This is a genomic window from Brevundimonas sp. MEB006b (assembly GCF_030209705.1).
Taxonomy (GTDB): domain Bacteria; phylum Pseudomonadota; class Alphaproteobacteria; order Caulobacterales; family Caulobacteraceae; genus Brevundimonas.
This window is the reverse complement of record NZ_JARVRL010000009.1, coordinates 1-225,536: the sequence shown is the minus strand read 5'-3', so window position 1 is coordinate 225,536 and position 225,536 is coordinate 1. Positions and strand designations below refer to the sequence as shown.

222 protein-coding genes, 1 tRNA gene, 1 pseudogene and 1 riboswitch (1 of these 225 running past the window's edge) are annotated in these 225,536 nt (G+C 66.6%); of the genes and pseudogenes, 79 read left to right on the top strand and 145 right to left on the bottom strand.

What is annotated here, in order from left to right; all coding sequences use genetic code 11:
* Positions 1-324, top strand: partial view of an OsmC family protein gene (locus tag QRN13_RS14115; protein ID WP_055808285.1) — the 3' portion only. 102 nt of this gene lie to the left of the window's left edge; 324 of the gene's 426 nt are visible here — the last part of the coding sequence; the start codon falls outside the window, past its left edge; it ends in the stop codon at positions 322-324.
* Between the two features lie 538 nt (positions 325-862).
* On the opposite strand, the gene QRN13_RS14110 is transcribed toward QRN13_RS14115, so the two are convergent.
* Positions 863-1,627 (bottom strand): MauE/DoxX family redox-associated membrane protein, encoded by a 765-nt coding sequence (locus tag QRN13_RS14110; RefSeq protein WP_284878407.1) that lies wholly within the window; start codon positions 1,625-1,627, stop codon positions 863-865.
* A 68-nt stretch (positions 1,628-1,695) separates the two neighbouring features.
* Between QRN13_RS14110 and QRN13_RS14105 the strand changes: the two genes are divergently transcribed.
* The 5 genes from QRN13_RS14105 to copD all read left to right on the top strand — a co-directional run bounded on the left by QRN13_RS14105 (position 1,696) and on the right by copD (position 4,724).
* Complete coding sequence (locus QRN13_RS14105; protein WP_017505540.1) at positions 1,696-2,109, top strand: MerR family transcriptional regulator; 414 nt, start codon at positions 1,696-1,698, stop codon at positions 2,107-2,109.
* A 147-nt stretch (positions 2,110-2,256) separates the two neighbouring features.
* Positions 2,257-2,700: a DUF305 domain-containing protein gene (locus tag QRN13_RS14100; RefSeq protein ID WP_017505541.1), complete on the top strand. Its 444-nt coding sequence runs from the start codon at positions 2,257-2,259 to the stop codon at positions 2,698-2,700.
* Positions 2,700-3,242 (top strand): DUF305 domain-containing protein, encoded by a 543-nt coding sequence (locus tag QRN13_RS14095; RefSeq protein WP_284878406.1) that lies wholly within the window; start codon positions 2,700-2,702, stop codon positions 3,240-3,242. Before QRN13_RS14100 ends, QRN13_RS14095 begins: the two co-directional genes overlap by 1 nt.
* A 200-nt stretch (positions 3,243-3,442) precedes the next feature.
* Positions 3,443-3,805, top strand: a complete 363-nt coding sequence (copC, locus tag QRN13_RS14090) for a copper homeostasis periplasmic binding protein CopC (RefSeq protein WP_017505543.1) — start codon at positions 3,443-3,445, stop codon at positions 3,803-3,805.
* Between the two features lie 4 nt (positions 3,806-3,809).
* On the top strand, positions 3,810-4,724 hold the full coding sequence (gene copD / locus QRN13_RS14085; protein WP_017505544.1) for a copper homeostasis membrane protein CopD: 915 nt from the start codon (positions 3,810-3,812) through the stop codon (positions 4,722-4,724).
* A 175-nt stretch (positions 4,725-4,899) separates the two neighbouring features.
* On the opposite strand, the gene QRN13_RS14080 is transcribed toward copD, so the two are convergent.
* From QRN13_RS14080 to QRN13_RS14070, 3 genes are read right to left on the bottom strand one after another with little or no spacing between them, the layout of a single operon-like run.
* Entirely contained in the window at positions 4,900-5,391 is a 492-nt protein-coding gene (locus QRN13_RS14080) for a YybH family protein (RefSeq protein ID WP_017505545.1), read from the bottom strand.
* Between the two features lie 35 nt (positions 5,392-5,426).
* Positions 5,427-5,903, bottom strand: coding sequence for a DUF411 domain-containing protein (locus tag QRN13_RS14075; protein WP_201102997.1), 477 nt, complete (start codon positions 5,901-5,903; stop codon positions 5,427-5,429).
* The gene (locus QRN13_RS14070) at positions 5,900-7,051 is read right to left on the bottom strand and encodes an acyltransferase family protein (protein WP_284878405.1); all 1,152 of its coding nucleotides are present in this window, start codon (positions 7,049-7,051) and stop codon (positions 5,900-5,902) included. The genes QRN13_RS14075 and QRN13_RS14070 overlap by 4 nt, the downstream gene beginning before the upstream one ends.
* Positions 7,052-7,180: 129 nt before the next feature.
* Here QRN13_RS14070 and QRN13_RS14065 point away from each other — a divergent pair, with 129 nt between their 5' ends.
* From QRN13_RS14065 to QRN13_RS14035, 7 genes are all read left to right on the top strand, one after another.
* Positions 7,181-7,462, top strand: coding sequence for a hypothetical protein (locus QRN13_RS14065; protein WP_017505548.1), 282 nt, complete (start codon positions 7,181-7,183; stop codon positions 7,460-7,462).
* Positions 7,459-7,899, top strand: coding sequence for a Spy/CpxP family protein refolding chaperone (locus tag QRN13_RS14060; protein WP_017505549.1), 441 nt, complete (start codon positions 7,459-7,461; stop codon positions 7,897-7,899). Before QRN13_RS14065 ends, QRN13_RS14060 begins: the two co-directional genes overlap by 4 nt.
* 9 nt (positions 7,900-7,908) lie before the next feature.
* Positions 7,909-8,472, top strand: a complete 564-nt coding sequence (locus QRN13_RS14055; protein ID WP_017505550.1) for an RNA polymerase sigma factor — start codon at positions 7,909-7,911, stop codon at positions 8,470-8,472.
* A gap of 126 nt (positions 8,473-8,598) precedes the next feature.
* A complete protein-coding gene (locus QRN13_RS14050) occupies positions 8,599-10,410 on the top strand; it encodes a copper resistance system multicopper oxidase (protein WP_026108488.1) in 1,812 nt (603 codons plus the stop codon).
* The gene (locus QRN13_RS14045) at positions 10,407-11,603 is read left to right on the top strand and encodes a copper resistance protein B (RefSeq protein WP_017505552.1); all 1,197 of its coding nucleotides are present in this window, start codon (positions 10,407-10,409) and stop codon (positions 11,601-11,603) included. Before QRN13_RS14050 ends, QRN13_RS14045 begins: the two co-directional genes overlap by 4 nt.
* Positions 11,604-11,620: 17 nt before the next feature.
* Complete coding sequence (locus tag QRN13_RS14040) at positions 11,621-12,004, top strand: copper resistance CopC family protein (protein ID WP_284878404.1); 384 nt, start codon at positions 11,621-11,623, stop codon at positions 12,002-12,004.
* Between the two features lie 10 nt (positions 12,005-12,014).
* The gene (locus QRN13_RS14035; RefSeq protein WP_017505554.1) at positions 12,015-12,242 is read left to right on the top strand and encodes a hypothetical protein; all 228 of its coding nucleotides are present in this window, start codon (positions 12,015-12,017) and stop codon (positions 12,240-12,242) included.
* A 67-nt stretch (positions 12,243-12,309) separates the two neighbouring features.
* Here the strand turns inward: QRN13_RS14035 and QRN13_RS14030 are convergent, their stop codons facing one another.
* The 7 genes from QRN13_RS14030 to QRN13_RS14000 all read right to left on the bottom strand — a co-directional run bounded on the left by QRN13_RS14030 (position 12,310) and on the right by QRN13_RS14000 (position 17,501).
* Complete coding sequence (locus tag QRN13_RS14030) at positions 12,310-12,609, bottom strand: DUF7662 domain-containing protein (RefSeq protein WP_017505555.1); 300 nt, start codon at positions 12,607-12,609, stop codon at positions 12,310-12,312.
* 194 nt (positions 12,610-12,803) lie between these two features.
* Complete coding sequence (locus tag QRN13_RS14025) at positions 12,804-13,547, bottom strand: hypothetical protein (RefSeq protein WP_284878403.1); 744 nt, start codon at positions 13,545-13,547, stop codon at positions 12,804-12,806.
* A 2-nt stretch (positions 13,548-13,549) separates the two neighbouring features.
* Entirely contained in the window at positions 13,550-14,563 is a 1,014-nt protein-coding gene (locus QRN13_RS14020) for a nucleotidyl transferase AbiEii/AbiGii toxin family protein (RefSeq protein WP_284878401.1), read from the bottom strand.
* A complete protein-coding gene (locus QRN13_RS14015; protein WP_210416092.1) occupies positions 14,556-15,149 on the bottom strand; it encodes a DUF6088 family protein in 594 nt (197 codons plus the stop codon). The genes QRN13_RS14020 and QRN13_RS14015 overlap by 8 nt, the downstream gene beginning before the upstream one ends.
* Positions 15,150-15,224: 75 nt before the next feature.
* Positions 15,225-16,220, bottom strand: coding sequence for a relaxase/mobilization nuclease domain-containing protein (locus QRN13_RS14010; RefSeq protein WP_284878400.1), 996 nt, complete (start codon positions 16,218-16,220; stop codon positions 15,225-15,227).
* Positions 16,217-16,738, bottom strand: a complete 522-nt coding sequence (locus tag QRN13_RS14005) for a MobC family plasmid mobilization relaxosome protein (RefSeq protein ID WP_284878398.1) — start codon at positions 16,736-16,738, stop codon at positions 16,217-16,219. Before QRN13_RS14005 ends, QRN13_RS14010 begins: the two co-directional genes overlap by 4 nt.
* A 175-nt stretch (positions 16,739-16,913) precedes the next feature.
* Positions 16,914-17,501 (bottom strand): hypothetical protein, encoded by a 588-nt coding sequence (locus QRN13_RS14000; RefSeq protein ID WP_168189943.1) that lies wholly within the window; start codon positions 17,499-17,501, stop codon positions 16,914-16,916.
* Positions 17,502-17,547: 46 nt separating this feature from the next.
* Between QRN13_RS14000 and QRN13_RS13995 the strand changes: the two genes are divergently transcribed.
* A complete protein-coding gene (locus QRN13_RS13995) occupies positions 17,548-18,576 on the top strand; it encodes a PDDEXK family nuclease (protein WP_284878397.1) in 1,029 nt (342 codons plus the stop codon).
* Here QRN13_RS13995 and QRN13_RS13990 read toward each other — a convergent pair.
* The 6 genes from QRN13_RS13990 to QRN13_RS13965 form a co-directional block, all read right to left on the bottom strand.
* The gene (locus QRN13_RS13990; protein WP_017505563.1) at positions 18,573-18,869 is read right to left on the bottom strand and encodes a DUF736 domain-containing protein; all 297 of its coding nucleotides are present in this window, start codon (positions 18,867-18,869) and stop codon (positions 18,573-18,575) included. The two genes, QRN13_RS13995 and QRN13_RS13990, sit on opposite strands and share 4 nt — an antisense overlap.
* Positions 18,870-19,885: 1,016 nt before the next feature.
* Positions 19,886-20,953, bottom strand: coding sequence for a hypothetical protein (locus tag QRN13_RS13985; protein WP_284878396.1), 1,068 nt, complete (start codon positions 20,951-20,953; stop codon positions 19,886-19,888).
* A 3-nt stretch (positions 20,954-20,956) separates the two neighbouring features.
* Entirely contained in the window at positions 20,957-22,294 is a 1,338-nt protein-coding gene (locus QRN13_RS13980) for a TIR domain-containing protein (RefSeq protein WP_284878395.1), read from the bottom strand.
* On the bottom strand, positions 22,291-23,055 hold the full coding sequence (locus tag QRN13_RS13975; RefSeq protein ID WP_284878394.1) for a helix-turn-helix domain-containing protein: 765 nt from the start codon (positions 23,053-23,055) through the stop codon (positions 22,291-22,293). Before QRN13_RS13975 ends, QRN13_RS13980 begins: the two co-directional genes overlap by 4 nt.
* 66 nt (positions 23,056-23,121) lie before the next feature.
* Complete coding sequence (locus QRN13_RS13970) at positions 23,122-24,126, bottom strand: DUF4365 domain-containing protein (RefSeq protein ID WP_284878393.1); 1,005 nt, start codon at positions 24,124-24,126, stop codon at positions 23,122-23,124.
* On the bottom strand, positions 24,123-25,034 hold the full coding sequence (locus tag QRN13_RS13965) for a HEPN domain-containing protein (protein WP_284878392.1): 912 nt from the start codon (positions 25,032-25,034) through the stop codon (positions 24,123-24,125). Before QRN13_RS13965 ends, QRN13_RS13970 begins: the two co-directional genes overlap by 4 nt.
* A 185-nt stretch (positions 25,035-25,219) precedes the next feature.
* On the opposite strand from QRN13_RS13965, the gene QRN13_RS13960 reads away from it, so the two are divergent.
* On the top strand, positions 25,220-25,939 hold the full coding sequence (locus tag QRN13_RS13960) for a hypothetical protein (RefSeq protein WP_284878391.1): 720 nt from the start codon (positions 25,220-25,222) through the stop codon (positions 25,937-25,939).
* Here the strand turns inward: QRN13_RS13960 and QRN13_RS13955 are convergent.
* From QRN13_RS13955 to QRN13_RS13945, 3 genes are all read right to left on the bottom strand, one after another.
* Positions 25,936-27,438 carry a hypothetical protein gene (locus tag QRN13_RS13955; RefSeq protein WP_284878390.1) on the bottom strand — a complete coding sequence of 501 codons (1,503 nt, stop codon included), beginning with the start codon at positions 27,436-27,438 and terminating at the stop codon, positions 25,936-25,938. The genes QRN13_RS13960 and QRN13_RS13955 overlap by 4 nt on opposite strands.
* Before the next feature lie 8 nt (positions 27,439-27,446).
* Complete coding sequence (locus QRN13_RS13950) at positions 27,447-27,698, bottom strand: hypothetical protein (protein WP_284878389.1); 252 nt, start codon at positions 27,696-27,698, stop codon at positions 27,447-27,449.
* A gap of 88 nt (positions 27,699-27,786) precedes the next feature.
* The gene (locus QRN13_RS13945) at positions 27,787-28,665 is read right to left on the bottom strand and encodes a hypothetical protein (RefSeq protein ID WP_284878388.1); all 879 of its coding nucleotides are present in this window, start codon (positions 28,663-28,665) and stop codon (positions 27,787-27,789) included.
* Positions 28,666-28,856: 191 nt separating this feature from the next.
* On the opposite strand from QRN13_RS13945, the gene QRN13_RS13940 reads away from it, so the two are divergent.
* Positions 28,857-29,489 carry a hypothetical protein gene (locus QRN13_RS13940; protein WP_284878387.1) on the top strand — a complete coding sequence of 211 codons (633 nt, stop codon included), beginning with the start codon at positions 28,857-28,859 and terminating at the stop codon, positions 29,487-29,489.
* Positions 29,490-29,549: 60 nt separating this feature from the next.
* Here QRN13_RS13940 and QRN13_RS13935 read toward each other — a convergent pair whose 3' ends face one another.
* From QRN13_RS13935 to QRN13_RS13925, 3 genes are all read right to left on the bottom strand, one after another.
* A complete protein-coding gene (locus QRN13_RS13935) occupies positions 29,550-31,484 on the bottom strand; it encodes a ParB/RepB/Spo0J family partition protein (protein WP_284878386.1) in 1,935 nt (644 codons plus the stop codon).
* Positions 31,485-31,719: 235 nt separating this feature from the next.
* On the bottom strand, positions 31,720-32,697 hold the full coding sequence (locus QRN13_RS13930) for an SEC-C domain-containing protein (protein ID WP_284878385.1): 978 nt from the start codon (positions 32,695-32,697) through the stop codon (positions 31,720-31,722).
* Entirely contained in the window at positions 32,697-33,989 is a 1,293-nt protein-coding gene (locus tag QRN13_RS13925) for a hypothetical protein (protein ID WP_284878384.1), read from the bottom strand. Before QRN13_RS13925 ends, QRN13_RS13930 begins: the two co-directional genes overlap by 1 nt.
* 294 nt (positions 33,990-34,283) lie before the next feature.
* Between QRN13_RS13925 and QRN13_RS13920 the strand changes: the two genes are divergently transcribed.
* A complete protein-coding gene (locus QRN13_RS13920) occupies positions 34,284-35,435 on the top strand; it encodes a hypothetical protein (protein ID WP_284878383.1) in 1,152 nt (383 codons plus the stop codon).
* A 192-nt stretch (positions 35,436-35,627) separates the two neighbouring features.
* On the opposite strand, the gene QRN13_RS13915 is transcribed toward QRN13_RS13920, so the two are convergent.
* The 10 genes from QRN13_RS13915 to QRN13_RS13870 form a co-directional block, all read right to left on the bottom strand.
* On the bottom strand, positions 35,628-36,758 hold the full coding sequence (locus tag QRN13_RS13915; protein WP_284878382.1) for an acyltransferase family protein: 1,131 nt from the start codon (positions 36,756-36,758) through the stop codon (positions 35,628-35,630).
* Positions 36,755-37,165 (bottom strand): hypothetical protein, encoded by a 411-nt coding sequence (locus QRN13_RS13910; protein WP_284878381.1) that lies wholly within the window; start codon positions 37,163-37,165, stop codon positions 36,755-36,757. Before QRN13_RS13910 ends, QRN13_RS13915 begins: the two co-directional genes overlap by 4 nt.
* 4 nt (positions 37,166-37,169) lie before the next feature.
* Positions 37,170-37,613, bottom strand: a complete 444-nt coding sequence (gene copM, locus QRN13_RS13905; protein WP_284878380.1) for a CopM family metallochaperone — start codon at positions 37,611-37,613, stop codon at positions 37,170-37,172.
* A gap of 82 nt (positions 37,614-37,695) precedes the next feature.
* Entirely contained in the window at positions 37,696-38,604 is a 909-nt protein-coding gene (locus QRN13_RS13900) for a cation diffusion facilitator family transporter (protein WP_284878379.1), read from the bottom strand.
* Complete coding sequence (locus QRN13_RS13895) at positions 38,601-39,200, bottom strand: cation efflux transmembrane domain-containing protein (RefSeq protein ID WP_284878378.1); 600 nt, start codon at positions 39,198-39,200, stop codon at positions 38,601-38,603. Before QRN13_RS13895 ends, QRN13_RS13900 begins: the two co-directional genes overlap by 4 nt.
* Positions 39,200-42,421, bottom strand: a complete 3,222-nt coding sequence (locus tag QRN13_RS13890; RefSeq protein WP_284878377.1) for an efflux RND transporter permease subunit — start codon at positions 42,419-42,421, stop codon at positions 39,200-39,202. The genes QRN13_RS13895 and QRN13_RS13890 overlap by 1 nt, the downstream gene beginning before the upstream one ends.
* 11 nt (positions 42,422-42,432) lie before the next feature.
* A complete protein-coding gene (locus tag QRN13_RS13885; RefSeq protein WP_284878376.1) occupies positions 42,433-43,611 on the bottom strand; it encodes an efflux RND transporter periplasmic adaptor subunit in 1,179 nt (392 codons plus the stop codon).
* Entirely contained in the window at positions 43,611-44,864 is a 1,254-nt protein-coding gene (locus QRN13_RS13880) for a TolC family protein (protein ID WP_284878375.1), read from the bottom strand. The genes QRN13_RS13885 and QRN13_RS13880 overlap by 1 nt, the downstream gene beginning before the upstream one ends.
* A 58-nt stretch (positions 44,865-44,922) precedes the next feature.
* Positions 44,923-45,276 (bottom strand): hypothetical protein, encoded by a 354-nt coding sequence (locus tag QRN13_RS13875; RefSeq protein WP_137721998.1) that lies wholly within the window; start codon positions 45,274-45,276, stop codon positions 44,923-44,925.
* Between the two features lie 130 nt (positions 45,277-45,406).
* Positions 45,407-46,084, bottom strand: a complete 678-nt coding sequence (locus tag QRN13_RS13870) for a cation efflux transmembrane domain-containing protein (protein WP_284878374.1) — start codon at positions 46,082-46,084, stop codon at positions 45,407-45,409.
* A 55-nt stretch (positions 46,085-46,139) separates the two neighbouring features.
* On the opposite strand from QRN13_RS13870, the gene QRN13_RS13865 reads away from it, so the two are divergent.
* Positions 46,140-46,565, top strand: a complete 426-nt coding sequence (locus tag QRN13_RS13865) for a MerR family transcriptional regulator (RefSeq protein WP_017505586.1) — start codon at positions 46,140-46,142, stop codon at positions 46,563-46,565.
* A 12-nt stretch (positions 46,566-46,577) separates the two neighbouring features.
* Here the strand turns inward: QRN13_RS13865 and arsH are convergent, their stop codons facing one another.
* The 5 genes from arsH to QRN13_RS13840 are packed head-to-tail and all read right to left on the bottom strand — an operon-like array spanning position 46,578 to position 49,605.
* Positions 46,578-47,345, bottom strand: coding sequence for an arsenical resistance protein ArsH (arsH, locus tag QRN13_RS13860; protein ID WP_284878373.1), 768 nt, complete (start codon positions 47,343-47,345; stop codon positions 46,578-46,580).
* Complete coding sequence (gene arsN2, locus QRN13_RS13855) at positions 47,345-47,761, bottom strand: arsenic resistance N-acetyltransferase ArsN2 (protein WP_284878372.1); 417 nt, start codon at positions 47,759-47,761, stop codon at positions 47,345-47,347. Before arsN2 ends, arsH begins: the two co-directional genes overlap by 1 nt.
* On the bottom strand, positions 47,761-48,840 hold the full coding sequence (gene arsB, locus QRN13_RS13850; RefSeq protein ID WP_284878371.1) for an ACR3 family arsenite efflux transporter: 1,080 nt from the start codon (positions 48,838-48,840) through the stop codon (positions 47,761-47,763). Before arsB ends, arsN2 begins: the two co-directional genes overlap by 1 nt.
* Positions 48,837-49,262, bottom strand: coding sequence for an arsenate reductase (glutaredoxin) (gene arsC / locus QRN13_RS13845; RefSeq protein WP_284878370.1), 426 nt, complete (start codon positions 49,260-49,262; stop codon positions 48,837-48,839). Before arsC ends, arsB begins: the two co-directional genes overlap by 4 nt.
* A 7-nt stretch (positions 49,263-49,269) precedes the next feature.
* A complete protein-coding gene (locus QRN13_RS13840; RefSeq protein WP_284878369.1) occupies positions 49,270-49,605 on the bottom strand; it encodes an ArsR/SmtB family transcription factor in 336 nt (111 codons plus the stop codon).
* A gap of 135 nt (positions 49,606-49,740) precedes the next feature.
* Here QRN13_RS13840 and QRN13_RS13835 point away from each other — a divergent pair, with 135 nt between their 5' ends.
* Entirely contained in the window at positions 49,741-50,034 is a 294-nt protein-coding gene (locus QRN13_RS13835) for a helix-turn-helix transcriptional regulator (protein WP_081600486.1), read from the top strand.
* Here the strand turns inward: QRN13_RS13835 and QRN13_RS13830 are convergent.
* The 6 genes from QRN13_RS13830 to guaB form a co-directional block, all read right to left on the bottom strand.
* Positions 49,988-51,241, bottom strand: coding sequence for a tyrosine-type recombinase/integrase (locus QRN13_RS13830; RefSeq protein ID WP_284878368.1), 1,254 nt, complete (start codon positions 51,239-51,241; stop codon positions 49,988-49,990). The genes QRN13_RS13835 and QRN13_RS13830 overlap by 47 nt on opposite strands.
* 290 nt (positions 51,242-51,531) lie before the next feature.
* Positions 51,532-53,094, bottom strand: coding sequence for a glutamine-hydrolyzing GMP synthase (guaA, locus tag QRN13_RS13825; protein ID WP_284878367.1), 1,563 nt, complete (start codon positions 53,092-53,094; stop codon positions 51,532-51,534).
* Positions 53,091-53,804: a 5'-methylthioadenosine/S-adenosylhomocysteine nucleosidase gene (locus tag QRN13_RS13820; protein WP_284878366.1), complete on the bottom strand. Its 714-nt coding sequence runs from the start codon at positions 53,802-53,804 to the stop codon at positions 53,091-53,093. Before QRN13_RS13820 ends, guaA begins: the two co-directional genes overlap by 4 nt.
* Positions 53,801-55,102, bottom strand: a complete 1,302-nt coding sequence (locus QRN13_RS13815; protein WP_284878364.1) for an RsmB/NOP family class I SAM-dependent RNA methyltransferase — start codon at positions 55,100-55,102, stop codon at positions 53,801-53,803. The genes QRN13_RS13820 and QRN13_RS13815 overlap by 4 nt, the downstream gene beginning before the upstream one ends.
* Positions 55,103-55,111: 9 nt before the next feature.
* A complete protein-coding gene (locus QRN13_RS13810; protein WP_284878363.1) occupies positions 55,112-55,507 on the bottom strand; it encodes an MAPEG family protein in 396 nt (131 codons plus the stop codon).
* Positions 55,508-55,513: 6 nt separating this feature from the next.
* Entirely contained in the window at positions 55,514-56,971 is a 1,458-nt protein-coding gene (gene guaB, locus QRN13_RS13805) for an IMP dehydrogenase (protein WP_066550937.1), read from the bottom strand.
* Positions 56,972-57,098: 127 nt separating this feature from the next.
* On the opposite strand from guaB, the gene QRN13_RS13800 reads away from it, so the two are divergent.
* Complete coding sequence (locus QRN13_RS13800; protein ID WP_284878362.1) at positions 57,099-57,644, top strand: DUF2061 domain-containing protein; 546 nt, start codon at positions 57,099-57,101, stop codon at positions 57,642-57,644.
* Positions 57,645-57,648: 4 nt separating this feature from the next.
* Here the strand turns inward: QRN13_RS13800 and QRN13_RS13795 are convergent, their stop codons facing one another.
* Positions 57,649-58,359, bottom strand: a complete 711-nt coding sequence (locus QRN13_RS13795; RefSeq protein WP_284878361.1) for an RlmE family RNA methyltransferase — start codon at positions 58,357-58,359, stop codon at positions 57,649-57,651.
* Between the two features lie 72 nt (positions 58,360-58,431).
* Between QRN13_RS13795 and QRN13_RS13790 the strand changes: the two genes are divergently transcribed.
* The 3 genes from QRN13_RS13790 to QRN13_RS13780 all read left to right on the top strand — a co-directional run bounded on the left by QRN13_RS13790 (position 58,432) and on the right by QRN13_RS13780 (position 61,164).
* Positions 58,432-58,893, top strand: a complete 462-nt coding sequence (locus QRN13_RS13790) for a peptidylprolyl isomerase (protein ID WP_017504078.1) — start codon at positions 58,432-58,434, stop codon at positions 58,891-58,893.
* Positions 58,894-59,021: 128 nt separating this feature from the next.
* Positions 59,022-60,119: a glycosyltransferase family 4 protein gene (locus QRN13_RS13785; protein WP_284878360.1), complete on the top strand. Its 1,098-nt coding sequence runs from the start codon at positions 59,022-59,024 to the stop codon at positions 60,117-60,119.
* Positions 60,112-61,164, top strand: a complete 1,053-nt coding sequence (locus QRN13_RS13780) for a glycosyltransferase family 4 protein (RefSeq protein WP_284878359.1) — start codon at positions 60,112-60,114, stop codon at positions 61,162-61,164. Before QRN13_RS13785 ends, QRN13_RS13780 begins: the two co-directional genes overlap by 8 nt.
* On the opposite strand, the gene QRN13_RS13775 is transcribed toward QRN13_RS13780, so the two are convergent.
* The 7 genes from QRN13_RS13775 to QRN13_RS13745 form a co-directional block, all read right to left on the bottom strand.
* The gene (locus QRN13_RS13775; RefSeq protein WP_284878357.1) at positions 61,110-62,342 is read right to left on the bottom strand and encodes a glycosyltransferase; all 1,233 of its coding nucleotides are present in this window, start codon (positions 62,340-62,342) and stop codon (positions 61,110-61,112) included. The two genes, QRN13_RS13780 and QRN13_RS13775, sit on opposite strands and share 55 nt — an antisense overlap.
* Positions 62,318-63,505 (bottom strand): O-antigen ligase family protein, encoded by a 1,188-nt coding sequence (locus QRN13_RS13770; RefSeq protein WP_284878356.1) that lies wholly within the window; start codon positions 63,503-63,505, stop codon positions 62,318-62,320. Before QRN13_RS13770 ends, QRN13_RS13775 begins: the two co-directional genes overlap by 25 nt.
* Before the next feature lie 35 nt (positions 63,506-63,540).
* Entirely contained in the window at positions 63,541-64,455 is a 915-nt protein-coding gene (locus QRN13_RS13765; RefSeq protein ID WP_284878354.1) for a glycosyltransferase family 2 protein, read from the bottom strand.
* Entirely contained in the window at positions 64,452-65,600 is a 1,149-nt protein-coding gene (glf, locus tag QRN13_RS13760) for a UDP-galactopyranose mutase (protein WP_284878353.1), read from the bottom strand. The genes QRN13_RS13765 and glf overlap by 4 nt, the downstream gene beginning before the upstream one ends.
* Positions 65,584-66,834 (bottom strand): oligosaccharide flippase family protein, encoded by a 1,251-nt coding sequence (locus QRN13_RS13755; protein WP_284878352.1) that lies wholly within the window; start codon positions 66,832-66,834, stop codon positions 65,584-65,586. The genes glf and QRN13_RS13755 overlap by 17 nt, the downstream gene beginning before the upstream one ends.
* 103 nt (positions 66,835-66,937) lie before the next feature.
* The gene (locus tag QRN13_RS13750) at positions 66,938-67,351 is read right to left on the bottom strand and encodes a DUF2177 family protein (protein ID WP_039245498.1); all 414 of its coding nucleotides are present in this window, start codon (positions 67,349-67,351) and stop codon (positions 66,938-66,940) included.
* An 11-nt stretch (positions 67,352-67,362) separates the two neighbouring features.
* Positions 67,363-68,388, bottom strand: a complete 1,026-nt coding sequence (locus tag QRN13_RS13745; RefSeq protein ID WP_284878351.1) for an SAM-dependent methyltransferase — start codon at positions 68,386-68,388, stop codon at positions 67,363-67,365.
* 334 nt (positions 68,389-68,722) lie between these two features.
* Between QRN13_RS13745 and QRN13_RS13740 the strand changes: the two genes are divergently transcribed.
* Entirely contained in the window at positions 68,723-69,448 is a 726-nt protein-coding gene (locus tag QRN13_RS13740) for a CoA transferase subunit A (protein WP_284878350.1), read from the top strand.
* A gap of 2 nt (positions 69,449-69,450) precedes the next feature.
* On the top strand, positions 69,451-70,107 hold the full coding sequence (locus QRN13_RS13735) for a 3-oxoacid CoA-transferase subunit B (protein WP_284878349.1): 657 nt from the start codon (positions 69,451-69,453) through the stop codon (positions 70,105-70,107).
* Here QRN13_RS13735 and QRN13_RS13730 read toward each other — a convergent pair.
* Positions 70,094-70,663 (bottom strand): hypothetical protein, encoded by a 570-nt coding sequence (locus tag QRN13_RS13730; RefSeq protein WP_284878348.1) that lies wholly within the window; start codon positions 70,661-70,663, stop codon positions 70,094-70,096. The genes QRN13_RS13735 and QRN13_RS13730 overlap by 14 nt on opposite strands.
* A gap of 92 nt (positions 70,664-70,755) precedes the next feature.
* Complete coding sequence (locus QRN13_RS13725) at positions 70,756-71,529, bottom strand: hypothetical protein (RefSeq protein ID WP_284878347.1); 774 nt, start codon at positions 71,527-71,529, stop codon at positions 70,756-70,758.
* A gap of 76 nt (positions 71,530-71,605) precedes the next feature.
* On the opposite strand from QRN13_RS13725, the gene trmFO reads away from it, so the two are divergent.
* Positions 71,606-73,000 carry a methylenetetrahydrofolate--tRNA-(uracil(54)-C(5))-methyltransferase (FADH(2)-oxidizing) TrmFO gene (trmFO, locus tag QRN13_RS13720; protein ID WP_284878345.1) on the top strand — a complete coding sequence of 465 codons (1,395 nt, stop codon included), beginning with the start codon at positions 71,606-71,608 and terminating at the stop codon, positions 72,998-73,000.
* 19 nt (positions 73,001-73,019) lie between these two features.
* Here trmFO and QRN13_RS13715 read toward each other — a convergent pair whose 3' ends face one another.
* On the bottom strand, positions 73,020-74,225 hold the full coding sequence (locus QRN13_RS13715) for an MFS transporter (RefSeq protein ID WP_284878343.1): 1,206 nt from the start codon (positions 74,223-74,225) through the stop codon (positions 73,020-73,022).
* 66 nt (positions 74,226-74,291) lie between these two features.
* On the opposite strand from QRN13_RS13715, the gene QRN13_RS13710 reads away from it, so the two are divergent.
* Positions 74,292-74,783: a MarR family winged helix-turn-helix transcriptional regulator gene (locus QRN13_RS13710; protein WP_284878341.1), complete on the top strand. Its 492-nt coding sequence runs from the start codon at positions 74,292-74,294 to the stop codon at positions 74,781-74,783.
* Between the two features lies 1 nt (position 74,784).
* Here the strand turns inward: QRN13_RS13710 and QRN13_RS13705 are convergent, their stop codons facing one another.
* Together QRN13_RS13705 and QRN13_RS13700 are read right to left on the bottom strand one after the other, a co-directional pair.
* Positions 74,785-75,420 carry a squalene/phytoene synthase family protein gene (locus tag QRN13_RS13705; protein ID WP_284878340.1) on the bottom strand — a complete coding sequence of 212 codons (636 nt, stop codon included), beginning with the start codon at positions 75,418-75,420 and terminating at the stop codon, positions 74,785-74,787.
* Positions 75,417-76,358: a polyprenyl synthetase family protein gene (locus QRN13_RS13700; protein WP_055753370.1), complete on the bottom strand. Its 942-nt coding sequence runs from the start codon at positions 76,356-76,358 to the stop codon at positions 75,417-75,419. The genes QRN13_RS13705 and QRN13_RS13700 overlap by 4 nt, the downstream gene beginning before the upstream one ends.
* Before the next feature lie 198 nt (positions 76,359-76,556).
* Here QRN13_RS13700 and QRN13_RS13695 point away from each other — a divergent pair, with 198 nt between their 5' ends.
* The 3 genes from QRN13_RS13695 (at position 76,557) to tgt (ending at position 78,965) form a co-directional block, all read left to right on the top strand.
* Complete coding sequence (locus QRN13_RS13695) at positions 76,557-77,315, top strand: tRNA1(Val) (adenine(37)-N6)-methyltransferase (protein WP_284878339.1); 759 nt, start codon at positions 76,557-76,559, stop codon at positions 77,313-77,315.
* A gap of 63 nt (positions 77,316-77,378) precedes the next feature.
* The gene (locus QRN13_RS13690; RefSeq protein ID WP_284878338.1) at positions 77,379-77,852 is read left to right on the top strand and encodes a hypothetical protein; all 474 of its coding nucleotides are present in this window, start codon (positions 77,379-77,381) and stop codon (positions 77,850-77,852) included.
* A complete protein-coding gene (tgt, locus tag QRN13_RS13685) occupies positions 77,853-78,965 on the top strand; it encodes a tRNA guanosine(34) transglycosylase Tgt (protein WP_284878337.1) in 1,113 nt (370 codons plus the stop codon).
* Between the two features lie 3 nt (positions 78,966-78,968).
* Here the strand turns inward: tgt and QRN13_RS13680 are convergent, their stop codons facing one another.
* A complete protein-coding gene (locus QRN13_RS13680; protein ID WP_153923226.1) occupies positions 78,969-79,508 on the bottom strand; it encodes a hypothetical protein in 540 nt (179 codons plus the stop codon).
* Between the two features lie 112 nt (positions 79,509-79,620).
* On the opposite strand from QRN13_RS13680, the gene QRN13_RS13675 reads away from it, so the two are divergent.
* Complete coding sequence (locus QRN13_RS13675; protein ID WP_284878336.1) at positions 79,621-82,050, top strand: PAS domain-containing protein; 2,430 nt, start codon at positions 79,621-79,623, stop codon at positions 82,048-82,050.
* A gap of 45 nt (positions 82,051-82,095) precedes the next feature.
* Here the strand turns inward: QRN13_RS13675 and QRN13_RS13670 are convergent.
* A tRNA-Lys gene (locus QRN13_RS13670) sits at positions 82,096-82,172 on the bottom strand.
* Between the two features lie 88 nt (positions 82,173-82,260).
* On the opposite strand from QRN13_RS13670, the gene QRN13_RS13665 reads away from it, so the two are divergent.
* From QRN13_RS13665 to QRN13_RS13650, 4 genes are all read left to right on the top strand, one after another.
* Positions 82,261-83,349: a CaiB/BaiF CoA transferase family protein gene (locus tag QRN13_RS13665; protein ID WP_502868598.1), complete on the top strand. Its 1,089-nt coding sequence runs from the start codon at positions 82,261-82,263 to the stop codon at positions 83,347-83,349.
* A 73-nt stretch (positions 83,350-83,422) separates the two neighbouring features.
* Positions 83,423-83,686, top strand: coding sequence for a hypothetical protein (locus tag QRN13_RS13660; protein WP_066626126.1), 264 nt, complete (start codon positions 83,423-83,425; stop codon positions 83,684-83,686).
* A gap of 44 nt (positions 83,687-83,730) precedes the next feature.
* The gene (locus tag QRN13_RS13655; RefSeq protein ID WP_284878333.1) at positions 83,731-85,521 is read left to right on the top strand and encodes an autotransporter assembly complex protein TamA; all 1,791 of its coding nucleotides are present in this window, start codon (positions 83,731-83,733) and stop codon (positions 85,519-85,521) included.
* Positions 85,518-89,756, top strand: coding sequence for a translocation/assembly module TamB domain-containing protein (locus tag QRN13_RS13650; protein WP_284878332.1), 4,239 nt, complete (start codon positions 85,518-85,520; stop codon positions 89,754-89,756). The genes QRN13_RS13655 and QRN13_RS13650 overlap by 4 nt, the downstream gene beginning before the upstream one ends.
* A 21-nt stretch (positions 89,757-89,777) precedes the next feature.
* On the opposite strand, the gene QRN13_RS13645 is transcribed toward QRN13_RS13650, so the two are convergent.
* Positions 89,778-90,119: an arsenate reductase family protein gene (locus QRN13_RS13645; protein ID WP_284878331.1), complete on the bottom strand. Its 342-nt coding sequence runs from the start codon at positions 90,117-90,119 to the stop codon at positions 89,778-89,780.
* Positions 90,119-90,661: a hypothetical protein gene (locus QRN13_RS13640; RefSeq protein ID WP_284878330.1), complete on the bottom strand. Its 543-nt coding sequence runs from the start codon at positions 90,659-90,661 to the stop codon at positions 90,119-90,121. Before QRN13_RS13640 ends, QRN13_RS13645 begins: the two co-directional genes overlap by 1 nt.
* Positions 90,662-90,756: 95 nt before the next feature.
* Here QRN13_RS13640 and QRN13_RS13635 point away from each other — a divergent pair, with 95 nt between their 5' ends.
* The 5 genes from QRN13_RS13635 to QRN13_RS13615 are packed head-to-tail and all read left to right on the top strand — an operon-like array spanning position 90,757 to position 97,056.
* Positions 90,757-92,007: a hydrolase gene (locus QRN13_RS13635; RefSeq protein ID WP_284878329.1), complete on the top strand. Its 1,251-nt coding sequence runs from the start codon at positions 90,757-90,759 to the stop codon at positions 92,005-92,007.
* 1 nt (position 92,008) lies between these two features.
* A complete protein-coding gene (locus tag QRN13_RS13630; protein WP_284878328.1) occupies positions 92,009-93,016 on the top strand; it encodes an arginine N-succinyltransferase in 1,008 nt (335 codons plus the stop codon).
* The gene (astD, locus tag QRN13_RS13625) at positions 93,013-94,428 is read left to right on the top strand and encodes a succinylglutamate-semialdehyde dehydrogenase (protein WP_284878327.1); all 1,416 of its coding nucleotides are present in this window, start codon (positions 93,013-93,015) and stop codon (positions 94,426-94,428) included. Before QRN13_RS13630 ends, astD begins: the two co-directional genes overlap by 4 nt.
* Positions 94,425-95,762, top strand: a complete 1,338-nt coding sequence (gene astB, locus QRN13_RS13620) for an N-succinylarginine dihydrolase (RefSeq protein ID WP_284878326.1) — start codon at positions 94,425-94,427, stop codon at positions 95,760-95,762. Before astD ends, astB begins: the two co-directional genes overlap by 4 nt.
* A 7-nt stretch (positions 95,763-95,769) precedes the next feature.
* Entirely contained in the window at positions 95,770-97,056 is a 1,287-nt protein-coding gene (locus tag QRN13_RS13615) for an MFS transporter (protein ID WP_284878325.1), read from the top strand.
* A 6-nt stretch (positions 97,057-97,062) separates the two neighbouring features.
* Here the strand turns inward: QRN13_RS13615 and phhA are convergent, their stop codons facing one another.
* Together phhA and hspQ are read right to left on the bottom strand one after the other, a co-directional pair.
* Positions 97,063-97,938: a phenylalanine 4-monooxygenase gene (gene phhA / locus QRN13_RS13610; protein WP_284878324.1), complete on the bottom strand. Its 876-nt coding sequence runs from the start codon at positions 97,936-97,938 to the stop codon at positions 97,063-97,065.
* Positions 97,939-97,993: 55 nt separating this feature from the next.
* Positions 97,994-98,302 carry a heat shock protein HspQ gene (hspQ, locus tag QRN13_RS13605; protein ID WP_017504111.1) on the bottom strand — a complete coding sequence of 103 codons (309 nt, stop codon included), beginning with the start codon at positions 98,300-98,302 and terminating at the stop codon, positions 97,994-97,996.
* Between the two features lie 145 nt (positions 98,303-98,447).
* On the opposite strand from hspQ, the gene QRN13_RS13600 reads away from it, so the two are divergent.
* Positions 98,448-99,548 (top strand): Ppx/GppA phosphatase family protein, encoded by a 1,101-nt coding sequence (locus QRN13_RS13600; RefSeq protein ID WP_199060321.1) that lies wholly within the window; start codon positions 98,448-98,450, stop codon positions 99,546-99,548.
* Here QRN13_RS13600 and QRN13_RS13595 read toward each other — a convergent pair whose 3' ends face one another.
* The 5 genes from QRN13_RS13595 to gyrA are packed head-to-tail and all read right to left on the bottom strand — an operon-like array spanning position 99,549 to position 105,518.
* Positions 99,549-100,424, bottom strand: a complete 876-nt coding sequence (locus QRN13_RS13595) for a peptidylprolyl isomerase (protein ID WP_217431764.1) — start codon at positions 100,422-100,424, stop codon at positions 99,549-99,551.
* A 26-nt stretch (positions 100,425-100,450) separates the two neighbouring features.
* Complete coding sequence (locus tag QRN13_RS13590) at positions 100,451-101,314, bottom strand: peptidylprolyl isomerase (protein ID WP_284878323.1); 864 nt, start codon at positions 101,312-101,314, stop codon at positions 100,451-100,453.
* A gap of 13 nt (positions 101,315-101,327) precedes the next feature.
* The gene (gene coaD / locus QRN13_RS13585; RefSeq protein WP_017504115.1) at positions 101,328-101,813 is read right to left on the bottom strand and encodes a pantetheine-phosphate adenylyltransferase; all 486 of its coding nucleotides are present in this window, start codon (positions 101,811-101,813) and stop codon (positions 101,328-101,330) included.
* 53 nt (positions 101,814-101,866) lie between these two features.
* Positions 101,867-102,706: an aminotransferase class IV gene (locus QRN13_RS13580; protein ID WP_284878322.1), complete on the bottom strand. Its 840-nt coding sequence runs from the start codon at positions 102,704-102,706 to the stop codon at positions 101,867-101,869.
* A 34-nt stretch (positions 102,707-102,740) separates the two neighbouring features.
* The gene (gene gyrA, locus QRN13_RS13575; protein ID WP_284878321.1) at positions 102,741-105,518 is read right to left on the bottom strand and encodes a DNA gyrase subunit A; all 2,778 of its coding nucleotides are present in this window, start codon (positions 105,516-105,518) and stop codon (positions 102,741-102,743) included.
* 122 nt (positions 105,519-105,640) lie between these two features.
* Between gyrA and QRN13_RS13570 the strand changes: the two genes are divergently transcribed.
* Positions 105,641-106,216 (top strand): superoxide dismutase family protein, encoded by a 576-nt coding sequence (locus QRN13_RS13570; protein WP_284878320.1) that lies wholly within the window; start codon positions 105,641-105,643, stop codon positions 106,214-106,216.
* A gap of 39 nt (positions 106,217-106,255) precedes the next feature.
* Here the strand turns inward: QRN13_RS13570 and QRN13_RS13565 are convergent, their stop codons facing one another.
* The 22 genes from QRN13_RS13565 to QRN13_RS13460 form a co-directional block, all read right to left on the bottom strand.
* Complete coding sequence (locus QRN13_RS13565; RefSeq protein ID WP_284878318.1) at positions 106,256-106,789, bottom strand: DUF1003 domain-containing protein; 534 nt, start codon at positions 106,787-106,789, stop codon at positions 106,256-106,258.
* 29 nt (positions 106,790-106,818) lie between these two features.
* Complete coding sequence (locus tag QRN13_RS13560) at positions 106,819-107,757, bottom strand: DMT family transporter (RefSeq protein WP_284878317.1); 939 nt, start codon at positions 107,755-107,757, stop codon at positions 106,819-106,821.
* Between the two features lie 63 nt (positions 107,758-107,820).
* Positions 107,821-108,291 (bottom strand): DUF2269 family protein, encoded by a 471-nt coding sequence (locus tag QRN13_RS13555; RefSeq protein ID WP_284878316.1) that lies wholly within the window; start codon positions 108,289-108,291, stop codon positions 107,821-107,823.
* On the bottom strand, positions 108,288-109,589 hold the full coding sequence (locus QRN13_RS13550) for an SDR family oxidoreductase (protein ID WP_284878315.1): 1,302 nt from the start codon (positions 109,587-109,589) through the stop codon (positions 108,288-108,290). Before QRN13_RS13550 ends, QRN13_RS13555 begins: the two co-directional genes overlap by 4 nt.
* Positions 109,586-110,041: a thiol-disulfide oxidoreductase DCC family protein gene (locus QRN13_RS13545; RefSeq protein WP_284878314.1), complete on the bottom strand. Its 456-nt coding sequence runs from the start codon at positions 110,039-110,041 to the stop codon at positions 109,586-109,588. The genes QRN13_RS13550 and QRN13_RS13545 overlap by 4 nt, the downstream gene beginning before the upstream one ends.
* A gap of 10 nt (positions 110,042-110,051) precedes the next feature.
* Positions 110,052-110,549, bottom strand: coding sequence for a single-stranded DNA-binding protein (gene ssb, locus QRN13_RS13540; RefSeq protein ID WP_017504124.1), 498 nt, complete (start codon positions 110,547-110,549; stop codon positions 110,052-110,054).
* A 168-nt stretch (positions 110,550-110,717) separates the two neighbouring features.
* Positions 110,718-111,140: a hypothetical protein gene (locus QRN13_RS13535; RefSeq protein WP_284878313.1), complete on the bottom strand. Its 423-nt coding sequence runs from the start codon at positions 111,138-111,140 to the stop codon at positions 110,718-110,720.
* Complete coding sequence (locus QRN13_RS13530; RefSeq protein ID WP_284878312.1) at positions 111,140-111,811, bottom strand: hypothetical protein; 672 nt, start codon at positions 111,809-111,811, stop codon at positions 111,140-111,142. Before QRN13_RS13530 ends, QRN13_RS13535 begins: the two co-directional genes overlap by 1 nt.
* An 81-nt stretch (positions 111,812-111,892) precedes the next feature.
* A complete protein-coding gene (locus QRN13_RS13525; protein ID WP_284878311.1) occupies positions 111,893-114,601 on the bottom strand; it encodes a transcriptional regulator in 2,709 nt (902 codons plus the stop codon).
* A gap of 60 nt (positions 114,602-114,661) precedes the next feature.
* Positions 114,662-115,486 carry a flagellin gene (locus tag QRN13_RS13520; protein WP_284878310.1) on the bottom strand — a complete coding sequence of 275 codons (825 nt, stop codon included), beginning with the start codon at positions 115,484-115,486 and terminating at the stop codon, positions 114,662-114,664.
* Between the two features lie 135 nt (positions 115,487-115,621).
* Positions 115,622-115,903, bottom strand: a complete 282-nt coding sequence (locus tag QRN13_RS13515; RefSeq protein ID WP_153923249.1) for a FlaG family protein — start codon at positions 115,901-115,903, stop codon at positions 115,622-115,624.
* A gap of 84 nt (positions 115,904-115,987) precedes the next feature.
* Positions 115,988-116,725: a flagellin gene (locus QRN13_RS13510; protein ID WP_055753193.1), complete on the bottom strand. Its 738-nt coding sequence runs from the start codon at positions 116,723-116,725 to the stop codon at positions 115,988-115,990.
* A 111-nt stretch (positions 116,726-116,836) separates the two neighbouring features.
* Positions 116,837-117,640 (bottom strand): flagellin, encoded by an 804-nt coding sequence (locus tag QRN13_RS13505; RefSeq protein WP_055753192.1) that lies wholly within the window; start codon positions 117,638-117,640, stop codon positions 116,837-116,839.
* A 140-nt stretch (positions 117,641-117,780) separates the two neighbouring features.
* Positions 117,781-118,524: a flagellin gene (locus QRN13_RS13500; protein ID WP_055753191.1), complete on the bottom strand. Its 744-nt coding sequence runs from the start codon at positions 118,522-118,524 to the stop codon at positions 117,781-117,783.
* A 284-nt stretch (positions 118,525-118,808) separates the two neighbouring features.
* Complete coding sequence (locus QRN13_RS13495; RefSeq protein WP_055808061.1) at positions 118,809-119,627, bottom strand: flagellin; 819 nt, start codon at positions 119,625-119,627, stop codon at positions 118,809-118,811.
* A 218-nt stretch (positions 119,628-119,845) separates the two neighbouring features.
* Positions 119,846-120,037: a hypothetical protein gene (locus tag QRN13_RS13490; protein ID WP_284878309.1), complete on the bottom strand. Its 192-nt coding sequence runs from the start codon at positions 120,035-120,037 to the stop codon at positions 119,846-119,848.
* The gene (locus QRN13_RS13485) at positions 119,988-120,467 is read right to left on the bottom strand and encodes a hypothetical protein (protein WP_284878308.1); all 480 of its coding nucleotides are present in this window, start codon (positions 120,465-120,467) and stop codon (positions 119,988-119,990) included. Before QRN13_RS13485 ends, QRN13_RS13490 begins: the two co-directional genes overlap by 50 nt.
* Complete coding sequence (locus QRN13_RS13480) at positions 120,464-120,847, bottom strand: M15 family metallopeptidase (RefSeq protein WP_284878307.1); 384 nt, start codon at positions 120,845-120,847, stop codon at positions 120,464-120,466. The genes QRN13_RS13485 and QRN13_RS13480 overlap by 4 nt, the downstream gene beginning before the upstream one ends.
* Positions 120,844-121,113, bottom strand: a complete 270-nt coding sequence (locus QRN13_RS13475; protein WP_284878306.1) for a hypothetical protein — start codon at positions 121,111-121,113, stop codon at positions 120,844-120,846. The genes QRN13_RS13480 and QRN13_RS13475 overlap by 4 nt, the downstream gene beginning before the upstream one ends.
* A complete protein-coding gene (locus QRN13_RS13470) occupies positions 121,110-121,265 on the bottom strand; it encodes a hypothetical protein (protein ID WP_284878305.1) in 156 nt (51 codons plus the stop codon). Before QRN13_RS13470 ends, QRN13_RS13475 begins: the two co-directional genes overlap by 4 nt.
* A complete protein-coding gene (locus tag QRN13_RS13465; protein ID WP_284878304.1) occupies positions 121,262-122,698 on the bottom strand; it encodes a DUF2793 domain-containing protein in 1,437 nt (478 codons plus the stop codon). Before QRN13_RS13465 ends, QRN13_RS13470 begins: the two co-directional genes overlap by 4 nt.
* 143 nt (positions 122,699-122,841) lie before the next feature.
* On the bottom strand, positions 122,842-123,303 hold the full coding sequence (locus tag QRN13_RS13460; RefSeq protein WP_284878303.1) for a DUF4112 domain-containing protein: 462 nt from the start codon (positions 123,301-123,303) through the stop codon (positions 122,842-122,844).
* A gap of 68 nt (positions 123,304-123,371) precedes the next feature.
* On the opposite strand from QRN13_RS13460, the gene QRN13_RS13455 reads away from it, so the two are divergent.
* Positions 123,372-124,328 carry an endonuclease/exonuclease/phosphatase family protein gene (locus QRN13_RS13455; protein WP_284878302.1) on the top strand — a complete coding sequence of 319 codons (957 nt, stop codon included), beginning with the start codon at positions 123,372-123,374 and terminating at the stop codon, positions 124,326-124,328.
* Here QRN13_RS13455 and QRN13_RS13450 read toward each other — a convergent pair.
* Genes QRN13_RS13450 through QRN13_RS13425 form a run of 6 tightly spaced genes read right to left on the bottom strand, consistent with a single transcriptional unit; the run spans position 124,303 to position 129,137 of the window.
* Positions 124,303-125,517: a CCA tRNA nucleotidyltransferase gene (locus tag QRN13_RS13450; protein WP_284878301.1), complete on the bottom strand. Its 1,215-nt coding sequence runs from the start codon at positions 125,515-125,517 to the stop codon at positions 124,303-124,305. The two genes, QRN13_RS13455 and QRN13_RS13450, sit on opposite strands and share 26 nt — an antisense overlap.
* Positions 125,514-126,176 (bottom strand): CoA pyrophosphatase, encoded by a 663-nt coding sequence (locus QRN13_RS13445; protein ID WP_284878300.1) that lies wholly within the window; start codon positions 126,174-126,176, stop codon positions 125,514-125,516. The genes QRN13_RS13450 and QRN13_RS13445 overlap by 4 nt, the downstream gene beginning before the upstream one ends.
* Positions 126,173-126,718: a DUF1285 domain-containing protein gene (locus tag QRN13_RS13440; RefSeq protein ID WP_284878298.1), complete on the bottom strand. Its 546-nt coding sequence runs from the start codon at positions 126,716-126,718 to the stop codon at positions 126,173-126,175. Before QRN13_RS13440 ends, QRN13_RS13445 begins: the two co-directional genes overlap by 4 nt.
* Before the next feature lie 38 nt (positions 126,719-126,756).
* The gene (locus tag QRN13_RS13435; protein WP_284878296.1) at positions 126,757-127,251 is read right to left on the bottom strand and encodes a GNAT family N-acetyltransferase; all 495 of its coding nucleotides are present in this window, start codon (positions 127,249-127,251) and stop codon (positions 126,757-126,759) included.
* 60 nt (positions 127,252-127,311) lie between these two features.
* On the bottom strand, positions 127,312-128,085 hold the full coding sequence (locus QRN13_RS13430) for an enoyl-CoA hydratase (protein ID WP_284878294.1): 774 nt from the start codon (positions 128,083-128,085) through the stop codon (positions 127,312-127,314).
* A complete protein-coding gene (locus QRN13_RS13425) occupies positions 128,082-129,137 on the bottom strand; it encodes an MBL fold metallo-hydrolase (RefSeq protein ID WP_284878292.1) in 1,056 nt (351 codons plus the stop codon). Before QRN13_RS13425 ends, QRN13_RS13430 begins: the two co-directional genes overlap by 4 nt.
* 151 nt (positions 129,138-129,288) lie before the next feature.
* On the opposite strand from QRN13_RS13425, the gene QRN13_RS13420 reads away from it, so the two are divergent.
* The 4 genes from QRN13_RS13420 to QRN13_RS13405 all read left to right on the top strand — a co-directional run bounded on the left by QRN13_RS13420 (position 129,289) and on the right by QRN13_RS13405 (position 132,696).
* Positions 129,289-130,293, top strand: a complete 1,005-nt coding sequence (locus QRN13_RS13420; protein ID WP_055753178.1) for a hypothetical protein — start codon at positions 129,289-129,291, stop codon at positions 130,291-130,293.
* Positions 130,294-130,395: 102 nt separating this feature from the next.
* Positions 130,396-131,181 carry an exodeoxyribonuclease III gene (gene xth, locus QRN13_RS13415; protein WP_284878290.1) on the top strand — a complete coding sequence of 262 codons (786 nt, stop codon included), beginning with the start codon at positions 130,396-130,398 and terminating at the stop codon, positions 131,179-131,181.
* 5 nt (positions 131,182-131,186) lie between these two features.
* A complete protein-coding gene (locus tag QRN13_RS13410) occupies positions 131,187-131,702 on the top strand; it encodes a hypothetical protein (RefSeq protein ID WP_284878289.1) in 516 nt (171 codons plus the stop codon).
* 88 nt (positions 131,703-131,790) lie between these two features.
* Positions 131,791-132,696, top strand: a complete 906-nt coding sequence (locus QRN13_RS13405; protein ID WP_284878288.1) for a cobalamin biosynthesis protein CbiG — start codon at positions 131,791-131,793, stop codon at positions 132,694-132,696.
* Here QRN13_RS13405 and QRN13_RS13400 read toward each other — a convergent pair.
* Together QRN13_RS13400 and QRN13_RS13395 are read right to left on the bottom strand one after the other, a co-directional pair.
* A complete protein-coding gene (locus QRN13_RS13400; RefSeq protein WP_284878287.1) occupies positions 132,693-133,415 on the bottom strand; it encodes a hypothetical protein in 723 nt (240 codons plus the stop codon). The genes QRN13_RS13405 and QRN13_RS13400 overlap by 4 nt on opposite strands.
* The gene (locus QRN13_RS13395; RefSeq protein ID WP_284878286.1) at positions 133,412-133,915 is read right to left on the bottom strand and encodes an RNA polymerase sigma factor; all 504 of its coding nucleotides are present in this window, start codon (positions 133,913-133,915) and stop codon (positions 133,412-133,414) included. The genes QRN13_RS13400 and QRN13_RS13395 overlap by 4 nt, the downstream gene beginning before the upstream one ends.
* A gap of 153 nt (positions 133,916-134,068) precedes the next feature.
* Here QRN13_RS13395 and QRN13_RS13390 point away from each other — a divergent pair, with 153 nt between their 5' ends.
* Entirely contained in the window at positions 134,069-135,325 is a 1,257-nt protein-coding gene (locus QRN13_RS13390; protein WP_284878285.1) for a S8 family serine peptidase, read from the top strand.
* 90 nt (positions 135,326-135,415) lie between these two features.
* Complete coding sequence (locus tag QRN13_RS13385) at positions 135,416-136,003, top strand: hypothetical protein (protein ID WP_284878284.1); 588 nt, start codon at positions 135,416-135,418, stop codon at positions 136,001-136,003.
* Positions 136,004-136,054: 51 nt separating this feature from the next.
* Here the strand turns inward: QRN13_RS13385 and recN are convergent, their stop codons facing one another.
* Both recN and QRN13_RS13375 read right to left on the bottom strand, forming a co-directional pair.
* Positions 136,055-137,752 carry a DNA repair protein RecN gene (gene recN, locus QRN13_RS13380; protein WP_284878283.1) on the bottom strand — a complete coding sequence of 566 codons (1,698 nt, stop codon included), beginning with the start codon at positions 137,750-137,752 and terminating at the stop codon, positions 136,055-136,057.
* A gap of 76 nt (positions 137,753-137,828) precedes the next feature.
* A complete protein-coding gene (locus tag QRN13_RS13375) occupies positions 137,829-138,683 on the bottom strand; it encodes an outer membrane protein assembly factor BamD (protein ID WP_066550783.1) in 855 nt (284 codons plus the stop codon).
* Positions 138,684-138,873: 190 nt separating this feature from the next.
* Here QRN13_RS13375 and QRN13_RS13370 point away from each other — a divergent pair, with 190 nt between their 5' ends.
* Positions 138,874-139,809: a ribose-phosphate pyrophosphokinase gene (locus QRN13_RS13370; RefSeq protein ID WP_017504159.1), complete on the top strand. Its 936-nt coding sequence runs from the start codon at positions 138,874-138,876 to the stop codon at positions 139,807-139,809.
* A gap of 83 nt (positions 139,810-139,892) precedes the next feature.
* On the top strand, positions 139,893-141,023 hold the full coding sequence (locus tag QRN13_RS13365) for a hypothetical protein (RefSeq protein WP_199059123.1): 1,131 nt from the start codon (positions 139,893-139,895) through the stop codon (positions 141,021-141,023).
* A gap of 66 nt (positions 141,024-141,089) precedes the next feature.
* Here the strand turns inward: QRN13_RS13365 and QRN13_RS13360 are convergent, their stop codons facing one another.
* Both QRN13_RS13360 and aceA read right to left on the bottom strand, forming a co-directional pair.
* Positions 141,090-141,299 (bottom strand): hypothetical protein, encoded by a 210-nt coding sequence (locus QRN13_RS13360; RefSeq protein WP_045810109.1) that lies wholly within the window; start codon positions 141,297-141,299, stop codon positions 141,090-141,092.
* 19 nt (positions 141,300-141,318) lie between these two features.
* Entirely contained in the window at positions 141,319-142,599 is a 1,281-nt protein-coding gene (gene aceA, locus QRN13_RS13355) for an isocitrate lyase (RefSeq protein ID WP_055753170.1), read from the bottom strand.
* Positions 142,600-142,755: 156 nt separating this feature from the next.
* Here aceA and QRN13_RS13350 point away from each other — a divergent pair, with 156 nt between their 5' ends.
* Positions 142,756-144,186, top strand: coding sequence for a helix-turn-helix domain-containing protein (locus QRN13_RS13350; RefSeq protein WP_284878282.1), 1,431 nt, complete (start codon positions 142,756-142,758; stop codon positions 144,184-144,186).
* Between the two features lie 3 nt (positions 144,187-144,189).
* Here QRN13_RS13350 and QRN13_RS13345 read toward each other — a convergent pair whose 3' ends face one another.
* The 5 genes from QRN13_RS13345 to petA form a co-directional block, all read right to left on the bottom strand.
* Positions 144,190-145,830: a M28 family peptidase gene (locus QRN13_RS13345; RefSeq protein ID WP_284878281.1), complete on the bottom strand. Its 1,641-nt coding sequence runs from the start codon at positions 145,828-145,830 to the stop codon at positions 144,190-144,192.
* A 72-nt stretch (positions 145,831-145,902) separates the two neighbouring features.
* Entirely contained in the window at positions 145,903-147,570 is a 1,668-nt protein-coding gene (locus QRN13_RS13340; RefSeq protein WP_284878280.1) for a M28 family metallopeptidase, read from the bottom strand.
* 152 nt (positions 147,571-147,722) lie between these two features.
* Entirely contained in the window at positions 147,723-148,598 is an 876-nt protein-coding gene (locus tag QRN13_RS13335; RefSeq protein ID WP_200918537.1) for a cytochrome c1, read from the bottom strand.
* A 5-nt stretch (positions 148,599-148,603) separates the two neighbouring features.
* Positions 148,604-149,908, bottom strand: a complete 1,305-nt coding sequence (locus QRN13_RS13330) for a cytochrome b (RefSeq protein WP_284878279.1) — start codon at positions 149,906-149,908, stop codon at positions 148,604-148,606.
* A gap of 16 nt (positions 149,909-149,924) precedes the next feature.
* The gene (gene petA, locus QRN13_RS13325) at positions 149,925-150,482 is read right to left on the bottom strand and encodes a ubiquinol-cytochrome c reductase iron-sulfur subunit (protein ID WP_045810115.1); all 558 of its coding nucleotides are present in this window, start codon (positions 150,480-150,482) and stop codon (positions 149,925-149,927) included.
* A 193-nt stretch (positions 150,483-150,675) separates the two neighbouring features.
* Here petA and QRN13_RS13320 point away from each other — a divergent pair, with 193 nt between their 5' ends.
* Entirely contained in the window at positions 150,676-151,131 is a 456-nt protein-coding gene (locus tag QRN13_RS13320; protein WP_284878277.1) for a tRNA (cytidine(34)-2'-O)-methyltransferase, read from the top strand.
* Here the strand turns inward: QRN13_RS13320 and QRN13_RS13315 are convergent.
* Entirely contained in the window at positions 151,122-152,381 is a 1,260-nt protein-coding gene (locus tag QRN13_RS13315) for a dipeptidase (RefSeq protein ID WP_284878275.1), read from the bottom strand. The two genes, QRN13_RS13320 and QRN13_RS13315, sit on opposite strands and share 10 nt — an antisense overlap.
* 103 nt (positions 152,382-152,484) lie before the next feature.
* On the opposite strand from QRN13_RS13315, the gene hemF reads away from it, so the two are divergent.
* Positions 152,485-153,366 carry an oxygen-dependent coproporphyrinogen oxidase gene (gene hemF / locus QRN13_RS13310; RefSeq protein ID WP_284878463.1) on the top strand — a complete coding sequence of 294 codons (882 nt, stop codon included), beginning with the start codon at positions 152,485-152,487 and terminating at the stop codon, positions 153,364-153,366.
* A gap of 146 nt (positions 153,367-153,512) precedes the next feature.
* Here the strand turns inward: hemF and QRN13_RS13305 are convergent, their stop codons facing one another.
* The gene (locus QRN13_RS13305; RefSeq protein WP_284878273.1) at positions 153,513-154,388 is read right to left on the bottom strand and encodes a LysR family transcriptional regulator; all 876 of its coding nucleotides are present in this window, start codon (positions 154,386-154,388) and stop codon (positions 153,513-153,515) included.
* 79 nt (positions 154,389-154,467) lie between these two features.
* Between QRN13_RS13305 and QRN13_RS13300 the strand changes: the two genes are divergently transcribed.
* Positions 154,468-155,526 (top strand): YeiH family protein, encoded by a 1,059-nt coding sequence (locus QRN13_RS13300; RefSeq protein ID WP_284878462.1) that lies wholly within the window; start codon positions 154,468-154,470, stop codon positions 155,524-155,526.
* Here QRN13_RS13300 and QRN13_RS13295 read toward each other — a convergent pair.
* Positions 155,523-156,254 (bottom strand): glutamine amidotransferase-related protein, encoded by a 732-nt coding sequence (locus QRN13_RS13295; protein ID WP_284878272.1) that lies wholly within the window; start codon positions 156,252-156,254, stop codon positions 155,523-155,525. The two genes, QRN13_RS13300 and QRN13_RS13295, sit on opposite strands and share 4 nt — an antisense overlap.
* 22 nt (positions 156,255-156,276) lie before the next feature.
* Complete coding sequence (gene rlmJ, locus QRN13_RS13290) at positions 156,277-157,092, bottom strand: 23S rRNA (adenine(2030)-N(6))-methyltransferase RlmJ (protein WP_284878270.1); 816 nt, start codon at positions 157,090-157,092, stop codon at positions 156,277-156,279.
* Positions 157,093-157,183: 91 nt separating this feature from the next.
* On the opposite strand from rlmJ, the gene QRN13_RS13285 reads away from it, so the two are divergent.
* Positions 157,184-157,528 (top strand): hypothetical protein, encoded by a 345-nt coding sequence (locus QRN13_RS13285; protein WP_284878269.1) that lies wholly within the window; start codon positions 157,184-157,186, stop codon positions 157,526-157,528.
* Positions 157,528-158,550 carry a DNA topoisomerase IB gene (locus tag QRN13_RS13280; RefSeq protein WP_284878268.1) on the top strand — a complete coding sequence of 341 codons (1,023 nt, stop codon included), beginning with the start codon at positions 157,528-157,530 and terminating at the stop codon, positions 158,548-158,550. Before QRN13_RS13285 ends, QRN13_RS13280 begins: the two co-directional genes overlap by 1 nt.
* A 17-nt stretch (positions 158,551-158,567) precedes the next feature.
* On the opposite strand, the gene tdh is transcribed toward QRN13_RS13280, so the two are convergent.
* The 9 genes from tdh to QRN13_RS13235 form a co-directional block, all read right to left on the bottom strand.
* A complete protein-coding gene (gene tdh / locus QRN13_RS13275; RefSeq protein WP_055807997.1) occupies positions 158,568-159,620 on the bottom strand; it encodes an L-threonine 3-dehydrogenase in 1,053 nt (350 codons plus the stop codon).
* A gap of 105 nt (positions 159,621-159,725) precedes the next feature.
* The gene (locus QRN13_RS13270; protein ID WP_284878267.1) at positions 159,726-160,916 is read right to left on the bottom strand and encodes a glycine C-acetyltransferase; all 1,191 of its coding nucleotides are present in this window, start codon (positions 160,914-160,916) and stop codon (positions 159,726-159,728) included.
* Between the two features lie 42 nt (positions 160,917-160,958).
* On the bottom strand, positions 160,959-161,873 hold the full coding sequence (locus QRN13_RS13265) for a DUF4232 domain-containing protein (protein WP_284878266.1): 915 nt from the start codon (positions 161,871-161,873) through the stop codon (positions 160,959-160,961).
* 52 nt (positions 161,874-161,925) lie between these two features.
* A complete protein-coding gene (mce, locus tag QRN13_RS13260; RefSeq protein WP_091745815.1) occupies positions 161,926-162,348 on the bottom strand; it encodes a methylmalonyl-CoA epimerase in 423 nt (140 codons plus the stop codon).
* Positions 162,345-164,504, bottom strand: a complete 2,160-nt coding sequence (gene scpA, locus QRN13_RS13255; protein WP_284878265.1) for a methylmalonyl-CoA mutase — start codon at positions 164,502-164,504, stop codon at positions 162,345-162,347. The genes mce and scpA overlap by 4 nt, the downstream gene beginning before the upstream one ends.
* On the bottom strand, positions 164,501-165,883 hold the full coding sequence (locus tag QRN13_RS13250) for a methylmalonyl-CoA mutase family protein (protein WP_284878263.1): 1,383 nt from the start codon (positions 165,881-165,883) through the stop codon (positions 164,501-164,503). Before QRN13_RS13250 ends, scpA begins: the two co-directional genes overlap by 4 nt.
* Positions 165,883-167,862: an acetyl-CoA carboxylase biotin carboxylase subunit gene (locus QRN13_RS13245; RefSeq protein ID WP_284878261.1), complete on the bottom strand. Its 1,980-nt coding sequence runs from the start codon at positions 167,860-167,862 to the stop codon at positions 165,883-165,885. Before QRN13_RS13245 ends, QRN13_RS13250 begins: the two co-directional genes overlap by 1 nt.
* Positions 167,863-167,875: 13 nt before the next feature.
* Positions 167,876-168,613 carry a hypothetical protein gene (locus QRN13_RS13240; protein WP_284878260.1) on the bottom strand — a complete coding sequence of 246 codons (738 nt, stop codon included), beginning with the start codon at positions 168,611-168,613 and terminating at the stop codon, positions 167,876-167,878.
* Positions 168,610-170,145, bottom strand: a complete 1,536-nt coding sequence (locus QRN13_RS13235; RefSeq protein WP_284878259.1) for an acyl-CoA carboxylase subunit beta — start codon at positions 170,143-170,145, stop codon at positions 168,610-168,612. Before QRN13_RS13235 ends, QRN13_RS13240 begins: the two co-directional genes overlap by 4 nt.
* Between QRN13_RS13235 and QRN13_RS13230 the strand changes: the two genes are divergently transcribed.
* Genes QRN13_RS13230 through QRN13_RS13220 form a run of 3 tightly spaced genes read left to right on the top strand, consistent with a single transcriptional unit; the run spans position 170,144 to position 172,743 of the window.
* The gene (locus QRN13_RS13230) at positions 170,144-170,281 is read left to right on the top strand and encodes a hypothetical protein (protein WP_284878258.1); all 138 of its coding nucleotides are present in this window, start codon (positions 170,144-170,146) and stop codon (positions 170,279-170,281) included. The genes QRN13_RS13235 and QRN13_RS13230 overlap by 2 nt on opposite strands.
* Positions 170,274-171,698, top strand: a complete 1,425-nt coding sequence (locus tag QRN13_RS13225; protein ID WP_165117518.1) for a helix-turn-helix domain-containing protein — start codon at positions 170,274-170,276, stop codon at positions 171,696-171,698. Before QRN13_RS13230 ends, QRN13_RS13225 begins: the two co-directional genes overlap by 8 nt.
* Before the next feature lie 7 nt (positions 171,699-171,705).
* Positions 171,706-172,743: an oxidoreductase gene (locus QRN13_RS13220; protein WP_284878257.1), complete on the top strand. Its 1,038-nt coding sequence runs from the start codon at positions 171,706-171,708 to the stop codon at positions 172,741-172,743.
* On the opposite strand, the gene pyk is transcribed toward QRN13_RS13220, so the two are convergent.
* From pyk to QRN13_RS13195, 5 genes are all read right to left on the bottom strand, one after another.
* Positions 172,740-174,185, bottom strand: a complete 1,446-nt coding sequence (gene pyk / locus QRN13_RS13215) for a pyruvate kinase (protein WP_045810132.1) — start codon at positions 174,183-174,185, stop codon at positions 172,740-172,742. The two genes, QRN13_RS13220 and pyk, sit on opposite strands and share 4 nt — an antisense overlap.
* Positions 174,186-174,321: 136 nt before the next feature.
* Positions 174,322-176,025: an alkaline phosphatase family protein gene (locus QRN13_RS13210; protein ID WP_284878256.1), complete on the bottom strand. Its 1,704-nt coding sequence runs from the start codon at positions 176,023-176,025 to the stop codon at positions 174,322-174,324.
* A 72-nt stretch (positions 176,026-176,097) separates the two neighbouring features.
* Positions 176,098-177,042, bottom strand: a complete 945-nt coding sequence (locus QRN13_RS13205) for a DUF808 domain-containing protein (protein ID WP_284878255.1) — start codon at positions 177,040-177,042, stop codon at positions 176,098-176,100.
* 2 nt (positions 177,043-177,044) lie between these two features.
* A complete protein-coding gene (locus tag QRN13_RS13200) occupies positions 177,045-178,253 on the bottom strand; it encodes an LL-diaminopimelate aminotransferase (RefSeq protein WP_055753360.1) in 1,209 nt (402 codons plus the stop codon).
* A 163-nt stretch (positions 178,254-178,416) separates the two neighbouring features.
* Positions 178,417-180,450: a TonB-dependent receptor gene (locus QRN13_RS13195; protein ID WP_284878254.1), complete on the bottom strand. Its 2,034-nt coding sequence runs from the start codon at positions 180,448-180,450 to the stop codon at positions 178,417-178,419.
* Between the two features lie 123 nt (positions 180,451-180,573).
* Here QRN13_RS13195 and QRN13_RS13190 point away from each other — a divergent pair, with 123 nt between their 5' ends.
* On the top strand, positions 180,574-181,164 hold the full coding sequence (locus QRN13_RS13190; RefSeq protein WP_284878252.1) for a class I SAM-dependent methyltransferase: 591 nt from the start codon (positions 180,574-180,576) through the stop codon (positions 181,162-181,164).
* 3 nt (positions 181,165-181,167) lie between these two features.
* Here QRN13_RS13190 and QRN13_RS13185 read toward each other — a convergent pair whose 3' ends face one another.
* Both QRN13_RS13185 and QRN13_RS13180 read right to left on the bottom strand, forming a co-directional pair.
* The gene (locus QRN13_RS13185; protein ID WP_284878251.1) at positions 181,168-182,319 is read right to left on the bottom strand and encodes a glycosyltransferase family 4 protein; all 1,152 of its coding nucleotides are present in this window, start codon (positions 182,317-182,319) and stop codon (positions 181,168-181,170) included.
* A gap of 3 nt (positions 182,320-182,322) precedes the next feature.
* A complete protein-coding gene (locus QRN13_RS13180) occupies positions 182,323-183,288 on the bottom strand; it encodes a glucosamine inositolphosphorylceramide transferase family protein (RefSeq protein ID WP_284878250.1) in 966 nt (321 codons plus the stop codon).
* Positions 183,289-183,485: 197 nt separating this feature from the next.
* Between QRN13_RS13180 and QRN13_RS13175 the strand changes: the two genes are divergently transcribed.
* From QRN13_RS13175 to QRN13_RS13145, 7 genes and pseudogenes are all read left to right on the top strand, one after another.
* On the top strand, positions 183,486-184,013 hold the full coding sequence (locus QRN13_RS13175) for an RNA polymerase sigma factor (protein ID WP_284878249.1): 528 nt from the start codon (positions 183,486-183,488) through the stop codon (positions 184,011-184,013).
* Positions 184,014-184,122: 109 nt separating this feature from the next.
* Positions 184,123-185,079 (top strand): FecR family protein, encoded by a 957-nt coding sequence (locus QRN13_RS13170; RefSeq protein WP_284878248.1) that lies wholly within the window; start codon positions 184,123-184,125, stop codon positions 185,077-185,079.
* Positions 185,066-187,540 (top strand): TonB-dependent receptor, encoded by a 2,475-nt coding sequence (locus QRN13_RS13165; protein ID WP_502868597.1) that lies wholly within the window; start codon positions 185,066-185,068, stop codon positions 187,538-187,540. Before QRN13_RS13170 ends, QRN13_RS13165 begins: the two co-directional genes overlap by 14 nt.
* Before the next feature lie 2 nt (positions 187,541-187,542).
* Positions 187,543-187,829, top strand: a pseudogene (locus tag QRN13_RS13160) (hypothetical protein); the annotation flags it as partial.
* 510 nt (positions 187,830-188,339) lie between these two features.
* Positions 188,340-189,329 carry an SDR family oxidoreductase gene (locus QRN13_RS13155; protein WP_284878247.1) on the top strand — a complete coding sequence of 330 codons (990 nt, stop codon included), beginning with the start codon at positions 188,340-188,342 and terminating at the stop codon, positions 189,327-189,329.
* Complete coding sequence (locus tag QRN13_RS13150; protein ID WP_284878246.1) at positions 189,326-191,173, top strand: glycoside hydrolase family 15 protein; 1,848 nt, start codon at positions 189,326-189,328, stop codon at positions 191,171-191,173. Before QRN13_RS13155 ends, QRN13_RS13150 begins: the two co-directional genes overlap by 4 nt.
* Complete coding sequence (locus tag QRN13_RS13145; RefSeq protein ID WP_284878245.1) at positions 191,166-192,059, top strand: SDR family oxidoreductase; 894 nt, start codon at positions 191,166-191,168, stop codon at positions 192,057-192,059. Before QRN13_RS13150 ends, QRN13_RS13145 begins: the two co-directional genes overlap by 8 nt.
* Positions 192,060-192,116: 57 nt before the next feature.
* Here QRN13_RS13145 and QRN13_RS13140 read toward each other — a convergent pair whose 3' ends face one another.
* The 16 genes from QRN13_RS13140 to QRN13_RS13065 all read right to left on the bottom strand — a co-directional run bounded on the left by QRN13_RS13140 (position 192,117) and on the right by QRN13_RS13065 (position 212,803).
* On the bottom strand, positions 192,117-192,920 hold the full coding sequence (locus tag QRN13_RS13140; protein WP_284878244.1) for an SDR family NAD(P)-dependent oxidoreductase: 804 nt from the start codon (positions 192,918-192,920) through the stop codon (positions 192,117-192,119).
* On the bottom strand, positions 192,920-194,464 hold the full coding sequence (locus QRN13_RS13135; RefSeq protein WP_284878243.1) for a GMC family oxidoreductase: 1,545 nt from the start codon (positions 194,462-194,464) through the stop codon (positions 192,920-192,922). Before QRN13_RS13135 ends, QRN13_RS13140 begins: the two co-directional genes overlap by 1 nt.
* Positions 194,461-195,819, bottom strand: coding sequence for an alpha/beta hydrolase (locus QRN13_RS13130; protein ID WP_284878242.1), 1,359 nt, complete (start codon positions 195,817-195,819; stop codon positions 194,461-194,463). The genes QRN13_RS13135 and QRN13_RS13130 overlap by 4 nt, the downstream gene beginning before the upstream one ends.
* A gap of 137 nt (positions 195,820-195,956) precedes the next feature.
* Positions 195,957-199,262, bottom strand: a complete 3,306-nt coding sequence (locus QRN13_RS13125; RefSeq protein WP_284878241.1) for a DEAD/DEAH box helicase — start codon at positions 199,260-199,262, stop codon at positions 195,957-195,959.
* 88 nt (positions 199,263-199,350) lie between these two features.
* Positions 199,351-200,205, bottom strand: coding sequence for a glycosyltransferase family 2 protein (locus QRN13_RS13120; protein WP_284878240.1), 855 nt, complete (start codon positions 200,203-200,205; stop codon positions 199,351-199,353).
* The gene (locus QRN13_RS13115; RefSeq protein ID WP_284878239.1) at positions 200,202-200,783 is read right to left on the bottom strand and encodes a class I SAM-dependent DNA methyltransferase; all 582 of its coding nucleotides are present in this window, start codon (positions 200,781-200,783) and stop codon (positions 200,202-200,204) included. Before QRN13_RS13115 ends, QRN13_RS13120 begins: the two co-directional genes overlap by 4 nt.
* Positions 200,776-201,480 (bottom strand): PIG-L deacetylase family protein, encoded by a 705-nt coding sequence (locus tag QRN13_RS13110; protein ID WP_284878238.1) that lies wholly within the window; start codon positions 201,478-201,480, stop codon positions 200,776-200,778. Before QRN13_RS13110 ends, QRN13_RS13115 begins: the two co-directional genes overlap by 8 nt.
* Positions 201,477-202,577, bottom strand: a complete 1,101-nt coding sequence (locus QRN13_RS13105; RefSeq protein WP_284878237.1) for an acyl-CoA dehydrogenase family protein — start codon at positions 202,575-202,577, stop codon at positions 201,477-201,479. The genes QRN13_RS13110 and QRN13_RS13105 overlap by 4 nt, the downstream gene beginning before the upstream one ends.
* Positions 202,574-203,605 carry a glycosyltransferase gene (locus QRN13_RS13100; protein WP_284878235.1) on the bottom strand — a complete coding sequence of 344 codons (1,032 nt, stop codon included), beginning with the start codon at positions 203,603-203,605 and terminating at the stop codon, positions 202,574-202,576. The genes QRN13_RS13105 and QRN13_RS13100 overlap by 4 nt, the downstream gene beginning before the upstream one ends.
* Positions 203,602-204,555, bottom strand: coding sequence for a glycosyltransferase family 2 protein (locus tag QRN13_RS13095; RefSeq protein ID WP_284878234.1), 954 nt, complete (start codon positions 204,553-204,555; stop codon positions 203,602-203,604). Before QRN13_RS13095 ends, QRN13_RS13100 begins: the two co-directional genes overlap by 4 nt.
* A complete protein-coding gene (locus QRN13_RS13090; protein ID WP_284878233.1) occupies positions 204,552-205,658 on the bottom strand; it encodes a glycosyltransferase in 1,107 nt (368 codons plus the stop codon). Before QRN13_RS13090 ends, QRN13_RS13095 begins: the two co-directional genes overlap by 4 nt.
* Positions 205,659-206,059: 401 nt before the next feature.
* Positions 206,060-207,190 carry a pectinesterase family protein gene (locus tag QRN13_RS13085; protein ID WP_284878232.1) on the bottom strand — a complete coding sequence of 377 codons (1,131 nt, stop codon included), beginning with the start codon at positions 207,188-207,190 and terminating at the stop codon, positions 206,060-206,062.
* Between the two features lie 78 nt (positions 207,191-207,268).
* Positions 207,269-210,418 (bottom strand): TonB-dependent receptor, encoded by a 3,150-nt coding sequence (locus QRN13_RS13080; RefSeq protein ID WP_284878231.1) that lies wholly within the window; start codon positions 210,416-210,418, stop codon positions 207,269-207,271.
* Positions 210,405-211,253, bottom strand: coding sequence for a FecR family protein (locus tag QRN13_RS13075; protein WP_284878230.1), 849 nt, complete (start codon positions 211,251-211,253; stop codon positions 210,405-210,407). Before QRN13_RS13075 ends, QRN13_RS13080 begins: the two co-directional genes overlap by 14 nt.
* Positions 211,254-211,345: 92 nt before the next feature.
* The gene (locus QRN13_RS13070; RefSeq protein ID WP_284878229.1) at positions 211,346-211,918 is read right to left on the bottom strand and encodes an RNA polymerase sigma factor; all 573 of its coding nucleotides are present in this window, start codon (positions 211,916-211,918) and stop codon (positions 211,346-211,348) included.
* A 228-nt stretch (positions 211,919-212,146) separates the two neighbouring features.
* Positions 212,147-212,803, bottom strand: coding sequence for a response regulator transcription factor (locus QRN13_RS13065; RefSeq protein WP_284878228.1), 657 nt, complete (start codon positions 212,801-212,803; stop codon positions 212,147-212,149).
* Between the two features lie 391 nt (positions 212,804-213,194).
* On the opposite strand from QRN13_RS13065, the gene QRN13_RS13060 reads away from it, so the two are divergent.
* The 8 genes from QRN13_RS13060 (at position 213,195) to QRN13_RS13025 (ending at position 220,876) form a co-directional block, all read left to right on the top strand.
* On the top strand, positions 213,195-213,785 hold the full coding sequence (locus tag QRN13_RS13060; protein WP_284878227.1) for a hypothetical protein: 591 nt from the start codon (positions 213,195-213,197) through the stop codon (positions 213,783-213,785).
* A gap of 78 nt (positions 213,786-213,863) precedes the next feature.
* Positions 213,864-214,613: a fimbrial biogenesis chaperone gene (locus tag QRN13_RS13055; protein ID WP_143007373.1), complete on the top strand. Its 750-nt coding sequence runs from the start codon at positions 213,864-213,866 to the stop codon at positions 214,611-214,613.
* Positions 214,614-214,718: 105 nt separating this feature from the next.
* Positions 214,719-217,211 carry a fimbria/pilus outer membrane usher protein gene (locus QRN13_RS13050; RefSeq protein WP_284878226.1) on the top strand — a complete coding sequence of 831 codons (2,493 nt, stop codon included), beginning with the start codon at positions 214,719-214,721 and terminating at the stop codon, positions 217,209-217,211.
* Entirely contained in the window at positions 217,174-218,148 is a 975-nt protein-coding gene (locus tag QRN13_RS13045; RefSeq protein ID WP_284878225.1) for a hypothetical protein, read from the top strand. The genes QRN13_RS13050 and QRN13_RS13045 overlap by 38 nt, the downstream gene beginning before the upstream one ends.
* A 145-nt stretch (positions 218,149-218,293) precedes the next feature.
* Positions 218,294-218,995: a helix-turn-helix transcriptional regulator gene (locus tag QRN13_RS13040; protein WP_284878224.1), complete on the top strand. Its 702-nt coding sequence runs from the start codon at positions 218,294-218,296 to the stop codon at positions 218,993-218,995.
* Between the two features lie 490 nt (positions 218,996-219,485).
* Complete coding sequence (locus QRN13_RS13035) at positions 219,486-219,713, top strand: hypothetical protein (protein WP_284878223.1); 228 nt, start codon at positions 219,486-219,488, stop codon at positions 219,711-219,713.
* A 9-nt stretch (positions 219,714-219,722) separates the two neighbouring features.
* Positions 219,723-220,169: a hypothetical protein gene (locus tag QRN13_RS13030; protein ID WP_284878222.1), complete on the top strand. Its 447-nt coding sequence runs from the start codon at positions 219,723-219,725 to the stop codon at positions 220,167-220,169.
* A complete protein-coding gene (locus QRN13_RS13025) occupies positions 220,169-220,876 on the top strand; it encodes an SOS response-associated peptidase (RefSeq protein WP_350224852.1) in 708 nt (235 codons plus the stop codon). Before QRN13_RS13030 ends, QRN13_RS13025 begins: the two co-directional genes overlap by 1 nt.
* Before the next feature lie 25 nt (positions 220,877-220,901).
* On the opposite strand, the gene QRN13_RS13020 is transcribed toward QRN13_RS13025, so the two are convergent.
* Positions 220,902-221,342, bottom strand: coding sequence for a DUF1810 domain-containing protein (locus QRN13_RS13020; protein WP_284878220.1), 441 nt, complete (start codon positions 221,340-221,342; stop codon positions 220,902-220,904).
* The gene (locus tag QRN13_RS13015) at positions 221,339-221,677 is read right to left on the bottom strand and encodes a hypothetical protein (protein ID WP_284878219.1); all 339 of its coding nucleotides are present in this window, start codon (positions 221,675-221,677) and stop codon (positions 221,339-221,341) included. The genes QRN13_RS13020 and QRN13_RS13015 overlap by 4 nt, the downstream gene beginning before the upstream one ends.
* A gap of 392 nt (positions 221,678-222,069) precedes the next feature.
* Positions 222,070-222,277: riboswitch (cobalamin riboswitch) on the top strand.
* 108 nt (positions 222,278-222,385) lie between these two features.
* On the opposite strand from QRN13_RS13015, the gene QRN13_RS13010 reads away from it, so the two are divergent.
* Genes QRN13_RS13010 through QRN13_RS13000 form a run of 3 tightly spaced genes read left to right on the top strand, consistent with a single transcriptional unit; the run spans position 222,386 to position 225,215 of the window.
* Positions 222,386-223,372 (top strand): DUF1852 domain-containing protein, encoded by a 987-nt coding sequence (locus tag QRN13_RS13010; RefSeq protein WP_284878218.1) that lies wholly within the window; start codon positions 222,386-222,388, stop codon positions 223,370-223,372.
* A gap of 29 nt (positions 223,373-223,401) precedes the next feature.
* Positions 223,402-224,463, top strand: coding sequence for a methionine synthase (locus tag QRN13_RS13005; protein WP_284878217.1), 1,062 nt, complete (start codon positions 223,402-223,404; stop codon positions 224,461-224,463).
* Positions 224,460-225,215 (top strand): acyl-CoA thioesterase, encoded by a 756-nt coding sequence (locus QRN13_RS13000; RefSeq protein WP_284878216.1) that lies wholly within the window; start codon positions 224,460-224,462, stop codon positions 225,213-225,215. The genes QRN13_RS13005 and QRN13_RS13000 overlap by 4 nt, the downstream gene beginning before the upstream one ends.
* Positions 225,216-225,536: the final 321 nt, after the last annotated feature.

Genomic DNA, 225,536 nt, shown 5'->3' with positions numbered 1-225,536 from the left:
CCCGTCGCCCTGGGCGGGCTGGATCTCGGTCCGACCCCTCACGAGCTGGTGCAGGCGGCGCTCGCCTCCTGTACGGCCCAGACCCTGCGCCTGTACGCCAACCGGAAAGGCTGGACCTTGGGCGCCATGTCCGTCGAGGTCTTGTTGACCCGGGACTTGGGGGCGACACCGTCGGATCAGTTCACCCGAACAATCACTCTGCCGACTGGGCTACCGGAGGAACAGAGGATCCGGTTGCTGGAGATCGCCGACAAGTGCCCAATTCATCGGATGCTCGTAGGTACAGTTTCGATCGAAACGATCTGGTGCAAGGCGACCATCTAGCTGCGAGGCGAAGGCCATCGCCACGTCCCGCCCATCCCCCTCTTTCTCAGTGTTGGTCGGGACACGAAAAGTGTGGTCCCACTAGACACAAACTTCCATTCCGCCGGAAGCGGACCTTCGGAAGGTCAGCAATGAGTCAGAAGCGGACCCCAAATACCCACGAGAGATCGAGCATCTCCGGCACCCTTCACCACCGTAGATCTACGGGTTCGCGCTATCCCAACCCGACCGCTAATGTCGCCCTGGCGTCAACCAAATCGCCAGAGGCCGCACCCGCATGCCCGCCGCCCCTCACTCCCACTCGATTGCTCTAAGCTGGATAAAATTTTGAATTAGTTGGCTTTTTCGCGCCCCGCCTACTTCAACACCGGCTCGCCGCCCGAACGATCGCTTTGGTTTTGAAAACATTAGATAAATAGACCGATGTAAAAACCGCGTGATCGCGCAATCTTTCGAGACGTATTGACAATCTCAAACTCGAATTAACAATCGATTCTTGCGCGTTCACTTTCCTCCGCTAGACTAGCATGGACAGAACCTACATCGCCATCGCTGACGCCGGCAGAGCGTAGTGCATAAACAGCATCCAGATCGCCATGGCGATCATCATCAGGTTCTCGGTCAGGGATAGGAAGCCAAGCGGCACATTGCTGTCTCCACCGACGCAGGCGCATTTCAGTTCGCGCTTGTCGATGTAGACAGCCTTGAAGACCGAGGCCGCGCCAATGCCGCCGATGAACAGGGCCACCGGGACCGACAACCAGGTCAGGACGCCCGCGACCATCAACGCGCCTGACCCGAACTCGGCGAACGGATAGACCTTGCCGTATGGCACCCACCGCTTGGCCAGCAGGTCGTAGTTCAGGAACATGGATGAGAAGCTCTCGATGTTCTGGAGCTTCAGCATGGCCAGGGCCATCATCGACAGGGCGATAAACCACTCCCCTGCCCGCACGGTGAACGGCGTGCCGAAAATCGTCAGGCTGAGCATCGTCGCCATCACGGCGGTGGTCAGGAAGACGACGAGGACCGGCGTGTAGGTGGTCGCCTTGGGATCGCGGACCTTGAGACCGAGATAGCGGCGCAGATCGTCGTGGCCGCCGACACGCTGGCCGTCGATGAAGACCTGAGGCGTCGTCTTGACGCCGTGCTCGGCCTTGAAGGCGTCGGTCTGCTCGCGGGTCGTCAGCCAGTGGTCCTCGACCTTGTAGCCCCGGCTCTTGAGAAGATGCCGGGCCTTGAGCCCCCACGGACAGGTGTGGCCGGGCATCACCATCCGATAGATGACAGCGGTCTTGGTCATTGCAGGCTCCTTGATCTTCAAATCCGAGCTACAGCTCTTAAGTTCCGTACCTAGATACGGAGTCAAGCATGAACGTTCGGACGATCGCTGGGTTGGCGCGAGACGGCGGCGTCGGGGTGGAGACTGTCCGCTTTTATCAGCGTCGCGGATTGCTTTCGACGCCTGACAAATGGTCGCGTGATGGCGCCGGCGCGGGCGTTCGACGCTATGGCGAGGAGGACGTGCGCCAGCTGAGGTTCATTCGCTCCGCACAGACGGCGGGCTTCACCCTGGAGCAGATCAAAGAGCTGTTGTCGCTCGACGCTGGCGAAGATCGCAGCCGCGCCCGTGCGTTGGCCGCGGAGAGGCTGGAGGCGCTGGATCGAACCATCTCCGATCTTGAGGGGGCGCGAGCGGCGTTGCGCCGACTGGCGAGCGCTTGCGCGGCGAACGACAGCGGACCGTGTCCGATCATTTCGGCCTTTCAGGGTGAAAGGGTTTGAAATCCTCCCATGTCTTGGCGAACGGGGTGCGAGGGCCGACAGCCGTCCCGCCTGAGAAAAAGCCCGACTGCGTGGCGGCGCAATCGCGAGGACCGGAACGTCCGGCAGCCAGAACTGTTCGTTGATCATCACTTCCGGAGAACGAAGATGTCGATCAAACTGAACGTCGGTCTGGCGGCCGCCGCCCTGTCCGTGCTCCTCACGGCGTGCAATCCAGCGGAACAGGCCGATAAAACCGCGACGGCCGACGCGGGATCGGCGGCCGAACACAGCGCTCCGGCGGTTCAGCCGATGGCGGGGCCCGAGACGCCCTATTCCGCCTCCGAACAGCAGATGCATCAGGCCATGATGCAGGCGCACGGCGCGGACCCGCAGGAGACCTACGCCCTGAAGATGATCGAGCACCACCGGGGCGCCATCGCCATGTCGGAGGTCCTGATGCGCGAAAACCCTGACGCCGCGCTCCGCGAGATGGCCGAAAAGACGATTACGATGCAGCGCCAGGAGATCACGGAACTGGAGCAGTGGGTCGCGCAGCATCGGTCCGCCGCGGCAACCCCCGCTTCGGGTTCGGTCCAGCCCGGAGCCTGATGCGGGACGACTACGCGCGGGAACTGGTCCGCCTGCGCGTATGTGCTTTTGAACGGCGTCGATCGTCGGCGTCTGTCCGCCGGCGGGAGTCCCTCATGCACGAAAAGAGCTATCGCAACCTCGCGATTGAACTCATCGTCCACTTCATCATCATGTATTTGGTGATGTTCACGATGATCGCGACGCTCGATCACTTCAACTTCAATCTGAACAATCTCTACATGACGCTGATGATGGTCGCGCCAATGGCTGTCCTCATGCTGGTTCTGATGCGCGAGATGTATCCGAACAATCGGCTCAACCTGGCCATTGGGCTGGCCTCGGTGATCATCTTCGCGGGCAGCTTCTACGCCATGCGCACCCAGGCGGCGATCGGCGACAAGGAACTCATTCGAGGAATGATCCCCCACCACTCCGGCGCGATCCTGATGTGCGGCAAGGCCAAGCTGAGCGACCCGGAACTGGTCGCGCTGTGCGCAGAGATCGTCGAGGCCCAGAAGCGCGAGATCCGACAGATGCAGGCGATTCAGGATCGGCTTTGACGGCTCTTCCGGCGGGACACGTCCGCCGGTCCCGCCAACTCGCCATTCCCGTTCGAGGTGGCCTCGCTCGCCGCCCCGAGTGTTGTCGTCGGCTTCACGGCGTGAGGTCGGCCAGCGTCGGCCGCCGTTGGCGAGGGGAAAGTCGATGCGACGCGTAGACTAGTCGAAGGCCGGACCGGCCACTCGTCAGGAGACACAGTATGCGTGCATTCAACCCCGTTCCCTATGTCGCCCTGGCGACTGCGGTCGTCCTCGCCGCTGGACCTGCGGCAGCTCACGCTCGTCTTGTCAGCGCCACGCCCGCGCCGAACGCCACAGTCGGTGCGACCCGCACGCTGACCTTGACCTTCAGCGAGCGCTCTGTGCCTGCGTTCTCCGGCTTCGACGTGGTCAACTCGGCCGGCGAGAAGCTCGCGGTCCGCACTTCGGTCGCTGAAGACGGCAAGACCCTGACCGGGACTCTGACGCGACCGCTGACTGCTGGCGACTATCGCGTCGACTGGCGCATCGCCTCGAGCGACGGTCACCGCATGACCGGCTCGTACACCTTCACGGTGCGCTGACGCCGTGCTCGAGATCGCGGTCGTCGCGCTCCGGTGGCTCCAGTACGCCGGAGCCGTCGTCCTTCTCGGGACGCCGTTGTTCCTGTTGTACACCTTCAGGCGCGGCGACGGCGTGGATCTCACCTGGTCGCGCGCGATCCTGATAGGGTCAGGTTTGGTCGTCGTCGCGAGCGCGCTCCTGGCGCTACTCGCACAGACAGCGGTCATGGCGGGCTCGCTGGCGGAAGCCATCAAGCCTGTGTCTCTGTCTTTCATGATCACCGGCACGGCCTTGGGGAAAGCCATGGTCGCGCGGGCCGCCCTCGCCCTCGCAGCCGTCGTCGCGGTCCTGGCCTTGAGACCGGGCAAGACGGCCTGGAGCATCTCGCTAGGCCTTGGGCTCTTCGTGGTCGCGAGCTTCGCTTGGACTGGACACGGCGCGGCGACAGAAGGCCCCGAGGGCCTGGTCCACCTCGCCTCCGACATCGTCCATTCCGTCGGGGCGGCCCTTTGGCTTGGTGCGCTTGTAGCGCTGACGATCCTGCTGCTTCGCCGCCCCGGGGTCGACGATGGGGCCCTCTACCGCGCCTTGCATGGGTTCTCGGGCCTGGGCACGCTCGCCGTAGCCCTTCTTGTGGCCACGGGTCTCGCGAACAGCTGGTTCCTCGTCGGATCGGAGCGTTTCGTGAACCTTGGCGAAAGCCTCTATGGACAGCTTCTGATCGCCAAGCTGGCGCTCTTCGTGCTGATGCTGGGCCTGGCGGCGGACAACCGTTTCCGCCTGACACCCGCCCTGCGTCTGGAACTGGAGCACACAGGACAGTCAATCTCGGCGGTTCGACGGCTGCGGCGCAGTATCGTCACGGAGACGGCCCTCGGGCTCGTCGTCCTCGCCGTCGTCGCGCTTATGGGCACCCTCCCTCCGCCGGTCGCGACGTGATCCGACGATCTAGTGGCCCGCGGCGTGGAGCGCCGCTGCGGTCGTGGCGCCATTCTCCGAGGTCGAGATGTTGTCACGTCCTCCCATCGGGCGTCCCGGATCCCGGCTTAAGCGGACAAATACCGTCTGAACGCCGCGCGCTTTCGCACTGAGGCGTTCAAACCGGAGAGGCGGATTACCGCGGAGCGCGCGACGACCAGTGAATGTGATGGATGCGCCAGCCGTCGGCGTGGCGCTTTAGCACCATGGTTTCCGTTGTCAGACGGTCCACGGCGCGTCCGTTGAACTGACCGGTGGTGCGGCCTTCGCTCGTGATCCACGCCACATCGCCGTCCGCCCAGCCCGATCTGCGGCTTACGACATTGTCCGACGCGGCCGCGAAGGCGGCGTCCGACGCAAGATGGTGAGAGGCGTATTCGTCGCGCGAGCGCTCCGCTCCGCCCTCTTCAAAGATCATGACGTCGGGGGCCAGAAGCAACAGGGCGGCAGATGTGTCACCGGCCTTGAGCGCGGCATGGAAGGCATCGACGGTCGTGGCCGCCTCCGTCGCTTCCGCGCTGATCGACCCCGCAGTCTGGGCATGGCCGTGAGAATGGTCCTGCGCGACAGCGGGCGTCACCGACAGGACGGCGAGAGAGAGGGCGAGAACGAGAGGTTTGGGGGACATGATGGGCTCCGGCTTATGAATCAGGTGAGACAAGGTCAGGTGGGCGGGTTGTGACGGGCGAACACCTGCGTCGCGCCGGAGCGAAGCACCAGCAGCGTGTCGTAAGGGTCCTTGTGTCCCTGCGGCGTCTCCATGCCGGGCGAACCGAGGGGCATGGCCGGAACCGCGAGACCGAGCGCTGCCGGCCGCTCGGCAAGCAACCGTATGACGTCCCGTGCCGGAACATGGCCCTCTACGACATAGCCATCAATCAACCCGGTGTGGCAGGAGGCCAGGCTGTCCGGAAGCCCCCGGCTGCTGCGGACGGATTGGAGGCTCGGCAGAACGGTGACGGTCGTGTTGAAGCCAGCCTCCCGCATGTGCGAGATCCAGGCGTCGCAGCACGCACAGGTCGGCGTCTTGAAGACCGTGAGGGTTCTCGACGCCTGGGTCTGGGCGCAGGCTGTTCCGGTCAGGGCGACGCTGACGGCGGCGCCTAAGAAAAGCCTTCGGTGGAGGTAGGCGGTCGTCAAAAGGGCTCTCCCTGATCGCTGTGAACGGTGCGTCTGGCGTCGGCATCCGCCGTCCGACCGAAGGTGCGCCGCCTCAGCCACTGGCGGCTCGGTCGCTCGACCAGACCATAGATGGCGGCCGCCGCGGCGAGGGTCACCGCCAGCATCGCCGCCAGTTCCAGAAGCCCCATTCGATAGTCGCCCGGCCAGCCCCCGATGGCCTGGGCGGCATTGCGCCAGACCATCAGGATCGGAATATGGACGAGGTAGAGGGCGAACGAGGCCTCACCGGCGAAGATTGCGACCGGGTGCGACAGGAAGGTTCTGACACCCGCCTTGGCGAGCAGCGCCAAGGCGAGAACGAAGGGTCCCGACGCGGCGACGATAAGGCGATCATCGGCCCCGATCTGCATAGCGAGCAAGAGGAGCGCGGTGGCTCCGACGGCGCCGACGATCGCGACGCGCGGGGACGGCGCCCAGCGCGCTCCGAGATAGTAGAGGCCAATCCCGAGCAGGAACTCCGGAATGATGCGCAAGACGCCCATATTGTCTTCCGCCCGGGGCAGAACCGAGCCGAACCAATGCCGGTAGATCGCATCCAGCAGGATGAACAGGCTCGTCGCCGCGGCTACGAGCATCCATGGCCTGTGTCGAAACCGCAGGGCGACCGCAGCATAGGCTGGAAAAGCGAGATAGACGAACCATTCGGCTGACAGCGACCAGGCGGGACCGTTCCACAGGACCATCCCGTCTCGCGGCAACCAGGCCTGAACCAAAAAGAGGGTGGCCAGAAAATCCGCAGGATTGAACCGCCCGGGCTCCAGGCCGATGCCCAACACCGGCGCGGCGAGCACCAGCAACAGCATCGCCAACAGGATGAACAAATGCGCCGGGTATATGCGCGCGAACCGCGCCGCGATGAACCGCCTGTAGTTCACTGGCTGATCACCCTGCAGGTAAACGTGGGTGAGGATGAACCCAGACAGGATGAAGAAGATATCGACCCCGAGACGGGCCCGGTTTAACAGTCCGGCCGCACCTTCGGGCAGCGTCCATTGCAGCTGGTAGTGAAACAGAACCACGCCGAGCGCGAGGAAGAACCTCACCCCCGTCAGCGGATCGAGCCGATCCGGAAACGGACCCGCGGCCGGATCTGTCCTCTCGCTCACATCGCCTCCCCCGACACGAGCGGGTCCTCCCGGTCGTTCTCTGGTATCTACGCGGCGGACATCTCGTCCCCTCGTAAGGGGCCGGACGGTTTGGCGCGTATGGCAAAGGGGGCGTGATGCAGGTGCGCAATGACTGATGAGATCGAACGACTGATTGCGGCGGAAGGGCCAGACGATGCGGGGCGGCTGGACGGCCTGGAAGACGCTGTCTGGACACGGATCGCCGTGCGCCGGGAGGCGGCGTCAATGGGCCAGGTTCGGGTCGCCGCCGTAGGGCTGGCGCTCGTGCTCGGCGTGGCCAACGGTGGATTGCTCCTCGTGGCGTCGCCGCGGCCTGAGCCCTCTGAGTTGCGCATCTTCACCGTCTCGGCGGGTCTGTCGCCGCTCGGTCCACTGGATGCCCGGGGATGAGAGCGCGCTGGAAATCGATCGTCCTGACAGCCGTGCTGGCGGCGCTCGCCAGCGGCGCGGCGACCTGGGCGAGCGCAACCTGGGTCATGCGCGAGCGTCAGCCGCCGAGCCTGCATAGCGTCGTCCATGAGCAGTTGAACCTGAGCGCTGAACAGGATGGTCGTCTGGACGCGATCGAAGCGCGCTTCGCCGCGCGCCGCCCCGGGCTGGAGGCAGAAGTGCGAGCCGCCAACCGCGAGCTCGCCGCCGCCATCGCTGCAAGCGATGGGAACACGCCCCAGGTGCAGGCGGCGGTGGATCACTTCCACGTGGCCATGGGCGATCTGCAGAAGGCGACCATCGCCCACGTCTTCGAGATGCGGTCGGTGCTCACCCCGGCGCAGGCCGAGGTCTTCGACGCCGCCGTGGTGGACGCCCTGCGTGCCGACGCCGGCTAGGCGCGGCGCGTGAAGGACGGCGACAGCATTGAAGCCCGCGCGGCTGGCGGCGACGCCGGCGCGTTCGGCGCCTTGATGGCGGCGACCAAGGGCGATCTCTACAGGTTCGTGCGCCGCTATGTCGGCGACGAAGCGGAAGCGCACGACCTGCTCCAGGAAACTTACACCGCCGCATGGCTCGCCCTGCGAAGGTACGATCCGGCTCGCCCCTTCGAGGTCTGGCTCCGCTCGATCGCCCTGAACAAATGCAGGGACTGGAGCCGTCGGCGTGCGGTGCGTCGGGTGGTGCGCGGCGTCATGGGCCTCGACGCCCCCGAAGCGTCAGCGGTCCGGATGGAAACGCCATCTCCCGAAGCCCGACTGGACGATCGCCGTCGCGCCGAGGCGCTGCGCAGCGCGCTGACCCGCCTGCCTGACGGCCTCAAGGCCCCTCTCCTGCTCGCTACGCTCGAAGGTCGCTCGCACGGCGAAATCGCGGCGATCCTGGGCGTCACGACCAAGGCCGTGGAGACGCGGATCGCCCGCGCCCGCAAGCGACTTGCCGAGGACATGGCCGTTCCGGGAGGTGCTTGATCTCATCGGCCCGCCCGATGGCGAAGGGCGTTTCTTTTCGCGGTGTGGCGACCTGACGCAAGGGCGTTGTCGCCGACGTGCGTATGTCAACCAGAAGCCGACACGCGTCCGAGGAACCCCACGCTTATGCCCATGCCAAGTTTCGATCGCCGAATGCTTCTCAGGGGCGCCGCCGTTGGCGGCGGGCTGCTTGGCCTGCAGGGACTTCTGCCGGCCTGGGCGCAGACCGGTACGGCGGGCTTGAGAACGGACCTCCCGACGTTGAGCGGGCCCAACATCGACCTGACAGTCGGCCACTCGCCCTTCACGGTCGGGGGGCGGACCGGCCATGCCGTGACGATCAACGGAGTGCTCCCGGCGCCCTTGCTGCGCCTGCGCGAGGGACAGAACGTGCGACTCTCCGTGACCAACGGGCTGGATGAGGACACTTCGATCCATTGGCACGGCCTATTGCTGCCGTTCCAGATGGACGGCGTCCCGGGCATCAGCTTCCCGGGCATCAAGCCGCGGGAAACCTTCGTCTATGAGTTCCCGATCAAGCAGTCAGGCACCTTCTGGTACCACAGCCACTCGAATCTTCAGGAGGCGATGGGCCACTACGGTCCGATCGTCATCGACCCGGCAGGCGCCGATCCCGTCGCCTACGACCGCGAGCATGTGCTGGTCCTGTCGGACTGGAGCTTCATGCACCCACACGAAATCCTGGAGAAGCTGAAGAAGAGCCCGGGCTACTTCAACCGGCAGCGCACCACGCTCGCCGGTCTGATCAACGGCAGCGACCGCATGAGCCTGGAGGAGCGGCGCATGTGGGGTGAGATGCGGATGGACCCGCGCGACATCCTCGACGTCAGCGGCTCGACCTATACCTATTTGATCAACGGCCACGGGCCGCAGGAGAACTGGACCGGCCTTTTCAGCCCCGGCGAGCGCGTGCGGCTGCGCATCATCAACGCCTCGGCCATGTCGATCTTCAACGTCCGCATCCCCGGCTTGCCGATGACCGTGGTGCAGGCCGACGGCGAGAACGTCCGCCCGGTCGAGACCGACGAGTTCCAGATCTCGGTCGCCGAAACCTACGACGTCATCGTCCGGCCGACTGAAGACCGGGCCTACACCATCGTCTCGGAGGCGATCGATCGCTCGGGGATGGGCCGCGCCACCCTTGCGCCGCGCCTGGGCATGACCGCCGAGGTTCCGCCGCTGCGCGAGGTCCCGAACCTGACCATGCGAGACATGGGCATGGGCGGAATGGATCACGGCTCAATGGGCGGCATGTCCGGAATGGACCACGGCACGATGGCCGGCATGGACCACGGCGCCCCAGCCCAAGGCGCGGCGCCGGCGGGCGAGATGGGCGGAATGTCCATGGCCGGAATGAACATGCGCGATCCAGAGAACGCCCCGCCGGATATGGCGGTCGGCGTGGGCGTCGACGCGATAGCCATGGCCCCCGCCAACCGCCTCGGCGAGCGGCCGATCGGCCTGACCAACGTCGACCACCGCGTTCTCGTCTACACCGACCTGGTGTCGCTGCAGCCGAACAAGGACCAACGCCCGCCGTCGCGGACCATGGAAATACACCTGACCGGCAATATGGAGCGGTTCATGTGGGGCTTCGACGGGCGGAAGTTCAGTGAACTGGTCGAACCCATCCGTTTCGAGCGGAATGAGCGGGTGCGCGTGACCCTGGTGAACGACACCATGATGGCCCACCCCATCCACCTGCACGGCCACTTCTTCGAACTGGTGACCGGCGGTCCCCCGGGGCATCAGCCGCTGAAGCACACGGTAAACGTCGCGCCCGGGGGCAAGGTGACGTTCGACCTGACCGCCGACGCGCCCGGCGACTGGGCCTTCCACTGCCATATGCTGATGCACATGCACGCCGGCATGTTCAATGTCGTGACGGTCCGACCCATGGACGGAGCCGCGTCATGAACCGCTTCGCCGTCGCCCTCGCTCCGCTGATCCTCGCCGCCAGCGCCGTCACCGCCCAAGCGCAGGACCCGCACGCGGGCCATGTCATGCCGGCGACCGCGGCGCCGCGAGCCACGCCCGCTCCGGCCGTTCGGCCTCAGACGTCCACCCGGCCGTCGGCGCAAGACCCGCACGCCGGTCATGTCATGCCGCCCGCGCCAACGCCGCCAGCGGCCGACCCTCACGCCGGCCATCAGATGCCGGCTGAGCCCCCGGTCGTTGATCCGCATGCGGGTCACGACATGTCGACAATGCCGCCGACGGCGCAGCCCGATCCGCACGCCGGCCACGACATGTCCGCCATGCCCTCCACCCAGGTCGACCCTCATGCCGGGCATGATATGTCGACCATGAGCATGGGGCCGCCGGACGTGCCGACCAGCGCCGACAATCCCGGCCGTCCTCCGGAGGACCCGCTCCCAGCCGCCGCCCTGAGCGGCCCCACGCACGCCGCCGATCTGGTCTTTGGCGCCGAAGCGATGGCGGCCGCCCGTCAGATTCTGGTTCGCGAGAACGGCGAGGTCCGCACCACCGCCGTCATCATCGATCGTCTCGAAGCCGGCTTCGGCGGTGCTGAGGAGTCGTATCTCTGGGACGTCCAGGGCTGGAGCGGCGGCGACATCAATCGCTTCTGGTGGAAGTCCGAGGGCGAAGGCGACTTTGGCGGCAAGTTGGAAGAGGCCGAACTCCAAGCGCTTTACAGCCGCGCGATAGCGCCGTTCTGGGATGTGCAGGCCGGCGTGCGTCAGGATTTCCGGCCCGACGGCGAGGATACGACGCACCTGGTCCTCGGCCTCCAGGGCCTGGCGCCCTATTGGTGGGAGATCGACGCGGCCGCCTTCCTCTCCACCGAGGGCGACCTGACCGCCCGCGTCGAGGCCGAATACGACCAGCGTATCACCCAGCGCCTGATCCTCCAGCCCCGCCTCGAAATCGACGCCTCAGCCAGCGACATTCCGGAGTTGGAGATCGGCTCGGGCTTGTCGTCCATCGAGGCGGGCCTGCGCCTGCGCTACGAGTTCCGCAAGGAGTTCGCCCCCTATGTCGGCGTTGAGTGGAGCCGGGCGCTCGGAAACACCGCCGACTACATCGAAGCCCGAGGCGGTGAGGCTGATGACACCCGCTTCGTCGTCGGCCTCAAGGCCTGGTTCTGACCTAAGGAGACCACCCCATGATCCGCATTCTCACCCTCACGGCCGCCCTGGCCTTCGCCGGCGCCGCCGCCGCCCAGGATCCGCACGCCGGGCACAATATGCAGACGCAGGCCGCCGAGCCTCAATCGGCCGTCACCACGGTTCCGGCAAACGGGGCCATGACCCACGGATCGCCAGAACGCTTCAGCGTCACCTTCCCCCATGCGATGGTCCTGAAGACGGTGACCCTGAGCGCCGAGGGGCAGGCCCCGGTGGTCGTGAATGCCCCCGCCGCACCGGCCGCCGCGACCGTCAGCCTGGCCCTTCCCCGGCTTGCCCCGGGAACCTACACCGCCGCCTGGACCGCTGAAGGTCCGGACGGCCACAAGATGTCCGGCTCTGTCAGCTTCATGGTTCACTAGGAGAACGACGATGCGAGTTTCCAACCTGCTGGCCGCCGCCGGCGCGATTCTGGCCCTGAGCGCTGGAGCGGCCCTGGCCGCCGAAGGCTGCGAATGCTGCAAGGATATGGCCGCTGACGCCGCCATGAGCTGCTGCGACAAGATGAAGTCCGACGCTCCGCCGCCCGCCGAACCCGCGCCGCCCGCGCCGGCGCCCTCGGATGCTCCGGCTCCCCAGGGTCACGCCGACCATAACTGACCGCCCGATCTGAACCACTCCGGCAGGCGCTCCGACGGATCGGAGGTCTGTCCGGAGCAGACAGGCCTCAACTCTCGGTCTTCGCCGCGCTGAGCCGCGCCGCGCTCCCTGTGACGCCCACTCCCGCAACCCGGATGAAACGGACGGTTTCGGCCCGCGTCCGCGGTTCGGCGACGAATCCCGCGTCGGCGAAGGCGAGGTGCTGGGGCATTTGCTCCCTCGCCGGATTCGCGCGCCACCAGTCCTCCAGCGAGGCCGCCTTGGGCAAGATGCCGCCGACGATCCGCTCGATGTCCCGAAACGACAGGTCCACCTCGGCGCCCTTCTGACGTCTGAGAAAGGCTGCGAGCGGCGTGTATTTAGCCATCTGGGTGTCTTGCTCCGCTGCTGCCGGGGGTCAAGCCCGGCTGGCGCGCTTGCGCTGCCCGATCTAGACTTACCGGCGGCGGGTTCCGGGAACGATAGGCGCCGATCGAGAGCCAGGGGACGTGCAAACGTCGGCGGCGATCGGCGGCGAAACGCCGGGCTTCATCACAGAAGTTCCTGGCCCGCCCCCTTCCCTCATCCCGGGTCGATCAGACCGCGCCGGACCGCCGAGGCGACCGCTTCGATCCGGGTCCGGACCCGGAGTTTGGAACAGACCTTCTCAAGATAGTCGAACAGGGCCCGCCGGATCTGGTCCAGGAACTCCGCGATGGTACTGGCGTGATAGGAGAAGACGTCCCTGTAGAACCAGTGGTGGAAGTCAGGAAGGGTGCGGTAGACCCTGCCCTCATCGATATCGTGGCCGTGCCGGGCGAGCATCTTGCGGATCTGTTTCACCCGCTCGCCCAGCCGTGAAAAGTTGTGCTTGTTGGCGTCCCCGACCACCTTCAGCAGCCAGATCCGTGAGACGCGCAGGTCCAGGGACAGATCCAGTTCGGAAAGCCAGACGGCCGGACAGTAGCACTCGGCGTTCAGCCAGTCGGCGAAGGCCGATGCCGCCGCCGCCAGCCCCGAGGCGTCGGGACCGAGTTGCGGCTGGCGGCCGATGGCCTCGAGGTAGAAGAGATAGGTCCGGTCGGTTTCGCGCGAAGCTTGGCCCGACGGCGCGAAGGCGAACGGCAGGGCCGAGGGTTTCGGCTGGGCCAGAAAGTCCGCCAGAAGGATCGCGAAGACCCGTTTGTGCGAGCCGGACTCGAACAACAGATTGGTCGGCCGGGAGGTCACCGGGTACTGGAAGATCTCGAAATTGACCATGTCGTCGATCATGTCCCAGACGGCCTTCAGCAGGATCGCCTCCTGCTCAATGGCGGCATAGGTCATGGTCAGGCCGCCGCGGCGTTGGCGCGCCGGGCGAGATCCGCACAGGTCTCCATCAAGGCCTCGAACGGTTCGGCGTCCACCTCCAGCAGACCGTCCTCGACCATCCGGCGATAGTCCTCGCCCAAGGCCTCCAGGGACGCGCCTCCCGGCTTCAACTGAAGACCGCCGGCGGCCGCCCGACCGTAGTCGATCTCCACCCCGTCGGCGGTCTCGCGGAAGAACATCGCCTTGTGCCGCGCGACCGCCTCGGCGACCGCGCGATCGGTGATCGCCGTCGCCGCGAAACCGGCGGCGTCCAGACGGGCGAGATCGTGCCAGTGACGCGAGAAGCGATCCCCGCGCAGGCGACCCTGGACGCAATAGACATGGGCCGCGGTGGCCTTCTCCCAGAAGGTTCGTTCGGCGGCCATCACCCGCGGCGTGGTGATCGGGAACGCCACCCCCGGCAGATGAGCGGCCGCATCGCAGACCACCGGACGCGGCGCGCTCGGTTCGCCGGTCGCGCGGGCCCCGAACTCGAGCATCACGCTGGGCGAGACATAGCCCGTGCCGGTGCTGGTTGGGGCATAGTCCACGAAGGCCTTGGCGCCCTCGATCCGTACCCCGGCGGCGACGCCGTCAGCGGCCAGGCGCGCCTCGAGCATCGGCCGGACCTCGCCCTCGACCCAGAGCGGCAACAGCCGCTGAACGTCGCGCGACCAACGCCGCTCCTCGGCGCGGGTTTCCGGCACGGGGTCTTCGGGCGCATCGGCCAGGTCCGGAAGGAGCCGACGGATGTCATAGGTCAGGTCGATGTCTTCGGAGAAGCGCTGGATGACGTCATAGGCCTTGGACAGGGACGTGCCGCCCTTGAAGACCAGCGCCTCGCCCAGCGGCGCCTCGAACAGGGCCCGAAGCGCCCACACGACCCAGACGTCCTTCTCCAGCAGGTGCGCGGGACGGCCCGACTCGGCCGCCGCCGTCGCGAGCGCCTCGATCCGGTCCTCGGCGGACAGCTGCAGGAAGACGTCAGACATGCGCCGCCTGGCTCACCGAACGCGCCAGCCACGTCGGCAGACGTGGCCCGACGGACACCAGCTCTCCGAACGCCGAAGGGCCCAGCTTGCGCTTCAGGGTTTCGAGCGCTGTTCCGGCCTTCTCCGGCCCGAGCCAGGCCAGGGCGCGAACCGCCTCTCCGGCGGGACGATCGGCCAGGAGCAGCTGCCATGCGGGCGCGTGCTGGAACTCCACCGTCTGCTTGCCGACGCTGAAGATACGGCTCTTGCCGTTGGTCAGATAGACCATGCGGATAGGCACCTGGGTGGTCAGGCCGAGGGCATTGGCCGCCGCCGCCCCGTTGGAGGCGACGACCTCGCCACGCTGCTCGCTGACGGCGCGCACCACCTTTTCGATCGAGGGCGTGCGGGCGCCGAACCGGCTTTCCAACGGGCGCATGTAGACGCCGCGACTGGCGCGCAGCAGCCGCCCCCGGCGCACCAGCCGCGACAGGGCCTGGTCCACCGCTGCGCGGCTGCCCAGATGCAGCAACGCCTTGGCGGCGATCGGCGCGCCTTCCGGCAGCGTCGAGGCGCGCTCCATGATCTGATCGGCGAGTGTTTGCATCATAACCTCTGCGTCAGAAATATAGGTCAACTTCTGACACTTCGCAAACGCGACGCCCCACCTGCAATGTCCGACCTATCGGTCACGCGTCCGGCCGACATCGCGCCAGGCCTCCCGTCCCTGTCGCAGCGCCTGATCCCGAGTCATCGGCGCCGGCCGTTCCCGCACGAACCGCTCCACCAGAGCCGCGAGCGCGCGATCCCGGGGCTGCTCCGATCGCGACAAACGCAGGGCCTCGGCCACCAGGGTCCGCCGGATGGCCAGCTCGCGTATCCGGATCGCGTCCAGCCAGGGCGCTTCGCCGCCGCCTGCCGTGAGCGCGGCCCGATAGGCGGCGGCGAGCACTTCGGGCAATGGCCCCTGCCCCGCCGCGAACCGCTCTCGCATCTTGCGCACCGGGATGCGCTCGGCCTTGCGAGTGACGCCCCGCGTCCGGCGCGGCGTCGCCTCGGCCTCGACCGACCGGTCGCGAAGGGCGCGCGCGAAGTCTTCCCGCCAAACCTGCAGGTCGGCCTTGCGGGGATTCAACCGCTCGCCGTCCCGCCCCAATCTTCGCACCGTCAGATGGACGTGCGGATGTCGGCCTTCATCATGCAGAGCGAAGACGTATGAAAAGCGCTCGCCGAACGTCCCGGCCGCAAAGGCCCTCGCCGCGTCCTGCAGACGGGCGGCGTCGGTCCCGGCCGGCATGCTCAGCACGATCGACAGGGTGATCGACGCATCCCGCCGGCGTCCAGGCTCGAGGGCGAACTCCTCGGCCCAGTCGCGCGCCAGCTCTCGCACCTGCCCACGGCCTTCCAGTCGCTCTCCATCGGGCCCTTCCAGCGTCAGGGCGCCGTTGCGACTGATGTAATCCAGGTGCGCCTTCAGATGAGCGCCGTCCCGGGTTCGTCCGGTGATCTTCACCATCACCTCGGGTACGCGGCGCGCCACCCGCGCGAACCGGACGGACGGATTTCCGCCCTCCCCGCGAGACGGACGCAGCACCGCAAGCGTGATCCGGGCGCGCCGGATCTCGACGGGCGGACGCAGCACCTCCTCGAAACCACGCGATGACCGGAAGTCGGTCACGACGCCGGCGCCCAATAGGCGAGATTGCCCTCGAAGGCCTCGCCGAGCGCTTCGACCCAGGCCGAGATTTCGGCCTGGAAGGCCCCCAACTGAGCCACCTCCAGATCCAGCACCATGCCGTCCATCACGGCGGTGTTCAGCGCGCGGGCGATCTGGTTGATGTTCACGCCGATCCGCCTGAGCTCGCGGCGCGCCTCGATCAGGGCCAGAGCGTCCGGCCGGCTGAACTGCGGCCGATCATGCAGGCGGCGACGGATGAGCGCCACGCTCCATTGGGTTCGCGACAGGCCCGTCGCCGCCGCCTCGCGCTCCAGGAGACGCAGGTCCGCTTCGCCCAGACGCAGGGTCAGCTTGCCCGACCGCACAGCCACCGGCGCGTCCTCCGGCGCCGAAAGAGCCGCTTGGGCGGCGCCGTCCATGAGCCGCCGGAGAAGCCGCGAGCGTCCGCCCTGACCGGCCGCGGCGGCGTCGAACCGGCGGATCAGATCGGGCGAAACGCGGAGGGTGAGGCGGTCCATGGGAGAGCGGGTCTGTCAGACATTGCCGGCGCAAAGCCTATCCTGCCCTAGACCGTCACCTCCCTCGCCCCGCAGGCCTACGGGGCTGCCGCCCTCCCCTCGGCGACCGAAGCCGGCCGCTCGCCCGCCGCCCTTAAGGGCGCCCCAGCCGGGCGGGAAGCGTCGGAAGCCAGTCTCATGGATCGCCGAGGTTCGTGACCTCGCGCGTCAGAAATTCCAATCCATGCCGGGCCAAAGCAACGGCGGGAAAAACCTCCCCGACCTCGTAGTCATATCCCGGTGGCACAGGAATGATCCGTGCGCGCTCGACGATGGGTTCCAGACGCAGATGCTCCGGCAGAAAGGCCAGGAACGGTGGAGGATCGTCGGTGGTCGGCGTGAAGGTGTAGATAACCTCGCCCGACTCGCCCGTTCTCACTCCGGGTTCATAACCACCGAAGCCGCCGATCGAGATCGCGGCCTCCTGTACCGTCGCAACAGAAGCGAGGCCGTGTTCGTCGGCGTTTCGCGCCGCCCAGAGGTAGGTCACCGCAGCGTCAGTTTTCACGCGATTGATCGAGCGGACGTAATGGGCGTCGCTTCGGCTTCCTAGCGCATCGCACCGGTTGAGCCCTCGGCGCCAGTGGATTAGAAAATCTTCCCAGGCCGCCTTAGCCGCCGGGTAGGACTCGGCTGCCGCCAACGCGTCATAGGCCTGAAGCGCACGGTCGGCCGAATGCTTCGCGGCCTTTGACATGTCTTGGATCGCCCCCTCCGTCTCCATGAACTACACCTTTCAAGCGTAACGGCGACCCGAGGTTGGGACGACAATGACAGGAACAGACGGCGAGCCACCCGACGACATCGAGCGGCTGATCCAAGAGGTTCTAGCCGAGCTGGGCTATAGCGGCGATGCGGCCGTCGTCGCGCGCAAGGTGAAGCGACTGAACCTGGGTTTGCCGGCCGAGGACGAGTTCTCGGTCATCTGCGCCTGGCTGGGACGATGTCGTCTGGTTCACAAGCTGGACCAGGCCCAGGCGCCGCTGTCGTCTCGGGACACATTCCAGGTTCCGGACCTCCTTGCCGCCTTCGACACGGGAGGGCCGGTTCTCATCGAGGTGAAGTCCAAGAAGAGCCCGACACTGTCGCTGAGGCCGGACTACCTAGGCCGTCTGCAAGCCTACGCGGATCTCGTAGGGCGGCCACTGCTTATCGCCTGGAAGTTCCACAGCATCTGGACGCTGTTCGACGCGAGGCACGTCCGACTCGCCAGGACGAACTTCAATATCAGCCATGAGCGCGCGATGAAGGAGAATTTGCTCGGACTGCTGGCAGGCGACGTCGCCTATGTGTTGAGGCCCGGCGCAGGCGTGCATTTCGACCTCGCGAAGGAAGAGCTCATCGGCGTCGAGGGCGACGCGGCGAATTTCACCGAAACCTGGAAGATGCGTGTTTCGGAGGTGTTCTTCACCGATGGAGACGGCGCCCGGCGAAGCGACCTGCATGGTGAAACGCAACAGCTTCTCGCGACATGGAACCTGGAGACGGTCGAGGACCATTCCCCGACCAGCATACGCAACAGCTTCATCGTCGGGGACGGGGGCGTGCAGTTCGCCCACGTCGCCCTGGTTCATCTTCTCACCTGGGAGGGCGGTCGAACCGGCCCGCCGCCTTGGCGTCAGTTGCTTCAAGCCCCGAAGATCACGCGCACCATCGACGACTTCGGTCGCGCCCTCGATCGCGCGCTCGGCGAGAAGGTCGTTCGCTACGTCTTCCACCAGCAGCCTCAAACCACCCCGGACTTTATCCTGTCGAAAGACGAGGCGGCGGCGCCGGGAGGCGCCGCCGCGACGGCCTAGCGGGACCAGATCAGGCTGTGCCCGCCCTCCACCTCGACCAGTGAGGCGTAGATCGGGGCCGGGAAGCTGGGATCGTCGAGCTTGACCGACAGATACTCGCGGTTCTGCTGGCTCGTCTTCTTCCAGGCGGCGCCGAACTCGGTCTGGCCGGAGAAGATGCGGAAGTCGGGGGCCTTGTCGTCGCTCTTCTCGTTGGCCCGCAGCTGGGCCGTCTTGACGTTGAGGGTCAGGGTCTTGATCGAACCGCTGTAGCTGCCGTCCGCTTGCTGGGTGAAGGTGCCGATGGTGGCCATGGAAGTCTCTCCTTGCTGATGTCGGGCCACGCCTGCCGCGGCCTCGATGGCGATCGCCGGACCGGAGGCCGGACGGCCCGCAGGACGAGCACAGCGAGACCCCGCAGCGCAGCGGAGGACCGGGAGAGCGGCTTTCTTGCCTCGCGAGGAAGGCCGGCAGGCCGGGGAAGAAAGCCGAACGACCGGTTGCGGAAGCCGGACGGGCTTCGGTCAGATCAGGCCATTGAGAGGCCGCGCAAGGCTTGCCTGCTGCACGGGAGACGGCTGGTCACCCACGCCTGAACCACGCGGGCCAGTCACGCCGGTCGTAGGGATCATGTCGCCAATGTCGACGCAGCCTTTCAGCCACGAAGGGTTCGCCAAGGCCCCATCGCTCCAGCGTCTTCTGCACCTGCCCCCGTTCAATCAGTTCAAGCCTGGATGCCGGCCGCCGGCAGGTCGCACACCGGAAGCGCCCAGCGAACCACAGCTCACCCACGGCGACAGCGCGCGGGATCACGGGCAAGGCGGCTCCCTCGATCGCCTCGGTCCTGCCGCAAGGCTCGCAGGCGATGCGCAACAGCAGCCCATGCCGCCGCGCGGCCTGCATCGTCACGAGACGCGGCGGAGCCGGCGGCCCAAACGGTCTGTGCATCCTAGAACCAGAGCTTGAGCGCGGCCGGCGAAATCGATCCCTCGGCCTGATCTCCATTGTCGGTGTAGGAGACGCACGCCACCCGATGCCCGCACTGGCATCGGAACCGATATGACGGCCCGACAGCCGGCCAGTATCGAGGCGCGCCGAACACCGGACGCGGATCCATCAAGACAGCATGATCACAGAGCGGCCTGTTACACCGCACCACCAAGCGTCGCCCGATCTCGGGCGCTACGTCCTCTCGCGGCACCTGCCGCATGTCCTGCTCTCTCACGGTCCGCTCCGATCCAGCCAACCGACCCGGTCGCTGGGTTGCGCAGAACACAGCAGGCGCCGCAAGAGATTTGTTCTCTTTTTGTTCTTACCTTGTGAAACCGTCCTATGAGGAGAGGTCATCCGGTGGCTGGGGCGCGTGCGCCACCTCATTGATCCTGAGCACAGCATAGGCGGCCTTCGCATCATCAAAAGCGGTCTTGTCCCTCCGCAAATGCGGTTCGAGCTGGAGCGATCGGCCAGGATGAATGAGGTTTCGCGACTGACGCAGGCTTTGAAGCAAACCCTCGACGATAAAGACGAAATCGTCGTCTTCGAGGACACCGATCCACCCTGCGCCGTGCGCCACCTGCACGAGACCGTCCAAGGTCCAGTCCGCCGGGTCCGGCTTCTTGGGCCGGCTCTTTGACGGCAAGGCTTGGCGAGCCTGTTCGGCGAGCGCGGGGGCGCGCAGGCACCAGAGCAGCAATCTCCCCTCCGCCGCCGCGCCCCACATCAGGCACCCGGCCAGGTATGCCCCGGCGTTTCCGGCCGCATCGGCTTCGTGCTCGTAGTAGTCGATCAGGGTGGTCAGCGCGGTGAGGCGGTTTTCCTTCTCGAAGACGGACCGCCGCCCCTCCTCGCGCAAGGCGTCGTATCGCGCAGGCTCCCGTTCCCGAAGATCGGCGAGCTCTTGCTCACCGAACTCGCGCATGGTCTCGATCAGCTTGGCGTTCAGACAGGCGGAATAGGCATCGGACAGGACGCGATAGTCTTCCGGCTCTTCTCCACGAGGCCAGTACTCTTCCCGCGATAGCCCATGCGACTGAGTGATCCGGTCCATCGCGTCACTGATCGGCTGCAAATCCGCGGTGTAGGCGCCTTGAAACCACCGATGATCCGAAACCATCTCCATGCGGCTGCCGACCTGCAGAACGTACTCGGCATAGGTGATGCGTCCGCCCTGGCGAAGGGCGCGAACCAACTCCAGGTAATCTCGAGCGGCGTCAGGATCTCCGTGGTGCGCCCGCTCCTGCCCTGCCTGCATCTCCAAGGCCAGATGATGCGCGGCCATCCGACCTACGGCCCGATCCTTCAGATGGCCAAGGGCGGCGTCCCTCTCCTCCTGGGTCAAGGCGCGAAGCGGCGTCGAGCGACTCCAGAACCGCCGATGATCACCCCCGTCCTCGGTCATGGATCAGCGCCTGCGCGCCGCAGCGCGTTCGCGTTCGACCCGGTCCACCACCGCGACGAAATCTTCCTCGATAAAGCGCTCGACGATCGCGCTGGCGTCAGCCTTCAACCCCATCTTCCGGATCGCCGCCGAGACGATCCGTTCAAGATCCGTCTTCATGGCGCGCGTCCAGCGGAGCGGCGTTCTCCGCATCTTCATCAGGGCATCGGTGAACGCTCCTCTCGTCTCGCGGAGAAGATCGCGCTCCCACATCGCTCGCTCCTTGAAACCGGCGATCAGGAACGTCCTGATGTCCGCCGGCATCCACTCGCTGTCGGAGGCGAGAAGCCAGAAGATGTAGTCGAGTTCGTCATAGATGCTGGCGCCGTGGTCACGCCCCAGGCCGACCATCCACTTCTCCGCCACCTCTTCAGCGGAGTGGCGGCCGAACTCCGGATGTCGGAGCGCGAGCTGACGATCGCACAGGGCGTCTGGAAAACGTCGGTCGGGATCGACGCTCCAGCGTTCTTCGGACTCCTTCAGCAGGTCATCGAAATCGTCGGCGAACTCCGCCGAGAACTGGGGGATCAACAGCTGCGGCGCATAGTTGGCGAGATACTGCGGATAGTCGTGCGCGGCCTCGGTCAGGGCAGGATCGCCGCGTACGAAGGCGAGCACCTCCTCGGGCGGCGTGATCTGGCAAAATTTGTGGTGTTCGGCCTGATGCTGCCACTCGAGGTGAAGCGCCGTCCAGGCGATATTCAGGCCCCGCCGGCGCCCTTGGCTGCCAAGGCGCTCCGGCAGGGGAAATCGCCAAGGCACAGACCACATCGAAGAGACGGCGTGTTCCTGAGCCTCCGCCATGTCGAGCCACCACTCGTCCGAAATCGGCGGCGGCGACCATCCGAAGCGGATCAGTTCGTCGCGGGCCACCATCAGCGGACTCTCCTCGGGACGGATCGTCCGAAGAAGGTCCGCGCACATGCGATCCATCCCAACCGACGAGCGCGTGGCGACGACGTCCGCCAAGGGCGGCGAATAGGCGACGACATCCGACAGCTCGACATCGTGCCAGATCGGCAGGACCAGTTTGCGACCTTCGCTCATTTCCCGGGCCACCAGCCCGTTCATCTCCCGCTGGGTCCAGCGCTTCTGGAAGAAGGCGGGACTGACGATGACCACGCCATATCGACAACTCGCCAGACCCCGATCGATCGCCTCCCGAAGGCTGTCGCCGACCTTCATCGAGAACTCGTCGTACCAGACGTCGAGGTGCCACTCGCGAAGCGCTTCCGCGAGCGGTCGCGCGACCGCGTCCTTGTCCTCGCTGGCGTGGCAGATGAAGACGTCGTGCTGCATCATCCGATCTCATCTCGCTTACGCGGTGGCGGCGAGATGATCCCCGCAGCGATCAGATTTTCGTCCACGAGATCGTGTAGGACGCTGGTGATCCGATCGATGCAGCCTTCCGGATCGGCGAGGATCTCCTCGCCGCTGAAGGTCATGACCCGGAAGCCCTGATCGACCAGCGCTTGCTCGACCCGAAGACGACCAGGCAGTCGCTCATTCGGTCTTTTGCTGTCGACGAAGACTGCCAGCCGCTGCGCGTGTTCGTCATGGCGGGTTTCGAAGGCGACGTTCGGGTGCAGTCCGTTGCCGAGCGCCGGTTTGACCACCATGGTCGTCCGCCACCCTGACGTCGGCAGTCGATCCCAGCTGTCCCTCAATTCGACGTCGTTGTAGCCATCGGTCGCCGTCTCGAGGAATCCAAGGAGGATGGCTTCGGCGAGCGGCAGCGACGCTGTATCGTTCAGCCAATTCTCGAACTTGGTCTGCGCCCGATCCGAAGCAATCTCGTGCAGGCGATCACGGACAGAGTTCTCGACGCTCTCCCGGTCAGGGTAGCGCGGGTCGATCGCGATCGGCGACCAAGGCCGAACATCGAACCGAAGCGCGGCCAACGCCAAGCGCAGCATCGCGGGAGGCTGGCGTCGCCCCGCTTCCCAATCCTCTATGGCGCGTCGGGATCCGCCGAGTTTCTCGGCGAGCTCGGCCTGGGTGAGATCTAGGCTCTGGCGAAAGGTCCGGAGTTCATCCGGCTGCATATCCAGAAGTTCGGACATACGAAACGATACCACGCAATGCGTGGTCGTAAAGTCGAAATCCACGCATCGCGTGGATGAGGAAAATCATGACGCGGGAGCGGCTGGTGCAGCTGCTTCCGGTTCAGGGGCGGATGTCATCTCACTCAGAGCCGTCGGCAAGAACCACTCCCTGCAAATGTCCTCGTAGGTCTTCGGCAGGAGCGAAAGACACCGCCAGAGCTCCAGGATATTCAGGCGCCGGAAGTATTCAGCCTCCTCAGGGCTTTCGGCTGGCGTCGCCTCGCCGTTGGGTCCCTTAAACAAAACCACGCCGCCCTCGGCATCGTACTTCCTGAGCGCGTCGGCCCACCAGGCGATGGGTTGCCACATCTCGACATCATCCCAGAAGTCGTAGGGCAGAATTCGCCGCAGGAAGTACCGCGCCATGGCGTCAAAGCCATCGGTCTCGAACGCGTAACCCAGTTCCGAGAACTGGAACGTGAAGCGCTGAAACGCGGCCATCAGCTTGGGCCGTTTTGCGTACCAGCGCAGAGCGATCTGGCCTGCATCCGATCCGATCTCGTTGCGGATCGGCACATGGATCGTGCGGCTCGCCTTGACGCGATAGTCCTCGTGTCTTGGGATCAGGATCTTGTCTATATAGTCGTTCACACAGACGAACGAGCATCGATCGTTGGCGAGATCAGCGATCACCAGCAACACCGGCACGCCGATTCCCATGCGTTCGATCGTCACCAGCTCGGGCGTCTCCAGCGGGAACCGATAGGTATCCACCTCGCCGACCAGATCGTCTCGGCGAAGCACCTCCATAGCCTTTTCGACATTGCTCCGGGCAAAGAGCTGCAAAGGCGCGATTTGAGGGTCGGCGATGGTCTTCAACTGGATGAAGACATGCTCGCCCAGGGTTTCGTACCTCATACGCCCTTGGTCATCGGGCTTGCCCTCGCTGAAGAGCTCAAGAACGAAGTCCAGTCCGTAGTCTGGGGGATATTCCCTCAGCACCCAGTGGCGCGGCAGCTTTCGGCGCAGCAGCGCTTGGCCCTCCCGATCGATCAGGTGCTGATCGACCTGCTGCTTGGCCCGGCTCATTCCGAAGCTTCGGCGCGTTCGCGGAGCGTCAGCAATCGCTCTTCGCAAACCGTCTTGGTCAGGCCGCGCAACACCTCCACTCGCTCCGCCAGCCAGGCGAGTTCCTCGTCGCTGATCTTGTAGTGTTTGGAGTAGCGCGCCTTCACATAGGCTTCGCGCAACAGCTCGAAGCAGCGGCGTTCGAACTTGGTTTCGCGCGGCCAAGCCTCGGCCAGACGGGTATCAATCGCCTCGGCCTTCTTCCGCAGGAAGGCGAGGTTGTGGGCCTTACCGCTGTACAGAGTGACCACCAATAGAATGCAGTGGTAGAGGTGCTCACTAGCTTGATGGAGACTGAACGCAGCGAGCTTGTTGTTTTCACGTTTGGCGTAGAACTGAGCGCCAGCTTGAAATTCCTCGGAGCTCCCCATCCACTCCGCGAAAAAATCCTCCGCCTCCGCAAGCGCCACTTGGGCCTTGAGATCGGCCGGCTTGTGCAGCTTGGCGCCGGGCGTGTCTAACAGGACGATCCCCTCGCGCAGGATGTCCGCGAAGAAGTAACGCCCGCGATCGAGCTGTTCATTCACGTCGTCGAGACTGTGAACGATGATGCTGACGGGCGTCCGGATTTCGCCCTCGCCCGGCATCGTGCGGTTCTCGGCGTCGTGCCAGAACTCGCCGTCGGTCAGGTCTTCATGATCGACGACGACCAGCAGATCGAAGTCCGAGAAATATCGCCCGACCGGATCGTGGACCCAGTCGCCGCGCGCGTACGATCCGTACAGGATGATCTTGAGGATCTTGCCGTTCTTCAGCCGCGCGGCGCGGCGCGTCGAGATCGCCTCCTCGAACGCGGCCTTGATCACGTCGACGACGTGACGGAGTTCCGACTGCTTGCGCAGCGGCAGATGATCGAGGCTCTTCTTCACCGGAGGAGTCTCCCCGACCGCCCCAGTTCGGGCAAGCGTATTCTCATGGATAAGCGGCCTCGCGTCGTGATGTCGTCCAGTCTACAGCGTTTCGCGCCGTCACAACTGCAGGAAGAGCCTCGCCCGTGAAGAGAGAACATCTGGGGCCCGCGCTTGGGATGGGGCTTGTGTTCGTATCGATCTGCTTGCTGATCGGCGCGGACGCCTTCGTGCCCGGATTCGCTGCGCGCGTGTCCTCGATCCACAAATGGCAGGACCTGGCCGGGGCCGCGATCGCCCTGCTCGCCGCTCTCTACGGCGCCAACTATGTCCTGTCGCAGATCCGGCAGGCCGACCGGATCGAGGCCGAACGAAACCGACGGGCCGCCGCGGCCGCCCGTGCCGTGCTGCCCCTCAGCCTGAACGACATCTCGGAATACGCGCGCGCCGTCATCAAGGCGGTCGCGCCCCTGCTAGGCCGGGTCGGCAAGATCAGACCGCCGCGCGGCGCCCTCGTCGATCTGCCGGTGTTGCCCACCGAGGTGGTGCGCGATCTGCAGGCCTTCATCCTCACCGCGCCCGACGAACCGGGCGAGCAGGTCGCCCAGATCATCTCCGAGCTCCAGGTGCTGGCGACGAACGCCGACGCTGCATGGCGAAACCTGCGGACGCCTCGGAGTGACGCGGTGATGGCTGACACGATCAAGGTCATCCTCGCCCGCGCAGCCCTGATCGACGCCAGGGTCTCGGTCCTGTTTCCGTATGCCCGACGGGAAACCCACGACACGCCGCGAGTGCGTTCGTCAGACGTAGCGACGGCGCTCAATATCTCCGGACTGTATCCGGAGGTGTTCACCGACCTCGCCGGCTTCGCCGAACGCCTTACCCTTCGGGCGCCGCTGACGTCGCCGGACGAACCGGCCTAGCCGACTTCGGGCTCGTCTCGGGGCCATCGGTCCCGCGCGTTGACCTCGGCGAAACGGCCTCCTTCCGCGATCAGCCATGCGAGATGACCGGGGCGCTGAGCTTCCTCGATATGGTCTTCCCAGACCGCCTCCAGCTGCCAGAGATCGATGTCCGCCTCGCGGTTCGAACGCAGAAGCCGCCGGCGATCGTAGAACAGGTCCAGGCATCGTCGGCGGTGATGATCGTAGTCCTCGATCGCCGCCATGATTTCGAAGTTGTCCCTCGCGCGGTGCGCCGCGGCCTGGCGGTCGTACTGCGGTCGCTCGTGCGGGGTGACGGAAACCAGCAAGTCTTGGACATCAGCGACGCTGAGGCAGTCATCCGTCAGGTTCTGGCCGGTCTGTTTGGCGTCCGTGATGATCAGACGGCAGTCCTTGCAAATCCAGACCGTCTCGTGGTCGCGGAAGGTCAGACCGTGCTCATACCAGCCGTTCCGGCGCCATAAGGCGTCGGGATCGGCCTCAACTAGGAAGACGCGTCGCCGGTGAGCGCCGGCGGTCCAGAGGCCGCTTTTCGGCGCTTTGCGGAGCATCTCGAAGCGGGATCGATCACAGGCCGCGCATCGCCAGTCCTCGGCCGGGGCATGCCAGAAATCCCGCTCATGCTGGCCGGCGGTGAACCGCGCCAGATCATCCAGCGTCGGAACCGAAACTGCTCCCTTCGGCGGCTTTTTCACCGACGACGCAAAGCCGTCGCGCTGGATCGAGCGCTTCTCGACCGCGCCCGCCAGCCATTCGACCTGCATCCTGGGATGCCCGGCCGCGCTGAGAACGTCGGTCAAGAGCGTGGCCTTGTGGTGCGGCGTGTATCCGGATCCCTCGCGGCTGTGCCGGCCCTCGGCGACGCGACGCGCCATGACTTCCATAAAGGACAGCCGATCGCGCACATCGTCCGCGACCTCAAGCCAGACGGCCCGCGCGGCTTCGATGTTGACCTCGTGGGGGCGGTTGGCCGCGACACGAATGAATCTGGCGATCTCCGACGGCGCGAAACTAAACTCCGGGTGGACCACGCCCGCCAGCGCAGACTTGGCCGCCCCGTCGGCGGCGTTGCAGTCGCTGCAGACCAGGGTCTGGTGGAACCGCTCACCTAGCGCCATGCAAACCTGAATAGCGCTGTGAAGCGCATCCTGGCGCGCCCGATCGGGCTGCTTCTGCTGGCCGCGCCACAGGATGCGCGCGCCCTCATCGGCGAGATGGTCGTGGTGTCGGTCCAGTTGGCAGAGCACGACGCCCGCAGGCGTCAGCCGGGCGATCTCGGGCTTGTAGCGTCGGCAGACCGGGCAGCACCAGTCGGTCGGGACGCCAGCCCAGTTTCCGTTCAATTCGAGCCGCTGAACTCCCAAGGCCTTTTGAATGGCCTTGGTCTGCTGACTCCACCGACCATCGAACGACGAGAGAAATCGTTCGACCGTCGGATCGTCAGCGAAGTCGAAGTCGGGCAGTTCGAGCGGCTGCATCCCCGGCCTCAGAACAGCTCGACTTCATCCGGACGGGCGTCGCGTTCCTCAACGATCAGAACCACGTAGTCGTCCAGCCCGCGAGCCTTGAAGTAGCGGTCCGTCACTTCCCAGAGCGTGCCGGAGTCGCCGACCTTCGAGGCGACGATGTGGTCGCCCTTCACGGGACACACGCCCGCGCATTCGCTCAGGTCGATGTCATGCTGAAGGTCTTCCAGACGCCCTCCGGCGCCGCGGGCGTATAGACGGGCAATCGGCATCAGCTTGTCTCCGGTTAGAGTCTCGGCCGCACTGTTGCGTGCGCCTACGTCATTTTCGGTCGTATCCTCGTGGGGACTGAGACGACGCTCACCTCCAGACATCTTCCGGCGACAGCGAAATCGCGCGACGGCTGGCGATGTCCGCGACGAACCACTCCCATTCCTCTCGTCCCACACGTGCGGCGCAGTAGCCGGCTGCCATGGCGCTGAAGGCCCTGAGAACGGTGCGGAGATCATCGACGAAGCCTTCCACCGACTTCGGGACCGACTTGCCGTAGGCGAGGAAGATCGCATCGCGATAGTTGGCCTTGCCGCGGTATCGCGACGCCTGATGAAGGAAGCAGACGCTCCGTTTGCCCAGCGCCTCGTCCCGGAGCTCGCGTGCGGCTTTGGTGCGAAAATTATCGACCCGGAGATCGCGAAAGGCGGATGATCCCCGGACGGCCTGTTCGACGTTCCACTGCTCCCAGCCCGCCGTGCCGGAAAGGTATTCCGCGATACAGCCCCAGGCCTCGTCGACCGAGCCGGGCTGGAGAGTCAGCGGATGTTTGCCGCGACCGCGCGGCACGCGAAGCGCCTCCTCGACATCTGCTGAACACAGGCGCCCGACGCGATCCGCGAACGGCGGGAGCACCAGGCCAGGAACGGCGAACTGCCGATCCCACTGTCGGGCGGTGCTGGCGTGGGTCTCGGGAAACGACCCGTCGGCCGCCGCGATCATCGCCGAGGCCGCGCCGTAGACGCCGTAGTACCAGGCCACGATGCCGACCCGGCTCACGTCGGCCTTGTTCGGGGCGAGCGCCAGGGCGTCCAGGGCTGCGATGTGGTGCAGCGACAGCAGCAGCTGCTCGTAGATCGAGTTGATCTGACGATCCGGAAGAGGCTTGCGCTGGACCTTTTGATAAAAGGCCCGGGCCGTTTGGAACGAGACGGCGTGCGCCTCGCAGAGGATCGCCAGCCCGCGCATCCAGTGCAACGTCGACGGCAAGGCGTAGACGGCGTTGGCGATGTCGCGCGGCGACTCCGTCAAGGTGCCGTGAGCCTGCATCCGTGCGTACAGCGAACCTGTGGGCATCTCTCGTTCCGGTATGGCGACGGTTTTGATCCTAGACCGCTTCGCGCTAAGAACAATATGCGAACACCTGACAGGACGAGACGATGATGGAAGTGATGCGCGACCTTGAGGTCCGCGGGACGCGCGCGGAGATCGATGCGCTGGTCGACCATATGACGCGCGCCGCCGAGGCGCCGTGGGCGCGCTCGGCGGAGGGCGAGGCGAATATCGGCGACGACAGCTATCGCGTCTTCTCGCGAGAGGCCGACGGCTCAATTCCGGCCCTCGGTGTGGCCCTGCATCTGGAGCCGGAGGGAATTCAGATTGTGAACATCGTTCCCCGCGACGTCGGCAACCTGGGTACGACCGTCTACAATGCGGCCCTTCAAGAGTTCCTCGAGCAGCTGGTTCAGCCGGCGGCGGCGGCGCTCTCGTTGTCGGTGGTCACTTCGCTGCCCCGCACCTCGCTCGCGGCGGAAGTCGGCCCTGAGATCGCGCGACTGCTCGTGCAGTTTTCGGGTGCGGCCAACCAGTCGTCAGGGTCATCGCATCCTGCGGATTTCAGACGCTGGGCGACCTTCCTCGCCACCGTGCATCGGAGCGGCAAGCGTCTCGATACCGATCTGCTCTTTGCGACCCTGCGAGAGCAGGGATGGCCGAAAGAGAAGGCCAGCCATCTCGTCAGCGAGTTCGAGTTCGCTCGCGAGCTGCTCAAGGTCGCTGACGATGTGAGCTGACGCTCAACAAAAAGCCGCGCGCCCCCAAAGGGCGCGCGGCGAGTTTTCGCCTCGGGCGTCCTATTCGGCGGCGAACGAATAGGCGTCGCCGTCCGGCGGCGGGCTCTCCTCGCCCGCCTCCCCATCCGGCTCCGCCGCGTCCGACACCGTCCGCAGCGGGACGGGCAACCACCCCTTACCCTCCACCAGCCGTTCGGCGGCCTCGGCCATGTCCGCCTTCTTGAACCCGGCGATCCGCGCAGCCTCTTGGGCGCCCGCTGCCTCCGTCACCGCCTCCAGCACCTTGGGTTTGGCGACGCGGCTGAAGTAGCTGGCCGCTGTCGCCGTCCACGTCCCGGCCATGTCGAGCCCGACCGCCGTCGCCAGCGTCTCGGCCTGCGCCAAGGCGCCGGGCCTGCGGTCGTGCGGATCGCGCACGGCGTAGAGGCCGACCCCCGCGCAGCAGGCCATCAGGTCCAGTTGGTCCGACGGCGCCAGACCAGCCACCACGCCCCAGAGGTCTTCCGGACGCTCGGGAAGGCGCGCGCCCCACGCCTCGCACCGGTCGCGGACGCGCCGACCGGCGGGACCGTCGTCCACCCCCGGCGCCAACCGCTCCAGACCGGTCGCGAGCGCCGCGTTGACGTCGGCCTGCACCGCATCGCGCAAGCCCATGGTCTTGTGCGCCGTCAGATCGATCAGCAGACGATCCGACAAGGCCGAAGGCGTCTCGCCTTCGGGCGCGTCCGCGCCTGCCTGCGTCCCATCCTCGGCATCGTCGTCCGCCGCCCCTTCCTCCGGCCACGGCGACGGCGGATCGGCGGGCACGTCTTCGGCCCGGACCAGACCGCGTTCGAAGCGGGCGAGGCCGTCATGACCGAGCATCACCATGACCCCGGCGCGCGCCCTGGCCTTGGGCGCATAGGCGAAGTCAGGGCCGAAGGCTTGCAAGGCCTTGTCGATCTCCTCCAGCCGTGCGTCCGCCTCGGGCGACAGGCCGTCGTCGCCCGCCTCCGAAACGATGCCGTCGTACTCCTCGGACAGGGCCGCGATCTCGGCGGCGTCCGCCTCCGACCGCTCGACGGCGACCGGATAGACCCGCCCGAACGCGGACAGGTCGGGATACTCCAGCCCCGCCTCGGCCCACTTCCAGCCTTCCCGCTCGCGCGCCTCGTCGGCCAAGCCGGTCAGCTTGTCGGCTACCAGCCGATCCAGCAGGACCACGTCCTCCAGCCAGCCTCCGCCGTCCTCGGTGAACAAATCCCGGAGGATTCCGCCGCCCGCTTCGACGTAGGCCTCGACGCCGACGAAGCGGACGCGCCGGTCGCCCACCGCCACCTTGGCCTCGGTCATGGCGCGGCGGATGGCGTGGATGGGACGATACTCGCCCAACTGCTCGAACACATGCCTCTGCCGGTCCTGATCGGCGCTGACGCAGAAGGCCATCAGTTGGTCCAAGGCCAGCGCCCCGTCCCGATAGGCCGCCATCAGTTCGGGCGCCGCCGCGCCCAACCGCAGCCGCTGGCGCACCACATGAGCCGACACCCCGAACCGGGCGCCGATCTCCTCGGGACCGTAGCCCTTTTCGACCGCCAGCCGCTGGAAGGCCTCGAACTGGTCGGCGGGATGCATGGCCTCGCGGGTCATGTTCTCGTCGAGGCTGATCTCATGGGCGTCGTTCTCGGCGTCCACGATGCAGCGCACCGGGTGGGTCCGCTTGATCGCCTTGCGCTTGGCCAGCAGTCGAAGCCCCTGACGGCGCCCCTCGCCGATGGTGACGAGGTAGTTCCCGGTCGGGACGCCCTCCCCGTCCCGCTCGATCTCGACCACGGGCGGCTGCAACACCCCCTTGGCCTTGATGGAGGCCGCGAAGGCCTCGATGGTCGCCGGGCTGTGCGGGGTCTTTCTCGCATTCTTCTGCGAGGCCTTGAGCCGGTTCAGCGGAACGATCACCTCCGCGCCGTGCTGCGGCGCGGTCGCTTCGGTGGGGGCGGTTTGGGTGGATTGAGCAGTCATGTCTGCCTCCTTGGGCAAGGGTTGCAGGCACGCGAACTGCGCGCCTGAAACCCTGCCCGTCGGCGAGACCGGGGTAGCAAGGGCCAGGGCGGACCGGCCGGAGGGGGATCGCCCGACCTGCACAAGCCTGACCCTGATGATTGTCATGACGCCCCTCGCCGGCGCGGAAGGTCGGGGAGACCGGCCGGTCCGGCGGCGAAGCCGCTTCACCCTGGCCCGCGCGAGGGCGGAGCCCTTAGCCCTTGTGCGAGGCGCGCCAGGCGTCCTTCTGGCGCGGCGTCGCGGGCTTCAGCTTGAGGAAGACGATCTGACCGGGCCTGGCCTCGCCCCAGCTGACGTAGATGCGGCTGCTCCGGTCCGGCCCCACCACATCGATCATGTGGGGTCTGAGCACTGCGTCGGACGGCGTCGGCGCACCCTCGTGTTCGAGGTGGAACTTCAATCCCAGCCCTTGCAAGCGGAAGATCACCGCGACCAGCCGGCCCTGATCCTCGTCGATGACCGGAAGGGTCGAGACGGCCGACCGGCCGAGGGACGCCTCGTGGGCGTCCGCATCCATCGGCACCTCCAGACGCATGAGGCTACGGGGCGGAGTCGCCATCAAGGCGTCAGCGATGTCCGCCATCGGCGGCGGATAGTCCCGGAACCGGTAAGGTCCAACCTTGAAGTCCATGCCCGTCGCATAGAGGCCGGAAAGGGTCTTCATCGCCCACAGCTCGAGCGCCTCGCCGGAGATGAGGGTGGAAAACCGCTTGCGCGACAGGGACGCCTTTGTGGCGTGCATCTGCGCGGCCTCGAGCGCCAGAAACGCCCGCTGGGCATGGGCATCCAGGGGCGAGAGCGCGGAGTTATGGCGCTGACACAGGATCTTGGATGTCAGGGCGTCGGCGGACGTCGCCATGACCGGCTCCGCCTGCCACGGCATGCCCCTCACCTTGAGGCCCGGCCGGCTGATCAGGCCCCGGCTGATGTAATGCTCCCTGCTGATGGCGCGCGAGCAGTCGCAGGACCGGTTGAGATAGCATCTGGGGTGGGCATAGCCGGTGGCCGGCGGCGTCGGATGGATCGGACCCAGCTTCAGATGGGGCCGCCCGTCGGGGCTCAGACAACAGTCGCCGAACGGCTTCCCGCTTTCGCAGGGACAGCGGTCGCCGCGCGTCCAGGGGAAATCCCATTGATCCTGGGGCGGAACGATCCAACGCCGGGACGCCATCAGACCTCCGACGGCGGATAGGTCGTCAGATGATAGCCGCCGATCCAGCCGATCCGCTGGCCGTCATAAGCGATCATCGCGAACACGATCCGGGCGATGATCTCCCGGACGAACTGCACGTGAGGCCAGAGGCCCGACCCTGCCGAGGATCGCGGCTCGTCGGCGCGATAGTGGCCGCGGTGCACGATCTCGTTTCGGACGTTTACCGCACGATCCAGCGCCTCGAGATCGAGATCGGCGACCGGTACATTCCACTGCTTCATGAGCAGCCTGACCTTGTCTTTCAGCGGCCGGCGATTCAGGTCCGCCATCTTGCCCGGCAGGGCCGCCAACAGCGCTTCAAGGTCAGGATCGCCGTGAGCGGTCGGCGCCGCCGCCCGCATCGCGGTCGAGAGCCGTTTGAACCGCGCCGGCGAGAGAAAATGGCTCTGGCGGGACGTCAGGTTGGCGTGGCTCAGGTTCTCGAGAACGGTCATGGCCTGAACCAGCCGCATCTCCGTGTACCCCGCGGCCATCACATACCACTCGAGGGCGAACATCAGCTGCTCGACCTTGAATACTGGTTCAAACCAGGCGTCGACGGCCGCGCGGACGAAGGGCTGCTGGTTGAGGAAATGGATGACGGGCTGATGGGTGTCGCCCCCGCCGGCCTGCTCGAGGACTTCGAGCGCCCACTCCGTGCCGCTCGCGTACTCCAGGGTCGGGCCCTTGAGGTTCCGACCGGCCGCGAAGCTCGTCATGAGCCTGAGATACTCCAGCAGCCGTCCCGCCTCCGCCCGCCAGGCCGGCAGGTCTGCGACAGCGGACGGCGCGACCAAGGTTATGAAACCCGAGATCGTGTCGTCGACGGGCTTGGACGAGCCGCCGCCGACATAGATCGTTCCGAGGGCCGTCTCGACCTGATGCCGGCTGAAGCCCCGAAACCCTCGCAGCCCCATGCGCAGGAACGGCTCTTCATCCGTGCGCGCGGCTGTCAGGGTCGCCAATTGGGCCTGCCCCTTCAAGGCGAGATAAGACCCCTCCTGATCGTCATGGACTGGCGCGTTGAGGTGCAGATGATCCGTCGTCAGCGTCACCTCGCCCGACTGCGCGACGAGGCTGAAGTAGGACACCATCTCACCGGGGTCGTCGAGGCCGCGCAACCAGGCGGTCGCCCTGCTGAAGGGCAGTTCCTCGAAGTCGAAGACGAGCGATCCGGACGGGGTCAGGGTGAGTTTGAACGCCACATCGTGATGGTCACCGCCCCTTGAGAGGCGGCCCGAGAACGCCTGCGGCTTCCGGAAATCCAGCATGAGACGACGGTAGTCGTTCCGGACGCCTGCCGAAACCGATGAGCTCTGTCCCAAAGACGCAGAGCCAAATCCTCGACCATTCGATCCGGCGCAGGTGGACGGACCAACAGCAGCGCTTGCTTTTCCGCGGCGTCGGCGTAGCCTTCCTTCAACGCCGTCAACGTCGGCGTGGCCGCTGCCCTGGCGAAGGACCCTTGGTCCAACGAGACGCACCCCACCCTTTCACGACCGCATCCTCCTGTCGGCCGCGAGAGACGAGCAGCAGTTTCGATCTGGCCGGGAGAGAAGGATCAAATGTACTCCACCCTCGACGGCGCGAAGGCTCGCGCCAAAGAGCTCAAGCGGTTGTTCGACGACAGCGGCTTTCATGTTCCGCTGCACCGGTGTCAGACCGCGGTTGCGAACGCCGGCGGATTTCAGGACTGGCATGACCTCCAGGCCAATCTCCGCACCGGCAGTCGCTCGCAAGACGGCGACGCCTACCGCAGACGACTTCTGGCGGCGCTGCCGCCAGCCTGTCGCGGTCCGCTCGCTGAAGCTTGGAATCCCGACCCGGACGCCGAGGATCCGCCCGGCGACGGCATACCGCCGAACTTCTTCCGGGACGTCATGCCGTATGTGTTCGCGACCGAGGTTCTGCACCGTACCCAGACACCGCTGATCCGCCCGGGCTCCGGCACCGGCCAAAGGCTGCGGCAGGCCATGGTCTGCGGCGTGCTCATGAACATCCACGGCGGACATCAGCGGACCCCCACTCTGGACCCTGAGACGCTGGCCCTGGACTATCCCGGCGATATCGCGTCGGTCTTTCGGAGCGAGGCGAAACATCCTCGATTTGCACGGGAGCTCGCCGTGCTGACAGAGGCGGGCGTGCTTGAAGTGATCGATGATCGCCAGCGCGGACCCGCGATCCGGGTTCTGGCGCCGGTCGGACTTCCGGACGAGCTCGCCCGGCAGGCCGTCCTCGACGTGGAGTACGCCGTCCAGGTGAATGACTTCGAGGCCGACGATTACACCGAAGGGCGCGTCACGCGCACGATCCACGAGGCCCTGCTCGCTCTCGGCGTCGACGACACGGTCAAGGTCGCCGAAGCCATCCGGGCCCAGCACGCGCCGGAGTACGTCACGCCGTCCGGGGCCATGCTCGAGCTTCTTCGTGGCTTCGCTCTGGAGGGGCGGGTTCGGGCCTTCGCTCACGGTTATCGGATGTTCAGCGTCATTCACCGACTGAACGCCACCTTCGTGGCGGCTCAGGCGCCGGCGATGATCGGGCACTATCTGGCCGCTCATCACGGCGTCTCGGACCAGGCCTGGGCCCAGTGGTTGAAGCGCCATCCAGACTGGGGCGGCCAGTTGCGTGAGACACTGGCAGACCCGGCGCGGTTTGAGGGTTTCGTTTCCACGACCGCGGCTGCACTTGAGGCTGGGGAGAGCGAAGCCGCCTGATCGATCGACAAAGCTTGGCCGCCGTCGACAGCGACGCGGCCAGGCTCGGTGGCGCTGAGCGTGCCCGGGATGCCGACAGGTCACTGTGTACGGAAGCCACCGGACGCGAACCCTACCAACCCTTGCCGTCGCTCGCCGCCAGCTCGCTTGGCGTCCGGGGTCGGTACAACGGCGCCGAGGTCCGGGGCCGCGTCAGGCCACCGGCCGATCCGCGCTGACCCCCGGCGCAGGCGTCGCAGGCCTCGGCGGGTTCAACCAGGCCTGGACCGGCCGGTCGAACCCATACCGGAACGCCGCCGCCCCCATGAACGCCGCCGCCAGACCGGCGGCCCAGACGCCCCAGCGCATCCCGACGGACCAATCCGACTGACCGACGGCGTCGAAAGCACCGAACCAGACGATGCGGGTCACCTCATTGGTGAGGAACATCGCGAACGACATCAGGCCGAGCTGTTCGATCAGGCGCGACGGGCGCACCACGGGCAAGGCTCCGGCCGCCCAGATGATGAGGGTCATCAGAAGAAGACAGGCCAGACCGAAGGGCCCCGCCGACTGCAGGAGCGCCAGGGCCCCGAAGGCGCCCAGGCCCAGGATGGCCGCGACGGACGGGCGCACGTAGACGCGCGCACCGACCACGGCGGCGGCCACGCCCAGCAGGAATAGCGGAAAGGCGCGAAGGAACCCGAACCGCAGCGGAAGGCGATAGACCGGATCGCCCAGCCAGACGCGGCTGGCGACGTCGGCGGCGAAAAGCAGGGCGACCGCGAGCGCGGCCGTGGCCCAGGGCCGACCCCAGAGCGCCCGGCAGATCCACGGCAGGAGCAGATAGCAGCCGATCAGGGCCGACAGCGTCCAGGTCGGCGCGTTCCAGCCGACGCCGCCCGGCACGCCATAGGCCTGCACGAGCAAGGCCTGGGCGGGCAGCTGGCTCCAGTCGAACCATTGGGGATTGCTCGGTCGGACACCGGCCAACGCGGCGGCCGAGACGAGGGCCGCGAGACCGGCGATCACGGCCAGATGGGCCGGGAACACGCGCAGCAGCCGCTGCCGGGCATAGGCCCCGACGTCCATCCGGCCCGAGGCCAGGCGCTCGCCGTAGATCCGGGCCAGCACATAGCCGGAGTCGATGATGAAGAAGTTGGTCAGCAGAAACCCTCGGTCGAACACCGGATGGATCTGTCCGAGCGGCAACGGAGCCGCTTCCCGGAAGTGGTAGGAGATGATCAGCGATCCGGCGGCGAACCGCAGCACGTCCAGCCAGCCGCCGCGCGCGATGCGCGCGGGGCGGCGGGCCTGACCTTCCAAACCGGAACTGATCGTCATTCGCGCTTCCCTGTGGCGGCGGGGCGTTCGTTGGCGTGAGGATGGTAGTGCACGTCCGCCCGCACCCCGTACAGGATGAGGGTTCCGGCGACGCAAAGCACGCCGAGCCCGCCGGCGATCATCAATCCGGCCCGGTCGCGGGGTCCGAACACCAGACAGCCGCCCGTCACCAGGCTCATCATCACGCCGTAGCCGATGTAGAGCGGCGTTCCGTAGGCGCCGAGCAGGGAGAAGGCCATGCACAGGACGAAGAAGGCGGCGACCAGGCTGGCGCCGACGGCGATCACGACATCGAGCACCGGCCGGGGTTTCGGCGGCGGGTGCGGGCTCGAGCCGCGGCGGCCCTTGTAGCGCCCTTCGCGCCAGCGGATGCTGCGGCTGCGGACCGAGAAGCGCTTGCCGGCCATGAGGTCAGGGCCGTGCAGGATCGGCCGGCCCGTCGTCGTGCCGCGCCAGCATGATCCGCATCCGAAGGATCTCGCCTTCCTGTGCGCGGATGATCTCCTGCGCCAGGCCGCGCACGTCATCCGCCTCGCCCTCCTCCACGGCGATTTTGGCCATGGCGATCGCGCCCTCGTGGTGGGCGATCATGCCGCGCAGGAAGTCGATGTCGGCATCGCCGGAGTAGTCGATGTTCATCGCCTGGTGCATGCGGTCAGCGGCCTCCTGGTAGGCGCGCGTCGACGGCGTATCCGAGGGCGAGTCGTCGTGACCAGCGTGCGCATCGATCGCCCGCGCCTCGACCGGCGGCGGGGCCGAAGCGTCGGGGGCGCCTCGGCGGGACAGAAGGCCGAAGGTGAAGGCGGCGACGGCGAGGAAGACCGCGATCACCGAGATCCAACCGGTGCGCTTCATGGCGTTTTCCTTTGAGTTTGAAAAAGGGTCCGGATCTCGTCGCCCGTCATGGCGGCGGACCGGGCTGGGTCGTCGCTTCGGGTCATACGTGCAGACCTCCGGCGTCACCGCAGGGCTCGAGCTCGGTCTGGACGGTCGTGTGATGCAGGTCGAAGCGCTCTTCGAGCATGTCGCCGACGGCCTGTCGGACAGCGTCGGCGTCGGCGCCCTCCGCCAGCACGACGTGAACCGTGCAGCTCGCCTGATCCGCGCCCGACACCCAGACGTGGAGGTCGTGAAGGCTGGCGACCCCAGGGGTAGCGAGGATGGCGGCCCGCACGTCCGACAGGGCCACGCCGCGCGGGGCGCCCTCCAGCAGGATGTGGGTGGTGTCGCGCAACAGGATCCAGGTCCGGGGCAGGACCCACAGGCCGATGGCGATCGCGACGATCGGATCGACCCAGCGCCAGTCCGTCACGGTGATGACGACGGCGGCCACGAGGACGCCGAGCGATCCGAGCATGTCCGCCCAGACCTCGAGATAGGCGCCCTTGACGTTGAGGCTGCGATCCTTGCCGCTCGACAGGATGCGCATGGAGATCAGATTGATCACCAGGCCGGCGGCGGCGACGATCAGCATGCCGATCGAGCCGACAGGCTCCGGAGCGACGATGCGCTTGATCCCCTCGTAGAGGACGTAGCCGGCGACCACGAAAAGCAGGACGGCGTTGAACGCCGCCGCCAGGATCTCGAACCGCCTATAGCCGAAGGTGCGTTTCTCATCCGCCGGCCGCTGGCCGATCTTGATCGCCAGCAGCGCGATGGCGAGGGCCGCCGCGTCGGTGAACATATGCGCGGCGTCCGACAGCAGGGCGAGGCTGTTGAACACCAGGCCGCCGATGACCTCGACGATCAGGAAGGTCCCGGTCAGCGCCAGGGCGATGGTGAGCTGCCGGGCGTTGGCCCCGGCGGTGTGGTCGTGGGCGTGGCCGCTGGAGTGGTCGTGGGTCATGAGGCGCGTTCCTGTGGGTGGTCGGAGGCGGCGTTGGCGTCGCGGAGGATTTCGACGCCGCCCTTGATGGCGATCGCCGCGACGAGGACGCCGACGACGAGGTCGGGCCAGGCCTGGTCGAGCCAGAGGACCAGACCGCCGGCGACGAGGATGCCGCCGTTGGACGCGAAGTCGTTGAAGCTGAAGGTCTCGGCCGCCTTCATGTTGACGTCGCCGCTGTGCTGGCGGCGGATGAGCTGCAGGCAGATCAGATTGACCACGGCGGCGACCAGGGCGAGCGCCATCATGGTTGGACCGATCGGCTCGGTTCCGGTGATCACCCGGCGCACGGCGTCGACGAGGACGCCGGCGGCGAAAACCAGCAGCATGATCCCCGACGCCCTCGCGGCGCCTCGTTTCCAGGTCCCTGCCCGCCCGATGGCCAGGAAGCTGATGAGATAGACCGCCGCGTCCGAGGCGTTATCCAGCGCATTGGCCAGCAAGGCGCTGGAATCGGCGGACACGCCGCCGATTCCGAGCGCCGCCGCCAGGCCGGCGTTGAGGCCGAGAACCGTCAGCAGCGTCCGGCGCTGCCGACCATCCTGGGGCCGGGCCATCAGTCTTCGATCCCCTCGTCCTTGCGGTGACGCACCGCCTTGGCCGCGAAGGTCGGGAGGACCAGCAGGGTCAGGGCGGTGGCGGTGATCAGGCCGCCGATGACGACGGTGGCCAGCGGCTTCTGGACCTCGGCCCCCGCGCCGTGGGCGATGGCCATCGGAATGAAGCCGACGATCGCCACCATGGCGGTGGTAAGCACCGCCCGCAGGCGGCTGGACGCGCCCTCGATGGCCGCGTCACGGGGCGGCAATCCCGCCTGGAGCCGCTCGCGGATCGCCTGCATGAGCACCAGGCCGTTGAGCGTCGCCACGCCGGAGACGGCGATGAAACCGACCGCCGCCGAGACGGAGAACGGCATGCCGCGCAGGAGCAGCGCCAGCGCCCCGCCCACCAGGGCGAGCGGCACGCAGGCGAACACCAGACCCGCCTCGGCGAAGGAGCCCAGCGCCATGAACAGCAATACGCCGATCAGGACGAAGACGATCGGAATGACCAGGCCCAGCTGCCGTTCGGCGCGCTTGAGGTTCTCGAACTGACCACCCCAGTCCAGGCGGACGCCCGGGGGGAGCTGAACCTGATCCACCGACCTCTGGGCGTCGGTGACGAAGCCGCCCAGATCGCGACCCCGCACATTGGCCTGGACGACCATGCGGCGGCTGCCGTCGTTGCGGCTGATCTGGTTCGGTCCCTCGGCGCTCTGGATGCGCGCGACCGAGGACAGGGGCACGGTCACGCCGGTCGATGACACGATCGGCAAGGCCGCCAGCGCCGCCGGATCGTTGCGCGCGGCGTCGGGGAGACGGACCACGACGTCAAAACGCCGGTCGCCCTCGAAGATGCGGCCGGCCTCGGCGCCGCCGATCGCGGCCGAAACCGCTTCGGAGACGTCCGCCGCCGACAGGCCGTAGTTGGCCGCGGCGAAACGGTCCACGCTGATCGTCAGGGTCGGCAGGCCGGACGCCTGTTCCACCCTTACGTCGGCCGCCCCGTTGGTCTGGCGCAGGGCGTTGGCCACCTGGTCGGCGACCCGCTGCATGGTGGCGAAGTCGTCGCCATAGACCATGACCGCCAGATCGGTCCGCACCCCCGAGATCAGCTCGTTGAAGCGGAGCTCGATCGGCTGGCTGAATTCGAAGTTGTTGCCGATCTGCCGCGACGCGACTTCCTCGAAGCGGGCGATCAGCTCTTCCTTCTCCAGACCCGGGTTGGGCCAGTCCTTACGGTCCTTCAGAACGATGACGCTGTCGGATATGTTGGGCGGCATGGGGTCAACCGCCGCTTCGGCGGTGCCGGTCCGCGAGAACATGGTCTCCACTTCCGGCTGGGCCTTGATCGCCCGCTCGATCGCCATCTGCATGGCGAGCGACTGCTCGAGCGACGCCGACGGAACCCGCAGCGCCTGCATGGCGATGTCGCCTTCGTCCAGGGTCGGGATGAACTCCCGGCCGAGGGTGGTGAAGGTGACGCCGCCGATGACCAGGGCGCCGAGCGCCGAGAGCAGGACGATCTTCGGACGATCGACGGCCGTGCGAATGGCCGGAGCGATCCAGCGGCGCGCGTGGCGCAGCAGGAAGGTCTCGTGCTCGTGGGCGTGGCCGTGTTCGTCGACCTCGACCTTCTTGGGATCCCGCACCAGGAGCGCCGTCATCGCCGGCACGAAGGTGAAGGAGAAGATGAAGGCGCCGACCAGGGCCAGCATGACCGTCGCGCCCATCGGGATGAAGGTCTTGCCTTCGACCCCTTCCAGCATCAGCAGGGGGGTGAAGACCAGCAGGATGATCAGCTGACCGAAGGCGGCCGGCTTCACCATCTGGCGCGCCGCCGCGGCGGCGACGCCGAGACGTTCGTGCCGCGTCAGCATGCGCCCGGCCTCCGCGCGCTTCTGACTGAGCATCAGCAGGGTGTTCTCGACAACGACCACGGCGCCGTCGACTAGAAGACCGAAGTCCAGCGCGCCGAGGCTCATCAGATTGCCGCTGATGCCGAACCGGTTCATGCCGATGACGGCGAACAGGAAGCTGATCGGGATCATCAACGCCGTGATGCTCGCCGCGCGGATGTTGCCGAGCAGCAGGAAGAGCACGACGATGACCAGGAGCGCGCCTTCGGTCAGATTGCGCGCCACCGTGGCGATGGTGGAGTTCACCAGGGCGCTTCGGTCCAGCACCGTCACGGCCTCGATGCCGGGCGGCAGGGTCTTCTGCACCTCCTCGAGCCGGTCGCCGGCGGCCTGGGCCACGGTGCGGCTGTTGCCGCCCGCGATCATCAGGGCGGTGCCGAGAACCGCTTCGTGTCCGTCGCGGCTGGCGCCGCCCAGACGCGGGGCCTGGCCGACCTCGACGGTGGCGACGTCGGCGACGCGGACCACAAGGCCGCTTCGATTGACGACAGGCGCCTGGGCGAGGTCCTCGACGGTCGAGGCCAGGGCGTCCGTGCGGACCGTCAGGGCCTCGCCCGCACGCTGGACATAGCCGGCCCCGGCCTGGGTGTTGGCCCGATCGAGCGCCTGGATGAGGTCGCCCATGCCGAGCCCGTAGGCCGACAGACGCGCCGTATCCGGACGAACCGCATATTCCTTCACATAACCGCCGACCGTATCGACGCCGGCCAGGCCGGGCGCCGTCCGCATCTGCGGAGCGATGATCCAGTCCTGCACGGTGCGCAGATAGGTGGCGCGCTGTTGCGGGGTGGTGAGGAGATCGCCTTCAGGCGTCAGATAGGCGCCGCCGGCCTGCCAGCCGGTCTGGCCCGGCTTGGCCAGGTTGGCGCTGTTGAACGGCTTGTAGTCCACCGTCCACATCAGCACCTCGCCCAGGCCGGTGGTGATGGGCGCCAGCGCCGGTTCGACACCTTCGGGCATCGTCTCGCGCGCCTGCGCCAGTCGTTCGGCGACCTGCTGACGGGCGAAATAGATGTCCGTCTGGTCGGTGAAGATGACGGTCACCTGGCTGAAGCCGTTGCGGCTCAGCGACCGGGTCGAGGTCAGACCGGGGATGCCGGCCATGGCGGTCTCGATCGGATAGGTGACCTGACGTTCGATCTGTTCGGGGGCCAGGGCCGGGGCGACGGTGGTTACCTGCACCTGACGGTTGGTGATGTCCGGCACGGCGTCGATCGGCAACCGTGTCAGTTCGAGGAGGCCGTAGGCCGCGACGAGCGCCGTGGCCAGGACGATGAACCATCGGAATTTGACCGAGAGTTCGATGATGAATTTGAACATGCGCGCGCCCCCTAGTGGCCGTGCTCGGCCTCGCCCTTGGCGAGTTCGGCTTTGAGGAGGAAGGCGTTGGTTCCGGCGACCCGCTCGGACCCGTCGAGGCCGCGCAGAATCTCCGTGCGCCCCCCGGCCTGGCGGCCGACGAGCACGGGGCGCAGCTGGAAGCCGTTCGGGACCTGGATGAAGACGACGCTGGCGCCGTCGACGGTCTGGATGGCTTCCGTCGGCACGGTCAGGCCTCCGGCGGCTTCACCCGTCACGATCGCGCCGGTGACGGCGGAGCCGGCCGGCGGCAGGGTCGCTCCCGTTGGGCGCGCCCGGATCACGGTGGCGCCGCTTTCCGCGCCCGCCCCGGCGGCGACGCCGGTGACGACGGCGTCGAAATCGCCCGGGGGGCTGGAGACCCGCAAGGTCGATCCCGCGCGGACAAGCGCCGCAAGGTGCGGCGGCGCATTGAATACGAGTTCGACGCGGGCGGGGTTGGTCACCTCGGCGATCACGCCGCCCTGCGGGACGAAGCCGCCCGGGCCGACCTGAACGCTGGTGACCACGCCGGCGATCGGGCTGTTCACGCTCAGCCGTCCGGCGGCGTTCGGCGATCCGGCCGCGCTCGACCGCGCGCGGGCCGCCCGGGCCGCCGCCTCGGCGCTCAGCAGCTGCGCCCGGGACGCCTCGACCTCTTGCCGGGCGACGACCCCTTGGTCGGCGAGGTTGCTGTTGCGCTGATAGGCCTGGCGCGCGACTTCGGACTGGGCCGCGGCCGCATCCGCGTCGGCGCGGAAGGTGGCCGCATCGCCGCTCACGAGGCTGGCCAGGGGCTGGCCGATCCGAACGGACTGGCCGGGCGCCACCAGCACCCGTTCCACCCGTCCGCCGACGGACGCGGCGACGGCGGCGCGGGCGTCGATCATGGGTTCGACGCGACCGGAGAGCCGGGTCTCGGCGCCCCCACCCCGACCGACGCCGACGACGACCAGATTGGCGGCCTGGGCCTGGGCGGCGCTGAGAGCGACGAAGCCCTCGGGCGCTTCGGCCTCGCCTTCGGCGTGACCGGCTTCGCCTTCAGCCGCCGCGCCTTCGGCGGCGGGCGGATCCGACCGTCCCATGGCGAGGTAAAGACCCCCGGCCCCGAGGATGACGAGGGCGGCGACCCCGCCGATCAGCAAGGTCTTGTTGGAAGTGCGCTTGCGCATCATTGGGCTCCTTGGAAGGGGGCGCGGCCGTCCTGGCGCGCGAGATCGATTTCCGCGCGGACCCGGGCGAGGCGGGCGTCCACGGCGGCGGTTCTGGCGTTGACCAGGGCGGTGCGGGTCGCGCGAAGCTCGAGCTGCGAGATCCGGCCCGCCTCGAAGCCGATCCGCGAGAGCCGGTAGGCTTCTTCGGCAGAGGTCACCCCGGCGTCGGCGGCGTTGACGCGGCTCACCGAGGCGCGGAGGCGCGCCTGTGCTGCGGCCCGGTCCGCCTGGGCTTCCTGGCGGGCGGTCATCAGCCGGGCGTCGGCCGCCCTGAAATCCGCCTGGGCGGCTTCGATGTTGCCGCGGTTCCGATCGAACAGCGGCAGGGGCAGGCTGAGGCCAAACGTCAGCGCCGTCGCGTCTTCCGCCTCGTAGCGGCGAAGACCGATGCTGGCGCTGACGTCCGGTCGCGACCGGGTGCGTTCAACCGCGATGCGGCTTTCGGCGGCCGAGCGCTCAGCCTCAGCCACGCGCACGGTCAGCGTCTGGTCCGTCGGCGAAAGGGCGGTCGCCGGCGCGAGGTCCAGCAAGCTGACGTCGATGGTCGTCACCGGCTCGGCGAGCATGGCCACCGCCGTGAGCCGGGCGAAGGCCGCGTCCCGTTCGGCGATGGCTTCGTCGAGACCGGCGCGCGCGGCGGCGGCTTCGCTCTCGCCCTGGATGCCGCGCAGAAGCGGCTCGCGCCCCTCCTCCACCAGCACCAGGGCCGCGCGGGCGTCGGCGAGGGTGAGGCTCAGGTTCTCCTCGGCCAAGGTCGCGCGCCGCTCGGCCGCCTCGGCCTCGGCGTAGACCAGCGCCAACCGTCCGGCGGCGTCGACCACGGCCAGGTCTCGTCGGAGCGAGGCGGTCCCGGCATCGGCGCGGGCCGCGTTGATGCGAGCCGTGCGTCGACCCCAGAGCTCAAGATCCTGAGTGATCGAGAGCGTGGTCTCGGCATTGCCGTAGCCAGAGAAGGGCCCGCTCCCGAACGCGTTCTCGGCGTCGAGGGCGAGGGTCGGGTTGGGGCGGACACGCGCCTGGCGCGCCCGGGCTTCAGCGGCGTCCAGAAGCGCGCCGGCTTCCAGGGTGAGCGGGGTCTGGTCTAGCCGGGCGAGGAGCTCGGCGAACGAAGGCGCAGGGTCAGCCCACGCGGGGCTGGCCAGCACAGCCGCGAGAGCGGCGAGCGCGCAGCCGACCGCGAAACGCGGCGGCCGGCGATATGAGGCAGGCATGATTCATCTTCCAGACGGAGTGACACGAGAGAGCCCGCGCGGAAGCGCGGTCGTCGTGTCAGGCTCTGGGAGGGCGTTTCAGTCCGTCGGGCGCGATGGAGCCGAAGAGATCGCTCAGGGGCAACGCGTGGAGCGGCCGGTCGAAGGCCTGCAGAGGCAGGTCCTCACCGACCGTCGTGCGAGCGGCGGCGGTATGATGGCAATGGCCGTGCGAGCAGATGCCGTGGTCCTTGCCGCCGGTGTGGTCGCCTTCGGCCGGATCGTGATCGACCAGGGCGTGGGCGGCGGGCGGTTCGGGCTGGCAGGTCGCTGCGTCAGCGATGGGCGCGACGAAGAAGGCGGCGGCGACGAAGGTCACCGCCAGAATCAACTTCGCCCATGTCACCATCGACCAGGTCATCGGCGGCTGCATACTTTCGTTCGCCCGTATCGGCAATCTGTTACAAAATACGCTGCTCCGGCCGCCCCGGCCTTGCGCGACGGGAACGCGCTCCGGCCCGCCCTGCTGCGACGACCGGTCACGCCGGATCGGGCCCGGCGGATCAAGCGCCCGCTCCAGGCAGGGCGGCGGACGAGCGAGCGTTCACGCGGGTCTCGACGAGCGCCTGACGGGTGATCGACCATGCGGATTGAAGGAAGATGAAGGCCAGCAGGGCGCCGGCGGCGAGATCCGGCCAGCGCGATCCTGTCAGCCAGACCAGACCGCCCGCCGCGGCGACGCCGAGGCTGTGGGCCAGGTCGTTGCGCGTACAGAGCCAGACCGATCGAACATTGGCGTCTCCGTCCCTGAAGCGCAGCAGCAGGGTGGCGGCGACCAGGTTTGCGGCGAAGCCGAACAGACCCAGGCCCGTGATCACGAAGCCCTCCGGCGCGGCCCCGGTCATGGCCCGCCAGACCGCGAAGCCGAGGACCGACAGCCCCAGCACGACCAGGCTGGCGCTCTTGGCGAGGGCTGCGCCGGCGCGGAGGCGCACCGAGCGGCCGATAACCCAAAGGCTCACGGCGTAGGTCACGCTGTCGGCGAGGAAGTCGAGGGCGTTGGCGGCGAGCGCGGCCGACCCCTGCGCGAGACTGCCGGCCAAGACCGCGACGAAGCCGACGAGGTTGATGACGATCACGGCCACCAGCACGCGGCGATAGGCCGGCGTGGAGCCGTCAAACTTCACATCGTGTCCGCAGCAGCCGGCGGCCGGGCGGCAGGAGGTCTCGCTCGTGTCCATGAAGACTGGTCTACATCCTCTAGTCACTAGAGGATCAAGCGCCTATTTTCAGCCGATGACGCTCACTCCCGCTCCGCATCTGACCATCGGCAAGCTCTCCGCCGCGACCGGCGTGAAGGTGCCGACCATCCGCTTCTATGAGCAGGCCGGGCTCCTGCCCGAGCCGCCGCGCACCGCCAGCGACCGTCGGCTCTACGACGAACCCGCACTACGCCGGCTCGGCTTTATCCGGCACGCCCGCCAGTTGGGCTTCGACCTCGACGCTATCCGCTCGCTCCTCGACCTTGCCGATCACCCCGACCGCACCTGCAGTGACGCGAACGCCATCGCGGAACGGCATCTGGCCGATGTCACGGAGAAGATTCGGCAGTTACAGGCGCTCCAGACTGAACTTTCACGGATGACGGCCGACTGCGCCGGCGGCCGGGTTTCAGCCTGCAAGGTCATCGAAGTCCTTCAGGACCGAGACTGCCGACATTAAGCAGACCGACATTCAGGCGTTTGGTCGGGATTGGGGCGCAATCGCGATGGACGAGAGATCGTTTGCGGCGTCGATCGGAATTCCGACCGCCTTGCGCTCGGAATAGCGATCGACCAGCCGGGCAGCGTGGGGCCGGGTCAGGATGGTGAAGCGAACCAGCTCCTCCATCACGTCGACGATGCGCTCATAGTAGGCGGACGGCGTCATCCGCCCGGCGTCGTCGAACTCCTGGAAGGCCTTGGCCACGCTCGACTGGTTGGGGATGGTGATCATCCGCAACCAGCGACCGAGCAGCCGCAGAGTGTTGACGGCGTTGAAGCTCTGGGATCCGCCGGAGACCTGCATGACGGCCAAGGTCCGACCCTGGGTCGGGCGCACGCCGCCCATGCTCAGGGGCAGATGATCGATCTGCAGCTTCATCAGACCCGAGACCTGGCCGTGCCGCTCCGGGCTGCACCAGACCATGCCCTCGGACCACAGGGCGTGCTCGCGCAACTCGCGCACCGCCGGGTGATCGTCGTCGCCGGGCGAGCCCGGAAGGGGCAGGTCCGACGGATCGAAGATGCGGGTTTCACACCCCATCCATTGCAGCAGACGGGCCGCCTCCTCGACGCAGAATCTCGAATAGGACCGTTCGCGCAGCGATCCGTAGAGGAGCAGGATCCGCGGCGGATGATCGTGCGGCCCCAGACCGCGGGCCGGATCGGCCGAGAGATAGGCCTTGTCCAGGGCCGGCAGATGATCCGGATCAGGCAGCGGGCGCAGGCGGGAAAAAGTCATCACAGGTCCTTGGTCAGATAAGCCGCCGACGCCGGGCAGAGCCCCGCGAACTCGCGGGTCCGCCGGATCGTCTCGGGCGCCGTTTGGCGGTTCGCCGCCCGGTAGCCGTGCCGGGCGAAGAAGGGTTCGGCCGTCGTGGTGAGCAGATGAAGGCGTTCGCCGCCAAGATCACCGGCGACGGTTTCGGCGGCGGCCAGCACCCGGGCTCCCAGGCCGCGCGCCTTCCGGTCGGGTAGCACGACCAAGGAGCGGAGCAGCAGGTCGCGTCCCTCCCCTTCCAGACCGACGTAGCCGACCATGGTGCCGTGGTGATCCGCGCTGAAGTAGCGGCCGGCCTCAGGCGCAGGCAGGCCTTGGGCCTGCAGCGCGGCGATCAGGCCGGCGTCGGTCGCCTCGATCAGATACAGAACCACCATCACCCGGCGTCCGGCGGCGGGACCGTGTCCGGGAACCAGCGCCGGCCCATCCAGAGGGCGACCGACACCAGCAGGATCAATACCGGCACCTCCACCAGCGGGCCGATGACGGCGGCGAAGGCGACCGGCGAGGCCAGGCCGAACGCCGCGATGGCGACCGCGATGGCCAGCTCGAAATTGTTGGAGGCCGCGGTGAAGGCCAAGGCCGTGGTGCGCGGATAGTCGGCCTCGATCAGCTTGCCCATCAGGAAGCTGACGACGAACATAACGAAGAAATAGATCGTCAGCGGGATAGCGATGCGCAGGGCGTCCAGCGGCAAGGCCACGACCTCTCCGCCCTTGAGGCTGAACATGGCCACGATGGTGAACAGCAGCGCGATCAGGGTGATCGGCCCGATGCGCGGCAGGAAGCGGTGCTCGTACCAGTCGGCGCCCTTGCGGGCGATCAGACTGCGGCGGGTCAAGAAGCCGGCAAGGAACGGAACGCCGAGATAGACGAGCACGGCTCCGGCGATGGTCCAGACGCCGACATCCACCACGCTGCCCTGCAAGCCGAACAGCGGCGGCAGGACGGTAAGGAAGAGCCAAGCGTAGAGGCTGAAAAACAGGATCAGGAAGATCGAGTTGAAGGCCACGAGACCGGCCACATACTGGTTGTCGCCTCGGGCCAACTGGTTCCAGACCAGCACCATGGCGATACAGCGCGCCAGGCCGATCAGGATCACGCCGGTCATATATTCCGGCTGATCGCGCAGGAAGATCACCGCTAGAGCGAACATCAGCACCGGACCCAGAATCCAGTTCTGGACCAGCGACAGCGCGAGGACCCGCTTGTCGGCGAACACGCGCGGCAAGGCCTCATAGCGGACCTTCGCCAGCGGCGGGTACATCATCAGGATCAGGCCGATGGCGATCGGGATGTTGGTGGTACCGACCGAGAGGCTGTCGACCCAGGCGGGCAGGCCCGGCACCATGGTTCCGAGCAGAACGCCGACGGCCATGGCGGCGAAAATCCACACCGTCAGCCAGCGATCAAGGAACGACAGGCGGCGTGGCGACCTGGCGGGCGCTTCGGTCATCGTCCCACCCGCCGGCCGTCGGCGTCGATGACGACCTCTCCGTCTTCCTTGGTGAAGGGCTTCAGGTTCTCGACCGGCAGCAGGTCCAGCACGGCTTCCGACGGGCGGCAGAGGCGAACCCCCAGGGGACCGACGACGATCGGGCGGTTGAGCAGGATCGGATGGGCCTCGATCGCATCGAGCAGTTGCTCGTCCGTCAGGCCGGGGGCGTCGAGACCCAGTTCGGCGAAGGGCGTGCCCTTGTCCCGCAGCAGGTCGCGCAGGGGGGAGCCGGTCCGCCCGGCCAGCCAAGCGACCATGGCGCGCGACGGCGGGCTTTTCAGATATTCGATGACGTGGGGCTCGATCCCGACGTGCCGGATCAGCTCCAAGGCGTTGCGAGACGTCCCGCACGCGGGGTTGTGATAGATTACGATGTCCATGGCGTCCTCACGAGCAACAGGGCGCGAGGTCTGCCAACAGCGGCTCGCACAGGTCCGCCCTGCCCCCACAGCAGTCCTTGAGCAGGAACAGGACCAGGTCGCGAAGCCGGTCCAGGTCGGCCCGATAGATGATCGACCGGCTGCGACGTTCCGACTGGATCAGCCCCGCCCGGCTTAGGACGGCCAGATGGGACGAAAGCGTGTTGGCCGGGATGGCGAGGTGATTGGAGATGTCACCGGCCGGCAGACCCTCCGGTTCGTGACGGACAAGGAGACGAAACGCCTCCAACCGGGTCGACTGCGCCAAGGCAGCGAGAGCGAGAATCGAGGCTTCGGTTTCCATATTTCCGAATTAGTCGAAATATGGAAATATTCAAGCCGCTGATGCCAGGGGATGCGCAAGCCTACGGTGGAGAGGATACGGCTAGGCCTGTCGCAATCTTTCGAGTTCGATTCTCCCAGCAAAGCGGAGATTTCGATGGCCCAAGCCAGCCCACCCCTACGCCGCACGATCAAGAAACCTGAACTGCACCAGATGGTGCCGCTCGCCGACAGCACCATCTGGGAGATGGAGCGCCGGGGCGAGTTTCCGAAGCGGTTCCTTCTGACGCCCCGCTGCGTGGTCTGGGACCTGGCCGAGGTCGAGGCGTGGCTCGAGCGGCGCCGCAACCAGCCGATCCGCCGCGCCCCGCCGCCCGATGTCCGCCGACGCGTCAGCCGACCCGTCAGAACTTTGGATCGAAGCGAGGTCCCTCTCCCTCCGGCACACTGAGCACCGGCGTGAACGTCCGCCCGGCCTCCCAGGCCTCGACCGCGTCCGACCACTGCTGCGCCATATGCCGTCGCTGCATCTCGAACTCCGCCTTGTTGTAGACCCCGCGCGACGACCGCTCCTCGTGAGCCAAGCCCTTTTCGATCCAGTCCGAGTTGAACCCCATCTCGTGCAACAGGGTCGAAGCCGTCCGTCGCAGGTCGTGCACGGTGAACGGCTCCAAAGGCAGTCCCCGCTTCTTCGCCAGCTCGGCGATGGCGGAGGTCACGCGATTGAAGGTCGCCCGCGACATCGGCGCGTCCGCGTCGTAGCGCGACGGCAGGATGTATTTGGAGTTTCCGGCACAGGTCTTCAGGGCGATCAGGATGTCGAGCATCTGGGTCGACAGATAGACGTTGTGGGGCCGGGAGCGCTTCATCCGCGCGGCCGGGATCGACCAGACCGCGTTCTCGAAATCCACCTCTGGCCAGACGCCATCCTGCAGTTCGCTCTTTCGCACCATGCTGAGCAGGATGAACTTCAATCCGAGCCGGATCGTCGGCAGCGTCGCCACCTCGCCGAGAAGCCCCAGCATGATGCGGATCTCGCTCGGCGACAGGCTGCGGTCTCGCGGCCGGAAGGTCGCGATCGACGCCGGCCCGACGCCGTCGGCCGGATTGTCGATCTTCTCTCCGTGCAGGATCGCCCAGGCGTAGATCTGTTTGACGATGTCGCGCACATGGATCGCCGTCGCCGGCGCGCCGCGGTCCACGATGGTCTTGCAGTGCGCCCGGATGTCGTCGGGAGTGATCTCGCTGAGCAGGCGGTTTCGCCACTGCGGCAGCACCTCGCGATTGAAGATCGACCGGCGCATGTTCCGTGTGCTGTCCGCCATCGGTGCGGTGTCCATCCAACGCTGGGCGACATGCTCGAAGCTGCGCGCCTCTTTCAGACGACGCTTGGCGCGCTGCTTCTCCAGGGCGGGCGACACGCCGTCCGCGATGGTCCGCTTGATCTCGAACAGACGTTCCTGCGCCTGCGAGAGGCTCAGACCGCCCCGTCCGTAGCGCCCCAGGGTGAGCGTCTCTCGCCGACCGTTGAAGCGATAGTCGTAGCGGAACGAGATCGCTCCCCCGGGCGAGATGTAGGCGTACAAGCCGTCCCTGTCGGTACTCTTGTAAGGCTTTGATTTAGGATTCAAATTCTTCAGAGCGGCATCGGTAAGCACGGTAAAACCTCCTCGCACCGGACAGGCCCGGAAATCGGCGGTTCGAGGTCGATATTTTCTCGCCTTTTCAGCGTCTTGCTTGAAAAGAATACCGTCATCGGCTCGCCGTGGCCCAGACGGTATGAGCCGGAATCCATGGGAGCAACGGAGCGCGATACCGTCAGACAGGTCGGCATCACGAAAAAAAGACCCTCCGAAAGGCTCCGAAGGGTCTCGACAGAATTCACTTTTGCGTCAGCAACTTACAGCCCATTTCGGAAGCGTTCTCGAAAGCTCCCGAAAGGCCCGAATTATTCCCACTCGATGGTCCCCGGCGGCTTGGACGTCACGTCGTAGACGACGCGGTTGACGCCGCGGACCTCGTTGATGATGCGGGTGGCGGTCTTGGAGAGAACGTCCCACGGGAACTGGTAGAAGTCGGCGGTCATGCCGTCGGTGGAGGAGACGGCGCGCAGGGCCAGGACCTTTTCATAGGTGCGGGCGTCGCCCATGACGCCGACGGTCTTGACCGGCAGCAGGACGGCGAAGGCCTGCCAGATCTCGTCGTAGAGGCCCGCCTTGCGGATCTCGTCGAGATAGATGGCGTCGGCCTGTTGCAGGGTCTCGACGGCGTCCGGCGTGATCTCGCCAGGGATGCGGATGGCCAGGCCCGGTCCGGGGAATGGGTGGCGGCCGACGAAGGCGTCGCTGAGCCCCAGCTCGCGGCCCAGGGCGCGAACCTCGTCCTTGAACAGCTCGCGCAGAGGCTCGACCAGTTTGAGTTTCATATAGTCCGGCAGGCCGCCGACGTTGTGGTGGCTCTTGATGACGTGGGCCTTGCCGCTGGACGAGGAGACGCTCTCGATCACGTCGGGATAGAGGGTGCCCTGGGCCAGGAATTCGGCGCCCTCGATCTTGGCGGATTCGCGATCGAACACCTCGATGAACAGCCGGCCGATGGTCTTGCGCTTGGTTTCGGGGTCGGAAATCCCGGCCAGTTCGCTCAGGAATTCCTTCGATGCATCAACGTGCACCAGCGGGATGTTGTAGTGCTCGCGGAACAGGGTCGTGACCTGTTTCGCCTCGTCCTTGCGTAGCAGGCCGGTGTCGACGAAGACGCAGGTCAGTTGATCGCCGATGGCCTCATGGATCAGCACGGCGGCCACCGAGCTGTCGACCCCGCCCGACAAGCCGCAGATCACCTTGGCGTCGCCGACCTGTTCGCGGATCTGGGCGATCTTCTCGTCGCGATAGGCGGCCATGGTCCAGTCGCCCTTCAGCCCGGCGATGCCGTGGGTGAAGTTCTTCAGCATCTGGTGGCCGCGCGGGGTGTGCATCACCTCCGGGTGGAACTGCACGCCATAGAAACGGCGGGTCTCGTCGGCGATCACCGCATAGGGCGAGCCGGCCGAAGAGGCGACGACATCGAAACCTTCGGGAATGGCGACGATCTTGTCGCCGTGGCTCATCCAGACGGTTTCTTCCTCGCCGACCGGGGCCAGGTCGGCCAGCAGGGGGGAGACCTTTTCGACGGTGATCTCGGCGCGGCCGAACTCGCGGGTGTGGCCGCCCTCGACCTTGCCGCCCAGCTGTTCGCACATGGTCATCTCGCCGTAGCAGATGCCCAGCACCGGCACGCCGGCCTCGAACACGGCCTGGGGCGCGCGGGGGCTGCCCTCCTCGTGCACGCTCTCGGGACCGCCGGACAGGATGATGGCCGCCGGGGTCATGGCCGCCAGGGCCGCCTCGGCCTTCTGGAACGGATGGATCTCGCAATAGACGCTGGCCTCGCGCAGACGGCGCGCGATCAGCTGCGTCACCTGGCTACCGAAGTCGACGATGAGGACCTTTTGGTGGTCTTGCGGCGTGGTCATGACGTGATCGAATCCGGGGCAGGAAGATGGGCGGGGTCTTGGCCGGGCGGGGCCGATATTTCAAGGGCGGGAAACTCAAGAGCGCCGGGGCCGTCGGCCTCCAGTACGGCGATCAAGCGATCCAGGGCGGCGGCCAGGTTCTCGTCGACATGATGCAGGGTTGAGGTCCAATCCTCCAACGCCTTCAACTCAGCGCGGCCGTCCGACACGCCGCGCAAGGCGATCAGGGGCATACCGAAGGTCTGGGCGGCGCGAACCAGGGCCCAGGTCTCCATGTCCACCATCTCGGCGTCGATGGCGTCATAGGCGACGCCGGACACGACGTTTGCACCCGTCGACAGGGTCGCCGTCGGCACGCCGGGGATCGGGCACGGCAACGGCAGGACGGCGGGCTGGTCCAGCAACGGCGTCACGCCCTTCGGAAAACCAAGCGGGCTGGCGTCCATGTCGCGATAGGCGACCGACGAGGCCTGATAGACCGCCGCATGATCCAGCACCCGCGATCCGCACGAGCCCAGCGATACGATCAGATCCGGCAGATCGCCCGCCGCCTCCAGCCGCGCCAGGGCGGCGCCCAGGCTCACGGCGGCCTCGACCGGACCGACGCCGGTCATCAGCGGCGCGATCCGGGCCTGAAGGTGCAGGCCGAATTCAGCAGGCGCGGCCATGACGTAGAGCAGCGAAACTCCGCCATGCCGCGCCAGCTTCATGCCGCGCGCTCGTAGACGGCGGCGAAGAAGCCGTCAGTGTCGGCCGAGGCTGGCGACAGCCGAAGGCGCGCCCCGGACGCCAGGTCGGAGAACTTCGCCTGCGCCGCCTCGGTCAGGTGCGGCGCCGACAGGACATCGGTGACGGCGACCGGGCGGAAGTCGGGATTGGCGGCCTCAAACGCGTCCACACTGGCCTCGTTCTCGCGCGCCAGCATCGAACAGGTGACATAGACCAGACGACCGCCCGGCTTCACCAGCTTGGTCGCCTGGCTCAAAATACGCACCTGCAGGCCGTGAAGCTTTTCGACCTCTTCGGCGGTCAGACGCCAGGCGTCCTCGGGACGACGACGCCAGGTGCCGGACCCCGAACAGGGCGCATCGACGAAGACCAGATCGGCCTGCCCGTTCAGGTCTTCCAGGCCGCCGCCGTTCTGACCGATCAGGACCAGCTCCGCCTCGACGCCTGCGCGCTGCAGGCGAGGACGGATGTTCTCCAGCCGCTTGTTGACGACGTCCGAGGCGACCAGCTTGCCTTGCGCCTTCATCGCCTGGGCCAGACCCAGCGTCTTGCCGCCGCCGCCGGCGCAGTAATCCACCACCGTCATGCCGGGTGCGGCGCCCGCCAGCCAGCAGACGACCTGACTGCCTTCGTCCTGGATTTCGAAGCGGCCGGCCTTGAAGCCTTCCAGCGCCTGGATGTTGGGCGGCGGTTCCGACGGCACGCGCAGGCCGACGGACGACCAGGGCGTGCGCGAAACGTCCAGCCCTGCGGCCTTCAGTTCGGCCTCGACCTCATCGACCGTGGCGCCCGCATCATTGACGCGCAGGTCGATCGGCGCGCGCGGCGCCATCAGGGCGTGGGCTTCCTCGGCCCAGCGGTCGCCGAAGGTGGCCTTGAAATCCTCGACCACGAACTCGGGCAGGCCGGCGGCGACCCAGCCCGGCAGTTCGCCCTGCCCGGCCGTGATGCGGCTGCGCTCCTGTTTGGACAGCGAGCGCGGACCATAGCCGTCGCCCGAATGCAGGGCCTCGATCTCTTCCAGCGAAAGGCCATCGATGGCGTGCAGCGAACCGATGACCAGAGCCCGACCGTCTTCACGCCCGCCCATGATCCACGACAGGCGGCCGCGCGCGCGCAGCACCTTATAGACCCGGTCGGCGATGGCGCGCCGGTCCTTGGACCCGGCGTAGCGGTTGGCCGTGCCCCAGGCCTTCATCACGGCCTCGGCCGGTTGGCGGCCCTGGGCGATGGAGTCCAGGACGGAGGCGGCGGCGGCGAGGCGAGCGGCTGGGGTCAATTCAGGCTTTCAAACGAAGAACAGGGACGCCAGGACCATGACCAGTCCCGCAAGCGAGACCACCCAGATCAGCGACCGGATATAGGGAACGCCGAAGGCGTAGAGCGGCACATAGACCACCCGCGCCCAGAAATAGAGCGCCGCGCCCCACACCGTCAGGGCGCTGGACGCGCCGATGACATGGGCGATCAGCACCGCGCCGATGAACAGCGGCAGGGTTTCGTACAGATTGGCCTGGGCGCGTTCGAGACGGCCGGTCAGCGGCTTCTTGGCCTCCGGCGTCTCGTCGCGCGGACCCGCATTCCATTTCGAGCCGAACTCGGCCGTCCGCGCTCCGGCGGGCAGGAAGATCTGAACCAGGGCCAGGATCAGCGTCAGGGCCAGATAGGTGAGTTCGGTCGTCATGGTCGCCTACCCCTGCCGATAGTTGGGCGCTTCACGCGTGATCATCACGTCGTGGACATGGCTTTCCCGCAGGCCCGCGCCGGTGATGCGCACGAAGCGGGCGCGTTCCTGGAACTCCGGGATCGTACCGGCGCCGACATAGCCCATGGAGGCGCGAAGACCGCCGACCATCTGGTGCAGGACCGGGCTGATCGGCCCCTTGTAGGGCGTTTGACCCTCGATGCCCTCGGGCACCAGCTTCTCGGACGAGACTTCCTTCTGGAAATACCGGTCCGCCGAGCCGCGCGCCATGGCCCCGACCGAGCCCATGCCGCGATACGACTTGTAGCTGCGGCCCTGGTACAGGAAGACCTCGCCGGGGCTTTCGTCGGTGCCAGCGAACATCGAGCCCATCATGGCCACGTTCGCCCCGGCCGCGATGGCCTTGGCCAGGTCGCCCGAATATTTGATGCCGCCGTCGGCGATGACCGAGGCGCCCGTGCCCTTGGCCGCCCGCGCGGAGTCCATCACCGCCGTCAGCTGCGGCACGCCCACGCCGGCGACTATGCGGGTGGTGCAGATGGAGCCGGGACCGATGCCCACCTTCACCGCATCCGCGCCTGCGTCGATCAGGGCGCGCGTCGCATCATAGGTGGCGACATTGCCGGCGATGATCTGCAGCCGGTTGTTCTCGCGCTTAATCCGCTCGACCACCTGGGCGACCGAGGCCGAGTGACCGTGGGCGGTGTCGATCACCACCACGTCGCAACCCGCTTCGGCCAGCGCCATCGCGCGCTCGTATCCGGCGTCGCCGACGGTGGAGGCTGCGCCGACCAGCAGGCGGCCCTGCTCGTCCTTGGCGGCGTTGGGGAAGGCCTGGGCCTTCTCGATGTCCTTCATGGTGATCAGGCCGACGGCCCGATAGTCCTCGTCCACCACGATGACGCGTTCGATCTTGCGGGTCTTCAGCAACTCGCGCGCTTCGTCGCGGCTGGCGCCTTCGCGGACCGTGATCAGGTCGCCCGTGGTCATTAACGAGGCCGCCGTGACGTTCAGGTCGCTCTCGAACCGCATGTCGCGGTGGGTCAGCATACCGACCAGCTTGCCCGTCGCCGGATCCACGACGGGGAAGCCGGTGATCTTCTTGCGCGCCACGATCTCGCGCACTTCGCCCAGCGTCGTCTGCGGGCCGACCGTGACCGGATTGACCACCATCCCGCTCTCATAGCGTTTGACGGCGCGGACCTCATCGGCCTGCTCCTCGATGGTCATGTTGCGGTGCAGCACGCCCAGACCGCCGGACTGGGCCATGGCGATGGCCAGGCGGCTTTCCGTCACCGTGTCCATGGCGGACGACAGCAGCGGGATGTTCAGTTTGATGTCGCGCGTCAGCTGGGTCGAGACATCGACCATCGCCGGCATGAACTCGGATGCGCCGGGTTCCAGCAAAACATCGTCGAAGGTCAGTCCTTCGCGTATCTCCATAGGGAGTCTCCGTTTTGCGGGCCGCGTATAACGGGATGCGGGGGTCGGGGGCAAGGCCGATTGCGGTTATAGGCCTGATAGATTTTATTGCTTTGCAACCCGCAGGGCCGCTCACCATTCTCTCCGCATGGTCGGCGTCATCCTCAGCACCGCGCGCAAACTGGCTCTGAAGATCGCCAGCTATGGCGTTATGCACCTGATCGTCGCCATTCTGGTCGCCTTCGCCATCACACGCGACTGGCGCATCGCCCTGGCCGTCGGCATGGTCGAGCCGATCTTTCAGACCATCGCCTACACCGTCCACGACCGCGTCTGGCATAAGGTCGAGCGGCGTCGCATGGCCTCCAATATCGAGGAGGCGACAGAGGCCTTCACCGCCCGCCTCGACATCATGTCGCCCGAGGAACAGCGCCGCTCCCACGACGCCCATCGCGGCCACAGCCACACCCTGCCCCGGTCGTTCAAACAGATCGCGCTGAAGACCGCCACCTACGGCGTCATGCATTTCGCCGTGGCGGTCGCCGTAGCCTACGCCCTGACCAACGACATCCGCACGGCGCTGACCATCGGCATGGTCGAGCCTCTGGTGCAGACGCTCTTCTTCGCCCTGCACGACCGCATCTGGTCGCGCCTGGAAGATCGCAGAGCCCGCGCGAGCACAGCCGCCGCCTGACGCGTCAGCGCTTATTGAGCGCGACCAGAAACACCTCGGCGCTGTCCTTACGGCTCGACGCCGGCTTGACGTATTTCACGGTCTCGAACTCCTCGCGAAGCCGCGTTAGAACCCCGCCTGCGTCCCCGCCCTGGAAGTTCTTGGAGACGAAGTTGCCGCCGGGCCGCAACGTGCGGATGGCGAAGTCAGCGGCGATCTCGATCAGGGCGATGATCTTCAAATGGTCCGTCTGGCGATGCCCGACCGTATTGTGCGCCATGTCCGACAGAACCAGGTCCGGCGCCCCGCCGATGGCGTCGATCAACTGCTGGTCCACGCCCGGATGGGTGAAATCGGCCTGAAGCAGGGTCGCGCCCGGGATCGGCGCGATCATCAGCAGGTCCACGCCCGCCACCGCGCCCGCCCCCCGGTTCAACGCCACCTGGACCCAGCCGCCGGGCGCCGCGCCCAGGTCGATGACCTTTGACCCGCGCTTGATCAGCCGGAACTTGTCGTCGATCTCGATCAGCTTGAAGGCCGCGCGCGAGCGCCAGCCTTCGGCCCGCGCCTTTTCGGACCATTTGTCCGACAGCTGGCGTTTGATCCATTGCTGGCTCGACATCGACTTGGTGTCGGCCGTCTTCATCTTGGTGCCCATGCCGCGTCCGGCGGCGGTCCCGCCGGTGGGCGGTTTCACCATCCGGCGGCGCTCTTGGGGCTTTTCGTCTTCGCTCATCGTTCCCACATAGCCCCGACCGGCGTTGCGGGCTATGTCCCGCCTCAAATCAACCCAAAGAGGACGACCGACATGGCCGACACCCTGACCTTCACCCTGGACACCGGCGACGGCGAAGCCCGCGACGTGGTCATCAAGCTGCGCCCCGACCTGGCCCCCGGCCACGTCGAGCGCATCACCGAACTGGCCAAGGAAGGCTTCTACGACGGCGTGGTCTTCCACCGCGTGATCCCGGGCTTCATGGCCCAGGGCGGCGATCCGACCGGCACCGGCACCTCGGGCTCCAAGAAGCCGAACCTGAAGGCCGAGTTCTCGGCCGAGCCGCACGTGCGCGGCGTCTGCTCGATGGCCCGCACCTCGGACCCCAACAGCGCCAACTCTCAGTTCTTCATCGTCTTCGACGACGCCACCTTCCTGGATCGCCAGTACACCGTCTGGGGCCAGGTCGAATCGGGCATGGAACACGTCGACGCCCTGCCCAAGGGCGAGCCGCCGCGCAGCCCCGGCAAGATCGTCAAGGCGACGGTCAACTAAAGCGAAAGCGGCAGAGTTGGACTTCGTCCAACTCGGATTAGATTTCGCGCAACGAGAATGTGCGCAATCTTGACGTTTCTCGGTGATGGCTTTCAGTTGCAACGCTGAGCCATCGTCGGGGGACGACATTGCGCATTCTTCTGGTCATCGAGCCGTCCGGCGGCGGCTCGGGGCGTCATGTGGTCGATCTGGCCCACGCCCTGATCGGAAGCGGCCATCAGGTGTCCCTGATCTGGTCGCCGCGCCGCGCCGAGCCCTGGTTCGAGGCCGGGGTCGCCGCCCTTCCCCTCCACGCCAATGAACGTCTGCCGATGCGCCGCAGCGTCGGACCGTGGGACGTCGCCGCCCTTCACGCCCTGAACCGACTGATCGCCAGCCTCGGCCCGTTCGAGATCGTTCACGGCCACAGCGCCAAGGCCGGCGCCCTGGTCCGCCTGGCCCACGCGCCCGGCGCCGCCAAGATCTACACCCCTCACGCCCTGCCGATGATGGGCCCGGCCAGCCTGGCGACGATCAGCGCCGGCGCGGCTGAGGCGCTTTTGGCCCGGTCCGGCGACGCCATCATCGCCGTCTCTGACGAAGAAGCCGCCGTCGCCCGTCGCTGGGGGCTCGGCGGGAACCGCTTGCACGTCGTTCCCAACGGCCTGGCCTCCCCGCCCGCCAACGATCGTCTCGCCGCCCGCCAGGTCCTCGGCGTTCCCAACGACGCTCTGGTCATCGGCTTCGTCGGCCGGTTCTGCACCCAGAAAGACCCCGTCCGGTTCGCCAACGCCGTCCGCCGGGCGAACGCCATCGATCCGCGCATCACCGGCGTCATGATCGGCGATGGCGACCTGGCCCCGTCGGTCAGGACCGCCGCCGGCGACGCCCTACGTCTGCTGGGCGCACGCGACGCTGCGCCGCTGATGGCGGGCTTCGATCTTTTCGCCATGACCAGCCGTTATGAGGCCGATTCCTACGCCATGATCGAGGCGGCCGCCCTGGGCCTGCCGATCGTCTGCACCAACGTCGGCGGGATCGGGCGTCTGATCCAGGCCGGCGCGCGCATCGACCGCCTGCCCGTCGACGCCTCGCCCGATCATCTGGCCGAGGCGATGCGCACCGCGCTGGCCAGCCGCGTCGTTCCCCTGCCGATTGCGCCGGGCCTGCTGTCCGCCTCACGCATGGCCGAACAGACCGTCCAAATCTACCGCGACGCCTTCGCTCGCCGACGCCTGGGTGGCTGAGCCCATCTTCATCAACGGCCGCTTCCTGACCCAGCCGATGAGCGGGGTTCAGCGCTATGCGCGTCAGATCGTCCGCGCCCTTGACCAGCGCCCCGGCGCGGCCGAGCGTTACGTCCTACTGACGCCCCCCGGCGCCGAGAACCTGAACCTGCTCAACATCCCGACCCGCAAGATAGAGCGCGCGGGCGGCCATCTTTGGGAACAGACCGCCCTGGCCTGGACCGCGCGCCATGGCCGGCTGCTTTCGTTAGGGGGTTCGGGTCCGGTGCTGCACCGGCGGCACATCGTCGTCATCCACGACGCCGCCGTCTTTCGTCATCCTGAGCATTTCCGAACAGGCTACGCCGCCTTCCACCGCGCCCTGAACAGAATCCTGGCGCGCCGGGCGCGGTTGGCGACCGTCTCCGAGTTCTCCCGGCGCGAGTTGGCCTCGGTCCTGAACCTGTCGCCCAACAGCATCGCCGTCGCCCCGAATAGCGCCGACCATCTTCGCAACATCACGCCCGACCCCGCCGTCATCGAAAGCCTAGTCCTGACGACCCGCCCCTACTTCGTGGCCCTGGGTAATCTCACGCCGAACAAGAACCTCGCCGTCGCCATCCGCGCCCTTTCCCGCCTTGCCGAGCCTGCCGTTCGGCTGGTCCTCATCGGCGACCGACCCGCCGTCTTCGACCGTTTCGCCTTCCCGGCCGACCCGCGCCTGATCTTGGCCGGCCGTCGCTCGGACGCCGAGATCACCGCCCTGCTCGGCGGCGCGCGCGCCCTGGTCTTTCCCAGTCTCTACGAAGGCTTCGGCATCCCGCCGCTGGAGGCGATGACCCTCGGCTGTCCGGTCATCGCCTCCGACATCCCCGCCACGCGCGAGGTCTGCGCCGACGTTGCCCTCTATTTCGAACCTGCCCACGACGCAGCCCTGGCCGCCCATATGGCTGAGATGCTCAGTCGACCCGATGTCGCTCGCCGCGACGCCGGCCTTCGGCGCGCCGATCGTTACGCCTGGTCCCGCTCGGCCGAAATCATCGAAGACCTTCTGCTCAGCACCTGACGATAGACGGCCCTGTGCGCCTCGACGATCGACGCCTCGGTCCAGGCCGGCGCACCGACCGCCGCGAAGCGCCAGCGCTCCGGCTGGTCCACAGCCGCCTGCATCGCCGCCGTCAGCGCGCCTGCATCCCCCGGTTCCAATAGGGCTGACATGCCCGCCCCCTGCGCCGCCTCCGGCAAGCCGCCGATGCCCGAGGCGATCACGCCCCGTCCCTGCTGAACCGCCTCCACGACGCTGCGTCCGAACGGCTCGGCCCACACCGCCGGCGCGACCAGCACATCCACCCTGGGCCAGAACGCCTCCGCCTCCACCTGCCCCAGCCAGACGATGCGCGGATCGTCATACGCCCCCCTCAACGCCTGCACGTAGTCCGCCTCGCCTCGCCCGGCGATATTCAGCGTCCAGTCGCCGCCCAACCCTCTGGTCGCCGCCAGCAGAACCTCGATCCCCTTTTCCGGCTCGACCCGCCCTAAGAACCCGAACCGCATCGTCGGCGCCTCGGCCAGCGATGGTCTTGGCGCGATCGCCGCCGCACCCGCCGCATTGCCGATCACCGACCCCGGCGTCCGTCGAAAGTAGCCGGCCGCCCGATGCGTCTCCAGCACAGGCCCGCTCAGGCCGATGACATGATCCACCCCTTGCGACCGTGATCGCTTGCCCGCCGTCAGCAGAACACATGATGCACACCGCCACTCGCAACGCTGCCCGCGTCGAAACAGCGACGCCCGCGCGCACAGCATCGACCAGTCCCTCAGCGTCTGCACCAGCGGCAGATCCCGCCGCGCCGCCGCGCGATAGACCGACAGCGAAAACCCCGTCGTCAGGTGCAGATGGATCAGATCCGGCCGCACCCGCGCGACCGCCCGATCCACCGCCTGATCCATCAGCGGATTGGCCGCCTCCAGCCCATGCCAGATCGACCGCCGAACCGCCGACCGCCACGCCCCGTCATACGGCCAGTACAGGTTTCGCAACGGCAGACGCTGCACGGGCACGCCGTCGATCCGTTCGTTCACCGGCTCGCGCCTCGGCGTCAACGTCAGCACGGACGCCTCCACGCCCGCCCGCCTCAGCCCATGGGCCAACTGCGCCACGCTGCGTTCCGCCCCGCCGACCTGCGCCGGCGGATACAGGGTGTTGACGATCAGCACCCTCACGGCGCCAGCGGCCTTCGCCACGCCAGGGCGCCCACCAGACAGCACAGGAAGACCATCCCCGCCCCCTGCGTCAGGTCCTCTCCGAACATCGCCGCCAGCACATAGACCGACAGCGGCGTCAGCGCGTCCAGCCGCGCCGCCGACGCCAAATGCAGCCCCAGCAGCACCAGCGCGGTCACCACGCCCGCCGTCCGCGCCGTGAACAGATAGCCGTTGTGGCTGACCGACAGCGCCCGAAACGCCCCCATCTCGTCCGCCGACGACCACCCCGCCCCCATCGGCCGCTCCACGACCAGATCGACTGTCCGCCGCCAGGTCAGCATCCTTCCGGCCAGATTGTCCTGCAGCGCCGCCCTGTCGAACCGTCCCGCAAACCGACCGCCGTCGAGATTGAACCGCCCCGCCTGCAAAGCCGCCACGCCCGCCGCCAGCACGCAGACTGCCAGCACAAGTCTCAGCGGCCGAACCCGCTCGCGCCAGCGCCAACCGACGATTATCCTCGCCAGCCCCGCCAGTATCGCCGCCATCATGCCGCCCCGCGACAGGGTGCTGACAAACCCCAGAACCGCCACGCCGACGCCGCCCCACGTGGTGCCGCGCCGCGCCCAGCGCCGTCCCGCCAGCATCACGCCTGCCGGAACCGCCAGTCCGATCATCACCATCGCCGCATTCGGATGCTCGGCCAGGGTCGTCAGGCGCACCTGTGCGGCCGTGGTGGTCAGCATCGCGCGCGGCGACGCCAGCCCCAAGGCCTGCAAAGGCTCCAATCCCACCAGCGTCACCAGCCCGTAGGTCGCCAGGTGACACGCCGCGCCCGCCAGCAAGGCCCAGAGGAACAGGTGCCGCCGTCGCTCGTCCCTCAGGATCAGGCTCGCCGCCGCCGGCGCCGCCAGCGCCGAGGTGATCCATCGAAACCAGAAGGCCGCATCCCCGACGTTCAGCCGATCGCCGCCCTGCGCGACCTGCACCAGCAGCGTCATCGCCAGAAAGCCCGCCGCGACCACGGCCGCCGCCCTCAGAACCGGCGCCATGCCTCGCCACGTCACACCCACGAGCGGCACAGCAACCGCCAGCGCCAGATCGCCCAGCCGGGGCCCGCTGACCTGTCCGGGCGTCAGAAAGAGCGGCAAGGTCACGCCTAGGCCCAGCAAGCACAAGGCCACCCGCTCATAGGCTGCGCGCACCTGCGACCACCGCAGCGTCCCGCGCCGCGATGCGCTCAGGACGGCCTGCAATGCTCGACCTCGGGATCGAATCGCGCCCCGTCCACCACGCCCGCGACCAGCACCCCGGCCTTGCGCCAGCGTCCGCCCAGCGCCAGCCGCCCCGCAAGCCTCAGCCGTGATGCGGCATAGCGCAGCGCAGAGCGCCGTCCCTCGTGCCGCCGCTTGGCCAGGATGACGTTGCGCGTCAGATAGCGATGCAGCCGCTCGCGCCGCGCATCCGGCTCGGTCTCGATGGTCAGCCGTCCCGGCGCCGCGCGCACATGCTCAACCCGGCTAGCCGCGACCAGATAGCCCGGCTCGTCGCGCGACAGCCGCAGCGTATATTCCGTATCGTCGCCCCAGATGAACATGGGCGCCAACGGCAGGCCGTGCCGCATCACCGCCGCCCGGCTGACCAGGACCGACACGAACGTCGCCTGCCGCACCGGCGCCATCCCCTGCTCCAGCCGCTCGCCCCAGGCCGGATAGCCCAGTGCATTCTCGCGCCGATCGATCTCGGGCGTGTTGGTGAGATGCCCCTCAGGCGACCTCACGCTGGAACACAGGAAGGCCGGAACGACGCCCTCGTCCGCCAGCCCCGCTTCCGCCGCCAGCAAGGCCTCCAGCGCATCCGGCGCCGGCAGCACGTCGTCGTCCATCAGCCACACCCGATCGGCCCCGGCCTCGATGGCCGCGCGGATGCCGGCGTTGAAGCCGCCCGCCCCGCCGGTGTTGACCGGCATCCGCACCACCATCGCCTGCCCCGCCCAGGCGTCGGCCAGCATCTCGGCGGTGCCGTCGTCGCTGGCGTTGTCGACCACCACCACCCCGTCGCAATGCCGCGTTTGGGCGATCAGGTGCGCCAGGCATTGCTCCAGCAGGGCGCGCCGGTTCCACGTCACCACCACCGCCCAAACCGACGTGCTCATGCCGCCATCCGAGCGATGGCCGGCGCCAGCGACTTCTCGACCAGGCTCAGCGCCCGCCCGACCGCCTGGTCCATGTTGTAATACTGAAAATCGGCCAGCCGTCCGGCGAACCACACCTTGCCCGCCAGCGTCGCCGCCATCGCGCGATACTGCACCGCCAACGCGCGCGACGCCTCCATCAGGATCGGATAATAGGGGTCGTTCACGCCCGCCTCATAAGCCATCGGATATTCGGTCACCGTCGCCGTCGTCGGACCGCTCTCGCCGGTCAGGTGGCGGAAATCGGTGATGCGCGTGAAGTCGAAGTCGTTGGGATAGTTGACTGTCCCGACCGGCAGGCCGTCCTCGACGTCCACGACCTGATGGTCGAACCGCACGCTACGATAGGGCAAGGCCCCGACCGACCGGCCGAAATAGTCGTCCAGCGCGCCGCAATAGACCATCCGGTCCCACGACCCCGCCCCCACCTGATCCATCGGCGTGTTCAGCGACACCGTGATGTTCGGATGATCCAGCATCCGCTCAAACAGCGGCCCATAGCCGTCGCGCGGCATGGCCTGATGGCGGTCGACGAAATAGCGATCGTCCCGGCTGATCGCGATCGGCACCCGCGCGGTGACCGAGGCGTCCAGCGCCTCGACCGGCAGACCCCACTGTTTGGCGGTGTATCCGGCGAACACCTTGTCGAAGACATAGTCGCCCAGCAGCCTCAGATCCGGATCGTCCCCCGCCTGTCGCAGGTCATGGATGCTGGGCCGCGTCCCGAAACCGAACCTCTGGACCAGGGCCTGCATCATCCGCTCGGCCATCGCGGCAGGAAACAGCGTCTCGATCGAATCCAGATTGAACGGCAGCGGAACCCGCCGTCCATCCACCTGCCCCTGAACCCGATGGGCATAAGGCCGCCATGCCGTGAACTGGCTCAGATAGTCGAAGATGCGCGCGCTGTTGGTGTGGAAGACGTGCGGGCCATAGGGATGGATCAGCCGCCCGCCCGCATCGCGCCGGTCGTGCGCATTGCCGCCGACATGGTCGCGCTGATCGATCACCAGCACGCACTGGTCCAGCCCGCGCGCCAGTCGTTCGGCGACCACCGCCCCGGTGAAACCGGCGCCGACGATCAGCCAGTCATATCGCCGGGACATCGCGCCTCCTGCCGGTCTGGAACAACGCCCCCCAATGCGCCCTCAACCCGATCAGACACGCCACGACCACTGCCGCCTCGCCGATGATCCGCGCGCCCGCCATACCGGCCGTGCCAAGGCCGGGCGCCAGCACCACCGCCGGCCCCAGCGTCGCGACACAGCCCAGCGCCACGATCAGCGCGAACCGTCCATCCATCCGCAGCGGGTTCATCAGATGCAGCCCCAGCACCTGGCTGACGGCCACCAGCGGCAACACCCAGGCCAGAAGTCGCAGCACCTCGACGGCGCCCGCAAACCCCGGCCCGAACAACAGACGGATCAGCAGCGGCGCCGCCAGCGTCAGTCCCGCCGCCAGCAGCACGAACGCCCCCGTCGATGCAGCCAGCGTCCACCGCGCCGTGCGAAACGCCGCCGCCGAATCCTGTCCCAGCAGTCCGGCGATCCGGGGCGCAATCAGACCGGCCAGCGGCCGCATCAGCGATCCGGACGCCGCGACCAGCCGGTCCGCCGCCCCGTAAAAGGCCGCCTGCGCCGGCCCGGCCAGCGCCGCGACGACCAGAACGCCCGCCCCCGTATAGGCGACGATGACCGCTCGACTGGCGAACAGCGGACCGCCCTGGATCAGGGCGCGCCTCACGAAGCCCCGCTCCGGCGCTTGAACCCTCTGCCGTCGCAACAACAGGATGCCGGTCGCGACCAAGCCGGCCCAGACACCGCCCGCCTGGACGGCCATCACGCCGCCGACGCTCAGACCGGGCATCGCCAGAACGACTCCCGTCGCGGCTATAGCGAAGCCAACCTCCAGCATCGCTGCCAAACCGGGATCGCGAATGCCCTGGAAGAACCACAGTAGGCTGGCCCCCTGCCCGATCCCCAGCACGACCGCCATCGCCACGACGCCGCTCGCCCCTTCCAGAACCGGATTGAAGGCCGCCAGGCCGACGCCGACCACAGCGGCGGGCAGGATCAGCACGCCGCGCATCGCCAGGGCCTGACCGACCGGGACGCCGGGCCCTTCGACGGCTCCGGCGACGTCGCGCGGCCCCGAAAGCGACTGCCCATAATCTACGACCACCGACACCACCAAGGCCAGGGCGATGGCCGAGGCGAATACCCCGAACTCTTCCAGCCCCAGTCGTCGCGTCAGAACCGGATAGAGCAGCAGCGGCGAGACATAGCGGGCGACATGCGCGCCATAGACCCAGCCCGCATCAGCCGCGCCGCGCGCCGACATCAATCGGTGCCTGCCATCCCCCAACTGTCGCCCCCGCGATCAACCCTGGCGCGAGCTTTAGACACGCACGGCTGCAATCGCAAGCGCGGGGCAGTCGGGCGGCCTAGCCGAAACGGCCCTCGGCCCAGCGCGCGGCGAAATAGCCGCCGGTCGCCGACAGCATCGTCAGGGTCGTGCCCCAGATCAAATCGATGATCGTCAGCTTGGTCTGCCAGACCGCCAGGGTCGCCTGATTGGTCAGGTCGTAGGTGGCGTAGGCGACGAAGCCCAGCACCGCCCCGTTGATCGCCGCCCGCGTCCAGTTCCCCTCCTTCAGGGCCGGAGCGATCGCTAGGAACACGGTCCCGGCAATGGAGATCAGATAGAAGGCCACCGCCGCCTTCATGTCCGGCTTGTCGGCCATAATCGGCCCGATGACGGGCTTATACAGCCGGTTCGTCATGGTGGTCAGCCAGACGAAATCGATGGCTGCAAAGGTCAGGCCGGCCCCGAGATAGGCCGCGACATATTTGATCATCCTCGTCTCCCTTAAACCGGCTTCAGTCGATAGTGGCTGACCGCCCAGGTGCGGCCCTCGTCGTTTCCGAACAGACCGGCCGTCGCCAGATAGAAGCGTCGCCAGCGACGGGTCCAAAGTTTGGCGTCGTCTCCATAGGTCTCACGCATCAACACCGCGATCCGCGGGGCGTTCCGGTCCATGTTCGTTAGCCAGTCGTTGGCGGTCTTCGCATAGTGACCGCCGTTCCAGGTCCATTCCTGCTCGACCGCGAACAGGTCCGGAAACTGTCGGATCAGGCCGTGGCTGGGCATGACGCCGCCGGTGAAGAAATGCTGGGCGATGAAGTCGCCGCTGTCGGTATGGTCGAACCGATAGGGCGCGTCGCGGTGCGTGAAGACGTGGATGAACATCCGCCCGTCGTCCTTTAGCCAGCCCCGCGCCTTGGTCAGCAGGGCGCGCCAGTTGGCCATATGCTCGAACATCTCGACCGAGACGATGCGGTCGAAGCGCTGCTCGGTGTCGAAGGCGTTCATGTCCTGGGTGATGACCGTCAGATTGGTCAGGCCCCGCGCCGCCGCCTGGGCTTCGATATGGCCGCGTTGGCCGTGGCTGTTCGACACGGCCGTGATCTTCGAATTCGGATAGGTCTCGGCCATCCACAGCGACAGCGAGCCCCAGCCGCAGCCCATCTCCAGAATCGTCTGACCGTCCTTCAGATCGGCATGGGCGCAGGTCTCGGCCAGCGCCGCCTCTTCCGCCTGATCCAGCGTCTCGCGGCCCGTGGGATAGAGGCAGCAGGAGTATTTCAGCCGCTTGCCCAGGCACAGCTGGAAAAACTCGGGCGGCAGTTCGTAATGCTGCTGGTTCGCCGCATCCGTATGTTCGGCGATGGCGCGCTGGGCCATTTCGCGCGCGAAGGCCGCCTCGTCATGCGGGCCGTCGCGATCCAGACGCTTTCTGGCCTCCGTCACCAGGCTGTCGATCGCCGGACGCGTCACGAAGTCCGGGAATGGCGCGTCCTGAAGCTGGCGAATGGCGACATTGGTCAGGTTCATCGGCGTCCTCGATCGTCGGATCTTGCTGCAGGCTTGACGGCAATACGACGCCTCGGCCCCTACGGATCCCTCCGCCCTCTTGAACGCAACCCCAAGGATGCCGACATCCTCCTCCCGCGACGACCGATTCCGTAGAAAGTGCACCAATTGCACTCTCTTTTTCGAACCCGGCTCGCCGTCATTTCAGATGAATTAGACGAATCAGACTCTGTTTTTCGCCTTCACTGTCTGAAATCGCCGCGTCGGATCGACGCCGCGTCTTGCCCCCCGCCCGCCCCCGCGTTAGGCGTGGTCAAAAGCCGATATTCATCAGGCAGTGAAAAAAGGGAGAGCGATGGGAAAGATCTACGCTGACGTTACGTCCGCGCTGGAGGGGCTGACCTTCGACGGCATGACGGTCATGTCCGGCGGCTTCGGCCTGTGCGGCATCCCCGAGAACCTGATCGCCGCCCTGCGCGACAGCGGCGTCAAGGGCCTGACGGTCATCTCCAACAACGCCGGCATCGACGGCTTCGGCCTGGGCCAACTGCTGGGCACCCGCCAGATCGCCAAGATGATCAGTTCCTACGTCGGTGAGAACAAGGAGTTCGAGCGCCAGTATCTCGCGGGCGAGCTGGAGCTTGAGTTCAACCCGCAAGGGACGCTGGCCGAGCGCATCCGCGCCGGCGGCGCGGGCATCCCCGCCTTCTTCACCGCCACCGGCGTCGGCACCCTGGTCGCCGAGGGCAAGGAGGTCCGCAACTTCAACGGCCGCGACTACGTCATGGAGACCGGCCTGGTCGCCGACCTGTCCATCGTCAAGGCGTGGAAGGCCGACGAGCGCGGCAACCTGGTGTTCCGCAAGACCGCCCGCAACTTCAACCCGATGATGGCCACGGCCGGCAAGGTCACGGTCGTCGAGGTCGAGGAGATCGTCCCCGTCGGCGCGCTCGATCCCGACCACATCCACACGCCGGGCGTCTATGTCGACCGCCTGGTTCGGACCGTGTCCGAAAAGCGAATCGAACAGCGCACCGTCCGTCAACGTGCCGCCGGCGCCGCCGCCGGATCGGAGGTCTGATCATGCCCCGCACCCGCGAACAACTCGCCGAACGCGCCGCCCAGGAGCTCCAGGACGGCTTCTATGTGAACCTCGGCATCGGCATCCCCACCCTGGTCGCCAACTACATCCCGGCCGGCATGACCGTGACCCTGCAGTCCGAGAACGGCATGTTGGGCATGGGCCCCTTCCCCTATGAAGGCGACGAGGATCCCGACCTGATCAACGCCGGCAAACAGACGATCACCGAGATCCCGGAATCCTCCTACTTCTCCAGCGCCGACAGCTTCGCCATGATCCGCGGCGGACACATCAACCTGTCGATCCTGGGCGCTATGGAAGTGGCCCAAAACGGCGACATCGCCAACTGGATGATCCCCGGCAAGCTGGTGAAGGGCATGGGCGGCGCCATGGACCTGGTCGCCGGCGTCAAGCGCGTCGTCGTGGTCATGGAACACGCCAACAAGCACGGCCAGTCCAAGGTGCTGAAGGCCTGCACCCTGCCCCTGACCGGCACGGGCGTGGTCAGCCGCATCATCACCGACCTGGCCACCTTCGACGTCAAGCCGGACGGCGCAGGCCTCGAGCTGATCGAACTGGCCGACGGCGTCACCCTCGACGAAGTCGCCGCCAAGACCGAGGCGGCCTATTCGGTTTCTGAGGAGCTCACGAAGGCCTGACCGATGGCGGCGATGACGACGTGCCCGATGATTGCTCGACGTGAGGAGGGCACGTCGGCACGGCGTCTGCCGAAGTCTGCAATCCGCCGACCACGATCTGGATGACGGGCTCATTCCACCGTTCGTAGCTGACCATCCCCGCGGGCACAGTGCAGACTGAGGTTTCGGCAGGCCCTCGCGCCTGACCGCCCACATACCTGACGATGAAGCCGGAATACTTCAGGCCCTCGCCCTGACTGTTCTCGACCTTCAGCACCGAACCCACGTCCCGGCGCGCGTGCAGTCCGAACCTGACCGTTCCGGGCGCCGCCTCATTCAGCGGGCCGCGTGAACCCTCGGCAGGCGGCAGGACATCGCCAACCTCGATGCGGTCGACCTTGATCAGGTCGTAGGTTCCGTTCGCGTTGCGACGCAGGGTCGCCCGCTCACCTATGGCGACATTGAGCGTGCCTTGGACGAAGCCGGACCGCCGACCTTCGAACTGTTGAGGTGTGGCGGGATATGCCGGCTGGGCGTCCTGCATGAGGAACCCTGCCATCAAGGCGGCCAGTAGCATGGTGATCTCCAGTTGCAAGCCAGCTAGCCAAGATCACCGCTGATCCGTCAAGTTTCAGAAAAGCAGCCGCCAAAATCTGGCCGAGGCCGACCTCAACCCTGTGCGTCGAGCCGGCGATAGGCGGCGCCGACGAAGGCCATCGTCAGCGGCGCCTGCAAGCCCGTCAGCACGACGGCGAACACGATCCAGCCCGCCGTCCCCGACAGCAGCCCCGCGCCCCACAGCAACACCAGCGCGATCTTCGGCGCCGCCGTAACGACAAGCCCGACCATCAGGGGCCAGAAGCCGCCGCGCGCGATGCTCATGCACTGCAGCGACACCATCTGCCCGCGCCCGATCGTCGCCGGCGCGAACAAGGACAGCCGCATCGTGAAGGCGACCACAGCGAACAGAGCGAAGGCCGTGACGACCGCCAGCAGGATCAGCTTCCACGCCGGCCCCACCGCGCTCCACTGGCGCATCTCGATGGCCTGGGCGTTTAACTCGGCCATGCCGAACACGGCCAAAAGGACCAGGGCCACGACCGAAAGGATCATGGCGAGAAAGATGGCGCACAGCAGACCCGCGCCCAGCAGCCGGACCTCTGGCCTTCCGAACTGCAACCCAACCGGCCCCAGGCCCAAGCGTCGCGCCTCGACCAGATCGTCCGTGATCGCAATCCGCGCCAGCGCGCCCGCCAGCACCAGGGTCGAGGCCAGAGCGCACGCCGCCCAGATCAGGCCCGCCGGGCCCGTCGCCAGCGGCTTGGGGCTCCAGACCACGGCCGCCAGCACGATCGCGCCGCAGGCCCCGCGCCACAGGCGAGGCAGGGCGCGGGCCGCCGCCGACAGCGTCTCGCCCAGTCGCAAAATCCGATGCTCGCTCAATCTACGCCCCCGATGACCGGCGGCGGATATAGCAGGGGGCCATGACACCGCGCCACCCGCCCGCTAGAAGGCCGCAATGAGCGCTTCCCCCTCTCCTTCCCCCATCCACGTCATCGGCGGCGGCCTGGCCGGCTCCGAGGCCGCCTGGCAGATCGCCCAGGCCGGCGTGCCCGTCGTCCTGCACGAGATGCGCGGCGTGCCTGGCGTCAAGACTGACGCCCACCACACCGACGGCCTGGCCGAGCTGGTCTGCTCCAACTCCTTCCGCTCGGACGACTGGCAGTTCAATGCGGTCGGCCTGCTGCACGCCGAGATGCGGGCGCTGGATTCGATCATCATGGCCTGCGGCGACATCAACCAGGTGCCGGCCGGCGGCGCCTTGGCTGTGGACCGCGACGCCTTCTCCCAAGCGGTGACCGCAAAACTGACCGCCCACCCCTTGGTCACCATCGTGCGCGAAGAGATCGCGGGCCTGCCGCCGCAGGAGTGGGACAATGTCATCGTCGCCACCGGCCCCCTGACCTCCCCCGCCCTGGCCGACGCCATACTGAAGGCGACGGGCGAAGAGTCCTTGAGCTTCTTCGACGCCATCGCCCCCATCGTTCACGCCGACTCGATCGACTTCGACATCGCCTGGCGTCAGTCGCGCTATGACAAGGAGGGTCCGGGCGGCGACGCCGCCGCCTACGTCAACTGCCCGATGGACAAGGCGCAGTACGAGGCCTTCATCGACGCCCTGCTGAGCGGCCCGAAGGCTGAGTTCAAGGACTGGGAGCACGTCCCCTATTTCGACGGCTGCCTGCCCATCGAGGTCATGGCCGAGCGCGGTCGCGAGACCCTGCGTCACGGTCCGATGAAGCCGGTCGGCCTGACCAACCCCCGCGATCCGCTGGTCAAGGCCTACGCCATCGTCCAGCTGCGTCAGGACAATGCGCTTGGCACCCTGTTCAACATGGTCGGCTTCCAGACCAAGCTGAAGCACGGGGCGCAGGCCGAAACCTTCCGCATGATCCCGGGGCTTCAGAACGCCCAGTTCGCGCGCCTGGGCGGTCTGCACCGGAACACCTATCTGAACAGTCCCCAGCTGCTGGACAAGCAGCTGCGGCTGAAGGCCATGCCACGCCTGCGCTTCGCCGGACAGGTGACGGGGGTGGAAGGCTATGTCGAGAGCGCCGCCATGGGCCTGCTGACCGGCCGCCTCGCCGCCGCGCAAGCGCTGGGTCGCGACCTGGCCCCGCCGCCGCCCGAGACCGCCATGGGCGCCCTGGTCGAGCACATCACCGGGGGGCATCTGGCAGGATCGAAGTTCCAGCCGATGAACATCAACTACGGCCTACTGCCGCCGCTGGAAGCGCCCAAGGTCGATGAGGCGGGCGTCAAGATTCCGCTCAAGGAACGCGGCCGGGCCAAAAAGCGCCTGATGAGCATCAGGGCGATGGAAAGCCTGAAGGCCTGGCGCGACGCGGGCTGATTTCTGAAGGCCGGGCCGCTCAGTCCAGCTTGGACAGGCCCGGCCGGAACCCCAGTGTCATCACGCCCAGCAGGATGACGCCCACGCCCATCAGCACCCAGGCCTGGGTAAGGTCGGCCATGTGGTCGCGCAGCAGGCCGGCGCCTAACGGCGACAGGCTGGCGATGATGTAACCGCCGCCCTGGACGAAGGCGAGCAGATCCCCGGAGCGCGCGGGATCGTCGATCTGGTCCATGGACAGTATCAGGCTGAGCGGGAAGATTGCGCCGATGCCGAGGCCCAGGACGATCACGATCGGCACGGCCATGCTGAGGGGCGCGACCACAAGACCGGCCAAACCGGCCAGGGCCAGCACCAACGCCGTCAGGATCGGTCCGCGCCGATCCGGGAAGCACCCGATGGTCAGCGACACCAGCAGGCCGGCCGTCACCTCCGCAGCCGTCATGCCGCTGAGCAGATAGCCGGCCGTGGCCCTCGGCTCGCCCAGGTCGATGTAGAAGGGCGGTAGCCAGGCCAGCATCAATGTATAGGCCGAGGTCCCCAGGCCCATGATCAGGATCAGCCGCCACGCCCGCCCCTGACGCCAGAAGGGCAGCTCCGGGTCCGTCGCCTCGACCACCGCGGCGCGGTTCGGCTCTTCGGCTGCGGGGTCGCTCGACGCCGCCAGCCAGATCAGAGCGGCGACGAGGGCCGGCGCGCTCCACAGGGCCAGCGTCCCGGCCCAGCCGATCGTCTCGGCCAGACCGGCCGCGGTGGCCGCCGCGACGGCGGCGCCGCCCATGATGCCGGTGGTGTAGAGCGCCATAACCGTGCCGAACTGCGCCGGAAAGGCCCGTTTGATGACGACCGGCGCCAAGGCCTGGATCAAGGCGACGCCCACACCGACGACCGCCGCGCTGGCGATCAGGCCCGCCGTATCGCTCAGCACCGCCCGCACCAGGCAGGCTGCGCCGATCAGCAGCGCGCCCAGCAAGATCCCGCGCCGCTCGCCCAACCGCCGACGCAACGGCCGGATCGACAGGATGCCCAGACCGATCATCAGCACGGGCAAGGTGGTCAGCAGGCTGGCGGCGGTCGAACCCATGCCCGTCGCCCCCTCGATCAGGTCCAGCAGCGGCCCAACCGCCGCCATCGCCGGACGCAGGTTCAGCGCCAGGGCGACGATGGCCGCCAACAACAACAGCGACGCGCCCCGCATCGGCGTGGCGTCAGATCGTGCGGTCATGGTGGGGACTCCGACTGAAAATCACGCTAGTCTCTCGACCTCAAGTATCTCGATGTCAAGATAACCATGCCTGATAGAGCTTCTCGCGCCGCCGCCCAATGGGCCGTGCAACGCCCCGACCTGGACATGTTGCCGATGGAGGTGCTGGGACGCCTGAACGAGGCGTCGCAACTGGTGATCCGCGAGCGCCAAACGCCGCTGTTCGCGCGCCATGGTTTGCAGCACGGCGAGTTCGACGTGCTGGCGACGCTGCGCCGATCGGGCGAACGCGAAGGCCTGACGCCGACGGCGCTGTTCGAGGCGGCGATGATGTCGTCCGGCGGCATGACCGCGCGGATCGACCGGCTGGAAAAGGCGGGCTGGGTCGAGCGGCGCCCGCATCCAAGCGACCGACGGGCGACCCTGGTCCGTCTGACGGAAAGGGGTTTTGACCTGATCGAGACGATCATGCCCAGCCACCAGGAGACGGCCAAAGAGGCCTTGAGCGGCCTGTCGCGAGAAGATCAGAAAACGCTGAACGCCCTGCTGACCCGCTTGATCGCCGGCCTGAACGGCTAGGTCAGATCCGGCCGCGCAGCACGGCCCAGAGCAGGCGCAGCCGCTTCAGCGGCTCCGGCCGGTCCGGATCGGTCAGGGCGGTGTGAGCTACGGCCGGGAAGCCGGCAGGCGGCAGGCGTTTCAGCGCCCCGTTGGCGGCGGATTTCAGGGACGCCGCCTCCTGGCGCCGGCCGGTCTGCGTCAGCCCCCAGACGCGGGCCGCATCGGCCACGGCGGCGTCATGCCCCTGCCCTGCCAGCACACGCGTCGCGACCTGCATTGGGCCAACGTAGAAGGCGTCGAGGTCGTGCGGCTGTTCGCGCACGCGGCCGATGTGGGCGTCGATCAAGGCGTCGAACGGCGCGCGGTCCAGGCCGTGGCGCGCGACAAGATCAGTCAGGGCCTCCAGCACCGGATGGCCCTTGCGCGGCACGCCGGCGAAGACACCGTCCATCTGTTCCGCCCACCAGGTATAGCGCATCTCGGCCAGGAGTGGCTGGGTCACGCGCGTGGGGATGGTCATCAGCTCGGCTTCGAAGGCGTACAGCGTGATCAGGTCAGCGCGGACGCGGTTATCCGCGACCAGGCGGCTGGACAGCCAGCGGTCGAGGTCGGCAGTGCGGACCTGTTGGTCGAGCGTATCCGCAGTCTCGGTCAAGCGGCGCGCGACACCGCGAAATCGGCCAGGTCTTCCAGCGCCGCGCGCCAGTCGCTGGACGGCAGGACCGACAGGGCCGCCTTGGCCTGATCGGCATAGTCGCCGGCTAGATCCAGGGTCGCGCCGATGGCGCCCGAGCCGATGATCAGTTCGCGGGCGCGGGTGAAGTCTTCGGGCGTCCGCTCGCCCTTGGTCACGGTGCGTTCCCAGAAGGCTTCCTCGCGGCCGCGCGTGCGAGCGACCGCCAGCAGCAGCGGCAGGGTCGCCTTGCCCTCGTTGAAATCGTCGCCGGCGTTCTTGCCCAAGGCCTCGGCTGTCGCGCCGTAGTCCAGGGCGTCGTCGGCCAGTTGGAAGGCGATGCCCAACGCCATGCCGTAGTCGCGCAGGGCTTTGATCGCGGCCGGATCGGCGCCGGCGCCCACCGCGCCCGCCTCGGCGGCCGCGGCGAACAGTTCGGCGGTCTTGGCCGAGATGATCTGCAGATAGGTGGCCTGGTCCAGATTGAGGTCGTGGGCGCGCGTCAGTTGCAGCACCTCGCCTTCGGAAATCACGCGCGAAGCCTCGGCCAAAATGCCCAGGGCGCGCATCGAGTCCGTTTCGACCATCAGTTCGAAGGCGCGGGCGAACAGGAAGTCGCCAACGAGGACGCTGGTCGGGGCGCCCCAGATCAGGTGGGCCGCGACCTTGCCCCGACGCAGTTCGGACGCATCGACGATGTCGTCGTGCAGGAGCGTGGCGGTGTGAATGAACTCGACCGCAGCGGCCAGCTTGCGCGGCGCCACGATGTCGTCCGTCGCGCCCACGGCCCGCGCGGCGGCGACGGTCATCAGGGGACGCAGACGCTTTCCGCCCGCCGACACCAGATGTTCGGCCAGTTTCGGAATGATCGGCACGTCCGATTGCATCCGATCCAGGATCAGGGCGTCCACGGCCGCCATATCGACCTCAGCCAGCCGGACAAGGGCGTTGACGTCCCCCTTCGGGCGGTGAGCGGCGGCGATGGCGACGTCCAAACGAATACTCTTTCACTGGCGCGGCGGGCCGCGGGAATGGCTTTTTGCGGCCGGGCCGGCTTGCCCCCGCGAGTTGCGGCGCACAATGATGTTCGACCCCTTGGGGGTCAAGGAGATTGAGGCTTGGAGCCGGTCGAAACCCTGCCGACGACGATCGTCGAGAACGGCCTGTTGAACGGCCGGGTGCGCTTGCGTCAACCCGCGCGCGGCTATCGCGCCGGGATGGATGCGGCTTTGCTGGCGGCGGCGGTCCCGGCGGAGGCGGGCCAGAGCGTGATCGAGGCGGGCTGCGGGGCCGGCGCGGTCCTGATGCAGATCGCGGCGCGGCGGCCCGGCGTGGCCCTGACGGGCGTGGAGCGCGATCCGGCGATGGCGGCGCTGGCGACCGAGAATGCGGCGCTGAACAGCACAGCTGGATCCGTCGTGATTCGTCAGGGCGACGTGGCGGCCGGGTTTCGGGCCCTGGGCGTGGAACCGGTCGACTGGGCCATATCCAATCCGCCCTTCTTCGATGACGCCACGGCGTTGCGCGCCCCAGCCGAGGGCAAGCGGGGCGCCTGGATGGCCGACGACGGGCTGAAGGCGTGGACCGATTTCCTGTTGAAGGCGGTGAAGGAAGGCGGGCGCATCGTGGTCGTTCACCGCGCCGACCGACTGGCCGATCTGCTGGCTCTGCTGGGCGAAAAGGCGGGGTCGTTCGCCGTGCGGCCGATCCATCCCTTCGCGGACGAGCCGGCCAAGCGGGTGCTGGTGCACGCCATCAAGACCGGGCGCGCGCCGCTGCGACTGCTGCCGCCGCTGATCCTGCACGATCGCGAGGGCGGCAAACACACCGCCCAGGCCGAGGCGATCCTGCGCGGCGAGGCGTCGCTGGGATGGTGATCGGGTGGTCAATCGCGACCGGAACGCCTAAATGCCGCCTCCTGACGAAACCGAGCCCGCCCCGTGTCACCCGACGACCTTCCGCATGATCTTCAAGACGGCCTGATCGCCGTCGGCGAGGCCGCGCGCGACCTGCGCGAGCCGTGGTGGATCTTCGGCGGGGCGGCCATGGCGCTCTATGGCCTGACCGACATCCATGTGCCCGACATCGACGTGCTGTGCGCGCCGCGTGATGCGCGCAGCCTGCTGGGCGAGCTGGGCGGCGTGGTGATACCCGATCCGGGCGAAGGTCTGTTCCGCTCCGCCGTCTTCGGGCGCGCGCCGGATCAGCCGATCCTGGTCGAGGTCATGGCCGATCTGGAGACCCGCGACGGCGGCGACTGGACCCCGGTCGCCTTCGGCTCGCGCCGCCGTGTCTTCGTCGAGGACACGCCCCTGTTCGTCCCGGACATCCGGGACCACATCGCCCTGTATCGCCTGTTCGGCCGCCCCAAGGATCTGGCGCGCGTCGAACAGCTTGAACGACTGATCGCCTGAATGCCTTTCCCCTTCCAGATTTCCGCCACCGAGGGCCGCGCCCGCACCGGGGTGCTGAAGACCGCGCGCGGCGACATCCGCACCCCTGCCTTCATGCCGGTCGGCACTGCCGCCACGGTCAAGGCGATGACGGTGGATCAGGTCAAGGCGACCGGCGCCGACATCCTGCTGGGCAACACCTATCACCTGATGCTGCGCCCTGGGCCCGAGCGGATGGAGCGTCTGGGCGGGCTTCACAAGTTCATGGGCTGGGACAAGCCGATCCTGACCGACAGCGGCGGATTCCAGGTCATGTCCCTGGCCGGCATCTCCAAGGTGAAGGAGGAGGCCGTGACCTTCTCCAGCCACATCGACGGCTCCAAACACGTTCTGACGCCCGAACGCTCGATCGAGATTCAGGCCGACCGTATCGGCGCCGACATCTCGATGCAGTTGGACCAGTGCGTCGCCTATCCGGCCGAGAAGGATGCAGCCAGAAAGGCGATGGAGCTGTCGATCCGCTGGGGCGCGCGCTCCAAGGCCCGTTTCGGGCAGCGTGAGAACCAGGCCCTATTCGGCATCCAGCAAGGGTCGACCTTCGAGGACCTGCGCCGCCAGTCGTCGGAACAGCTTCAAGAGATCGGCTTCGACGGCTACGCCATCGGCGGTCTGGCGGTCGGCGAAGGCCACCAGGCCATGTGCGAGGTGCTGGACTATGCGCCCGAAATGCTGCCGCCCGACCGTCCGCGCTATCTGATGGGCGTGGGCAAACCTGTCGATCTGGTCGAGGCGGTGTATCGCGGCGTGGACATGTTCGACTGCGTCCTGCCGACCCGCGCCGGCCGTCACGGCCAGGCCTGGACCTGGGACGGGCCGCTGAACCTGAAGAACGCCCGGTTCGCCGAGGATCAGGATCCGCTGGACCCGACCATCGACGGCCCATCATCGTCGTATTCGAAGGCTTATCTGCACCACCTGATCCGCGCCGATGAAATCCTCGGCAAGGTTCTGCTGAGCTGGCACAACATCGCCTTTTATCAGGCGCTGACGGCGGCCATGCGCGCGGCGATTTCCGAGGGTCGTTTCGAGCAGTTCAGGCGCGACTTCCACGCCCGCCACACGTCGAACGGCTGACGCCTAAGGGTGCGGTCTGAACCAGCTGGGCGCCGCCGGCGGCGCGCAGTTCCGCTGCATGCCCATCCCCTTCAGGAAGGCGCGGCGCATTCGGCCCGACTGGATGGCCGATTGAACGTGCTTTGAATGCTGTTCGGCGCCGCTCAATCGACGAATCCAGTTCCGGCCGGGAATAAAGTCGGTCGTCGTGTCGCGAATGGCGTTCAGCGCCGCCCTGGCCGCCGCATCCGCCGCCCGCTCGCTGAGATAGGAGCCGTCCTGACGCGGCGGTTCGTCCGTATCGGGTCCCAGCGCCTCGTCCAACCGTGCGACTTCTGCGCCGATGGTCGTGCACTGATTCAGATTGCGCAGGTCGTAGGGATTGGCTTCGGCTTGCAGCAGCACCGTCGGGATCATCTGACGACGCAGGTTGAAGTCTTCCAGCGGCGCCGTCGCCGCCGCCGCAAAGCCCGCCCCGACCTGTTCGGCGCCGCCCATCGCCGACCGACCGGCATTGCAACCGGAAAGCGCAACAAGACTGACTGCGAGAAGAAGGCGTTTCATGGGTTGGCTTAGACCACGCCTAGGCTGGCGATTAAAGCGTAGCGGCGGAAGCGGTCGGTAACGAAGAATTCTCTGATTTTAGGTCACTTTGACCGGTCGTTGGAGTTCGGTCGTGCCTTACATCGCCAAGAGCCTGGAAGCCCTGGACGCCCCTGCTGGTCCGTTCCAACGTCTTACGGAACTGGCCTGCACGGTTTTCGATGCGCCCGCCGCCGTCGTCACCCTGGTCAGCGGCGACAACGCCGTCCTGTGGTGCAGCGATCGTGAACTGGTTCGAAGCCTGCCGCGCGAACGCACTCTCGGCGACCGTCTGCTGCGCCAGGGCAAGGGCGCCGTCCTGGTGGTCGAAGACGGCCTGGCGGACCCCGCAGCGCGCAATCATTTCCTGGTGGCGCCCCCCTACAATCTGCGTTTCTACGCCGGCGTGACGATCTGCGGCCCGGACGGTCAGCCGCTGGGCGCGTTCGGCGTCATGGATCGCAAACCCCGCCCTCACCCCTCCGACGCCCAGATCGCAACGCTGCGAACCTTGGGCGCCATGGCCGAAGACATCATCGCGTCGTTGGAAGTCGGTCGCGTCAGCGATGAGCGCCACGGCACGCTGGAGCTGATTGAAAACATGGCCGGGGTCGGTCATTGGCGGTTGGAACTGGCCAGCGGCAAGGTCCACTGGTCCGACGAAGTGTTCCGCATCCACGGTCTAGATCGCAAAACCTTCGATCCGCAGGTCGATTCGGCCATCGATCGCTATCACCCCGACGACAGGCCCGGATTGTTGGCGGCGATCGCACACTCGGCCGAAACCGGCGATGGCTACAAAATGCGTCTTCGGCTGATCCGCGCCGATGGCGAGGAGCGTGCGGTTCTGACCCAGGCGCGCGCCGAACGTGACGACGCCGGGGTCGTGAAGGTCCTTTACGGCGTGTTTCAGGACATCACAGACCAGCAGGCCCAGATCGCCCGCGCTCAGCGTGACGAGGCGCGCTATCGGCTATTGGCTGAAAACGTGGGCGACGTGATCACCCGCGTTCGCCCGGACGGCACCAGCAAATACATCTCGCCGGCGATCGAAAGCCTGCTCGGCTGGACCACCGAAGAGATGAACGGCCGGCCCATGGACTATGTCCATCCTGATGATCGGGAAATGGTGACCCGGGCCGTGCTGGGCACCATCCACACCAAGGAGCCGTGCCGGCTGGAGCACCGCGCCCTTCATCGCGACGGTTCGATCGTCTGGGTCGAATGCACCTTCCGCGCCCTGGCCGCCGAGGCGGGCAAGCCGTCGGAGGTGGTGGTGGTCATCCGTGACATGACGGATCGCAAGATCCTGGCCGACGAACTGGTCACCGCGCGCGACCGGGCCGAGGCGGCGGCGGCGGCCAAGAGCGAGTTCCTGGCGAACATGAGCCACGAACTGCGCACGCCTCTGACCAGCGTCATCGGCTTTTCCAACCTGCTGAAAGCCAGCGAGGCCTTGCCCGAGGCCGAGAAGGGCTATGTCGCGCGCATCGCCACCGCCAGCGAGGCCCTGCTGTCGGTGATCAACGACGTGCTGGACTATTCCAAGCTCGAAGCCGGCATGATCGAGCTGGAGCCGCAGCGTTTCAACCCGGCCGCCCTGGCGCACGAGACGGTCCAGATGATGGAGGCCCAGTGTCTGGCCAAGGGTCTGGCGCTGCACGTCGATCTGGCGCCGGACTTGCCGGATCGCCTGATGGGCGACCAGGCCCGTCTTCGGCAGGTCCTGCTGAACCTGCTGGGCAATGCGGTGAAGTTCACCAGCCAGGGCTCGGTCAGTCTGTCGGTCGGGGGAGCCTTGGAGGCAAACGGCGCATGGCGGCTGACGGCCGAGGTGACCGATACCGGCATCGGCATGAGCCCCCAGACTCAGGCCCATCTGTTCGAACGTTTCTCACAGGCGGATCGGTCGACGACGCGGCTCTACGGCGGCACCGGCCTGGGGCTCGCGATCTCGCGGCGACTGGCGCGAGCGATGGACGGCGACATCGTCGTCACGAGCCAGCCCGGCCTGGGATCGACGTTCAAGGTGACCGTCCCGCTGCACATCGCCGAGGGCGGATCGGAGGCCGAGGGACCGCGCCTCAGCGTGATGCCCGAGGGCCGCGTGTTGATCGCCGACGACGCACCGGCCAACCGCGAACTGATCAGCGTCATCCTTGTCGGCATGGGACTGGAGGTCGCTACCGCCAGCGATGGGGCCGAAGCGGTGCATGCGGTGCAGTCCGAAGTCTACGACCTCGTCCTGATGGATATGCAGATGCCGGTCATGGACGGCCTGACGGCCACGCGTGAGATTCGCCGTATCGAGCAGGGCGGCGGACGCCGACTGCCGATCATCGCCCTGTCCGCCAATGTTCAGCCGGACCAGATCCAGCTGTGTCGCGACGCCGGCATGGACGACCACCTGGCCAAGCCGCTGCAACTGCCCGCCCTAGTCGCCACCCTGTCGAAGTATCTCGACAAATCGAACGCTCCGATCGCGGCAGATACGACTGCGCCCGGTCGTTTCGCGACGCACTGAAGGCAAGGCCCAGACAGCAAAAAGCCCGCCGAAGCGGGCTTTAAATGGTACGTCCTCTCGGGCTCGAACCGAGGACCCTCTGATTAAAAGTCAGATGCTCTAACCAACTGAGCTAAGGACGCACCGCGCGACGTCCGGGCTGGCCCGAACCGTCGAAGGGCGCCTTCTGTTGTAATCCGGCCTTCCGGTCAAGACCCGGTCTGCTACTCATTGGGCATGAAACCGTTAAATGGCGTCCGCATCATCGAATTCGACGGCTTGGGGCCGGTCACCTTCGCCGGAATGATGCTGGCGGACCTGGGAGGGGAGGTGGTGCGGCTGACGCGCGACGCCTCGGCCAGACCGGCGATCTTCGACGAGGTCGGAGGCGAGGTCCTGCATCGGGGACGAGCGGCCGTTCCGGTCGATCTGAAATCACCGGCTGATCGCGAGCGCATCCTGCAACTGATCGATGGGGCCGACGCAGTGATCGAAGGTTTTCGACCCGGCGTCATGGAGCGGCTGGGCTATGGTCCCGACGTTGTCCAAGCGCGAAAGCCCGCGCTGGTGTTTGGGCGCGTGACGGGATGGGGCCAGACGGGGCCGCTAGCGAACACGGTCGGGCATGATCTGAACTACATCGGCCTGTCGGGCGTCTTGCACGCCATGGGCGAGGCGCATCGTCCGCCCTCCCCGCCGTTGAACCTGGTCGGAGATTATGGCGGCGGGGCCATGCTGCTGGTGGTCGGGGTGCTGGCCGCGCTGGTGGAGGCCAGGACGACGGGCCAGGGAAGCGTGGTGGACGCCGCCATGACGGACGGGGCGGCTCTGCTGGGCGGTCTATTCCAAGCCTTGCGGGGTCGAGGACTATGGAGCGACCGGCGCGGATCCAACCTGCTGGACGGGGGCGCGCCCTTCTATCGCTGCTACGCCTGTCGCGACGGCGGGTTCGTGGCGGTGGCGGCGCTGGAGCCGCGTTTCTACGCTGCGCTTCTGGCCGGCTTGGAGATCGATCCGGCTGATGCGGTTCAATACGACATCGCCGCCTGGCCGGCCCTGCAGGCGCGGCTTGCGGCCTTGTTCGCAAGCCGCGACCGCGACGACTGGAGCGCCCATTTCGCCGGGACGGAAGCCTGTGTCACGCCCGTGCTTAGCCTGACCGAGGCACTAGATCATCCGCACAATCAGGCGCGTGGAACATTCCACGGCGGCCTGCCGCAACCCGCCCCCCGTTTCGACGGCGTTAGTGCTGCGCCCACCCCCAAGTCCGAACTGACCTTGGATCAAATGGTCACAAAATGGTCCGATCACGCAGGATGACCGACGCAGATTTCGGCGCTAAGGGAACAGCTTAGCGCGACAGGCGTTTGGTCGGCGGAGACCGGGGACTTTCATGACACGCTCGATTTTTGTCTTGGCCGCCGCCGCTAGCGTGCTCGCGCTGTCGGCCTGCGACGACCGTCCTTCGCGCTCGGATGACGACTATCGCGAGATGTCGGTCGAGCCGGCGCCTCCGCCGGTCAAGGAAGAAACTCCCCCGCCCGCGCCAGAGGTTCAGGATCCGACGCCCACGCCTCCGCCGTCGACGACGCTTCCGCCTGAGGAACGCACGTCGGAACAGTCGGTCCAGCCCGAAAGCGAGACGCTGTTCTACTGACGAACAGGTATGCCGGGGGGCGTCCTTTTGACGAAAGATCGAGTTTGACGTTCAGGCCTACCCTGCTGGTCGCCCTCGCGGCGTTTTCGGCCTGCGCCCATGCAGCGGCGGCGGAACCCCGCGCGCAGATCCGGGGCGACATGGACGGCGATCTGCGGCGGGCGCTGGAGCGGGCTGTGGGCGAGGTTGACGGCGCGCCAGCCAGCCGCTTCGAGGCCCGTCGTCGCGCCGAGAGCGCCGTGACCTCGGCGACCGCCCTGCTGCGGTCCGAAGGCTACTATCAACCGGTCGTCGAAGACATCGTCGAGGGCGAGGAGACGCCGATCGCGGTGGTCTTGGTCGAACCGGGGCGCCGTTTCCTGCTGACCGATCCGACGATCCAGTGGGCCGATCCCGCGCCGGAAGCCGAGGCGGCGGACAAGGCCAAAGACGCCATTGCCCTGAAGGTCGGCGATCCGGGGCGGGCGGCGGACGTCATATCGGGCGAAGGCCGGGCCGTGGCAGCGTTGGTGCGTGACGGCTATGCCGACGCCAAGGCCAATCCGCGCCGTGTCGTGGTGGATCACGCGGCCTTCACTGTCGCGCCGGAGTATCGCATCGCCTCCGGCGCGCTGGTGCGTCTGGACGGCGTGCGTCTGACCAGCCAGGGCCGCACCAATCCCGCCTGGGTCGCGGGCCTGGCGCCGTGGAACGAGGGCGATCGCTACGATCCCGAAATGGTCGCGGAGCTGGAACGCCGGCTGCTGGACACCGGCGTCTATGACGGCGTCAGCGTCGCGTTGTCGCCGCTGGACCAGATCACCGCCGATGGTCATCGCCCCGTGGTGGTCAGCCTGCAAGACCGCCCCCGTCGCGTGCTGGAGGCCGGCGCCACCTGGTCGACGGCGGAGGGCGCGGGCGTGGACGTGATCCAGACCCGCTACAACCGCTTCGGCCGCGCGGACACGCTGAGGCTGGAAGCGCGGCTGGCAGACATCGACAGCCGGATCGGCGCCGACCTGTCTCTGCCCCACTGGCGTCGGCCCGGCCGGACGCTCAAACTGGGCGCGGCGGTGGTCAACGAAGACACCGACGCCTATCTGCGCACCGCCGTGGTTCTGTACGCCGACCTGCAACAGCGGATCGGCAAGACCTCCTATTTCAACTACGGAATCGGGCTGGACGCCGGGCGCTACAGCGAGACTCGCTACGACTTCACCACCCTGCCGCCGCAGCGCGTGACCTTTGACCGTGATCTGGCGATCATCACGGCGCGGACCAGCGCCTATATCGACCGCTCCAATGATCCGCTGAACCCGACCAAGGGCTGGCGGGTCAATCTGGCGGTTCAGCCGACGGCGGTGACCGGCGAGAGCAACATCCTGTTCCTGCGCACCGAAACGCAAGGCACCGCCTATTTCCCCGTCGCGGGTGATCGCACCATCCTGGCCGGACGCATGAAGATCGGCTCCATCGTCGGCGGCAGCGAGTTGAACGTGCCGGCCGACCGTCTGTTCTATTCCGGCGGCGGGGGTTCGGTGCGGGGCTATTCGTACCAGAACGTCAATCCGCAGCTGCCGGACGGCACGCCGCGGGGCGGTCTGTCGCTGTTCGAAACCTCGTTCGAGGTGCGCCAGTCGATCGGTCAGAGCTTCCAGGCCGTGGGCTTCGTCGATGCCGGCTCCGTGGGATTCCAGGAAACCCCGAACCTGACCAATATGCGCTACGGCGCGGGCGTGGGCGTGCGCTACATGCTGCCGTTCGGGCCCATACGGGCGGATGTCGCCATGCCGCTGAACAAACGTGAGGGCGACTCGGCCTTCCAGATCTACATCAGCATCGGGCAGGCGTTTTGACCGATACACCGCCCGAAGCCACGCCTGAAGAAGCGACGACGCCGGCCAAGGCCGCGCGGCCCGCCAAGCCGCGTCGCGGGCTGGTCAGGCGCATCGCTCTGGGCGTGGGCGTGGTGGTGGCCGGACTGCTGGTGCTGATCGCCGCCGCCCTGGTCGGAGGGCGTTACTACATCGCCTCGGACGGCGGTCGCGACATGGTTTTGCAACGGCTTCAGGACCTGAAGATCAGCCGCTACGGCCGGCTGAAGGTCTATGGGCTGAAGGGCGATCTACTCAGCGACTTCACCATCGACCGCATCACATTGGCCGACAGTCAGGGCATCTGGCTGGAGGCGAACAACCTCAGCATGGACTGGTCGTATCTGGCCCTGCTGGGCCGCAGCTTCCATGCGAACGACATCAAGGCCGAGACCATTCGCGTCCTGCGTCGGCCCGTGGTCGAGCCGCCCACTGGCGAACCGCCCAGCCCTCAGCCGATCTCTGTCCGCATCGACAAGTTCGCGGCCAACATCGAACTGATGGAAGGTTTCTCCAAGGAATACGGCCGTTGGAGCCTGTCGGGGAACGCCAGCCTGCCACGCGCCGGCGCCAAGAGCGCGACGGTCAACGCCGACAGCCTGAACCGACCGGGCGACTTCCTGCGTCTGGCGGCGACCTTTGGCGGCAAGCTGGAAGACACCCGGCTGAACCTTCGCGCCAATGAGGCCCAGGGCGGACCGCTGGCCGGGGCCTTGGGCTATTCCCCGGATCAGCCGTTCTCGGCGGTAGCGGTTCTGAACGCCGATGTCGTCAATGCGCGGGTCCAGACGGGACGATTCGTCCCCCTGATCGTCCAGGGCCATTTCGGCGACAAGGGCTCTCGCGTCGCGGGCTTCGCCGACTTCAGCAACTCGGACCTGCTGGCGCCTTTCGTCACCAAGATCGGCCGCACCGCGCGGTTCGGCTTCGCCATGGTTCCGACACCGGACAAGGCCAGCCAGGGCGTGGCGTGGAAGCTGATTTCCGACAATGTCCAGTCCGAAGCGCGCGGCCTGATCCGCAACTCCGACCGCAGTTCGCCCGACGGAATCAGCCTCAATATTCAGACGGCCTCGCTGAGCCGGCTGGTCGGGTCCGATGTGGCGGGACCAGCGGCCTATTCCGGCCTGTTCAAGGGCGACGCCCAGACCTGGACGCTGGATGGCCAGGTCACCCTGCTGAACGCCAATGTGGCCAGCTATCGCGCCACGCGCATCGCCGGACCGTTGAACGTCGCGGTCAAGAACGGCCGGATTGATCTCGACGGCGACATTCGCGCGAACGGCGGATCGGGCGAAGGCATCATCGGCGGCCTCTTGGGTCCCGCCCCGCGCGTGCAGATGAAGGCGGCGCGGATGAAGGACGGGGCCATCCTGCTGACCAAGGTCGATCTGCAGGGCCAGGGCCTGACGCTGAACGGCTCGGGCTCGCGCAATCTGCTGGGCGGGATGAACTTCCGCGGCGAGGCGCAGTTGACCGACGCCAGGCGCGTGCTGCCGGACGCCCGCGGCGCCTTCGGCGGTCCGATCCGGGCTTCGTCGGGGCGGCCCGGCGCTCCGTGGGTGCTGAACTTCGACGGACGGGGCCGCAATCTGACTGTGGGTCTGGACGAACTGGATCGCCTGCTCGGCAAGACCCCGCGCCTGCAACTGGCCGGCAAGCTGAACGGCGGACGCATCGAGCTCGAGCGCGGCGAACTGACCGGCGCGGCCGGTCGCGCGGGGGCCAAGGGCATTATCGAAACCGCCGGCAAGCTGAGGCTGGCGCTGGACTGGAACGCGCGTGGCCCGTTCGCGGCCGGGCCGGTCGAGGTCGGCGGCGACATGAACGGACGCGGCGCCCTGACCGGCACTCTGGCCCAGCCGCGCGTCGATCTGACCGCCGGCTTCCAGCAGGTCACGGCCGGCGCCCTGACGCTGAACAACGCCGACCTGACGCTCAGCTTCCGCAAGGGCGCAGATGCGTCGGACGGCCGGATTTCGGTGGTCAGCGGCTCGAACTATGGACCGGCGCGCGCTTCGGGCAACTTCTTCCTGGGCGGCAAGCGCATCCGATTGAGCGATCTGGACGTGGACGCCGGCGGCGTGACGGCCAGGGGCGCCATCGCCCTGTCCGACAGCATTCCCTCTAGCGCGGACCTGACGTTCTCGGCGCGCGCGGGGGCCTTCCTGGCTTCGGGCGAAGCCAACGGACGGGTGCGGCTGACCGACGGCGGCGGATCGGACAGCGCCATTCTGGACGTCAGCGGTCGCAACGTCCGGCTGGCGGGTCAGAACTGGATCATTCGCAATCTGGATCTGGACGGACGCGGCACGCTGAACAACCTGCCCTTCACCCTGGCGCTGGACGTGGGCGGCCCCAACCCGGCCCAGTTCAACGGCACGGGCGTCTATTCGCGTCAGAACACGACGCACGGTCTGACGCTGCGCGGCGGCGGCCGGGTGCGCGAGGTGGCCTTCACAACCCGCAGTCCCGCCTCGATCACCCTGAACGGCGCCACGCGTACGGCGCATCTGGATCTGGGCGTGGGCGGCGGCGTGCTGCTGGCCGACCTGCGTCAGGATGCGCGCGGCGCCGCGATCCAGGCCGACCTGACGCGGGTCGATCTGGGCTCCATCTCGCCCGAACTGCGCGGCAGCGTGACCGGTCAGGTCGCCCTGCGCGGCGTCGGCAGCGATCTGTCGGGCACGGCCAATATTGCGCTCCAGAACGTGCGCAGCATCGATGCGCCGCGCGGCCTGGCCGTCGACGGGCGCGTGGACGCTACACTGGCGGGCGACCGGCTGAGCATCAAGGCGACGGCGGTCGACGAGGGCGCGGTTCAGGCCTCGGCTGACGTCGTCCTGCCGGTCGAGGCCTCGGCGGCGCCGCTGCGGCTCGCCATCGCCCGGACGCGCGAAATGTCGGGCCGGGTGTCGATCAACGGTCAGATCCAGCCGATCTGGGACCTGTTCCTGGGCGGCGACCGCAGCCTGTCGGGCCAGGTGGCGGGTCAGGCGACGATCGGCGGGACGCTGAACGCACCGCGTCTGAACGGCCGGTTCGATCTGAGCCAAGGCTCCTATCGTGAGAATGCGGTCGGTCTGGTGCTCAGCGACCTGACGCTGCGGACCCGGTTCGACGACACAGCCGCCCAGATCGAAACCTTCACGGCCAACGATGGCAAGGGCGGCACGGTGTCCGGCCAGGGCCGCATCGGTCTGCGCCAAGGTTCCGGATCGAACGCACAACTGATGCTGAACCGCTTCCGGGTCATTGACAACGATATCGCCGAGGCGCGCGCCTCGGGCCCGATCACCATCGTTCGCGGCGCCGACGGCAATATTCAGCTGGGCGGCCGCATCGACATCGACGAGGCCAAGATCGAACCGGAACTGCCCGGCGCGACCGGCATCGTCTCGATGGATGTGGTCGAGATCAATCGTCCCGGCGGCGATCCGGAGGAGACGGAGCAGAAGGCGCGCGGCCCGCAGATCGGGATGGACATCGTCCTGCGTTCCAGCGGCGGCAAGGTGCGGGTCAACGGTCGCGGCCTGAACGTGATCCTGGACGTGAACGCCCGGGTGCGTGGCACGATCGCCCAGCCGCAACTGACCGGCACGGCCAATGTGGTGCGCGGCGATTATGAGTTCGCGGGCAAGCGGTTCGTGTTCGACGACACCGGGCGCGTCACCCTGTCGACCGATCCCAAGCAGATCCGCCTGAACCTGGCGGCGACGCGTGAGGACGCGGCCCTGACCGCCTCGATCAACGTCACGGGCACGGCGGCCGAACCCAAGATCGCCCTGACCTCCACCCCGTCCCTGCCCCAGGACGAAATCCTGTCGCAGGTGCTGTTCGGACGGTCGGCGTCACAGCTGTCGGCCTTCGAGGCGGCGCAGCTGGCGGCCGGGGTCGCGGCCCTGGCGGGCGGGGGCGGGTTCGACGTGATCGGCAACCTGCGCGAACTGGCGGGTCTGGACCGGCTGTCGTTCGGCGGCGACGCGTCTGCGGTCACCGTTGCGGGCGGTCGCTACATCACCGACGACGTCTATCTGGAGGTCATCGGCGGCGGTCAGAACGGTGCGGCGGTCAAGGTCGAATGGCAGCCTCGGCGCAACGTCGCCATCGCCTCGCAGTTCGGCGGCCAGGGCCAGACAAGCCTGTCGATCCGCTGGCGTCACGAAAGCCGCGAGGCGGGCGACCGTCGTCCGAACCGGGGCGGCCGGAACCGGTAGGCCGCCCGATCGGATCTGTCGCTAGAGGACCACCAGCACCCGCTCCACGGGTCGGCCGATCACGGCGCCCTTGTCGGTTTCGACGATCGGGCGTTCGATCACGATCGGCTGCGCGATCGCTGCGGCCAGGATGGCTTCGTCTTCTGCGCCGGCGTCCAGCAGAGCCTTGGCGTCGGCCTCCTTCTTACGCAGCAGGCCGGACAGACCGAGGCCTGTTCTGGACGCCAATCGCTGCAGCGTCTCGGGATCCCATCCGGTCTTCAGATATTCGACGACCGCCGGCTCGACGCCCTGTTCACGCAGCAAGGCGAGGGCGTTACGCGACGTGCTGCATTTCGGATTGTGGTAGAGGATGACCGACATCACGCCTCCTGCTTCAGGCGATGCAGCAGCATGGCGCCCTGCAGCGACGCGACATAGATCACGCCCGACACGATCATGGCCGGCCAGGTCGTCAGGTTGACCCACAGCGGAAGGTCCGGCGATGGCAGGGTCCCCAGCAGCCGCATCCCCAGATTGGCCACCACGCTGTAGGCGATCAGCGCCAGCATGATGATCGGGATGGCGCGCGTCATCATGCGCCACTGAACCACCGCCACGACGCCATAGAATAGGACGGAGAAGATCGCGCCAGAGGCGATAGCGAACGGCCAGATGACCTTCATCATCTCCTGCTGCATGGCCAACTGATCCGCCGACAGACCCATCTTGGCGTACTCCGCGCTCATCGCCGTCTCGAACCAGCCCGAGGTGAACATCCACCAGGTCGGGATCAGGCCGACGATCAGGGCGATGACCAGGCCGATCACCATCGACCGCGCCGAACGCTGAGCCTCGGCCATGCCGCGCGGCAGCTTCAGCGGGTTCATGGCGCGGAGCCAGAGATCGATCTTGTTGCGTGTCATGGGGCCCTCGTTTTGAGCGGAACCTAGCGGTGATCGGCGACGACTTACAGGCCCCGACCTTCACCTTTGGGGTCGAGGCGTCTAGGGTCCGGCCGATGCGGATTCTGACCTCGGACCAAGCCGTCCTCGACCACGTCGCCGCGCGACGCGAGACGATCATCGGCCGCACCATCGACTGGGCGAACATCAACTCCGGCAGCCGCAACGCCGCCGGGCTGAATGCTGTGTTGGATGTTCTGGAAGCGGCGGCGAGCGCCCTGCCCGCCCGTGTCGAACGCCTCCCGACACAGGGCTCGACCACCGTCGCCGACGACGGATCGGTACGGACCGAGGCCCATGCCGACGCGCTGAAGATCACCGCCCGACCGGATGCGCCGATCCAGGTCGTGCTGACCGGCCACTATGACACCGTCTTCCCCGCCCACAGCCGGTTCCAGACCGTGACCACGCGGGCCGACGGCGCCCTCAACGGGCCGGGCGTCGCCGACATGAAGGGCGGGATCAGCGTGCTTCTGGCCGCGCTGGAGGCGTTCGAAACCCATCCAGACAAACACGGCGTCGGGTGGACGGTGCTGCTGAGCCCCGACGAAGAAATCGGCTCGCCGGCGTCCGCTCCGCTGCTGGCCGAACTGGGTGCGCGCGGCCATGTCGGCCTGACCTACGAGCCGGCGCTGGCGGACGGCACACTGGCCGGCGCGCGCAAGGGCAGCGGCAACTATCATCTGATCGTGACGGGTCGCGCCGCCCACGCCGGCCGCGCCTTCGACGAAGGCCGCAATGCTGTGGTCGGGGCCGCCATCATCGCCGCCGCCCTGCACGGACTGAACGGTCAGCACGAGGGCGTCACCGTCAACGTCGCCAAGATTTCGGGCGGGGCTGCGCTGAACGTCGTCGCCGACAACGCCGTGGTGCGGTTCAACGTCCGGGTGCCGGACAAGGCCGCCGCCGACTGGATCGACGCATCCGTGCGGGCCATCGCCGCGACGCCGCCGTTCGAGGGCCTGACGCTGGATTTGCACGGTGGCTTCACCCGTGCGCCCAAACCGATGGACGCCGCCCAGACCGCCCTGTTCGAAGCGGTGAAAGAGGCGGGCGCCCTGTTGGGCCAGCCCATCGCCTGGAAACCGTCGGGCGGAGTGTGCGAGGGCAACAATCTGCATGCCGCCGGCCTGCCCAATATCGACACCCTGGGGGTGCGCGGCGGAGACATCCATTCGGATCAGGAGTTCGCCTGGCCCGACAGCTTCGTCGAACGCGCCCAGCTCAGCGCTCTGATCCTGTGCAAGATCGCATCGGGTGAAATCGATGCGGCCAAACTGAAATCCCTGCGGATGGAAACCCTGTAGAATGCTTGTCGTCCGTCCCGCCGGCCCCGCCGATCTCGATCATCTGCTGGAACTAGCTATCCTGTCCGGCCCCGGCTTCACCAGCCTGCCTGAGGACCCCGACGCCCTGGCTGATCGGCTGGAGCTGAGCCAGGCGAGCTTCGAGGGTCGCGTGCCCTGGCAAGAGGCTTGGTACACGCTGATGCTGGAGGACGGCGACACGGGCGACATCGACGGCGTCGGCTCGGTCAAGGCGACGGTGGGGCTGAAGCGGCCCTTCTTCTCGTTCCGCGTCGTCAACAACACCGTCCAGTCGCCCTCGCTGGGGGTGAAGCTGGATCACCAGACCCTGGTTCTGGTCAATGAATGCACGGGTTGGACCGAGGTCGGGTCCCTGTTCCTGAAGGCGGATCGGAGAAAGGGCGGCGCGGGCCGTCTGCTCAGCCAGTCGCGATATATGCTGATCGGCGCCCAGCCCGAGCTGTTCGCCGACAATGTACTGGCCGAGTTGCGCGGGGTCTTCACGCCCGACGGCGCCTGCCCGTTCTGGGACCACGTGGCGCACAAGTTCTTCCCGATGGAGTTCGACCACGCCGACCGGATGACCGGCTCGACGGACAAGCAGTTCATCCTGGACCTGGCGCCGCGCCACCCGATCTATACCGAGTTGCTGCCCGAACCGGCCCGCGCGGTGATCGGAAAAGTCCATCCGCAAGGCGTGCCGGCCATGGCGCTGCTGGAAAGCGAGGGCTTCCGGCCCAATGGTCTGGTCGACATCTTCGACGCCGGTCCGACCGTCGCCTGCGGCCGCGACAATATCCGAACTGTGCGCGACGCCCGGCGCCTGACGGTTCAGATCGTCGAGGGCGTCGAGGCAGAGTTGCCGGCCCTGATCTCGACCGACAGCGTCGCCGCCTTCCGCGCCGTCCGCGCCAAGGCCGACATCGATGGCGACGCCGTTCGCCTGAATGCCGAAACCGCCGCCGTGCTCAAGGTGCGCGGCGGAGACACTGTGCGAGTAAAGTCATGACCCGTTTCACCTCCACCGATCCCGCCACCGAAGCGACCAACTGGGAGGGTGAGGCCGCCAACCCGGCCCAGGTCCAGGCCGCCGTCGACGCCGCCCGCACCGCCTTCCCCGCCTGGGCCGATGCGCCGCGCGCCGAACGGATCGAGGGCGTCAAACGCTATCAGGCCGTCCTGAAAGACCGCGCGCCCCAGATCGCCGAGGCCATCGCGCGCGAGACCGGCAAGCCGCTGTGGGAGACCAAGACCGAGGCCGCCGCCATGATCGGCAAGGTGGACATCTCGATCCGCGCCTATGACGAGCGCACCGGCGAACGGACCAGCGACACGGCGTTCGGCCGCGCGACCCTGCGGCACCGGCCGCACGGCGTTGCAGCGGTGCTTGGCCCGTTCAACTTCCCCGGCCATCTGCCGAACGGCCATATTGTCCCCGCCCTGCTGGCGGGCGACACGGTCGTCTTCAAGCCGTCGGAGGAAACGCCTCTGGTCGGTCAGGTGATGGCCGAAGCTTTCGCCGCCGCCGATCTGCCGACCGGCGTGGTCAATGTGGTCCAGGGCGGGCGCGAGACGGGCGCGGCCCTGCTGGACGCCGGCATCGACGCCCTGATGTTCACCGGCTCGGGTGCGGCGGGCGCGCATTTCCGCAGGAAGTTCGCCGACGATCCCCACGTCATCCTGGCGCTGGAACTGGGCGGCAATAACCCGCTGGTCGTGTGGGACGCAGCCGACGCCGAAGCCGTCGCGGGCATCGCGGTGCAGTCCGCCTTCATCACCACCGGCCAGCGCTGCTCGTGCGCGCGCCGCCTGATCGTGCCGGAAGGACCGCAAGGCGATGCGATCATCGAAGCCATCGCCGCCCTGTCCGACCGGCTGATATTCGGCCCGTGGGATAGCGATCCCGAACCGTATGCCGGACCGCTGATCTCTGCGCGTGCTGCCGAGGCGGCGCTGAAGGCTTTGCAGGACCGGATCGACATGGGTGCCAAGGTGATCCGCGTCTCGGGGCCGGTCGCCAATCTGCCCGGCGCCTTCGTCAAACCGGCCATCATCGACGTGACGGGGGTCGATGTGCCGGACGAGGAGATGTTCGCCCCCTTCCTGTCGGTGACGCGCGTCGCCTCGTTCGACGCGGCGATTCAGGCGGCGAATGCGACCCGCTACGGCCTGTCCGCCGGTCTGGTCAGCGATGATCCGAAGAACTGGGACCACTTCATCCGCCGCATCCGCGCCGGCGTGGTCAACTTCAACCGCCCGACCACCGGCGCCGCCGGCGACATGCCGTTTGGCGGCCTGGGGGCCAGCGGCAACCACCGCCCCAGCGCCTATTACGCCGCCGACTATTGCGCCTATCCGGTCGCCAGTTTCGAGGCCGACGCCGTCGCCAACATCGAAGGCGAGATCAAGGGATTGCGATGATCAGGGCTGTCGAGGCCAACGCCGACGGTCTGATCGGGCCGACCCATTCCTACGCCGGTCTGTCTCCGGGCAATCTGGCCTCCAGCCTGAACAAGGGCGAGGCGTCGAACCCGCGCGCGGCGGTGCTTCAGGGCCTCGACAAGATGAAGACCCTGGCGGACCTCGGCCTGCCCCAGTTCGTCCTGCCGCCGCATGAGCGGCCGAATATTCCCTTCCTGCGGACCCTAGGTTTCGCCGGATCGGACGCCCAGGTGCTGGAGCGGGCGTGGAAGAATGCGCCTTCTTTCGCCGCCGCTGCCTGTTCGGCCTCGCCCATGTGGGCCGCCAACGCCGCGACCGTGACGCCCAGCGCCGACGCCGCCGACGGCCGGGTGCATTTCACGCCGGCCAATCTGCACACCAATCTGCACCGCAGCCTGGAGCACCGGCAGACCAAGCGCGCGCTGGACGCCCTGTTTCCCGACGCCAGCCGGTTCGCCGTCCATGACGCCCTGCCTGCGGTCGCGCATCTGGCCGACGAAGGCGCCGCGAACCACGTTCGCCTGTGCGCCGAGCATGGCGGTCGCGGCGTCAATCTGCTGGTCTGGGGTCGCGAGGCGTTCGAGCCTTGGGACGGCCCCTTCCCCACCCGCCAGACGCGCGAAGCGTCGGAAACCATCGTCCGCCGCCACGAAGCCGGACGGCCGGTCCTGGCCCAGCAATCCCGCGCCGCCATCGCGGGCGGCACCTTCCACAACGACGTCGTCTGCGTCGGGGCGCTGGACACCCTATTCTTCCACGAGTTGGCGTTCGAGGACACGGCCGCAACCCAGGCCGCCATCCGCCGCGCGGCCGATGGTCTGTTCGAACCGATCTTCGTCGAGGTCTCGTCCGCTGACCTGCCGCTGGCCGATGCGATCTCGAGCTATCTGTTCAACTCCATGCTGATCCAGGTTCCGGGCGAGGATCGCCTGACGCTAATCTGTCCGACCGAGACCCGCGACAACCCGCGCAGCCATGCAATAGCGCAAGCGCTGGCCGCGTCCAACGGCCCCATCGGCCGTGTGCAGTACGTCGACGTGCGCCAGTCGATGCGCAACGGCGGCGGACCGGCGTGCCTGCGCCTGCGTGTCGTGCTGACTGAGGCCGAACTGGCGGCGACCAACCCGGCCATGCGCCTGACCGACGATCTGCATGCGCGTCTGTCGGACTGGGCCGGGCGCTGGTACCGCGACGAACTGCGCCCCGCCGATCTCGCCGACCCCCACTTGCTGGTCGAAAGCCGCAACGCGCTGGACGAACTGACGACGATCCTGAACCTCGGAACCGACTTCTACCCCTTCCAGAGAGGCTGATACGGCCATGACGACCACAGCGCCCATGAGCCCCGCCCGCCGATTGAGAAATATCGTCGGCGGATCGGCCGGCAATCTGGTGGAGTGGTTCGACTGGTACGCCTATGCGGCCTTCACCCTGTATTTCGCGCCGGTCTTCTTCCCCAGCGAAGACCCGACGGCGCAACTGCTGAGCGCCGCCGCCGTCTTTGCGGTGGGCTTTTTGATGCGGCCTATCGGGGCATGGATCATGGGGGTCTATGCCGACCGAAAGGGTCGCAAGGCGGGGCTGACCCTTTCGGTGACCCTGATGTGCACGGGTTCACTGATAATCGGCGTGACGCCCGGCTATGCTTCCATCGGCCTGGCGGCGCCGGCGCTGCTGCTGTTCGCGCGGCTGTTGCAGGGGCTGAGCGTCGGCGGAGAATACGGATCCAGCGCCACCTATCTGTCCGAAATGGCCGAGCCGCATCGCCGCGGCTTCTGGTCCAGCTTCCAGTACGTCACCCTGATCTCGGGCCAGTTGATCGCCCTGCTGCTGTTGATCGTGCTGCAAAATACGCTGAGCGAGACGGCGCTGGCCTCGTGGGGCTGGCGCATTCCCTTCTTCGTCGGCGCGGGCTTGGCGGTTGTCGTTTTCTGGCTGCGTCGCCGGCTGGACGAGACGCATAAGGCGACCGAGGCCAAAGACGCCCCGAAATCCAGCGCCGTGCAGTTGATCCTGAAACACCCGAAAGAGGCCTTGATGGTGCTGGGCCTGACGGCCGGCGGCACCTTGGCCTTCTACACCTACACGACCTACCTCCAGAAGTTTCTGGTCAACACGAGCGGGTTTTCCAAGAACACGGCGACCGAGATCAGCGCGGCGGCCCTGTTTGTCTTCATGCTGCTTCAGCCGGCGGTCGGCGCGCTTTCGGACAGGGTGGGACGGCGTCCCGTGATGATCGCTTTCGGCGTGCTGGGGGTGTTGTGCACCGTACCAATTATGACGACCCTATCGACTGTCGAGAGCCCTTTCGTCGCCTTCCTCTTGGCGCTGGCTGGGCTGGTGATCGTGTCGGGCTACACCGCGATCAACGCCGTGGTGAAGGCCGAGCTGTTCCCCGCCCACATCCGCGCCCTCGGCGTTGCTCTGCCCTACGCCATCGCCAATGCGGTGTTCGGGGGCACGGCGGAATATGTGGCGCTGTGGCTGAAGGGCGCGGGGGTCGAGAGCGTCTTCTTCTGGTACGTCACCGGCATGATCGGACTGTCGCTGTTCACCTTCATCCGCATGCGCGATACGAAGCACAACAGTCTGATTACGCACACCTGACGGAGATCAGGCCGCGAAGCGCCCGCCGCGCTGGGCGTAGGCCTGCGTGCCGCGTGTGAAGACCTGATCGGTGGGCAGGACAGTTTCGATGGCGAGGTCGTCCTTGCCTTTCAGCGCCGCATAGACCGGGCCGAAGTCCTTGAGCGTCTCGTCCTTCAGAGCTTCCAGGCTATCGATGACGAAATAGACCTGCTGGAAGTCGTCGATCCGGTACAGTGTCCGCATCACCCGCTCCAGGTCGAAACCCAGGCGGTTGGGCGACGGATCGTCCAGAGCAAAGACGCTCTCGGTCGCCGAGGAGACAATGCCGGCGCCATAGATGCGAAGGCCGCCCGCCTCCTTCATCAGACCAAACTCGACCGTGTACCAGTACAGGCGCGCCAGGTTCGGCAGCATGCCCAGGCCGGCCGCCCGCTGGCCGCCCTTGCCATAGGCCTCCATGTAGGCGGCGAAATCGGGGTCGGTCAGCATCGGCACGTGGCCGAAGACGTCGTGGAAGACGTCGGGCTCTTGAAGGTAGTCCAGCTGATCCGGCTTGCGGATAAACTGACCCGAGACGAAGCGGCGATTGGCCAGATGGTCGAAGAAGACCTCGTCCGGGACCAGGCCCGGCACGCAGACGACCGTCCAGCCGGTCAGGGCCTGAAGCTTCGGATTGATCACGTCGAAGTCGGGAATGCCGCCGGCATTCAGATCGAGCGCGTCCAGTCCCCGCATGAAGGCGTCGCAGGCGCGACCGGGCAGAATCTTCATCTGCCGGGCGTAAAGCGTGTCCCAAGTCTGGTGCTCGACCTCGGTATAGGCGGCCCAGTTCTGGGGAATGGTCCAGTCGGCGGCCGCGCCCTCGGGCGGCTTTTCGAAGACGTGTTCGAAGTCGGACATGGCGTATTCCTCTTTTGCCGCCATCCTAGCCCGGAGCCGCCATGGCTTCCAACCGTCAGTGCAGACGTTCATCCAGCGGTGCGTGGTGGCCCATGCCGTCGGTGGTGAACCACCGCTCGGCGTCGTCGGGCAGCAGCACGGAATCGCCGTCTTCCAAAGCGCCTTCGGCGGCGTAGGCGACAAAGCCGCCGTCCTCGCCCAAGGCGAAGACGCGGTAGAAGGGCTGGTCCGGCCTGACTAGGCCGCTTTCACCAGCCGGTCCCTCATAGGCGTGATCGACATCCATCACGACGCCACGAAAGGCGTCGTCGCGGTGGCGGACGATCTGGCCGATGGCGAAACGTGCGGTCTGAATGCGGGTCATCGCACTTCATACGATTCAGCGCATGACCCCAATGCCTGCCGGTCTGTTCATCTTCCTGACAGAATGGCTTGGCGCTGACGATCTTGGCGGGTTAGGCTGATCAGGACGGGCGCCGCTTTGGACCGCCCACAACGGATGACGGCCCATGCCGGAGACCCACGGCGCGCCTCGACGGCGCGACGAGCGGTCCCAGCCTTCCCGTTCGCGGGATGCGTCGGGTCGAGATGCGCCGCTGTATGGCGCGCTCGATCTGGGGACCAACAATTGTCGGCTACTGATCGCGCGGCCGTCACGCGAAGGCTTTCGCGTGGTTGACAGCTTCAGCCGCATCGTGCGGCTGGGCGAAGGGCTGTCGCGGACGGGCCTGTTAGACCCGCGCGCCATGGACCGGGCGTATGACGCCCTGGCCCTGTGCGCCGAGCGGATCGTGCGCAAGGGCGTCGATTCGGCGCGACTGAGCGCCGTCGCCACCCAGGCCTGCCGCGCGGCCGAGAACGGCGCCGACTTCATCGACCGGGTGCGCAAGGGCACGGGCCTGCGCCTGCGGATCATCGATCCCGCCGAAGAGGCGCGGCTGGCGGTCGAGGGATGCCTGAACCTGATCGACCCCAAGGCAGAGGCGGTGCTGGTCATCGATGTCGGCGGCGGCTCGACCGAGATGTCGTGGCTGAAGCGCAGCGGGACCGACTGGACGACCACCGCCTGGATGTCGGCGCCGGTGGGGGTCGTGACCTTGGCCGAGCGGCATCCCGAGCCCCCGAACTCCGGCGAGGACTGGTACGAGGCGATGGTCGCCGACATGGGCGCGGCTATTGCAGCGGGCGGGATCGTCGACGAACCGATGCTGGACCTGTTTCGGCAGAACCGGGCGCATCTGGTCGGCACATCGGGCGCGATCACTAGCCTGGCCGGCATTCATCTGAATCTGCCGCGGTACAATCGAGACCGGGTCGATGGCTTGTGGATGACGCGCGCCGACTGCGAGGCGGCGGCGGATCGCCTGAAGGCGCTGGGCCCGGACGGCCGGGCGCGCGAGGCCTGCATCGGTCCCGATCGGGCGGACCTCGTTTTGGCGGGCGCGGCCATCCTGGAGGCCGTGCAACGCGCCTGGCCGTCGGAGCGGGTGCGGGTCGCGGATCGCGGCCTGCGCGAAGGCCTGCTGCTGCAACGGATGCGCGAAGACAAGAAGCCGCCGAGGGGACGGCGTCGTCGGCGCGGACGGGGGCGGCCGGCCCCCGCCGCCTGATCAGGCCGCCGGCGTGACGCGCACCGGCAGTTCGATGTCGCAGACCGAGAAATCCGCGCCACGCGCCTGACGCGCCTGCTGCGCCAGGGTCTGGAAGGTGGCGGAGTTGGTGTTGAGCACGGCCGCCGTCGGACGTTCGGCCGCGGGCAGATCCGACGCCACGCGAACGCGGGTCATCTGATCCGGTCCCTGGACCAGACCATCCGGCGTGTCGCTGGCCTTCAGCGATCGCACGACGTCCAGACCGGACACGACCCGGCCCCAGACGGTGTAGCGCTTGTCCAGCGCGGGATAGGCCTGACGCATCAGAAAGAACTGGCTGTTGGCGGTGTCATTGCCCTCGTCACGCGCCATGCCCGCGACGCCCGGGCAATAGAGCGCCCAACCGTGCACCTTCTTGTCGCTGGTGCCGGACATCAAAGCGTCGGGCTGGGTCTGGACCGGGATGGAATCGACGAAACCGACCAAGGCGCCGACCGGGGCCGCCACCGGAGTGAAGGCCATGTCCGCGCCACGGCGGAAGGTGAACTCGGCCTTCAGGTCGGGATACCAGCTCTGCCCCTCGCCCGTGCCCAGCGGATCGCCGGTCTGGGCCATGAACCAGTCGATCACCCGGTGCCAGACCAGGTTGTCGAAGAATCCGCGCGACGCCAGCAACTTGATGCGCTCGACATGGGCGGGCGCAATCTCGGGCGCCAGTTCGACCAGAACTCGCCCCTTGTTGGTGTCGATGACCAGCAGGTTCTCGGGCGCGATCGTGCGCCATTCGCCGGGCGGCGGCGGAGGCGCGGGAACGGCGGTCGCGTCTTGCGCCAGGGCGGCGCCCGCCGTCGCAGCCAGCACGGCCGCCGCCATCGCCATCGTTCGTATCGTCATCGTCCCCTCCCCCGTTTGCGAAAGCCTCAGCCGCCTGTCACTTCGGCGACCGGCTGAACATCGCAGACGCTGAAGGCCGCGCCGCGCGCGGCGCGCGCCGTGGCGATCCGTTCTGCGAAGGCGGCGCTGTCGGCGTTCAGCACGCGCACCGTCGGACGCTCAGCTTCGGGCAGGGCCGAGGCCATGCGGACGCGGGTCATGGTGTCGGGATCGATCACCTTGCCGTCCTCGGCGTCCGAACCCTTCTTCAGCTTGCCGACCACGTCCAGGCCGGACACCACGCGGCCGAAGGCGGTGTAGATGCCGTCCAGCTGTTCGCGCGCACCCATCATCAGGAAGAATTGGCTGTTGGCGCTATCCGGCGAACCCGAGCGGGCCATGCCCAGCACGCCGGGACAGAACAGGCCGTGGGCGTCGACCTTGAAGTCGGCGGTGATCATCATTTGGGCGTCGGGTTGGGTCTGGACCGGCAGATCGCCGACCAGACCGCGCACGCCCGCGCCGACGCTGGGCACCGCGACGAAGCCGGCGTCGCGTCCACGACGGAAACTGAACTCGGCCTTCAGGTCTGGCAACTCGCTGCCGCCTTCGCCCGTGCCCTTCGGATCGCCAGTTTGCGCCATGAAATCAGGGATGACGCGATGGAACTTCAGACCATCGTAGAAGCCTTGGTTGGCCAGGGTGCGGATGCGTTCCGCATGGTTGGGCGCGGCGACGGGGATCAGTTCGACCAGCACCCGGCCCTTCGACGTATCGATAACCAGCAGGTTTTCCGGCGCAATGGTCCGCCAGTCGGACGCCGCCGGCGCCGTTTGCGCCACAGCCGGGGCCTGGGCCGCGCCGGCTGCAAGAAGGGCGGCGACGGTCGCTGCGATGATGGCCTTACGCATGGTCTTGTCTACCCTAACCGTTCTTGACCTTGGCCCGCACGCGCTCGGCGATGGCGGGGCTGACGAAACTGTCGATCGCGCCATCCAGTCGAGCGATCTCCTTGACGAGGCGCGAGGCGATCGCCTGATGGCGCGGATCGGCCATCAGGAATACGGTCTCGATGTCCTGATTGAGGCGCTGGTTCATGGCCGTCATCTGGAACTCGTATTCAAAGTCGGCGACGGCGCGCAGACCCCGGATGATGACGCTGGCGTCCAGCTCTTCGGCGAAATGCATCAGCAGGGTCGAGAACGGCTGGACCACGATGTCGCCGCCGAGGGGCGCCATCTCGGCCTTCAGCATCTCGACCCGCTCGGCGGTGGAGAACAGAGGGCCCTTGTCGTCGTTCTGGGCCACGCCGATGACCAGCCGGTCCACCAGCTTCAGCGCGCGCTTGATGATGTCGGTATGCCCGTTCGTCACCGGGTCGAAGGTGCCCGGATAAAGTCCGATGCGCATGCGTGTCTCCCCGGCCTGTCGCGTGGCGTCAGCGTCGTTTAGCAGGTGCGAAATCAGCGGCCTAGCCGGCTGACGCCTTCGTCATCGTCATGATCCAAGATGGGCTGGGCTGCCTGGACGCTCCAAGCCGCTTCGACCTTGGCGAGCAGGGCCGGGTCATTGGCGAAGGCGACATCGTCGATGACGGTGATCGGACAGACGGGCGTGGCGCTGTTGCACAGGAAGGCGCCGTCGAAGGCGCCGACCTCGTCGAGACGAATTGGTCGCGTTTCACTGGTCAGCCCGACCTGGGGCAGCCCGCGCGCGATCAAGGCCTGGGTCACGCCCGCCAGCATCGGGGCCTGGGGCCAGATGATCCGGTCGCCTTGAACGAAGCCAACGTTCCACAGCGTGCCCTCTGACACCCGCCCTTCACCATCCACAAACAGGGCGTCGTCAAACCCGGCGGCACGCGCGGCGCGGCGCGCGCGAATCAGGCCGAAGGTGGCGAGATGCTTCAGATGCGGCGCCTCGCGCGCGTAGGGCATGGCGGTAATCCGCACCCGGTTCGCCAGCGGCGGCGGCGCAGGGGAGACACTGGTCATCACCTTCGGTCGGCCGACGAAGGCCGGGCCGCGATGACCGATGTCGGGCGAGTACAGGCTGACACGCAGCCAGCAGGCGTCACGACCGGCGACGGCCAGCGCCATCAGACGCCGAAACTCCGCCTCGCCGAGGCTTTCGCCGAACAGTTCGACGGCGGCCCGGTCCAGACGCGCGAGGTGGAGGTCGAGGCCGCGCGCGGCGCCATCCTCGACGCGGAAGGAGGTGTAGGCGCCGTAGTTGACCAACGCCTGGTGCGCCAGGTCGTCAGGCGTGGCGGGAAGGCCGTCGATCAGAATCGTCGCGCTCAAACGACCCTTCCCTGCTCTGCTGCGCGGAGGCGGATCAGGCCTCGCCGCCGTCTTCTCCGCCGACATCGGCATCATTCGCGCCGCCGCTTTCCGGCAGACGTTCAACCGAGACGACCTTTTCATCCTTGCCGGTGCGGAAGATGGTGACGCCCTGGCTGGAGCGGCCGACGATGCGGACCTGGTCGATGCGCGTGCGGATCATCTGGCCGCCCGAGGTGACCAGCAGCAGATCGTCCGTCTCCTCGACCGGGAAGGCCGCCGCCAGACGCGTGCCGGCGCGACCGCCCAGGCCGTGGGCCGTCAGGCCCTGACCGCCGCGACCGGTGCGGCGATACTCGTAGGCCGAGGATCGCTTGCCGAAGCCGGTCTCGGTGACCGTCAGGATGAATTGTTCGGCGGCGCCCAGTTCGGCGATCCGCTCCACGGTCAGAGCCGCATCCGCGACCTCGTGTTCAGCCTCGACCGGAGCTGCGGCATCCTCTTCCGCATCCGCGCCGGCCAGGGCCTTGCGCATGGCGTTGGCGTGTTTGACGTAGGTGGCGCGTTCTTCCGGCGTCGCGTCCACACGCCCCAGGATGGCCATGGAGATGACTTCGTCGCCGTCCTGCAGGCGCACGCCCCGGACGCCGGTCGAATCCCGGCCCTTGAACACGCGCACGTCGTCGGCCTTGAACCGGATCGCGCGGCCCAGCGCCGTGGTCAGCAGCACGTCGTCGTCGGCCGTGCACAGGCCGACGCCGACCATGCGGTCAGCGCCTTCCAGCTTCATGGCGATCTTGCCGGCGCGGTTGACCGTGGCGAAGTCCGACAGCTTGTTGCGCCGCACGTCGCCGCTCGAGGTGGCGAACATGATGTCGTAGTCGCCCCAGGTCGTCTCGTCCTCGGGCAGAGGCAGGACGTTCATGATGCTGTCGCCCGGCTCGATGGGCAGCAGATTGACGAAGGCCTTGCCCCGCGATTGCGGATTGCCCAGCGGCAGACGCCAGGTCTTCAGCTTGTAGGCCTTGCCGTTGGTGGCGAAGAACAGGACCGGGGTGTGGGTCGAGGCGCTGAACACGCCGGTAATGGCGTCCTCGTCCTTCATCGACATGCCGCTGCGGCCCTTGCCGCCGCGATGCTGGGTCCGATAGGCGTTCAGGGCCACGCGCTTGACGTAGCCGCCGTGGGTGACGGTGACGACCATGTCCTCGCGCGGGATCAGGTCCTCGTCCTCCATCTCGCCATCGCCTTCCCCGATCAGGGTGCGGCGCGGCACGGCGAACCGATCCTTAACGTCGATCAGGTCGTCGCGGATGATGGCCAGGACGTTCTTGCGGTCAGACAGGATGGTCAGATGGCCCTGGATAGTGTCGGCCAGGCCGTGCGCCTCGCCGAAGATGTCGTCGCGGCCCAGGCCGGTCAGACGCGACAGGGTCAGGGCCAGGATGGCGCGGGCCTGTTCGTCGGTCAGGCGGATCTTGTCGCCCTCGACGATGACGGTGCGCGGATCGGCGATCAGCTCGACCAAGGCCATCATGTCGCCGACGGGCCAGGCCTTGGCCTGCAGACGCTCGCGCGCCTCGGTTGGATCGGCCGAGGAGCGGATGATGTGGATCACCTCGTCGATATTGGCGACGGCGACGGCCAGACCGACCAGGACGTGGCCGCGATCACGGGCCTTGTTCAGCTCGAACTTGACGCGGCGAACCACGACCTCCTCGCGGAAGTCGAGGAAGATCTGCAGCAGTTGGCGCAGGCCCATCTGCTCGGGCCGGCCGTGGTTCAGCGCCAGCATGTTGACGCCGAACGAGCTCTGCATCGCGGTATAGCGCCACAGCTGGTTCAGGATCACGTCGCCGGACGCGTCGCGCTTCAGCTCGATGACGATCCGCATGCCTTGGCGGTCGGATTCGTCGCGAACGTCGGAAATACCTTCCAGCCGCTTCTCGCGCACCATTTCGGCGATGCGTTCGATCAGGGTCTGCTTGTTGACCTGATAGGGCAGTTCGGTGACGACGATGGCCTCGCGGTCCTTGCGGATCTCCTCCACCGAGGCGCGGCCGCGCACGACGACCGAGCCGCGACCGTCGCGCAGGGCGTTGCGCGGGGCTGTGCGGCCCATGATCTCGCCGCCGGTCGGGAAGTCCGGACCGGGCACGATGTCCAGCAGGGCGTCGTCGGAGACGTTGGGATCATCCAGCAGGGCCAGGGCCGCATCGACGACCTCGCCCAGATTGTGCGGCGGAATGTTGGTCGCCATGCCGACGGCGATGCCGCCCGCGCCGTTGACCAGCAGGTTCGGGATCCGGCTCGGCAGGACGACCGGCTCCAGCTCCTTTTCGTCGTAATTCGGCTGGAAATCGACCGTGTCCTTGTCGATGTCGGCCATCAGGGCGACGGCGGCCGGGGCCATCCGGGCTTCGGTGTAACGCATCGAGGCGGGCATATCGCCGTCGACGGACCCGAAGTTGCCCTGGCCGTCGACCAGCATCAGCCCCATCGAGAACGGCTGCGCCATCCGCACCAGGGCCATATAGACCGAGGCGTCGCCGTGGGGGTGGAACCGGCCCAGCACGTCACCGACCACGCGGGCGCATTTCGAATAGCTGCGCTCGGGCGTCATGTTCAGGTCGTGCATCGAATACAGGATACGACGATGAACCGGCTTCAGCCCGTCCCGGGCGTCAGGAAGCGCGCGCGAGACGATCACGCTCATGGCGTAGTCGAGGTACGAACGCTTCAGTTCGTCCTCGATCGTGATCGTGGAAATGTCGGAGCCGCCGCCTCCCGGAACGATCGGAGGTGCGGCGTTTTCGTAGCTGTCGTCGGTCAATGAAGCGTGGCTTTATGCGGCCGGAATCGGAACGTGATCCGCTGTGACGATTTCTAGCATTCCAGGGCCTCGGTGGCAAAGCGACGTCGCCGTGAAAGCCCGTCTCTGAAAGGACTTTCGACATGCGCGCCACCCGCCTCGCCGCCGCCCTTCTCCTCGCCTCCCCCTTGGCCCTGACAACCGCCTGCGCCGCGACCGGAAACGCGCCCCAGGCGACCGTCGAACGCGCGCCCGTCGGCGCGACGGGACAGGCCGTTCTGATCAACGCCTCCGGCGCCAATATCGGTCGCGTCGACCTGCGTCAGGGACCGACCGGCCTGCTGATGAAGATCGAGGCTTCGGGCCTGACGCCCGGCTGGCACGGCATTCACATCCATGCGACCGGCGAATGCGCCGCGCCCTTCACCTCGTCCGGCGCCCACATCAACCACGGCGAGCCCAAGGCTCCGCACGGTCTGCTGAACGCCGCCGGGCCGGACGACGGCGACCTTCCCAACGTCTGGGCCGGTGCGGACGGCAAGGTGAACGCCGAGCTGTTCACGACCCGCGCCCGGATCTCGTCCGAAGGCCCCGGCCAATGGCTGTGGGACGCCGACGGCTCGGCCATCATCATCCACGCCAACCCCGACGACCATTCGACCCAGCCCATCGGCGGCGCAGGCGACCGGGTGGCCTGCGCGGCGCTCAGCGCAAGCTAAGTCTTTTTCCGAAACGGAAGATGGCCCGCTGGACAGCGTTCAGCGGGTCTCTTTTTGTGCGAGAAGACGGCGGATCATTTCGGTCTGCTCCTCCTGTCGGGCGGTCAGGTGTTCGACCTTTTCCAGCAGGGCCATGATCTCAATCTCGGCCTTCAGATTGACCTGATAGTCATTGCCCGCGTCCAGCCGATCCTTTGACGCCTGGCGGTTCTGGCTCATCATGATGACCGGCGCCTGGATCGCCGCCAGCATCGACAAGACCAGGTTCAGGAAGATGAAGGGATAGGGGTCGAAGGCGTCCTTGCGCAGCAGCAGGTTCAGCCCGGTCCAGATCGCCAGGAAGACGCCGAACGCGATGATGAAGGGCCACGAACCACCGAAAGCCGCCACCCGATCGGCCAGCCGCTCGCCAAAGGTTTGGCGGTCGTCGAAGGTCTCGTTGATGTCTTCGGAAACGGGGCGACGATCGGCGGTGCTCTGAACGACGACGGCTTCGTTCGCCGGAAGATCGTGCTTCGCCTTGCCCAGCCAGCGGCGGGACACGTGGTCGGCGTCGAGGGGGGCGTGATGCATGGCGGGCTCCTGAAACGATCAGGAACAGATCAAGCCTTGGCGGCCCCAGCGCGCAAGCCCCGTTCGGCCAGGGCCACGAGGGCGACCCCTCCCATGGTGATGGCCGACCCCGTCAGAATCTGCGGCGTCAGGATGTCGCCCATGAAGCTCCAGCCGATGAACATCGACACCACGGGCGTGACCAGCAGATAGGGCGTCACCCGCCCCGCCTCGCGCCGCTGCACCAGCCAGAACAGCAGGGTCGTCGCCAGCACGGACGACACGACGCCCGCCCACAGCAACGAGGCCCAGACCATGGGCGTGGCGCGCTTCACCGCCTCCCACTGGCCATGCTCGAACACCGCCGAGCCGAAGGCCATGACGGGAAAGGCGCCCAGCGCCAGCAGACCCTGCATCTTCAGCGGCGGGATCGAGTTGGTGCGACGCGCCACCACTGTGGTCACGCCCCAGGCGGCGCCGGCTGCGATGGCGACCAGAATGGCCTTCCAGTCCTGCAGCGCATGGGCGTCCAGCGTCATCCAGGCCACGCCGACGAAGGCCACGCCCATGCCGACCAAGGCCGCCTTGGACAGCCGCTCGCCCAGGATCAGAAAGGCGAACAGGGTGGTGAAGGGGATCCACAACTGGTTGGCCACCGTAACAGGGCTGACGTCCGTCGCCAGCCAGTAGGCGGTGTAGGCCAGGCCGTACTGGATCGGCCCGCCGATGATGACGATCAGCATCAGGCTCTTCCAGTCCGGAAACGGCGGCCGCACGAAAGCGATCAGACAGGCGGTGGCGATGCCGAACCGGATGGCGCCGACCAGCAGCGGCGACAAGTCCTGCGTCGCCAGCTTGGCCCCGGCGTTGTTGACGCCCCACACGACGATGATCGCCACGATGGCGGCGATCTCTAGCCCTGTCAGGGCGTGAGGCCTCTTGGATAGGGGCGCGGGCGCAGGCGCAACTTCGGAACGAACGTCGGTCATGACCGCCCTATGGCACGGCGCGGCTGCCGCGTCGGCTCACTTTGAATGACCTCAGGTTTCCGCTCAGAAATCCGGCTTGGCGACCATCAGCCAGTAGATGGCCAGGACTCCGGCGAAGGCGGGCCAGCCCAAGGCGAACCACCAGCGGAACAGCCGATGATAGGCGGATGGCAGGGCGGCGCCCTCCCCTGCCGCCCGTTCGGCCAGCTTCATCATCCGGTACTGGATCCACACGACCGGCAACCAGCAGACGCCGATCAGGACATAAAGCCCGTAGGCGGCCAGCAGCCATGGACTGGTCAGCGACCAGCCCTGCAGATGGATCAGGCCCAGGCCGCTGATTGGCTGGATCACCACGGCGGTCGCGGTGAAGACGAAATCAGCCAGAACGACGATGCGGCCGACCTCGGCGACGGTCCTGGCGTCCTTGGTCGCGTGGGCGCGCAGCATGAAGAAGGCGATGCCTGCGCCTGTGCCGAACAGCACCGCGCCCGACAGGATGTGAACGATCTTGAGCAGCACATAGGCGGTCATCGACGCGCGTCCGTCGCCGCAACGAACAGGCAAAGGGCCATCATCGGCAGGACCTTGAGCCATGGCCCCAACGGATCGATCCAGAAGTGCGGCAGGCTGAGAGTGCCGGCGATCAGATAGCCGACGGTGGCTAGACACATGAAGATCGCCACCCGCGCCGTCCACGGCCGCACGAACAGCATCAGCCCCAGCACCACGTCCAGCAGCGCGCCCCACCATGCGATGGGGCCGGCCATACGGCCGTAACCGCCCTCATGCAGGATGGCGACCGCGCGGTCCCAACCCGGGCCGAAGCTGATCAGGCCGGTGATCAGCCAGAACAGGCCCAAGGTCACGATGGAGATCGGCCGCACGAACCAGAGGCGCGCATGCCAGACATCCTGAACGGAGGCCGGTGTCTCGGCTAGGAAACGAGTGAAGCCGCGCGACGGGACGCCAAGCGCCTGCGCCCAGCCGCTGTCGCGGCCGGACACGTCGTGATCCATCTGTTTGATCGCCGTCGTGCGGATCGGCGAGGACCAGCCCAGCCGCCCCAGCAGGTCGCCGATCGCCAGGGCCGGCGCAGCCAGGACACGCGGAACGCGGATCACCCGTGCCGGGCTCAACCCCATCCAACCGCGATACAGGCGCACCGTCTCGACCATCGTCACCGGCTCCGGCCCCGGCATATCAAGCGTCCGATGCGACGGCGCGGCAGGCTTCAGCGCCGCGACGACGGCGGCCGACAGGTCGCCCAGCGGGATCGGGCGGAAAATCTGGTCACCGCCCACGACCGGGCTGAACAGCGGAAACGCCGCCAGCGCACGGATAAGACCCGTGCCGCCGAACGCCGCGCGGTCCACCACCAGCGACGGCCGCAGGATCAGCCAATCCAGCCCGCTGGCCTCGATCATCCGCTCGGTCTCGGCCTTTGTGCGAGCGTAGTCGGTGCCGGCCCCGTCGTCCGCGCCGACGGCGGAGATATGCACCAGCCGCCGCACGCCCGCCGCCTCGCACGCCGCGATCAAGGCGCGCGGGCCGTCGACATGGGCGGCGCGCGTGCTGTCGTCCGCGCCATTCTGAAGCACGCCGACGCAGTTCACCACCGCCTCCACGCCAACCAGCAGAGGCGCCCAGGCCTGGGGTGTCGTCAGCTTGGCGAAGTCGGCGACGACCCAGTCGAACGTCGGCGCGCGACGGGCGGGTTCGATGATGCGGCGCGCCCCGGCGCGAACGGACCAGCCAGCCGACGACAGGGCCGCCGCCACGTGCGAACCGATGAAGCCGTTGGCCCCCAGCACCAGCACGCGTCCACTCATTCCAGCACCCGGTCCGTCAGATCAACGCCTTTTGGCGGCATGGCGCACCAGGCCGCGCCGGGAAACCGGCGGCGGCGGCGCGCGATAAAGTCATAGAGGGTGTCGCGGAGGATCCGCGGCACGATCCGCCCAACGACGGCCAGTCGATAGGGCGGCGGCAGCAGGGCGGCGATGCCCAGAACGCCGTCGGACCGCTTTCGCGCAACGCCGTCTTGGATCAACAGCATCGTATAGGGATCGTCGGGATCGACGCTGTAGTGGACGAGAAGCGCCCGACCCAGGGGCGACTGCGTCGGCGCGAGCCGGATCCTCCCTGCCCTGTCATGCTTCAGGATCTTGCGCGCCGAACCGGAGCACAGCGCGCAATCGCCGTCGAACAGAACCAGAGGCCGGTCGTCCGGAAAGGCCGGAACGGCAGGATCCTCACGATAGCTGTAAGGCCCCCGCCCCAATGGTCTGACCTCAGAACGGGATGTCGTCGTTCAGATCGTAGCTTTCCTTGGGGCCGCTCGGCTTGTTGGCGCCGCCGGTGGAGAAGCCCGAGGAATAGTCGTCATCGCCGCGACCACCGCCGCCGCCGTAACCGCCGCCCGATGAGCCGCCTTCCGAACGGCCGCCAAGCATGGTCAGTTCACCCTTGAAGCGGCTGACGACGATCTCGGTCGAATATTTTTCGACGCCCTGCTGGTCGGTCCATTTGCGGGTCTGGAGCGCGCCCTCGATGTAGACGGTCGAGCCCTTCTTCACATAGTTCTCAACCACCTTGACGATGTTGTCGTTGAAGATGACGACCCGGTGCCACTCGGTCTTTTCCTTGCGCTCGCCCGAAGACTTGTCGCGCCAGGTTTCCGAGGTGGCGATGGACAGGTTGGCGATGCGGTCGCCGTTGGGCATGGAGCGGATTTCGGGATCTCGACCCAGGTTGCCGACCAGAATGACCTTGTTGACGCTGCCCGCCATGGAAACTTCCTTCTCGTGTGAGGCGGCGACGACTTCGCCCACCCCGTCAATTCAGTCCGATGTCTGACCGGGGCGACAGCTCATCGCCAGCCCTTTCGACAGCAAACCCGCTAAATCAGTGGATAAGCATTAACCGAATGTTCCACTTTCGTTCCAGACGCGCAAGCCCTACTTGGCGGCAGGGTCGGCTGCGATGGCGATGGGACGGCCCGTCTCGTCGCGCTGGATGGCGCCGGGGATGGCCAGACGACCGTCGCCTGTGCGGGCCATGGCGAAGAAGCGACTGCCGTTCAGGCTCTTGCCGATCTTGACTCCTTCGCGGTCAACGAAGATGAAGCGGCCCTGATAGGCGCCGGCGATTTCCTGGTTCGATCCTCCCATGCGCAGGAAGCGAAGGCGCATCTCCTCCAGCCGCGCGGCGCATTGTTCGAGCTGGGGCTGGTCGTCGGCGATCTTCTGCAAACGAGGCGGCGCATTGTCCGGCGTCGCGACGAAGTAGCAGGCGCCCTCCGCGAACTCGTACTTGGGTTCGTTTGAGCAGGCGCCCAGCAGAGCAGCCCCGGCGATGGCGGCGAGGGCGACGAAACGCATCAGTTCATTCCCGTGAATTGGCAGTTGCGATCCTGCTCGGCCAGGGTCCTGAAACGGTTGTTGTCATTTGACTGTTCCACCCGGCGCGGGACCAGACGCAGGGTCGTATCGCCCCAGCGGCCGTATTGGGCGTCGCCCGGCCCGACGCAGGTTCCGGCGTAAAGCGCCTGGACGCAGGCGTTCAGGCTCATGTTCGGCGACAGGGTGCGCCAGTCCGAGCCGGTGTGGCGCAGGCAGGGGCTGCCGCTGACCACGGGTGTCGGACGAGGTGTGGGTTTCGGTTCCAAAACCGCTGGCGGCGGGGTCTCGGCCATTTCGACCGCAGGCAGTTCGGGCGGCGGCGCGAAGGCCGCGGTCGGCGCGGCGGCCAGGGCGCCGGTCGCGTCCAGACCCACGTCCAGGGCGTCCGTCGCCAGACCGTTGCGCTGGGCGCAGACCGCCAGGGTCGCCATGCCGACGAACTGGCCATCGACGAAGCAGCGCAGTTCCCGCGTCGGTTCCAGCGTGGGCGCCTCGGCCAGGTTGACCACCAGACCGCCCTTGGACGCCGGCGGCGCTTCCGTCGTCTTGTCGCCGCCGCCCGTAAAGATCAGGGCGAGCACGACGGCGATGACGATCACCACGCCGGCGCCGACCAACAGGATGACGCGGTTGTCTTTCGGAAGGGCCATGGGCGGGCTTTCGCGGATGAGGAGGTCAATAACTCCGACCCGGCCTCGGGCGTCAACCGCCTTGACCGGTCCCGACCGCCATCAGGCCGTCAGGCGGCTCAGCGCAGCCTGATAGTTGGCCAGCTGCGTCTGCTGGTAGGCGGTCGAGGAGCCGTTGCCGGTCTGGGTGTTGGTTATGCCGCCGGTCGATGGCGCGAGGGCGCGATAGGAAGACCGGACCGCCGTCATCGCCTGGGCTAGCGATTCGATGGCCGCCTTTATCGAGGCGGGATCGTTCAGGTTCAGCTTGTTCGACAGGTTCAGCCCATAGGTCTTGATCGCGTCCTTGTCCGGCTTCATCGGACCGACGAAGCCGGGCGTCAGACCCAGCGCGCCCAGGGCGTCCTTGCCGATCGCCCCAGCGGAGATGACGGCGCCGTCCTTGTTGGCCGCCGTCTTGATTTCCAGGCGCTGGACAATGGGTTTGGCCTTCAGGTCGGTGATGACCTTGGCTTCCAGCTGACGGCTAGAGGCGGAATTGATCTTCTTGGCCAAGCTTTCCAACGTGTCCTTGGCGTCGATCGTCACCGTCACGGCGCGGCCGCCGCTCGCGGGCGATATCGAGAACTGATCCCCGACCCGCGCCGACGTCGCGACAGTCAGCAGCTTGGAGTCGGCCTGCATGATCTGACCTTGCGGCAGACCGAGGCGATCGAGCACGCTGGCGCCGTTTGCCGCGACGCTCAAACTGGTCGGCTTGGCCTGGTCGCCATCCGCTCGCCAGGTCCGATTGGATTGGACCGCTCCGCTCGCAAGGTCGATCTGGGCCAGATAGCCGGACGTCGGATCGTCCTTGCCCGCGCCTTCCGCCCGGTTCGTGCCGGTGATCCAGACCTTGCCGTCCTTGATGGCGACGTCGGCGGCGGTGTCCGCACCCGCCCCGCCGAAATAGGTCAGTTGGTCGCTTCCCGAGGCCTGAAGGTCGGCCGACAAGGTGGCGATGAAGACGTCGCTGCCGCCGGCATGGGCGTTGGTCACCGTCGCGATATCGAGGGCGGTGTTTTCGGTATGGCCGGTCACCACCACCTTGCCGTTTTCGACCGATATGCCGGCGATCGCGCCGCTGGCGTAGCCAAGGTCACGCGTCGAAGCCAGGCTCGGCACGCCGTCGGCGTCTAGGGTGAAGCGGCGCACGACCGCCTTCCCGTTCTCGACGCCGGCCGTATAGAGGTCGTTTCCTGACACCGTCATGGCCTGAACGGAATCGTCGCCGCTGGTGCCGAACTGCATGGTCGCGACGTTCACGCCCACGTCCGGGCCGTTGATCTTGATCGGCTTTTCCTGGAAGGCCTGAAGATAGGAATCCCAGCCGCCCAGGGCCGCATTGCCCGGCATGGCCGATTTCGACCGGCCGGCGACATAGACCATGCCGTCGGCGCCGAAGCGGACCTCGGTCGCCTCATCGGCCGCCTTGGCGCCGCGCCGCTGGGTCCACAACTCCTGGCCCGAACTGTCGAACACCGAGACGAAACTGTCGGCCACGGACGCGTTGTCGCCGCTCTTGCCGGGTTCCAGCGCCCCGGTCACCGATCCGGCCAGGGCGACCCGGCCGTCATCGTCGATGGCGATGGAGAAGCCGTTGGCGCTGGAGGCGGCGCCGAGCAACTTGGTCTGCATCAGATTGCCGGCGGAATCGTATTTCATCAGGGCGACATCGCGCGCACCCTTGATCGGTTGACTGGCGTCGCCCGCCGTCAGTTCGGCGACGACCCAGACGGAACCGTCCGGGGCCACGGCGCTGGCCTTAACCGCGGCGACCCCGTCGGGCAGGTCAGCGTGCCCCACCCTGCCCTCGACCCAGAACGGATCGTCGACGCCCTGCCGGGCGGCCGGCGCCGCGCCGCCGTCGGCCTGGAACTTCAGCAGTTGGCCCGCCGTGCCGGTCTTTCCGACCCCTTGCGTCACATAGACGGCGTCGGAGGTGTCGACGGCCCGGAAGCTGATGGCCTCGCCGGTCCCGCCATTGACCTTCAACGCCCACTGATCCGGTCCGGCCGGCAGGGTGATGGTCTTGGTTCCGCTCTTGACCGTCTTCGGCTCGGCGGGAATCAACTGAGCGCTGATTCGCGTCGCGACGCCCGCGTCCTCCAGCTTGCCGTTCATATAGGCGGTGACATTGGCCAACGACCGATCAGTCGCACCCATCTCAGACAGGTCCATGGCGATCGCCTGCTCCCCGGCCGCCGTCTTGACGGTTACGGAGAACTTCACGTCGCCCTCGAAGGCCTTGACCGAGGCGGTGGGGTCGCCGTCGTGGATGGGGGCGGTGACGAAACTGGTCGGCGCCCGTTCCAGCGCATAGGTGCTCTTGACCGAGGTCTGAGCCACACCCTGCACCAGCCGCATGTCTTCGAAACTGGCGGTGCTGAGATAGGTCGACAGTTCGGCCAGGCCTTCACCGAACCGCTTGGACACCAAGGCGGCTTCCGACGCGCTCAGCCCCTTGATGCCCGCACGGTCGGCCAGGGCGCCCAGCGTGTTCAGGCCCTGATAGAGGGCGAACATCTTGCGGTAGTCGGTGGAGGCGCCGGCCAGATCCAGGCTGACATTGCCCTCGTCGATCAGGCGGCGACCGCCGAGCGCCGCACGGACCAGATCGCTGGCCTTCGCGGGCGTCGCCGTGGACGACCAGGGGGCCGTCGGTTGGGTCTTCTTGGTTTTAACGGCCGCGCTGGCGGTCGTGGTGGCGCCTGACGACGACGTCCCCGTCGTCGTTCCGAAAAGACCCAGCAGATAGCTGTTGTTGATCATTCAGACGGCTCCGACCCTATCGTGCGGCGGGCGTCGATAAGGAACTGTTAAGCTGTCGGATCAGCCCTTGAACAGCGACAGGATCACCTGCGGCGCCTGGTTGGCGATCGACAGGGCCTGAACGCCAAGCTGCTGCTGGACCTGCAGGGCCTGTAGACGGGCGCTTTCCTTGGCCAGATCCGCATCCACCAGATTGCCGATGCCGGCTTCCAGCGCATCCGACAGCTTGCCGACATAGGTGGTGTGGCGTTCGATCTGCTTGGACTGGGCGCCCAGTTCGGCTAGACGCGCGCTGCTGGTGGTGATGGCGGCGTTGACGGCGGCCAGGGCCGTCGTGGCGTTGGCCTGGCTGGTCAGGGTCGTGCCGGTCAGCGACAGGCCAGCGACGGTCAGGTTCTGACGATCCAGCGCGATGGTCTCGGCGCCGTCGGCGCTGGCCAGGAAGTTCAGCGTCGTCGTCGCCGAACCGTCCAGAATGTTGGCGCCGTCGAAGATGGCGTTGTTGGCGAACGAATCGATCGAGCTCAGCAGCGCCTGAAACTCATCATTGTAGGACGTGCGGGTGGCGGCGCTGGCGCTCGGGTCCGCCGCTGCGGTCGCCTTCTGCTTTAACTCCAGCAGGATGTCCGATATCTGCTCGCCGGCCGCCAGCGAAACGTCGGCGATAGATGTCGCGCGGTTCAGGCTGGTGGTGACGGCTTCGAGCGATCCCCGGTCGGCGCGTTGACCTTGCGCGACCGCCCAGACCGCGGCGTTGTCGCGCGCGCCCTGAACCTTCAGCCCCGTGTTCACCCGGCTCTGCGTCGCCGCCAACTGGTCGTTGGTGCGGTTCAGATTCTGCAGGGCGATCATCGCCGAGGTGTTGGTGTGGATGCTGGTGGTCATGGCTTCAAGCCCCCGGACGTTCTGTGGGCTACAGGATTAACCATGAGTCGTAATCACATGGTTAACGCGCCGGAAACCATGATTGCGCCGTCCGGCAAGCCGGCGGCGTTAAAAAATTTTAGCTCTCGCCCGTCTTCAGACGGCGGTATCGACCAGCCGACCGCCGCGATAGGTCGGGTCGCTGTTCAGTTTTTCGACATCCTCGCGCGGCAACTGGCGGATCACCTCCCCCGTCACCCGGTCCAAGACCTTATAGACGAAGCGGTTGTCGCCCACGGCCTCGATGGTCAGTCGAAAGCGGCTGGCGTCGTGGTTGTCGTTCCTGGCTGCCGGGGCCGGCGTTGCAGGCTGGATGGCGACCGGACTGACGGGAGGGATCTGAGGTACGCTTACTGATCTCGCGACATTGTCTGTCATGGCTCCACGCGCAGGTCGTCCCACGCCCTCTAGAGAAACAAACGATCAGCCGGAGCGGTCGCGAAACCGCTCCGGCCGCGCGTCTTAGCGGAACAGGCCCAGCAGGATCGAGCTGCCCTGGTTGGCGATCGACAACGCCTGCACGCCCAGCTGTTGCTTGGTTTGCAGGGCGGTCAGCTTGGCGCTTTCCTTGGCCAGATCGGCGTCCACCAGATTGCCCACGCCGGCTTCAAGAGCGTCCTGAAGCTTGTTGACGAAGGTGATCTGACGGCCCAGCGACTTGGACTGGGTGCCCAAGGTGGCCAGGGCGCTCGTCGTCGCCGAGATGGCGGCGTCGACGTTCGCCGCGGTGGCGTTAGCGGCCGTGACGCTGCCGGTGTTCACGGCGGTGATCGCCGCGTTCGAACCCAGTGCCGTCAGGCTGTTCACGCCATCGAAGGTCGCGCCGGAGATGGCCGAGGCGACTTCCAGACCCAAGGCGTTGTAGTCGGCCAGATAGGCCGTCTGCGCCGAGCCGGTCGACGAGGCGATGTTGACGGCGAGCGACTTCATCTCTTCCAGGGCGGAAGTGACGGAATCGCCGGCGGCCAGAGCCACGTCGGTGATCGACTGGGTGCGTTGCAGGCCGGCGCGAACGGCGTCCTGCGAGGCGGCGTTAGCGCGTTGCGACGTGGCGATCGCGAAGATCGCACCGTTGTCCTTCGCCGACGACACCTTCATCCCGGTGCTGATCCGGTTTTGGGTCGTGTCCAGCTGTTGGCTGGTCTTGTTCAGGCTCTGCAGAGCGACTGCGGCGCCGTAGTTCGTATTGATGCTGGGCATTTCTAGCCCTCCTTTTCACTTCGTGAGAGCCCCGGCGTTTTGCCGGGGTGAGCGTTTTGCTCGGGGTTCAAGGCCACGACCCCGCCGCCGGGACGGCGAGGTCTCCGGGCCTTAGCGGAAGAGGCTCAGCAGTATCGAGCTGCCCTGGTTGGCGATCGACAGCGCCTGCACGCCCAGCTGTTGCTTGGTTTGCAGGGCGGTCAGTCGTGCGCTTTCCTTGGCCAGATCAGCGTCCACCAGATTGCCCACGCCAGCTTCCATCGCGTCCTGAAGCTTGTTGACGAAGGTGATCTGACGCCCGACCGACTTGGACTGGGTGCCCAGGGTGGCCAGGGTGCTGGTCACGCCCGCGATCGCCAGATCGACGTTCGCGGTGGTGTAGTTGGCGACGGTCGGCGTCGCCGCCGTGAACATCGCCAGTTGGGTGTTCGCGCTGACCGCCGTGGCGGTGCCCAGGCGATAGGTGCCCGAACCCGTCTGGACGTCGGTGGTCGTGCCTGCAGCCGTGTTCAACAGGTTGACCCCGTCGAAGCTGGCGCCGGCGATCGCGTCGTTGATTTCCTTGCCCAGGGCAGTGAAGTCGGCCTCGTATGCCGTCTTCGCCGAACCCGTGGACGAGGCGATGTTGACCGCGAGCGACTTCATCTCTTCCAGGGCGGAGGTGATGGTGTCGCCGGCCGCCAGCGCCACATCGACGATGGACTGACCGCGTTGCAGCGAGTTGCGAACCGCGTCTTGAGAGGCGGCGTTGGCGCGCTGTTGTGTGGCGATGGCGAAGATCGCGCCATTGTCCTTGGCCGAGGAGACTTTCAGGCCGGTGCTGATCCGGTTCTGGGTCGTCTCCAGCTGGGCGCTGGTCTTGTTCAGGCTCTGCAGGGCGACTGCGGCGCCGTAGTTCGTATTGATGCTGGGCATTTCTGGCCCTCCTTGTTCACTTCGTGAGATCCCCTGGCGTTTTGCCGGGGTGAGCATTTTGCTCAGGTCCGGGCGCCGGGAACCGACGACCGATCAGATGCGGCCTTGGCCCGACCGCCTCAGCGATCGGGCCGTGGGCCTTAGCGGAACAGGCTCAGCAGGATCGAGCTGCCCTGGTTGGCGATCGACAGCGCCTGCACGCCCAGCTGCTGCTTGGTTTGCAGGGCGGTCAGCTTGGCGCTTTCCTTGGCCAGGTCTGCATCGACCAGGTTGCCGACACCGGCTTCCATCGCATCTTGCAGCTTGTTGACGAAGGTGATCTGGCGGCCCAGCGACTTGGACTGGGTGCCCAGCGTCGCCAGCGACGACGTGACCGTCGCGATGCCGGCGTCGACCGCAGCCGTCGTGGCGCCCGCACGAGCGACGGAGCCGCCCGTCAGGCCCGTCACCGAGGCGACGCCCAGAGGCGTCGTCAGGCTGTTGGCGCCGTCGAACGAAGCGCCAGAGATCGCGGTGGCGATTTCCGCGCCCAAGGCGTTGAAGTCTTTCAGATAGGCCGTCTCAGCATCCGAACCGGCGACCGACGACTGGATGCTGACAGCGAGCGACTTCATCTCTTCCAGGGCGGAGGTGATGGTGTCGCCGGCGGCCAGGGCCACGTCGGTGATCGATTGGCTGCGTTGCAGCGAGTTGCGCGTCGCGTCTTGCGAGGCGGCGTTGGCGCGCTGCTGGGTGGCGATGGCGAAGATCGCGCCATTGTCCTTGGCCGAAGACACCTTCATGCCGGTGCTGATCCGGTTTTGGGTGGTTTCCAGCTGGGCGTTGGTCTTGTTCAGGCTCTGCAGGGCGACTGCGGCGCCGTAGTTCGTATTGATGCTGGGCATTTCTGGCCCTCCTTGTTCACTTCAGTGATTTCCGGCGTCGTTTTGCCGCCGGGAGCTTTTTGCTCGGTGAGTAAGAAGCAATTGCCGGGCCATTTCTGATCCGAGCAAAATCCTACAACTAACTGATTTTACTGATTTACCTTTGATTTACCCTCCTTCCGGCCCGGCAGCTTTTGCCGGGCTGGTCGGCGCACCAGGCAAGATTTGCCGAGCGCGCGTCGAGTTGGTCTGCGCCTATGCCGGGTCACCACACGGCGGAAGGCGAAGCATTCAGCCGCAAGGGCTTAGTTGCGGAAGAGGCTCAGGAGGATCGAGCTGCCCTGGTTGGCGATCGACAGCGCCTGCACGCCCAGCTGTTGCTTGGTTTGCAGGGCGGTCAGCTTGGCGCTTTCCTTGGCCAGATCGGCGTCGACCAGGTTGCCGATGCCGGCTTCGGTCGAGTCCTGCAGCTTGTTCACGAAGGTCAGTTGACGCCCGACCGACTTGGACTGGGTGCCGATCGTGGCCAGGTCAGCGGTGATCTCGGTGATTGCCGCATCGACGATGGCGGTCGTGGCGCCGGCGCGGGCGGCGGTGCCGGCCGAGACCGCCGTAATCGGGGCGGCGGCCGCCTTGTCGGTCGTTCCGAAACCGATCTGATAGGTTCCGCCGCTGACGTTGGTGGTGATGTTGGTGGCCGTGGTGGTGTTCCACAGGTTGACGCCGTCGAAGGTCGCGCCCTTCAGCGCCGCGTCGATTTCCTTACCCAAGGCGTTGAAATCGGCCAGATAAGACGTTTCGGCGGCCGAGCCGGCGACCGAGGACTGAATGCTGACGGCCAGCGACTTCATCTCTTCCAGTGCGGCGGTGATGGTGTCGCCGGCGGCCAGAGCCACATCGACGATCGACTGTCCGCGCTGGAGTGAATTCCGAACCGCATCCATGGCGCCCATGTTGGCGCGCTGGGTCGTCGCGATGGCGTAGATCGCGCCGTTGTCCTTGGCCGAGCCCACCTTCAGGCCCGTCGAGACACGGTTTTGCGTGCGCTCCAACATAGCGTTGGTCGCATTGAGGTTTTGCAGCGCGACAGCGGCGCCGTAGTTCGTATTGATGCTCGTAGCCATTTTGGCTTTCCTGTTCACTTCGTGTGATGTCCGACGCCATTTTAGCGTCAGGAGCGTTTTGCTCGGTCTTCAGGAGAGCAAGGGCGGGGCCAGTCCAAAATATGCCGCCAGCCAGACGCCGACGCTGATTTCATTGAACTTATCTCGACGTTTTGCGAAACGACCCGGCAAGCTTGCACACCAGGCGGCAGAAGTTGCCGAGTCGTTTTTGCAGGGCGTCAGTCGCGGCGTGGCACCTGCGCGTCGTGCATCGCGCGTTCGGCCAACAGGGTCTCGACCGCCAGCCGCCGCGCCCCGTCGCAAGCCACGATCTGGGCGCCACGCAGCAGATAGGCTGCGTCCAGATCGCCGGCCGTCGGTTCAGCCGGCAGGGTCGCCAGCGCGCACGGCCGTGTCGCCGCCTCCGGCAAGACCAGTCGCGCCGGCGCAACCGTCGAGATCGGGGGCGACGCGGCACAGTTCGCCGTCATGGTCGCGCAGGCGATCAGCGCGGCGGTTCTCCAAGGGTTGATCGGCATCGTCGGCGCTCCTGGCCTGGGCGACAGCGGCCGTGGTCGCCCGGTCCGCCGCCCCCGTCATGTGGTGATAGTGATCGACGCGCTGGGCCTGAGCCGCGGCGCCTTCGGTTTCGATGCGTCGGGCGTCGGCCTGCGCCGCCGCCACGGCAGTCGCATCCCGCGCCTGAGTGCGCGCGGCCGCCAGACGCTTGTGCTCCAAGTTCAGCGGATCCCAGCGAAAGCCGAGCCCGCCCAGCAGGACGACCCCCAGCGCCAACGCTGTCGCACCCACCACCAGCCAGCCGAGCGGCGTCACCGCCCGCAGTATCGATCCGGCGCTCATGGAAAAGCCTTTCGATCCAGCTCGAAATGCGGACCGTCCCGCAGCGTCTTCCAGTCGCCGCCCCAGATCAGAGGCGTCTTCAGGTCGAGCGCCGCCGCCTTGAACGCCTCGGCGATCCGGCCATACAGCGGCCAGTCCCATCGCACCTGCCCTTCGACCAGGGCGGCGACATCGACGGCATGGCCCGTCAGATGGCGCGAGCGCGTCGTGCGGCTGGCGCCCGCCTTGACCAGGGCGGCCTGACGTTCGGCCGAGCGCAGTCCCTCGGTGATCATGAAATCCACCGGCGTGCGCGCGATCGCCGCCTCGACCACCGCACTCAGGGCCGGATGCACGCCGACGAGCCGTGCCCGCGACCGGCTGGACAGACGAAAGCTCATGGTCGACCTCCGCTGATCCGCAGCCTTGCGGTGGCGATCAGGGTGATCAACTGCTGAGCGGTCGGCGCCACCAGATAGAGCACCAGGATCAGGGCCAGCAGGCCCATCAGCCCGTCCGTGATCCTGGGCAGCATCTCAGCCGGCGTCCGCCCGACCGTGCGCATCAACAGCACCCACAGTCCCGCACTGACGGCGAAGACATAGAGCCGACGGAACAGCCACCGCCCCTCCGCCAAGGGAATCGCCCCCTGCCTGTGTCGGGTCATCGTTCGTCCTCCTCGTCATAGGTTTCGATGGCGCAGCGGCCGTCCCAGCCGGACTGGGCGCGCCATTCCCCGTCGCTGAGGCTGTCGGGCGCTTCCCACGCTTCGGCTTCCAGCACTTCGACCGGCTCAACCGGATATCCGCGCCGGCTCATCCGACGACCGTGATCAAAACCGCGCCCGAAGCGCCCGATCCGCCCTGGCCGCCGAGGGTCAGGCCCGCGCCGCCTCCCCCGCCCCCGGCCCCGAACAGCGCGCCCGAGCCGCCGGGACCGCCCGCGCCGCTCGCTGATGCGTCGCCGCCCCCGCCGCCGCCGCCGACGATCGACAACAGCGGCTTGGGCGAGACCTGTCCCGCAGCGCCCGCGACGCCGCCGGCCGCGCGAAGGCCCGACCAGCCGCCCACCCCGCCCAGGCCTCCGGCATAGGCGACATCCGCCGCGCTCAGACCGCCCCCTGCCCCGCCTCCGCCCGGTCCGTGAGAGCAAAGGGTTTCTGCGCCCGTCGCTGCCGTTGCGCTTGTCGAAGAGCTGCCGCCGGAGTTGGCGAGCCGTTGGCCGATACCCCCTGCTCCACCGACGCCAGAACCGCCTGCGGCCCCGCCCGTCGCGCGTAACAGGACCATGTCACCTGTCGCGACCTCGCTATCGCCGCCCGAAACGCCGCTGATCCCGCCGGCGCCGACCTTGACCGACAGGACGCCCTCCAGATCGTCCGCCGACCATCGCGCGAGGCTCAGCCCGCCGGCGCCGCCTCCGCCACCGCCGAGGCGTGGGGCACCAGACGGACCCGTCAGCCCTTCGCCCCCGCCGCCGCCACCGCCCACGCAGGTCGCCTCGACCCAGCACGCCCAGGCCGGCAGGGCATAGTCGTCATCGCTGGTGAACAGCGTCGTCTCACGCCGGACCGCCCCCTGGTCAAAGGCGATACGCCCCGTCGCGCGATCCACGCGCCACACCGACCGCCATGTCCCAGCGTCATCGCAGGCCTTGAGGCCCAGATCGTCGTCGCCGATCAGGCCCAACTCTGCGCGAGCGGCGTATCCGCTCTGAAACAGCAGCGACAGGACATCGCCCGCCGTCGCCTTGTTCAGCGTCAGGCGAAGATCGCCGTCGCCGCCTTCCCCCTCGCCGCGCGCCGTGAACAGGGCGGCGTTGATCTTGGCCGCCAGGGGATTGGCGTCGTCGGCGGACGTCCCGAGACCCAGCCGCGTCAGGCCCTGCACCTCGCCCAGTCGCTGCCCCAGTGCAATCCAGCCCGCACGGGCCCGTACCACCACGACGCCTTCGTCCAGAACATAGGCGATCATGCCGTCCGGCGTCGTCACGGTGGTCCAGCCGCCGCCCTCGAACCGCATCAGGGTTCCGGCCGGCCGCCCGGCCCAGACCGCGCCTTCGGCCTCTCCCGGCAGGATATAGAGATCGCCATCCGACGCATCGGCCGGCTGGATGACCGTCGTGCGACTGACCACCGCCGTCTGCAACAGGGCGTCCAGCCGGGTCAGGGCCGAGTTCAGGGTCACATGCTTCTGCATCTGCCCCGCCGCCAGATAGGGCAGGTTAAGACGCGCGCTGAAATCGTCGCTCATTCTTCTCTCCGTTGTCGTGGAGATCAGTCTGGGCGCAGCCCTTCGTCAGGCCGGAAGACGGGCGGTCATTTGGCTCAGGTCCTTGATTTCAGACAGATTCGTTGCGGAGAACACGATGGCTAGGCCGCCTCAGCCAGCGCATCTCAATCGTGCAGATAGATGATCCGCTTCAGCGTCTTGTCGTTCTGCACGCGGGCTTCATGCATCTCATGGGCGCCGGTGGCGCGCGCATTGGCCTCAGTGTCCTCGACCCAGTGGGTGCTTTCGATGTGCTTTTGCAGCGCCCGCGCCGCCATCAGTTGTCCGGGAAAGAAGGTATCGACGATGTCGCCTGCGATCGGCACCGTGCCGGTGGCGGTGTCGATGGCCATATAGGCCCCCATGCGCGCCAGGGTCGCCGGCGTCGCCTTAGCCCGCACGGCCTGAAGCATCAGCCAGCCGCCCGTCCCGACCGTGTAGGCCGTGCCGACGACCGGCACCCAGGTCAGCATGGCGTCCAGCCCCATGCCGAACGGGCCGATGCCGATGACGCGGTCCGACAGTTTCTTGACGCCCTCGACATTGGACCAGATGTTCTCGATATCCCGGATCGACCGTTTGGCCATGTCGCCCTCCAAAGCGTCGCCTTAACGCTGGGCGAGGCGTCCTGTTCAATCCGAGAGATACCTCTTCAATGACCCTGATAAAGCTGGCGGCGAATGTGACGGCGAGCGCCCTGCTGCTGGGCTTGGCGGCGTTCGGCGCAGCGGCGCTCAGCGGCATCGGCCATCGCTGGGTGGATATCCTGGCGCAGTTTACATCGCCGGTGTTGCTGGCGGCCGTCGGCGTGACCGTGGTGTGTCTGCTCTTTCGCCTATGGCCGGCCTCGATCGTCGGTGGACTGGCGTGTGTGGTTCTGACCCTGTCGGTCTGGCCGCAATGGACGCCGACAAAGGGCGCGCCGGTTCCCGACCAGCCGATCGTGCGGGTCTATTCGGCCAACCTGTATGTGTTCAACAGCGATGTCGCAGCCATGCGCCGGTCCATCGCGGCGGCCGACGCCGACATCCTGGTGCTGGTCGAGTTGGGGCAGGCGCCGGCGTCGCGGCTGGACCAGTTGCTGCCGGACTATCCCCACCGCGTTCTGATCGGCCAGGCGCGCGCCGGCGACCACGCGCGCTCGATCATCGCCTCGCGCTATCCGATCCTGCAAGGCCTGCCCAAGCGCCCCGACGGCCTCAGCGCCGTGGGCGCGACGGTTCAGACGTCTATCGGCCCGATCAACGTCTTCGGCGTCCACCTGACCCGACCCTGGCCCTATCAATATCAGTGGGGTCAGATCAGCCAAGTCATGGCCCTGGCCGAGCGGATGAAGGCCGCGCCAGACCATCCCGTCATCGCCGCCGGGGACTTCAACAGCGTCTCCAGCGCTCGAATCGGCAAACAAATCCAGTCCGACTTGGGCCTGGTCCCCGCGCCCGGCTGGCCCGGCACCTGGCCCAGCCAGATTCCCGCCTTCGCCGGCATCACCATCGACCAGATCTATCGCTCGCCTGATCTGGCCCTGATCACGCGCCGCCTGGGCGAGCCGACAGGATCCGACCACCGCCCCGTCATCACCGAGTTCACCCGCGCTCAGCCGCCGCGATAAGAATCTTCAGCCGCGCCTCATGCCCCTCGGCAGGGAAATCGTCATCGACCCAACCGTCCTCGAACGCCTTCAACACCCGCCCTGTCTTCGGCCCCGGCTTCAGGCCCAGACGATCCAGATCGCGCCCCCCGATCGGCATCTTGGGCGGCGTCCAATCGGCGGCCAGCGCCTGCAATCGCGCGCCGACGCCCGCACCGGCCGCCTGGGCGCGCATCAGCCGATCCTCGAACGCCCTGCGTCCCAAACGATAGATCGCCGCTCGCGCCTCGGCGTCGCTCATCGTCGGCGAAACCGCAGGCCCGTCCGCGACCGCCGCCGCCAACCGATCTCGCACCGCGTTCGACAATCTCAGACCACCCGCGATCTCCGTCACACCTGCCGCATCTGCGGGCACCAAGGCCGACAGCCGCATCACAGGATCGTCGGTCAGGTCACACATCGCATCGAACAGCGCTAGCGGCTGCGCCTGCGGCAGCACTTGAGCCAGCACGCCGGTCTCGGCCATCGCCCGCACCGCCGCACGCGGGTCAGGCGCCGCCAGCAGTTTCAACATCTCCTTGGACACCCGCTCGGCCGACAGCTGCGCCATCCCGGCCTTCAGCGCCGCGCACGCCGCCAGTCCGATCGCGTCCGGCTCACCCCGCCCGTACCAGGCGTAGAACCGGAAGAAGCGCAGGATGCGTAAGTAGTCCTCGCGGATGCGCGTCTCCGCCTCTCCGACGAAAACGATGCGTCCCGCCGCCGCATCCTCCAACCCACCGCCGGTCGGATCGAACACCGTCCCTGCCGCATCGGCGTAAAGGGCGTTCAGCCGGAAATCCCGCCGCGCCGCATCCTCGGCCCAGTCCTCGGTGAAGGCGACCACCGCACGGCGTCCGTCTGTCTCCACATCGCGACGCAGGGTCGTGATCTCATAGGGACACCGCTCCGACACGCCCGTCACCGTGCCGTGCTCGACGCCCGTTGGCACGGCCTTCAACCCGGCCGCCGTCAGCGCCGCCATGGTCTGTTCGGGCCGTAGGCGCGTGGCGATGTCGATGTCGTCGACCGGCTGGCCCAGCAGACTGTTCCTCACGCAGCCGCCCACGAACCGCGCGCAGCCCGCACCGCCCGCCGCTTCCAGCGCCCGCATCACCGCCCGCGTCGCTTGGCTTTCCAGCCAGGGCTGTCCCTTCACAGAGACGCTCATGCCGCATCCTCGTCGGCCGCCGCCTCTGGCGCAGCCTCGTCGCCATACAGCCGCACGTGCAACGCCTTGAGAATCCCCGCTGTCACGCCCCAGATGTAGCGCTCGCCCCAAGGCATGGCCCAGAACCAGCGCCGCAACCCCTCATCCAGATCGTAAAAGTCGCGACGATGGTTGGCGGCGTCCATCAGAAAGTCCCACGGCGTCTCGAACACCTCGGCGACCTCGTCCGGCGACGGCGTCGTCACCGGCGCCTCGCGCAGCCAGCCGATCACCGGCGTGACAAGAAAGCCGGTCCCCGTCTCATAGGCGTCTGACAGGCCCAGCACCTCGACAAACGCCGGGTCCAGCGCCACCTCCTCGTCCGCCTCACGTAGCGCCGCCTGCATCGCGGTCTCGCCGGGGTCAAGCCGACCGCCAGGGAAGGCGATCTGCCCCGTGTGGCGCGCCAGGGTGTCGGCGCGCCGCGTCAGCAGCACGGTCGCCCCCTCGGGCCGCGCCACAATGGGGATCAGCACCGCCGCCGGCCGAAGCTCCCTGGCCGTCCGTGTCGCCTGAGGGTTCAGGTCGAAGTCGGACCGCGCCGCGACCAGTTCCGGCCGCCACGTCTCGACCGGCGCCAGCCGATCGACCAGCCGGGCCCTCAGGGTCTCAAGGCTCACGTCACCGCGCCCAAGGAGAAGATCTGGCCGCCCGACCGAACGACCAGGCGTCCGTCGACCTCATGGGCCATTTCGACCATTTCATAGAAGACCGAACGCGCGATCCGCGCCCACAGATCGCGGCGCACATGGATGCGCGGCGCCGGCTCGCCCGTCGTCGGATCGGTTTCGACGACGATGGGATCGGCCTCGCTGGCCCTCACCTCATCACCGACATCGGTGGTGAAAATCAGGGCGTCGCCTTCCCGCCGCATCGCGACAGCCCGGAACGGCAAGTCCTCAACGGTGATTTTCAGCTTTTCGACCGGCGTGACCAGGTGATAGCCGTCCGGGTCCTTCCTCAGCACCGTCGAGAACAGCCGTACCAATTCCTTGCGGCCGATGGGCGAGCCTTCATGCATCCAGACACCGTTCGCCCGAATGACGATATCGATGTCGCCGCAATGCTCGGGATGCCACAGGTGGACTGGCGGCAGCCCCTTGCCGGGCGCCTGTTTGGCCGCCTCGGCGACGGCGTTCAGTCCTGACTTGGGATTATCCATCACCCTGACTTAGGCCCCGCGAACCGCGCGGGAAAGGGTCAGCCGATGCGAACCGAACCCGAAACCTGATCCACGCCGGTCGCCAGCCACAGGACACGGCGACGATCCACAGGTCCGGGCAGGATCGCCTCGGGCGCAGGGGCGAATCCGAACCGCTCGAAATAGGCCGCATCCCCGATCAGCAGCACGCCGCCGACGTCCAGCGTCCGTGCCTGATCCACGCACGCCTGAACCAGTTCGGCGCCCAGACCGTCGCTCCGGCGGCCGGCGTCCACGGCGATCGGCCCCAAAAACAGGCCCGAGGTGTCTCCAACCACGACCGGCCATAGCCGCACCGAGCCCACCACGTCCCCGTCGCGCTTGACGACAAAGGCCGCGCTTGGCTGCGAGCCTTCACGCAGACGTTCGGCCGTCTTGGCGAACCGTCCGGGCCCGAAGGCGGCCATGACCAGCGCGTCCACGCCTGTGGCGTCGGCCGGGGTCTCGGCTTCGATACGGCTTACGGCCGGAGGTATGGAAAGGGCGTGCGACATCGGCGCGCGCACCTAGAAGCAAAGCTGCGCCAAATCAAGGCAAGGCCTTCTGACGACCGCTTAACCCGCCTTCGAAAAGTCCGGCGCACGCTTCTGGGTGAAGGCCATGAAGGCCTCCATCGCCTCGGGGCTCTTCATCTGCGAACCGAAGGCCTCGCCCTCGCGCTGCATCAGCGCCCAAATGCCTTCGGCGTCACGCATCAGCCGCTTGGTCTTGCGGATCGAGTTGGGCGCGCGGGCCGCCACCTTGGCCGCCAGTTCCGCCGCCGTCGCCTCGACCTGATCGGCCGGGACCGCGCGATTGGCGATACCCCACGCCAGGGCTGTCCGGCCATCCAGCGGCTCGCCCAGCGCAAACAGTTCGAAGGCCCGCTGATGACCGATCACGGCCGGCAACAACAGGCTGGACGCCGCCTCGGGCGCCAACGCCAGATTGACGAAGGGCACGGACAGCAGCGCATCCTCGGCGACCACCACCAGATCGCAGTGCAGCAGCATGGTCAGGCCGATCCCGACCGCCCGCCCCTTCACGGCCGCCACAGCCGGCTTGTCCAGATCCGCCAGCGCCTTCAGGAAACGAAACACAGGCATGTCGCCCGGCCCCGCCCCTTGCGAGCCCAGGGCGATGAAGTCCTGAATGTCGTTGCCGGCCGAGAAGCTGTCGCCCTCCGCGCGCAGCAGCAGCGCCCGCACCGCATCGTCGGTTCGCCCCCGCTCCGTCGCCTCGGCCAAGGCCGAATACATGGCCTGGGTGATGGCGTTCTTCTTGTCGGCCCGGTCCAGAGTGACGGTCAGGACGCCGTCGATCAGTTCGCTGCGGATATGTTCGCTCACGTCGTTTCCTCGTCCTGTGCGACGGCGCTCCACCAGTCGACGCCGCTCTCGTCCCGCGTCCGCGTCGCGCGGCCGCGTCTTTCCAGATAGTTCAGGTGCGCCTGGGCCTCGCCCGTCGCCATACCCAGCACCCCGTCGCCCACCGTCCGCCCGAAGACAGACGGGAAGGCGTCGATCACCCTAGACGGTTGACGCAACGTCCGCTCAAGCCGTTTCAGCGCGACCTTATGCCCTCGCTTCAGGGCATCGAGCCGCGTGTGGACGCCATAGAAGGGTTCGCCATGCGCCGGCAGAACGAACGCGCCCTCCGGCAACAGCGCCCTCAGCTTGTCCAGCGAGTCCATCCAGTCACCCAGAGGGTCGGCTTCCGGCTCCGTCGACCAGACCGACACGTTCGACGATATGCGCGGCAGAATCTGATCCCCGGCGATGAAGACGTCGTCCGACCGCCGCCACAGGCAGACGTGCTCGGGGCTATGGCCTGACCCGACGACCACTGTCCAATCTTCTCCGTCGATCTGAATGATGTCGCCGTCGGACAGTCGCAGATAGCTGCGGGGCATCGTCGCCACACCCTTGCCGAACCCGCCGTAGTCAGCCCGCCAGCGCGCGATCTGCTCATCGCCCCAACCCGCCGCACGATAGTAGCGCTCGCCGTCCTTCGGCGCATCGCCCGCCTCCTCGGCCATCAGCATCCGCGCGGTCACATATTCCAGTCGCGACATCAGCAACGGCGCCCCCGACCGCTCACATAGCCAGCCCGCCAGTCCGATGTGATCGGGATGCATATGCGTGCAGATCAGTCGCGTCACCGGCCTGCCGCCCAGCGCGCCATCCAGCGCCGTCTCCCATGCAGCAACGGTCGTGGATGTCTTCAAACCCGTATCGACGACTACCCAGCCGTCGCCGTCCCGGATCGCATAGACATTCACGTGATCCAGTTGAAACGGCAGGGCGAACCGCAGCCACAGCACGCCTCGCGTCACTTCGACTGCGCTCTGTTCGGGGCCATTCGCGCCCAAGGGATAATGAAGAATGGGTTGGCGTGACATCCGCTCGCGCTCATCGCTTTGTGATGTCACGCTTGTCTTGCCATTTCGCACTAGCTTTCCAAACCCAGGTCACACTTGCTGTGCGTGGTTCTCTTGACGATTATCTTACGACAGCTCAAGGCTGAACAAAACTGGTCTTCGGAGGTCCTGCTTGTCCCATCATCGCGTCCTTGCGGCTCTTGCTAGCAGCGCATTTATCGGCCTGGCTTTGGCTGGTTCAGCCGTTGCTCAATCGGCTGGCCCTACGTCCAACCCTGAATACGGCGGCAGGGCGGCGCCAGGAAATCCGTCTGACCCTTCCCGGGCACAATCAACCCGCGAAACCTCTGCTTCGCGCCTGCGAGAGAACCGCCAGAATCGTAGACAACAAGCGCCTAGTGCAACCGCTCCCACCGCAGAGCAAGTTCTTGCATCCGCGCAAGAACAGGCAACTTTAGCGAATACGAAATGTCAGGTCACTGAGGCCAAGCTGTTGGGCCAAACGGCGGACAAAACCTCTGTTTTCGAGGTTGCATGCGGAGCAGAGGCTGGCTTCATCATTGAAGCGAAGACGCCACCTGTCGCGACAAGCTGCATCAATCTAGCCTATTCGGCGCGGATCGTACGCGAGAGAGATCCAGCGGCGGATGTCGGCATGCAATGCACGATAGCAGCGAATACGGATGTAGATCGGTTTATCCGTGCCTACGCTCAGCAAGCCAGCGTACCTTGCTCGGTTGATCAGACAAAGGTTTTGGGCCAGTCGGGCGACGGGGCTGTTGTTTATGAAATCGGTTGCGCGGACGCTGCTGGTTACTGGATTCAGAAAGAGGGCGAAGCTTGGACAAAGACACCCTGCATCCGAGTTTTGGCCGAAAGCGGAGTTTGTGAATTCACGACAGTCGCTGAAAATGCCGCATTCGTGAAAGGCCTTCTTGCAGGGTCGGATGCCGCGTCTTGTAACGTGACCGAAGCTCGGCTGATGGGCCAGAACGCCAACGGCGTTTTCTATGAAGCCAAGTGCGACGGCGCTGATGGCGTCATCGCCCGCGTGAACACTGAAAACGCGGTTCAGCAAGTCTATCCTTGCGCCACGGCACAACGCATCGGCGGCGGCTGCAAATTGACAATGGCGGCTCCGGCCGCTGCGCCAGCCCCTGCCGGCGGTCGCCCGTAAACGACGACAGAGACCAGACGAAAGGGCCGTCGGAGCGATCCGGCGGCCCTTTTCTTTTGCGCCCTCTTTTCCAGAACCGAGACGCAGCCTAGCCTCGCCGTCATGCGCATCGCCACCTGGAACGTGAACTCCGTCAACGCCCGCCTGCCCACCGTTCTGGCATGGCTGGAGCAGGCCGCCCCCGACGTCGCCTGTTTCCAGGAAATCAAATGCGTGGATGAGAAGTTCCCGCGCGAGGCGTTCGAGAGCCGCGGCTACAATGTCGAGACCCACGGGCAGAAGAGCTACAACGGCGTCGCGCTGCTGTCCAAGTATCCGCTGTCCGACATCCGCCGCGGGCTGCCGGGCGACGAGACTGACGAGCAGGCGCGCTATATCGAGGCCCTGATCGAGGCTCCACGGCCTATTCGCGTGGGCGCCCTCTATCTGCCGAACGGTAATCCGATCGGGACGGAGAAGTTCGATTACAAGCTGGCTTGGTTCGATCGGTTGAACCGCCATGCCCAGGATCTGATGGCTTTCGAGGAGCCGCTGGTCCTGTGCGGCGACTACAACGTCATTCCCGAAGCGGAGGACGCCAAAGATCCGACCGCCTGGACCGACGACGCCCTATTCCAACCGCAGAGCCGCCAGGCATTCCGCGCGCTCAAGAACCTGGGCCTGGCCGACGCGCACGAGATCGGCGGCGAACCGGCCGGCACCTACACTTTCTGGGACTATCAGGCTGGCGCCTGGCAGCGGGACCATGGCATCCGCATCGACTTCGCGCTTCTGTCGCCCCAGGCCGCCGACCGGTTCAGGGGGATAGAGACCCACCGCGACGCCCGGGACATGGAAAAACCCAGCGACCACGTCCCCGTGGTGGTCGATCTCGATCTGGAGGCCTGACGACCATGGCCGACGTCTTGCGGGTGGTGTTGCTGATCGCCCTCGCGGCGGCCCTGCTGACGACCCTGGCCCTGGCGCTGTCGTGGTGGATGGAGCCGCCGCGCCGCTTGCACCGCGCCATGCTCAAGACCTTGGGCGCCGCGCCGGAGGTCGAGGCCTTGTCGCCGGGCGAAGGTCGCGCCTGCGCCTTGAACTTCGACGTCGAACAGGTCGTCGTACTGTGGGCCATCGGCGCCCATGGCCTGGTCTACGCCTTCGATGAGGTCGAGGGGGGCGAGATCATCGTGGACGGCCACGTGGTCGCCCGCATTCGCCGGGGCGAGGCGCGCAAGTCGCTGGACGTGCTGGCCCCCGATGCCGAACAGGTGGTGCTGCGGCTGATGTTCGCCGACGCCCGCCACCCGGAGTTCGAACTGGCCCTGTGGGACGCCGCCCTGCCCGTCCAGACCGGCTCGCCGGGCGAGGCGCTTCGTCTCGGCCGCCGCTGGTTGTCGCATCTGGAAGCCCTGCTGAAGGGCTGAGACGCCGCATGGGCCTTTCAGTCGCCGCGATGCGGCGTTAGAAGCCCGGCTCACTCCTAACCGACACGCCTTTATCAGGGAGGCCGCCTTGGCCCGCCTTTTCGACGCCTATATCGTCGCCGACTGGACCGCCGCCGAAACCAAGAAGCTCGGCGACACCTCGCTGTGGATCGGCGTGGCCAAGCGCGACGTGCGTTTCCGCCTCTATACCGAGACGCACAATGTCGCGACCCGGGCCGAGGGCGAAGCCCTGCTGGCCTCGATCCTGGCGGACCACAGAAAGCGCGGCGACCGGGTGCTGGTCGGCCTGGACTTCAACTTCGGTTATCCCGTCGGCACGGCCGCGCGGCTGAAGTTGGACGGAACCCCGTGGCAAGCCATGTGGAAATTCATCGCCTCGAACGTCGTGGATAAGGCCGACAACACCAACAACCGCTATCAGGTCGCGGCCAAGATGAACCGGCTGATGACCGACGAGGCCTGGCCTCTGTGGGGCGCACCCGCCAAACAGGCCCAGCGCTGGTTGACCACGACCAAACCGCCCGCAGGCTCCGGCGCCGACATCCCCGAGTTCCGCGCCACCGAAAACGCGGCTCGCAAGGGCCGGCTTCAGCCCAAGAGCGTGTGGCAGATGCACGGCGCCGGCGCCGTGGGCGGCCAGACCCTGGTCGGCATCCCGGCTGTGCGGCGGCTTCTGGAAAGCCTCGGCCCGTCAGGTGCCGTCTGGCCGTTCGGCACCGGCTGGCGCGCGCTGACGCCCGAGGACGTGGAACCCTTGTCGGCCCTGGTTGTCGAGGTCTGGCCGTCGATGCACGAGACCAAGCCTCAACCCGGTGAGTTCAAGGACCAGGCCCAGGTTCGCTCCACGGCCGAGGCCCTCGCCCGGATGGACGAGGCCGGCGACCTCGCCAAGGCGTTCGCCCCGCCCAAGGACGCCACACCCGAACTGATCGCCCAGGTCGAACAGGAAGAAGGCTGGATTCTGGGCGCTTAACGCCAACCGTCGTCGCGCGCGCGTCGTTCGGCGGCGGTGTCCACGGCGTCTCCGGCGATGGTCGTATCGACAGCCGCGAGCACGACGCCAGGCGTGTCGCTCGAGGCCGTGCGGATTTCACCGCCCGGAGACCCCGCCGGCGCCAGGGCCTGCAGCCGCCAGTCTTCGCCTTGGCGACAAACCAGCCCCGCGACCCCGTCCTGCGAGGCGGTGAAGGTCCGACACCAGCGTCCTTCGGCGTTTCGGAACGTCAGTCCGACCGCCCGCCCTCGAGCGTCGGCCCCGTCGGCCGCCAGGCCCGTATCGAGCACCCGGATCAGCCCTACGTCCGCCACGGCGCCGTCGCTGGTCAGGGCGAACCCGGTCGGCCCGTTCATTGACGGCGCGATCAACAGGCCAGCAACGAAGGCCGCCGTCGCCAGACCGCCCCAGATGATGGCCGACCGGGGCGCAAAGACTTGGCCGAGCCAGAGCTTCCAGCCTACGCTTTTCGTCGGCGCGGAGCCCGACGCCATGATGAGCCGGGCCAGATCCGCATCGCGCGCATCGCTCTGGATCGGGAAGGCCGCGCGCGCAGCGGCGCCGGTCGTCCGCAGCGCCGCCAGCCGAGCCGCCAGATCGGCGTCGCTTGCAGCCGCCGCATCGATCCGATCGCGCTCGGCGACCGGCATTTCGCCGTCGATCCGCCGCATCAGGGTTTCGTCGTCGTAGCGGGTCATCCGGTTATTCCTTGGGCGGCGAGAACTTCGACCAGGGCCTGGCGGCCCCGCACCAGTCGGCTGGTCAAGGTGCCGGCGGGCACGCCCAGAACGTGCGCCGCCTCGGCGTAGGACAGGCCCTCGATCAGGACCAAGGCCACGGCCTGACGCTGATCGTCCGGCAGGGCGTGGATCGCGTCGCGCGCGGCCAGGGCGTCGGTGCGCAACCCCTCGCCGGCCTGGGCCGGATCGGGCGCCTGCGGCGTGGCGTCGTCCTCAGGCGAGACGACGCGGGACCACCGCTGGGCCTTTCGACCGTCGTCTATGGCGATCCGTTTCATGATCGTGAACGCCCAACTGTCCAACCGCGTGCCCGCCCTGAAGCCCTTTCGAGAGGCCAGAGCGCGCTCGACCGTTTGTTGCACCAAATCCTGAGCGTCGGCGTCCTGGGGCCGCAGAACGCGCGCGAACCGGCGAAGGCGCGGAAGCATCGCCACCAACTCGGTCTGAAATTCGTCCACGCGTGTTCCTCTGTCATGAGGGATGAAACGCGCGGCGCGGCGCGTTTCATCCCTTGTCACAAGCGAATGGGCATAGGCGAATGGATCGCCTGACGATGCAAGACGGCGCAAGGAGCGGATCGGGTGATTTTGAACCGGCTGACGATCGGATGGATGGCGGCGACGCTTGTGGCTTGCTCGGTCGCCTCGCCGGCCATGGCGCAGATCGGCCTGCCGTCCTCCCTTCCGTCGCTGCCTTCAGGCCTGAGCGATCGCATTCCGCAAAGGGGAACGCTTGAAGGTCTGGCGCGCGATGCCGTCGAGGATGCGCTCAGGGCGCCCGCCCGTCTGACCGATCTGGTCCGAACCTCGCGCGGCGCGCTGCAGACCGATCCCGACGGCTGGCCCGTTGTGACGGGCGAAGTCGTGGCGGTTGATCTGCCGCAGCACGCGCGGGATCAGGCTCTGGCTGCGGGCTTCACCGTTCTGCGCGAAGAGCGTCTCAACGCGCTTGACCTGTCGATCGTGGTCCTGGCGCCCCCGCGTCGCCTGACGCTGGATCGCGCAGTGCGACGGCTTCGCGAAATGGCTCCCGGCGCGGAGATCACCTTCAACCACATCGCCTCTCCTGCCGGAATGGCGGCTGCCCCTGTCGCGCTGACCGCCTCCCCACAAACGAACGGCGCCGCGCCGGGCGCCCGCCTCGGATTAATCGACACAGGCGTCGAAGCGACCCACCCGGCCTTGGCCGGATCGGCCATCGAACAACGCGGCTTCTCTGGCCCGCCGCAAATGGGCGCGCACGGCACAGCGGTCGCATCGCTGATGGTAGGGGATGCGGGGGTCTTCAAGGGCGGCGATCCCGGCGCGGCGCTTTTGGTGGCAGACATCTACGGCGGTCGCGCGGCGGGCGGGTCGGCGACAGCCTTGGCCTCGGCCCTGGCCTGGATGGTCGAACGTCACGTCGCCGTCGTGAACATCAGTCTGGTCGGGCCGCGCAACGCCCTGATCGAACGCGCGGTGTCGGCGGCGCAGCGGCGCGGCGTCATTCTGGTCGCTGCGGTCGGAAACGATGGCCCCGCCGCCCCGCCCCTCTACCCCGCCGCCTATCCGCAAGTCATCGGTGTCACCGCCGTCAACGCCCAGGGCCGCGTCCTTGCCGAAGCGGGGCGGGGGGATCAGGTCGATTACGCCGCGCCGGGCGCCGACATGGCCGCCGCCGGACGCGCCGGCAGTTTCGTCTCGGTGCGCGGCACCTCCTTCGCCGCGCCGCTGGTCGCCGGCCTGATCGGAAAGTCCGGCCGCCAGGGTTTGAACGCGATCGACGCCGGCGCATCCGGCCGCGACGCCGTCTATGGCCAAGGGGTTGTGGGCCTCTCCCTGCGCACCCCGCCGGGCGCTGTCGTCGCGCGCGGACGTCTGGCGTCGTAAAAAAGATTCGTCTGCCGGGATGAAACTGACCGACGCCGTCGTTGGACCCTGTGAGGGCGATCAAAGCCCAGAACAACAGGAGATACGACGATGAAAAAGACCCTGATGACCGCGACCGTCGCCTTCGGCCTGATGCTGGCCGGCGCCTCGCAGGCTCAAATCCTGGGCGGCTCGGGCGGTCTGGGCGGCAATCTCGGCGGCAGCCTGGGCGGCCAGGTCGGCGGCCTGACCGGCGGCGCGACGGGCGCCGGCTCGCTGACCGGAAACCTGGGCGGTTCGCTGGACAGCTCGCGCGTCACCGATCGTGCGACCTCCACCCAGACCCGCGCCGAACGCCGCGCTCAGCAGGCCCGCGCCCGCGCTGAGGCCACGGCGGCCCGCACCCGCGACGCCGCAGCCTCCACGGCGGCGACGACGGTCGGCGCGGCCCAAACCACCGCCGGCGCCGCACGTGATCGCGCGTCTGGTCTGGCCCAAGGCGCCGCGTCGACCGTGAACTCCGCCTCGGTCTCCGGCTCGGCTTCGGGCGACGCATCCAGCTCCGCCTCGACGTCGCGCGGCGACGCGGCCACCTCGGGCTCGGCCAACGGTTCGGCTTCCGCCTCACGCAGCGGCGTAGCGCTGTCGGCCGGCGCCAGCGCAAACGGCTCGACCAACGCCGGCGCCAAGCCCAACTGATCCTGAGTTGATTTTAACGCCCCCCGGAGCATGCGCTCCGGGGGTTTTGTCTTATCCGATCAAAGCCCGCGCCGCCGCCCGCGCCTCGTCGGTGATTTCCGCTCCCGACAGCATGCGCGCGATCTCTTCCTGACGGCGCTGGTCGTCCAGGGCGACGACGGTGGTGGTGGTCAGGCCGTCGCGGTCGGCCTTCATCACCTTCCAGTGGGCATGGCCGCGGGCGGCGACCTGGGGGCTGTGGGTCACGACCAGGACCTGTGCGCCGTTCGACAAGCGTTTCAGGCGCGAACCGACGGCTTCGGCCACCGCGCCGCCGACTCCCTGATCCACCTCGTCGAAGATCATCACGGGCTGGCGCATGTCCTCGCGGCTGGCGAGGGCCGCCTTCATCGCCAGGGCGAAACGCGCCAGTTCGCCGCCCGAGGCGATGGCGTCCAGCGGGCCGAAGTCGGTTCCGGCGTTGGTGGCGATTTGGAAGCGCACCGTCTCGACGCCGTCGGGCCCGCGTCGGCCCTCGATCGGCTCCAGCGCCACGCGGAACCGCGCGCGCTCCAACTTCAGCGGGCCCAATTCTCCCATGACGGCGGCGGTCAGCCGCTCGGCGGCGGCTTCCCGCGCCGAGGTCAGGAAGGTGGCCGCCAGATCATAGGTTTCCGCCGCCTCGGCCGCCTCGCGACCGGCGTTGGTCAGCGCCTCCTCCCCGTCCTCGATCAGCCGCAGCTGCTCGCGCAGGCGAATGCGCAGGGTCGGCAGGGCGTCGACGGTCGTGTGCAGCTTGCGGGCGGCGGCGCGCAAGGCGAACAGCCGCTCCTCGGCCTTGTCCAGACGGCCGGGCTCATAGTCGAAGGCGTCGGCGGCGGCGTCCACGGCGGCGAGGGCTTCCGCCGCCTCGACCATGGTACGGTCGATCGCCTCCACGGCGGCCGACAGTTTGACGATGACCGGATGATCGCCCTCGGCCCCCGCTTGCCCTGCCCTCTGGCGCGCATGTTCGACGGCCCTCAACGCCGCGCCCAGCTTCTGGCTCAGCTTGTCGCCGCCTAGTTGGGTGCGCGCGTCGCCCAGATCCGCGATGGCCTTTTCGGCGGCGCCCAGCAGGGCGCGTTCGCCTGCCAGTTCCGTCTCTTCGTCGGCGCGAGGATCCAGCGCATCCAGTTCGGAGAGGTTCAGGCTGATCTCTTCACGCCGCGCATCGGCGTCCGCCGCCTGCGCCTTCAGCTCGACCAGCTTCGCCTCGGCGGCCTTCAGCTTGGCGGAGGCCGACGCGACCGCCGACAACTGAGGCTGCAGTCCGCCATAAGCGTCCAGCGACGCGCGGTGCGTTCGCCAATCCAGCAGGCCCACCGTCTCATGCTGTCCATGCACCTCGACCAAGGCCGCGCCGATCTCGCGCACGGCCGTCACACCGGCCGGCTGATCATTGACATAGGCCCGGCTGCGACCGTCGGCGCCCAGCACCCGTCGCAGGATCAAATCCTCCCCCGGCTGCACATCGAATCCCTTGTCGGCGATCAGGGCCAGCAGATCGGGATCGTCGGGGGCGGAGAAGACAGCTGTGGCAACCGCCTGTTTGGCGCCATTGCGCACCAGGCCTGCATCGCCGCGCCCGCCGAGCGCCAGGCCGAGCGCGTCCAGAATGATCGACTTGCCGGCTCCGGTTTCGCCGGTCAGCACGGTCAGGCCATTCTCGACCTCGAGATCGAGCACGTCCACCAGGACGACGTCACGAATGGAAAAGGCGGTCAGCATCGCGTCAGGCGCCGGCGGAACGAATCATGACCGACAGAATCCCGATCCCCGCCGGATTGCACAAGCCGTCGCGTGATCAGCCCGGAATGATCCGCTGCAGCCAGCTCTCGCGCTTGCCCTCGGGCACCTTGTCCGGCGTCTGGCCGTTTTCGGTCAGCAGCGCATAGGCCTCGGCGTACCAGGGGCTGCCCGGATAGTTGTAGCCCAGAACCGCGCCGTTGCGCGTCGCCTCTTCCTTCAGACCCAGCTGAAGGTTGACCTCGACCAGGCGATAAAGGGCTTCGGGCGTGTGCGAGGTGCGCTGGAAGTCCGGGTTGGCGATCACCGCCTTGTAACGGTTCAGGGCCGCCAGCGGTTGGTTGGCGCGCTGATAGTAGCGGCCGATGTTCATTTCCTTGCCGGCCAGCTGGTCGTTGACCATGTCGATCTTGACGGCGGCGTCTGAGGCATAGGGCGTGCCCGGATAGCGGCGCGAGACATCCTTCAGACCCGCCAGGGCGGCGGTGGCGTAACCCTGATCGCGCCCCACGTCGGTGATCTGCTCGAAATTGCAGACCGCCTTCATGTAGAAGGCGTAGGACGCCGACGGATTGCCGGGGAACAGCTGGATGAACCGGTCGGCCGCCGCGATGGCGTCGGCATAGGCGTTGTTCTGATAGTAGGCGTAGATCTGCATCAGGATCGAACGACGCGCCCAGTCCGAATAGGGATGCTGGCGTTCGACTTCCTGGAAATAGTCCACGGCGTCGGACCAGCGGCGCTGCTGCAGCCGATCATAGCCGGTGTTGTAGAGCGCCTCGACCGGACGTTCCTCATAGGCCAGCTTGGGACGCTTGGTGCCCGAGCAGCCTGAAATCGTCACTGCGGCGAGCGCCGCGGCCATCAGCACCATGCCGGAACGGAACTTAGAAGCGGACAAGGACGACCCCATGACGTGTGAAGGACGGCCCTGAAGCCGTTCCCCGGAAACCAACGCGGCGACCTCTAGCACCCGCGACCGAGCCGCGCCATGCCGAGGAAAACTCAGCATACGACTTGCCCTGCCCGGCTCCACTGGTAAAGAGCGCGCCAACCGACCGCCGTTCATGGGGGGCGGATGACGGCGAAAGGATGACCGGCCGATGAAGCTGCTCTCAGGCAACTCCAACCGCGCACTGTCCCAGGCGATCGCCGACCACCTGGATGCGCCCCTGACCAAGGCCCAGGTCAAGCGGTTCGCCGACAACGAGGTCTTCGCCATCATCGAGGAAAACGTCCGCGGAGAGGACGTCTTCATCCTGCAATCGACTTCCTATCCGGCCAACGACAACCTGATGGAGCTGCTGATCATCACCGACGCCCTGGTGCGGGCCTCGGCGAAACGGATCACGGCCGTCATTCCTTATTTCGGCTATGCGCGTCAGGACCGTAAGACCGGCGGCCGCACGCCGATCTCGGCCAAACTGGTGGCCAATCTGATCACCCGCGCCGGCGCCGACCGCGTTCTGACGATGGATCTGCACGCCGGTCAGATCCAGGGCTTCTTCGACATTCCGACCGACAATCTGGTCGCGACTCCCGTGCTGGCGCAGGACATCAAGGAAAACTACGCCCGCGGCGACGACCTGATGATCGTCTCGCCCGACGTCGGCGGCGTGGTGCGCGCGCGCGCCCTGGCCAGCCGCCTGGACGCCGATCTCGCCATCGTCGACAAGCGCAGGCCCAAGGCGGGCGAGAGCGAGGTCATGAACATCATCGGCGACGTTCAGGGCCGCCGCTGCATCCTGTTCGACGACATCGTCGATTCGGGCGGCACCCTGGTCAACGCCGCCAAGGCCCTGATCGACCAGGGCGCGACCGAGGTTTCGGCCTACATCAGCCACGGCGTCCTGTCCGGTCCCGCCGTCCAGCGCATCACCGACGGCCCGCTGAAGGAGCTGGTGATCACCAACTCCATCGAGCAACCCCACGAAGTTTTGAACTGCCCAAAAATCCGAGCGGTTTCCGTGGCTCCGCTGGTCGGAGAGGCTATCCGACGGATCGCGAACGAAGAATCGGTATCGAAACTGTTCGATTAACCTTCGGATAACCATAAGGCCCGCCTTATAAGCGCCAACAGTATTGGCGCTTTTTGCGCGCGTATTCGCCTGAGGAAGTCTCCATGAAAACGGCCCTACTGAGCCGCGGTCTGTCGGCCGCCGCCCTCGCCGCCGCTGTCCTGCTCGCCAGTTGCGAGAGCGGACCCTCAAAGGCCGAGCTGGAAGCCCAGCGTCTGGCGGCCGAACTGGCCGCCCGCAAGCCGCCCCCCGTGTCCCTGAATCAGGGCGTGGCGGACGCCGCCTCGATCTACGTGGCCTTCCTGCGCGAAGCCCAGACGATCCAGCCTGGCGGCTTCCCCGATGCGGAGTCGATCCAGGCCGCCCTGCGCAAGGGTTCGGCCTATGACGCCGACCAGCTGTCGCGCGGGCTGATCGCTTACGGCGCCATCATCGCCCTGCAGTCGCCCGAGTTCGTCGCCGGCGTGCAGCAGTATGCGATCGATCCGGCGCAGCGTCAGCGCATGGTCGCCCAGATCGTCGCCGACCCGGCCTACGCCGCCACCCTGCCCGGCGCCGATGCGGCCGCCGGCCTGATCTCGGCGACGGTCGGCAAGGACGCCATCGCCATGCGCGCCATCGCCGAGGCGATCGAGCAGGACGCCTACACCATCCAGGGCCGCAGCGATCCCCGCCGCCGCTGGGCCATCACGCCGATTCCGAACCGCGAAGTCCGGCTGGAAAGCGCAAAGACGCTGTCGGCCGTGAAGATGCTGCCGTCGCCGGAGGAATCGAGCCGCCTGTTCGCCGCCGCCAACAGCGGCACGGGCTTGGGCCTTGAGCCTTCGCGCAAGGGCCCGCCCTACACCCCCGCCGTCGTCCGCTCTCTGGCCATCGCGGCTCTGGGCGCGCTCGGCGCCGGCGGCGACGAGGCCCGGGTCAATACCGAGGCTCTGACGCACGAGCCGAACAGCGAGTTCTGCATGGATATGTCCAAGCTGATGCTGTTCCAGTGCCTGGCCGCCTCGCGCCCCAGCTACGAGGACATCTTCTGCCTGGGCCGTCACATCACCCGCGACCTGGCGACCTGCACCACCGAGGCGACGCAGATCACCACCATCGTCGTCGGCGACCCTCAGGAAACCGGCGCCGCGCCGGCGCGCACGCCTATCTCCGTCACCGTCCCGCAAGCGACGCCTGTTCCGACCCCGGCGGTTGCGACCACCCAATCGCTGAACACGACACCCTCGCGCTAAGTGACTTCGAACAGAGCAAGGCCCGCTCCGAGCGATCGGAGCGGGCCTTTTTCGTGGGCGAGCGGCCTATTCGTAACCGTGCGCCGCTTCGTTGATGACCTGTGACGGCATGGACGAGAAGTCCACGGCGACGGGCGTCGCGGTCTTGGATTGATAGGTCCGAAGCACGTGCGTCAGGCGACGACGCACCTCACGCTCGGCCTCCGTGCCGGTGTCGAGCGCCAGGGGCGCCAGGCAGAAGTCGATGATGGCTTCGGTTCGGGTCAGCGGTTCCATTTGCGGGTTCCTTTCCGGGTTAAGCCGCGTGGGTGAACTGGGCGGTCTCGGTCGAGTCCTTCAGCGCCGTCGTCGAGGACGTGCCGTTGGAGATGACCGTGGCGACCTGGTCGAAATAGCCGGTGCCGACTTCGCGTTGGTGACGCGTGGCGGTGTAGCCGATGGCCTCGTTGGCGAACTCGCGCTGTTGCAGCTCCGAATAGGCCGCCATGCCGCGATCGCGATAACCGTCCGCCAGCTCGAACATCGAGTTGTTCAGGCTGTGGAAGCCGGCCAGGGTCACGAACTGGAACTTGTAGCCCATGGCCCCCAGTTCGCGCTGGAACTTGGCGATGGTGGCGTCGTCCAGCTTGGCCTTCCAGTTGAAGGACGGCGAGCAGTTGTAAGCCATCAGCTTGCCCGGATGCTTCTTCTGCACGGCCTCCGCGAACTTCTTGGCGTCGTCCAGATCCGGATGCGACGTCTCCCACCACAGCAGGTCGGCGATATTGGCGTAGGACAGGCCGCGCGCGATGCAGTGGTCCAGACCCGTGCCCTCCTTCAGGCGGAAGAAGCCCTCAGGCGTGCGGTTGTCGCGATCGATGAAGGGCTGATCCCGCTCGTCGATGTCGGAGGTGATCAGTTGCGCGCTCTCGGCGTCCGTGCGGGCGACCGTAATGGTCGGCGTGCCCATGACGTCGGCGGCCAGACGCGCGGCGACCAGATTGCGCTCATGCGCCTGGGTCGGGATCAGAACCTTGCCACCCAGGTGGCCGCACTTCTTTTCCGACGCCAGCTGGTCCTCGAAGTGAACGCCGGCCGCGCCCGCCTCGATGAAGGCCTTCATGATCTCGAAGCTGTTCAGCGGCCCGCCGAAACCGGCTTCCGCGTCGGCGACAATGGGAACGAACCAGTCGCGCTTGGCGCCGCCCTCGGCATGCTCGATCTGATCGGCGCGTTGCAGGGTGCGGTTGATGCGGCGGCACAGTTCCGGCGCGGCGTTGGCCGGGTACAGCGACTGGTCCGGGTACATGGCGCCGGCCGTATTGGCGTCGGCCGCGACCTGCCAGCCCGACAGATAGATGGCCTTCAGACCCGCGCGGACCATCTGCATGGCCTGGTTGCCGGTGACGGCGCCCAGCGCATTGATGAAGGGCTCGTCGTGCAGCAACTGCCACAGGCGGTTGGCCCCACGCTCGGCCAGCGTATGGGTGATCGGCACCGAGCCGCGTAGGCGCAGGACGTCTTCAGGAGTGTAGGGGCGCTCGATGCCGTCGAAACGGCCGGCGGGCGAAGGCACCAAATCGGCGAAAGTGGTCATGGTCGAACTCGGTCTCTGAAGGGCGCGGCTGCGGCCGCCGTCTCGAAGACAAGAACACGCATCGGTCAAAACTGACACAGACCGAACCCTATCAACGAAGTCATCTTGTCACACTATGACTTTGCCTATTCGGTCACTTTGTGACATCGTGTGGTGATGACCACCGCCGCTGATCGCAAGCTGTTCCTAGGCGCCCGGCTCAAGCGGCTGCGCCGCGATCTGAGCCTGACCCAGACCGCCATGGCAGCCGATCTGGACGTTTCTCCAAGTTATCTCAATCACATAGAGCGTAACCAGCGCCCGGTCTCAGCTCAGCTGCTGCTGCGATTGGCGGACACCTATGATGTCGATCTGCGCGCGCTGAACCAGGGTGGGGCGGCGGACGAGGCGCGTCTCACGGAGATCCTGACCGATCCCCTATTCAAGGGTCTGTCCGCGCCCCGGCACGAACTGGTGCAACTGCTGGAAGAGGCGCCCGGTGTCGCCGACGCCCTGCTGCGCCTCTATCAGGCCTTCGACGACGGCCGCACGCGCGCACGCGCCGCCGCCGAGACAGGCGAAAGCCCGATCGAGACCAGTCCCGCCGAATGGGTGCGCGAATACATCCAGTCGCGCGGCAACCATTTTCCCGAACTGGACCAGATGGGCGAGGCCCTGTCCGATGCCCTGTCCGCCGAGGCGCCGGCCCACGCCGACGGCTTCGAACCCGCCGCGCGCCATCGGCTGGCGGCCAGGCACGACCTTGGCGTCCGAACCCTGCCGGCCGAGGTCATGGTGGAATGGACCCGCCGCTACGACCTGCACCGCCGCCGGCTGTTGCTGTCGGAAACCCTGGGGCCGTCCTCGCGCGCCTTTGCCATCGCCTATCAACTGGCCCTGGCCGAGCAAGGGCCGGCGCTCAACGCGCTGGCAGAGGCCGCCGGCGCCCCGGACGGGCCGACTCGCTCCCTGCTGCAGGTCGCCCTGACCAACACCCTCGCCGCCGCGACCCTGATGCCCTACGCCGCCTTCCAGCGGGCGGCGGAGGAGACCCGCTATGACCTGGCCCGGCTCCAGGCCCGGTTCGGCGTCAGCTACGAGCAGGCCGCGCACCGCCTGACTACCCTGTCACGCCCCACGACGCGCGGCGTGCCCTTCTTCCTGATGCGGGTCGATCAGGCGGGCAACATCTCCAAACGCTATGCGGCGGGCGCCTTTCCCTTCTCGCGTTTCGGCGGCGCCTGCCCGCGCTGGCGGCTGCATTCGGCCTTCCGCACGCCGGGCCGCATCGTCACCCAGATCATCGAGACTCCAGATGGCGGCCGCTGGTTCACCTTCGCCCGCACGGTCGAGCGGCAAGGCCACGACGGCTATGGCGAGCGCCACGACCTGGCCGTCGGCCTGGGCTGCGAACTGCGTCATGCGCATCGTCTGGCCTACGCTCACGGCATCGACCTGCAGAACCCCGAGGTCACGCCCATCGGCCCGGCCTGCCGCCTGTGTCACCGTCACCCCTGCGCCGAACGCGCCGCCGCCCCCATCGACCGCCCGCTGGCGGTCGATGACTGGTCCAAGTCCGTCAGCCCCTATCCGTTCGGCGCGGCCTGAGGCCTAGCGCCTCTGATCGGCCGTGCGGTCGCGGATGGCGTTGAACTCGGCCGTCGGCTTCCACGCAGGCCAGCTCTCGCTGTCGGCCACCGTCAGCCCCAGCCGATACAGCAGGTCTAGGTTCTGCAAGGCGGCCGTGAAATCATAGTCGGCCCGCCATTCGTCGGTCAGCTTGTGATAGTATTTGGCCATCGCGCCCTCGTAATAGGGCTTGCCCGCCTCGATCCCGCCCTCGACGAAATCACGGCCCGTCCACGGCATCAGGGCCGGCACCCCGCCGGCCGCGAAGTTGAAGTGGTCGGAGCGGTAGTAGAAGCCTTCCTCCGGATAGCCGTCGCCCGTCACCACCCGCCCCTGCACGGCCGCAAACCGGCCCAGGATGTCCTCCAACTCGGATTTGCCGACGCCGAACACCGCCACGTCGCGCGTTGCGGGCGTAAAAGGCAGCATGTCGATGTTGATGTCCGCCGCCGTCTTGGCCAGCGGATAGACCGGATCGGCGGCATAGGCCTCCGACCCCAGCAGCCCCTGCTCCTCGGCCGTGACGTGCAAGAAGATCACGGTGCGCTTTGGCGCCGGTCCAGCCTTGAACGCCCGCGCCATCTCGATCAGACCGGCCGTCCCCGATGCATTGTCCCAGGCGCCGTTGAAGATGTCGTCGCCCTCGGCGTTCGGCGTCCGGGCCTTGCCGACGTGATCCCAGTGGGCGGAATAGAAGACGTACTCGTCAGGCCGCTCGGTGCCGGGGATCTTGGCCAGCATGTTGTTGGAGTGGATGACCTCGGTGGTCTCGACGATATCAACGCTGAGCCGTGCGCCCAGATCCAGAACGCCCCCCAAGGCGGTCGTCTTCGCCCGCTCGACGGCGGCTTCCAGGGGCGCGCCGCCGATCGCTGTCGCCGTGGCCATGTTGATGGATCCGCTGAACCGCGGGTCCTGCGCGCCCTTGACCGTCATCTGCGGCCGGGTCGCGCCTCCCACGGCGCGACGCCAGCGGTTGTCCTGATCCTGAAGCGTAATGACGCCCACGGCTCCGCGCTTCAACGCCTCCTGGGTCTTGTGCGTTGTCGAGCCGTAGAAGTTGGGATCCTCGCCCATCACCATCGGCTGGCCGCGCAGAATGACCACGACCTTGCCGGTCAGGTCCGCATTGCCATAGTCGTCCCAGGTCGGCCCCGAAATGCCGTAACCGGCGAAGACCAGCGGCGCCTCGGCCGTCACGACCGGTTCCGCCGACCCGGCCCGCAGGGTGATGTCCGTCCCGGAAACCAACGGATGCGCCATGCCGTCCGCCCCGGTCCAGGAGGCCGTCGGCGGCCGCTCCGGCGTGAACCGGACCAGATCGACAGGCTGCAGCCATGATCCGTTGCGCCCGCCCGGCTCCAGCCCCATCGCCTCATACTGCGCCTGCAGATAGGCCAGGGTCAGCCGTTCGCCGACCAGGCCGGGAAACCGTCCCTCCATCTCGTCCGACGCCAGATATTTGATGTGGTCCGACAGGCGCTGGGCGCTGAACTGAGGCGTCGCGGCCGAGGCGACGGCGAAAGCGTCCAGCTTCGGCGCCGGAGATGCGACCGGCGTCGTCGCACAGGCGGCGAGCGCGAGCGCCGCGAGGGCGATCAGGGGTGAACGGCGATGGATCATTGAACTGACTCGACAGGCGGAATGGCAAAGGGGCGGAGATCCCTCCCCGCCCCATCTCGATTTGTAAAAAGACTAGCGGCGTTCGGACGCGGTCGTGGCGCGCACCGGCGCGAACTCGGAACCCGACTTCCACTGCGGCCAGTCGCGACCGTTCGCCAGGGCGCGACCGACATCGTAGAAGACTGTCAGGTCCTCGATCATGCCGCTGTAGTCCCAGTCGGGCGACCATTCATCCGCCGCCTGGTGATAGCGTTTGGCGCCGTATTCCGACCGCGCCGCCTCGCGCGCGGCGATCGGTTCGTCGCGGAATTCGCCCCGGCTGCCGGCGTAGGCCATCGGCACCCCGCGCTTGGCCAGCGGGAAGTGGTCCGAACGATAATAGGTGCCGGCCGCATTCTCGTAGTCCGGCACCAGCGACCGCCCTTGCGGCTGAATCGCCGCCGCCAGACGTTCGTCGAAGTCCGACTGGCCATATCCGGTGACGCCCAGACCCGTGACGCGGCCATAGACATTCATGGAGTCCATGTTGAACCCGCCCACCGTCTTGGCCAGCGGATAGACCGGGTTCACCGCATAGTATTCCGAGCCCAGCAGGCCGCTTTCCTCGCCGGTGAAGCTGATCATCACGATCGAGCGCTCGGTGCGCGGCGCGCGACCGAACATGCGCGCCAGCTCCAGCAGACCCGCCGTGCCCGAGGCATTGTCCACCGCCCCGTTGAAGATCCGGTCGCCGGTCGCATCCGGCTCGCCCATGCCGATGTGATCCCAGTGGGCGGTATAGAGGATCGTCTCGTCCGGATGAGTTGTGCCCGGCAGGCGGGCGATGACGTTGTGGCTGGTGACCTGATTGGTGGCCACGTCGAAGTCGGTCGAGAAGGATGCGCCGGGCAAAGCGACCGGCTGGAAGTCACGGCTGCGCGCCTGGACCTTCAGCGCCTCGAAATCCAGACCCGCACGACGGAACAGGTCGACCGCCACGTCACGCTGGATCCAGCCCTCCATCGGCACGCGCTCCGCCGCCGCATTTTGGCGCAGGATGTCGAACTGCGACACGCCCCAGGAGTTGGCGACCGTCTGCCAGCCGTAAGACGCCGGCGCCGTCTCGTGAACGATCAGCACACCCGCCGCGCCCTGTTTGGCCGCCTCTTCGTATTTGTAGGTCCAGCGGCCGTAATAGGTCATGGCCTTGCCGCCGAAGGTGTTCAGCGCCGGCTCCTCGAAGTCGGCGTCATTGACCAGCACCACCAGAATCTTCCCGCGCAGGTCCTGGCCCTTGAAGTCGTTCCACTGACGCTCAGGGGCACTGATGCCATAGCCGACGAAGACCAGCGGCGCGTCCTTCAGGCTGACGTGTTCGGCCGGGCGGCGGGTCGAGATGGCGACCTCGCGCCCTTGCGTCATCGGCAGGGTCCAGTCGCCCAGCTTCAGCGAAGCCCGCACATTGGACTGGGTAAAGCGGTTCAGGATCACGTCCTGCGTCCACTGGCCGTTCGGCCCACCCGGCTCGAACCCAGCGGCGGCGTAGCCTTCGCTCAGATACCGGATGACCTTTTCCTCGGCCGGTGTGGCGATGCCCCTGCCCTCGAAGCTGTCGTCCGACAGCGTCTTGATGTCCTGCGAGATCCGCGCCGCATCGAAAGTCGGGACGGTGTGAACCGCAGCAGGATTGGACGCCGTGGCGCAGGCGGACAAGGCGGCGCTCGCCAACAGAACGGCGGCGAAAGAAGAGACAAGACGCATGAACTGAAGGCCCCACAGCCGGAAACGATATGCGACCCTAGGGGGCGAACTTCTCCCTGTCGATGCTGCGTCCCGGACCTTTCGTCGCAAACGAAAAAGCCCGCCAAGGCGAACCTTGGCGGGCTTACGAGTTCGATCCCGCAGCGTAGCCCTTAGTGGGCGACGCCCTTCCAGATGCGGCGGTAGGCGACATAGGTGATGCCGGCGAACAGCAGCAGATAGATCATCACGCCCAGACCGGCCTGCTTGCGCTCGACCATCTTCGGCTCGGACGTCCAGGCGATGAAGGCCGCGACGTCCTTGGCGTATTGATCGACCGTCTGCGGCGAGCCGTCGTCATAGGTCACCTGACCGTTCTGAAGCGGCGGCGGCATGGCGATGAAGCCGCCGGGCGGGACGTCCTTGTGGTCGCCCGTCCAGAACGGCGTCAGGTCGCCGGCCATATAGGGGTTGTAGTGCTGACCCTCGCGGATCTGCAGGCCGGCCGGCGCGGCCTTGTAGCCCGACAGCAGCGAATAGATGTAGTTCGCGCCGTCGTGACGGGCCTTGGCCATGACCGAAAGGTCGGGCGGCGCGGCGCCGCCATTGCCCGCCGCCGCCGCCGTGGCGTTGGGATAGGGGGCGCGGAACTTGTCGGCGGGGGTGGCGTCACGCTGGATCGCCTCACCGGTCTCGCTGTCGATGTCGCCGACCTGATTTTCCTTGGCCAGAGCCTTCACGACGGGATTGTCGTTCGGGTTCGGGTACTTCGGATTCCAGAACGGCCCATGACGGTCGCCCAGGTTCCGATAGTGCATCAGGTTCATGCTGTGACAGGCGGCGCAGACCTCGTGATAGACCTTATAGCCGCGTTGCAGCTGGCCCTGGTCATAGGTGCCGAACGGCCCTTCGAAGCTGAACCCGCCCGAGCGCGGATGGGCCGCAGCGCCCGCCGCCATGGCGGGAGCGGCCGCGCTCAACAGACCCAGCGCAATCGCGGCCGAGGCGATGATCGTCTTGAACGACACGGTCTTCATTCCAATCGTCATGATCTTCAGACCTTGTACTCGACGGCGCCGGCGCCGGTCAGGACCGGCTCGGAGATCGTCGCCGGGATCGGCAGCGGCTGCTCCTTCAACCCGACCAACGGCATGATGATCAGGAAGAAGACGAAGTAATAAAGGGTGAAGACCCGCGTCAGCCACAGGTAGGAGTTCAGGTCGCCGTCGATCAGGGTGAAGGTCTTGAACGACCCGATCACCGGCGCGTCAGGCAGTTGACCACCGCACCAGCCCAGGCCCACGCCCACCACCAGGAAGATGATGAAGAAGGTCCGCATCGTCGGGCGATAGCGCATCGAGCGCACCTTGGACGTATCCAGCCAGGGCAGGACGAACAGCACGCCGATGGCGCTGAACATCGCCACCACGCCGCCGAACTTGTCCGGGATGGCGCGCAGGATCGCGTAGAAGGGCAGCATGTACCACTCGGGCACGATGTGCGCCGGCGTCTGCAGCGGGTTGGCCGGGATATAGTTGTCGGCGTGGCCCAGCGCGTTCGGCTGATAGAAGACGAAAATGGCGAACAGGATCAGGAACAGGATGATCGCAAAGCCGTCCTTGACCGTGAAATACGGGTGGAAGGGCAGCGTATCCTTCTTCTCCCGATCCTTTGGGATCAGGATGCCGACCGGGTTGTTCTGACCGGCCGAGTGCAGCGCCCAAAGGTGCAGCACGACGCAGCCCAGGATGGCGAACGGCAGCAGATAGTGCAGCGAGAAGAAGCGGTTCAGCGTCGCATTGTCGATAGCCGGGCCGCCGCGCAGCCAGATCAGGATCGGCTCGCCCAGCACCGGGATGGCGCCGATCAGGTTGGTGATGACTTCAGCGCCCCAGAACGACATCTGGCCCCACGGCAGGACGTAGCCCAGGAAGGCGGTGGCGATCATCAGGAAGAAGATCACGCAGCCGATGATCCAGATCATCTCGCGCGGCGCCTTGTACGAGCCGTAGTAGAGGCCGCGCAGCATGTGCAGATAGACGGCGATGAAGAACATCGACGCGCCGTTGGCGTGGACATAGCGGATCAGCCAGCCGCCGTTCACGTCGCGCATGATGCGCTCGACCGAGGCGAAGGCCAGATCGACGTTCGGCGTATAGTGCATGGCCAGGACGATGCCGGTGACGATCTGCGTCATCAGGCACAGGGCCAGGATGCCTCCGAAGGTCCACCAGTAGTTCAGGTTCCGCGGCGTCGGCAGGGACATGTAGTCCGCGCCGAAACGGATGATCGGCAGCCGGGTGTCCAGCCACTTCTCGACGCCCGTCTTCGGGACGTAGGTGCTCTCGTGATCGCTCATGATTCCCCCTTGGTCCTCAGCCGATCTTGACGCGGGTGTCGGACAGATAATCGTATTCCGGCACCACCAGGTTCAGAGGCGCCGGCCCCTTACGAATGCGGCCGGAAGCGTCGTAGTGCGAGCCGTGGCAGGGGCAGAACCAGCCGCCGTAATCGCCCGCGCCAAAGGTCGGCACGCAACCCAGGTGCGTACACGAACCGATGACGACCAGATATTTCTCGTGACCCGGCTTGGTGCGCTCGGCGTCGGTCTGGGGCTGTTTCAGGTCCGGAGCGTGATCGTCCGCGATGACCTTCTGCAGCTCGGCCGGGGTGCGGTAACGCACGAACACCGGCTTGCCCTGCCATTTGATGACGACCTGCTGGCCTTCCTGAACCTTGGTCAGGTCGAACTCGATCGACGCCAGCGCCAGCGTATCGGCCGCCGGATTCATCTGGTTGATCAGCGGCCAGGCGATCATGGCGCCCGCGCCGACCGCTGCGGCGCCCGCCGCGATGTAAATAAAGTCCCGACGATTGGGATCACCGCCCTCAGGGCTGTGACCGTCTTCCGTATGCACGACCGATTCGGCCACGTTTCCACCTCTCGAACGCCGCAGAAGACCCCCAAGGGCGTCCCCAGCCACGGCACGAACCAACAAAAGACGCCGGGAATCCCCGACGGCCCGTGACTTGCGCCGCGTGGACGCAAGCTGCTGACGTTTCTTGCGAAACGCTCGCAAACAGACCGCGACAAACCCCCTCGCCGCGCGTATGTCAGGCCTTAGAATGCGTCTCGCCCTTTTTCAACCGGACATTCCTCAGAACGTCGGAGCCTGCATCCGATTGTCGGCCTGTTTCGGCGTCGATCTGCATGTGATCGAGCCGACGGGCTTCCGTTTCGACGACCGCGCCATGAAGCGCGCGGCCCTCGACTACGGCCCGCTGTCCCACATGACCCGCCACGCCGACTGGGAGGCCTTCCAGGCGGATCGTCCGGCCGGGCGGCTGGTGCTGCTTACGACCAAGGGCGCGACTCCCCTGCCCGATTTCGTCTTCCGGCCCGACGATACCCTGCTGTTCGGCAAGGAAAGCGCCGGCGCCCCCGACTATGTCCACGCCGCCGCCGACGCGCGTGTCGTCGTGCCGCTTAGGCCCGACGCCCGCTCGCTGAACCTGTCCGTCACCGCCGGCATCGCCCTGTGGGAAGGCCTGCGCCAGACGGGCGCCGTCGGTCAGTTCTGAGCCGAAGCGGGCTCCAGCCGCGCCATCGACGGGCGTTCGCCGGACTTTGACGCCGCCACGGCCTCGACCGACCGCATCACCCGCAGCAGGTTCTCGCCGGCGATCTTGCGGATGTCGGCCTCAGTCCAGCCCGCCGCCATCAGGGCCGCCAGGATGCGTGGATAGGCGTCCACCCCGCCCATGCCTTCCGGCAGGCTGCCGATGCCGTCGAAGTCGGCGCCCAGGCCGACGTGATCGATGCCCGCCACCTCGCGCACGTGCTGAATATGCGCCACCACGTCGGCCAGAGTCGCCTGAGGCGTCGGATTGGCGGCGGTCCAGGCCGTCAGCCCGGCCTCGACCGCGCCGGGATCGCCGGGGTTCAGGGTCTTCAGCCGCGCTTCCTCGCCCGCCTTGGCCCCGTTCCAGGCCCGCACCGCCTCGGACACGAAACCGGGGGCCAGGTTGATCATCACGATGCCGCCGTCCTGCGGCATCATCCGCAGCACCCGATCCGGCACATTGCGCGGATGATCCGTGACCGCCCGCGCCGACGAATGGGAGAAGATCACCGGCGCATCGGACACGCGCATGGCGTCCAGCATCGTCTCCTCGGAGACGTGGCTGAGGTCGACCATCATGCCCAGCCGGTTCATCTCCTTGACCACCGCCTCGCCGAACGGGCTGAGCCCGCCCCACTTCGGCGCGTCCGTCGCGCTGTCAGCCCAGGTTGTGGTCTTGGAGTGGGTCAGGGTCATGTAGCGCGCGCCGGCCCGGTAGAACTCGCGCAGCAGGGCCAGGGAATCGTCGATCGAATAGCCGCCCTCCATCCCGATCAGGCTGGCGATCCGGCCCGATTTGAACACCGCATCCACCTCGTCCGCCGTGGTCGCCAGGCCGAAGGTGTCGGGGTGGGCGGCGATGATGCGTTTGGCCGTATCGATCTGCTCAAAGGTTTCCTCAACCGCCTCCAGCGGCGTCAGGCTGGCAGGCACATAGACGGACCAGAACTGCCCTCCGACGCCCCCGGCCCGCAGGCGCGCGATATCGGTATGCAGTTTGGTCGACGCCGCCAGATTCTTCGTCAGATCAACGGCGTAAACGTCATTTCCGTACTGCTGTCGCAACGCCCACGGCAGGTCGTTGTGCCCGTCGATCAGGGGCGTGGTCTTCAAAATCTCCATCACACGCGCCTCATCGGCGTCCTGAGCGTGGGCCACCCCTCCCAGCGCGAGCGATACGACGGCGACGGAAACGAGACGGCGGATCATGGGCGGGCTTCCTGAAAACGGCAGGCGGCCATTAGCGCCCGCGATTCTGCTTATGACAACCTGTCCGGATGACGCCGCCGCCGCGACGTGGTTCAAGCGCGCCATGAGCGACGCCGTCTTCTCCGATCCGCTCGACCTGAAGAAGGTCGAGACCCGCGCCTGGTTCGAACATCTGCGCGACCGCATCCATGCGGCCTTCGAGGCGCTGGAGGATGCCGCCCCCGCCGACCTGTTCCCCGGCGAGCCCGGTCGCTTCGTCCGCACCGCATGGGAACGGCCCGAGGGCGGCGGCGGCGTCATGGGCATGATGCACGGTCGCCTGTTCGAAAAGGTCGGCGTCCACGTCTCGACGGTGCATGGCGCCTTTCCCCCCGACTACGCCAAGAACGTGCCCGGCGCCGACGTCGATCCGCGCTTCTTCGCGACGGGGATCAGCCTGATTTGCCACCCCGTCAGCCCGCGCATTCCGGCCGTGCATATGAACACGCGCTTCATCACCACGACAAAAAGCTGGTTCGGCGGCGGCGGCGACCTGACGCCCGTGCTGATGGCGGATCGTCGTCAGGATCACCCCGACACCGTCGCCTTCCACGCGGCCATGCAGGCCGCCTGCGACGCCCACGACCCGACCTGGCACGCCAAATACAAGGCCTGGTGCGACGAGTATTTCTACCTGCCCCACCGCAAGGAGCCGCGCGGCACAGGCGGCGTCTTCTATGACCATCACGACAGCGGCGACTATGACCGCGACTTCGCCTTCACCCGCGACATCGGCCTGGCCTTCCTGGACGTGTATCCTCGCATCGTCGCCGCGCGCATGGCCGAGCCCTGGACGGCCGATGAGCGCGAGGAACAGCTGATTCGCCGGGGCCGCTACGTCGAGTTCAACCTGCTCTACGACCGCGGCACCATGTTCGGACTGAAGACGGGCGGGAACGTCGACTCGATCCTGTCGTCCATGCCGCCGATGGTGAAGTGGCCCTAAATAAATCCGCTCATCCCCTCGAGAGCGAGGACCCAGTATCGTCGTTCGCACGACTGTCTGGATGACATCCTCGAACCCGCCCAAACATTGATCGCCTAAAGGACTGGGTCCCCGCTTTCGCGGGGATGAGCGGGATTGGGGGAGATTTACCCCATCGACTCGACGAACACGTCGCCGGCCCGGCTGCGATACCGTTCGCGGTGTCGTAACAGGCGAAACGGTCGCTCGGGCAGGGTGAAGGGCGCCGTCACCAGCCGCCCTGCGGCCACCGACGCATAGGCCACGCTTTCCGACAGGGCCGTGGCCCCCGCCCCCGCCTCGGCCGCCGCCAGCACGGCTTCGTTCGACGGCAGGGTCATCGATACCGACAGGGTCGCGGGATCGACCCCGATGTCCCGCACCGCCGCCTCCAGCGTCGAGCGCGTGCCCGATCCGACTTCGCGCAACACCCATGGCCGGCCCGCCAGATCCTTCGCCTCCAGCCGACGTCGCGTCGCCCATGGATGGTCCGGCGTCACCAGCACGGCCAGCCGGTCCGACCCCACCTGAACCTGCGACAGTGCCGGTTCGTCCACCGCCCCCTCGACCAGGCCGATCTCGGCGGCCCCGCTCAACACCGCCTGGGCCGCCTCGCGCGTATTGCCGATCTCGACGGCCAGTTCGACGCCGGGATAGGCCTTATGGAAATCCACCAGCCGGCGCGGCAGCCAGTAGCTGGCGATGGTCTGGCTGGCGAACACCGCCAGCCGCCCGCGCCGCAGGGCGCTCATGTCCGCCAGCGCCGCCTCGGCCGCCGCCGCTCGCGCCAGCACCGCCTTGGCCTCGGGCAGGAAGGCGCGGCCGGTCTCGTTCAGCACCACGCCCCGACCAACCCGATCGAACAGTCGCACGTCATGCTCGGCTTCCAACGCGGCCAGGGCATTCGACACGGCCGATTGGGTCAGGTTCAGCGCCCTCGCCGCCGCCGTCACATGGTCACGCTCGGCGACGGCGACGAAGATACGCAGGCGTTCCAAGGTCACGATTGATCTCCAAATCGGATTGAAACGACCATAACTATCCGTTGGACCGGCGTCGAGGGCAGGAGCATCACGCTTGACGATGAAGTCCGCCGCCCTGCCCGCCCCCTTCCAAACGCCCACTTTGGCGTCGGTGACGGCGTTCGTGCGCAAAATCCGGCCCGGCGTCATGCTGTGCCTGTTGGTCACTCTGGCCGCCATCGGCCTGACCAGCATCGAGCGCGACGTAATCGGCCATGTCTGGCTGGAGCCGCTGGTGCTGGCCATCCTGCTGGGCGCCGCCATCCGCACCGCCTGGACGCCAGATACGCGGTTCAAGGCCGGCATCGACTTCTCGGCCAAGACCCTGCTGGAGGTCGCGGTGGTGCTGCTCGGCGCCTCGGTCAGCGCCGCCACCCTGTCGTCGCTGGGCGTCGGCTTCGTCCTGGGCATCTTCGCCCTGGTCGCGCTGGCCATCGTCGTCGGTTTCGCCGTCGGCCGCGCCCTCGGCCTGAACCCGCGCATGGCTCTGCTGGTCGCCTGCGGCAACGCCATCTGCGGCAACTCCGCCATCGCCGCCGTCGCCCCCGTCATCGACGCCGACGGGAAAGAGGTCGCCGCCTCCATCGCCTTCACCGCCGTGCTTGGCGTGATCGTGGTTCTGGCCCTGCCCCTGCTGGGCGGCCTGATCCATCTAAACGGCCTGCAATACGGCGCCCTGGCTGGTCTGACCGTCTATGCGGTGCCGCAGGTTCTGGCCGCCGCTGCGCCCTTCGGCGCCCTCGCCACGCAAACCGGCACGGTGGTCAAGCTGGTGCGGGTGCTGATGCTGGGTCCCGTCATCCTCGCCCTGTCGCTGATCTTCCGCGACCGTGCGCCCGGCGCTGCAAAGCCCGGGCTGTCTCGCCTGTTGCCCTGGTTCATCATCGGCTTCCTGGTGATGATCGCCCTGCGCTCGTTTGACCTGATCCCGCAGGCCGCGCTGGCGCCCATGGCCGCCGCCTCGGGCCTGCTGACCGTCGTCGCCATGGCTGCCTTGGGTCTCCAGACCGACATCCGCGCCGTCGCCCGCGCCGGCGGCCGCGTCGTCGTCGCTGTCATCCTGTCGCTGGGCGCATTGGTGGTGCTGGCGCTGGCGCTGATCCGGCTGCTGGGCCTCTAGATCCCGCTGCCGTAGTCCTCGACTGGCGGCGGGGTAAGCAGCAGGAAGGCGCGGATCCAGGCGGTCAGCACGGCCCGGTCGTTGGGCCGCTTCAGACTGTCGATCGCCTGATCCGCCACATCGTGCGGAATGCGCGCGCCGCGCCGTCCCTCGATCAGGGCCGCCGCATAGTCCGGCTGAAACTCCGGGTGGCACTGGAACGAGATCGCGTCCTGCCCCCAGGCCAGACCGGCGTAGGGCGTGAACCCGCTGGAGGCGATCACCCGCGCATCATCCGAAACCGCGACGACCTGATCCTGGTGCGACACGGGAATGGCGATCGTGCGCGCCCTCGGATGCATCCACGGCGCATCCTCGCGCACGTCATAGCGGTGCAGCCCGACGCCCCAGCCCTTGGGCGATTTCTCGACCACCCCGCCGAACGCATGGGCCAGCGCCTGATGCCCGAAACAGATGCCGACCAGCCGCGTCCGCCCCCGCGCCGCCCTCAGCCAGTCGATCAACTGCGGAATCCACGGCAGGTCGTCATAGACCCCCGCCGCCGACCCCGTGACGATGGCCCCCTGGAAGACCGACGGATCATCGGGCAGGTGCCCCGACTGCACGTCGAACCGCGTCGTCGGCACGCCCTCGCCCAGCAGAGCCCGAAACCGCGCCGGATAGTCGTCGAAATCGTCCTTCAGATGCTCCGGCGGGTGCCCGGTTTCCAGAATGGCGATGCGCGTCATGCAACCAACCTAGTGACTGCGGTCAGAAGGTCCAGACCTCGGCCCGTCCGCCCGCTTCGCCGAGCGCCCCCGCGACCCAGCCGCAGATCTCGCTAGCGGCCGCTTCCGCGCCCGCCGGCGGATTGACCACCACCATGGCGCAGCCGTTCATCTTCATCGGATTGGTCAGCGGCCTCAGCCGCGCCTCGGCGACCAGGGTCGGCCCCGCCTTGCCCTGCAGCCGCCGGATGAAGCCGTCGAAGGTCTCCAGATCCTTCAGCGGCGTCCAGATGGCCACCGTCGCCGTCGGATCGCGCTTCACCACCGAAATCGCGGTCTCGGCCGAACGGATATAGTCGTCGGGCTTTTCGAACGGCGGGTCGATCAGCACCAGCGGCCCGCGCACCTTCGCCGCCTCCGCGACCACCGCCGCATAGCCGTCGCCCTCGCGCGCCTCGGCGTTCGCGCGCCCCGTCAGCGCCTCGGCCAGCATAGCCCGCACCAACGGGTTCAGCTCGAACCCGACATACCGACCGCCAGGCGTCAGCGCGTCCGCGATCAGCAAAGGCGACCCCGGATAGAACCGCGCCCCGCCATCGGGATTCAGCGCCGCGACCTCGCCCGCCAGCGTGTCCATCAGCGGCGTCCGCCCGTCGGCGGACATCAACCGCGCCACGCTGGCCTCGGCCTCCTTGGACCGCGCGCCGTCGCCTGACAGATCGTACAGCCCCGCCCCCGCATGGGTGTCGAACACCGTCAGCGGCCCCGACGCCTGCCGCGCCTTCACCAGCCACAGCACCAGGGCGTGCTTGACCAGGTCGGCGAAGTTTCCGGCGTGAAAGCTGTGGCGATAGTTCATGCCGCCTCGTCTCGCGCCCGGCCCGCGCGGTCAAGCGGAACTCGCGAGCCAGACACGGCGTTCGGCCTAAGTCCTTGTAAGGAAAGATGCGATGGCCGCCAAAACCACCCTCACCGACACGCAACGCAAGCCGCCTAAGGGCGTCGCGACCCAGGCCAAGCGCGGTCTCGACCTGCGCGACAAGCACGACCGGGGCGGCACGGAGGTCGGCGTGCGCCGCGCCCATCAGTTGGCGGATCAGAAGCCCGTCTCGGACAAGGACATCAAGGACATCTACAGCTATTTCGCCCGCCACTCCGTGGACAAGGACGGCAAGGGCTGGGGCAGCCGCACCGATCCTTCGGCCGGCTATATCGCCTGGCTGCTGTGGGGCGGCGATCCGGCCGAGCGCTGGATCAAACGGCTGCATGACCGCCTGGAAAAGGCGAACGGGTGATGGCCGACGGATCGCACGCCTTCGACATCGCCGCCGAAGTTCCCCAGGGCCTCAGCTATTGCTGCGACGAGTTCGCGGGCCTGACGCGCCGCCGCGCCGGCAAGGGCTGGTCGTATCGCGACGCCAAGGGCAAGACCGTTACGGACGCTAAGACATTGGCCCGCATCCGCGCCTTGGCCATTCCGCCCGCCTGGACCGACGTCTGGATCTGTCCCAAGGCCAACGGCCATATCCAGGCGACCGGCCGGGATGTGAAGGGCCGCAAACAATACCGCTATCACAACGACTGGAGCACGGCCCGCTCCGAGAACAAGTTCGACAAGCTGCCGGCCTTCTCGCGGAACCTGCCGAAACTGCGGGAGAAGGTCGAACATGATCTGGCTCTTCGCGGCGTCTGTCGCGACAAGGTGCTGGCGACAGCCGTGCGCCTGCTGGAGATCACCCTGATCCGCGTTGGCAACTCCATCTACGCCAAACAGAACCGCAGCTACGGCCTGACGACCCTGCACAAGCGCCACATTGATGTCGACGGCGCGGCCCTGACGTTTGAGTTTCGCGGCAAGAGCGGCAAGGATCACAGCGTCAGCGTCAAGGACCGCCGCCTGGCCAAGGTCGTGCGACAGCTGGAAGGCCTGCCCGGCCAGCAACTATTCAAATACCGCGCGGCCGACGGCACGCTGTGCCCGGTCGATTCCGACGACGTGAACGCCTACATCCGCGAGGCGATGGGCGAGCAGTTCTCGGCCAAGGACTTCCGCACCTGGGCCGGCACCGTCTCGGCGGCGCGGGCGCTGCGCGACACCGAGGCCCCGACCTCGCCCACCGACGCCAAGCGAAAGATCACCGTCTGCGTCAAGGCCGTCGCCGGCCTCTTGGGCAACACCCCTACCGTCTGCCGCGCGTCCTACGTCCACCCCAAGGTCTTCGCCCTGTTCGAAAGCGGCGAGATCGGCAAGGCCTTGCCGGGATCGGAGACCAAGGGGTTCGAAAAGGCGCTGATCAAACAGCTGCTGGCTGTCTGATCAGCAGCATTCGTCTCTCAGGCCGCCTTGTCCCAGTCCAGCACGACCTTGCCCGACTGGCCCGATTTCATGGCTTCGAAGCCTTCGCGGTAGTCGGCGTAGCCCAGGCGGTGGGTGATCAGCGGGCTGAGGTCCAGGCCGGCTTTCAGCAGGCCCAGCATCTTGCGCCAGGTGGTGAACATCTCGCGGCCATAGACGCCCTTGATCGTCAGGGCCTTCAGGATGATCGCGCCCCAGTCGGTCTCCATCGGCTTGCCGGGAATGCCCAGCAGCGCCATGCCGCCGCCCATGATCAGGGTGTCGACGCACTGTTTGAAGGCGATGGGCGAGCCTGACATCTCCAGCGCCACGTCGAAGCCGACCTTCAGGCCCAGCTCCTTCATGACATCGTGGATGTCTTCCTTGGTCGTATTCACGGTGCGAACGCCCGGCGCGACCTTCTGCGCCAGCTCCAGCCGGAAGTCGTTGATGTCGGTGAGGACCACGGTTCGCGCGCCGGCGTGACGGGCCACGGCCGCGGCCATCATGCCGATGGGGCCGGCGCCGGTGACCAGCACATCCTCGCCCAGCAGGTCGAACTGCTGCGCCGTATGCACCGCATTGCCGAACGGATCGAGGATCGAGCCGATCTCATAGGGCACGTCGTCCGGCAGTTCGATCACGTTGAAGGCCGGGGCCACGACGAACTCGGCGAAGGCGCCCTGGCGGTTCACGCCGATGCCGCGCGTCTTGGGGTCCAGGTGGAAATGACCGGCGCGGGCCGCTTCCGAGTTCAGGTCGATGACGTGGCCCTCGGCCGAGACGCGCTGGCCGATCTTCAGCGGGCGATCCACATCCTTGCCGATGGCGACGATCTCGCCGGCGAACTCGTGGCCGGTGATCATCGGGGTCGGAACGTTCTTCTGAGACCACTCGTCCCAGTTCCAGATGTGGATGTCGGTGCCGCAGACAGCCGTGCGATGCACCCGGATCAGCACATCCTCTGGTCCCGCCTCGGGAATCGGCGCGTCGATCAGTTCCAGGCCGACGCCAGGCGCGGTCTTGGCCAGGGCCTTCATCGTGTCGGTCATAGTCTCAACTCCCTGAAATCGTGGCTTCGGGTTCATCCCGAAACCTGCGGCTGAGGCCCCACGCCTCCTCGCCGCTTGGCTTTCGTCGATGGCGCCCGAAAAGGGCTAAATGACGCCGAGTTCCCGACCCGCCTGGGTGAACACTTCGACCGTGCGGTCGATCTGGTCGAAGGTATGGGCCGCCGACATCTGTGTGCGGATGCGGGCCTGGCCGCGCGGCACGACGGGGAACGAAAACCCGATCACATAGACGCCCAGCTCCAGCGCCCGGGCCGCAAAATCCTGCGCCAGTTTGGCGTCGCCCAGCATGACAGGGATGATCGGATGCTCGCCGTCCAGCAGGGTGAAGCCTGCGTCCGACATGGCCCCGCGATAGCGATGGGCGTTGGCCGAAAGGCGGGTGCGCAACGCATCTCCCTCGGCGCCTTGTGCGATTCGGATCGCCTCCAGGCTGGATCCGCACACAGCCGGCGCCAGGGCGTTGGAGAACAGATAGGGCCGCGCCCGCTGTTTCAGCAGTTCGACCACCGACTTCTTCGCGCAGATGAAACCGCCCATGGCGCCGCCCAGGGCTTTGCCGAAGGTGCCGGTGACGAAATCCACCTCGACACCGTGATGTGCGAACGAGCCCTTGCCTTGCGGGCCCAAAAAGCCCGTCGCGTGGCAGTCGTCCACCATGATCAGGGCGTCGTATTTGTCGGCCAGCGCCCGGATCTCGTCCAGCTTGGCGATATAGCCGTCCATCGAGAAGGCGCCGTCGGTGGCGATGATGATGTCACGCGCGCCCGCCGCGCGGGCCTCCTTCAGCCGGCTCTCCAGCTCGTCCATGTCGGAGTTGGCGAAGCGATAGCGTTTGGCCTTGCACAGCCGCACCCCGTCGATGATCGAGGCGTGGTTCAGGCTGTCGGAGACGATGGCGTCGTGCTCGCCCAGCAGCGGCTCGAACAGACCGCCGTTGGCGTCGAACGCGGCGGCGAACAGGATGGCGTCCTCGAAACCAAGATAGCTGGCGATGGCCGCTTCCAGTTCCTTGTGGATATCCAGCGTGCCGCAGATGAAACGCACGGACGCGGTGCCCGCGCCCCACTTCGCTTGCGCCGCCATCCCGGCCTGGGTCACGCGCTCGTCGCCGGCCAAGCCAAGATAGTTGTTGGCGCAGAAGTTCAGCACGTCGCGTCCGGCGACCTGGATCACAGGCCCCTGGCGCGAGGCGATGATGCGTTCGGGCTTGGTCAGGCCCTGGGCGTCGATCTCGGACAGTTCGCCGGCGACGCGGTCGTAGAAGCTCTGGGTCATGGGCCGCGACCTACGCCGATTTTCGATCGGTTTCCACCCGCCTCAGGTCGCCGGCGCCGGGTTGGCCTCGGCCCGAATCGGACTGACACGGATGCGGCCGCCGCAGGGACTGAACGAGAACGGCCGGCTGACGGCGGCCGTATCGCTGGGCGCCGTGACCTTTATCGTGGCCGCGTCGGGACACGTCTTTTGCATGGCTTCATTGGGCACGACGCTCCAGGCCATTTCGAAATAGGCCTTGGCCCGGGGGGCCAGCTCGACTGGCGTGGGGGCCTGGCCTTGGCGGAAATAGCTTCCTGGACTCTGTTCGGCGCGGATGGACGACAAGGTGCGTCCGCGCGCGTCCTGCAAGGTCACTGTTGGATAGCCGGTCAGACTGCAGGCCTGGGTTCCAATATTCTGAAGACTGAAGTTGCTGACCCGATTTCCCGCACCCGCATCCCCGTCGCCCGCCGCCAGCGTCAGTTGCGGCCCCTTGCAGGGCAGCGCAGCGGGCAAGACCCCGCCGGTCGCCTCGGTCGGCGCCTGACCCGGCGCCGGCAGCGGTCCGGGCGTCGCATCAGCGCCAGGAATCGGCCGCGAGCAGCGCTCCAGCACCGCGACACCGGTCGTGCCGTCCGGACCCAGTCGGCTTAGCGTGCCGCTCTCCTGTCCATCGCGCGTCGCCGTCCACCATTCCACCCCGCCGCCGACATAGCGGGCGCCGCTGGCGGCCTGCACCGAACGCAAAGCATAGGTCTGGTTCTGATGGGTCAGCTTGGCGTTGTCGCTGTCGACATACTGGACCTGAAGCGTCGCGCCGCTTTCGCAGGCATAACCGATCGAGGGCGCATCGGATGCAGGGGCAGCCGCTGGCTCGACCGGCGCGGCGGGCTGTTGGGGCTCGGTGCGAGAGCAGGCTGCGGCGCCGGTCAGGGCGGCGATGGCGACGAATGCGGTCAGGCGGTGCGACATCATGTCATGTCCTCTGGTTTCGCCTTCAACGGCCCAACCTGACCAAAGGCTCCGCTTAGTGCCCCGCTTTTGGCGTCTCCATCAGCTCGATCAATACGCCGCCCATGTCACGCGGATGCAGGAAGACGACCGGCGTCCCGTGCGCCCCTATACGCGGCTCGCCTGTGCCCAGGATCGTTACCCCCTTCGCGCGCATCTCGGCGACGGCGGCGTGGATGTCGGCGACCTCGAAACAGACGTGATGCTGGCCGCCCTTGGGATTCTTGGCCAGGAAGCCGACAATGGGACTGGTGTCGTCATAGGGTTCGATCAGCTCGATCTGGGCCGTCGGCGTATCCACGAAACAAACCTTCACCCCTTGCGCCGGCAGGTCGAACGGCTCGCCGATCTTCGTCGCGCCGAGGATATCGCGATACAGTTTGATCGAGTCGGCGATGGATGGCGTGGCGACGCCGACGTGGTTCAGGGCGCCGATCATGACTTGTCCTTGTCAGGGGCGGGCTGGGCGTAACCTAGCCGCTGGTTCAGCTTCTCGATCAGGTCGACCGCCGTATCGGCGATGGCCGAACCGGGCGGATAGACGGCGGCCGCGCCCATATCGAGCAGGGGTTGGACGTCGGACGGCGGGATCACACCGCCGACCACGATCATGATGTCGGGCCGGCCCAGTTTCTCCAACTCGGCCTTCAGCTCGGGCACCAGCGTCAGGTGCCCGGCCGCCAGCGATGATGCGCCGACCGCGTGAACGCCCTTTTCCACCGCATCCTTGGCCGCCTCGGCCGGCGTCTGGAACAGGCTGCCGGCCGTGACGTCGAAGCCCAGATCGCCGTATCCGGTCGCGACGACCTTCTGGCCCCGGTCGTGCCCGTCCTGGCCCAGCTTCGCGATCAGAATGCGCGGTGGGCCGCCGTCGTTTTCGACGAAGGTCGCAACCATCTCGCGGGCGTGGGCGAAGCGGGCGTCGGTCCCCGCCTCCTTGGCGTATACGCCCGACACGGTCTGGACCGTCGCCACGTGGCGGCCGAAGGCGGCCTCCAGCGCGTCGGAGATTTCGCCCACCGTCGCCTTGGCGCGGGCCGCCTGAACCGCCAGTTCCAGCAGGTTGGCGTTTCCGCGCGCGCCCTCGGTCAGGGCGTTCAGCGCCGCATCGGTCGCCGCCTGATCTCGCTCGGCGCGCAGGCGCTTCAGCTTGTCGATCTGGGCGGCCAGCACCGCCGCATTGTCGACCTTCAGCATCGGAATGTCGTCGACGACGGGGTTCAGATATTTGTTCACCCCTACCACCGTCTGCTGGCCGGTGTCGATCCGGGCCTGAGTCTTGGCGGCGGACTCCTCGATCCGCAGCTTGGGAATGCCGGCTTCGATCGCCTTGGCCATGCCGCCCAGGGCCTCGACCTCGGCCATATGGGCGCGCGCCCGTTCGGCCAGTTCGTGGGTCAGCCGTTCGACATAGAAGCTGCCGCCCCAAGGATCGATCACCCGCGTCAGCCCCGTCTCCTGCTGCAACAGGATTTGGGTGTTGCGCGCGATCCGGGCCGAGAAGTCGGTGGGAAGCGCCAAGGCCTCGTCCAGCGCATTGGTGTGCAGGCTCTGCGTCTGGCCGCCCGCCGCCGCCATGGCCTCGACCATGGTGCGCGGCACATTGTTGAACACGTCCTGTGCAGCAAGGCTCCAGCCCGAAGTCTGGCAGTGGGCGCGCAGGCTCAGCGACTTCGGATCGACCCCGCCCTCTTTCCTGACCGCCTCGGCCCACAGCAGGCGGCCGGCGCGCATTTTGGCCACCTCCATGAAGTAGTTCATGCCGATGGCCCAGAAGAAGCTCAGGCGCGGCGCGAACCGGTCGATTGGCATGCCCGCCGCGACGCCAGCGCGCAGATACTCGATCCCGTCCGCCAGGGTGTAGGCCAGCTCAATATCCGCCGAGGCTCCCGCCTCCTGCATGTGATAGCCGCTGATCGAGATCGAGTTGAACTTCGGCGTCTCCTGCGCCGTCCAGGCGAAGATGTCCGCGATGATCCGCATCGAGGGCTCGGGCGGATAGATGTAGGTGTTGCGGACCATGAACTCCTTCAAAATGTCGTTCTGAATGGTCCCGGTCAGCTTGGCGTGCGGCACGCCCTGTTCTTCCGCCGCGACGACATAGAGAGCCAGGATCGGCAGCACCGCCCCGTTCATCGTCATCGACACCGACATCTGGTCCAGCGGGATCCCGTCGAACAGGGTGCGCATGTCATAGATGCTGTCGATGGCGACGCCCGCCATGCCGACGTCGCCCTTCACCCGCGGGTGGTCGCTGTCATAGCCCCGGTGCGTCGCCAGGTCGAAGGCGATGCTCAGCCCCTTCTGACCGGCCGCCAGGTTGCGGCGGTAGAAGGCGTTGGACTCCTCGGCGGTCGAGAAGCCGGCGTATTGCCGGATCGTCCAGGGATTGCCCGCATACATGGTCGGATAGGGGCCACGCACGAACGGCGCGAACCCCGGCAGGCCGTGCGGATGATCCAGCGCGTCCGTGCTGTCGGGACCATAGGTGGTCTCGACCGTCAGCCCCTCGGGCGTCAGCCACGGATCGCGCGCCGGCCCCTGCCCCATCGTATCGAGGTTCAGGACGATCTTGCTGAAGTCTGGAAAGCTCACTGAGCCGTCTCCTCGAAAGCCGCGGCGAACCGGATCGGAGCCAGGGGCTCGCACACCCGTTCGACCAACACGGCCGCCTCATCGCCCGCCTCGACCGGCGCAGGCCGCACGTCCGCATCGACATATTTGGTCACGCCGATGATCTGCGCCGCGCCGTTCGTCAGCGCGGCCTCGCGGATTTCACGGGCGCGGGCGATGCGGGGCTGGATGATCGAGCCCTTGAGCGCTTCGACCAGACCGCCCTCCGCCTCGATCCTCTGGAACTCGGCCCAGCCGGCCTCGGCCAAGTCCCGCGTCCGGGCGTCCAGATACCAGGAGCCGGCGGCCGGATCGTCGACCCGACCCAGATTGGCCTCTTCCATCAGCACCAGCTGGGTGTTCCGCGCCTGTCGCCGGGCGAAGGCGTCCGACGTTCCGGACGCGCGGGTGAAGCCGTCCAGCACCACCACGTCCGCCCCGCCGACCGCGCCGGCGAAGCCCGCCGCCGTCAGCCGCAGCAGATTGGGCCAGGGATCGCGCGCCGACAGCATCCGCCGCGACGAGCGCGCCTCGATCACCGCCGGAACCTCCACGTCGAACGCCTGCGTCAGGCTGGCCCAGATCAGCCGCATGGCCCGCACCTTGGCCAGGCTGTCGAAATATTCCGCATCGACCGACAGGCCGACGACGGTGCCGCGCAAAGCCGCCTCGACCGACATCCCGGCCTCGACCGCCGCCTTCGCATGGGCCACCACGCTGGCGGCCGCAAAGGCCAGCTCCTGCGCCGCCGATCCGCCCGCCTCGTGCGCCACGCGCCCGCTGGCCAGGAAGAAGGTCGCGTCGGGATAGGCCCCCGCATGACGCGCCGCCGTATTGGCCGCCAGGCTCAGATGCTCTTCCACCGAACGCGGCGCCCCGCCCGCCTCTGCGAAGGCTGACACCGGGTCCATATGAAACCGCAGTTGGGCGCGCGGCGAGCCCTTGGCGACGACCGCCAGCGCATTGGCCGCATCCGGCCCGTCGATCCCTGCATCCAGAGCGACGGGCGCCAGCTCCAGCGCCACGCCTTCCAGCGCCCGGCTGAGCGGGGCGGAATCCGCCAGAACCCGCCCCTTCAGCACCACCGACGCCGCGCCGTTCTCCAGATCGGTCAGGACGGCGGCGTTGACCGCTTCGGCATCGTCGCCCTCCACCAGCGTCCGCAGATCCCAGGCCCGGCCTTCCGAGTCGGACGGACGCGGGGCGAAGATCGGCTGCACGCCCGTCGCGCCTGCGTACAGCGGCCGCGTCACCAGTTGATCGGCGTCGAGATGCATCAGCGACTCGATCGGCCGATCCTTCAGCGCCTTCTGGGCCGCCTCGCGCCATTCCAGCGGCGTGGGCGCGGGAAAGCCCTTCATCACCCGAACTCCACCAGCACGTCGTCCGCCGCCACCGGATCGCCGTCCTTGGCGCCGACGGCCTTCACGACCCCGTCGCGCTCGGCCTTCAGGATGTTCTGCATCTTCATGGCCTCGATGATGGCCACCGTCTCGCCGGTCTTGACCTCCTGGCCGACGACGACGGGGATCGAGACCACCAGACCCGGCATCGGCGACAGCACCATCTTGGAGGTGTCCGCCGCGACCTTCTCCGGCAGGCGCGCATACAGTTCGGCGACGTGGGGCCGCAGCACCCGCACCCGCGCCTTGGCCGCACGGTGGCGGATGTCGAAGCCGTCGGCGACGCGTTTGACCTCGGCGGTGAAGGGCTCGCCGTCCAGATCGGCCTTGAACTGTGCCAGACCCGGCCGCCAGTCGATGTCCGACAGGCGGATGTCGCCCCCGCCCGTCAAGGTCAGGATCATCTCCTCGTCCTCGTCATAAGACAGGCCGACGCCGTGCGGCGTTTTGTCGATCATCACGATCCAGTCGGTGCGGTCCGACGGATCGCCGTCCTGTTCGGCGATGACCTCGTGCATGGCCAGCGCCGAGGCGATGAGGATGCGCTCCTGATCCTGAGTCGGTTTCAGGCCGTGGAAGCCGTCCGGGAACTCGTCCTTGATATAGCTGGTCGACAGATTGCCCGACTTGAACCGGTCCTGATCCATCACCGCCGCCAGGAAGGGCACATTGTGGCCCAGGCCCGACAGGTGGGTGTCCTCCAAGGCGCGAGCCATGCCCGTCACCGCATCTTCGCGCGTCTCGCCCCAGGCGCACAGTTTGGCGATCATGGGATCGTAGAACATGCTGATCTCGTCGCCCTCGCGGACGCCGGAATCGTTCCTGACCGTATAGTCCCCCTGATCGCCCTCTTCCGGCTGCTCGTATCGGACCAGCCGCCCGATCGAGGGCAGGAAGCCGCGATACGGATCCTCGGCGTAGATGCGGCTCTCGATGGCCCAGCCGTCGATCTTCAGGTCCTTCTGTTCGAAGGCCAGTTCCTCGCCCCAGGCCGAACGGATCATCTGTTCGACCAGATCGACGCCCGTAATCAACTCCGTCACCGGATGCTCGACCTGCAGCCGGGTGTTCATCTCCAGGAAGTAGAAGCTCTTGTCCTGACCGGCGACGAACTCGACCGTGCCGGCCGAGTCATAGTTCACCGCCTGGGCCAGGGCGACGGCCTGCGCCCCCATGGCAGCGCGGGTGGCCTCGTCAAGCAAGGGGCTCGGCGCCTCCTCGATGACCTTCTGGTTGCGGCGCTGGATCGAGCATTCGCGCTCGAACAGATGGACCACATGGCCGTGCTTGTCGCCCAGCACCTGGATCTCGATATGGCGCGGATCGACGATGAACTTCTCCAAGAAGACCCGGTCGTCGCCGAAGGCGTTCAGCGCCTCGGCCTTCACCGCCGCAAACCCCTCGGCCATGTCGGCGTCCGAATGGGCCACCCGGATGCCCTTGCCGCCGCCGCCGGCCGAGGCCTTGATCATGATCGGATAGCCAATCTCGTTGGCGATCCTGACCGCCTCGTCCGGCGTCTCGATCAGCCCCATATGGCCCGGCACGGTCGAGACGCCCGCCTCAGCCGCCAGCTTCTTGGAGCTGATCTTGTCGCCCATGGCCTCGATGGCCTCGGGGTTCGGGCCGATGAAGGCGATACCCTCGTCCCTCAGCCGCCGCGCGAACCCGGCGTTCTCGCTCAGGAAGCCAAAGCCCGGATGCACCGCCTGCGCCCCCGTCTGGCGCACCGCCTCGACGATCTTGTCGGCCAACAAATAGGACTGCGCCGCCGGCGCCGGCCCGATCAGCACCGCCTCGTCGGCCATCTCGACCGCCAACGACCCGGCGTCGGCCTCCGAATAGACCTGCACCGTCTGGATGCCCATCTTGCGGCAGGTCTTGATGATCCGAACGGCGATCTCGCCGCGATTGGCGATGAGGATTTTGGAGAACATTATGATCGCCCGTTCATGTGATTAGCTTGTGAAGGTGCTCTGCGGTCTCAATCAGCTTCTCTGAGTTCGAAACCAACCCTTCAATGATCGCAAGCCTCCCAGCCCATCGCTCAACTGACGGCCAGAGGGTCACTACGAAGGCAGCAACATTGGCATCTCCACGTTGTTGCCTTCGAAGGCGTATCACCAAGTCGAAGTAAGCAGAGTAAGCCGCATCGAAACCGAGCATTTCGACGTTTGAGAGGAAAAATCTCAAAGCCCTCAGTTGATCTCGGATAAGCTCGACGACTTCAGGGGGCTGTTCCGAAGACGATACAACACCATCCAGTTGGTCGATCTCAGCGATCAAGTCGGTTAGTTCCGCGCCCGCCTGCGCATATGGATTAGGAACGGAGCTATAAAATCCAGAGATTATGGCGAACTGCGAAACCAGCACATCTGGATTTGGGACATATTGCGCGGCTTGGGATACGAGGCCACTCGGTGAAAACATAGTTTTCATCATGGTAATCTGCTGGATGAGACCGTCTCGCCCCTCAGAATCCATTCGAGAGTCGGCTTCGATTATGAACTTGGCTTCACTGAGCTGTCTTTGAGCCTCACCAGCCACCCGAAAAAATTCGGGACTGTCTGAAGCGACACCTCGCAACTCTTGCAAGAAGGTCGTGACGGCGGCTCCGGGAAATTGCTTCGAGCCATCGCGGATAAGTCGCGCAATCTGAAGGACGTGCGTTATGGCTGTTGCACTCATAGCGGAATGTTGTCGTGCTTCTTCCAGGGGTTTTCCTGGACCTTGTTCTTCAGCGTCCGCAGCGCCTTCACCAGCCGCCGCCGCGTGCCATGCGGCATGATGACGTCGTCGATATAGCCCAGGCCCGCCGCCACGAACGGATTGGCGAACCGGTCCTTGTACTCCGCCTCGCGCGCGGCCAGGGCCTCGGGATCGCCGGCCTCCTTGCGGAAGATGATCTCGACCGCCCCCTTGGCGCCCATGACCGCGATCTCGGCGGTCGGCCAGGCGTAGTTGACGTCGCCGCGCAGGTGTTTCGAACTCATCACGTCATAGGCGCCGCCATAGGCCTTGCGCGTGATCAGGGTCAGTTTCGGCACCGTCGCCTCGGCATAGGCGAACAGCAGCTTGGCCCCGTGTTTGATCAGGGCGCCATACTCCTGCTTGGTCCCCGGCATGAAGCCCGGCACATCCACCAAGGTCACCAGCGGAATGTCGAAACCGTCGCAGAAGCGAACGAACCGCGCGGCCTTGCGGCTTGAATCGATGTCCAGCACGCCCGCCAGCACTTGGGGCTGGTTGGCGACGATCCCGACCGTCTGGCCGTCCAGCCGGCCGAAGCCGCAGATGATGTTCCTGGCGAAGTCGCCCCCGATCTCGAAGAAGTCGGCCTCGTCGATCACCTTCAGGATCAGCTCCTTCATGTCATAGGGCTGGTTCGGGTTGGCCGGAATCAGGGTGTCCAGCGACGGCTCGTCCCGCTCGGGCTCGTCATAGCTCTCGCGCACCGGCGGCTTTTCGCGGTTCGACAGGGGCAGGAAGCCGATCAGGCGGCGCACCTCCGACAGGGCCTCAAGGTCGTTCTCGAACGCCCCGTCCGCCACGCCCGACTTGCAGGCGTGAACGCGGGCGCCGCCCAGGTCCTCGTGGCTGACCACCTCATTGGTGACCGTCTTCACCACATCGGGGCCGGTCACGTACATGTAGCTCGTGTCCTTCACCATGAAGATGAAGTCGGTGATGGCGGGCGAATAGACGTCGCCGCCCGCGCACGGGCCCATGATCACGCTGATCTGGGGAATGACGCCGCTGGCAAGCGTATTCTGCAGGAAGATGTCGGCGTAGCCCGCCAGGCTCTCGACGCCTTCCTGGATCCGCGCGCCGCCTGCGTCGAACAGGCCGATGATCGGCGCGCCTGTGGTCAGGGCCATCTTCTGCAGCTTGACGATCTTGGCCGCATGGGCGCCCGACAGGCTGCCGCCGAACACCGTGAAATCCTTGGAGAAGACATAGACCAGCCGTCCGCCGATGGTCCCGCGACCCGTCACCACACCGTCTCCGGGAATGCGCTGGTCCTGCATGCCGAAGTCGTGGCTGCGGTGCTCGACGAACATGTCGGTCTCCTCGAAGGAGCCTTCGTCCAGCAGCACGTCGATGCGTTCGCGCGCCGTCAGCTTGCCCTTGGCGTGCTGGGCGGCGATACGCTTTTCCCCACCGCCCAGTTTGGCGGCGGCGCGACGGCGCTCCAGTTCTTCAAGGATGGCTTGAGTCATGATGGATCTTCGCCTCTCGTTCAAAGAACGCGTGGCGCCTTCATCGCAAAATGGCAAACGCAACTTTGCAAAAAGTGTGGAACTGCGCGGGCTTGCAAAGGGTGGCGATATGATCTGCAAAGTTGCGAATGGCTGAGAAGCTTTTCCTGGGCGCCAAGCTGCGCAAACTGCGCGAGGCGCGCGGCTGGACGTTGGAGGCCTGCGCCGAGCGGCTGGGCCTGTCTCCGTCCTATCTGTCGCAGATCGAGACCAACCAGCGCCCGGCGACTGCGCGCGTCCTGATCGCCCTGACCCGCGCCTTTCACGTGGACGCCAGCCTGTTCGACCTGGAGGGCGATGCTCGCCTGATCGCCGATTTGCGCGAGGCGACCACCGACATCGCAGGTCAGGCCGAGCCGCCCACGGCCGCAGAGCTGAAACAGGCCGTCGCCAACACCCCGCGTCTGGCCCGACAGTTTCTGGCCCTGCATCAGACCTTCCGTCGTCTGGACGAGCGGGTGAAGGCGCTGGACGACACCTTGGGCCGGGATGAACACGGCGCCAGTGTCGCCCTTTTGCCCTACGAAGAGGTGCGCGACTTCTTCCACTATCGCGACAACTACATCGACACGCTGGACACGGCGGCCGAGGCGCTGGCGACGACGCTGGTGCAGGACGGCCAGATCGAGCGGGCGCTGGAGGCGGCGCTGAGCCAGTCGCACGGCGTCCGCGTCGCCTATGTCGCCGGTCAGGAGGCCCTGCGTCGATACGATCCCGCCAGCCGCGTCCTGACGCTGGACGCCTGGCAGCCCGGCGCGACGCGGTCGTTCCAGCTGGCGCACCAGCTGGCCCTGCTGTCCTTCCGCGATTTGATTGAGGCCGAGCTGGATCAGGCCGCGTTCCGCACGGACGCCGCACGCGACGTGGCCCGGGTCGGTCTGGCCAACTATGCGGCGGGCGCCCTGCTGCTGCCCTATCGCGCCTTCCTCGAGGCCGCGCGCGAGGAAAAGCACGACATCGATCGGCTGCGCACCCGTTTCCAGGTCAGTTTCGAACAGGTCTGCCACCGGCTCTCGACCCTGCAACGGCCCGGCTGGCGCGGCGTGCCCTTCTATTTCGCTCGCGTGGATATGGCCGGCAACATCACCAAGCGCCACAGCGCCACCCGCTTCCAGTTCGCTCGCTTTGGCGGCGCCTGCCCGCTGTGGAACGTCCACGAAGCCTTCGCGGCGCCCGACCGGATCGGGGTGCAGCTGGCCGAGATGCCCGACGGATCGCGCTACATCTCCATCGCCCGCAGCGTGTCCAAGCCCAGCGGCTCCTACCTCGCCAACGACCGACGCTACGCCCTGTCGTTGGGATGCGAGGTCGAACATGCGGGCGCCCTGGTCTATGCCGCCGGTCTGGACCTGAACGGCCCCGCCGCCCGGATCGGCGTCAGCTGCCGCATCTGCGAGCGCACCGACTGCACCCAGCGCGCCTTCCCGCCCTTGGACAGGACCCTGCACGTGCCGGAGAATGAGCGCGGCGTGGTGCCCTATGTGCTGGATGGCCCGCGCCCCGACCGCTATTGATCGGGGCATGACCTCACACGCACCCATCGGCGTCGCCGTCGTCGGCTACGGCCTGGCGGGCCAGACCTTCCACGCCCCCCTGATCGCGGCGACCCCCGGCCTGCACCTGGCCGCCGTCGTCTCGTCCCGGCCCGAAGCGGTCCACGCCGACCTGCCCGACGTCGAGGTCCTCCCCGATCTGGAGGCTGCCCTCGCCCGCGAGGACATCGGCCTGATCGTCGTCGCCACCCCCGACGCCCTGCACGCCGAACAGTCGATCGCCGCGCTGAGGGCCGGCAAGTCGGTGGTGGTGGACAAACCCTTCGCGGCGACCCTGGCTGACGCGGAAAGCGTCGCCGCCGTTGCAGCGTCATCGCCGGGCGTCTTCAGCGTCTTCCAGAACCGCCGTTGGGACGCCGACTTCCTGACTTTGCGCGGCCTGATCGACCAGGGCGAACTGGGCGACGTCGCCGTGTTCGAAAGCCACTACGACCGCTTTCGTCCGGCCGTCACGGACCGTTGGAAGGACCAGCGCGACGGCGGCGTCTGGGCCGACCTGGGCCCGCACCTCATCGACCAGGCGGTGCAACTGTTCGGCCCGCCCCTGGCCGTCTATGCCGATCTCCAGGCCCAACGGGTCGGCGGCACGGCCATCGACTACGCCCACGTCCTGCTGCGCTATGACCGGCTGCGGGTCATCCTGAACATGAGCCACCTCGCCGCCGAGGCCAGCCTCCGCTACGCCGTCCACGGCGCGGGCGGCAGCTTCATCAAACACGGCCTCGACGCCCAGGAGGGGCAGTGCAAGGCCGGCCTGCGTCCCGGCGACACGGACTGGGGCGTCGATCCTTCGCCCGGCGTGCTGACGAAACAGATCGACGGCGAAACGGTCCGCGCCACGCCGACGCCCGAGCGCGGCGACTATCCCGCCTTCTACGCGGCCATGCGCGACGCGATCCTCGGCAAGGGCCCGCCGCCCGTCCCAGCCGATCAGGCCCTGACCGTCATGCGCATCCTCGATGCCGGTCTGCGCAGCGCGGCGGAGCGGCGCGAGATCGCTCTCTAGCTCTTCTTGCGGCCCTTCGACGTCGCTGCAGGCGCGTGAGCCAATCGCAGCAGATTGGCCGCACCGGGCGCCCCGAACGGCGTGCCCGCCAGGATCAGGATGCGCTGGCCCGGCTCGGCCAGACCATATTTCACCGCGCTGTTGACGGCGTCATCTGTGACGGCCTCCAGCGAGTCCGGCTGCTCGCCCAGACGCGGCTCCAGCCCCCAGACCAGGGCCAGCCGCCGCGCGGTGTTGGGATTGGGCGTCAGCACCAGGATCGGCTTCAGCGGCCGCTCGCGCGCCATCCGCCGCGCGGTGCCGCCCAGGGTCGTGAACACCACCAGACAGCCTGTCGAGGGCGCATTCGCCGCCATCCGCGCAGCCCCGACCAGGGCGTCCACGTCATGCTCGTCCATGCCGGCGTGTTCGGCGCCCATCAGGCTGGGCCACATCGGATCGCGTTCGACCCGCTCGATGATCCGGCTCATGATGCCGACGGATTCCAGCGGATAGTCGCCCGACGCCGTCTCGGCCGACAGCATCAGGGCGTCCGCGCCCTCATATACCGCATTGGCCACATCGGTCGCCTCGGCGCGGGTCGGGGCCGGGGCGCTGGTCATGGATTCCAGCATCTGGGTGGCCACGATCACCGGCACGCCGCGATTGCGGGCCGCGCGCACGATCTGCTTTTGCGCCACCGGCACATCCTCGGGATCCAGCTCGACGCCCAGATCGCCGCGAGCCACCATCACCCCGTCGCAATAGTCCAGGATGGCTTCCAGATCGGCCAAGGCCGCCGGCTTCTCGATCTTGGCGAGGCAGGCCGCCTGACCATTCACGATCCGCTTCAGCTCGGCCATGTCCTCGGGCTTCTGCACGAAGCTGAGCGCCACCCAGTCCACGCCCATCCGCAGGGCGAAGGCCAAGTCTTCACGGTCTTTGGGCGTCAGGGCCGAGACCGGGATCACCGCCTCCGGCACCGCCACGCCCTTGCGGTCCGACAGCTTCGAGCCGCTCTCGACCGTCACATCCGCCCACTCATCGGTTCGCTCGCCCACACGCAGACGCACCCGGCCGTCGTCCAGAAGCAACAGCATGCCCTTGCGCAGCGCCTTGAAGATTTCGGGATGCGGCATCTGCACCCGCGTCTCGTCGCCGGGCGTCGGGTCCAGATCGAAACGCATGGTGTGGCCCGGCTTGACCGCAATTTCGACGTCCTTGAACCGCCCCAAACGCAGCTTCGGCCCTTGAAGGTCGGCCAACACGCCCAGCGGACGCTGCAAAGCCATTTCAGCGCCGCGCACCGCCTTCAACGCGGCGGCGTGATCCTCATGCGACCCGTGGCTGAAGTTCAGGCGAAAGACATCCACCCCCGCCTGGGCCAGCGCCTTGACGGTGCTGGGCGCACGGCTGGCGGGTCCCAGGGTGGCGACGATGCGCGCGCGACGGGCTCGGTTCATGACGTTTCCTGTTGGCTCCCTCGGACGGCAAAACGGGGCCGCCTGGGCGATTTCGCCCTCTTCTGCCAACGAAACCTGCGCTGCGTAAGGCCGCCTTCCCCTCAGGAAACATGAGTTGACGGCCGGAAACAGGAGTTTATCTGGCCGCCGCCCCGCAAGTCGCAACGGCGAACCCGTTCAGATCGATGCACCGGCCCTCCACCTGCGGCGCGGGGACGCCGATCACATGGGCGAGGGTCGGGGCGATATCGACGGTCCGGATCGGCAGAAACCGCTCCTCGGCCTTGGCGCCTGGCCACCAGAAGATGATCGGCACGCGCCGGTCATATTCCCACGGCGTGCCGTGTCCGGCCAGGGTCGAGCCGACGCGGCCGCCCGAGGTGGTGTTCTGGGTCCAGGCGAACTGGATGTCGGGCGATCGCTCGGCGACGGTCGACAGTCGCATCCGCTCGCGCACCGTCATCATCTCGGGCTGCCGGCTATCCGGCAGAGGCTCGGCCAGCAGCCGGTCGCGCGTCTCGGCGAAGGCCACTTCAGGCAGGGCGCGCAGCATCTCGACCGCCGCCTCCGCCACCTGTGTCCGCAACGGATCGGGCAGCGACTTATGATCCGCATCGGCGACCATCCAGCCGCTTCCGCCGGACTGCAGCGGATCGGCGTCCAGATTGAAGCGCGCCTTCAACGCGGCGTTGAAGCCTTTGATCGCATCGGTGTCGGCGCGGTGCGCCTGCGGATAGCCATGCTCATGCAGCCGCTCGACGAAGTCCGAGCCGCCGTGATCGGCCGTCAGAACCACCAGCGCGCCGCCGGGAACCTGGGCCAGCTTGTCCAGGAAGGCGCCCAGCGCCGCATCCAGCCGGTGCATCTGCTCGCACATCTCCGGCCCCTGGGTGCCGTACATATGCCCGATCCGGTCGGTGGCCGACAGGCTGACGCCCAGCATGTCGGTCGCTGTCCCCTGCCCCAGCTTCTGGCTGTCCAGCAGATATTCCGCCGCCTTCAGCGTCTGCTCGTCCAGCAACGGCGAGGTGTCGAACTTCAGCCCCGCCGGCGGCAGCACCGAATGGAAGGTCTGGCCGCGAATGGTCCAGTCGCCCGCCAGCGCCCGGCAGTCCGCGTTCTGATAGTCCCAGGTCACCGGCGTCGCCGCCGTCCAGGCGTTGAAGTCACGGTTGAACGCTGCGACCGGCGCCAACTTGGCCTCGGCCGTCTGTCCCGGCTCGACATAGGTCGTCAATCCAAACCCGTCGGTGAACCAGAAGGCCTGCCCCTGATGACCGGCCAGATTGATCGCCCCGCGATCCTTGCCCGACACCGCCATGACCTTGCTGTCCGGACTGACGGCCTTCAACCAGTCGCCCAGCGTCGTCGCACGCAGCTGGTCCGGGCCCACCGGTCCGTTGTCGGTGTCGTCACGCCCGTGCGCCAGATGGTTCTGCGGCGCGGCCAGACAATAGACCTCCTTGCCGGTCTTGCCGTCGATCCAGTCGTTGGCGGGAATGCCGGTCTCGGCCGGGTGCATGCCGGTCAGAACGGTGGAGTGCCCGGGGCAGGTCTCGGTCAGACCATGGGTCTGATAGCCGTTGATCGACACCAGCCCCTGGTCGGCCAACCGAAGCAGGCCGCCGCTGTAGCGGCTGCGATACTGGTTGAAGAGGTTGGCGCTGAACTGATCGACCACGATGGTCACGATCAGTTTGGGCGGCGTCAGGGCCGCAGCCGATGCCTGAGGCGCGGCGGCCTGAACCGGCGGCTGGGCGACCGGCGCGCCCGCACAGGCGGCGCCCGCGATCGACAAGACGGCCAGACACGCGGCGGCGACGTGACGCGACAGGGACATGAACAACTCCAACAACAGCCGTGCGGCCTCTAGCTGTTGCGGATGGCGCCCGCGTGACAGCCCGGCTCGCTCCTAGTGCGATTCCTTGGACCGCAGGCGCGCGACCTGATGCAGGACCAGCACCACCACCCCGCCGACGATCAGCCCGATCACGGCCGAGGCCACCGCCGTCGTCAGCCAGCTCATCACGCCGGCCAACGGCCCGAACAGTTCGCCGACGGCATGCGACAGATGCTCGACCGGTACCGCCGGCCAGTGCAGCCCCAGCGTATGGGAACCATGCAGCAGAATGCCGCCGCCGACCCACAGCATGGCCGCCGTGCCGATCGCCGACAGGGCGCTCATCACCATCGGCATGCCCTTGACCAGACCCCGCCCCAAAGCGCGCACCCCGCCATTGGGCCGTTGAGCCAGATGCAGGCCGATGTCGTCCATCTTCACGATCAATCCGACCGCGCCATAGACGACGACGGTCATGGCGATGCCGACCACAGCCAGCACAGCGGCCTGGGTCAGGATCGGCTGCGCCGCCACATCGGCCAGAGCGATGGCCATGATCTCGGCCGACAGGATCAGGTCGGTGCGCACCGCCCCCGACACCGTTGTCTTCTCCAGCGCCGCTGCATCGCGCGCGACCGGCGTGGCATTCTCATGCCCGCCGTGCCCCATCGCCTCCAGCAGCTTTTCCGCCCCCTCGAAACACAGATAGGTCCCGCCGCACATCAGGATCGGGGTGATTGCCCAGGGCGCGAAGGCGCTGAGCACCAGGGCCACCGGCAGGATGAAGATCAGCTTGTTGCGAAACGACCCGAGCGCGATCTTGCTTATGATCGGCAGCTCGCGGCTGGGCGACAGGCCCATAACATAGCGCGGCGTCACCGCCGCATCGTCCACCACCACGCCGGCGGCCTTGGTCGAGGCCTTGCCGGCCGCCGCTCCCACGTCATCCAGCGACGCGGCCGCCAGCTTTGCGATGCCGGCGACGTCGTCCAGCAGCGCGATCAGTCCAGACGGCATAGTCAGTCTTCCCGGCTGGGCGGCACATTGACGCCCTGCGATTTCAGATAGGATTTGATGTTGCGCGCGGCCTGGCGGATGCGCTGTTCGTTCTCGACCATGGCGATGCGCACGAAGCCCTCGCCGTTCTCGCCATAGCCCACGCCCGCCGCCACCGCGACCTTGGCGTGGGTAAGCAACTGCTTGGAAAACTCCAGACTGCCCAGATGCTTCAGCGCCGGCGGCAAGGGCGCCCAGGCGAACATGGAAGCGGCCGGCTTGGGAATGTCCCAGCCCGCGCGGCCGAAACTCTCGACCAGCACATCGCGCCGGCGGTGATAGAGTTTGCGGTTCTGCTCGACGATGTCCTGCGGTCCGTTCAGCGCGGCGCACGCCGCCGCCTGGATCGGCGTGAAGGCGCCGTAGTCGAGGTAGGATTTCACCCGCGTCATCGCCGCGATCAGCTTCTTATTGCCGACCGCAAACCCCATGCGCCAGCCCGCCATGCTGTAGGTCTTGGACAGGGAGGTGAACTCGATCGCCACGTCCTTGGCGCCCGGAACCTGCAGGATCGAGACCGTCGGCTTGCCGTCGTAATAGAGCTCCGAATAGGCCAGATCGCTGATGATCCACAGATCGTTCGCCTTGGCGAAGTCCACGACGCGTTCATAGAAGGCCAGATCGACCGTCTCCGCGGTCGGGTTCGACGGATAGTTCATGACCAGGATCTTGGGCCGGGGCACGGTGAAGGCCATGGCCCGCTCCAGCGCCTCGAAATATTTCTCGTCCGGCGTGGTCGGCACGCTGCGGATCGCGGCGCCGGCGATGATGAAGCCGAAGGTGTGGATCGGATAGGACGGATTGGGCGCTAGGATCACGTCGCCCGGCTCGGTGATGGCGGTAGCCAGACTGGCCAACCCCTCCTTGGAGCCCATGGTGACGATCACCTCGGTCTCGGGATCCACATCGACGCCGAAGCGGCGGCCGTAATAGTTGGCCTGGGCGCGGCGCAGGCCGGGGATGCCGCGTGACGCTGAATAGCCGTGGGCGTCGGGCTTCCTGGCCACCTCGATCAGCTTGTCGATCACATGCTGGGGTGGCGGCAGGTCGGGGTTGCCCATCCCCAGATCGATCACGTCCTCGCCCGCCGCACGGGCCGCCGCGCGCATCGCATTGGTCTCGGCGATGACATAGGGCGGCAACCGCTTCATGCGGTAGAATTCTTCGGACATGACAGGCTCGTCGTTGGGATCAGCGGCCGTGGATCGACCGCCTTTAGCGCTTAGCGCGCCAGCGGCCTCGCGCAACAGCATTGAAGGTCATTTTCACCCGTCAGGCGGACGAAATCTGTGCGTCGCGCAAAAACCTGGTCGAGAAGACAGCCGGTCCGCGTTCTCAATAGCTCAACCGCAGACCGATGCTGACCGTTCGCGGCGGGCCGTATGCGGCGACGCCCGTGCCCGTTTCCGACACCTCGACATCCTCGTCGAACAGATTGTCCGCCGCCATCCAAAGGGTCGCGTTTGGCGTGAAGGCCCACTCTGCTCGCGCATCCAGCGTCATGGCGGCGTCCAGCACCCGGCTGTTCAGGTCGTCGTCGAACCGGCTCGATTCATAACGTGCCGCCAGCGCCAGGGTCAGTCGATCGGTCGCGCGCCAATCCAGCCCAGCCGTCGCGCTCCATTCCGGCGCTTGGGCAGGACGCAAACCGGTCAGCTGCGCGGCGGACGATCCGCCGTCGATCTCAGCATCGGTCCAGGACGCAGCGGCGTTCAGCGACACGGCTGACGACAGGTCCAGCGCCCCCGTCAGTTCCACGCCCCAGGCGTCGATGGTCCCGGCGTTCTGACGCTGGCGCAGCACGCCGCCCGCCGGCACGAACCCCGCACGCGGGAAGGTCGCCGGCCCGGACCCGAGCGTCACATTGACGATGGCGTCCTCGATCTGGTTCCAAAACACAGACGCGCCCCAACGCACGCCCTCGCGGTCGAAGGCCAATCCCGTCTCCACGCCCTTCAGCGTTTCCGGCGTCAGGGCGGCGTTGGCCTCGGTGATGTCGTTGCCGACGCGGAATGGCCTATGCAGTTCGTTCAACGTGGCGGGCCTGAACCCGGAATAGGCCGCCGCCCGCGCCGCATAGCCGCCGCCCAGATCACGCCGCACGGCCAGGCGCGCGCTGACCACCTCGCCCGACCGATCCGGATCGCTTTCATTCAGCAGGACGGCGCCGGTCGCCAGCGTGTTCTCCTGACGGAATCCGCCGGCATTCTCCCACCGATCCACCCGCAGTCCGCCGGCCACCAGCCAGTCGGCTGCCGTCCAAGACGCATCGACATAGGCCCCGGCCACCGCCGTCTCCCCGCCCGCACGCCGAATGCGGGTGAAGCCGGCTCCTGTCGGATTGCTGAACAGTTCGTTGGTTTCGCCGTCGTTGAAGCGCGCATCGGCACCCACCTCCCACTCTAGCCGTCCGCCCGCGAAATCGGTCATGCGGCGGCGCAGCGCCGCATTCAGTCCCCATCCCGTCGCGGGCGTCTTGAACTGATCGTTGGCCGGCGTCGTGGTCGATCGATCGGCCGACACCGAGGCCGAACTGTTGGCCAGATTGCTGTCGATCCGCCACGCCTGTAGCCGCCAGCCATAGCCGTCGGCCGTTGGCGTCTGCGCCGCCGTCGCGCTCAGGCTGTGGCCGCTGGCGTTGGCGCGCGTTCCGGCCAGACCCGATCCGCGATCCTCTTCCCACGTCGCCGCCCTGACCGACAGGTTCGCCTGACCCAAGGCCGTATCGACCCGAAGCGCTGCACTTCGGCTGTCGAGATCCAGCGGCGTGTCCGCGGCGCCTGCCGCCGGCCCGCGCACCGGCACATAGCCGTCGCTGACTTCGCGCAACCCGCTCAACGTCACCGCCAGAGGTCCCAGTCGCGTGGAGGCGGACCCCGCCGCCCGCAAGCCGCCGCGCTCGGACGCGGACACATCGAGCGCGCCGCCTTTCCCGCGTTCACGCAGGGTGATCGTGCCCGTCAGCGCGCCCGCGCCATAGGGGCCCGAGCCCGCGCCCCGGATCACATCCAGGCTCTCCAGAGATTCCGGCGTCGCCTGGGACCAGATGACCCAGCCCCCGAACGGATCGTTCAGCGGCACGCCGTCCAGCATCACTAGCGTCCGTCCTGCCCCAGACGGCGCGATGGCCCTCAGCGAAATCCCTTGCGTCGTCGGATTGGTCGCCGCGCTGCTGGTGCGTCGAAACAGCGACACCGCCGGCACGGATCGCAATGCCTCGTCCAGACGCGACGACCTGGACAGCACCGCCTCGTCGATCCGCACCACCGAAAACGCAGCATCAGCCGCCGCCGGCGGCAGACGCGCGGCGGTGACGACGATCTCGGGCAAGGCGGTGGGCGTGACGGGGGGAGGAACGTCCTGGATCATGCGCCGTCAGTAGGCGGTCGTTTCGCCACATCAAAGCCCGGCGACCCGAAACGCCCGGAAAAGCGCGAGACAGATCGCCGCCCCCTCGATAACAACCGTATCGAACAGTCCAAGGGGAAGCACGTGGGTCTGGGAACGCTCGTCAGGGGTCTGATCTTCGGTAAGGACGCCGACCGCAGGCGACGGTCCGCCAAGGCGGCGCGAATCCGCGCCCTGCCCGACCGACAGGTGATGGCCGACAGCTATGTTCCAGCGTTGGCGGCCGACGGCGGGCGCATCCTGTGGGTCGGTTGCCGCGAGTATACTCTGGACGACTACGCCTTGCTGGAGGCGCAGGGCGGCGAGGTCTGGACCACCGACATCGATCCGGCGGCCGCACGCTGGGGCCGCGAAGGTCGCCACCGCACCGGCGACATATGCGAGGCGGATCGGCTGTTCTCGGACCTGACCTTCGACGCCGTCGTCTGCAACGGCGTGCTGGGTTATGGCGTCGACAGTCCCGACCAGCAGCAGCAGGCCTTGAAGGCTCTGGCGGCCATCCTACGCCCGGGCGGTCGCCTTCTGCTGGGCTGGAACACCGACAAGATCGCCGATCCCGTTGCCGCAGGATTAATTGATCTCAACTTCCAGGCTGCCCCCTTGGGCGACCAGCCGACGCGCGTGCGGTTCGACGCGGTAACCCACGTTTACGACAGCTTTATCCGAAGAGGCTGAAGCCTAGCCCTGAAGCCGGGTCAGCGACGCCGCCGGCCCCAAAAGAGGGCGCCTTCGCAGCGTCGGCTTCGGCGTGACGAACGCCTTTTCGACCAAGGCCTCGCGCAAGGCGTCCAACTCGGCGGCGCGCGCTGCCGGCGAATGCACCCGCTCGACATAGGTCTGCCCGCCACGCGCCAGGGCCAGACGTTCATCGGGGTGTTCGACCAGACGCATCATGGCGCTCGTCAGAGAGCCGGCCTCCTCGACATCGACATACAGCGCATATTCGCCGCTGGCTTCGCGCAAGCCGCCGCGTCCCGACGAGATCAGCGCCGCGCCCGCCGCATGGGCCTCCAGCGCCGCCAGTCCCAGGGCCTCGCGCACCCGCGAAGGCGTGACCGCGATGGCGGCGCGCTGCGTCATCGCTCGCACCGCGTCCAGCGACGCTGATTTGTGTATTTCGACCCGGTCGCCGAACCGCTCCAGCATCCGCACCTGTGGCGCAGCCCAATCCTGATGCTTGTCCCAGTCGCCTAGCATCAACGCGCCGCGCCAGTCGGGGTAGCAATCCAGCGTCTCGGCTAGAGCGGTGCAGAACAGGTCCAGCCCCTTGTCCTTCATCGCCCGTCCCGCAAACAGGATCAGCTTCTCGCGCTGCTCGGGCGATGCACGCCAGACGTCGCTTTCGATCGGATTGCAAACCGACGAAATACGCCCGGCCAGACGCGGATAATCCGTTGCGAACTCTTCACCCGCCGCCCGGCTGACGAACACCAGCCGGTCGAACCGCGCGAGGCGTCGACCGTATCGCAGACGTTCGATCAAATTGCGCGACGGCTTGATCCGCGTGTGGCGATAAAGAACGTGGATCGCGTCAGGCAGTTGTCTCGCCAACTCCGAGGCCGCCTTCAGCTGTTGATGATATTCCACGATGTCCGGCGACAGTTTCTTCAGAACGTCCATCACCGCCGCATTTCGCGCCTTGCGGCCCAGCCCGGCCGGCACCGTCACCATCTGCACGCCCGCCGGCGTCGGCCCGCCGGCATCGGCGATCAGCGTCACCAGCCGATTCAAACGGCTGTGCGCCGACAGCGTGCGCACCACTGTCTCCATCGAGTTGGTCTTGTCCGGACAGAAGGTGCAGCCCCGCGGCAGAACGACGGCGATACGCATGGTCTAGCCTTCCTTCCGAACGGAAGCGGTCTCGAAAATCTTGGGATGGACGGCGGCGCCGGTGGCGCGACGACCGCGCGGCCCGTTCAGGCCCAGCAGGCGACGCGCCTTGAAGCCGGCCTTCAGCCATGGCTCCGCCGACGACTGGCGGATGCCCTTCACGTCGATGAAGGTGACGTCGCCGTGACCCGACAGAGTGTGCAAGCCGTCGCCGTACCCGCCCAGCAGATGCCCCGGCTCGAACCGTTTCACGACCACCGCCGAAAACGCGTCCGGCGACAACCCATCGATCCGCAGCAGATTGATCGCCGCGCCATAGGTCACAGCGCAGTCCTGCACCGGCAGATGAAGCGCGCCGTCGTGCAGGAACGCCGAGCCGCCCGGACGCGAGGTCTGAAAACCGCTCAGCACCGGATTGGCCGGATGCGGCGTCCAAGGCCCCGTCAGGCTGTCGGCCCAGGCGATGTGCAGTTCGCGCATCGCCCGGTCGTCCGGTCCGGGCAGGGCGTGGAACATCCACCAACGGCCGTCGTGCTTGACCACCGTCGCATCGATCGCAGCCGCCTCGCCGATGCGGGCCACCGCCTCCCACTGATCCGGGAAACGGACACAGCGATACAGGATCAGCCCGCTGCTCTTGTAGCCTTCCGGCAGCATGTAGAGTTCGCCGCCGTCCTCGATGAGGGTCGGATAGGACAGGTGCCAGGGCTCGGACAGGGCCACGCCCTGCCTCACCAGCCGGTCGTCGGCGTCGTATTGGCGATAGTGAATCTCGCCCCGACGCACATGATAGTCGAACGCCTCGACGAAGACGGTCAGCACGCCGTCGCGCGTGATCCCGAACGGGTCCGCGATATAGGCGTAAGGGCCGCAGTCAGGCAGCCAGACGATTTCTTCCGCGCGCGGCTCATGGTCAACGAAGCTGCTTAAGGGACGGCGGATAAAGCCCGAGCGCCAGATATCGAACACGACGACGCCCTAGCCGACCGAAAGAACCGGGGCCGTCGTGCCGTCATGTCCTGCAAACGCGCGCATCTGAGTCCTGCTCGTCGCCGCGACACGGCGCCTTCATGACAAGGACGCCGCCGACCAGCCCTTGCCTCATGAAAATCGTCACGGCATTGAAGGTCTTGGCCCGTTTGGCTGCACGAGAGGACTTCGCCCGTTTGACCGCGCCTGCCGCGCATCCCCTGATCGCCGCCTATCTTGAGCAGCGCGAGGATCTTGCCCGGTTCTGCCGCGCGCGGCTGGGCGGCGCGTCGGGCGATGTCGATGATGTGCTGCAGGACATTTATCTGAAGGTCTCGTCGCTCGATCCCGACCCGCCGCCGGACAATCCTCGCGCCTTTCTATTTCGCCTGACCTCCAACCTGCTGATGGATCGCTGGCGGTCAGGGCAGCGGTCGGCCAACCGCGACGCCCAGTGGCGTCAGCTGAACCACGAGACGGGCGCCGCCGAAGACCTGGACGCGGCCCCTTCGGCAGAGGCGGTCGTGGCCGGGCGCGAGAAACTGGCGCGCCTTCTCGCCGCCTTGGACACCCTGCCCGCCAAGACCCAGACGGTCTTTCGCCTGCACAAGTTCGATGGGGTTAGCTATGCCGAGGTCGCCGTCCAAATGGGCATTTCGCGCAGTTCGGTCGAGAAGCACATGATGGACGCGCTGCGCGTTCTCTCCCGCAAGGTTCAACCGTGATGCCGATTCTTTCCACGCTCAGGGGGAATTTGTCTGAAGGCGAAAGCTTGGCGGCGCCGTCTTGGTATCAGGAGGCGCGTTGCACGGCGTTCTTCCAGGCTGGGATCGGATGACCGCACAAACCGACATCGAGGAAAAGGCGCTGCACTGGTTCGTCGTCCTGCGTGACGACGATGCGCCCGAATCCGCCTGGCTTGAATTCCAGGACTGGCTGGAGGCGTCGCCGACCCACGCCGCCGCCTATGACGCCGTCGAGCGCCTGTGGGTCGATCTGGATGACCATGCCGCCTCCGCACCGACAGAGGCCCCGGTCATCGACCTCGCCGCCGCGCGTGCACGCCGCACCAAGACGCGTTCGCCCTGGCTGGGCGCGGCGATCGGCATCGCCGCCAGCGTGACTCTGGCTGTCGGCCTGTTCATGTGGCTGACGCCGGGCTCGCAGATCTACGCCACGACCGACGCGCCCCTGACGGTCGCGCTCGAAGATGGATCGCACGTCTATCTGAACCGCCATTCCGCCATGGACGTCAGGTTCGACGGCGACAAACGTTCGGTGTCGCTGACCGAGGGCGAGGCCGCCTTCGACATCGCTCACGACCCTGCCCATCCGTTCATCGTCGCCGCCGGCGATCATCAGGTTGAGGTGCTAGGCACCGCCTTCAACGTGCTTAACCATGGCGACCGTTTCGCCGTCGCCGTCGAACGGGGCGTCGTCGCCGTAACCCCTGCCAACGCGCCCAAGGTCCGACTGGTCGCCGGTCAGGCGCTGGCGCAGCGCGGCGAGCAGCCCCCGGCCCTGTCGCAAGTTTCTCCGAACCAGACATCACCCTGGCGTCAGGGAGTTTTGGTCTATCGCAACCGTTTGATGACTGATGTCGCGAACGATCTTTCGCGTTATCTCGACAAGCCGGTCGTGCTATCGACATCGGCTCGGGCGCTGCGGTTCACCGGCGCCCTTCGCATTGGCGACGAGGCCGTGATGTTGAAGCAGTTGCAGGATTTCGCTCCCGTCCGCGTGGACGCCTCGACGCGCGAAGTCCGCGTCAACGCCCGTGAGGCCGGTTAAGGGCGGGCGGCCCCAACGCCTCGCCCTGTTCAAGCCACACGCCGCCGCCCTTCTTCCCAGCCTCTTTCTGTTCGCCACAACGGCCCTGAGCACGCCGGCGCAGGCGGATGCGCGTCTGCTCGACATCTACATTCCGCGCCAGTCCGTAGACGACGCCCTGCTGGACCTGGCGCTTCAGGCCCGCGTTTCACTGGGCGGCAGTTTGACATCGTGCGCCGGCGTCAGCCCCGCGATCAGCGGGCGGATGTCGCTGGACGCGGCCCTCACACGATTGCTGGCGGGCAGCGGATGTCGCCACGCCATTCGCCAAGACGGCGCTGTGATCATCAGCAGGCAGTCGAGCGCGCCGCCCGCTCCCGCTCGACCGATCGCCCCACGCCCCGCCGCTGCTGTGGCGTCGCCGGAAGACGTGGCTCAAGTCAGCGAAGTCGTCGTGACCGCCCCGCGCCGACCCGAACTGATCCAGTCTTCTTCATCCGCAATGACGGCGGTCGGCGCCGATCGCATCACCCGTGCTGGGGTCACGGGCATGCAGGGACTGGACAGCCTCGTGTCCGGCATGACGGTGACCAATCTCGGCCCCGGCCGGAACAAGATCCTGCTGCGCGGCATATCGGACGGCGTCTTCACCGGCCTGACCCAATCCACCGTCGGCCTGTACCTCGACCTGACGCCGGTCACATACGCCGCCCCGGACCCGGATCTGAAGCTGATCGACATCGACCGGGTCGAGGTGCTGCGCGGCCCGCAAGGTACGCTGTACGGCACCGGCCCCATCGGCGGCGTCGTGCGTATCGTCACGCGGGCTCCGGCGATGGGCGAGGAATCTCTGTCGCTCTCTGCGACCCGGTCGCGCACTGACGGCGGCGGCTGGAACTCCGACTATGGCCTGGTCGCCAACCTGCCTATCGCCGGCGACCGCGCCGCGATCCGCGCAGCCCTCTATGGCGAGACCTACAGCGGCTATATCAACGACGTCGAACTGAACCTGCGGCGGGTCAATGACGGCACGCGGCGCGGCGGCCGGCTGTCCGCCGCGCTGGAGATTGCGCCCGGCTGGACGGCACGCGCCGGCGTCGTTCACCAGTCCATCGTCACCGAGGACACCCACTACGTCTATCGCGGCCTCGGCCCTTTGAGGCGCGCCAATCTGGTTCGAGAACCGCATCAGAACCGCTTCGACCAGGGCTCGGCCTCGATCGAGGGACGTGGCGCCTGGGGCCGGCTAAATGCTTCCGTCTCGGTCGTCGAGCATGGTTTCAAGAGCCGCTACGACGCCTCCAGCGCCCTTCGCCGCTTCGGATCGGGCTGGCGCATTGGCGCGCTGGACGAAGGCAAGGATATCCATCTGGTCGTCGGCGAGGCCAACTTCGCCTCTCCCGATATCGGTCGCTGGCGCTGGTTGGCCGGCGGTCTGGTGTCGTCCAACACCACACGCACCAATCCCGTCCTGTCCGCCCTGACGCCCGAGCCTCGCACGGTCTATTCAGAGGCGCGGCGCGACCGGCTGAACGAGGCCGCCGTATATGGCGAAGCGTCGCTGGACCTGCCCCACGACCTGACCCTGACCGCCGGGGCCCGCTACTACGCCCTTGAATACGACACCACCTCCCTGGTTCGACAGTTCAGCCGCTCGCGATCGTTCGACGGACGCGGGGAATCCGCCGGCTTCACGCCCAAGATCGCCCTCGCCTGGCAGCCCAGCGAGCGCCTGAATCTGTCCGCTTTGGTCAGCCAAGGCCACCGGGCCGGCGGCTTCAACACCGCCGGGGTCATCGGCCAGGACTTCAGCGGCCTATCCGATTCACCGGCGCGCCAGTACAAGCCAGACAGCCTATGGAACGCCGAGTTTGGGGCCAAGTACCGATCGGCGGACGGTCGCGCCCGCTTCCGCGCCGCCTTCTACGCCGCACGCTGGCGCAATGTGCAGAGCGACCAGTTTTTGCCCAGCGGCCTGGCCTATGTCGTTAACGTCGGCGACGGCGCCGACAAAGGCTTCGAGGTCGAAGCCAACTGGCGCCCCTCTGAGACGCTTGAGCTTTTCGCCAACGGGCTTGTCGCCGACCCACGCATCACCTCGCCTAGCGCGCGGTTTGATTCCCGCCGAGACGCGAGTTTGCCGGGGGTGCCTCGGGCTTCTGCGAATGTCGGCTTCAGCTGGCGTCGTCCGCTGGGCGTGCGTTTGGTGTTGCTTGCGGACGGCGGCCTTTCGTACGTCGGCGCGTCGCGCCTGACGTTCGACGGACGCCAACAATATCGTATGGGCGATTACGGCACGGGAAGACTGGCCTTTGGCGTCGAAGCGTCGGCTTGGACCGCGACGATCTTCGTGGACAATCTGTTCGACACCGAAGCCAACACCTTCGCCTACAGCGACCCTTTCCGCCTTCCCGACGCCCAGGCCATCACCCCTTTGCGCCCTCGCACAATCGGCCTGACGCTAAGGTGGACGGCGCATTAGCCTGGGCCCTGCCGCCCTAGATCCTGGAGCGAATCGCGCCGATGAGCATCTCCGGCGGCGGCCGGGGGCTGGACGGCCTTCTGTATCTGACAGGTCACGACCTTCCCGAGCTTTACGTCGTCGCCATTCCGATGGGCGGGGCGTGCTAGACCACATCGAAACACTGGGCATAGAGGCCGAAGGTCAGGCCATCGACTGGGACGAAAGCGAACTTGGGATGCTGTACGGCATCACCCGACGCACCCGTGAGATCGCAGCAATGAAGGTTCCGACATTGCTTGACCAATAGGTCTCCGGCTTCTGAACTTGCCCTGCCAGGCTGAAAGCGTTTGAGGCTCCGTTGCGCGGCGTTATGGCTCGCCCTGCTCGCAGATCGCCGGTGGGCCGATGACATCACATCCATCGCCCGACCCCTCGCTGGCCTATTGAAGACCTACACCTCGTTCGCCACGCACGTAATGCTAGAGGGTAGATCGATTTGCGCAACGGTTGGTGTGACCCCGCCCCCTCTCCACTATCGCCCGTCTGTAGCTTTCAATAGGTCGGGCAAGGGTCGCTCCACGCTCAAACTGACAGCGCTGTGAGCGAGAGGTCGGTCCAAGATCAGTCTGGCTCAACTACCGACCGCAACGCGCCGCAGGCGTGGGGCGCCGCCGTTGGCGATACCGTCGTCGTTTGCGCAGAGCGCCAACGCCAATCTTTCGGTCGGCAACCTTCCTCCGGACGTGTCGTTGTCAGAGCCTCCCCGTTCGGCCGCAACCGCGATCGTCATTCCGCAATCGAGATCAGAAGGATCGCCATGCCGGTCATCGTCGTCACAGGCGCCAGCGCCGGCATCGGTCTCGCGATTGCCGAGCGGTTCGCCCGAGCCGGATGGCAGGTCGTGGTGATCGCCAGACAGGCTGAACGGCTTTTCAACGCCGTCGAACAGCTGAATCGTTCGGGCGACCGAGTGATCGGCATGGCGGGTGATGTGTCCGATCCGGCCTTCGTCGAGCAGGCGGGCCGCGATGTCATGGACGCTTTCGGCGGCATCGATGTCTGGGTCAACAACGCCATGTCCACGGTCATCGGGCGCGATGAAGATCTGACCGACGCCGACTACCGACGCGTCGTCGAGACCACCTATCTGTCTCAGGTCTACGGAACGCGCGCGGCGCTTCGGGTCATGCGGCCGGCGGACAAAGGGACGGTGATCCAAATTTCCTCGGGATTGGCGCTGCGCCCTGCCCCGCTGCAGGCCGCTTACTGCGGCGCCAAGGCGGCCGTCGACGGGTTCACCGAGGCCATTCGGGCCGAACTGATCGCCACAGCCTCAAATGTCACCCTGACCACCGTCTATCTGCCGGCCGTCAACACGCCCCAGCCTTTGTGGTCACGTAACCGGACCGACCGAGCGCAGGTCATTCCAGATCCCCTGTTCGATCCCCGTCTGTGTGCAGACGCCGTCTGGTCGGCCGTGCAGCGCCCCAGCCGCAAGGTCTTCGTGGGTCGCACGACATGGCTGATGGCGCTGGCGCAACAGTTCACGCCAGGGCTGGCGGATCGCCAGGCCGCCAAGATGATCGCGGCACAACAGGGCGACCCCCAACTGCCCCGCCTGGGCAATCTCGATCAACCCGAAGACGGTCCGGCGGCGATCGACGGCCCGGACACTGTACGAGTGATCAGACCGTTGATCGGCTTCGTGTCCAGCCGACAGATCGCGGCGCTCAAGGTCGCGGCGGTCGGCGTCCTTGCGGGCCTTGCCGTGACGGCTGGCTTTGCGATCAGATCGTCCAAACGATGACAGAGACGACCTTCACGCCCCATCCGGCGCGCTCGTCGCAAGCGCTCCGTCCTGATGGCTACGTCGCCCTCGAAGATTATGGCGTTCTGGGCGAGGGCCGAACGGTGGCCCTGTCGGCGCTGGATGGCGGCATCGATTGGTGGTGCGTCCCGGCGATCGATGCGCCGCCCCTTTTCGACCGCCTACTGGATCCGGAGGGCGGCCGGTTTTCGATCACGCCGACCGAGGCCTTCACGGCGACCCGCCGCTATCGCCCCGACAGCAATGTGCTGGAGACGGAGTTCACCACCGCCAGCGGACGCGCGCGCCTGACCGAGAGCCTGAACAGCGGCACGGCCGGTCGTTTGCCCTGGTGCGAACTGGCCCGCCGTATCGATGGCCTGGAGGGCGAAGTGACCTTCACCCTGGACATGCGTCCGGGGCGTCGGGGCGACACGGCCAATCCGTATCATTCGAAGATCGGCGAACACACGGTCTTCCATGTCGAGCGGGTGCTCGGCCTGTTCGTCCACGATCCGCGCATCTCATGCGAATGGTCCGATGAGGGCATTGTCGGAACCATTGTGGTCGGCGCAGGCGAGCGGCGCACCGTGGCCATCGTCGCTGGACGCGACGAACCGCTGGTCGTGCCGTCCATCGAAGAGATCGACGCCCGCATCGACCTGTCGGATCAGGAATGGCGGGATTGGGCGGCGCGCTTGAACTGCCCCGGCCTGTATCGCGACGACTTCATCCGCAGCGCCCTGGCGTTGAAGTTGCTGCTGTACTCGCCGTCGGGCGCCATCGCCGCGGCGGCCACGACCTCCCTGCCCGAGCGTCTGGGCGGCGACAAGAACTGGGATTATCGCTACGCCTGGCTGCGCGACGCCGGCTATACGATCGAGGCCTTCCTGGCGGCCGGCGCCCAGGCCGAGGCCAAGGCCGCTTTCAGCTGGCTGCTGATGCAGCTGAAGCGCCATGGCGCCAAGGTCTGCTACAGCCTGGACGGCGCACTCGTGCCGCCGGAAACGCACTGGGACATGCCGGGCTATAAAGGCTCGCGTCCGGTCGTCACGGGTAATCGCGCCGCCGACCAGGCCCAGCACGGCGTATTCGGCGACATCTTTGAGACCGCCTCGCGCTTCGTCGGCTGCGGCAACATCCTCGACAGCGCCAGCGCCCAGCAGTTGTCCGAACTGGCGGACCAGTGCGCCGACGCCTGGCGACAGCCGGACGCGGGCATGTGGGAGCTGGAGGATCAGCAGCACTACACCATGTCCAAGATCAGCTGCTGGCAGGCCTTGGCCCGCGCGGTCGAACTGGCGGACGCGGGACAACTGCCGACGACATGCCGGGATCGCTGGCGGCGCGAGCGCGACCGGATTTTCGACTGGGTCGAGGCGCATTGCTGGTCCGAAAACCTTCAGGCGTTCGTGATGTATCCGGGCAGCGACAAGCTGGACGCCGCCCTGGCCCTGGCCGTGCGGTTCCGGTTCGATGGCGAAGAGCGGCTGCGCGCAACCCTTGACGCGCTGGACCGCCACCTCGGCGCCGGCGTCTTCCACTATCGCTATTCCGGCATGCAGGCCGAGGAAGGCTGCTTCATCGCCTGTTCCTTCTGGATCGCCGAAGCTTGGGCGACGCTAGGCGAACCGGACAAGGCGCGCGCCCGCATCGACAGCCTACGCGAAGCCCTCAGCGGCCGCTGGGGCATGCTGACCGAGATGATCGACCCGGACACCGGCGCCTACCTCGGCAACATGCCGCAGGGGCTCAGCCACCTCGCGCATCTGACCGCCCTGACCGCCGTCGGCAAGGCGCAGACCACTTCCCCCCAGCCCGAAACGGAGACGTTCCATGACTGATCGACTGCCCCTTCAGGATCCGCGCGAGCAATATCCAAAGCCGCCGTTCCCGCGCCAACCGCAGCCCGTGCCCGGCGAAGCGCGCGAGATGGACCCCAAACCCGATCATGGCGAGGACAGCTATCAGGGTTCCGGCAAGCTGAAAGGACGCAAGGCCCTGATCACCGGCGCAGACAGCGGCATCGGCCGGGCGGCCGCCATCGCCTATGCTCGGGAAGGCGCCGATGTGGCCCTCTCCTATCTGCCGTCCGAGCGCAAGGACGCCGCCGAAGTCATCGCCCTGATCGAGGCTGAGGGCCGCAAGGCCATCGACCTCCCCGGTGACATCACCGATGAAAACTGGTGCCGGCAGATGGTTGAACAGGCCGTGTCGGAGCTGGGCGGACTGGACATCCTGGTCATCAACGCCGGCCGCCAACAGTATCGCGAGGACATCTCCCAGGTGACGTCGGAAGACTTCGACAGGACCTTGAAGACCAACCTCTATGCCATGCACTGGATCGCCCAGGCGGCCGTCCCGCATCTGCCGGCGGGCGCCTCGGTCATCACCACCGCCTCGATCCAGGCCTATGAGCCTTCGGCCATCCTGCTGGACTACGCCACCACCAAGGCCGGGATCGTCGCCTATACGAAGGCCCTGTCCAAGCAGCTGATCGAAAAGGGCATACGCGCCAATGTTGTGGCGCCCGGCCCCTTCTGGACGCCGCTGCAGTCGTCTGGCGGACAGCCGCAGGAAGCCGTGATGAAGTTCGGCGAGCAGGTGCCGCTGGGTCGTCCGGGCCAGCCCGTCGAGATCGCTCCGGTCTATGTTCTGCTGGCGTCGCAGGAAGGCAGCTACATCACGGGCGAAGTCTTCGGCGTCACCGGCGGCATGGGCGTCGCCTGACAAGACAAAGCCGGCGGCGGGATCGTCCCGCCGCCGGTCTCTCTTTCGGCGGGACGACTAGACGGCGATGGTGGCGACCGAGCCGGAATCCACCCGGATGCCCGCACCGTTGATGAAGCTGGCGCGCTCCGAACACAGGAAGGCGACGGCCGCTGCGACCTCCTCCGGCTTGCCCCTGCGATCCAGCGTCATGCCGGGCCGCTCTTCCTTCAGGAAGCTCTTGATCGCCTCCTCGAAGGTTTCGCCGCGTTCCTCGGCGCGCTTCTTCATCATGGCGTCGGTCATCGGGGTGGCGATGAAGGCCGGCGAGACCGTGTTCACCAGCACATTGTCGCAGCCGTAGGCCTTGGACAGACCCTTCGCCAGACTGAGAATACCGGCCTTCGAGGCGCAATAGGCCAGTTCATCGACATAGGGCTGGACCGCATCTTCCGAAGCGAACAAGACGATGCGGCCCCAGCCCGAACGCCGCATGGCCGGAATGGCCTGGCGGCACATCCGCACCGCGCCCATCAGATTGATGTCGAGCGTCTCCAGCCAACCGGCGTCATCGACATCCAAGAAATCGCCGGTCGCGCCGGTCACGCCCGCTGCGTTCACATAGATGTCCGGATCGCCCATGCGGTCTCGGACCTCCGCCCACAGCCGTTCGACGTCGTCGGCCTTGGTAACGTCGCCGGTCACGCCGATGCATTCGCCCAAGGCGGAAAGCTCCTGAACGGCTTCATCCAGCGTGCCGTCCGGCTTGTCGGTCAGGGCGACCCGTACGCCGGCTTCCAGCAGCAGCCGCGCCGTCTCCTTGCCCATGCCGGAATCGGCGCCGGAAATGAGGGCGATACGCCCCTTGATCCCGAGGTCCATCACAAATCTCCTGTTCGTTGACGTTCGAGGAAGCGATCGGCCGTGCGCAGAGCGACGGCCATGAGGGTCAAGGCCGGGTTGGCCGAAAGCGCGCTGGGGAAGACGGAGTTGTCGCAGACGTACAGATTGTCGATCTCGACGCTGCACCCGTCGCCATCGACGACCGCCCCGTCCGATTTGTCCCCCATCCGGCAGCCGCCGATGGTGTGCGCCGACCGGGCCACCGTGAAGATGTCCTCGGCGCCCGCTGCCGTCCAAAGCTCCGTCATCACGCGCCGGGCATGGGCGTCCAGACGCCGCTCGTTCTCGCCATAGCTGAAGTCGATCCGCGCCTTGCTCAGCCCGACGGCGTCGATCTCATCGGACAGGGTCAGGCGGTTGTCGTCGTTCGGCAGACACTCTCCATTGATGCCGATCCCGGCGAGCCGGCGATAGTTGCGTAGCGTATCGACCAGCGGCGCGCCCCACAGGCCCGCGCCGCGCGAGAACCCGCCCGCCAGGGTGACCGGCATGACGCCAAGGCTTTGGATCAGATAGCCGCCGGCGAAGTTCGCGTCCGACGGACGCACCATTTCTTCGCTGATCAGGGAAGAGGGATAGCCGCGGTTCATCGACATGTCGGCGTCGAACCGCCCCCAGACCTGGGTCGCCACGTGGGTCATGAAGTTGCGGCCGACCTCGCCGCCGGCGTTGCCTAGTTCCCAGTTCAGCAGCAGGCGCGGCGTCTCGACACCGCCCGCACAAAGGAACAGCGCCCGGCAGTTCAGCCGATGATCACGCCCGTCGCGACGATAGATCACGCACTTGATCCGTCCGCCGGCGTCACGCTCGACGCCTGTCGCCCGCGCGTTGGCGATAATCTTGGCGCCGTTGGCTGCGGCCATCGGCAGAAAGCTGTTGTCCGCGCCGCCCTTGGCGCCGGTTCTGCATCCCTGGTGGCAGGCGCCGCAGTTGACGCAGGCCATGCGGTAGGGCGTTGTTCCCGCCTCGCGATTGCGGGACAGCACGGCCGCCGGCGCATCCGTAACGGTCAGCCCGATCGCCCTTGCGCCGCGGGCCATCGCATCCGCCGGGGCGTTGCGCGGGACAGGCGGATAGGTGAACTGTCGCCCGCCCCACGGATAGTCGGCCGGGCCTGAGACCCCGATCACCGTCTCTACGGTCTCGACATAGGATTTCAATTCGTCCCAGCCGAACGGCCAGTCCCGCCCGCGTCCCGTCTCCGAGGCCAGCGTCAGATCACGGGGATCGGGTCGTGGGCAGAAGGCGCCCCAGTGCAGCAGCGAGCCGCCGATCCCCTGGCCGGAGTTGTTGGCCCCAAAGGCGGTCGGGTCGCGCCCTCCGCTGAGGCGCTCTTCCATCCAATAAAGGTCTGCCGTTGTTTCGTCGGGCGTATGCTCCGCCGGATCGAAGGCCCGCCCCGCCTCCAACACCGTGACCGACAGCCCGGCCTTCGCCAGCCTGGCCGCGATCGGAGCACCGCCGGCCCCGCTGCCGATGATGACGACATCGGTTTCGCCGGCCGTCCTTGCAGGCGCGCTCAACCCACGCCCTCCATCGGCAGACGCCAAGGTTCGGTGTGGTCCGCCGCCGTCTGATCGTAGCCCTGAAACCGGCCTTCGCCGCCCGTGGCGAAGCCGTCGTAACCGATCTGGGCCCAGGTGGCCGGCAGCGACATCCACAGGCGTGCGGCCTCGGACACGACGTCCTCGAACCACAGCCTCATGGCGTCCGCCGAAAGCCGGCCCGGCTCGGGCCATTCGCCCTGTGAAATGGTGCGCAGGATGTCGTCTTGGCGATCGGGGGCCAGGGTTGCGAACTCCGGCGCCATGGCGGCGATCTCATCCAGCCCGCGTCGCCAGGCCTCGGCGTCCGAGGGAAGATCGGCGAACCGCCATCCATCGCCCTGTCCGTTGGCGAGGCCCACATCCAAACGTCGCGCCAGATCATCCGGATCGCCTGCATCAGGCAGAATGCGCGCGATCATCGCCGACAGCACGGCGCGCTGGGTCGGGTTCAGGACGCCGCCGTCAGCTGGCGCCGGACCGAAATGACGATCCAGCATTGCGCGTCGTGTGCGATCCGACACGCGATCGGATGCCATCAGACCCACGAAGCGTGGAGGCAGCGCGGATGAACCGACCTTCTCGACGAATTCTAGAACCAAGCCGGCGAGACGGTCCGGCTGTTCCTGAGGGATCAGGTGCGCCGCATCCGGCACGACCACCACGTCAGCGGCGCGATAGTGGGGAGCGTTGAGACGCCGCTGCGCCGTCTCGCCCAGATCGCCATCCTCTGCGCCGGCGATGATCAGTGAGGGGAAAGGCAGGACGCCGGCCCGATCGGACCAATCCTCGCGCGATCCTTCGGCCAACCATCCCCGCCAGGCTCCGGGGCTGGATCGAGTGAAATCAGCCAGGGCCCTATCGAAGGCGGCCTGCGGCAGACCGGCGGCGGTATTGGCGTCGATGAACTGGCGTCCCCGAACCTCTATCCTGGCCGGATCGTCGAACCAGGTCAGCATATCCGCACGCCTGCTCTCGTCCATCGGCTCTGACGAGGGTGGTGATCCGGCGACCAGCACCACGCCCAGCAACCCGCTCAGACCCGCCGCCCCGTCACGCGCCCGCGCGGCGATCAAGGTCGCAAACTTGCCGCCCATGCTGTGGCCGACAAGGATCCAGCGCGGGAGATGAAGATCGGTAAGGCGGCGGCTCAGGTCGTCGAGCACGGCTTGGACATCGCCATAGCCTTCCCCCGCCCTGGCCCCGAACCCTGGAAGATCGATCGCGACGGTCACCACCTCATCGGCAAGCCGGTCGATCACCGCGTCCCAATCGTGGCGGCTCGAGCCCAGGGAATGAAGGAAGACGACAGTAAGGCGGGTGTCTGTGGGCATGCAGGGGCTTTTTAGAAAGCGAAGACGCGAGGCTCCGCCGTGATCGGTCGGCGGTCGTCGATCAGCGCGCCAGCGGCGGAATTGCTCCCAAGAAAACAGGTTCCGGACGTCGAAACCGGCTCGAACCCGCCCTGCCCTCAGGCCGCCGCCAATTCAGTCAGAAGCTTCTCGATGAAGGCCGTGTCGTGCGGTTGATCGTTGGCGGCGTCGACGATCATGCGATCCTCGGACCAGCGTCGATCATCGCGCAACGGAAAGGACGCTTCCATGCCGGGCCGACGCGCCGCCGCGATCCGCAACGCCGTCGCCTTCGGTCCCGACACGATTTCCGTGACGCCGGCATCACGGGCGAGCGCCGCAAGGCGACGGCCGGTGAACAGGTCCTCTGCGGGGTCTGGTAAAGAGCCGAACCGATCTTCGGCTTCGTCTCGCAAGGCGTCGACATCTTCCGCCGTCGTGGCGCGCGCCAACCGGGCATAAAAATTGATGCGCACGGTTTCGTCGGGGATGTAGTCCGCCGGCAGATGCCCTGTCGCGCCGACGTTCAGACTGGGAGAAGCTTGGTCTGGATCGGGATCGCCTTTGGCAGCCGCGAGCGCCAGAGCCAGGACGGCCTGGTAAAGGGCCGAGCCGATCAGCCTGACATGTCCGGCCTGTTCCTCGCCCACCAGATCGCCGCCGCCGCGCAGGTCCAGATCGCGCCCGCTGATCGCGAAGCCCGCCCCCAGTCGGTCCAGAGCCTCCAGCGTCTGCAAGCGCGCTTCCGTCGCCGCCGCCATCGGCGTTTCGGGATCGGAAAGCAGATAGGTGAAGCCCTGGCGGCGCCCCCGGCCGACACGCCCGCGCAGCTGATGCAACTGCGCCAGGCCAAACCGGTCCGGCCGCCAGATCAGCATCGTATTGGCGCGCGGCACATCCAGGCCGGTCTCGATGATGTTCGTGGCCAGAAGCACGTCCCCCGCGCCGTCGGAGAACCGGCTCATAACCTCGTCGATCGCGGACGGGGACATGTCACCGTGCGCCGAAACCACCGACAGCTCGGGCGTCAAGGTCTTCAAGCGTTCTGCCAGGGGTTCCATATCCTCGATCCGCGGCACGACCACGAAACTCTGCCCGCCCCGCGCCTTCTCGCGCATCAGCGACAGGCGAACGGCCCCAGCGTCGAACGGGGTCATGAAGGTTCGGATGGGGCGGCGTCGGGCGGGCGGACTGGCGATCAGGCTGACGTCCTGAATGCCGACCATGGCGCTCTGCAAGGTTCTTGGAATCGGCGTGGCCGACATCGACAACAGATGCGGCGCCTTCTCTGCCAAGGCAGATTTCATCTGCGCGCCGAAGCGATGCTCCTCATCGATGATGACAAGCCCGAGGCTGGAAAACGCCAACCCTTCCGACGCCAGCGCCTGCGTACCCACCACGACGCGCATGGAGCCGTCCGCCAGCCCTGCCTTGACCGCCCGCGCCTCCGCGCTGTCTGCGGCGCGCGACAGGTGGCCGATTTGAATGTCCGTGTCCTTGAACCGTCTCTTGAAGACCTCGAAATGCTGGCGCGCCAAGACGGTAGTCGGGGCGACGACGATGACCTGTTTGCCGGCAAGGGCCACGGCCGCCGCAGCGCGCAGGGCGACCTCGGTCTTGCCGAAACCGACATCGCCGCAGACGAGCCGGTTCATGGGCTTGCCGGATCCCAGGTCCGACAGGACCGCCTCAATGGCGCGCGCCTGATCGGCCGTTTCGGGGAAGGCGAACCCTGCGGCGAATCGGGCCAGCGCCTGACGCGGCGCGGCGATCGGCTCGGTCCTCAGCGCTGCGCGCGCTTCGGCCCGGGCGGTCAAGGCCGCTGCGGCCTCGTCGATCTGCGCGCTGACCTTGGTGCGTCGCTTGAGCCATCCCCGGGTGTTCAGCCGATCCAGCGACACCGCGTCCGGCTCCGAGCCGTAGCGCCAGATTTTGCCGAACTCCTCGATCGGCGCGAGAATGGTCCCACCGCCATGATATTCGATGCGCAGAACGTCGCGCTCGACACCATCGGCAGCGACCCGCTCCAAAGCCTTCAGGACGCCCAGACCGTGGTCTTCATGGATGACCACATCGTCCAACCGCAGTTCTGTCTCTCCAATCGCATTGTTCGTGTCGCCGGATGCTCGCGCGATCCGGCCGCCGAAGATGTCCGAAGGCGTCAGGACGACAAGACCGGCCGCCGATTGCCGGAAACCTGTGTCCAGATCAGCGGTCACGACGGCGATCTGCCCGGGCTGCAGTGGCGCGATCGCGCTCCAGCTCTCGAGCGCCACGGGCGTATCGACATCGTGGCGACGCAGTAGGCGTAGGATGATCCTGTGCTCATGAGGCAATCCCGTCAGGACGATGCGATCGCCGGCCTCGCGCCGCTCGGCAATGAACTGTTTCAGGGCCCGCCCCGGCGACTTCTCCAATGCGAAAGCCGGCGTCGGCGCCCAACCCTCAACGCTCAGGGGTTTGGCGCCCTTCAACGCCTCCTGAACGTCCTTTTCCGTCAAATAGAGGCTGTCGGGCTTCGGAGGACGCGCCCCCTCGCTGAACCGCAGGCGGGTGTCATAGGCTTCGGCCACATGCGCGCGAATGCGTTCGAACCGATCCTCGACGCCCACGTCGGTCAGGATCGTCGGCTTGTCGAGGAAATCAAACAGGGTTGTCGAGGTCTCAGCATCGATCGACGGGCCCATGTCCTGATGATCGGCCTCGTCATCCTCGGGCGACCGGTCGCTCCACTCAGCCGCCGGGGTCAGACAGATCGTCTGGATCTCGACGCCCCGGCGCTGCGATACGGGATCGAAGGCGTGGATCTCGCTGATCCGGTCCGCCTCATCCAGGGCGATGCGATAAGGGGTTGCGGACGCCGGCGGGAAGACATCGACCACCGCGCCGAGCAGAGCGTACTCGCCAGGTTCGTCGACCCGCTCATCCGCCGCGTAGCCCGTATCCGTCAGAAACGACTCCAAGGCTTGGCGATCCAGCGCCTCGCCCGGCGCGAGCGACAAGCGGGCCTTGATCCGTTCGCGCGACGGCGTCCGCTGCACTATCGCATCGGGCGAGACGACCAGGAACACAGGCCTTGCGCTGGCTTCGTTCAGGGCGGCCAAGACGGCCATCCGCCGCCCCATGCTTTCTCGCGAAGGCTCGGCGCGGTCGTAGGGCAGGCAGTCCCAGGGCGGCAAGACCAGCACCTCGGCGTCCTTCACCATCGGTGAGAGCGCCGCCGCAATCTCATCGGCGCGGCGTTCGCTGGTGGCGATGAACACCACGGCCTGCGAACGCCTCGTCTTCATCTCGGCAAGTCCGGCCGCCACTGCCGCCGCCGGCATTTTCCAACGCCTGCCCTCGTCCGCCTGGGGGGCTGGACCATCGACCAGAACTTGCTGGCCTATGGCGGAAAGATCGGTGTCGGCGGGAGACGATTTCATCCTGTCTCAACCCCAAGGCCGGCCGGGGGTTGCGCCCGCTTTCGTACCCCCGACCGGTCATTTCAGCTGCCAGCGCGACGGAACCGGCCTAGAAGGGATTTGCAGTATCTTTTCGTGCGGCAGCGATTTCGGCCGGCGTTGGGTCCCGGCAGATGGTCAATTCATCCGACGACCAGTCGATCAGTCCGAGATCCGCCATCGCCCGCAGCCAACCGTCCATCGGCCAGATCGACCAGGCGGCGTGGAAGCGCTTGGCGTTGGCGATCAGCGCGCGAAAATGCTGCAGGGGCGGATCATAGCCGTCATGATGTTGGTGGAAGACGGGCGCGCGGCCGGCGAAGAGCAGCGGCAGGCCCTCTCGCGCGATGCGAAACCCCAGGTCCGTGTCTTCGGCGCCGTAGCCGACATAGGTCTCGTCGAACCCGCCGATCCGATGGAAGGTCGAGCGACGGAGCGCGAAAGCCAAAGACCAGAACAGGCCGGGATTGCGCTCGAGGCTTTCGCCTTTCTGCGGAAAGGGGCGCACGGGATGGGGCCGCCCGGCCGCTCTCAGATCAGTTTCCGACAGGGGGCCCGGCCGGACGGCTCCGGCGGGGAGATAGAGCACCTCTGGACAGACGACGGCGTCATTGTCGGCGAGCAGAGCCTTCATCCGCCCGCAAACTGCCGACGACACGATGCAGTCCACATCCAGAAAAAGCAGGCTATCACCTGACGCCAAGGCGGCCGCCAGATTTCGGGCGGCGGCCAGAGGCAGGGCGTCGCCCGCCAGACGTTCGACGCGGACCGGAAAATCCACCGACGGCAGCGTCACCGGCGCATCGCTCATGTCGATGACGATCAGTTCGTCTGGCGGCGAGGCGCTGATCGTCAATCCCTCAACCAATCGGTCCAGATGGGCTTGCCGGTTACGAACCAGCGTGAGCGCGGACAGGGTGGTCATCGACGGCTCCACAAATCCAGCCGATAGTTCGGATGCCGCTCGGCGAGATCCACTTTCATGACAGCCGACAATCCAAGCCAGAGGCGTTCCACGGCGTCGTCGGCGGTCTGGGGATAGTCGGTCTCGCCGGTCCAGTGCACCAGAAGCACGCGTCCGCCCTCGACCAGGCCATCGGAGATGCGTTGTGTCGCAAAGTCCAGATCGGCCTGGCTCCAATAATAGGCCACCTCGGACAGGACGACGAGATCCAGCCCATCAACAGCCGGACATTCCCGGGGGAAGTCCGCAGCCTCGAACCGGACGTTCGACCGCCCCGACAGACGCTGGCGCGCTCGCCCCAGGGCGGTCGGGCTAACGTCGATCGCCAACAGATGATCGCAGACGGCACTCAGCCGCTCGGTCAGGACGCCGCCCGCACAACCGACCTCGAGCGCAAAAGCCGCTCGCCGCACCGACAGGGCGGCGATGGTGCGATCGAACTTGGCCGCCTCATAGGGGCTGGAGGCCAGACTCCATGGATCGGCGTCCCCGGCGAAGATGCCTTCGAAATAGGCGGCGGGAAGCGAGCGTTCAGCCATAGGCGTCGCACCGATAAAGGGTGTCTGAGGCGGCGCGCAGCCCCCTCTCCTTCTCAAGCCGGAACCCTTGGCCGAACATCGGCGTCAACTGACTTTGATGGCTCGATAAGGCGTACGCTCTGAGGCCGGCCCTTAGAGGTCGCGTCGTGATCCGCAGTTTCGACCCGGGCGGAGCCGCCCCCCACACGACATAATCGAACACGGCGACCGGCCGGCAGGCTATACGGGCCGCGCGGCGCGCCAGCTGGGCCGCTGCCTGATGATCGCAATGGGGATCGTCTGGTCCAGTGACGGCGATCGCATCGACGCGCCGATCACGGCACAGGGCGGCGAGACGACGCGCGGTCGCCTGGAATACCGTGCTGCCAGGAGAAGCGGGCTGAGCATCAGGCCAATCCAGAAACACGGGCGCTACAGCCGCATCCCCCGCCAACCGTCGAACGGCGCGCCCCGCCTCCAGGCGTCGGGTCCGGATAAGCCTCGCACGGGAGGCCGCGTCCGAATGATCGTGCGAACCCGCGCCGTTGGTGAGGATCACGATGCCCGCCAACCGCCCAGCCTCGGCCGCCTGATGAATCAAGGCGCCGGCGCCCAGCGTCTCGTCGTCGGCATGCGGGGCAATGATCAGCCACCGCGAGGATCGCCAGGGCGAATGCTCCAGCGCCAGGGTCGCCAGCCGGCCGGTTTTCTCGCTCACCATAAGGCGTCGCCCTCGCCCCAGAGATCGCGATCCAGCCAGGTCTTGGCTGCCTGGTCCTTTGCATAGTCGGGTCCGGCCTGTCGAAGGTAGAGGCTGAGATCACGGGTGATCTTGTCGATGCGCTCGCCGTCGAAGGCGCTGCGCGTCCCGACCGACCGCGCCGCCAACTCCATGACATCCAGGGCGCTGCGTTCGACGACGCCGCGCGTGGCGCGCGCGAAATCCTCGGCGTCAGGCGCTTCGGACGCCGCGCGGATCGCGGCTTCGCGGACCCAGAGCCAGGCCGTCCGCATCGCAACGACCGCATCGGCGAAGCGCGCGCGCTGGATGGGATCGGCGCGGGCGGCGTCGGACAGCGCGTCGCGCATCGCCATGACCAGGCCTTCGACGCCGCCCTGCTGCACCGCCGTGAACCGCCACGCCCCGGCCGTGAAACGCGGTTCGCGATCATAGTCTCCGGGACGTCCGAGCCGCTGATCGATATTGACCGTCAACCCAGTCACCTCATAGCGCCCGCTGGTTGTCGCGCGCATGCCGCGGACGCGCCAGCCGCTCAGATCGGCCCTCTCGGGCGCGTTCGCCGGCACGACGATCAACTCGCGTTCGCCCTGTTCCGGCTGGGCGGTGATGATCGCATATTCCAGGCCGCCTGCGCCGGTCGCAAAAATCTTGGCGCCCTGCAGCCGGTCGCCGACCAGACGAACGCCGGGCGGCGGCTCCGTCGCCCACACGCCGAACCAGCCGCCCTGCGCAAGGACCTTGCCCAGCCAAGCCTTCTGGGCCGGGTCCGCGTACCAGTCGAACAGCGCCAGGGCGTTGACGTGTCCTTCGAATAATCGGCCGACGCTGAGATCCGACCGCCCCACGCTTCGTAGAGCGCCCATCAAGGCCAAGGCCTTTTGGACTGGATCGTCATAGGCCGTTCCACCGCTTTGGACCGGAGCGAACCGCCTACCCCAACCCTCCGAGGCGAGCAGCGTCAGACTGTCGGCGGGATATCTCGGCGCGGCGTCGTAGCGCGCACCCAGCGCCGCCAATCTAACCTCAAGTTCAAGAGGCGATGACGCGGTCGGCGTTGTTTCCAGGGCTGTCATCGGCGTGCCTCAAGCTCTGATGCGAGATCGACAAGCCAGAGTCCGGCGGCGCCGAGTCCCTGCCCGCTGATCTGCTGCCGATCAGCGGGCGACAGTGAGAGTGCTGACCTAAGGATGCTCGGCCATTGCTGCGCCTGCGGCCACTGCGCCAGGACGATCGAGGCGCCAAGCACCGCTAACCGTTCGGCCTTCGCGATCTGCTCGTTGTAGGCGCGAGGCTCGGGAAGACAGACAAAGGGCTTGTCGGCCGAAATCACCGCGTTCAGCAGGCCGTCTCCCGCGCCTCCGACGACGATCTCCGCCTTGTCGATCTCATCGCCGATGGCGTCGATCCAGCCTGCCAGCTTCAGGTTCGGCGGCATGACCGGCGGAGGCTCGATCGGCCCGACACCGGTCCACACTTGATCGGGCGTCGCTTCTGCAGCCGCCGCCAGCTTGGCGCCATCCAACGGATCGCCACCCCGACCATGAACGACCAGGATGCCTGCTCCACGTTTCGGTCCCGAATAGCGCCGGGGGGCGAAGTAATGCGTTTTGTCGCGCACCTCTCTCGCCACCGGTCCATCCAGCCGCTCATGGAAGGGCGCAAGCACGGCTTCTGCGCCGCGGAAGGCGTCCAGATGCGCCGGGTCCGATCGATCCCCCGCGAGACGGACATAGACCACAGGCGTCGCACACAGCCGGGCCAGCATCGCCATCTCGACCGACACATCGATCACCATCAAGGCCGGCTTGGCGTCGCTGATCCACTGGGCGAACCGGGCGGTTCGCGCCCGGACGCCCGCATGGTGATAAGGGGCGTAATGCAGCGCCTCGGGCCGGACAGGCGCCTCGTCACGGCCGGAGAAGCGGTCTCCCTCGTGGGGCCTGTCATCTTCCAGATCCACGCAGGCGATGTCTTCGGTTCGCCCATTTAGTCCCGTTCCAAGCAGGACAAATCGCTCGGGCGCAGCGGAGGCGATTTCCAGCGCACGCTGGCGGTGGCCGTCGCCCTGGTGATGGACATAGTATCCGATCGGAGCCCTCACGCTGCGGCTCTCGCAACGTCGTTGGCCCATTCTCGTAAATCCATGTCGAGCGGCATGGCGGGCAGCTGGGTTTCCAATGCCGACAGCCGCCTGGCGCTCGCCGCGTCGTGACGCTGATCCCGGCGCCACCTCGCCCGCTGTCGCCAATGCGAAAAGTCCGGCGCCATGATCGGACCGCCGTTCCGCGCCTGATCGAACAAGCGGGTCATAGCCTCCGCCATCCCCCCGGCGGCGCGGCCCGTCGTGCGTGCCGACACTCGGGTCCACACCGCCAAGGGATGCACAAGCCTGGCCCCCTGCGCTTGAGCGGCGATCACAAGCGCCCGATCCTCGCCCGTCGGCTGTTCCGGCACGCCGCCGGCTGACAGGTAGGCCGCCGCCGTGATGGCGAGGCTGGCCCCGGTGTGATCGCCATGGCGAGGCGCCGGATCATGCGGCGAAGGGTCGATTTCGTCCTCGATCGCGCGAACCTCGCGCCAGTAGGCGTCCCATAATCGACGCACAGCCGCGACATCCGCCGAGATCGGTTCCGCGTCATCCAGCACCAGCCGTCCACCCACCAGATCGGCTCCATCCGCGATGGCCGCGAGATTGGCGGACAGCCAGTTTGACGGCGGCCGCGTGTCGGCGTCCGTCGAGATCAGAAGGCCATCGGATCGATCTCCGAGATGCTTGAGACCGACGGACATGGCCGCACGCCGCGCCGCGCCGGCATGGGCGCGATGCTCTGGAAAGGTCTGCAGATCGACAACGATGTCGAGTCGATCCTTCCACCGATAGGCCGCGGCCTGGGCCTGAGGGAGCGAACTGTCCGTGGAGTTATTGATGCAGAGCGCGACCGAAATTCTGCCCGGAAGATCCTGTGCGGCCAGAGCGGCCAGAAGCACGGGAAGACCCCGTTCCTCATTCCGCACGGGCACGCAAACGCAGAAGGCAGGTTCGCCTGTCATGCGATCAGCCGATCTTCCAGCGCGTCATTGGCCTGCATCTGCCCTGCCGCAGCCGCCTGAATCATCTCGCCATAGAGTTTTTCATAGGCGGTGATCATCCGGCGCACATCGCAGGCCGCCTCGGCGCGCGCGCGGCAGGCTGACCGAGACAGGCCGACCGCCCGGGCGATCGCGCGCGCCAGATCCTGCACATCGTCCGGACGGGCCAAGGCGCCACAGTCGGGAGTCAGAATCTCGGGAATGGCGCCGCGCGCGAAGGCAGCGACGGGCGTGCCGCACGCCAGCGCTTCGGCCACCACCAACCCGTAGGGTTCGTCCCAGCGCGGCGTGCAGACGAAGACGGCCGCCTGCCCGATCTCCTTCGACAGCGTTTCGTGATCGAGGTGGCCGAGATAGGTAGTTTCGCGCGTCAACCTCGGAGCGATCTCGGCATCGAAATAGGCTTGATCCAGAATTGGGCCCGCGAACCGCAGGGCGACACCCGCCAATGCCGCCGCGTCCAGCGCCAGATGCAGACCCTTCTCGGGCACAATCCGCCCATACCAGATCAAATGCCCAGGGTCGTCGTGACGCGCACGCCACGGAAAGCGCTCCAGGTCGATCCCGTTCAGAATGACCTGATCGATCGGCCGCACTCGGGTCCATTGTTCGCGCATCGCCTCGGAAACGCCGACAAACCGCGCAAACGGCGCGCTCGCTTCGCGGATACCGCTTTCCAGCCAGCAAAATGGCGGCGTGTGGAGCGTGGTGACCATCGGCATCGGCAAGGTCTCGGCCATCGAGACCGGCAGATAGTGCAGGCTGTTGTTGTGGATGACATCGAACGCACTGCGTCGAAGCCGGCTCATCAATGACAGATAGGCGTGATGCTCTCGGAAGAAGGCGACGTCGCCCGCCTCCGCCGTCCCGACCTTGGCGATTTCCGTCTGCTCGCAGATCGCCTCCAGACCGAGCGCGGGGTCGGACAGGGTCGCTGCAAACAGCGTGACGTCATGACCGTTCAGCCGCAGTTGGCGACAGAGCAGATGCGTATGCATCTCCAGCCCGCCGGCGAAGGGTTCTGCGATCGGATATTTGAGATGTGCGATGACGCCGATGCGCATCCGTACCGCCGTAATCGACAACCCGACCCCCCTCGGATCGGTCCATGGCGTAACGCCTGTAGATCAAAGCTACCCCGAGGCTATTCGTTCCTATGTGCGATAGCGGTCTCAAGTCCTCAGGGGATGCGTTACCTCCTCAAAGCCGCTAAAGGCCCTTGAAATCAGAGTGGCGGCTGCTCGATGCGACCTCGCAGCACCCGCTCAAACGGAACGAGTCGAAGCGACCAACTGGCAGGCTTTTTTGGGCCGATCAAATAGACCGAAACCATGACCGACCTATTCGTCTAAATCTTTGTCAGACGATAAGAAGACGTCGGGCGGTCCGCTTAGCCCATCGTGGTCATGCCACGCGAAACTCTGACATGTTAAAGCTAACGCTTCGCGCATAGGCGTCACCGTCGCTAACCAGCGCAGTGCCGGAATTTGCCGCCGATGACGGCGTCTCTATCGACCCCTCTCGCCTGCTCGACCGTCAGACGCTTGCCCCGCGAAAAGTCTGCGCGACCAGGTCCGCGCGATCCGAAGGTAGCGAAGCGGGCGTCTTCCGGCTGAAGCATTGTGCGGGGATTGCCGTCGCGGCCGGTGTACCACATCTCGGTCCAGCCCGCCGGCGCGATATGGTCGTCCATCCAGCAGTCGAGGAAGGTCGCTGCGCCGACAAACTTCGGATCGCCATACCGACCATCAGGGAAGGTGCTGGACGGTCGCCAAGGGCGTCCCAAAAACACGGAATGCCGCAGGACGCCGGCGTCCTTGGTGAGACGGCAATCGTGGAAGACAAAGCCGTAGTCCTGCTCGATCGATGTGCTTGGAGCGGCGATATAGCCTTCGACCGGATCGGCGGGACGCAGTCGAGATCGGATTTCGCAACGTTCGAACCAAGCACGCCCACCACCGAAGATGAAGTCATAGCTGCCAGTGATCAGGCAGTTTTCGAACAGTGTCGCGCCCGCGTCGGGGAACAAGGTGTCCTGATAGCTGAGAATATCGCAGTTGCGGACGACTGCGCGATCCGACCCCTTGTCCATCATCAGAGCCACGGCTTGGGGCCCTGCGCCATTGTGAGAGTGCAGGCCGTTCGGCTTGGTCATTTCCGCCAGACCGTCGAAGGCATTGTTGATCGTCAGGTTCTCGGCGTGAAAATCGGGCGCGCGAACGAACAGGGTCGGGGTGCGGAATGTGCCCCACATCCGCCCATCCGGCGCCGCCAATCCCGATGCCGCCAGGTGATTGATCACCGAGCCTGACCGATCCTTGCCGATCAGATGAACGAAGGGCTTATCGACCACAACTTGCTCGGTCCAGATGCCGCGCGTGATCAAGATGCGAAAAGGCTTCGATCCGTCTGCCGGTGCGGCGGCGATGGCGGCGGAAAGGGTCGGATAGGCCGGCGCGCCGAAGCGACGACCGGCATCCTCAGTCCCAACCACGGCGTCGTATCCAGCCGTCGCAGCCCAGGATCGACCGGACGCCATGATCGGTAGGGCGACGGCGGTTGCGAGCGCCTGACGGCGCGAAAGGGACAAACGCATGCTGGCTCCGAATGGAAAAAGAGGGCGCTGACCGGCGAGCCGTTCAGCGCCCAGTCTCCCGGGGGAGGTGGGAGTGTCTTAGAAGGTGTAGCGGACGCCGAAGTTGTACTGCCTTCCAGTGTGCGAATAGACGTAGATGCTATCCCGGCGACTGTCGGTGTACTGCTCATTGAAGGCGTCGGTCAGGTTCAAACCTTCAAACGTCACCTTGATGCGGTCCGTCAAAGCATAGGAGGCCGAGGCGTCCACCGTCACGATGTCACGCACGCCATCGATGTCATTGGTGCTGGTGCCGCTAGGGACCGCGGTCAGATAGCGATCGCGATAGGCGGCCGAGACGCGGGCGCTGAACCGATCGTCTTCGTAATAGAGGGTGGCGTTGTAGGCGGTCTTCGAAAGGCCGAGCAGATCATTTTCAACGAAGCCCGTCGGCGATCGCGAGGAAATATAGCTGATCTTGGAGTCCACCAGCGTGACGTTGAAGATGGCGCCGAGATTGTCGAACGGTCCGGGCAGGAAGGTGAAGGGCTGCTGATAGCTGACCTCGATCCCCTTCAGCGGGCCGCCTTCGGTGTTCACCGGCTGGCTGAACAGGAAGACGTCGCTGGGCGAAACACCCAGGCCGTTCAGCAACTCCAGCGGCAAGCCGGATTGATTGAAAGGCTGTGAGGTTCGAGAGGTTTGAATGTAGCTTTCGATGTCCTTGTAGAACAGGCCGACTGACAGCAGGGCGTCAGGCGCGAAATACCATTCCGCCGACAAGTCGTAGGTCGTGGCGCGGATGGGATCCAAATACGGATTGCCCGAGCTGACGCTGAACACGCCAACCGTGCTGAGGCTGCCGCCCGGCGTCACACTGCCGAGGTTTGGACGGGTCATGACCTTGGCGGCACCGAACCGCACCAGAAAGTCCGGCGTGACTTCGGCCGTCAGATTCAGTGCCGGCAAAACGTCGTCATAGTCGCGATCGACTGTCGTCTGCCGAGCGGCGCCGGCAACCAGTTGATAGCCGGTCGAGCTCTGCTTTGTCTTGACGTAGCGCACACCGATATCGCCGCGGACTGGCACGCCACCGAGCTCGGTGTCGAAGTCGAGCTGCAGGTAGGCCGCCGAGTCCTTCTCGGTCACATTGCGAATGTTGCCGCGCGCATTGGCATTGGAGGCGCCGCTGAGTTCGAACAGTCCCGTGCCGCTGTAGATGTTGAACAGGTCGGCAAAGGCGTTGAGGTTCGGCGCGATCCAGTTGGTGACGGTGCCGTTCGGTGCGCCAAGATTGCGACCAAACCCGCTGACCAATTCGGTCAGGCTGGCCAGGGTCACGCCAGCAGGCAGTTGCGGCACCACGCCCTCGTTGACCCGCGCCAGAGCCCAGGAGTCGAACTCATATTCTTTGTAGTTCACCCCGGCCTTAAGCGTCAGCGACGGCGTCAGATCGTAGCCGCCGTCAAGTTGCGCAGTCTTGATCGTGTTGGTGACGCCCTGCGGGCGCAGGCGGATTTCCGAGCGCGCCGCCCCGAAGTTGTAGGCCAGAGGGTCGGTCACGTCATAGCCGAACCGGATCAATGGCGCGTTGCGGTTTTCGCGATAGTCGTATGAGTAGTTGTCCGAATTTTCACGGTTCAGAATGACCGTCGTCTGGATCGGATTGTCAAAATCAGACTTGGAATAGCCCACCAGGCCCTTGATCCTGAATCGGTCGCTGAACGCGTGCTCGAGGCTCAGTGTCCCTTGCGTATATTTGGTGTCGAGTTCGTCGTAGCGAGTTTCCGTCTCCACATCGACGTCATCGAACAAGCCGTAGACCATGTCGCCGTTGGCATCGATGACGCCGTCACGCACGATGATTTCTGGTCGGCCGCCCTGCGACGCGTTGCGCGCGAAGGACAGGGCTTCCAGCCAGTTTTCCTGACGCGTGGCTTTGAAGTCGGAGTAGAGCAGATCGAGATTGATCAGCGTCTGTTCCTGCGGGCGGAACTGCACCGATCCCGTCAGGCCCAGCCGCTCCTGATCGTGCGTCAGTCGGCCGTAACGCGGAAAGCGGGGCGTATAGACATCGGCTCGCCTCGCATCGGCAAAGGGTGATGCGGGGTTATAGCCGCCAGCCTCGGTCCCGTTGAGCCAGCCGCCGGAACCATGTCCTTCCTCCAAAAGCCGACGCTTGGTATAGGCCACCGAGACGAGGGCTCCGAGACGCCCATCCATCCAGGTATTGCTGGCGAGCGCCGCGAACCGCGGGTCCCATTCCCGGGACAGATCATTGTAGCCGTATTGGCCCGACACAACGAGGTTGGCGCCGGCGTAGTCGAACGGACGACCGGTCTGCAGATCGACCGTAGCGCCCAACGACCCCTCTTCCGTTTCGGCCGAGGCGGTCTTGCGGACCGTGATGCTGTTGAAAAGCTCGGACGCGAAGACGTTGAAGTCGAAGGCTCGGTTGCGGTTGGCGCCGCCTGAGCTGTCCGTGCCCGACGCGGTGCTCTGTCCCTCGACGCCGTTGATGCGCACGCGCGTGAATTGCGGCCCCAGCCCTCGCACCGTGATCTGACGGCCTTCGCCAGCGTCGCGTGCGATGGAGACGCCAGGCACCCGTTGAATGGACTCCGCAAGGTTGGCGTCCGGAAAATCGGCCATATCCTCGGCCTTGATCACATCGACGACGCCGTTGGCTCGTCGCTTGGCCGTCAGCGCGCTGCCCAGCGACGCACGGAAACCGGTTACCACGATAGTTTCAACTTCGTCCGCCTGGTCTTCGACCTCGCTCCCCTGGGCGACGGTTTGGGGCGCGACGCTCGCGCCGGCGAGCACTGCCGTCCGGCCGTTGTTGGACGCCACCACCAGGTTGCTGCCCCGCAGGAGCCGGCCCAGCCCCTGATCAACCGAATAGACGCCTTGCACAGCGGCGGTCCGTTGCCCTGCGACCGCTTCGGTCGACGCCAGGATTTGAAGATCCGCTTGGCGTGCGAAGGCCGGCACGCCGGTCGAGGCAGGCTGCGCAGGGATATTGAACTGTCTGGCCTGAGCCTGAGCGGCGCCGGCGCCGGCCAGCGCCATCGTGCTGACGGCGACCATCAGCGACGCCTTCGCGCCTTGGTTTCGCGACATGGCCATGCGTCGGCCCTCCCTTTTTCTGTTTCCTGGTTCCCGGACCCTTCTTCGAGGGTTCCGAGAGTCTCGATGTTCGACGAGCGACTTTCCGTCGCCGGACAGAAAAGATTTATCCGGCGCCACCCAGCATGATCACATCTGAGCCCACCTTAACGCTCGCGTCATGGGTGACGCCCACCGCCTGGGCGAAGCTTTCCGGTTCATTGGTGCGGAACCATCCGACCACGGTACGGCCTTCCAGATCCGGATCGACGATCACGATCTTGCGGTTGTTGTAGCGGTTGAACTCAGCTGCCGCTGCGCCGATCGTGTCGCCATCCAGAACAATCTGCCCTTCTCGCCAAGACAGAGCCCGGTCCATTTCCAGCGGACGCTTCACCGGACTGGACGCGCCGACCTGGTCGCTGACGAATACCTGTTCACCGGCGGCGACGCGTCGGCGCATTTTTCCAGCGCCCTTGTCACTCCAGACCTCCACGACGCCTTCCGTCACACGAACTTCGGCCCCGCCAGACTTGCGGCGAACGGAGAAGGCAGTGCCGACCGCTTGGACGCGGACATCGCCCGCCGCCACGACGAAAGGCCGCGCTCGATCTTTTGCGACCTGAAACCACGCCTCTCCCTGATCAAGGGTCACGGCGCGTTCGGCCTTGTGAAAGCGGATGTCCAATGTCGTGTCGGTGTTTATCGCCGCCATTGACCCGTCGGCCAAGGGCACGCGGCGAATCTCGCCCACCAAGGTCCGGTAGCGCTGACGCGACAAGATCGGCGTCAGAACGACCCCGGCCGCGACAGCCGCCGCCAATCCCATCCCCCCGAGAAGCACGCGGCGGTCGGGCTTCGCCGGCGCCCGGTGCGTTTGGGTCTGAGGCATGGGCTCGACCATCAAGGCCATGACCGCCCGCGCCCGCCACAAAGCGCCCTCACGACGGCTGTCGCCAGCCAGCCAGTCGTCCAAGGCCGCCTGGTCGGACGCGCTAATCACGTTTGCGTCCAGTCGAGCGGCCCAATTGGCCGCCGCCGCGTCGATCTCTGTGGAAGCTTCACGGCTCATGCACGCCGCTCCCCGGTCGATGATGGGGCGACATTAGCGTCAGCCTTTGCCAAGCCTGCCAGGACGGCTTTCAACCCGCGCGCAGCTTCGTTCTCGACCACGTTCTCCGACACGCCCAACTGGTGCGCGATCTCCTTTTGAGACAGCCCCAGCACGCGACGCATCTCGAAGATGCGTCGGCTGCGTTCGGGCAATGTGGCGACGATCTTCATTACGCGTTCGAGTTCCTTGCGTCCCCCGGCGATACGCTCTGGCGACGGTTCGTCCCACTCGATGCGCAGGGCGTCGATTTCCGTCACGGCGTCGATCCGGACAATGCGGGCGCGGCGCATCTGCTCAAGCACGACAGACCGCGCGGTCTGGAAGAAATAAGCGCGAGGACTCTCGATCTGCTCGACCGCCTTCAGGTTGGCCAATCGGCAATACGATTCCTGAATGACATCATCGACATCGTTGGAGGTCACAAGCGATCGTCGAAGCCAAGCGCGAACGTCCTGCTCGTGGGGCAGGATTTCATACCCCAACCACCGGACTCTTGCGTGCTCCGATTTTTCGCCGCCCTGAACCAACGATGCCCCCTAAGTACATGATGCGCCGCGGGGCCGTTTCCGTCAAAGACGTTGTTCGAAATATGGAGCGATCAGTCGATATATGAGGTGGGCGTGTACTGCAGCAGGCAAAGCTTTCGTCATAACCACCACGTTCAACGGCTAACGGAAGTGATTGGCGACCGTGTCGTGGTCTAAGTCCGAAATCTTGCCCGCCCGCATCGCGCGCCGGAAAGACTGCTTTCAGGCCTAAAGACCCGCGAAGTCCACAGCCTTGGCGAATAGTTCGCCACGACTGCTCACGTCCAACTTGCGATAGGCATGTTTGATGTGAGTGCGCAGTGTTTCGATGGAGATGTCCTGCTTTTGAGCAATACGCCCCGTCTCCATCCCCGCCAACATCATCGTCACGATGTGTTTTTCGCAGGGTGTCAGGTGGTGAATCTGGAGCATTGCTTCGTACGAAACACGGTCCGCCATTCGGTGTGCGGCAAACCCTATGCTGTCGTCATCGCCGGGTATCAGTTGTTGACAGCGCAAAAGCCATTGTCGATCCGCATCCGTCGATGTGACGGCATAGATCGCTTGCCCGGGCACAGCGTCTCTTAGAAGGCGCGCCAGCGCTGCAGCCGTCTGAGCACTGTCGGAGACAAGATGGTCGTCAATAAGCCGGAACACGCCGGCGTCCTTCAACATTCGATAGGCGGCTTCGTTCGCCCAACCGATACGTCCCGATCGCGATAACAACATCCTGGCGCGAGGATCGATGTTGACCCAAGCCGCGATGGCGCGAGACCAGGGCGGTATGAGATCGGCGTCATCGTCGAAGTTCAGGTTCGCCTGTCGCGGATCGCAGTCGCCGATTTCACTCCCGACAGCAAGAAAGCCCGTCACGCCCACAATCATCTCAACCCTCCCTCGTGGCTGGGCCTCGATGCTCGACACGTAAACAGCCATTCCAAGCGTCGAGCGTTCTCAGGCGCAGTTCACCACACCGTCCTATCCACAGACCGGGGCAATTGACATACCCGAGTTAGGGGAGTGACAGCCGTCGAAGCCGATCCAGCTCAATACCGCTCGCCAAGTGGCGTCGAACTTTCACACCGACACGCTGGCGCAGCTTCAAGCTGTGTCCTTGCACCACCAATAATGATGCGCAGATCGACTAAGCAATCATCGATAGTGTCTTTGACGATGCGACGCCGCCTCCAGCGGTGAATAGATGATGACACCACGACATTGTGGCGCCCACCCAGTCTCATTGGGCGGGAAAAATATTGAAAAGCTGGAGGATAATATGCGGACCTATATTATTGCAGCGGCGACTGCCGCTGCGGCCTTGCTGGCGATGCCGGCTGTGTCGAGCGCACAGACCAATGTGACCGTCTCGACCACCGTGACCAACTTCTGCGGCATCGGCTTGGCCAATGTTGCAGGCGGAAACGTCGCGGTCGCCAACGGCGTACGTCAGAAGGTCACCACATTGCGGATGTCGTGCAACGCCGCCAGCGGCGCCAAACTGACATCAAGCGCCGCCAACGGCGACTTCAAGTCGGCGGCAGGCAAGCTGATCAACTACGATTGGGATCTGTCCGTGCCGGAAATCCCCAGCCTGGGCTTTGCGGCCAACGACACCTATCCCGGCGAACCTGCCCAAGTCACCAACTCTAGCGGCTACAGCCAAAAACTGGCTGACGGCGTCTTCGGCGATCTGTTCCTGAACCTCTGCTACAACGTCCCCGGCGGCAGCGGTGTGGGCGGAACGCAGGGCGATCCGAGCAACCCCGGCTCTTCGGGTTGTGCTGCCTCCCCCTCGGGTCCAGGCGCCGCTTCGGCTCCGGCCGGAACCTATACGGAAACCTTCACCTTCTCGCTCGATCCCGCTTGATCGTCGCGAAATGCAGGGGCCGCCCTCGGACGGCCCCTGCTTCTTCGTGAGAAGTCTGACAACACAACGGGGGCAACAATGACACGTCGTGTATTCGCGACACTGATGGCCGCAACGGCTTTAACGACAGTCCTGATGGCAGGCGCGACTGCACCGGCCAAGGCCATGGACGTGTCGCCCATGATCTCGAAGATCACGCCATCCGGCAATGGGTCCAGCTATCGGATGACCGTCAGGAACGACAGCGCCACACCAGCGACGGTCGAAATCGAGACCTATCGCATGCAGGTCGATGATAACGGCGCCCGGTCTCTGGTCGAAGACGACAAAGACATCACGGTGTTTCCTGTCCAGTCCGTCATCCCGGCCAATCGCGAGCAGGTGATCCAAGTCCGCTATACAGGCGACGCTACCGAAGAGGGCCGTATGTATCTGGTCCGCGCAGCTCAGTTGCCGATCAATATGCAGACAACGCCGAGCGACGGCGGCGTCGGCGCCGACATTCAGGTCGCCTTCACGATCAATACATATGTGTTCGTGGCCCCGCCCAGAGCGCGCGCCGAAGTGCAGGTCACTGCCGTGTCGCGCGAGCCGAACGGCGACGTCATCCTGACCGCCCATAATTCAGGGACCGGCTTCGCCTATATCCGCGAGTCCAGGATTATCCTGAAGACGGCGGACGGACAGTCGCATGAGGTGCCGGCCGCCGAAGTGGATGTCGGACAGGTCAGCGTGATCGCCGGCGGCGCCACGCGGCAGGTGAAGATACCGGCGGCCCTCGCCGCATCGGCATCCGGCGACCTTACCGCTTCCATCGTGCTGCTGTGAGGGCCGGCGATGGCCCGCGAGTCCCTCAAGGGCGGGCGGTCCGGAGCGCGAACCGCTTTTCGCCGCATCGGGGCCGTCGCCTGCATGGGGGGCGGATTGGCTACCGTGGCGCATGCCGCTCCCGTCGTGCTGACCGATGAGGTCATGCGCACGGCGCCGCCGGACTATTCCGCCGTCGTAGCCATCGATCGAGACGAAAGCGAACGCCCAGTCACCGAAGCTTCGCCGCCCATTCAGGACCAGTCTCCTTCGGTCAGGCCGTCCTCGGTTTTTACGCCGATCCAGGGACCGCTAACGCTCGACGGCAAATATCTTGGCGACATCAGCGGCTCGGTCGACGCCCAGGGCCAGGGATTGGTGGATGCGACAGCCCTGCTGGACCTGTTGAAGCCCCAGATCGGGTCCGAACTCTTCACCACCCTGTCGAGCCGGATCGCGACACAGACGAAGGTCAATATGGCGGACCTTGTCACCGACACCTTCTCGCTAGCCTTCGATCCCCTTTCGCTGACCTTCGTCGCGACATCCACGCCTGAAAGCCGAGCGCGTCGCGATGTCGGCTTCTCCCAAACCCCGGTGATCGACCCTGCCGCCTTCGATCAACCGGCGGACTTTTCGGCCGGCGCGAATATCACCCTGGCCCAACTCTACTCCCACACCGACACTCGTTTTTCGCCGCTACAGGGCGGCGTCGACTTTTTCGCCAACCTCGGCGGGTTTGACGGCGTCACGCTGACCACCGGCGTCGATTACGACGGGAACAACACACAAGGCCGCTGGCAGCGCCGCGAAATCCGTCTGACCAAGGACATCTTCAAATCCGCTGTACGTTTGACCGCCGGCGAGTTCGCGCCCCCCATCGACAGTTTTCAGGGCTCGCAAAGGTTTTTAGGGCTATCGGCGGCGCGCGCATATTCAACCATTCGACCATTCCAGAACGTGCGTCCCGCAGGGCGCCGGCAGTTCATCCTAGACCGTCCGGCCTTGGTCGTCGTCGAGGTCAACGGCGTCGTGGCGGAACGGATCCGTCTGGACGCCGGCCCCTACTCCATTGGCGACTTTCCCTTCGCGCAGGGCGCCAACACGGTTCGCCTGCTCGTCGAAGACGACAGCGGTCGGCGCGAGATCGCTGTGTTCGACCTGTTCGGCGGCGCCGGGCTGCTGGATCGCGGCGTGTTGGATTTTGGGGTGTCGGCCGGACTGCTGGAAGAAGGCGGAGATCTTCAGTACGGCTCGACGCTGGCCGCGAGCGGCTTTGTTCGCAAGGGCCTGTCCGATGTTTTGACCGTCGGCGTCAACGCTCAGATCGCCGACCGAAAGGGGCAAGCCGGGGCCATAGCGACGTGGGGTTCCAAACTGGGTCTGATCCAGCTGAGCAGCGCCGCCAGCCACAACGGCGACACCGGAAAAAACGGCTACGTCGCCTCTGTCGACTATCTCCTCGAAAGGACTTTGGGCAAGACCGCTGATGCGCGCCTTGTGGCGTCGGCCCAGGCAACCAGCCGCTATTTTCAGAGCGCCTTCGATCCGTCCGCTTTCAACAACGAGAAATGGCGCGCCGCCGCGCGGCTGCTTGTGCGTTTTCGTGACTATTCGATCAGCGGCGGCGTCGCCTTCGTAAAGGGTCGCGAACAAAAGGATCGCACCGATTTCAGCCTGGGCCTGGGCCGCACTTTCCGTCGTTTCGCGGTCAATCTGGCCTGGCAGCGCGGGTCCACCGAAGATGGCCGCGACGAGGACCGCTTCGGATTGACGCTGACGTCGCGCTTCGGCGGGCGCTGGAGCACCACCGCGCGCTACGACACCGACAACGACCTGCGTGAGGTTGGGGTGTCACGCGCATCTTCGGGCCGCCTCAACGACTTGAGCGGCGACTTGCGGCTGTCGCAAGATCGAACCAACCAAGCGATCACGGCGGACCTGCGCTACATCAATAATCGGTTCGACGCCGAACTCGTATCGAACCGGCTGGTTTCGTCCGAGCCCGGCGGGGTCACGCGCCAGGAGTCGTTGTGGCGAATGTCGACGATGATCGGTTACGCCGGCGGCGCCTTTGGCGTCGGACGTTCGGCGCGCGAGGGCTTCGTCATCGCAACGCCCCACCCTACCCTCTCCCGTTCGCGCATCAAGCTGACGGATTCCAGCGGCTATACGGTCGCGCACAGCGGATGGCTGGGTCCGGCTCTGGTCGGCTTGGATCGCGGCTATGGCGTCAATCGCTACGAGATCGAGGCCGATCCGCTGCCGCAGGGCTATGACCTGGGTAGCGGTGTGGTCAACATCTTCCCCGGCTACGGCAACGGGTACCGCTTCGTGGTGGGTAGCGACGCGTCTCGCACCGCGCGAGGCGTCCTGATGTCCGCCAATGGGCCGGTCGCTCTGGCCGGCGGCGTCATCCAGGCGGCAGGCGCTCCGGCCGATGCCGAGGGCAAGCCCTTCTTCACCAACCGCTCCGGGCGGTTTGTCGCCGATGGCCTGGCTCCGGGTCGCTATCGCCTGGTGATCCAGGGCGCCGTGGTGGGAGAATTCGTGATTCCCGAGAAAGTGGAAGGAACAGTCGATGTCGGCGAAATCCGCACGTCTCCGCCGTCGCCGTAGGCGCAAGGCGCAAGGTGACCGAAAGCTCCGGGTTCCAACCTGGTCTGAAACGCTGACCGTCATCGTCTCGCTGGTCCTGGCGGCTATCCTGGCCGTAACCGCCTCCAAGGCGAGAGCCTGCAACCTTGCCCTGACCCAGAGCCCCAGCACTGTCGTCATCAACTACAATCCCTTCGCTGCGGGACCCTCGAGCGGCGCCATCGATCTGGGCCTGAAGAACCAGGCAGACGAGGTCTGCGAGCTGCGGTTGTCCGTCGTGGACGACGGCGGGGCGATTGTGTCCGGCCTGGCGCTTGGGGGCGTGGGGGTGCAGTTCCGCCCGCGAGAGGCGTCGGCGCTTCAGACGTCCGACGTCGAGCCTGGCGTCTTCCGCTACACTCTTGCAGGCAAGGCGACAGGTCAGGCGCAGATGGACGCCGCCATCGTCGTGGACGCCGTGCCCGACGCCGGAACCTACGCCACCGACCTGAAGCTGCTGATCAAGGACGCCGATGGAACGGCTCTGCTTGCCCCAATCCCGGTCCGTATGCAGTTGGTCTCCACGCCCCGAGCACAACTGAACCTGGCTGGCGCCGCTGGCGCCTTTGGTTCCGGTTCCAGTGTGGATGTGGTCGATTTCGGTGACGCCTCTACCGGCCTGACGCGGCGCATCTTCATCCAGGTCCGCGCCAACGCACCGTCGGTCATCGCGATCACGTCCGAACATCGCGGCCTGATGCAGCGTCGGGGCGACGCGGAGACCACGTCCAGCGTCGCCTACGCCGTCGAGCTGGACGGGACGCCGGTCGATCTACAGGCGACCTGGACCAAGGAGGTCGATCCGCCCCGCACCCTCGCCGGCATGTCGCTGCCGATGCTGTTCACCTTGGGCAAGATCAAGGATCAGATGGCCGGTCGCTATCAGGATGTGCTCGCTATCGACATATCGCCCCGCTGACGAGAGATACCCCATCATGGTTAGCCCATAGCGGCGATTACGACCCGGCCGTCAAACTGGTAACAAAGTTAACGCGATGAGCCGGCTGTTTGGAGGAGCCGGCACACACAGATCGTAAGCTTTAGGCTGATAGCCCTATCCGGGTTTGGACAGCCTGCAGAAATGGGTGGCGCAAATGTATGAGCAAAAGATAGCGGCGTCGTCGCGAACAGACGGCCGTGCTGTTTCAGCGATCCTGCAAGGAGAATTTGGGCAGCGCCGGACGCCAATCAGATCAACCGGAAATCCGACACCCCTGCCCCGTGCGGACTGCACCGCCTGGTTCGAACATGACATTCTCGCCCGGTTCGTTCTGGATCCTCAAGGCTGCGTGATCCACGCCAACGCCAATGCCAGAGCCATGATTGCAGCGGGTGTGCTGGGCGCTGGCGGGGCCTTTATCTGCCCTTCCCATCGCAATCGTGGCGAATTCGACGCCTTGACCAACCGTCTGCTGGAAGGACGACAATCGCACGGCCGCCTTCTGCTTCGCGCCGGCGATGACGCCTGGTGCCTGCTGGATCTGGCGACGGCGCCCGATGCGATCGACCGCATCTTCGCCACGGCGCGCCCGGCCCACTGCATGGGCGTGGAGGGTATGGAGCCGCTACGCGCCATCTTCGGTCTGACCCGGGCCGAACTCCTGGTCCTTTCCCATCTGACCCAAGGCGAGGCCCCGAAGGACATCGGCCGAAAGATGGATATGTCGATCCACACCGTGCGCGCCCACCTGCGCGCCATCTGCATGCGCATGGGCGTCAAAGGCATTACCGGCGCCCTAAGATTGAGTTTTCAACTGACGAATTGACTACTGCGCAATACACGGCTGACAGATTGGGACACGCCAAACCCTTGTCAGATCGCGCGCTAGCATACGCCTTAAACACCCTTGGCTTGGACAAGTTTCAGTTCAAGCGCGGCCTCAATGGCTGCCGTCTTGGGGGTGAAAAAGTACGCAGCGATTCCGTCCCGGGCCCTGTGTCCGCCGGTTCGCCGGTTCGCCGGTTCGCCCAACACCGATCGATCCGAACTGCAGTGCAATCGCAAGCCATCCGCGCGGTCGAGCACTCGCGTCCAGGGAGGGCCATGCCGAAATGTCGACAACGTCTGGCCACGCAGGCAGCCTATTATCAACGCGACAGTGGACCTTCCCAAAGTCTGAGAAGAGTCAAAACCAGGCGTTCTTCGAGCGCTGACACCTCAACTCGTTGCCGACGGTGCTCGAACGCTGTCTTTGCGCGGTCGCGACTCCACATTCGCTGGCCTGCGTGTCAGGGTTTGGCCGAGAGGACCGACTGATGGCGATATGCAAGACCCTCATCAAATCGCTCGCTGGCGTTCGCCTTCAACGCATCGAACATTTGGCGCGTCAGCAGGTCGTCCAGTCGTCCTGGCGGCTTTCAACTCTGCGCAAGAACCAGCCATGCTCATTTGCTGATGAGATGGAAGCGGAGGACGCCTTTGACATGGAAGTCACCGCTTCGCTGACCGATCCCATCATCATGACATGCAGCGTCGTGGACTGATCGACTGAGATGGCGGGCAAGCTGAAGGTCTTCACCTGGTCCGACGGTTTCCATGCCTTCACCGTCGCCACCACGTCGCGACCCAAGGCGTTGGAGGCCTGGGGCTCAAAGCAAGATTTGTTCGCAACCGGCCTAGCCAGCCAGCTTTCCGGCGGACCGGATTACGAGGCCGCCATGGCCTCTCCGGGCGAGGTCATCGAGCGGGGCCTCGCGATCGATGTCGGCAAGATCGCCAAGGCCAAATCCGCCAAACCTCCGGGACCATCCAAGACGAGGGCCGCCAGGATCGAAAAGCTGAAGACGGCGCTGGCCGATCTGGACGAGCGCCGTCAGGCCGAGGTGGCTGATTTCGAGGACCAGCAGACTACGTTGAACAAGGCGCGTCAGGAGGCGGAGGCGACCTATGAGGCGGATCGTAAATCCCTGGCTGCCGATCTGAAAAAGGCTAGGGCCTGATGTGCAATCTGTATCGCCAGCGCTCTGGCCCCCAAGCCATAATGGATGCGGCGAACGCGATGCGGTCGACCGTCGGCAACCTCGCGCCGGGCGATATCTATCCCGACTATCCGGCGCCGATCGTGCGCTGGGAGGGCGCAGAGTGCATCCTTGCATCCGCGCGCTGGGGCATGCCGTCGTCCAAAAGAATGATCTTCGACAATGCGACGAAGCGCGCCGACAAGCTGCGCGCCAAGGGCGGCGAGGTCGATTTTCAAAAGATCTTGGAGTTTGAGCCCGACAGCGGCACGACCAACGTCCGCAACACCCGCTCCAGCCATTGGCGCGCACATCTGTCGCCGGCATCTCGATGCCTGGTCCCATTCACAGCCTTCAGCGAGCCGGGCCGGGACGCGGCCGGAAAATACCGCCCCGTCTGGTTCAGATTGGCCGGGGACGACCCCGAGCCCCTAACCTTCTTCGCCGGCATTCACCTTCAGGCCCACACAAGCGTGCGCAAGGTTAAAACCGGCATGGAGACGATCGACGTCTTCGCCTTCCTGACAACCGAACCCAACGCGGAGGTCGGCGCGGTTCACCCCAAGGCCATGCCGGTGATCCTGACACAGCCCGACGAGATCGAGGCCTGGATGACGGCGCCGTGGGAGACGGCCAAGGCGCTTCAGCGCCCGCTGCCCGACGGCGCTCTGTCAGTTATCGACGCCTGAACCGCGTAAAAACTCTGGCAATTGCTTAAAGACGATCCGGTCCTGTCCTCGCGGTCGACACAAGGTCTGCGGTCAACGAATCAGGCGAAAGGCCCCAGCGTACGAGCGCCGCGTCGAACACGGTCGGGTCGGCCGCCACGGCGGCGAACAGGGTCATCGACGAGCGGAATTTGAGGTCATCGGGCGATCCGAACAGCTGATGCACCGAAGCCGCCGGCGCTGTGGTCGCGCTCTGGGCGGCGCGGATGAGACGCGCCCCTAGAACGGGATGCAGCAGATAGGCTTGCGCCTCCGCGAGCGATCCGATGCCATAGAAGGCAGCCGTCGAAGACCGTCCCAACGACCGGGCCTGGGGGAAGACGAACCACATCCAGTGGCTTGTCTTGCGACCCGCCGCGAGCTCGGCCATCGCCGTTTCGAACACGGGGTCTTGAGCTAGGACGAAACGGTCGAGTGCTGGGGTCATTCGCCCGCCTCGCCCAGACTGGTGAACCAGTCTGCATAGGGGGTGTTTCGCGCCATGTGTCGATTGAAATCCGGTGAGCCGTCGGTCCACCAAACCGGCCCCCGCTCCCCCAGTCCCACCTTGGCCTTATCGACGCTTCGCCGCGCTGCGGCCAGCGAGTCTGTATCCTCCGCCGCCAGCGCCGTCCGCACCGCCCGCCGCGCCGACATCAGATCATGTACCAGTTCTTCCCTCGCCTCCGCCGACAAAGCTGGGTTGGAGCACCGCCACAGCCGCCCTCGCACCACGAAATAGCGGCCGTCTGGAGTCGTGGGGTATCGGGGAGACTGCGTCATCGTCGAGCTAACGCGCAGCGGGCCGCATGGGCGCCGCCCACAGGGTCCAGGCCTATGAGTAGTTAGGCTAGCGCGATCTGCGGACTTGACAGAAACTTTTTGAACCAAGGCGCCTCATCTCCACCAAACCGTCGAGGATTTGTGATCGTTATCAGCGCACAAGCTAGCAACTCGTGCGCTTCGCCCGTGCCTTCGCGCAGCCTCAGTATTGTCGAACGACGAACTTCCCGGCGGCGTCTATGGCAGACCGGGGATCTAAAGAGATGCTGTTCAATATTTGATATACTCGTGAAGCGGTGACCCCGGAAAGCTGAATAGCGTGAGCGGTGCTGCAAGCCGCAGAAGACATAAGGATATCCTTATGGGTTTCTTGACTTCGGCGTCGGGTGCGCGTCTCATGAGGCGGTCGAGGTTCTGCGCGTCGCTTCCGGGCGACGCGGAGCTAAGAGGGAAGCCGGTGTGATGCCGGCGCTGCCCCCGCAACTGTGAGCGGCGAGCCGAAGGTCCATTTCGTGTCACTGACGTCTTCGGACGTTGGGAAGGCCGGACCCGAAGCCGTGACCCGTGAGCCAGGAGACCTGCCCCGACAGATAACGTCCTCCGGCGGGGTGTCCGGTCAGGTCGCATGAACGCCGCGACGGGACGACTGCGCGCGAGCGGTCGCGCGTCCCTGTCCGCTGTCTCGCCACAGCATCAACGGCAGAGACCATGGCGAGCACCGACTTCACCTTCAGGATCAAGCGGACCGCGCTCGACGAAGACTATCGTCCCGCCGAGACGACGAGGATCACCACCAATTTCGCCAACCTGGCGCGAGGCGAGAGCCGCCGGGACAATCTGCGCAACACCCTGCGGATGATCGACAACCGCTTCAACTCGCTGGCGCACCACGACAATCCGAGGGGCGATCGCTATGCGCTGGAGCTTCAGATCGTCTCGGTCGAGATGAGCCTTTGCTCGGAGCGCGACGACGCCTTTCCGCTGATCGAAATCCTGCAGACGACGATCATCGACAAGGAGACGAACCGGCGAATCGATGGGATCGTGGGCAACAACTTCTCCTCCTATGTCCGTGACTACGATTTCAGCGTAGTCCTGCCCGAACACCTAAAGGCGCACCCGAACGGCGGCGTGCCGGACGATTTCGGCGATCTGCACGGCAAGCTGTTCCGGCACTTTCTGGCGTCGCGCGCCTATCGCGACAACTTCGCCAAGCCGCCGGTCATCTGCCTCAGCGTCTCCAGCAACAAGACCTATCACCGCACCGGCTTCGACCATCCTGTGTTGGGCCTGGAATACGACAACGACGCCTTTTCGCCGACCGATCGGTATTTCGCGAAGATGGGGATGAAGGTCCGCTACTTCATGCCACCGGGCAGCGTCGCGCCGTTCGCCCTGTACCATGTCGGCGACCTGACCGGCGACTACACCGGCCTCGAACTGGCCAGCACCATCGCCACGATGGAGACCTTCCAGAAGATCTATCGGCCCGAAATCTACAACGCCAACTCCCCTGCGACCGAGCAGTATCAGCCCAGCCTGAAGGCGCAGGACTATTCGCTGACCCGCATCGTCTACGACCGCGACGAGCGCAGTCGGCTGGCCGTCGAGCAGGGCCGTTTCGTCGAGGAGCGGTTCATCAAGCCGCACCGCGCCCGTCTCGACCAATGGTCGGCCGCCTTCGCCGCCGCCTGATCAGTTTCCAGATTTCAGAGTCTCCCCTCATGAAAACCCTTCTCCCGACCTCGACCGCCGGCAGCCTGCCCAAACCCGTCTGGCTGGCCGAGCCCGAGACGCTCTGGTCGCCTTGGAAGCTGCAAGGCGACGACCTGATCGAGGCCAAACAGGACGCCCTGCGCCTGTCGCTGGACGATCAGCGCCGGGCCGGCATCGATATCGTCAGCGACGGCGAACAGACCCGCCAGCATTTCGTCACGACCTTCATCGAACACCTCGACGGCGTCGATTTCGAGAACCGCAAGACCATGCGAATCCGCGATCGCTATGACGCCAGCGTCCCGGTGGTCGTGGGCGCCGTCAGCCGTCCGAAATCGGTCTTCGTCGAGGACGCCAAGTTCCTGCGAGCCCAGACCGACCAGCCGATCAAATGGGCCTTGCCCGGGCCGATGACGATGATCGACACCCTGTATGACGACCATTACGGCAGTCGCGAAAAACTGGCCTGGGAGTTTGCCAAAATCCTCAATGAGGAGGCCCGCGAACTGGAGGCCGCCGGCGTCGACATCGTCCAGTTCGACGAGCCCGCCTTCAACGTCTTCTTCGACGAGGTGAACGACTGGGGCGTGGCGACCCTGGAGAAGGCGGCCGAGGGACTGAGGTGCGAAACGGCGGTCCACATCTGCTACGGCTACGGCATCAAGGCCAACACCGACTGGAAGAAGACGCTCGGCTCGGAATGGCGGCAGTATGAAGAGGTCTTCCCCAAGCTTCGGACCTCCAGCATCGACATCATCTCGCTCGAGGCCCAGAACTCGCGCGTGCCGATGGATCTGATCGAACTGATCCGGGGCAAGAAGGTGATGGTCGGCGCCATCGACGTCGCGACCGACACGATCGAAACGCCCGAAGCGGTGGCCGACACCCTGCGCAAGGCGCTTCAGTTCGTGGACGCCGATAAACTCTATCCGGCCACCAACTGCGGCATGGCGCCCCTGTCGCGCCGGGTCGCTAATGGCAAGCTGCGCGCCTTGAGCGCCGGCGCCGAGATCGTGCGCAAGGAACTGTCCCGCGACCTCTACTACGGCGCGGAAAGGTGCGAGCCGTGAGGGTTCGCCTGATCGACATGGTGTTCCCCGGCGACGCCAACCACCATGGCACCCTGTTCGGCGGGGTTGGTCTGGCCCACCTCGACAAGGTCGCCTTTCTGGCCGCGAGCCGTCACGCGCGACGGGCCGTGGTCACGGCCGGATGCGAGCGGATCGATTTCGCGGCTCCGGCCCGGATCGGCGAGATGGTCGAGACGGTCGGCCGCGTCGTTCGGATCGGGCGCTCCTCTTTAGGCGTCGAAGTCGAACTGCACGCCGAAAGCCTGCTCAGCGGCGAGCGCCGCCTGTGCACGCGCGGGGCCTTCAACATGGTCGCACTGAGGCCGGCGAACGATGATAAACCGTTGGCGCCCCTCGATGAGGCAGGCGAAGCGGACGACGGTTGGCTGAGGACCGCAGTGATGGTCTTTCCCGGCACGACCAACCACTACGGCACCCTTTTTGGCGGCGACGCGCTCAAGCTCATGGGCAAGGCGGCCTTCGTCACGGCGACCCGTCATGCGCGCGAAGTCATGGTCATGGCCGCGACCAACCGCATCGACTTCAAGGCCCCGATCGACGGCGGCGACATGGTCGAACTGGTCTCGCGCGTGAAGATGGTCGGGCGAAGCTCCCTCTCGGTCGAGGTGCAGCTGTGGGCCGAGCGGCTCCTGACAGGAGAAAGGCGACGCTCGGCCACGGCCGAGTTCGTCATGGTGGCCGTCGATGACGCGGGCAAGCCGAAGACAATCAAAGCCAGGCGGAGTTTATAGGAGGTTGAGATGCTATAGACTCACGCTGCTGCATCCCTTGCCGCAAGCGCTTACGGCCAACGCGTCGGACGTATTCACGAAGCTTTAGAAGGCGACGACGGCGAAAAGTTCCGCGCGGAGATCCCCAAGCTGGTCGACCGCATGGATTTCTATCTGTTGGAATGCTTGGGCAGATTCGGTCTTCAGGTACACGGCAGTTTGACCGCAACTCGGCATCTGGTCATCAAACAGCAGAAAGCCCCACGGCTTTGAGCGGTGGGGCTTTCTGGTGTTTTGGGTGCGGGAGTAGGATTTGAACCTACGACCTTCAGGTTATGAGCC

Coding starts and splice junctions, on each gene's coding strand:
- QRN13_RS13730 (WP_284878348.1), bottom strand. CDS start 70,663: ATGCTACTGGCCGCCTTGATGGCAGGGTTCCTCATGCAGGACGCCCAG.
- QRN13_RS13510 (WP_055753193.1), bottom strand. CDS start 116,725: ATGCCCAGCATCAATACGAACTACGGCGCCGCAGTCGCTCTGCAGAGC.
- QRN13_RS13205 (WP_284878255.1), bottom strand. CDS start 177,042: ATGCCGTCTGGACTGATCGCGCTGCTGGACGACGTCGCCGGCATCGCA.
- QRN13_RS13560 (WP_284878317.1), bottom strand. CDS start 107,757: ATGACCGACGTTCGTTCCGAAGTTGCGCCTGCGCCCGCGCCCCTATCC.
- QRN13_RS13890 (WP_284878377.1), bottom strand. CDS start 42,421: ATGTTCAAATTCATCATCGAACTCTCGGTCAAATTCCGATGGTTCATC.
- QRN13_RS13535 (WP_284878313.1), bottom strand. CDS start 111,140: ATGCGTTTCGTCGCCCTCGCCGCCATCGCCGGGGCTGCTCTGCTGGGC.
- QRN13_RS13590 (WP_284878323.1), bottom strand. CDS start 101,314: ATGCGTAAGGCCATCATCGCAGCGACCGTCGCCGCCCTTCTTGCAGCC.
- QRN13_RS13400 (WP_284878287.1), bottom strand. CDS start 133,415: ATGACCCGCTACGACGACGAAACCCTGATGCGGCGGATCGACGGCGAA.
- QRN13_RS13500 (WP_055753191.1), bottom strand. CDS start 118,524: ATGCCCAGCATCAATACGAACTACGGCGCCGCAGTCGCCCTGCAGAGC.
- QRN13_RS13895 (WP_284878378.1), bottom strand. CDS start 39,200: ATGGCCCGGCCCCAGGATGGTCGGCAGCGCCGGACGCTGCTGACGGTT.
- QRN13_RS13475 (WP_284878306.1), bottom strand. CDS start 121,113: ATGACCCGACACAGGCAGGGGGCGATTCCCTTGGCGGAGGGGCGGTGG.
- QRN13_RS13595 (WP_217431764.1), bottom strand. CDS start 100,424: ATGACGATACGAACGATGGCGATGGCGGCGGCCGTGCTGGCTGCGACG.
- QRN13_RS13465 (WP_284878304.1), bottom strand. CDS start 122,698: ATGAGCGACGATTTCAGCGCGCGTCTTAACCTGCCCTATCTGGCGGCG.
- QRN13_RS13565 (WP_284878318.1), bottom strand. CDS start 106,789: ATGCATCACGCCCCCCTCGACGCCGACCACGTGTCCCGCCGCTGGCTG.
- QRN13_RS13335 (WP_200918537.1), bottom strand. CDS start 148,598: ATGACGATTGGAATGAAGACCGTGTCGTTCAAGACGATCATCGCCTCG.
- QRN13_RS13060 (WP_284878227.1), top strand. CDS start 213,195: ATGCGGACCTATATTATTGCAGCGGCGACTGCCGCTGCGGCCTTGCTG.
- QRN13_RS13140 (WP_284878244.1), bottom strand. CDS start 192,920: ATGGACCTCGGGATCAAGGGGCGTATCGCCCTCATTTCCGGCGCCGAT.
- QRN13_RS13955 (WP_284878390.1), bottom strand. CDS start 27,438: ATGCAGCCGCTCGAACTGCCCGACTTCGACTTCGCTGACGATCCGACG.
- QRN13_RS13615 (WP_284878325.1), top strand. CDS start 95,770: ATGACGACCACAGCGCCCATGAGCCCCGCCCGCCGATTGAGAAATATC.
- QRN13_RS13030 (WP_284878222.1), top strand. CDS start 219,723: ATGGCGGGCAAGCTGAAGGTCTTCACCTGGTCCGACGGTTTCCATGCC.
- QRN13_RS13485 (WP_284878308.1), bottom strand. CDS start 120,467: ATGAGCGCCGGATCGATACTGCGGGCGGTGACGCCGCTCGGCTGGCTG.
- trmFO (WP_284878345.1), top strand. CDS start 71,606: ATGAGCGCTTCCCCCTCTCCTTCCCCCATCCACGTCATCGGCGGCGGC.
- QRN13_RS13680 (WP_153923226.1), bottom strand. CDS start 79,508: ATGAAACGCCTTCTTCTCGCAGTCAGTCTTGTTGCGCTTTCCGGTTGC.
- astD (WP_284878327.1), top strand. CDS start 93,013: ATGACCCGTTTCACCTCCACCGATCCCGCCACCGAAGCGACCAACTGG.
- QRN13_RS13755 (WP_284878352.1), bottom strand. CDS start 66,834: ATGTCGGCGCGCGGCGCGGCTGATGCGGGCTGGGTCTATGGCGCGCAT.
- recN (WP_284878283.1), bottom strand. CDS start 137,752: ATGCTGACCGCCTTTTCCATTCGTGACGTCGTCCTGGTGGACGTGCTC.
- copM (WP_284878380.1), bottom strand. CDS start 37,613: ATGAAGCGCACCGGTTGGATCTCGGTGATCGCGGTCTTCCTCGCCGTC.
- QRN13_RS13795 (WP_284878361.1), bottom strand. CDS start 58,359: ATGAGCGAAGACGAAAAGCCCCAAGAGCGCCGCCGGATGGTGAAACCG.
- hemF (WP_284878463.1), top strand. CDS start 152,485: ATGAGCGACGCCGTCTTCTCCGATCCGCTCGACCTGAAGAAGGTCGAG.
- QRN13_RS13410 (WP_284878289.1), top strand. CDS start 131,187: ATGGCCGACGTCTTGCGGGTGGTGTTGCTGATCGCCCTCGCGGCGGCC.
- QRN13_RS13245 (WP_284878261.1), bottom strand. CDS start 167,862: ATGTTCTCCAAAATCCTCATCGCCAATCGCGGCGAGATCGCCGTTCGG.
- QRN13_RS13235 (WP_284878259.1), bottom strand. CDS start 170,145: ATGACTCAAGCCATCCTTGAAGAACTGGAGCGCCGTCGCGCCGCCGCC.
- QRN13_RS13315 (WP_284878275.1), bottom strand. CDS start 152,381: ATGATCCGCCGTCTCGTTTCCGTCGCCGTCGTATCGCTCGCGCTGGGA.
- rlmJ (WP_284878270.1), bottom strand. CDS start 157,092: ATGAACTATCGCCACAGCTTTCACGCCGGAAACTTCGCCGACCTGGTC.
- QRN13_RS13660 (WP_066626126.1), top strand. CDS start 83,423: ATGACACGCTCGATTTTTGTCTTGGCCGCCGCCGCTAGCGTGCTCGCG.
- QRN13_RS13220 (WP_284878257.1), top strand. CDS start 171,706: ATGACCTCACACGCACCCATCGGCGTCGCCGTCGTCGGCTACGGCCTG.
- QRN13_RS13155 (WP_284878247.1), top strand. CDS start 188,340: ATGCCGGTCATCGTCGTCACAGGCGCCAGCGCCGGCATCGGTCTCGCG.
- QRN13_RS13600 (WP_199060321.1), top strand. CDS start 98,448: ATGCCGGAGACCCACGGCGCGCCTCGACGGCGCGACGAGCGGTCCCAG.
- arsN2 (WP_284878372.1), bottom strand. CDS start 47,761: ATGGTGGTTCTGTATCTGATCGAGGCGACCGACGCCGGCCTGATCGCC.
- QRN13_RS14050 (WP_026108488.1), top strand. CDS start 8,599: ATGCCCATGCCAAGTTTCGATCGCCGAATGCTTCTCAGGGGCGCCGCC.
- QRN13_RS14060 (WP_017505549.1), top strand. CDS start 7,459: ATGAGAGCGCGCTGGAAATCGATCGTCCTGACAGCCGTGCTGGCGGCG.
- QRN13_RS13470 (WP_284878305.1), bottom strand. CDS start 121,265: ATGAGCCGGCGCGGATATCCGGTTGAGCCGGTCGAAGTGCTGGAAGCC.
- aceA (WP_055753170.1), bottom strand. CDS start 142,599: ATGACCACTTTCGCCGATTTGGTGCCTTCGCCCGCCGGCCGTTTCGAC.
- QRN13_RS13820 (WP_284878366.1), bottom strand. CDS start 53,804: ATGAAGCTGGCGCGGCATGGCGGAGTTTCGCTGCTCTACGTCATGGCC.
- QRN13_RS13885 (WP_284878376.1), bottom strand. CDS start 43,611: ATGCGCAAGCGCACTTCCAACAAGACCTTGCTGATCGGCGGGGTCGCC.
- QRN13_RS14095 (WP_284878406.1), top strand. CDS start 2,700: ATGCGGGACGACTACGCGCGGGAACTGGTCCGCCTGCGCGTATGTGCT.
- QRN13_RS13875 (WP_137721998.1), bottom strand. CDS start 45,276: ATGCAGCCGCCGATGACCTGGTCGATGGTGACATGGGCGAAGTTGATT.
- QRN13_RS13130 (WP_284878242.1), bottom strand. CDS start 195,819: ATGCCCACAGACACCCGCCTTACTGTCGTCTTCCTTCATTCCCTGGGC.
- guaB (WP_066550937.1), bottom strand. CDS start 56,971: ATGGAGATACGCGAAGGACTGACCTTCGACGATGTTTTGCTGGAACCC.
- astB (WP_284878326.1), top strand. CDS start 94,425: ATGATCAGGGCTGTCGAGGCCAACGCCGACGGTCTGATCGGGCCGACC.
- QRN13_RS13440 (WP_284878298.1), bottom strand. CDS start 126,718: ATGGATAATCCCAAGTCAGGACTGAACGCCGTCGCCGAGGCGGCCAAA.
- QRN13_RS13095 (WP_284878234.1), bottom strand. CDS start 204,555: ATGACAGGCGAACCTGCCTTCTGCGTTTGCGTGCCCGTGCGGAATGAG.
- arsB (WP_284878371.1), bottom strand. CDS start 48,840: ATGACCGAAGCGCCCGCCAGGTCGCCACGCCGCCTGTCGTTCCTTGAT.
- QRN13_RS13005 (WP_284878217.1), top strand. CDS start 223,402: ATGAAAACCCTTCTCCCGACCTCGACCGCCGGCAGCCTGCCCAAACCC.
- QRN13_RS13250 (WP_284878263.1), bottom strand. CDS start 165,883: ATGAAGGGCTTTCCCGCGCCCACGCCGCTGGAATGGCGCGAGGCGGCC.
- QRN13_RS13835 (WP_081600486.1), top strand. CDS start 49,741: ATGGCCCAAGCCAGCCCACCCCTACGCCGCACGATCAAGAAACCTGAA.
- QRN13_RS13015 (WP_284878219.1), bottom strand. CDS start 221,677: ATGACGCAGTCTCCCCGATACCCCACGACTCCAGACGGCCGCTATTTC.
- QRN13_RS13055 (WP_143007373.1), top strand. CDS start 213,864: ATGACACGTCGTGTATTCGCGACACTGATGGCCGCAACGGCTTTAACG.
- QRN13_RS13340 (WP_284878280.1), bottom strand. CDS start 147,570: ATGCGTCTTGTCTCTTCTTTCGCCGCCGTTCTGTTGGCGAGCGCCGCC.
- QRN13_RS13035 (WP_284878223.1), top strand. CDS start 219,486: ATGGCGATATGCAAGACCCTCATCAAATCGCTCGCTGGCGTTCGCCTT.
- QRN13_RS14105 (WP_017505540.1), top strand. CDS start 1,696: ATGAACGTTCGGACGATCGCTGGGTTGGCGCGAGACGGCGGCGTCGGG.
- QRN13_RS13285 (WP_284878269.1), top strand. CDS start 157,184: ATGGCCGCCAAAACCACCCTCACCGACACGCAACGCAAGCCGCCTAAG.
- QRN13_RS13185 (WP_284878251.1), bottom strand. CDS start 182,319: ATGCGTATCGCCGTCGTTCTGCCGCGGGGCTGCACCTTCTGTCCGGAC.
- QRN13_RS13120 (WP_284878240.1), bottom strand. CDS start 200,205: ATGACCACCCTGTCCGCGCTCACGCTGGTTCGTAACCGGCAAGCCCAT.
- QRN13_RS13990 (WP_017505563.1), bottom strand. CDS start 18,869: ATGGCCACCATCGGCACCTTCACCCAGCAAGCGGACGGCAGCTACAGC.
- QRN13_RS13910 (WP_284878381.1), bottom strand. CDS start 37,165: ATGGCCGGCAAGCGCTTCTCGGTCCGCAGCCGCAGCATCCGCTGGCGC.
- QRN13_RS13645 (WP_284878331.1), bottom strand. CDS start 90,119: ATGTCGGTCATCCTCTACCACAATCCGAAATGCAGCACGTCGCGTAAC.
- QRN13_RS13365 (WP_199059123.1), top strand. CDS start 139,893: ATGAAAACGGCCCTACTGAGCCGCGGTCTGTCGGCCGCCGCCCTCGCC.
- QRN13_RS13495 (WP_055808061.1), bottom strand. CDS start 119,627: ATGGCTACGAGCATCAATACGAACTACGGCGCCGCTGTCGCGCTGCAA.
- mce (WP_091745815.1), bottom strand. CDS start 162,348: ATGATCGGCGCCCTGAACCACGTCGGCGTCGCCACGCCATCCATCGCC.
- QRN13_RS14100 (WP_017505541.1), top strand. CDS start 2,257: ATGTCGATCAAACTGAACGTCGGTCTGGCGGCCGCCGCCCTGTCCGTG.
- QRN13_RS14035 (WP_017505554.1), top strand. CDS start 12,015: ATGCGAGTTTCCAACCTGCTGGCCGCCGCCGGCGCGATTCTGGCCCTG.
- QRN13_RS13265 (WP_284878266.1), bottom strand. CDS start 161,873: ATGATGTCGCACCGCCTGACCGCATTCGTCGCCATCGCCGCCCTGACC.
- QRN13_RS13790 (WP_017504078.1), top strand. CDS start 58,432: ATGGCCGACACCCTGACCTTCACCCTGGACACCGGCGACGGCGAAGCC.
- QRN13_RS13880 (WP_284878375.1), bottom strand. CDS start 44,864: ATGCCTGCCTCATATCGCCGGCCGCCGCGTTTCGCGGTCGGCTGCGCG.
- QRN13_RS14000 (WP_168189943.1), bottom strand. CDS start 17,501: ATGGAGACGGAGGGGGCGATCCAAGACATGTCAAAGGCCGCGAAGCAT.
- guaA (WP_284878367.1), bottom strand. CDS start 53,094: ATGACCACGCCGCAAGACCACCAAAAGGTCCTCATCGTCGACTTCGGT.
- QRN13_RS13145 (WP_284878245.1), top strand. CDS start 191,166: ATGACTGATCGACTGCCCCTTCAGGATCCGCGCGAGCAATATCCAAAG.
- QRN13_RS13435 (WP_284878296.1), bottom strand. CDS start 127,251: ATGTCGCACGCCCTTTCCATACCTCCGGCCGTAAGCCGTATCGAAGCC.
- QRN13_RS13225 (WP_165117518.1), top strand. CDS start 170,274: ATGGCTGAGAAGCTTTTCCTGGGCGCCAAGCTGCGCAAACTGCGCGAG.
- QRN13_RS13020 (WP_284878220.1), bottom strand. CDS start 221,342: ATGACCCCAGCACTCGACCGTTTCGTCCTAGCTCAAGACCCCGTGTTC.
- QRN13_RS14020 (WP_284878401.1), bottom strand. CDS start 14,563: ATGTCTGACGTCTTCCTGCAGCTGTCCGCCGAGGACCGGATCGAGGCG.
- tgt (WP_284878337.1), top strand. CDS start 77,853: ATGCCTTTCCCCTTCCAGATTTCCGCCACCGAGGGCCGCGCCCGCACC.
- QRN13_RS13320 (WP_284878277.1), top strand. CDS start 150,676: ATGCGTCTCGCCCTTTTTCAACCGGACATTCCTCAGAACGTCGGAGCC.
- QRN13_RS13900 (WP_284878379.1), bottom strand. CDS start 38,604: ATGACCCACGACCACTCCAGCGGCCACGCCCACGACCACACCGCCGGG.
- QRN13_RS13125 (WP_284878241.1), bottom strand. CDS start 199,262: ATGAAATCGTCTCCCGCCGACACCGATCTTTCCGCCATAGGCCAGCAA.
- QRN13_RS13010 (WP_284878218.1), top strand. CDS start 222,386: ATGGCGAGCACCGACTTCACCTTCAGGATCAAGCGGACCGCGCTCGAC.
- QRN13_RS13330 (WP_284878279.1), bottom strand. CDS start 149,908: ATGAGCGATCACGAGAGCACCTACGTCCCGAAGACGGGCGTCGAGAAG.
- hspQ (WP_017504111.1), bottom strand. CDS start 98,302: ATGACCCGCATTCAGACCGCACGTTTCGCCATCGGCCAGATCGTCCGC.
- QRN13_RS14110 (WP_284878407.1), bottom strand. CDS start 1,627: ATGACCAAGACCGCTGTCATCTATCGGATGGTGATGCCCGGCCACACC.
- QRN13_RS13090 (WP_284878233.1), bottom strand. CDS start 205,658: ATGCGCATCGGCGTCATCGCACATCTCAAATATCCGATCGCAGAACCC.
- QRN13_RS14015 (WP_210416092.1), bottom strand. CDS start 15,149: ATGCAAACACTCGCCGATCAGATCATGGAGCGCGCCTCGACGCTGCCG.
- QRN13_RS13920 (WP_284878383.1), top strand. CDS start 34,284: ATGTACTCCACCCTCGACGGCGCGAAGGCTCGCGCCAAAGAGCTCAAG.
- QRN13_RS13170 (WP_284878248.1), top strand. CDS start 184,123: ATGACCGCACAAACCGACATCGAGGAAAAGGCGCTGCACTGGTTCGTC.
- QRN13_RS13870 (WP_284878374.1), bottom strand. CDS start 46,084: ATGGACACGAGCGAGACCTCCTGCCGCCCGGCCGCCGGCTGCTGCGGA.
- QRN13_RS13765 (WP_284878354.1), bottom strand. CDS start 64,455: ATGAGCACGTCGGTTTGGGCGGTGGTGGTGACGTGGAACCGGCGCGCC.
- QRN13_RS13115 (WP_284878239.1), bottom strand. CDS start 200,783: ATGGCTGAACGCTCGCTTCCCGCCGCCTATTTCGAAGGCATCTTCGCC.
- QRN13_RS13740 (WP_284878350.1), top strand. CDS start 68,723: ATGGGAAAGATCTACGCTGACGTTACGTCCGCGCTGGAGGGGCTGACC.
- QRN13_RS13025 (WP_350224852.1), top strand. CDS start 220,169: ATGTGCAATCTGTATCGCCAGCGCTCTGGCCCCCAAGCCATAATGGAT.
- QRN13_RS13530 (WP_284878312.1), bottom strand. CDS start 111,811: ATGGCCCTTCCGAAAGACAACCGCGTCATCCTGTTGGTCGGCGCCGGC.
- QRN13_RS13270 (WP_284878267.1), bottom strand. CDS start 160,916: ATGACCCAGAGCTTCTACGACCGCGTCGCCGGCGAACTGTCCGAGATC.
- QRN13_RS13570 (WP_284878320.1), top strand. CDS start 105,641: ATGCGCGCCACCCGCCTCGCCGCCGCCCTTCTCCTCGCCTCCCCCTTG.
- QRN13_RS13065 (WP_284878228.1), bottom strand. CDS start 212,803: ATGATTGTGGGCGTGACGGGCTTTCTTGCTGTCGGGAGTGAAATCGGC.
- QRN13_RS13550 (WP_284878315.1), bottom strand. CDS start 109,589: ATGAGTGGACGCGTGCTGGTGCTGGGGGCCAACGGCTTCATCGGTTCG.
- QRN13_RS13295 (WP_284878272.1), bottom strand. CDS start 156,254: ATGACGCGCATCGCCATTCTGGAAACCGGGCACCCGCCGGAGCATCTG.
- QRN13_RS13635 (WP_284878329.1), top strand. CDS start 90,757: ATGCGGATTCTGACCTCGGACCAAGCCGTCCTCGACCACGTCGCCGCG.
- QRN13_RS13865 (WP_017505586.1), top strand. CDS start 46,140: ATGACGCTCACTCCCGCTCCGCATCTGACCATCGGCAAGCTCTCCGCC.
- tdh (WP_055807997.1), bottom strand. CDS start 159,620: ATGACCGACACGATGAAGGCCCTGGCCAAGACCGCGCCTGGCGTCGGC.
- QRN13_RS13950 (WP_284878389.1), bottom strand. CDS start 27,698: ATGCCGATTGCCCGTCTATACGCCCGCGGCGCCGGAGGGCGTCTGGAA.
- QRN13_RS13525 (WP_284878311.1), bottom strand. CDS start 114,601: ATGATCAACAACAGCTATCTGCTGGGTCTTTTCGGAACGACGACGGGG.
- QRN13_RS13935 (WP_284878386.1), bottom strand. CDS start 31,484: ATGACTGCTCAATCCACCCAAACCGCCCCCACCGAAGCGACCGCGCCG.
- ssb (WP_017504124.1), bottom strand. CDS start 110,549: ATGGCGGGCAGCGTCAACAAGGTCATTCTGGTCGGCAACCTGGGTCGA.
- arsH (WP_284878373.1), bottom strand. CDS start 47,345: ATGACTTTTTCCCGCCTGCGCCCGCTGCCTGATCCGGATCATCTGCCG.
- QRN13_RS14005 (WP_284878398.1), bottom strand. CDS start 16,738: ATGGACCGCCTCACCCTCCGCGTTTCGCCCGATCTGATCCGCCGGTTC.
- QRN13_RS13505 (WP_055753192.1), bottom strand. CDS start 117,640: ATGCCCAGCATCAATACGAACTACGGCGCCGCAGTCGCCCTGCAGAGC.
- QRN13_RS13925 (WP_284878384.1), bottom strand. CDS start 33,989: ATGCTGGATTTCCGGAAGCCGCAGGCGTTCTCGGGCCGCCTCTCAAGG.
- pyk (WP_045810132.1), bottom strand. CDS start 174,185: ATGAACCGAGCCCGTCGCGCGCGCATCGTCGCCACCCTGGGACCCGCC.
- QRN13_RS13810 (WP_284878363.1), bottom strand. CDS start 55,507: ATGACGACCGAACTCACCTATCTGGCCCTGACGCTGATCCTGGCCCTG.
- QRN13_RS13940 (WP_284878387.1), top strand. CDS start 28,857: ATGATGGAAGTGATGCGCGACCTTGAGGTCCGCGGGACGCGCGCGGAG.
- QRN13_RS13385 (WP_284878284.1), top strand. CDS start 135,416: ATGAAAAAGACCCTGATGACCGCGACCGTCGCCTTCGGCCTGATGCTG.
- xth (WP_284878290.1), top strand. CDS start 130,396: ATGCGCATCGCCACCTGGAACGTGAACTCCGTCAACGCCCGCCTGCCC.
- QRN13_RS14045 (WP_017505552.1), top strand. CDS start 10,407: ATGAACCGCTTCGCCGTCGCCCTCGCTCCGCTGATCCTCGCCGCCAGC.
- QRN13_RS13230 (WP_284878258.1), top strand. CDS start 170,144: ATGATGGATCTTCGCCTCTCGTTCAAAGAACGCGTGGCGCCTTCATCG.
- coaD (WP_017504115.1), bottom strand. CDS start 101,813: ATGCGCATCGGACTTTATCCGGGCACCTTCGACCCGGTGACGAACGGG.
- QRN13_RS13840 (WP_284878369.1), bottom strand. CDS start 49,605: ATGGAAACCGAAGCCTCGATTCTCGCTCTCGCTGCCTTGGCGCAGTCG.
- QRN13_RS13105 (WP_284878237.1), bottom strand. CDS start 202,577: ATGACAGCCCTGGAAACAACGCCGACCGCGTCATCGCCTCTTGAACTT.
- QRN13_RS13370 (WP_017504159.1), top strand. CDS start 138,874: ATGAAGCTGCTCTCAGGCAACTCCAACCGCGCACTGTCCCAGGCGATC.
- QRN13_RS13700 (WP_055753370.1), bottom strand. CDS start 76,358: ATGGCGGCCGTGGACGCCCTGATCCTGGATCGGATGCAATCGGACGTG.
- QRN13_RS13995 (WP_284878397.1), top strand. CDS start 17,548: ATGACAGGAACAGACGGCGAGCCACCCGACGACATCGAGCGGCTGATC.
- QRN13_RS13425 (WP_284878292.1), bottom strand. CDS start 129,137: ATGTCACGCCAACCCATTCTTCATTATCCCTTGGGCGCGAATGGCCCC.
- QRN13_RS14080 (WP_017505545.1), bottom strand. CDS start 5,391: ATGTCCCCCAAACCTCTCGTTCTCGCCCTCTCTCTCGCCGTCCTGTCG.
- QRN13_RS13200 (WP_055753360.1), bottom strand. CDS start 178,253: ATGTCCGAAGAATTCTACCGCATGAAGCGGTTGCCGCCCTATGTCATC.
- arsC (WP_284878370.1), bottom strand. CDS start 49,262: ATGGACATCGTAATCTATCACAACCCCGCGTGCGGGACGTCTCGCAAC.
- QRN13_RS13150 (WP_284878246.1), top strand. CDS start 189,326: ATGACAGAGACGACCTTCACGCCCCATCCGGCGCGCTCGTCGCAAGCG.
- QRN13_RS13360 (WP_045810109.1), bottom strand. CDS start 141,299: ATGGAACCGCTGACCCGAACCGAAGCCATCATCGACTTCTGCCTGGCG.
- QRN13_RS13930 (WP_284878385.1), bottom strand. CDS start 32,697: ATGGCGTCCCGGCGTTGGATCGTTCCGCCCCAGGATCAATGGGATTTC.
- QRN13_RS14030 (WP_017505555.1), bottom strand. CDS start 12,609: ATGGCTAAATACACGCCGCTCGCAGCCTTTCTCAGACGTCAGAAGGGC.
- QRN13_RS13630 (WP_284878328.1), top strand. CDS start 92,009: ATGCTTGTCGTCCGTCCCGCCGGCCCCGCCGATCTCGATCATCTGCTG.
- QRN13_RS13915 (WP_284878382.1), bottom strand. CDS start 36,758: ATGACGATCAGTTCCGGTTTGGAAGGTCAGGCCCGCCGCCCCGCGCGC.
- QRN13_RS13975 (WP_284878394.1), bottom strand. CDS start 23,055: ATGTCCGAACTTCTGGATATGCAGCCGGATGAACTCCGGACCTTTCGC.
- QRN13_RS13800 (WP_284878362.1), top strand. CDS start 57,099: ATGGTCGGCGTCATCCTCAGCACCGCGCGCAAACTGGCTCTGAAGATC.
- QRN13_RS13350 (WP_284878282.1), top strand. CDS start 142,756: ATGACCACCGCCGCTGATCGCAAGCTGTTCCTAGGCGCCCGGCTCAAG.
- QRN13_RS13300 (WP_284878462.1), top strand. CDS start 154,468: ATGAAGTCCGCCGCCCTGCCCGCCCCCTTCCAAACGCCCACTTTGGCG.
- QRN13_RS13980 (WP_284878395.1), bottom strand. CDS start 22,294: ATGATGCAGCACGACGTCTTCATCTGCCACGCCAGCGAGGACAAGGAC.
- QRN13_RS13450 (WP_284878301.1), bottom strand. CDS start 125,517: ATGAGCGTCTCTGTGAAGGGACAGCCCTGGCTGGAAAGCCAAGCGACG.
- QRN13_RS14065 (WP_017505548.1), top strand. CDS start 7,181: ATGACTGATGAGATCGAACGACTGATTGCGGCGGAAGGGCCAGACGAT.
- copC (WP_017505543.1), top strand. CDS start 3,443: ATGCGTGCATTCAACCCCGTTCCCTATGTCGCCCTGGCGACTGCGGTC.
- QRN13_RS13520 (WP_284878310.1), bottom strand. CDS start 115,486: ATGACCACCAGCATCCACACCAACACCTCGGCGATGATCGCCCTGCAG.
- QRN13_RS13375 (WP_066550783.1), bottom strand. CDS start 138,683: ATGGGGTCGTCCTTGTCCGCTTCTAAGTTCCGTTCCGGCATGGTGCTG.
- QRN13_RS14025 (WP_284878403.1), bottom strand. CDS start 13,547: ATGACCTATGCCGCCATTGAGCAGGAGGCGATCCTGCTGAAGGCCGTC.
- QRN13_RS13455 (WP_284878302.1), top strand. CDS start 123,372: ATGACCCTGATAAAGCTGGCGGCGAATGTGACGGCGAGCGCCCTGCTG.
- QRN13_RS13970 (WP_284878393.1), bottom strand. CDS start 24,126: ATGAGCCGGGCCAAGCAGCAGGTCGATCAGCACCTGATCGATCGGGAG.
- QRN13_RS14040 (WP_284878404.1), top strand. CDS start 11,621: ATGATCCGCATTCTCACCCTCACGGCCGCCCTGGCCTTCGCCGGCGCC.
- QRN13_RS13710 (WP_284878341.1), top strand. CDS start 74,292: ATGCCTGATAGAGCTTCTCGCGCCGCCGCCCAATGGGCCGTGCAACGC.
- QRN13_RS13280 (WP_284878268.1), top strand. CDS start 157,528: ATGGCCGACGGATCGCACGCCTTCGACATCGCCGCCGAAGTTCCCCAG.
- QRN13_RS13945 (WP_284878388.1), bottom strand. CDS start 28,665: ATGCGCGGGCTGGCGATCCTCTGCGAGGCGCACGCCGTCTCGTTCCAA.
- QRN13_RS13745 (WP_284878351.1), bottom strand. CDS start 68,388: ATGAACCTGACCAATGTCGCCATTCGCCAGCTTCAGGACGCGCCATTC.
- QRN13_RS13240 (WP_284878260.1), bottom strand. CDS start 168,613: ATGAGTGCAACAGCCATAACGCACGTCCTTCAGATTGCGCGACTTATC.
- QRN13_RS13985 (WP_284878396.1), bottom strand. CDS start 20,953: ATGACCGAGGACGGGGGTGATCATCGGCGGTTCTGGAGTCGCTCGACG.
- QRN13_RS13750 (WP_039245498.1), bottom strand. CDS start 67,351: ATGATCAAATATGTCGCGGCCTATCTCGGGGCCGGCCTGACCTTTGCA.
- QRN13_RS13555 (WP_284878316.1), bottom strand. CDS start 108,291: ATGACCGCCTATGTGCTGCTCAAGATCGTTCACATCCTGTCGGGCGCG.
- QRN13_RS13045 (WP_284878225.1), top strand. CDS start 217,174: ATGTCGGCGAAATCCGCACGTCTCCGCCGTCGCCGTAGGCGCAAGGCG.
- QRN13_RS13735 (WP_284878349.1), top strand. CDS start 69,451: ATGCCCCGCACCCGCGAACAACTCGCCGAACGCGCCGCCCAGGAGCTC.
- QRN13_RS13345 (WP_284878281.1), bottom strand. CDS start 145,830: ATGATCCATCGCCGTTCACCCCTGATCGCCCTCGCGGCGCTCGCGCTC.
- QRN13_RS13085 (WP_284878232.1), bottom strand. CDS start 207,190: ATGCGTTTGTCCCTTTCGCGCCGTCAGGCGCTCGCAACCGCCGTCGCC.
- QRN13_RS13195 (WP_284878254.1), bottom strand. CDS start 180,450: ATGATCCAGGACGTTCCTCCCCCCGTCACGCCCACCGCCTTGCCCGAG.
- QRN13_RS13460 (WP_284878303.1), bottom strand. CDS start 123,303: ATGGCCAAACGGTCGATCCGGGATATCGAGAACATCTGGTCCAATGTC.
- glf (WP_284878353.1), bottom strand. CDS start 65,600: ATGTCCCGGCGATATGACTGGCTGATCGTCGGCGCCGGTTTCACCGGG.
- QRN13_RS13480 (WP_284878307.1), bottom strand. CDS start 120,847: ATGAGCTTTCGTCTGTCCAGCCGGTCGCGGGCACGGCTCGTCGGCGTG.
- QRN13_RS13210 (WP_284878256.1), bottom strand. CDS start 176,025: ATGTCCCTGTCGCGTCACGTCGCCGCCGCGTGTCTGGCCGTCTTGTCG.
- QRN13_RS13390 (WP_284878285.1), top strand. CDS start 134,069: ATGGCGGCGACGCTTGTGGCTTGCTCGGTCGCCTCGCCGGCCATGGCG.
- phhA (WP_284878324.1), bottom strand. CDS start 97,938: ATGTCCGACTTCGAACACGTCTTCGAAAAGCCGCCCGAGGGCGCGGCC.
- QRN13_RS13640 (WP_284878330.1), bottom strand. CDS start 90,661: ATGACACGCAACAAGATCGATCTCTGGCTCCGCGCCATGAACCCGCTG.
- QRN13_RS13515 (WP_153923249.1), bottom strand. CDS start 115,903: ATGACAGACAATGTCGCGAGATCAGTAAGCGTACCTCAGATCCCTCCC.
- QRN13_RS13715 (WP_284878343.1), bottom strand. CDS start 74,225: ATGACCGCACGATCTGACGCCACGCCGATGCGGGGCGCGTCGCTGTTG.